This is a genomic window from Bradyrhizobium sp. NP1 (assembly GCF_030378205.1).
GTDB lineage: Bacteria > Pseudomonadota > Alphaproteobacteria > Rhizobiales > Xanthobacteraceae > Bradyrhizobium.
Map to the genome: position 1 here is coordinate 6,858,932 of NZ_CP127385.1, position 222,982 is coordinate 7,081,913.

The following is a 222,982-nucleotide window of genomic DNA, read 5'->3' on the forward strand; positions in this document are numbered from 1 at the left end:
TGATCGGCATCAATTTCAAGATGCTGATCGCGCTGTTGCTGTCCGGCTTCTTCGTGCAGCAGCGCGCCTGGATCCGCTGGCTGTCGGTGCTGTTCATCCTGCCCTGGGCGGTGCCGTCGATCCCGACCATCCTGTCGGTGCGCTTCATGCTCAATCCGGAATGGGGCGTGGTCAACCAGCTCATCTTCAAGTTCACCGGCGAGGACGGCCCGAACTGGCTGAACGATCCGGCGGTGGCGCTGACCATGGCGATCGGCATGCACATCTGGAAGTCGCTGCCGTTCTGGACCCTGATCCTGATGACGGGGCGGCTTGCGATCTCGCAGGACCTGTTCGAGGCCGCCGCCGTCGACGGCGCGAGCTGGTGGCAGAAATTCCGCTACATCACCTGGCCCTCGATGCAGACGCTCTACGTCACCTGCACGCTGCTCTCGATGATCTGGACGCTCGGCGACTTCAACAGCGTCTATCTGCTCACCGGCGGCGGCCCGGCCGACCTCACCCACGTGCTGTCGACGCTCGGCATCCGTTACTTGAGGCTCGACCAGCTCTCGCTGGCGATGGCCTCGATCGTCTGCGCGCTGCCCTTCGTGCTGCCGCTGGTCTATTTCATGATGAAACGGTTGTCGCGATGAAGCTTTCCGGCCGCGATATTTCCTGGCGCGACATTTCCTGGCGGGATGTCGGCACCGAGGCGCGGCTGCTGCTGATCGGCATCCCCGTCTTCATCTGGACCATGGTGCCGATCTACCACATGTTCCTGTTCGCGATCTCGCCGAAGGAGGACGCCTTCTCCGGCAAGCTGTGGCCGGCGCATCCGACGCTGCACAATTTCTCGATCGTGTTCAACCAGCAGCACTACTTCCTGCGCGATTTCTGGATCCAGTTCTGGAATTCGACGGTGATCGCTGCCGCCGTCGGCGCGCTGACGCTGTTCGTCGCGACCGCCGCCGCGTTCTCGATCTCGCGCCTGCGCGTGCCCGGCGGGCGCGTCGTGATGAACCTGGCGCTGTTCACCTATTTCATCCCGGCGGCGTTCCTCGCCGTGCCGATGTATCGCACCATGGGCAATTACGGCCTGCTCAACAACCACTGGGCGCTGATCCTGGCGATGGTGACGATCGCTTCGCCCTACGCGATCTGGGTCCTGAAGCAGGCCTCCGACAAGCTGCCGGTCGAGCTCGACGAGGCCGCCGTGATGGACGGCGCCACCACGCTGCAGCTGTTCCGCCTGGTCTATATCCCCCTGATGATGCCGTCGCTGGTCGCGATCGGAACCTATGCGGTGCTGCTCGCCTGGAACGAATATCTCTACGCGTTCCTGCTGCTGTCGAACGACCGCGACATCACGCTTCCCGTCGCGCTCGGCAACTTCCTCGCCGCCGACGACTCGCCGTGGGAGCTGTTGATGACCACCGGCTTCATCTACGCGCTGCCCCCGGCCGCGATCTACTACGCGTTCAAGCGCTACATGGTCGGCGGGCTGACCGCGGGCGCTGTGAAGTCGTAGTTTCGCCGCTTACAGCGGCGCGGCGCTCTCGCCTTGCCGGCTCGACAGTTTTGACGCCAATGAGGCCGCGATGATCACGGCCGCGATCAGCACGATCACCAGTGTGCAGATCGCGTTGATCTCCGGCTTTACCCCGAGCCGCACCTCGGAATAGATCCGGATCGGCAGCGTCGCCGAGCCCGGCCCCGTGGTGAAGCTCGCGATCACGAGGTCGTCGAGCGACAGCGTGAAGGCAAGCATCCAGCCGGCGGCGATGGCAGGGGCGATCAGCGGCACGGTAACGGAAAGGAACGCCCGCACCGGATCACAGCCGAGATCCATCGCCGCCTCCTCGAGGCTCCGGTCCAGCGAATTCAGCCGCGACTGCACCACCACCGCGACGAAGCACATGGTGAGCGTGGTATGCGCGATGGTGACGGTCCAGAAGCCGCGCTCGGCATCGATCGCCACGAACAGCAACAGCAGCGACAGCCCGGTGATCACCTCCGGCATCACCAGCGGCGCATAGAGCATGCCGGAGAACAGCGTGCGGCCGGCGAAGCGCTCGCCGCGCGACAGCGCGACCGCGGCGAGCGTGCCGAGCAGGGTTGCGATGGTCGCCGACGTCACCGCGACGCGCAGGCTCATCCAGGCCGCCTCGATCATCGCGGCGTCGTTGAAAAATTCCTCATACCAGCGCAGCGACCAGCCGCCCCACACCGTGACGAGCCGCGAGGCGTTGAACGAATAGATTACGAGGATCACGATCGGCAGATAGAGGAACGCCAGTCCCAGCGCGAGCGAGACCGTGTTGAAGGGCGAGATCCGGCGACGCGTCATCACCGCACCTCCAATTGCCGGCGCTGCAGCCGCTCGTACAGCAGCAGCGGCGCGAGCAGCAGCACCAGCAGCACCACCGCGGCGGCCGAGGCCACCGGCCAGTCCTTGTTGGTGAAGAATTCGAGCCACAGCGTCTGGCCGATCATCAGCGCATTGGAGCCGGCGAGCAGGTCGGGGATCACGAACTCACCGACGATCGGGATGAAGCAGAGCAGGACGCCGGCGCCGACGCCCGGCAGCGACAGCGGGAACGTCACCAGCCAGAACGTCTTCAGCGGCGAGGCGCCGAGATCGGCGGCCGCCTCCTCCAGCGCCGGCTCCATCTTGGCGAGCGTCGCATAGAGCGGCAGGATCATGAACGGCAGGTAGGAATAGACGATGCCGAGATACATCGCGCTGTCGGTCGACAGCCACACCAGCGGCTGCGAGATCACATGCAGCGCGAGCAGCACGCGGTTGAGCAGCCCGTCATGCTGCAGGATGTTGATCCAGGCATAGATGCGGATCAGGAACGAGGTCCAGAACGGCACGATCACCAGCATCATGGCGACCGCCTGCCAGCGCCGCGGCAGGCGCGCCATGCCGTAGGCGACGGGATAGCCGATCAGAAGCAGGATCGCGGTCGCCGTGATCGCGACCACGACGCTGCGCAGATAGGACAGGATGTACAGGTTGTCCGAGACGAGCAGGCGGAAATTGTCGAGCGAGAGCCCAGCCAGCGCCGCCTTGAGCGCGTCGAGCCCTGCGCCGAGGTCGAACACCGGCAGATAGGGCGGCTGCGCGATCGCGGTCTGCGACAGGCTGATCTTGGCGACGAAGCCGAACGGCACCAGGAAGAACAGCACCATCCAGAGATAGGGCGCGATGGCGCCGAACCGCGCCGGACGCGCGAAGATGCGGCGCGCGCTCATTGGTCCAGCACCAGGCAGTCGTCGGGCGTGAACCAGGCCACCACGCGCTGGCTCAGGCCGTAGGCATCCATGTCGATCCGCGCGGTGTTGGCCATCGCGGAGCGCACCACCGCCCCGGAGTCGAGCCTGACCTTGTAGGTCGTCATGCCGCCGAGATAGCTGATGTCGGTGACGACGCCTTCGAGCCGGTTGATGGCATGCGCGTTGACGGCATCCGCGGCCGGACCGCGCCGCGACAGCTTGACCTTCTCGGGCCGGATCGCGACCGCGACCGCGGTCTTGCCGATCGGCTGGCGCGGCTCGGCGACCACGACCGTGCCGGCATCCCTGGTCACGACCCTCAGCCGGCCCTGGTCGCGCGATTCCACCTGCCCATCGAACAGGTTGATGTCGCCGACGAATTCGGCGATCCAGCGCGAGGCCGGCGCCTCGTAGAGCTCGCGCGGCGTGGCGACCTGGTCGAGCCGGCCGGCGTCCATCACGCCGATCCGGCTTGCCACCGTCATCGCCTCCTGCTGGTCGTGGGTGACGATGATGAAGGTCAGCCCGAGCCGGCGCTGCAGCTCCATCAGCTCGAGCTGCGTGCTCTCGCGCAGCTTCTTGTCGAGGGCTGCGAGCGGCTCGTCGAGCAGCAGCACCTGCGGGCGGCGCGCCAGCGAGCGCGCCAGCGCCACGCGCTGGCGCTGGCCGCCGGAGAGCTGATCGGGCTTGCGCTTCTCCAGGCCCTCCAGCTTGACCAGCGCCACCATCTCGGCGACGCGCTTGCCGATGTCGGCGCGCGCCATGCCCGCGCGCTTCAGGCCGAAGGCGATGTTGTCGCGCACGGACAGATGCGGAAACAGCGCGTAGTTCTGGAACATCATGTTGACCGGGCGCTCATGCGGCAGGACCTTTGCGATGTCCTTGCCGCCGAGCAGGATGCGACCCTCGTCCGGCGTCTCGAAGCCCGCGAGCATGCGCAACAGCGTCGTCTTGCCACAGCCGCTCGGGCCGAGCAGCGCGAAGAATTCGCCGGCGCGAACGTCGAGCGAGACGCCGTCGACGGCGCGGAAGGAGCCGAACCGCTTGGCGACACGCTCGATACGGAGCAACGGCAGGTCGGCCTGCGCTTCCGTCTTGCGCTGCGCCGCCACCTGCCCTTCGCTCTCTGCCGCCACCGCCCTCGCATCCATTCCGGGTGCTGCTTCCGCCATTTTCCCCAACGAATCCCTTTCCCGCCCTAAGGCAAGTGAATCGATTCTAGCATTCGCATCCCGCTTTGGGAGCCACTTTTGCGAATGTCGGAATCAGAGGACCACTAGCCGCGGATCGGCCGCGGCTCAACGGTACACATGTCGCAACCAGCCAGAGGATCGGTTCTGATGGAATCAGAACCGATGCTCTAGCGGGCTTGCGTCGTGCTCGGCGTGGCGTCGGCCATGAAGGCGGCAAGCGCATCGCGATCGGCCGGCTGCATGGTGAGCCCGAGCTTCGTGCGCCGCCACAGCACGTCCTCAGGAAAGCGCGCCCACTCCCTTGCCATGAGATAGCGCACTTCGGCCGCCGTCAGCTCCGACCCGAAGGCGGGCCCAAGCGCAGCGCGGTCTTTTGCCTCACCCAGAACGTCCGCAAGCTGCGTGCCATAGGCGCCGACCAGTCGTTGCGCCTGCGGCTCGGTCAGGAAGGGCCAGCGCTCGCGCGCGGCGTCGACCTCGTTCTCGAATTTGTCCCAGGCGAAGGCGCCGCCGGGCAGCGGCGCCTGCGCGGTCCAGCGCGGCGTCATCGGATAGAACGGCGTCAGGCGCGAGACGGCGCGCTCGGCGCGCCGCCGTGCCGTGGTCAGGCCGCCGCCGAGCACCGCGATCAACGGCGCCTTGCCGCCTTTGGCGTCGAAGCTGATCGCTCCGTCCTCGGCTTCCGTGCCGGCCACCAGATTGGCGCCGGACACCGTCCGGATCACGTCCGACGGCGAAAGCGGGTCGCGGAAATAGCGGGAGGCCGCGTCGCAGAGATAGGCGACATCGCGAGCATCCACCGCCACGATCGCGGGATCGCCCTTGAAGGCGCGGCTGACGCTGCCGATCAGGGTGAAATCGCGCTCGAAGGGGCTGGCGTAGATCAGCCGCTGGTCGCTGTTCTGCAGCACGTAGACGTTATCGGGATCAAACAGCCGCGGCACGATGATCTGGCTGACCTGGACGGCGGGCGCGCGCGGCGGCGGCATGCGCAGCAGGGTCTCCATCAGGGTCGGCGTCCAGGCGCCGGCGGCGAGCGCCAGTGCGCGCGTGGTGATCGGACGGCGGTGGCCGCGATCGACCACGGAAAGGCGCCAGAAACTGCCGCGCTCGATGCGAACGCAGCGCGCCCCGGTGCGGATGTCGGCGCCGCGCGCGGCGGCATCGACCGCGGTGAGGACCACCAGGCGGGAATCGTCGGCAAGGCAATCGGAATATTCGAAGATCGTGCCGAACGGCCGCTTCAGCGCGACGCCGAGCGGATGGTGGGTGACGTCGAGCGTCTCGGACGCCGGCAGGCTGCCGGAGCGCGGCCCGAGCCGGTCATAGAGCAGAAGGCCGAGCCGCAACAGGCCCGGCGTGCGTTCATCGGCATGGGCGGGAATCGCAAAGCGCCACGGGCGCACCAGATGCGGCGCGATGGCAAGCCAGGTCGTCCGCTCCGCGAGCGCCGCGCGCACGCGACGCACACGCCTGCGTTCCAGCACCGCAAGGTCGCCATGGATCAGCCTTGAGGTCGCCGAGGATGCGGCGCCGGCGAGATCGCCCTGTTCGAGCAGGATCACCCGCAAGCCGCGGCCCGCGGCGTCGCGCGCCATGCAGACGCCGTTCAGCCCGCCGCCGATGATTGCGAGATCGTAGTCCGCCATGCGCGCATGTTCTAACCCGTCTTGCGCGCAGGCTCCATGGCATTGACGGCGTCACGGCCGACCAGCGTCGCGTACTGGGCGATCGGCAGCGGCTTGCCGATCAGATAGCCCTGCACCGCGTCGCAGCCCTCGTCGGCCAGGAAGGCGAGCTGATCCTCGGTCTCGACGCCCTCGGCGACGATCGACATGCGCAGGGCGTGGCCGAGGTCGATCACGGCGCGCACGATCGCGGCCGATTGCGGGTTGCGGCCGAGATGGATGATGAAGGCGCGGTCGATCTTGATCTTGTCGAAGGGGAAGGCCTGCAGGTAGCTCAGCGAGGAGTAGCCAGAGCCGAAATCGTCCATCGAGATGCGCACGCCGAGCGCCTTGAGCCGCCGCAGCATCGCAAGGCCGCGGTCGAAATCCTCGATCAGCACGCCCTCGGTGATCTCGAGCTCGAGCCGGTCCGGCGCGAGCCCGGTTTCCAGCAGGATCGAATGCACGAGGCCGACGACGTCGCCGTGCAGGAACTGCGCCGGCGACAGGTTGACGGCGACCCGCAGCGGCAGCTTCCAGGAGGCGGCCTCGCGGCAGGCCTCGCGCAGGATCCATTTGCCCATCTCGACGATCAGGCCGCTTTCCTCTGCCAGCGGAATGAAGTCGCTGGGGGGAACGAAGCCGCGCACCGGATGCTGCCAGCGCGCGAGCGCCTCGAAGCCGGTGACCTCGGCGCCGTCGGCATGGCTGCGCGCAGCCGCCTGCGGCTGGTAGTGCAGCGACAGCTCGCCGTTCCTGATCGCGACCGAAAGGTCCTGGTGCAGCACGCGGCGGTCGCGGATCTGCTGGTCCATTTCCGGTTCGAAGAAGCTGATGGTGCCGCGCGATTTCTGCTTGGCGCGGAACAGCGCCGCGCCGGCATTGGCGAGCAGCGAGGCCGCGTCGGCGCCGTTGTGCGGAAACACCGAGATGCCCGTGGTGATGCCGGTGCGGACCGACCTGCCGTCGATCACGAATTCGGTCGCCATCGCCTCGAACAGCTGCTCGGCGAGCGCCCTGCCGGCGGCCGGCTGCAGGCCGTCGATGATCAGCCCGAATTCGTCGCCGGAAAGCCGCGCCACCACGCCGCCGCGGGCCGCGCCCTGGATGCGGCGCGCCACCTCGATCAGGAGCTTGTCGCCTGCCGCGTGGCCGAACACGTCGTTGACTTCCTTCAATCCGTCGAGGTCGACGCAGAGCACGGCGAATTCCTCGCCGGTGCCGCCGCAGGCCTCGATCATCTGCGTCAGCGCCTGCAGGAAGGCGGGGCGGTTCGGCAGGTCGGTAAGGCCGTCGTGATAGGCCATGTGCGCCATCCGCGATTCGGTCTGGCGGCGGTCGGTCACGTCCTCGTGGGTCTTGATCAGATATTGCGGCTCGCCTTCCTCGTCGAGCACGGTCATGCGCCGCGTCAGGAACAGCCGCAAGCCGTCCTTGGTCGAGATCGGATGCTCCTCGGCGAGCAGGCCGCGCTTTTTGATCGCCGCCTCGTCGCGGGCGATGATCAGCTTGGCTTCCTTGGGATTGAAGATATCGGCGGCGGTCAGCCCCGTGGCGTCCTCGCGGCGGCGGTTGAGGATCGCCTCCGCGCTGCGGTTGGCGAGCAGATATTTGCCGTCGCTGACGCGTTCCACGATCAGCGACACCGGAATGTTGTCGACCACGAGCTCGAGGAACTTCTTGGCGTTTTCGAGCTCCACCGACAGCGAGCGGTGCTCGGTGACGTCGTCGAACAGCGCGATCAGGAATTTCGGCTGGCCGTTCTCGTCGCGGACGATGACACGGTTGGAAGCGAGCACGCGCTTCTGCGCGCCGCGCTCGACGACCAGCTCGCTGCGAAACTGGCCTTCCGAAGACACCAGCGCCGCCTTGTCGGCGGCGTCGATGCCGGCCGCGGTTTCGCGGCGGAAGATCTCGTCGGCGCGCTTGCCCACGATATGATCGCGCGAGAAGCGGGAGAAGCGCTCGAAGGCGCGGTTGGCGAAGATATAGCGGCCGTCCTCGATGCTCTTGGCGGCGACGCAGACCGGCACATTGTCGAGCACCGATTCCAGGAACTGCTTGGTCGAGGCGAGCTGGCGCGACAGCGCGCGCTGTTCGCTGCAGTCGAGATGCGTCGTCACCGAGCCGCCGTTCGGAAGCTGGAAATAGCGCACCAGCACGGAGCGGCCGTCCGGCAATTCGCTGATGAAGCCGTCGGCCCTGCCGGCCAGCCCGTAGAAATCCTCGACCGGCACGTCGAGCACGCCGCGCGAGCGCCGCAGTTCCAGGAGCTCGACCCCGCTCATGGCCGGCGGCAGGTCGGCGCGGCTCAGCCCGTACATGTCGAGATAGCGGTCGTTGCAGAACACGACCCGCTGCTTCGGATCGGTCATCACCACGCCCTGGTTGAGATTGTTAAGCGCGGAATTGATGAAGACGCTGCGGCGAAGCTGCGAGCGCCTGGAGCGGCGCACCGCGGAGTGGATCCACAATGCAACCGCCGCGAGAAAGGAGCAGCCGACGATGCCGCCGATCAGCCCTTCCCAGACCAGGCTCGGATCGGCATTGCCCAGATAGCTGTCGGGAGCGAACTGCGCGGAAAAGGCGAGCGCGCGCGACGGCGCAATGGCCATCAGGCACACGACGGCGTGCGCAAGAATCAAATTCGTGCCGCCCGCCTGCCAGTTCTTGTCAGCCATCGTCAACCCGCGGATTTCAACCGCCGATTGTCTGGCTTGTCGGGTTTGGATCGGGTAAACGCCTACCCGCACTGCAGAAAATTATGACTCAACTTACGGCAATTGCCCTGACATGATTAATGGCCCTTTAATGCGAAGCGGCCCGGCGGCCGTCGGGAAAGACCCGGCGGCCTGCGCCGGTGGCGCGCATCCCGTCTTCGCGGCCGCTGCGGCCGCCCGCATTAACGAAGCCCTAACCAGGTGTGCGCGACCGCCCTTGACCGCGCACCCGGTTTTCCGGACCTGAAGCCGCCCATGGACAAGGTTGAGTGTGTCGTCATCGGCGCTGGCGTGATCGGCCTTGCGGTCGCGCGGCGGCTTGCCCAGGCCGGCCGCGAGGTGATCGTGCTCGAGGCGGCGGAAGGCATCGGCACGGTGACCTCCTCGCGCAACAGCGAGGTGATCCATGCCGGCATCTACTATCCCGCCGGCAGCCTGATGGCGCGGATGTGCGTGGCCGGCAAGCAGGCGCTCTACCGCTACTGCCGCGACCACGGGGTCGCGCACAAGAACTGCGGCAAGCTGATCGTGGCGACGACGCCGCAGGAGACGGAGAAGCTTGCCGCGATCCGCGCGCATGCGGAAGCCAATGGCGTCGCCGACATGCAGACCCTGCCGGGCGAGGCCGCGCGCGCGCTCGAGCCCGCGCTGAAATGCGACGCGGCGCTGCTTTCGCCCTCGACCGGCATCATCGACAGCCATGCCTACATGCTGGCGCTGCGCGGCGACGCCGAGGACGCCGGTGCCGCCTTTGCCTTCCACACACCGGTCGAGCGTGCACGGGCGCGCGAGGGCCGCATCGAGCTCGACGCCGGCGGCGCCGCGCCGATGACGCTGGAATGCCGGCTCATGATCAACGCCGCGGGGCTGTCGGCGCCGGCGGTTGCCCGCGCCGTCGACGGCATGCCGCTGCCGCTGATTCCGCCGGCCTATCTCGCCAAGGGCAACTACTTCGCCTGCAGCACGCGGGCGCCGTTCTCGCGCCTGATCTATCCGGTGCCGGAGCCGGGCGGGCTCGGCGTGCATCTCACGCTCGACATGGCAGGACAGGCGCGGTTCGGTCCTGATGTCGAGTGGGTCGACCACATCGACTATGCGGTCGATCCGGCGCGCTCCGAACGATTCTATCCGGCGATCCGACGCTACTGGCCCGCGCTGCCGGACGGCGCGCTGATGCCGAGCTATTCGGGAATGCGTCCCAAGATCGTGCCGCCCGCGGTTGCGCGGCAGGATTTCCTGATCCAGGGGCCGAAGGACCATGGCGTCGACGGGCTGATCAACCTGTTCGGAATCGAGTCGCCTGGACTGACGTCGTCGCTCGCGATCGCCGACCATGTCGGCGACCTTGCCGGTAGCTGACCAGCTGATGCAGTGCGCGCAAACGTCAGCGGCAGCCCGTCAAACGAGCTGCGCGCTTTTGTCTCACGCTGATGGGTGATGCAATCTAGTGGAGGGTGTCGTCGGAGCAGTGCCTGAGCCGCTCGATCTGGTCCTTGACCATCAATTTCCGGCGCTTCAACTCAACAATTTGCAGGTCGTCTGTTGAAAGGTGAACGAGTGCTTCGTGCAATTCGTGTTCGAGGCTTTTGTGTTTCCGCTCCAATTCAACCAGATGTGCCTGAATTGTCATTCGAAACCTCCTCGGTAGGGACAACCTTCGGATTCGATCCGGGCGTTTGAGTGTACACAACTGGCCTCAACTGTCGATGGGGATCGCAGGGACGCAATGTCAGATTTGGCGCTGCATGTGTAACGATCCGTGAGGATGGAACCGCCCACCGTGCCGAACGCAGCGCCGAAAATTGCAGCGTCCTGCTGCACCCGCACACGGGCGACACACGAACATCCGCGCGGTGCAGGCGATCGCGCCGACCGCCATCTTGTTAACCGTTGCGGGAGGCGGCGCGCGCTCTCACGATCGTGCTGCGCGCTCAACGGATTTGCTTGCGAGCCGCGCGGCGCGGCGCGATATTCTCCACAGGCTTTCCACAGCCCTTCGCAACCTCATCGCGTTTATCGGCTAATCTGCATCATGACCAGGGATGATGAGCGCGAACTTCAAGCCGAGTTGGCGCGGCTGCAGCAGGAACACCGCGATCTCGATGCGGCGATCGATGCGCTGCATCAATCGCCCGCGCCCGACCTGCTGCGGTTGCAGCGCATGAAGAAGCGCAAGCTGCAGCTTCGCGACCGCATCGCCTTCATCGAAGACCAGATCACGCCCGACATCATCGCCTAGGCGCGAAGGTCTGGAAGTTCTCGTCATTTGTTCCACGTAGATGATCGAGTGTGCATGTCCTGTTCGTGGGCCTTGACTCCTCAAGAACAAAAAGAGAACATTTGTCATCCCCGCCTCAGCCCGGAGCTTCGTCATGTCCACCCTGTCAGCCTCCGCCTTGTCCGCGTCAGACGCCTCGGCACCGTTCGACAACAATCGTTACGAGCAGGCCTGCGATCAGGCGATCGCGATGTGCGACGGCAATCTGCGCAGCACCATCAAGGCGCTGATCATGGCGAACGAATATCTGGAAACGGAACTGGAGGAGTTGCGCAGTGCGATCGCTTCCGGCTGCATGCCGATCGAGGCGCCCCCGCCGCGCGAGAGCGGCACGGCGGCCTGACCGGCAGGCGGCTCAGACTCCAGGCCGGGGGGGCGCAGCAGGCGGGGGGCGCGACCAGGCCCCCTTCAGGTTCCGTGGCCAGCTTCGTGGCGGCGCTGCGCCTTGCGCACATACATCGCGCGATCGGCCTCTTCGAGCACCGCCTGCGCGTCCGAATGCACGCCGAGCAGCGCCACCCCCGCCGACGCGCCGGCTGAAACCTCGCTGCCGCGGAAGGCGAAGCGCAGGCCATCGATCGCCTGTTCCAGCGCCGCCGCCTTGGCGCGCGCATCGGTCTCGCTCAGGTTCCAGAGCAGCACCGCGAATTCATCGCCGCCAAGCCGGCCGATCACGTCGGAGGAACGCGTCTGGCCCGACAGCACGCCGGCGACCGCCTTCAGCACCTCGTCGCCGGCGGCGTGACCGAAGGCATCATTGATCGGCTTCAGGCGGTCGACATCGAGCACGACGAGCGCGCCGCTCGCATGGTAGCGCTTGATGTAGGCGATCGAGCGCGTCAGCTCGCGCTCGAAACCGCGGCGGTTGAGCACGTCGAGCAGGAAGTCGGTGTCGGCCGAGGCGCGCAGCACCTCGATCCGCCGCAGCGCTTCCGCGAGCTGGACCTTGAGCTTGCGGATGGTGTGCTTGGCGCCGTCAGGGGCGGCCTGGGAGCGGCGGGCGGAAACGGCAGCGTTCCGCGCGGGGGTCACCTTGCCGGCGGCCCCGTTCTTGCGGCGCCTGGCGCCGCGCGGCGTGGCCGCCCTGGTCCTCTTTTTGGTGGGCATTGCTCTGAAGAGTTGGTTAAGAAGGCTTGCTTGGATTTACCAAGACAGGATAGTCCATTCCCTTCCCCTTGCCACGCGTTGCCGCAATCGGGCCAGACCCTATAATCCGGCCTATGCTTCTGGATTCCATCGCAGAATTAAAACCATGACCGCCCCCGTCGCCATCATCATGGGAAGCCAGTCGGACTGGGAGACGATGCGCCATGCCGCCGATACGCTCGCCGCGCTCGGCGTTGCCTGCGACAAGCGCATCGTGTCCGCCCATCGCACGCCGGAGCGGCTGTTCGCCTTTGCCCGGGGCGCCAAGGCGTCCGGCTTCAAGATCATCATCGCCGGCGCCGGTGGCGCTGCGCACCTGCCGGGCATGACCGCTTCGCTCACCGAGCTGCCGGTGTTCGGCGTGCCCGTCGAATCCAAGGCGCTGTCCGGGGTCGACTCGCTCTACTCCATCGTGCAGATGCCGGCCGGGGTTCCGGTGGGAACGCTGGCCATCGGCAAGGCCGGGGCGATCAACGCCGCGCTGCTCGCCGCAAGCGTGCTCGCGCTCACCGACGCCGCGCTGGCAAAACGGCTCGCCGCCTGGCGCAAGCAGCAGACCGATGCCGTCGAGGAGCGCCCGGAGGAATCGGCGTGACCACCATGATCGAGGCTGCGACGGCCGACCGGGTGAAGCTGAAGCCGGGCGATACCATCGGCATTCTCGGCGGCGGGCAACTGGGCCGCATGCTGGCGCTGGCGGCCGCACGGCTCGGCCTGCGCTGCCAGGTGTTCTCGCCGGACCCGGATTCGCCGGCCTTCGACGTGGTGCTGAACGCGGCCTGCGCGGAATATGCCGATGTCGAGGCGCTGGAGCTGTTCGCCAACGATGTCGACGTCATCACCTATGAATTCGAGAACGTGCCGGCGGCAGCCGCGATGATCCTCGCCGCGCGCCGTCCGGTGCTGCCGAACCGCAAGGTCCTGGAGACCACGCAGGATCGGCTGGCGGAGAAGGATTTCGTCAAGCGGCTCGGCATCGGCACCGCCGCCTATGCCGACGTGACCTCGGCCGCGAGCCTGCATGCAGCGATCGCCAAGATCGGCCTGCCCGCGGTGCTCAAGACCCGCCGCTTCGGCTATGACGGCAAGGGCCAGGCCATCATCCGCGAAGGCGACAATTTCGATCGTGTCTGGGCGGATATCGGCACCAAATCCGCAATCCTGGAAGCCTTCATTCCCTTCGAGCGCGAGATCTCGGTGATTGCGGCCCGCTCGGCCAACGGCGAGGTCGAATGTTTCGACGTCACCGAGAACGAGCATCGCGACCACATCCTCAAGATGTCGCGCGCGCCGGCCGCCATACCCGACGCGCTGGCGCTGGAGGCGCGCCGGATCGCCGAAGCGATCGCGACCGCGCTCGATTATGTCGGCGTGCTCGCGGTCGAGATGTTCGTGCTCGAGGACGAGAGCGGGCCGCGCATCCTGGTCAACGAGATCGCACCGCGGGTGCATAATTCCGGGCACTGGACGCTGGACGGCGCCTCGATCTCGCAGTTCGAGCAGCACATCCGCGCCATTGCCGGCTGGCCGCTGGGCAAGCCGGTCCGGTACGGGGCGGTCACCATGACCAACCTGATCGGGGACGAGGTGCTGGACTACGAGAAGTGGCTGACGGTCCCCGGCGCCACCGTCCATCTCTACGGCAAGGGCGCGCCGCGGCCGGGCCGCAAGATGGGGCATGTGACCCAGGTCGAAGCCGATCCAGCCCAAAAATAGCCGCTGAGATCAAAAAAGCTCGAATTTGCGGGCCAAAGTCGCGTGAACGGCGCGCTCTTCGGTGGACAATTCGGCTTTTGTCTGATACATCCGCGCGCTCAAGGTTAAGGGCATGGCCTTTCGCCAACCCTTTGGCTTTACCAGATTCCAATCCGATTGACTTAAAAGAGGATGCCGCGTGCAGGTTCTCGTTCGCGATAACAATGTTGACCAAGCCCTCAAGGCGCTGAAGAAAAAGATGCAGCGCGAGGGCATTTTCCGCGAGATGAAGCTCCGCGGCCATTACGAGAAGCCCTCCGAGAAGAAAGCCCGCGAAAAGGCCGAAGCCGTGCGCCGCGCGCGCAAGCTGGCGCGCAAGAAGCTGCAGCGCGAAGGCCTGCTGCCGATGAAGCCGAAGCCGGCATTCGGTGCCGGTCCGGGCGATCGCGGCGCTGGCCGTGGCGGCGCAGGCGCAGGTCCCCGCGGTCCGCGCTGATCGGTATCTGAAGTTTTTTGAGCTGAGAACGCGGGCACCGAGGCCCGCGTTTTTTTATGCAACGGCCGCTTCACCCGAAAGGCTGCGGCCGGTTCGCCCGGCCACATTCAGTCAGCCGGTTCAGTTGGTCGTGTTCTTCGGCAGCACCGCGTTGAACATCGACTTCGCCGCCGACAGCACGTCGTCCGCAACATTGGTATTGGCCCGGCGCGGCGGTGCGGCGTCGGCCGCGGCTTCCGCACGCAGGTCCAGCGGCGGCGCGGGCGGCGGCCCAAGCGGAATCTCAGCCGGCGGCGTCGGGCGGACCGTATCGTCGCGACGCCCATCGGACGGCGCGGCGGGCACCGCCAGTGCGGGGTTCGACACCACGACCGGTGGCGGCAGTGGTTGCGGCTGCGGCTGGACGGGCGAGGCCAGCACCACGCGGGGTGTCTCCTGACCGCGCGGCTGTTCCGGCGCGCGCGCCGCCTGCTGCTTCGACGCACCCTCTCCGCCGCGCAGACGCTCGATCGCGGCGCGCGCCAGGTCGGTGGCGTCGCGGTGTTCTTCGGGCGCAGCGGTCGCGGTTTCCGTCGGGACAGCAGGGGCAGCCGCAGGCGAGGTCGCGACCGGCGCGGGAGCGGGCGTACCCGTGATCTTGGCCACCACCCGCTCGCGCAACGACGGCTTCTTGCGCGCCTCGGCCGGCGGGATGCTCGCGGTCTCGGACGGTTTCTCGGCTTGCTTGTCGGCTTGCGGCTTGTCGGCCTGCGCCTTTTCCACAGCCTTCTCGGTCGCGGTCGCCGCGCCTTCGGAGGCGGATTTCTCGATCAGGGCGCGCTCGGAAATGCCCTTGGCCTTGACGCCGGGCGCGGGGACGCCGGCAACGTCGGCGGATTTCGCGGCCGAGGCGGGATCAGCCTTCTTCGGATTGGCGGTCGATACGGCGGCGGAAGCCGGCGCGTCGGTCGCCGGCTTGGTGTTGATGTAGTGGTTAACGATGTAGGCGCCGATCACGGTCGCAGCCACGGAGGGCAGGATGTCGACCGTGAATTTCTTCAAATAGTTCAGCATCTCGACCACTCCCCGGCACGGCTTGATGCGGGAACTTTGAGGCACATTCAGGGATCAACTGCGACAGATCGGAGGCAATTGGCTGAACGGCCCCGTTCACGGTTTCAGCTCCACTTCCAGAAACACGATTTCGGTTGACGTTTCGTTGAGCACGTCATGCTCGACGCCTGCCTTGCGGAAGTAGGATTTGCCAGCGCCGAGCTGGGTTTTGGCGCGGGTACCATCGGGTGCCACGATGGTCATTTCACCCGAGGTCACCGGGACGATCACATAGTCCATCTCGTGGATGTGATGGCCGGTGGCGCTGCCCGGCGCGAGCCGCCACTGGGTGACGCGGACCTCTTCGGTGTCGACCTGGACCTCGGACCTGGCGCTGAGCATTCCCACTCCCTCCCCACGGCATGATTGCGGAAAAACATCATGCCAATCAAACAGCTAACCGTACAGCGATTCGGGCCTGAGGCCCTCGCCTCACGGCACGAATACCATGAACAGGAACAACGCGAACACCACCATATGCACCATGCCGAACAGGATGTTGGTGCGGCCGGTGCCGAAGGTGAGCAGGCTCAGCATGAACGTCAGCAGCAGGATCAGCATGTGCTGGTTGCTCAACCCGAGCACAAGCTGCTTGTCGAGCGCATAGGCGGCGACCGCCACGGCCGGAACCGTGAGCCCGATGGTGGCGATCGACGAGCCGAGCGCAAGGTTGATGCTCTTCTGCAGATCGTTCTTGCGGGCCGCCGACACCGCGGCGACGCTTTCCGGTAGCAGGATCAGGATCGCCACCAGCACGCCGGCAAAAGCCGCCGGCGCGCCGATCTTCACGGTGACGATGTCGACGACAAGCGAGAATTTCTTGGCCAGCAGCACCACCGCGAGCAATGCGACGAGGAGCAACGCGATGCTGATTGCCAGCATGCGGTTCGACATCACCTCGCCGTGCGCAGCCGCCTCGTTGGCGCCGCTGACGAAATAGTCGCGGTGGCGGATGGTCTGGGTATAGAGAAACACCCCGTAAAGCAGCAAGGTAACGGTGCTCACGACGGCGAGCTGGGCGGTGGAATAGACCGGCCCCGGCGCCGTCAACGTGAAGTTCGGCATGTCGAGCGTAATGGTCGCCAGCACGAACAAGACGCTCAGGTAAAGGTTGGCGCCGGTGATCTGAAAATCCTGCTCGCGGTAGCGGATGCCGCCGATGAAGATGCAGAGCCCGACCAGGCCGTTACAGACGATCATGACGACGGCAAACACGGTGTCGCGTGCCAGCGTCGGGGCCGGCGTTTCGCCGAGCATGATGGTCGAGATCAGCGCCACCTCGATGACAGTGACCGCGAGCGTCAGCAGCAGCGTGCCGAACGGCTCGCCGATCCGCTCGGCGATCATCTCGGCGTGATGCACGGCCGCGAATACCGTGCCGAACAGGACAATCAGCAGCACGGCCGCGAACAGCCACCCGCCGGCCGAGGGCGCGAACGAATAGCCGCTGGCCGTCACGGCTCCGAACAGCGCCATTCCCAGCGCCGGAAACACCCACGCCGAGCGCGGCATCGGACCGTGTTCACTCATCCGGACAACCCCCTGGAAATGTCAGGGCCGAACTATGCGGCAAGCGGTCATCCTTTCAAAGGCCCGATGAAGCGCCTGACCACCTCGATCGCGCCGTAATTGCCGAGATCTTCATGGCCGCCGCCTTCGAAGCGGACGAATTGCTTGGGCTCGTTGGCGAGCGCAAACAGCCGCTCGCCGAAGCGAAACGGGATCGCGGGATCGGCGGTGCCGTGCATGATGAGGAGCGGCGCGGTGACGCGGCCAATGCGCCGGTCGGAATGAAACTGGTCCCGCATCAGGAGGCTGACCGGCACGATCGGAAACATCGACGCGGCGACATCGACGGTGGAGGTGTAGGGCGCCTCCAGGATCAGCCTTGCGACCGGATGCTCGGCCGCGACCGCGACCGCAACGCCGGTGCCGAGTGAAAAGCCCCAAACCACGATCCGCGTCGAGTCGTAGCGCGCCGACGCGAAGGCATAGGCGGCTTCCGCATCAAGCAGCAAGCCCCGCTCGCCGGGATCGCCGCTCGAGCCGGCATAGCCGCGGAAGGACAGCGCGACGATGCCGGTGCCGTCGGCGATCAGCGTACGGAAGCGGCCGAAGAAGCCCGCGAGGAAATCGCCATTGCCGTGAAAGTAGAGGATCACGGGGTGACCAGGCTTTGCCGGCACGTGCCAGACGATGACCTTTTCTCCGTCGGAGGTGGTCAGGACATGTTCTTCCGCCACGGCGAAGCCTGCGGCCGCGGGCGCGACCCGCGCTTTGGTCGGGACGGGAAACAGCATCGCGCGCTGGGCGAAAAACAGCACGAGGAGGCCGCAAACGTAAAACGCGAGGACGACGATCAGGCCCCATTTGAGGATCGTCATGGCTCTATCGCTTGCGATTGCCCTTGAGCAGCTTCTCGACCTCCGGCTTTATGCCTTCCGGGATCGCGCGGCAGCCGCAGGCTCTCGCATGCGCGGCGTGCCATTCGATACGCTGCGCCCGCGTCGCCTTCGGCGGCATGCGATGGGACCGGTGCCACTCCCTGTTCAGGGCCACGGTCCCCTCGCATCTCTCACATCGCCTTGACGATGCTCTCGGTCACCTTCTTGGCATCGCCGAGCAGCATCATGGTGTTGTCGCGGTAGAACAGCGGATTGTCGATGCCGGCATAGCCGGAGGCCAGCGAGCGCTTGATGAACATCACCGTGCCCGCCTTCCAGACCTGTAGCACCGGCATGCCGTAGATCGGCGAGGTCTTGTCCTCTTCAGCGGCCGGGTTGGTGACGTCGTTGGCGCCGATCACGAAGGCAATGTCGGCCTGGGCAAATTCCGAGTTGATGTCCTCGAGCTCGAACACCTCGTCGTAGGGCACATTGGCTTCCGCGAGCAGCACGTTCATGTGGCCGGGCATGCGGCCGGCGACGGGGTGGATCGCGTATTTGACCTCGACGCCCTCCTTTTTCAGGAGGTCGGCCATCTCGCGCAGCGCGTGCTGGGCCTGCGCCACCGCCATGCCATAGCCGGGCACGATGATGACCTTCGAGGCGTTCTTCATGATGAAGGCCGCATCGTCGGCCGAGCCGAGCTTTGCAGGCTTCTGCTCGCCGCTGCCGCCGCCGGCCGCCGCGGTCTCGCCGCCGAAGCCGCCGAGGATCACCGAGATGAACGAGCGGTTCATCGCGTGGCACATGATGTAGGACAGGATCGCGCCCGACGAGCCGACCAGTGCGCCGGTGATGATCAGCGCCGAGTTGCCGAGCGTGAAGCCGATGCCGGCGGCGGCCCAGCCCGAATAGGAGTTCAGCATCGAGATCACGACCGGCATGTCGGCGCCGCCGATCGGGATGATCATCAGCACGCCGAGCGCAAGCGCGATGATGGTGATGAGCCAGAAGTCGAGCGCGCTGCCGGAGAGAACCAGGCCGACGATGAAGACCACCAGCGCAATGGCGAGCGCGATGTTGATGATGTGGCGGAATGGCAGGATGATCGGCGCGCCGCTCATGCGGGCCGACAGCTTCAGGAACGCGATCACCGAGCCGGTGAAGGTCAGGGCGCCGATGGCGACGCCCAGCGACATCTCGACCAGGCTCTGCGGATGGATATGGCCGGGCGTGCCGATGTCGAAGGCCTCCGGCGCATAGAACGCGCCGGCCGCAACCAGCACCGCGGCCATGCCGACCAGCGAGTGGAAGGCGGCGACCAGTTCAGGCATCGACGTCATCGGTACGCGGCGTGCGATCACCGCGCCGATGCTGCCGCCGATCGCGATGGCGACGATGACGAGCAGCCAGGCGACGCCGTCAGCCGGCGGATGCGAGGCGAGCGTGGTGCCCACCGCGATCGCCATGCCGATCATGCCGAGCAGGTTGCCCTGCCGCGAGGTGGCGGGGCTCGACAGGCCGCGCAGCGACAGGATGAACAGCACACCCGCCACGAGATAAAGAAATGCAGACAGATTGGCGTTCATCGACGAGCCCCCTCTCCGGTCATCATCCGCGAAGGCGGATGATCCGGTACCCCGCAACGATCGTATCGAAACGCAGTGTCGCGGCGTCCTGAATGCCCCGCCTGCGCGGGGCATGACGAATTCTGTTCAAAAACCTTCATTCCACTCACTTGGCCTTCTTCTTGTACATCGCCAGCATGCGCTGGGTGACAAGGAAGCCGCCGAAGATGTTCACGCAGGCGAAGACCAGCGCGACGAAGCCGAAGCCGCGCGCCCAGCCCGAGCCGCTGGAGACCATGCCGACGCCGACCGCGAGCAGCGCGCCGACCACGATCACCGAGGAGATCGCGTTGGTCACGCTCATCAGCGGCGTATGCAGGGCCGGCGTCACCGACCACACCACGAAATAGCCGACGAACACCGCCAGCACGAAAATCGACAGCCGGAAGACGAAGGGGTCGACGACCTGCGCGACATGCTCCATGGCTTTTCTCCTTATTTCGGCTGGAAGTTCGGATGGACGACGGCGCCGTCCTTGGTCAGCGCGGTGGCCTTCACCAGCTCGTCGTCCCAGTTCACGGCGAGCGCCTTGGTCGACTTGTCGACCAGTGTCTCGATGAAGGCGAGCAGGTTGCGCGCGTAGAGCGCGGAGGCGGACGCAGCAACGCGGCCCGCGACATTGGTGTAGCCGACGATCTTGACGCCATCGACCTCGGCCACCTCGCCGGCCTTGGCGCCCTCGACATTGCCGCCGCGCTCGACTGCAAGATCGACAAGGACCGAGCCCGGCCGCATCGATTTCACCATGTCGCTCGAGACCAGCCGCGGCGCGGGCCGCCCCGGGATCAGCGCGGTGGTGATGACGATGTCCTGCTTCTTGATGTGCTCGGCGGTGAGCGCGGCCTGCTTGGCCTGGTACTCCTTCGACATCTCCTTGGCGTAGCCGCCGGCGGTCTGCGCGTTCTTGAATTCCTCGTCCTCGACCGCGAGGAACTTGGCGCCGAGCGATTCGACCTGCTCCTTGGTCGCCGGCCGCACGTCGGTCGCGGTGACGATCGCGCCGAGCCGGCGGGCGGTGGCGATCGCCTGCAGGCCGGCCACGCCGACGCCCATCACGAACAGCTTGGCGGCGGGCACCGTGCCGGCCGCCGTCATCATCATCGGGAAGGCGCGGCCGAAGGCTTCGGCCGCCTCGATCACGGCGCGATAGCCGGCGAGATTGGCCTGCGAGGACAAGACGTCCATCACCTGCGCGCGCGTGATGCGCGGCATCAATTCCATGGCAAACGCCGCGACGCCGGCATCCGCGATCGTCTTCAGCGCCGCCTCATTGCCGTAGGGGTCCATGATGGCGATCACGAGCGCGCCGCGCTTGTAGTTGCCAAGCTCGGAGGCTTCCGGCCGCTTCACCTTGATGACGATGTCGGCGTCCTTTGTCGCATCGGCGGCAACCGTCGCGCCGACCGCGGTGAAGTCGGAATCCAGCAGGCCCGACTTGATGCCGGCACCCGGCTCGATGGCCACCTCGGCGCCCAGCGCCTTCAGTTTCTTCACCGTGTCGGGCGATGCCGCGACCCGCGGCTCGGACGGATCGATTTCCTTGGCAACGGCAATCTTCATGAGGCCTCCGGCGGCGCAAGATGCGCGCTCAGACTAGCGCCAGTTCCGCAGGGACGGATAGCAGTTTGCGGCTGGCGCTTGTACAAACGGTCGGACGTCGCGACGCGTTGCGCGGCGCCCGAATGGAATTTTCAGGTGAGGAAAATCGCCATCAGGATGAGGATGAGGGCGACGCTCGCGCTGCCGTATTTCACGAGCTTGATGAAGCCCTCATAGGTCGCCTCATGCTCGGCATAATCGTTGCCGTCGGCGGTCGTGTAGGCCACTTCGCTATGGTCTGCCATGGCTGTCCCCAGTCAGTAATCGGTGTGCGTTCCGGGGTCGAATTAGCGCAAACCGAATGGCGGGGCAACGGCATGACTAGGACCTTTGCCCGCCTATCGGCTCATTCGCGCGGCCAATTGTCCCGAATCCATCTGGTGAGTCCTTCTTCGTTCACCTCGCCTGCCGCCAGCGCGAGGATCATGGCGGCCGCATCGGCCTCAGGCACGATGAAGTCGATGCCGTTGACGCCGAGAAACGTATAGAGCGCCAGCAGCGATGTCCGCTTGTTGCCATCGACAAATGGGCGATTCCGCGCGATGCCGAAGGCATAGGCCGCAGCCAGCTCGGCGAGCCCTGCGCGTTCGTAGGACCATCGATTCTTTGGCCGGTCGAGCGCCGACTCCAGCATGCCTTCATCGCGCAGCCCTCGGGCGCCGCCATGGATCGCAAGCTGCTCGTCGTGTATCGCGACAATGATCTGCCGGGTGAGCCAGAACGGCTCGGTCATTTGGCCAGCTCGGCCAGCGCGTTGTGATAGCGCTTCATGCCGCGCCGCGCGACTTCCATCGCCTTCTCGAAATCCGGGTCATGCGGGGTGAGGACGAAACCGCCACCCGGCTGATCGACCACGAACAGCCGGTCGCCTTCCTTAAGGTCCAGCCGCGCGGCCGTCTCTTTCGGCAATATGAAACCGATGGAATTGCCGATCCTCCGGACCTGCAAGGTCTTGGATTCAGCTTTCTGATCTTTGGGGGCATCGGCCATGGCGCAACTCCGTTATACAGAACGTATAACACACCCTCATCGCCCGTTCAACAGATGTTTTACGCCAACCTTGCTCAGCCCATCGATTCCAGCTCGTCGATCATCCCCGCGATGACGGACAGCCCGCCGTCCCAGAACTTCGGGTCCCTGGCATCCAGCCCGAACGGCTTGAGCAGTTCGGAATAGTGCTTGGTGCCGCCGGCCGCGAGCATTGCCAGGTAACGCTCGGCAAAGCCTTCCTGCGCGTGCTCATAGACCGCATAGAGCGAGTTCACGAGGCAGTCGCCGAAGGCATAGGCGTAGACATAGAACGGCGAGTGGATGAAGTGCGGGATGTACATCCAGAAATTCTCGTAGCCGGGGCGGATCTCGATCGCGGCACCCAAGCTCTCGCTCTGCACCGACAGCCAGATCTGGCCGATGCGCTCGGCGGTCAGCTCGCCGTTCTTGCGCTCGGTGTGGATCGCGCGCTCGAAGGAATAGAACGCGATCTGCCGCACCACCGTGTTGATCATGTCCTCGACCTTGCCGGCAAGCAGCGCCTGGCGCTGCTTCGGATTTTTGGTCTGCCCGAGCAGCCGCTTGAAGGTCAGCATCTCGCCGAACACGCTCGCGGTCTCGGCCAGCGTCAGCGGCGTCGGCGCCATCAGGGGACCGTTCCTCGCGGCCAGCACCTGATGCACGCCGTGACCGAGCTCGTGCGCGAGCGTCATCACGTCGCGCGGCTTGCCCTGGTAGTTCATCAGCACGTAAGGGTGCGCCGAGGGCGTGGTCGGATGCGAGAAAGCGCCCGGCGCCTTGCCGGGCCGCACCGGCGCGTCGATCCAGCGATCGGTGAAGAAGCGCTCGGCGATGGCGGCCATCTCGACCGAGAAGCCGCGATAGGCCGACAGCACCATGTCCCTCGCCTCCGGCCAGGCGATGGAGCCGGTCGCGGCAAACGGCAACGGCGCGTTGCGGTCCCAATGCGGCAGCTTCTTCTTGCCGAACCAGCCGGCCTTCAGCCGGTAGTAGCGGTGCGACAGTTTTGGATAGGCGGCGCGCACCGAGGCCACCAGCGCATCGACCACCTCGCGCTCGACGCGGTTGGAGAGATGGCGGGAATCCGCGACATCGGCAAAGCCGCGCCAGCGGTCTGAAATGTCCTTGTCCTTGGCAAGCGTGTTGGTGACCAGCGCAAAGGTGCGCTCGTTGGCCTTGAAGGTCTTCGCCAGCGCTTCGGCCGCTACCTTGCGCTTCTTGCCGTCGCGGTCCTGCAGCAGATTCAGCGTCGGCTCGATCGCCAGCTCCTTGCCTGCGACCGTGAAGCGCAGCGCCGAGATGGTCTGGTCGAACAGCCGGTTCCAGGCCGAATAGGCGGTCTGCGATTTCTCGTGGAACAGCTGCTCGATGCGATCCTCGAGCTGATACGGCTTGTCCTTGCGCAGGTCCTCGATCCAGGGCCGGTAATGCGCGAGCTCCGCTGCCTGCATCGCCCGCTCCAGCACGGCATCGTCGATGCGGTTGAGCTCGAGCGCAAAGAACAGCAGATGCAGCGACGCCGCGGTCAGCCGTTCGGAAACGTCGCCATAGAATTTCGAGATCGCGGGATCGACGCTGTCGCCGGCATGGATGAGGCCCGCATAGGACGAGAGCCGTCCGGCGAGATCGTCGATCGCCTCGTAGCGGCGCACGGCGGCCGCCAGCCATGGGCCGCCGCCGTCCCGGTCCGTGCCCTCGGCGAGCCGGCCCTTGTAGTCGGTCTCAAACGCGACGCAATCGGCGTCCAGTCTATCGAGGTCGCGCGCCACCTCCGGCGCGTCGATGCCGGAATAGAGGTCGGCGAGATTCCACTCGGGCAATTTGCCGACCTTGGCCGCAGGCACCGGTTTCGCCGCAGCCTTCGCGATGGTCTGCCTGGCGACGGCCTTCTTGACCGCGGTTTTTCCGGCTGCGGCTTTTTTGGTGCTGTTGGACTTGGAGGCGGGCTTGCGGAGAGCAGAGGTGGCGCGCGAAATCATCGTGATCGAAACCTGTGTTCAAACGGACGGCGGGAGGCCGACGCTTAAGAGGGCGTTAAGCGGCTTCCGCCAGAGTGCCCCGATTCGAGACAGATAGTTGTAGCGTGCGGGGAAAGCCATGGCTGCCACCATTTTGATCGCCGACGACGACGCGGTACAGCGCCGCCTGGTCGAAAACATGGTGCAGAAATGCGGCTATGAGGCCGTCATCGTCGACGGCGGCGACGCCGCGATGGCGGCGCTGACCGCCGCGGACGGACCCGCCATCGACGCAATGGTGCTCGATCTGGTGATGCCCGGCCTCGACGGTATGGGCGTGCTCGCAAAAATGCGTGAAGCGGGCCTTTCCGTCCCTGTCATCGTGCAGACCGCGCATGGCGGCATCGACAATGTGGTCTCGGCGATGCGCGCCGGCGCCCAGGATTTCGTGGTCAAGCCGGTCGGCATGGAGCGGCTGCAGGTCTCGTTGCGCAACGCGCTCAACACCTCCGCGCTCAAGGGCGAATTGCAGCGCATCCGCCACTCGCGCGAGGGCCGGCTGACCTTTGCCGACATCATCACCCGCAGCGAGGCGATGGCTGGCGTGCTGCGCACCGCGCAGAAGGCGGCAGGCTCGTCGATTCCCGTGCTGCTCGAGGGTGAATCCGGCGTCGGCAAGGAGATGTTCGCGCGCGCCATCCATGGTTCTGGCGAGCGCAAGTCAAAGCCCTTCGTCGCGGTCAATTGCGGCGCGATCCCCGACAATCTCGTGGAATCGATCCTGTTCGGCCACGAGAAGGGCGCCTTCACCGGCGCCACCGAACGCCACACCGGCAAGTTCGTCGAGGCGCATGGCGGCACGCTGTTCCTCGACGAGATCTCCGAATTGCCGCTCGCCGCGCAGGTCAAGCTGTTGCGCGCGCTGCAGGAAGGCGCGGTCGAAGCGGTCGGCGGACGCAAGCCGGTCAAGGTCGACGTGCGCATCGTCTCCGCGACCAACCGCAGGCTGCTCGATCGCGTCAAGGCCGGGCAATTCCGCGAGGACCTGTTCTATCGCCTGCATGTGCTGCCGGTGACCATCCCGCCCCTGCGGGCGCGGCGCGACGACATCCCGCATTTGCTGCGACATTTCCTCGCGCGCTTCGCGGCGGAGGAAAACCGCGCGATTTCCGGCATCACCGGGGAAGCGGCGGCGCACCTCGCAACGCTGGACTGGCCCGGCAACATCCGCCAGCTCGAGAACGCGGTCTATCGCGCCGTCGTCATGAGCGAGGGCGATCAGCTCGGCCTCGCCGACTTCCCGGTCGCTGCGGCGCATCCGCCGCTTGCGCCGGAGGCCCATCACGAGCCGCTGGTGATCGCGCCCGCGATGCCCGCCATGGTGTCCGGTAATGAAATACCTATAGCGCCGCTGCCCGCGAACGGCACGCTGAGCATGCTGACCAGCGCCGGCGAGGTGCGGCCGCTCGAGGAGATGGAGAACGAGATCATCCGGTTCGCGATCGCGCATTATCGCGGCCAGATGTCGGAGGTCGCCCGGCGGCTGAAAATCGGGCGCTCCACACTCTACCGCAAACTCGATGAGGCTACCGCGACCGACGAGACGGCCTCAGACGACAGCGCGCAAACCGGCTAGGTCGCAGCGGTCGGATTGTGGCGCTTCGGTGTCGGCCAAGCCTCGCGGAATAGGCTTCAGTCGTGCCTGATCCTAAGGATGTCCGGAACATTCGAACCGTGACCCGGAAGTGACAGACAAAATGCAGTCAGCGTGGCAAAAACGCGCAGTCCGAGTGCAAAGCGTTGGTTTTGAGGTCAGTTTGTCGTGAGTACCCCCGCATGGCGCTGGCTGCATGAAAGGGGCTTATGTATCGTCTGCGTTGACTCGTTGCGTGCAGGCGTGGCGATCCAAAAAAGGGCGGGCGTTTTCACCAAAACCTTGACCGACAAACTTCACGGAACTGCTCCTGGCCGGGGCGGTTTCACCCCAGAGGTGTGACGACAATGCGAGACTGTTCGACTAACCGCGGCGGGTTCGACCGCGTCCTGATGGCCGTCGCCGCGACCTTCCTTACAGTGTCTGCAAGCTCTGTGCTCGCCCAGGATCAGGCGCGCAGCTCCGCCGCCGAGCTCGCCATCGAAGCCGCCGTTCCGATGCCGGAGCCTGCCAACGTCCCGCCGCCGACCGCGAGCGATTTCAAGATGGACGCGACCGCGTCCGTGCCTGATGCCGCGAAGACCGACGCGCCCAAGATCGACACCAGCAGGATCGATACAAGCAAGACCGAAGCCGCGAAGACGCCGGAAACCAAACCGGCCGACGTGGCGACCACGCCCGCAAGCGATGCCGCCAAGACCAACAGCGCGGCTACGCCTTCCGCTACGCCGGCCGAGCCGCCGAAGGATGTCGCCAAGCAGCCCGCGCCCGAGCCGGTGAAGGCCGCAAGCTCGGTGCCGGCAGCCGACCAGCCGGTCGCCGAAAAGCTGAAGGATCTGTATGCCGCGAAGTCGCAGCGCTATTTCGACCGCAAGGCCGAGCGCGCGGCGGTCGAGAAGTTTTATACCGCGCGCGACTTTGCGCCGGTCTGGACCCAGGCAGGCAGCCTCACCGAGAGCGCCAAGGGTGTGATCGCGCGCCTGAAGGACGCAGCCTCCGAAGGCCTCAACGCGGCCGACTATCCGGTGCCGGATTTCAAGGCCGCCACCACGCCTGACGCGCTTGCCGACGCCGACCTCAAGCTGACCGCGAGCATGCTCGACTATGCGCGCCAGGCGCAGAGCGGCCGCATGCACTTTTCGCAGGTGTCCGGCGACATCCAGTATCCGGAGCACCCGACCGATCCCACGGAAGTGCTCGCCAACGTCACGGGCGCAAAGGACGCCTCCGTCGCGCTCGACGGCTACAATCCGCCGCAGAAGCTCTACAAGGAGCTGAAGAAGAAGCTCGCCGAATTGCGCGGCCAGGGCGAAGGCCCCGTGGTGCAGCTCGCCGATGGTCCGGCCCTTAAATACACGCCCGCCCGCGGCAAGAAGCAGGCGGAAGTCGTGATGGAAGACGAGCGGGTGCCGCAGCTTCGCGCCAAGCTCGGCGTCAGCGAAAATCCCGACGACACCCATTACGACGCCAAGGTCGCCGACGCAGTGCGGAAATTCCAGGAGAACGCCGGGCTGAAGGCGACCGGCGTGCTCGATGACCGCACCGTTGCCGCGATCAACAGCCCGAAGCGCGACAAGCAGATCGACACCATCCTCGTCAACATGGAGCGCTGGCGCTGGCTGCCGCGCGACCTCGGCGCGCCCGGAATCGGCGACGCCTATGTCATCCTCAACATCCCCGACTACACGCTCAAGGTGATGCAGAACGGCGGCCAGGTCTGGACCACGCGCGTGGTGACCGGAAAGCCCGGCGTCCATGCCACGCCGCTGCTCAGCGAGACCATGAAATTCATCACGGTCAACCCGACCTGGAACGTGCCGCCGTCGATCATCTACAACGAGTATCTGCCGGCGCTGCAGCAGGATCCGACCGTGCTGGAGCGGATGGGCCTGAAGCTCGAGCGCGGCCGCGACGGTTCGGTGCACATCTCGCAGCCGCCGGGCGAGGCCAATGCGCTCGGGCGCATCCGCTTCAACTTCCCGAACAAGTTCCTGGTCTATCAGCACGACACGCCGGACAAGTATTTGTTCGCCAAGGAAGAGCGCGCCTTCAGCCATGGCTGCATGCGGGTGCAGAATCCGGACCAGTACGCCTCCGTGCTGCTCAACATCGCCATGCCGCAGGAGCGCTGGACGCCGGAGCGGATCAAGAGCATGTACGGCCGCAGCGAGATCGACCTGAAATTCCCGACCCCGATCCCGGTCAACATCACCTACCAGACCGCCTTCGTGGATGACGCCGGCAAGCTGCAATTCCGCAAGGACATCTACGGCCGCGACGCCACCATGATCGCGATCCTGAAGAATGCCAGGGGTCGCGACCTCGAGAACGTGGTCGCGCATGCGCAGCCGAGCTATTCGCGCCCGCCCGGAAGCAGCCTGCCGCCCGGTGTCGCCTTTGCCAGCGACAACACCTTCTCCTCGGGCCCGTCGTTCTTCGAGCGCCTGTTCGGCGCGCCGACGCCGCCGGCCCCAGTCGGTGGACGCCGCCTCGTGCCGCCGCGCCGGGTGATCACCCGCTAAGCTACGGGGCCGTCCTCGGGCGGCCCGGCTTTCTCGTAAATTCTTCATCAAAATCAACGATCTCGCCTTCGGGCGAGGTCGTTTAACGTTAACCATTGTCCACCTGGTTTCGGGCGGAGGGCACTTTTTCGCCACACTCGGCGGATTAGGTTAAGACCAACTTGGGGGCGGGAAGGTAAACCTCGGTTAACCCTCCCGCTTTAAGAAAGCGTTCATCCACTTTCGCATCGGGGTTTAGCGAAAGAACCGGTCGAACGCTCCGCGATTTTGGGTGGGCTTCCATAGTGCTGACTGGCTCCGCGCGCCGCTTCAATGGGCTGTCGCTATCCAAAGCAGGCTTCAAGGCCGGCTGCTGCGGTGGCTTGACGTCGCTCCTGCTGCTGACGGCCGCCGGCTCTGTCCATGACGCGACCGCGCTGAACGAGACCCGCACCCTCTCCTTCCATCACACCCATTCCGACGAAGACCTCACCGTCACCTTCAAGCGCGACGGCCGCTACGACGAAGAAGCGCTGAAGAAGATCAATCACTTTCTCCGCGACTGGCGCAGCCAGGACGAGACGGTGATGGACCGCCATTTGTTCGACATCATCTGGGAAGTCTACCGCGACGTCGACGGCAAGGCGCCGATCCAGATCATCTCCGCCTACCGCTCGCCCGCCACCAACGCGATGCTGCGCCGCCGCTCCGCGCATTCGGGCGTGGCACGCTACAGCCAGCACATGCTCGGGCACGCGATGGACTTCTACATTCCCGGCGTGCCGCTCGAGCAGATCCGTTATGCCGGGCTGCGCCTGCAGCGCGGCGGCGTCGGCTTCTATCCGACCTCCGGCTCGCCCTTCGTCCATCTCGATACCGGCAGCATCCGCCACTGGCCGCGGATGACCCATGACCAGCTCGCCAAGGTTTTCCCCGACGGCCGCACCGTACACGTCCCGACCGATGGCGTACCGCTGAAGGGCTATGAGCTGGCCCGCGCCGACATCGAACGCCGCGGCAATGGCGACGATGCCGCCACCATCAGCAAGCCGGGAAGCTTCCTGGCCAGCCTGTTCAAGGGCAAGGCGAACGACGACGAGGACGAGGCCGCAAGCGCTCCCGCCGCCGGCGAAAAGCCCGCGCCGACCAGTGTGGCCGCCGCTGCGCCCGCGAAGACGGCTGATCCGGTGCCGGTGCCGCGCGCCAAGCCGCAATTGGGCGGCACGCTGCAGCTCGCCTCCGCCGACGCGCAACTGGTCCAGCCGCCGAAGCCGCAGCCCAAGGCGGCCGCAGCGCCTGTCGCCGCAGCAGCCGAGCCGCAGACGCCCGCCGACATCATCAACGCCCGCGGCTTCTGGGATAACCCGCCTGCGCCGCAGCAGGCGACGCCCGCCCAGATCTGGGCGCGGAAGGCACGCGAGGCGCTCGCGGCCTCCGATCCGCAGCCGACCGCGAGCGTGTCGTCCTCGCCCATGCAGGCGCTCGCCTACGCGCCGGCCGCGACGTCCGCCGTTGAGCGCGGCAATGTCGTGGCCGCGAGCGCGCCGATCCCGCGCGGCGCCCGCCCGGCCCGCAATGCCGACACCGCCTCAACCGAGATCAACACGGTCGCGGCCAAGGGCCCGCAGGGCGGCGGCATCGCGCTGGCGACGCGGCTGTCGGCCGGCAAGGCCGACGATCTCTGGATGCGCATCGTGATGCTGGCGCCCAGCGCAAGCAGCGCGATGTCGGTGACGATGCTCGGCGATGCCGACATGACCCAGATGCGCGCCTTCTTCGTGAAGCCGCAGGCCGCGATCACGATGGGCTTCGCCGACGACCCGATGATGGGCATGAGCTGCGATCGCTTCTCCGGCTCCGCCACCGCGACGCTCGCGACCACCTCGTTCGTGGTGCGCACCGCGGCGCTGCGCTGAGCCTGCACTTTCCGCTAATTTCGCTATCGTCCTCGCGAACGCGCGGACCCCCGATCACAGGCGCGCGCGACAGGCACGCTGCGGTCCCAGCGCACTTCAACGACAGACATTTGTGATGATGGATCCCGGCCGTGCGCCGGGATGACATCGCCGATGTGGCGAGCCTCCGAGGCTATGGCGTTTTCGAGCGAAGTGGATACCGGTTCGCGTGAAGAAAACGCGTCAGGACGAGAGCCTGGAGCCTCACAGCATTCCCAGCGCCTGCATGTAGGTCTCGACGATGGTTTCCTGCTCCTGGCGCTCGTTGGCGTCCTGCTTGCGCATCCGCACGATGGTGCGCAGCGCCTTGACGTCGAAGCCGTTGCCCTTGCTTTCCGCATAGACGTCGCGGATGTCGTCGGAGATCGTCTTCTTTTCTTCTTCCAGGCGCTCGATCCGCTCGATGATGGCCTTGAGCTGATCCTTGGCAAATCGGGTCGCGGGCTCTTCCTGGACGGCGGCGGAGGTGGCCATCTGTTACTCCTGTATGGAACTGGCAATTCTGCGCGGGCGAAGGATGCGCGGCGCTCGCGCGCGTGCCCCCTCCTCGCAGGCGACCCTCGTGGATTGGCCGCCTTTCCGTCAAGGCAGCATCACGCTCATCCACAGCGCGCCCACACCTTCGTGTGCGGAATCGAGAAATCCCTTGTCGCGCGAATCAGGCGCCGCGGATTCGCGCAAATCCGCACGCCGGCACGCAGGCCTTGCCGGAAGACTTCAGTGCCCGGGATGCGTCTTCTTCATCGCTTCGAGCGCTTGCGGGCTCGCCGCGGCCTGGTGCTTCTCCTTCCAGATCTCGTAGGGCATGCCGTAGACCGCCTCGCGGCTTTGGTCCTTGCTGAGCGCCACGCCCTTGGCGTCGGCGGCATCCTTGAGCCAGTTGGACAGGCAGTTGCGGCAGAAGCCCGCCAGATTCATCAGGTCGATGTTCTGGACGTCGGTCCGCTCGCGCAGATGCTGGACCAGGCGGCGGAAGACTGCCGCTTCAAGCTCGGTTCGGGTTTGATCGTCGATTGCCATGGTTGCTTCGCTCGCGGTTTGCGACAGGGGGTACGAATGTTAACTAACCCTTGTCATAAATTTTGCCATATCGCAGCGCAAACAAGGCGTTAAGGGCGCTTTTTCGGATCGCGAAAAGTCCCTCCTCCGCCGGTTGACAGCCCCCGCCGCGCCACGCGAAATCGTCAACGAAGTGATATAGGCTTCGCGCGCATATGATGCCCACGAATCGCTCCCGATCCACCCGATTTTCCGTCTCCTGCGCCGCCCTGATCGCGGCGCTTGGCCTGGCCGTGCTTTGCCTGGGGACGAGCCCGGCCGCGGCCGATTTCCGCCTCTGCAACAACACGTCGAGCCGGGTCGGCATCGCGCTCGGCTACAAGGATGCCGAGGGCTGGACCACGGAAGGCTGGTGGAACGTCTCCTCGCGAAGCTGCGAGACCCTGCTGAAGGGAACATTGGTTGCCCGCTATTATTACATTTACGCGCTCGACTATGATCGGGGCGGCGAATGGTCGGGACAGGCCTTCATGTGCTCGCGCGACAAGGAATTCACCATCCGGGGAACCGAGAACTGCCTGGCGCGCGGCTTCGACCGCACCGGCTTCTTCGAGGTCGACACCGGCGAGCAGCGCGCCTGGACCGTGCAATTGACCGATGCGAATGAACAGCCGGCGCAGCAACGCGTACCGGGCATTCCCGGAACGGTCGGACCCGGCGGCAACGTTCCGGGCCTGAACAATTCGCCGGCCGCTCCGGGCCCATCTGGCTTGCCGCCAGCCGCCGCGCCCGGAAACAAGCAATGAGACGGTTGCGGCGGATCAAGATCCTGGCGACGCTGGGTCCCGCATCTTCGGATAGCGCGATGATCCGTCGCCTGTTCGAGGCCGGTGCCGACATCTTCCGCATCAACATGAGCCACACGCCGCATGACAAGATGCGGGAGCTGGTGGCCACCATCCGCAACGTCGAAGGCAGCTATGGCCGCCCGATCGGCATCCTGGTCGACCTGCAGGGCCCGAAACTCCGGCTCGGCGCGTTCGCCGAAGGCTCGGTGCAGCTCCACAACGGGCAGAGCTTCATCCTCGATTCGGACAAGACGCCGGGCGATACGACGCGCGTGCAGTTGCCGCATCCCGAGATCCTCGCGGCGCTGCGGCCCGGACACGCGCTGCTGCTCGACGACGGCAAGGTGCGGCTGATCGCGGAGGAGACCTCGCCGGAGCGTGCGGTGACGCGCGTGGTGATCGGCGGCAAGATGAGTGACCGCAAGGGCGTCAGCCTGCCCGACACCGACCTGCCGATGTCGGCGATGACGCAGAAGGACCGCGCCGATCTCGAGGCTGCGCTCGTGACCGGCGTCGACTGGATCGCGCTCTCCTTCGTGCAGCGCGCCGAGGACGTGATCGAGGCCAAGAAGATGATCCGCGGCCGCGCCGCCGTGATGGCCAAGATCGAGAAACCGCAGGCGATCGACCGGCTCGTCGACATCATCGATGCTTCCGATGCGCTGATGGTGGCGCGCGGCGACCTCGGCGTCGAACTGCCGCTCGAGCGCGTGCCGAGCCTGCAGAAGCAGATGACGCGGCTGGCGCGGCGTGCCGGCAAGCCGGTGGTGATCGCAACCCAGATGCTGGAATCGATGATCCAGGCGCCGGTGCCGACCCGCGCCGAGGTCTCCGACGTCGCCACCGCCGTCTATGAAGGCGCGGACGCCATCATGCTGTCGGCGGAATCGGCGGCCGGCAAATATCCGGTCGAGGCGGTCTCGACCATGAACCGCATCGGCGAGGAAGTGGAGCGCGATCCGATCTATCGCGAGGTGCTGGCGGCGCAGCGGCCGCAGCCGGAAGCGACCGCGGGAGATGCGATCGCCGACGCCGCGCGCCAGATCGCCGAGACGCTCGATCTTCCGGCACTGATCTGCTGGACCTCGTCGGGCTCGACCGCGATCCGCGTCGCGCGCGAGCGGCCAAAGCCGCCGATCGTCGCGATCACGCCGAACCTCGCCACCGGCCGCAAGCTCTCGGTAGTCTGGGGCGTGCATTGCGTGGTCGCCGAGGACGCCCATGACCAGGACGACATGGTCGACCGCGCCGGCAGCATCGCCTATCGCGACGGCTTCGTGCGCGCCGGCCAGCGCGTGATCGTCGTCGCCGGCGTGCCGCTCGGGGTGCCCGGCACCACCAACATGGTGCGCATCGCCACTGTCGGCGGCCCCGAGAGCGAGGCAAAGGGTTAGGCCGGCGCGACGAGTTTTAGCGCACATCTTCCGATTCAAAATATCAAACATTGAGGAGCACGTGAGCTTGCATTCTCGCTGCGCGATCGCGCACGAGTGATGCGAAATTTGTGTCCCTCAAAACAGAGGGCGCAGGGAAAGCCGGATGCTGGTCGCACCCGCAGCCTCGCGTGCAACGAAAAAAGCACACGAGTTAGTCACCACAGGTTTGACCGAAACAATCCGGCTTTCCCTGCACGATGGTTTTACGGTTTCCTTCGCGCTCTCCCCGGCGTCCATGACTTTTTAGTCACCGTCGCCTGCGGATTATCTCGGCGCGTCGAACCCGATAGGGCTGACGTCGCGATCCGCAAACTTAGCACCAGCCCAGGGGTGCCAGGACCACACGACTTCGCCGTCCACTTTGACGCCGCTCGTCAACGGTGCCGCCGCGTCCACCGCATTCCGCGCCGACGTCCGTGACGATCGCGATACGCCCCTCTTGAGGGCGCGGAACGCGCCGATTGAAGCCACTGATTTGCCCGACGAAACAAGCGGATTATTTTTCGCGAGAGGACTGGACGACCCAAATCACGTTGAATCGTCGCATGAATTCGGCTTTTCCGCGCACGCGATTTCAGGTCTCGCCACGGCTTTCGGAGGCGCGGCCGTGCGCAAATCAGTTGATGAGAGCTGCGAGCAGCCGTGCGTTAGGGCGCGCAGTCATAAATCGGGAAGCCACGGATCAGGGCGCGGCGCGAAAACGGACATCGCGGCAAGTCCGAGTAGGGCCACAAGCGGACTCATGCTCTGCAACAATGCCTGGCTCGGATCACGCGCCGGACGGGGCCTCCGCAGACGACAAGACTTTATCTTTCGGCCGCGGCTTATGACCGGTTCGGGTCACTCGCTCCCGGTCGCTCGTCGCCAGGCCGGGCGCGAAGTCCGAAATATCCCCGAAAGCTGACCTGATTCGAACGCCCCCTGCCCGACTTTCAACAGCCGGTTTGTGCCAATAGCAGAAACCGCTGACGCAAGCCGCTCTGAGAAAATCTGCTCATCGAGCAACCCTGGGTTAGACTTTGCTTGATGGATCATCCCGCTCTATCTCGGGCTTTTCATGCAAGACGGCGTTCAACAGCGAATTATGAACCTCTATCTTTCCATTGTAGCTGATGAGTCCAAGTTTGCGGAATTTGTTCATGAAGTAGCTCACGCGGGATCGGGTCGTTCCAATCATCTCAGCCAATGTTTCCTGGCTCATATCCAATAGAATAGGCTGAGGTATGCCTTCCTTTCCGAAATGCGCGAGCAGAAGAAGAAGGCGCGCGAGCCGCTTCTCGCTTGAATTGAAAAGCTGGTCGATCAAGTCCTCTTCAACTCGGCTGTTCCGTGTCAAGAGATACGCCATGAACAGCTCGGAAAATTTCGGCTCGGAACGAAGGGCGGCGATCATCGCTTCTTTGGTGATTGAGGTGATCACACATTCTTCCATCGCCGTCGTGGTCGCGATGCGCAATGGGTGGCCATTCAGGCAGCCCTCGCCGAAGAACTGGCCCGGTTCTAAAATCCCGACGACCGCTTCCTTACCTTGCTCGGATAGGACAGTGAGCTTGACCCTGCCCTTTTGAATGTAAAAAACCGTATCTGCCACGTCTCCTTGTTCGAAGACATGCTGATTCCTTTTGATGTTCAGGATCGTTTTACCCGCCCCTACCCGGGCGAGAAAAGCTTTGGGATCGAACTCGTTTTTGGCTGACGTCCCCACAGGAGCCTCCCTTAGCTCCGATGAACGAGCGCCTCGTATTATAGCGGTCCCAGCGCCGAAATGAAGCAGTCTGCATAGGTAATGAGGGGAATTCGTTAACTTTTCCAAAGTGAGCAAAATTGAACAGCGCCGAGATAGCGGTGGGTTCCAACGTTGGCTCCATCACCGCCCATCACGGCATCTATCGGTGACTGAGAGTGTTGTGCTCCCGCCTGATGTAAGGGGACTGCATCATGGTCAAGAAGAAAACTGTTGAGCAGAAGTGGCACGAGCAATCTGAAGCCGCGAAGCAGGCAGCCGCCAAGCTTCCCCATGGAAAGCTGAAGAGCGAGCTACTCCGGAAGGCCAGCCAGCTAAAGACCGCTTCCCAAATCAATCTGTGGCTATCATCGCCGGGTCTACAGCCGCCCACGTAACGAACAAATCTAGCCGTCCCGGCAACAAATGTAGTCATCCCGGCGTTGGCTGGAATGGCGAGATTTTTCGTTGTTGTCATTGTCGCAGGAACGATTGTCCTTATCGGGGCACTCGTCTTTGTGGCATTCACGTTATAGGCCGCCTCAGGTCTTCCCTTGCAGCTGACACTATCCAACGGCGGCGCGCTGCTCACTTTTGCTCTGTCCTAATTTCAGAGCCCGTTGCCTTGATCTCGATGATGTTCCCGAATGACAAAAACGGTATGCGCGTCAAGCCACTCCTTGTTTCCAGGGAGGCTGCGCAACGAAGCGGCGGTCTGCCGACGTTGATTCCGTTCAGATGATCCTCTCGGCCACGACCGAGCGTACCGGAGCATCTGGCGGCGTAACTGAAGAAGTTGCGAGTTGGTAGTCTGGTCGTCTACAAGCTTAAGCTGAAGTGATGGCATGATGCTTCGCCTGGATCAGGCGGGAGCGCGACACTCTCAGTCACCGGTAGATGCCGGTACGGGGCGGTGATGTAACGAACATGCTCCTGCTAGTTCGGAGTCGCTGGTCAATATCGCTCACTTCCAAAAGATTAATGAATTAGGAGCCGCGCCCAAGGAACCTTCATCGGGCTGACTCTATTTTCTCCCTGTCCAATACCGGACGGGAGGAGACACCATGACGAAAATTCTTCTAGCGACGGTTGCAATTCTCGCATTCGCGGCACCTTCATTCGCGCAGGACAAAACTGACAAAACTATCGGTCAAGCGCCGCCATCAGGTGCTTCCTCGTTCTACCTGGCTCAAGATACCGCGACGATGAAATGTGAAGTTGTCAATGTTCAGCCTGCCGCTGGTGGCAACATGAAGGTTATCGGTACGGCACATCCGACACATGCATCAGCGGAAGCAGCCTTGAAGGCTGACAAAACTTGCAAGTAATGAAGTGACGGCGCGAGTTCAGGGGCGTGGTCTATCGGTCCGACAAAACCACCGACCCGCCCCGCAAACTCGCGTCTTAAGGAGCTTCGCCTGGCTGGAGGACAAGCCGGAGCCGAAAACCACGCGCCAAGTCTGCGCGGGCCAAATTAAAATTACTACGCTGATTTGTGCTCGATCCAGATGGAAAGAAGATCGAGGCGGTCTTACGTCGGCGCTCGCAATTCACCGCGTAGCCAGCCCGCTGTCGTGCGAGATTTCATTGGATCGGCGAACTCGATCACCCGCTGATGAATTTCTTCACAGGCAGGGCATTTGAATGTTCGGATGCCAAAACCAGACGTGCCGGGGGTGATACGTGCCAGCATTGTGGTTCTTTTGCACTTTGGACATGGTGGCTTGTAGAACGTGCTCATGATGCAGTCCCTTGCATCAGGCGGGAGCGCGATACTCTCAGTCACCGGGTAGATGCCCGTGAAGGGCCGGCGATGGCAACCACCTTCCATCCTCACGGCCCGACATACTGACCAATATTGACCACTTCTCGAAGAAATTAACGAAGGTTAATTGGGACTCTTCCGGTCCCGCTGTTCGGCGGACACCGCGAGCTTCAGCCATTCTTCGGCTACCCGGAGCCACGCGTCTTTGTCGAGCTGACTGAATGCCCGGTTAGCATGCGCTCGCGCTTCTTCGGCCTGCTTGCGGAACGTGGCTGCGTCGTCTGCGACCATGACGCTGAGATAATGCACAAAATCGAATTACTCCGAAATTCAATTTAGGACACTGGGCTTAAAAGTCCCGACCTTCGTGAGCACAGGTCCGATGTGCCCCCAAGAGCTGACGCTTCGATGCCTCCCGGCGTCTCTTTGCGGCCAGCTCACTCTCGGTGACGCGCACAGCAGCGGCTTATCGATCGATATTGCGCAAGAGAGGTCGCGAATGAACCGGACTGCTTTGGCGAACTGGCTTTCCGCTGCTTGCGCGTTCGTCGCCGCATTGATGCGGAGGCTCGGCAGTGCCCACTATCTCGCCAACACAGGCTCAGAGGCGGACATCGTCATGGGTCGGCGTGGGCCCATAAACGGACATAATACTCAAGAGCCTTTTCTCGACCTGACTACCTGCCACATCTCTTATGCCCCTCGACAGCGGCACGAAAACGGACATCGCGGCAAGTCCGGTTCGTGCCATTAGCGGAGCCGCGCTCATTCGATCACCTCGTCGCCAAGGGCGAGTACCTTGGCCGGGATGGTCACTCGGGCAGCCCTGCTTGCCGCAATCCTTCTTCATATCGCGCGACGTCCTCAGCACGTCGATAAGGGCCAAGCACGTCTTTGAGATTGGAAAGGCGCAGCGTGGTGTTCAGCTCTCGCAGCCGAGCCACTGCCTTGTGTGCTTGCTCCGGCCGCCCGGCCATGGCGTTGCTTGCGGCGGTGATACGTAGCCCAGGTTGATAGTCCGGATTGTCCTGCAATGCCATTGCCGCCCATGATGCCGCTTCGTCATAGCGGACCAGGAAGAAATGTGCATACGCGGTCCCGGCTCGCATTCCCAACAGCCACGGATCAAGTGGGCTCAGGCGCATGGCACGTGCGAAGCGCTCGATCGCCGTTTCCGGCTCGCCGAGCCAGATTTTTACCCAGCCGCCGAAATTCCATGCCTCGGCCAAGTTGGAATTAAGCACAAGCGCGCGATCGATCAAGCCGGCGCCTACCCCGAGATCCCGAACAACAAACGCTAACGCATTCCCGCCAGCGGCGAGCGCGATCGCGTCATCCTTGCCCAACTCAACCGCCCGTTGGGCGAGCCTCTTCACTTCGGCAATCGCGTTCGCTGTGTCCGAAATCCAGCCATTGATCTTGGCAATGACGTAGCAAAAGGCTGCACGACCGTGGGCGGAGGCAAAATCCGGGTCGAGCTCGATCGCGCTGTTGAACAGGCGCAATGCCTCGTCGTTCGCTTGCCGGTTACCAAACTGATAAAGCCTGGCCAGACCGCGCAAATAGAGGGCATAAGCGTCGAGACTCGCGGTCGGCTTGCGCTTGGCGCGCTCGATCTCGGCTTTTTCCACCGCAGGCGCGATCGCCCCGACAACGCTCTCAGTCACCTGGTCCTGCAGATCGAAGATGTCGCCGAGCCCGCCATCAAACCGATCGGCCCAAAGATGTGCTCCAGTAGCGGTATCGACCAGTTGTCCCGTGATGCGCACTCGGTTTGCCGCCTTGCGAACGCTCCCTTCCAACACGTAGCGTACCCCAAGCTCGCGCCCCACCTGCTTCACGTCGACGGCGCGCCCCTTGTAGGTGAAGCTGGAGTTTCGGGCGATGACAAATAGCGCCTTGAAACGAGACAGCGCCGTGATGATGTCCTCGGCCATTCCATCGGCAAAGTATTCCTGTTCCGGATCGCCGCTCATGTTCTGAAACGGGAGCACGGCGATGGACGGCTTGTCGGGGGGAGGGAGGACATCAGGTTGGCTCATAGCCAGACCCGATTTTACTGCGGAAGGGGCTTGACCAGTCAGCCGTACCCGCCACGCTCGCATCGGCTCAGCTATATTTCTAAGGGACTGCTGTCCCAGATCATCACAGGCGATCTCGACCTTGCCTCGAACCTGCCGATAGGCATCATCGGACATGCAGACCCCCCCCGGTTCGGCGATGCCTTCAAGGCGGGCAGCAATGTTGACGCCGTCGCCGAAGATATCATTATCATTAAAAATAACGTCACCGACATGAATGCCGATGCGAAATTCGATCCTTTGATCCTGCGGCACGGCGGTATTTTGCTCGGCCATGCTGCGCTGGATTTCAACCGCATTGCGCACCGCATCGACTGCGCTGGCAAACTCGACCAGCATTCCGTCGCCCGTAGTCTTGACGATGTGACCGCGATGCGCCGCGACTACGGGGTCGACAAGCGCTTTTCTAATCGACTTTAACTGGGCTAGCGTACCTTCTTCGTTGGCCCCCATCAGCCGACTATATCCCGCGATGTCCGCCGCAAGAATAGCCGCCAGTCGCCGTTCCACGCGCTCTTCGCTCAAGACGCACCTCGGCCGGGAAATCAAATAACTATTTAGCAGAAAAATAAGCCGATGTCCGATTGCCCGATGTCCGAGATGGGTCAGAATCGGCAAGTCTCCGATTGAGGAGAACTATTCCGCTTCGCCCTAGGGCGCGCAGTCATAAATCGTGAAGCCATAGATCAGGGCGTGTTTGATGTCAGCTACGCCCCCGATAGCTGCGCGAAAACGGACATCGCGGCAAGTCCGAGTAGGGCCAAATGCAGACATTCGATAAGCGTATTCGCTAGGCCGTGCGGTCGCACCGCCTGGCAGTCTCATCTGGCCCCTTCCATCAGAACGGATTGACGTAGTTGAGGATCGCGATTTGGCGCAGCAGTACCTTGCGGATGACGTGCGCCGGTTTGACATGGTCGGTAAAGATCGCCGCCGTCCCAGTGCTTCCCGCCGGTAGACGCTTCAACAGATCCTCGTCGTCGAGCCTCACACGTACCACGAAGGGCGCCGACTCGATCGCTTTGGGCGTCACCGCGAGTCCGGAGGTTTGGGGCTGCCCCGTCGAGATCGCCTGGAAAACGGTTTCCACCTTGCCGGTGTGGATCGTGCCGGGCAAGAGCCTGAAGGTTACCTCGACCGGCTGACCCGGCGCGATGTAGCGGGCATCATTCTGCGCGATCTCCACGCCGACTAGGGTCTCGGAGGTGTCAATGAACGCCATGACAGGCGAGAGCGGCAGATTGGCGACGCGCGCGCCCTTGCGGAGCGCGACGTTGGTGACGTAGCCGTCAACCGGCGCGCGCACGACCGTCTTGTCCAGGTTCCATCGCGCGTTGTCCAGCTGCGCCCGGAGCTGATCGGCTTCGGACTGCCGCTGCTGGACGTCGAAGGCGCGGCCCGCGTCCCGCTCAAACAATTGCGTCATTTGCGACAGACGCAGGTCGGCGAGCTTCGACTGCGCCTCGATCGCCTTGACCTGCGCCTCGTAAGGTGTCCGGTCTATCCGAAAGAGCACGTCGCCCGCCTTGAGCGGCGTGTTCGGCTGCACCGGAACTTCGCTCACCTCGCCTGCGACGTCCGGCACAATCGATACTCCGTTCCGGACCACTAAGGCCGGCCCTTGTGGCGCGCCCCATCCCATCGGGATGAACAGGCCCAGACTCAAAAACAACAACACGATGAAGGGCGAAACCTTCCAGAACAGATTGAAAGTAACGATGCCCAGTCGCACCAGTGCGAACAGCAGCACGAGGTAGACGCTCATGATGGCGATCATCATGGCTGTGGCTCCCTGTTATGCGGTGCAGGCACGTCGACATAGGCCCAGATCAGCGCCACCGGCCACAATGCAAAACCGCAAATCAGCGTGACCCATCCGGCCACGGTGACGGCTTGCGCCTGTGGGTGTCCCCGCGTTTTGGCGATGTGTCCCGGCAGCCAGCCGGCGATGCAGAATACCGCGACGACGCTGGCGACCAGGATGATGAGGACAATCCAGGCGAAAATGTCGAGTCCACTCATGTCTGCCTCCTCACATGACCGGCTGCGCCTCCGGAAACTTCCATGTGTCGTTGAGAAGCTCGGCGCGCGGGCGATAGAGCCGCACCATGGCGCTAATAAGAGCGAGTGCTGCGAGCACGGTACTGATCATGGCTCCGCCTCCATTTCCGATCCACTGATCGTCGTGGCGGCAGCGCCGAACTTGTCGCCGTAAATCGAAACAGACGCGCCGCCATATTTGCTGCGACAGCAAGCCCGTCTTTATCCGTTACTGGGCTTCAGCGAGACCGTTCGGCGGCGGCCGACGCAGGAATTCATCGGCCGCAGATTGCAAGTGCGGAGGCGACTTACTTAGCTTCCTTCAGCTTCGCCAGGACTTCGTCCATATTGAAACTGGACGCCTTCTGCCGCGGCGGATATTCCCTGAATGTGGCTAGGAATTGGCCCACGTAATCCTGCGCGGGCACCAAGAGGAACACGTGATCGATGAGCCAGTCGTAATACGTGTTCGATGTGATGTCCGCCCGCTCGTAGGGATCGGTCCGGAGATTGAATATCTTCGGGACTCTCAAATTGGTGAAGGGATTGGCCCAGATCAGCAACTGTCCCGGAGCGCGCTGCTCCAAGAACACGAACTTCCAATTGTCGTACCGCAGGCCGGTCAATTGTTGATCGTCGTTGATGTAGAAAAAAGACTCTCGTGGGCTCTTTTCGGTTTGCCCAGTCAGGGATGGGACGAGGTTGTAACCATCGAGATGGACCTTGTAGGTCATGTCGCCGACTCTGTAGCCCGTGAGCAATTTGTCAGTGACCTGCGTGTCGCCGGCTATCGCCAGAAGCGTAGGCAACATGTCAAGATGGCTGACGATGTCGTTGGACACCTGACCCGGTTTGATTTTTCCCGGCCAACGGAACATGGCTGGCACGCGGTAGGCCCCTTCCCAATTCGAGTTCTTTTCGTTGCGGAATGGCGTCATTGCTCCATCTGGCCAACTGTTCATGTGCGGGCCGTTGTCGGTCCCGTACATGACGAAAGTGTTGTCCGCGATGCCCAGATCATCCAAGGCCTTGAGGATTGTGCCGACACTCTTGTCGTGATCGATCATTGTGTCGTGGTACGGGCTCTGCCAACGCCCCGACTGGCCTATGCTCTCGGGCTTGGTGTGGGTGCGAAAATGCATGTGGGTGAAGTTCACCCAGACAAATACTGGTTTACCGGCCGTCTTCTGCCGCTTCATGAAGTCCACAGCCCGGCTTGCGATGTCGTCGTCGATAGTCACCATTCGCGCTCTGGTGAGCGGACCGGTATCAGTGCATACCTGCTTGCCGACCTTGCCGAAGCGCGGATCGATTGTTGGGTCGTCTTTGTCCGAGGCCTTGCAATCCATCACGCCGCGCGGTCCGTACCGAGCACGGAACTCGGGGCTTTTTGGGTAGTCCGGCAACTCAGGCTCCTCCTCGGCATTCAGATGGTAGAGGTTGCCGTAAAACTCATCGAAGCCATGCACAGTCGGCAGGAACTCATTGCGGTCGCCGAGATGGTTTTTGCCGAATTGCCCAGTCGCATAGCCGAGAGGTTTGAGCAACTCGGCAGTGGTCGGGTCTTCCTTCTGTAACCCGAGCGTGGCACCGGGTAAGCCGACCTTGGTCATGCCGGTGCGCAAGCCAGACTGTCCGGTGATGAATGACGCCCGCCCGGCGGTACAACTTTGCTCGGCGTAGTAGTCGGTGAACATCACGCCCTCACTTGCGAGGCGGTCGATATTGGGCGTCTTAAACCCCATTAGGCCGCGAGAGTAGGCGCTTATGTCAGACTGGCCAACATCATCGCCCCAGATGATAACAATGTTGGGTCTTTGCTGTTGCTGCGCGCCAGCGGGCGCAAGAGATACCGCGGCGAAAACCGAGCCCATCAAAACAGGTAAAAATTTTCTGAGGATCGAGCTATTCATGTCTTCAGCCTCCGTTACCAAGGAGGCCGTTGGGCCCCCAAGCGTTGAACGCGCATGAACCACAAGTTCTTAAGCCTACGCCAGCGCCACCGAAGGTCACAGGCCGGGAATGGGCCAGCATGCCTGTCTGAACGGTGCGCGATGTCCGAAAGGGGTCAAAATCGGCAAGTCTCCGATCGAGGACAACTATTCCGCTTCGCCCTCGAAAGCAGACATAGCGTAGGTGCCGCTTGCGAGCCGCCACACCCCGAGACCTTTGTCGCTCCGGCTGCCCTCGCCTTCCCCGCAGTTCTCGTTCGCCAGTTAAACGGCGCGCTCAAAATTCAGCGCGCGCCAGCCGCCGTGGTTTCGGGATGCCAGGACCACATCACTTGGCCGTCCGCGCGCATCATCGTTCGTCCGCTGATGTACCGCGTTCATCGCATCCGATCCGGCTGGACCGAGGCGGTGAAACCGGAGCCATCGGAGGAAATGCGGCATCCCTCGCGACCATCATTATGACGCTCCCTTCCGCAAGATCTGATATGTTGAATGTTTGATAGTCGAGTGTCAGCTAGGTCACAGATACTGGCCGTTCGACTCCCGATGGTGGAGCAGGCCCAAGCAGCCGCGAGGGTATCGCCATGGCTTATCATCGAACTTCAACGGGTTTCGTTGCTGCAGCACTGCTGGCGTTGCAGGTCCAGGGGGCGCGGGCGGAGACCGCGCCCAAGGTCATCGAGGAAGTCGATTTCACGATCTCCTGTGAGCCGACGTCACAACAAGCATTCAAGCACGCGGCCTGGACTCTGCATTCGTTCTGGTACCCCGAGGCGTTAAAGCAGTTCACCGCGATCGCCGCGTCCGAGCCCGGCTGTGCGATGGCCTATTGGGGCATCGCGATGAGTCACTGGTACCCGCTGTGGTATCCCCCGTCGCCGGCCGCACTCAAAGCCGGCTCCGATGCAATCGCCAAGGCGATGGCGGCCCCGACCCAGACGCCGCGCGAGGCGGATTACATCGCAGCGATCGCCGCCTTCTATCGCGACAATGACAAGCTCGACCATCAGACGCGTGCGGTCGCCTACGAAAAGGCGATGGAGCAGGTGTATGAGCGCTACCCGGACGACCGCGAGGCCGCGGTGTTCTATGCCTTGGCGCTGAACGCCAGTGCGCTCAAGACCGACAAGACCTTTGCCAACCAAGGAAAGGCGGCCGAGATCCTCAACAAGATCTGGAAGGAGGAACCGAACCACCCTGGCGTCGTGCATTACCTGATCCACAGCGACGACTCGCCACAATTCGCCGCAGCGGGGCTGGACGCCGCGATCTGCTATGCCAAGGTCGCGCCCGACGTGCCACACGCGCTGCACATGCCGTCGCACATCTTCACCCGTCTTGGCATGTGGCAGCAATCGATCGACTCGAACCGCGCCGCTCACACCGCCGCCCTCAATTACGTGCACAGGAGCCGGGGGCCGGGGAGCTATGATCAGGAAACCCTCCACACGATGGACTATCTCGAATACGCCTATCTTCAGACCGCGCAGGACGGCCCGGCCAAAGAGGTGGTCGACGAACTTGTCGCCTTTCGCGAGGGTGAGGGTGAGAGCCTGGGCGCGGCTTACGCTGTCGCCGCGATCCCGGCTCGTTATGCGCTCGAGCGCCGCGACTGGCCGGCCGCCGCCGCGCTGAGCGAGCCGGCGATCGGTTTCCCGCTTGAGCGCTTTCCCTGGGCAGGAGCGATGATCGCCTATGCCCGCGCGCTGGGCGATGCGCAGACCGGGAACATCGCCGGCGCCGAGGCGGAGATCGGCCGCCTTCAATCGCTTGAAGACAAGCTGAAGGGCAACAACGCCTATTGGGCCAACCAGGTCGAGGTCCAGCGTTTGGCGGCCGCCGGCATCCTGGCGCACGTCCGAGGCGACGACAAAACGGCCATTGCGTTGGTGCGGGCCGCGGTCGATCTGGACGCCACGATGGACAAGCACCCGGCGACCCCGTCCTCGGTGCTGCCGGCGCGCGAGCTATTGGCCGATCTGTTGCTCGAGCTCAACCAGCCGGCGGCGGCCCTGATCGAGTACCAGAAGATGTTGAGTACCGATCCCAATCGCTTCCGCAGCCTTCTCGGCGAGGCCCGAGCCGCGAAACAGACGGGTGACTCCGTGACCGCTCACGACGCCTACCGCAAGCTTGTGGCGCTAAGCAAACCCGCCGGTCCGGCGCGCCCCGAACTGGCCGAGGCGAGGTCCTATCTAGCGAACTGACCGTCACCCGTGTGGCCGCAAGACGCCGGTCCCAGAGCAGCAACAGTCTTGCTCGATCTCTGCCACAACTCGTGCAGCTTGCTTTAGCTCAGGGCTGGCTCGGCGTTCGACGTCGTCGAATGTCGCCTTTGGGTTGGAATCGGCAAGTAGTGCCTACGCGCCGACCAGCGTCTTCACCGGCACGGTTGCCTGCACGACCAGGCCGCGGGCGCGGGCATCCATCACGCCGACCGCGCGCAGCGAGAGCAGCGTCACGCCCTGTACGACGTCGCGCAGCTTCGCAGGATCGGCCAGATTGTCGGGCGCGAGCGGGCCGACGAGGGCTTCATGCAGCGCGCCGAGCAGCGCAGTCGCGGCCAACTGGGTATCCTGCGCCGGCAGGTGGCCGGCGCGCACGGCGGCATCGATCCTGCTAGCGATCTCGGCCGCGATCTCGCGCCGGCTTGCCAGGCGCGAGGCGGAGACGTCGACATCGACGGGCTCGGCCAGGATGCCCCAGGCGAGCCTCTTCTGCGACAGCACGTGGACGGCAACGGTGGAGATGGCCGCGGCCAGCGCCGATGACGGCCCTGGCGCCGCATCGGCGGCGCGGCGGATCGCGGCAAGCTCGTCGCGCGAGACGTCGTTGATCAGTTCCGAGATCAGGTCGGCCTTGGACGGAAAGTAGCGGTACACGGTGCCGGCGGCGACATTGGCGCGGACCGCGACCGGCGCGATCTGCACCGCGGCCATGCCGGCCTCGATCGCCGCATCGCGCGCGGCCGAAAGGATGGCGCTGCGCCGCGCGGCCAGCCGCTTCACCACCTGATGGGTTCGCCGATAAACCATGGCGCGTTTCCTCAAATCCCCCGCATTCGGCTCAGCCGAGGACTCGGTCGAACGCGGCGCCGTTTTCTGTTGGGCGATTCACGCAAATCGCCTTCCAAGAACTGAACAACTATTCAGGCTGGATGACAAGCAGCAAATGGGATTAGTCCGAAAGCGCCGCCGCGCCAGGGCATGCCGACGCCGATGCTTAACAAAGCAAGGTTCAAGCAATCTTGGGTTTAACCGCGCAAGGCGCCGACTTACAGTCGTTGCTTCACGATCATGCACCCCCGCACGGGGCGTGCCGGGAGGAGCCCCAATGACAAGAAACTGGACGAGACGCTCGCTCCTCGCGGGCGCGGCGGCGCTTGGACCGGCCCTGATCGTGCGACAGGGGCGGGCCGCCGAATACGATTTCGCGCAGTATCACAACCAGGCCGCCTCGGGCACGCTGCACAAGAATCTCACCGCGATGTGGGCGGCGATTTCGGCCGAGACCAACGGGCGGGTCCAGGCCACCGTCTACGCCGAAAACAACAAGCTGCCGGGCGGCGATCCCGACGCGCTGAAGAAGCTGATTTCGGGCGAAATCCAGTTCTTCACACTGATGGGCGGCATCATCGGCACGGTGGTGCCGGTGGCCGAAGCGCAGCAACTGCCGTTCGCCTTCAAGAGCGCCGCCGAAGCGCACACCGTGATCGACGGCGCGCTCGGCCGCTATATCGGCGAGGAGATGGCGGCCAAGGGCATGTACCTGTTTCCGATCGCGGGCTTCGACAACGGCATGCGCCAGGTTGCGGCCGTCACGCGGCCGGTGGCGCAGCCGTCCGATTTCGCAGGCATGAAGATCCGCGTGCCGCCGGGCCAGATGATGATCGACACCTTCAGCGCGTTCGGCGCGCAGCCGGTGACGACCAGCGCCAACCAGATCTACGACGCGCTCAAGAGCGGCAAGGTCGAAGCGCAGGAAAATCCGCTGGCGATCCTCGAAGGCTTCAAGCTCTACGAGCTCGTCAAGTATGTCAGCCTCACCAACCACATGTGGTCCGGCTTCAACGAGATGGCGCATCTGGCGACCTGGAAGGCGCTGCCCGACGACATCAAGGCCACCATCGAGCGCAACGTCACCAAATACGTCCGCCTGCAGCGCCAGGACCAGGCGGCGCTGAACGCGTCGCTGCGGGATGATTTTGCAAGACGCGGCCTGTTGTTCAACGAGGTCGACCAGACCGCCTTCCGCGCCCGCCTTCCTTCCGTCTATGCGACCTGGAAGGAGAAGCTCGGCGCCAAATGCTGGTCGCTGCTCGAGGCCGAGGTCGGCAAGCTCGGCTGATCCGCCGCAGCGCCTCACCGTGCGGGCGCAACGCGCGCGCATGGTGAATCCCGGCTTAATATCCGTGCTGCAAATTGAACCGCCAGCGCGCAATCGCGAGCTGCGCGGTTTACCCGAATTTATAGGGAGCCATGCTCAAGTGCGGCGAGCCATCGGCGCGCTGCGCGCCGTTTTCGCCCGCCCGATCGGGCCAAGACCCAAAGACAAGCCGAGAGCCGATGTCCCTTTCCATTACCCACAACCTCGCCGTCCGCGCCGCGCCGCGCGGCCTGATCGCGTTCTGCGCCGGCGCCGGCGCCTATCTGTTCTATCTGTCGATCGGCGAGATCCTGCTGCGGGACTCCGACACCTACTGGCAGACCAGGGTCGGGCAATGGATCCTCGAGCATGGCGCGATGCCCTACACGGACGTCTTTTCGTTCACGCGAGCCGGCGAGCCGTGGATCTCGAGCTCCTGGCTTGCGCAGGTGCTGTACGCGCTGGTGCATCAGGGACCAGACTGGGCCGGAGCCGTCGTCCTGACGTCGCTGGCGATCGGCGCGACCGCCGCGGTCTTCCTGCACTGCCTGGAGCCCTACTTCGATTCCGCGCGCGCGATCCTGATCGCGACGGCGGCGCTGCTGCTGTCGACCACGCACTTCCTGGCGCGGCCACACATGCTGGCGCTGCCCGTGATGCTCGCTTTCATCGGCGGGCTTATGGCGGCCGCCGACCGCAGCAAAGCGCCGTCATGGTGGCTGCTGCCGTTGATGGCGCTGTGGGCCAATCTGCATGGCGGCTTCGTGCTCGGACTGGCACTGATCGGACCGATCGGGCTTGAGGCGCTGTGGAGCGCCGAGCCGACGCGACGCCTTGCGCTTGCCGTGCGATGGGCGCTGTTCGGGCTGGCGGCGCTTGCGGCAAGCTGCTGCACGCCCTACGGACCCGAGACGCTGCTCGGCGCCGCGAAGATCCTCAACCTCGGCAAGCTGCTGTCGCTGATCTGGGAATGGCGGCCGGCCGATTTCAGCACGTTCAGCTTCTTCGAAGCCGCCCTGCTCGGCCTGATCGGGCTCACCTTCTATCGCGGGCTGACGCTGTCGGTGCCGCGCATCCTGCTGCTGCTCGGCCTGATCTGGATGGCGCTGACGCATGTGCGCAACATCGAGGTGTTCGCCTTCGTCGCGCCGCTCGTGCTGGCGAAGCCGATCGCCGAACAATGGGGCGGCGGCAAACAGGTCCGCGAGACCGAGGCGAAATCCTGGTCCTTCGTCACCGTCGTCGCGGCGCTGACGATCAGTGCGGCCGCATGGGCGACGACCGCGTCGTTCACGGCGCATCATCCCTTCGAATTCCTGCCGCAGCAGACCCCGGTCGCCGCGGTCGATCTGCTGCGCGAGCGCGGCGCCAAACGGATCTTCAGCACCGCACCGTTCGGCGGCTACCTGATCGCGCGCGACATGAAGGCCTTCATCGACGGCCGCGCCGAGCTCTACGGCGAAAAATTCGTGCTGGACTATTTCGACGCGGTCGAGGCCAGCAAGGTCGGGACCCTGCTGCATCTGCTCGAGGAATACCGGATCGACGCCACGCTGCTGAACGCCACCTCGCCGGCAGCGCAGGTGCTGGATCACACCGAAGGCTGGAAGCGGCTGTACAAGGACGACATCGCCGTGATCCATGTCCGCGACAACGGCCCGCGGGCCGATTCGTCCGCGCCCGCCGCGCCGCGCAACTGAGCGCGGCCGCGATGGCTGCTCGCACCGAAGCCATCGCGTTCTAGCGCTTCTCCTTGCGGATCACGAATTTCAGTCCGGACCAGACGTCATCGACCGCACATACCTTGACGTCGACCAGGCCGAGCGGCAGCGCGGTGTCGCGCACGACGACGTCGGAAAGATCGGTCGCAACGCCGCTCGCCTTTTTCGGCCACGACACCCACACCATGCCGTCGGGCACGATCGCGTCGCGGCAGGCGATGAGCCGCGCGCCGAGTCCGGCCGCGTCACGCGCGAACAGATGCACCATGTCGAGCGGCGCCTTCAGACGCGTGACGATCTTTACGTCATCAGGCAATTCGCCGACCACATCGCGATAGGCCTTGGGCGCATGGTCTACAAAAATGCGAAAGCCCGGCTTGATGCCGAGCTTTTGCGTGAGTGATTTGCCGGAATAGCCGGCCATCGTCAGAGCATGATCCGGAAAAGTGGAAACCGGTTTTCCGAAAAGATCATGCTCAAACCAAGATCCAGCGCTTACGCCTGCGGCTGCGGCTCCAGGCCCGGGTCCGGATCGGGACGCGGGCGCGGCTTGCCGGCCGGCGGCACCGCCGAGGTGCGCGGCGCGCTCGGCTCCAGGACCGACTCGCGGTTGGGCTTCTTGCCCTTCAACAGGTCGGCGATCTCGTCGCCGGTCAGCGTCTCGAATTCGAGCAGGCCCTTGGCGAGCGTCTCGAGGTCGGCGCGCTTCTCGGTGAGGATGCGGGTCGCCTCCTTGTAGCCTTCCTCGACCAGACGCTTGATCTCGGAGTCGATCTTCTGGACGGTCGCCTCCGAGGCGTTCTGGGTGCGCGACACCGACATGCCGAGGAACACCTCGTCCTGGTTCTCGCCATAGGAGACGGTGCCGAGCTCCTCCGACAGGCCCCAACGCGTCACCATCATGCGCGCCAGACGCGTCGCCTGCTCGATGTCGGAAGCAGCACCTGAGGTGACCTTCTCGCGGCCGAACACCAGTTCTTCGGCGACACGCCCGCCCATCATGATGGCGAGCCGCGAGGTCATCTGCTCCAGCGACATCGATAGCTTGTCGCGTTCGGGGAGCTGCATGACCATGCCGAGCGCGCGGCCGCGCGGAATGATGGTCGCCTTGTGGATCGGATCGGTGGCGACGACGTTGAGGCCGACGATGGCGTGGCCGCCCTCGTGATAGGCGGTGAGCAGCTTCTCTTCCTCGGTCATGACCAGCGACTTGCGCTCGGCGCCCATCATGACCTTGTCCTTGGCTTCCTCGAACTCGGCCTGCGTCACCATGCGCTTGTTGCGACGCGCGGCGGTCAGCGCAGCCTCGTTGACGAGGTTCATCAGGTCGGCGCCGGAGAAGCCGGGCGTGCCGCGCGCGATGGTCTTGAGATTGATATCGGGCGCGAGCGGCACCTTGCGGACGTGGACCTTGAGGATCTGCTCGCGGCCGACGACGTCGGGATTCGGCACCACCACCTGGCGGTCGAAACGGCCGGGCCGCAGCAGCGCCGGATCGAGCACGTCGGGGCGGTTGGTGGCGGCAATCAGGATCACGCCCTCATTGGCCTCGAAGCCGTCCATCTCGACCAGCAACTGGTTCAGCGTCTGCTCGCGCTCGTCATTGCCGCCGCCGAGGCCGGCGCCGCGATGACGGCCGACCGCGTCGATTTCGTCGATGAAGATGATGCAGGGCGCGTTCTTCTTCGCCTGCTCGAACATGTCGCGCACGCGGCTCGCACCGACGCCGACGAACATCTCGACGAAGTCGGAGCCGGAAATGGTGAAGAACGGCACGTTGGCCTCGCCCGCGACCGCGCGCGCGATCAGGGTCTTGCCGGTGCCGGGAGGGCCGACCAGGAGCACGCCGCGCGGAATGCGGCCGCCGAGGCGCTGGAACTTGCCGGGGTCGCGCAGGAATTCGACGATCTCCTGCAGGTCCTGCTTGGCCTCGTCGACGCCCGCGACGTCCTCGAAGGTGACGCGGCCATGCGCTTCGGTCAGCATCTTGGCGCGCGACTTGCCAAAGCCCATCGCCTTGCCGGCGCCGCCCTGCATCTGCCGCGACAGGAAGATCCACACGCCGATCAGTGCGATGAACGGCAGCCAGGACACCAGCAGCGACACGAACCACGGCACGTTGTCGCCCGGCGGCTTCGCCGTGATCTGCACCTTGCCGTCATACAGGCGCTTCACCAGCGTCGGGTCGCTCGGCGCATAGGTCTGGAAGGAGGAGCCGTTGGTGAAGGTGCCGTGAATCTCCGGACCCTGGATCACGACGTCGCGCACATGGCCCTGATCGACCTCGGAAAGAAGCTGCGAGAACGAGATGTCCTGCGAGGAGGTGCGCTGGCCAGGATTCTGGAAAAGCGTGAACAATGCCAACAACAGCAGGACAATAATGACCCAGAGGGCGAAATTGCGCAGATTGGCGTTCATTGATCTTCCTTCGTGGTCGCGCGGATCGCGGCCGTCTTGTCCTCTTGGACGAATGCCTGGGTGACCACGAGAGAATCCCCCCGCTCGACCAAATTACAATTTAGGTGCCGCGCGCCCTGCTGCCAAGAGAACGATATCCGACTATTTAGCCCAGTTTAGCGCAATTCCGGCTCAAATAATGGCACTGAAAACCCGTGTTTTCCGGGTGGTTAAGGCCGTTTCGCAGCAGCTAGCGTCGCGGGCGGCGAACTGGCGCAGGCAAGATGCGAACCCGTCCCCGCGCATGGCTGACCACGGCCCCGGCCAGGGTCTGTTTCAGGCCCGCTCCAGCCGACACCGCCTGGTCGAGCGCCGCCAGAAGCGCCTCGACCTTGCCGAGTTCCGCCGGCCCTTCGTGGCCGGAGCGGTCGATCGCGCGCTTGAGCAGCCGCAGGCGGATCTCCTCGGGCAAGCCCGCGAAGGCGGCCGCATCGAAGCCGGGACCAGCCACGGCGCAGTCCTTCAGCGCCAGGTAGCGCTCGGCCCCGTCGGCGAGGATCTCGATCGCCGCATTGGCCCGCGCCAGCCGGCTCGCGAGCCGCGACAGGCTCCGCGCATCACCGCCCTCGGCGGCGAGCGCCGGCAGCAACGCGCGCAGCCGCGGCCGGGTGAAGGCGGTGTCGCGGTTGGTGGGATCGTTGGCAAAACCGATGCCGGCCCGCGACAACGTCGCGACGAGCCGCGACTTCGGCACGTCGAGCAGGGGCCGGGCCAGCAGAAAGCCCTCGCGCTCGCTCTGTTGCGCCATCGCGGCGAGCCCGGCAATGCCGCTGCCGCGCAACAGCCGCATCAGGAGCGTCTCGGCCTGGTCGTCGCGGGTATGGGCGGTCACGACATGGCTGGCGCCGGCGCGCCGTGCGGCCTGTGCCAGCAGCCGATAGCGCGCCTCGCGCGCCGCCGCCGGCACCCCTCGCCTCGGCTTGGCCCCGCGCCAGCGCAGGGTGCGGTGCTCGAGATCGAGCGCGCGGGCGAGCCGCTTGACCTCGCGCGCCTCGCGCGCGGCTTCCGGCCGCAGTCCGTGGTCGATCGTGACCGCGACGAGCCGCGGCCCGCGGACCAGCCCCTTGCGCCAGCGTGCCGCGAGCCACATCAGCGCCACCGAGTCCGGGCCGCCCGACACCGCGAGCACAAGCGCGGGCGCGCGCCTGAAATCCGCAAACAGGTGCCGCGCCTCCTGCGCCGGGATCGGGGAATTGTCGTCGTCACGCATGGCGGTTCGGGCTCAAAAGCACGACAAGCCTAGCGCGGAACGAGAAAAATCGAAAAGCGGCTGGCCGGCGCACCGGCCCGGCCGCCTCAGCACTTGTCCTTCTTCTGCTCGCGGTCGACGGCGGCTTTGACGCCTGCGGAAGCGCGCGGATATTTCCGCATCACCTCGCCGAACGCGGCGCAGGCCGCTTCCTTCTCCTTGAGCGCGGCGAGCGACTGGCCGAGCCGCAAAAGCGCATCCGGCGCCTTGGCCGACTTGTCGTATTTGGTCGTGACCGCCAGGAAGGCCTCTGCCGCGTCGCGATATTGCTGACGCTGGAACAGGCTTTCGCCGAGCCAGTATTGCGAATCCGCGACCAGCGGATCGCTTGGATATTTCTGCGCGAAATTGCGCATGGTCTGTTCGGCGAGCGCATAATCCTTGCGCTGGACGTAGCCGATGCCGAGGTCGAACTCGTCGCGCGGCGAGTTGGAGGGCGGCAAGGTGGCTAGTCCGCCGGCTGCGTTGGGGTTGCCGGCAGGTGGCGGCCCGCCTTGCGGATAGCGCGGCGCGGTGTTGGCGAGATCGAGCGGCTCCCCTGCCCCGCGTCCGCCGGGTGCCCCGACCTGGGGCTGCGCCGACATCGGGAGCTGTCCGCCGCCGAGCGCCTGCGGCGCGCCGGGCGCGCTCGGGTTCTGGCTGGGATCGAACGCATCGCCGCGCCGCCTGACGCCGCCCTGCGCCGACGACGCTGACGGTTCTTGGACGATCGGCGCTGGCGAAGCGATCTGCTGCTGCGGGTAGGCGGGCTGCTGGCCATACCCTTGTTGCGGCTGACCATAACCTTGCTGCGGTTGTCCGTAGCCCTGTTGCGGCTGGCCGTAGCCCGGCTGCGCCGGCTGGCCGTAACCGGCCCCCTGCTGGACCGGCGGCTGGCCATAGCCAGGCGCGGCCGCGACGCCGGGCTGTCCGGCCGGCCGCGGCGCACCGGGCGCGGCCTGCGCGCCGTCGCCGAGCTGGCGCAACCGCTCCTCGAGCTGGCGGTTGCGGTACTGCAGCTCCTCGTTCTGGCCGGTCAGCTTGCGCAGCTGCTCTTCCAGCCGCTGGACGCGCATTTCGGCGTCGGAGTCGTCCGCCTGCGCAAAGGCGTTCGACATGAAGGCGGCCTGCGATGTGACTGCAAGCGCCGCGGCAATCGCCACGGCACGGCTAACCCTATGAAATGAGGATGACATTTTGTCCTGACGACGAGTTGTCCTGACCCGGAGATCGGCGCGACAAGCGCCGCAGATTGCGGAAGGGGTACGCCAAAAATGTGACTAGAACCCACCTTCCGAAGTTCGCATACGCAGCCGCACCCCCTAGACGAACTTCGGAAACCAAAGGGTAGCAGCAACTTTATGATTCCGGTGTCGTTTTTCGATTTGAAGTTCCTGACGGAATTCACCGCATACGATACAGGAACTTGAAATCGACGGCACCAGAAACAAACACGGCCTTTGACGTGCTGATCAAATGACTCGCCGATCAAATGACCCGCCGATCAAAACAAACCGGCGCCCGAAGGCGCCGGAAACCGAAGGTCAAATCGAGCGGCCTGCGCGTCAGGAACTGGCGTTCAGCACGGTGACGGCGCGGCGGTTCTGCGACCAGCAGGAAATGTCGTTGCAGACCGCGACCGGGCGCTCCTTGCCATAGGAGATGGTGCGCATGCGGTTCGGATCGATACCGCGCGACGCCAGGAAGCTGCGCACCGACTGGGCACGGCGGGCGCCGAGCGCGATGTTGTATTCGCGGGTGCCGCGTTCGTCGGCATGGCCCTCGATGGTGAAGGTGTAGCGCGGATAGGTCTGGAGCCACTGCGCCTGCTTGTCCAGGGTCGCGATCGCCTGCGGGGTCAGATCGGTCTGGTCGCTCTCGAAGAACACGCGGTCGCCGACATTGACCACGAAATCCTGCTGGCTGCCCGGGGTCGCAGCGCTCGCCATGGCGTCGGCACCGAGATTCTTGTTGGCGCAGGCGCCCATCGACAGGGCCACTGCCAGCACCGCAGCCAGCTTCAACCCCTGGAGGATACGCATCTGGTATTTCATTCCGGAGCCTCCAACGCTCACGTTTTTTACTGCTATCCGGTCTACAGGGGGTTGGTTAAGCGAACGTTCCGTCAACCTTGACGGGGTCTTGCCAGACCCGGTCAAATGCCCCCGATCCACGAAAAGCGGCCGCGATAGTTAATGATTTGTAAATGTGGCGCGAGGGTGAAGGCAAGCCGCCCGGCCCCCGGAAATGCGTGGAAATGAACGGCTTTTCGCCGATTTTCCAGCACCTGAGTGGATCAGGCCACAGCGCTGAAGCCGGCTGCGGAGGCTCAATGGGCACCGGCGCGCCAAAAGCGCCTTGCCCAGCCCGGTCCGGGACTTCAGGGAACGATCGTGGCCGCGCGGGTGTCGGCGGCGATCACGAAGGGCTCATCATGCGTCCGCTCGAACAGCATGCGGCGCTCGAAAGCGCTGGAGCGCATCATCGGGTAGCGATCGAACACCTTGTCGCGGAATGTCGGAAAATCGGCCGCCATCAATCCGACCGGCTTCAGGAGGCCGGGGAACAGCCGTGGCTCGGCGATGGTCTCGTGCAGGAAGACCCTGCGATAAAACCCCTGATGCTCGGGACGGACGATGGCGAGGCCGAGATCGGCCTTGAAGTACTCGCACGCCATGTAAGCCAGACGCACCGTGAGATAGGGCAGTTCCGGAAACCGCTTGGCCTTGTCGGGTTCCGCCACGAAGCGCGCGGGATCGACGATGACCTCGCCGCGATCGAGGCGCGGGTGAAGGATTTCGCCGAAGGCCTCGGCCGAACATGACTGGCGCCATTCGGAGGTCAGCACGCTGATGCGCAGCGAGCTCAAGAGCTCTCCGTAGAGATAGACCCCGAATGTCCAGGAATTGGGCAAATCGTCATATTGATCGGTGACACGCTGCTCGACCGATTCCTTGACGGCACCTTCGCGCAAATAGGCCCGATAGCGCAGCCCGTAGATCTCTTCCTTTTCGGCTGATGTCTGCGCGAGGCGGTAGTCGACCTGGTTCAGCAGTTCTGTCGGACGTGGAATCACCCGGCTCGGTGCCTCAGCGTGGACCTTCGTACTATGCTTCATTCGCGGTTCTCGACAACTTCCGAGCGAGTATCAAAAAGTTAACAGCTTCTTAACAGATTTGCAAAGCAATCACCGGATTAGGGTTAACCCGCAAAACCACGGACAACCGCGCGAGAAAAATCTTCTCCGGGGTCGGCGGTCTTCAGAAAGCGGTGTTCGGAAGGAGATGCTTCAGGCGATGGAGCGTGAAATCTCGATGAGCGCAGGCTCTTCGGGCACGCGCCGGCCATGGGAGGCGTTGAGGAGCTGGCGCATGCGCGCGGCAGGCACCGGCCGGCTGAACAGGTAGCCCTGCGCTTCCGTCACAGCGCCGTCGGCGCTGATCAGCTCGAGCTGCTCGTTGCTCTCGATGCCCTCGACCACGACCGACATGCCGAGCTCGGCGGACAGCCGTGCCACGCCGCGCAACAGCGTCAGCGGGCGGACGGTGTCGATGCCTTCGAGGAAAGAGCGGTCGATCTTGACCTTCTGCAGCGGGAAATTGTGCAGGTAGCTGAGGCTCGAATAGCCGGTGCCGAAATCGTCGAGCGAGATGCGCACGCCGAGCGAACGCAGCTGCGAGAGCACGTCATGCGTCAACTGGGTGTTGCGCAACAGCGAGGATTCGGTGATCTCGATCTCGAGGCGATGCGCCGGCAGGCCCGAGACCTCAAGCGCGTAGCGGATCTCGCCGAGCACGTCGCGCTGATGGAATTGCTGCGGCGAGAAGTTGACGGCGACGCTGACCGCTTCCGGCCACTTCATGCATTCCATGCAGGCCTTGCGCAGGATCCAGCGGCCGAGGTCGACGATCAGGCCCATGTCCTCGGCGACCGGGATGATGTCGACCGGGGAAACGGTGCCGCGCACCGGGTGATTCCAGCGCAGCAAGGCTTCGCAGGTCGTGATCTTGCCCGACTTCAGGTTGACCAGCGGCTGGTAGTACAGCTCGAATTCCTCGTTGCCCAGCGCCTTTCGGATGTCGAGCTCGAGGATGCGGCGCGCCTCGACGATCTGCGCCATTTCGTCCCGGAAGAAGCAGAACGTGCCGCGGCCATCGGCCTTGGCGCGATAGAGCGCCATGTCGGCGTTCTTGAGCAGCGTGTCGGCGCTGACGCCCGGTTCGGTCATCGCGATGCCGACGCTGGCGCCGATCTCGACCAGGTGATTGTCGATCTTGTAGCGCTCGCTCAGACGATCGACGATGCGGCGCGCCAGCACGGCGGCATCCTCGGTCGACCTGATGTTCTGCTGGAACACGACGAACTCGTCTCCGCCGAAGCGCGCCACGAAATCCTCCGGGCGCAGCATCTCGCGCAGACGGTCGGCCACCGCGCACAGCAGCTGGTCGCCGCAGGGATGACCGAGCGTGTCGTTGACCTGCTTGAACTGGTCGAGGTCGACGAACAGGAGCGCCGAGAGCTGATCGGCGTCATGCGGCACCCTCAACAGGCGCTCGATCTCGTCGCGGAAGTTGACCCGGTTGGGCAGCGCGGTCAGTTCGTCATAGCGCGCGAGATGGCTGATGCGCGCCTCGGCGTTGCGCCGTTCGGTGATGTCCTCGAGCAGCACGACGGCGCCGCCACGGGCCATCGGCTGGAACGTCCACGACAGCGAGCGGCCGCGGGACGGATCGGGATCGGTGGTGACGATGTCGCGCGCCTGCGAATTCTCGATCTCGGCCAGGATGATCTTGCCGCTCATCGCCGAGATCGATCCGGCGACCACGCAGGCGCTGACGATGTCGGCTGCACTCACGCCGCGGCGAACGAAATCCTCGGAGAGCTCCATCATCGAGATGAAGCGATGGTTGACGACCGCAAGGCTGCCGTCGGCGCGGAACATGCAAAGTCCGTGCGGCATGTTGTTCAGCGCGGTGTCGAACTGGCTGGCGAGCGCCGCCTCGCGGAAGCCCGAGGTCAGCGCCTTGACGAAGATCCCGTGAACGTTGAGGTTGATGTCCCTGAGGCTGATGAAGAACAGCCCGAGCAGCACGGCGAGGCCGATGTAATAGAGCCCGCCATGCATCGCCAGCGCCAGCGACATCGGTCCGCAGGAGGCGATGATGTGCTGCTGGATCAGCCTGGGATTGCCGTAGTTGCGCGCCGCGCCGCCTCCGGTGTAGCCGACGGTCACGGAAACGCACAGCATGTGAGCGATGGCATCATCGCTGCCGACGATGGTGATGAAGCACCAGATACCGAGGGCGGCGGCATAGGCAAGCGCGCCGACGTGGTAATGCGGCTCCCAGGCCTTGGCCTGCTCATAGGTCAGCGCCGAGGTGCGCCGTTCGTGCTTGCGCATCTGGAAGGCGCGCACCGTGCCGATCGCGACGATCGCGGCGGCGCAGGGCCACAGCAGCACGTTGTCGGTCTTCAGCGCGGTCAGGATCGCCGCCACGGCAGCGCAGGCCGAGCCGAACAGGACCGGCCAGAAATTCTGGCACTGGGAATCCACGAGCGCCGCATAGAGTATGGGCTCGAATTCCTCCCGGCTGCTCCGGCTCTTTTGATCGACCAACTGCATTTGCGCGCGCGGACGTCCTTTGAAACGATCCGTACTTCTAGCGCCACCTAATGAAGTCTTTCTGAGCGAACATCGTTAGCGGGACGTTGTCTTTCGCCGAGCGCTCGGAAATTCCGCCTTTAAAATCAGCAAGATAGGCGAATTTTACTGAACGCGCGCACAGCGTCGTCGTTGCGCGGGCGCCGCGGTTGCATCGAAGGCCGCATTGCGACGTTGGATTGCGGCAGATCTTAACCACTAGTTAAAATTCATGCTTACCCTCGGGTTAACGCGGCTGGTAAAACGGTCGAGATAGGGTACTTTGCAGCTGAAAGTTGAGTGGTGGTGGAGTGTACTGACATGACCGAGGCGATCGTGGCTCGCTCGGCGAACCTGGGTGACGCCTGTGTGCGGGATATTCCGCGCCTTCTGTCCAAGGACGAAATCCGCGATTTTTCGCAAATCGACAGCGCCAAATTCACCGCAGCGGCCCTGCTCGAGTTCAGCCTGATCGTCGCGGCGATCTGGATCAGCGAAACCTGGTGGAATCCGCTGGTTTATGCCCTCACGGTCACCGTGGTCGGTTCGCGGATCAACGGGCTGGGCGGCCTGATGCACGACGCCGCGCACTATCGCGCCTACAGGAACAGGCAGCTGAACGACTTCATCGGAGAAATCCTGGCACTGCCGACGTCGGCTTCGATGGCGGGCTATCGAAATACGCACTTCGCCCATCACCGCGAACTGAACAGCGAAAAGGATCCCGACTGGCAGCGAAATGTCGGGCTCAAGGAATTCGAATTCCCGGCGCCGCGCGGCAGCGTGCTGATGCATCTCATGCAGTATCTGGCCGGCCTGAAGATCGGCTCCGCCTTCTTCGGATTTCACAAGAACAAGGAAACGCGCGACATTCCGGCCGCGGTGGCCCGCGCGCGGCTGTTCTTCTTTGCGATGCTCCTGATGGCCTCGATCGTGCTCGGCTTCTGGAAACTGATCCTGCTCTACTGGATCGTCCCGCTACTGACGGTCTTTCTCGGCATTCGATACCTGCGCAACGTCGCCGAGCATTACGCGGTTGAGCATGAGAACGTGCTCAACGAAAGCCGCACCGTGCTGGCGCCGTTCTGGGAGCGGTGGCTGATCGCGCCGTGGGGGCTCAACTATCATCTCGAGCACCACCTGTTCCCGAGCGTGCCCTGCTTCCGGCTCAAGGAACTGCATCAGCTGCTGATGACGCGCCATCCCTACCCCGAGATCGCGCATGTGACCCACGGCTATTTCAGCGGGCTGCTGCGCGATTGCGCCTCAAGCCAGCCTGAGCAGGTCGCCACCTCGGCGTCGTAGCGCGGCGCGTCTCGTCACGACAAAAGCGGCGACCACGCCGGATCGGAGGCGAAGCCGGGCGTCGGCACGCGCAGCTCGTTGCGCCCCGAGATGTCGACCGTGAACAGCGACGGACCGCCGCTGCCGCCGGGATCGCGGAAGAACATCACCACCCGCCCGTTCGGCGCGAAGGTCGGCCCCTCGTTGTGGTAGCCGGAGGTGAGGATGCGCTCGCCGGAGCCGTCGGGCTTCATGATGCCGATCGAGAACTGGCCACCGCCCTGCTTGGTGAACGCGATGTAGTCGCCGCGCGGCGACCATACCGGGGTGGAATAGCTGCCGTTGACGTCGTCCTTGGAGAAGGAGATGCGCTGCGCTGCCCCGCCATTCGCCGGCATGACGTAGATCTGCGGCTTGCCGCCGCGGTCGGACTCGAAGCAGATCTGCGTGCCGTCGGGCGAATAGGACGGCGCGGTGTCGATCGCCGGCGTGTCGGTGAGCCGCGTGGTCGATTTCGAGCGCAGGTCCATCACGAACAGGTTCGAGTTGCCGCCCTGCTGCAGGCTCATGATGACGCGCTGGCCGTCGGGCGAGAAGCGCGGCGCGAACGACATGCCGGGGAAATTGCCGACGATCTCGCGCTGGCCGGTCTCGATGTTGAAGAGATAGACCCTGGGATCGCCCTGGCCGAACTCCATGTAGGTGATTTCCTGGCTGTTCGGCGAGAATCGCGGCGTCAGCACGAGATCGCTGCCGCGCGTCAAATAGCGCACATTGGCGCCGTCCTGGTCCATGATCGCGAGCCGCTTGACCCGTCGCTCCTTGGAGCCGGATTCGTCGACGAACACGACGCGGCTGTCGAAATAGCCCTTGTCGCCGGTCAGGCGCTCGTAGATCTGGTCCGAGATGATGTGGGCGATACGGCGCCAGTATTCCGGCGAGGTGACGTATTGCTGGCCGCCGATCTGCTGGCCGGAGGTGATGTCCCACAGGCGAAACTCGGCCTTCAGCCGTCCGTCGGGCTGCCGGGTCGCGCGCCCGACCACCAGCGCCTGCGCGTTGATGGTCCTCCAGCTCTGGAATTGCGGCGGGTTGTCACTGTTGGTGATGCGCTCGATGAAGGCAGCCTGATCGATCGGCGCGAACAGGCCGCTGCGCTTGAGGTTGTTGGTGATGACGCCGGAGATGCCAGCGCCGACCTCGCCGTCGGCCGGCGTGCCCGGCACGAAATTGGTGATCGCGATCGGCAGCGGCGCGACGGTGCCTTCGGTGATCTGCAATTTGGTCGGCTGCGCGTTAGCGCCCGACGGCAGCAACAGGCCGGCCGCCGCGCCGGCGCCCCCGATCAGGAGCGTGCGGCGGTCGAGGGAGAGCGGCGGCAGCGAAAAAGACATGACGGACATTGCTGGTTTCTCAAACATCAACTGCGGAACATCGTTCGGGGATCGAAATCGATGTCCATGTATTTCCATTGGTCATAGGTCTCGTCGCGCAGCATCGTGTAGGGCTGGCCCTGCAGCACGGCGCGCACGGCGGCTTCCGCCGCCGCCTGGTAGCGCGGCGAGGAGCCGGTCGAGACCACCTGCGGCGGCCCGGCGAGCCGGCGATCAGGCCCCAGACGAATGCGCACGGTAACGAACAGCTCTTCGGGATGCTCGATGCCGGGCTGCACGTTCCACAGGCTCGCAAGCCGCGCCCGCATCGCGTCGAGCTCGGACTGCGACAGCGTCGCGGCGCGGCCGTGCGTGGTGCCGAGCGAAGCGGAAGCGTTCAGCTCCGAGCCGGTGATCGCCTGCCGCGTCGGATCGCGCTTGTCGAGGAGGGCCGCGATCCTGGACTGATCGAACACCCGCTCCTGCTTCGGCTTCGGCGGCTGCGGCGGCGCCGCCTTGGCCTCCGGTTTCGGCTTCGGCTTCTTGGCTTCTTCCGTCTTCAGGGCTTCGGCGATCGGATCGACCTTGGGCGGGTCCGGCTTCTTCTCGATCGGCTTCGGCTCGTCCTTCGGCTTTTCCTCGGCGACGGGTTTCGGCGGATCGGGTTTCTTCTCGACCGGCTTTTCCACCGGCTTCGGCGGCGGCTCGGGCGCCGAGGCGGTCACGATTTCCTTTTTCTGCGTGATCTTGCCAACGGCGTCATCAGGCGGCGGCTCGGCCGCGACCTTCTCGACCATCGGCTTCGGCTTGTCCTTCTCGCCGGTCTTGATGCCGGCGGTGATCTTGGAAAGCTGGTCGGCCGAGATGATGTCGACCGGCATCGATTCCGGCGGCGGCGCCTCGAGCGAGCGCGCGGAAAAGGAGACCAGTCCCCATCCGATCACGAGGACGTGGAGCGTAATCGACGCAACGAGTGTCTTGTCGACCTTCACGTTCACCTTGGGGCTACCCCTGATCCACTTCCGTCACCAGCGCCACGCGGCGGAAGCCCGCCGCGGAAAGCCGTCCCATCACCTTCATCACGGTCCCGTAGTCGACCTTCTTGTCGCCGCGGACGAAGATGCGCTCGTCGAGGCCGCCGCGGGCATCGGTGATTGCCTTCAGCTTCGGCACGAGGTCGTCGAGCTTGATCTCGGTGTCGTTCAGGAAGACCTGGCCCTTCAGGTTCACCGACAGCGTCAGCGGGTTCTTGTCCTGGTCGAGGCTCTTGGCCTGGGTCTGCGGCAGATCGAGCGGCACGCCGACGGTGAGCAGCGGCGCCGACACCATGAAGATGATGAGCAGCACCAGCATGACGTCGACCATCGGCGTCACGTTGATCTCGGCCATGACGGGCCGGCGCCGGCTGCGACGCCCGCTTCGTCCCGACGAACTCGCAACGTTCATCGCCATGATCTAAAGCTCGTGCTTGCTGCCACGCTTATACCGCCGCTCACCCGCGCTCGTCGATCTGACGCGACAGGATGGCGGAAAATTCATCTGCGAAACCTTCCAGGCGCTGCGCCTGCCGGTTCACCTCGGAGGTGAACTTATTGTAGAAAATAGTCGCCGGAATTGCGGCAATCAGGCCGATCGCGGTGGCAAACAGCGCTTCCGCAATGCCCGGCGCCACCACGGCCAGCGAGGTGTTTTTCGAGGCCGCGATCGACTGGAAGCTCGACATGATGCCCCAGACCGTGCCGAACAGGCCGACAAACGGGCCGGCCGAGCCGACGGTCGCCAGCACCAGAAGCCGCCGCTCCAGCCGCTCGACCTCGCGCGCGATCGAGACGTTCATCACCTTCTCGATGCGCATCTGCAGCCCCGCAATCGAGCGGGCATGGCTTTCGAACGAGCGCTTCCACTCGCGCATCGCCGCGACGAAACAGGCCGCCATCGAATGCGTCGGCTTGGCCGACAGCGCGCGATAGAGCTCCTCGATCGATTCACCGGACCAGAACGCCTGCTCGAAGCGATCCATCGCGCGGCGCGTGCGCGCATAGAGAAACAGCTTGTCGATCGCGATCGCCCACACCCAGACCGAACAGGAAAGCAGCCCGAGCATGACCGCTTTCACGATCCAGTGGGCCTGCAGGAACAGCGCAATCAGCGATACGTCGGCGGATGGCAGCGGCAGCGCTGCCTGTGCCACGTCAGCCGGATTCATGAGCGGTATCCTTCATAACCCAATTGTCCCTTAACGCCCGGGAGCTGCGGCTGCCGATTCCGATAGCCGCGACCGGACGCGGCGACGAGCGCCTGCGCGAAAAGCCCCTGTTCTGTCGCATGGAAGGCCCGCCGAAGCCTGAGGCCCTGCATTCCCTGCCAAGATGTCAAAACAAGGGCTTTTTTCGCGACGATACGCCTCCTACCAGACGCCGATCGTCGTTAACGGGCGGTTACCAAAGGAGAATTTGGCTGCGGGAAAGCGCCGCGGACCAATCCCTTGGGCATGAGGCATCGCGCGATCGGTGCATTTTACGAAAAATATCGCAAAATCAAGGGGAAAGCAGGCAATGACAGGCGCCACCCGACCGGCCGGCGCCCGAGCGCCCGAAAAGGGCTCGGTTCCACGGGCCAAAAAGCAAACCGCCCACCGGCGCGGCGCGCAGGCGGGCGGTTCGTTGGTCCTCAGGCGCTATGGGGGCATGGACGCCTGAGGCTGCTCTGACTTCGGTTGATCGGATCAGCCCGGTATCAACCCTGGCTCTGCGGCGGATCGTTCGGCGGCGTCGGGCGCTGGCGATGCTGGGCCATGAAGGCGTCGAACTCCTCCTTGTCCTTGGCATGGCGCAGCCGGCTCAGGAACTCGTGGAATTCCTTCTGCTCCTCCTCGAGCCGCTGCAGCGTCTCCATGCGGTATTCGTCGAAGGCGCGATTGCCGCTCGTGGGCGGGCCAAAGCCCCAGCCGCGACGCTCCATGCGGCCGCGCATCCGCTCCATCTTGTACTGCATGCGCTCCATCTTGTTCTGCCAGCGATCCTGGTGGCTCCAGCACGACATCTTTCTGCTCCCGAGTGTGAAAAAGAGAAGGGCAAGTCCGATCGGCCACCAGATCAGGAAGCCGAGAATGGTCACGATGATCCAGCCCGGATGCCACGGGCTTTCGAGCATCTGCGGGCGGTAGGGCTGCTGAGGCTGGTAGGGCTCTTCGGGGCCGCGCCATCGATTGACATCTGCGGTGTAGGCCATTTCCCGTCTCCATCACGGCGTCACGCCGTTGTGAATGTAAATAACATTTACATACCTATCCCATCCCCCGGTTTTGTCAAGCTGGCCGCTCCGGGGCCTCTCAAAAATTATTTTGGCTTGCCCCAGGGGCCGGCGGGCTTGCTTTCGGCCTCAGCCGACCCATCCGCGGGCCGGCGGTCGGTCGGGAAGCCCAGCCCGCGCAGGTAGATCAGCACTTCGGCCTCCAGCAATTCCTCCGGCGACATCGGCAGCTTGCGCCGCGCCGCATCGCCGCGCGCAAACAGCGAGGCGACGCCGTGCGACATCGACCAGATGTGCAGCGCCATCATCATTGCCGGCGGTCGCGGCGAACCCGCCGGCACCAGCGCCGCAAGCCGCTCGGCGGCCGCGCGCAGCACGCCGAAGGCGCGCTCGCTCGCTGTCAGAAGCGTCGGATTGACATCGACAGGGAGCCCGGACTCGTACATCGCCGAATAGAAGGCGGGCTCGTTGCGGGCGAACGCCAGATAGGATTTGCCGACCCGCTCGAACGCCGTGATCGTGTCGGGCCGGCCGTCGTCCCACGCCGCCGTCAGCATCGCCTCGAACTGCTCGAAGCCGCGCTGGGCGATCGAGGACAGCAATTCATCGCGGTCGCGGAAATGGCGGTAGGGTGCGGCGGGGCTGACGCCCGCCATGCGCGCGGCGTCTGCAAAGGTGAACCCGGCCGCGCCCTTCTGCGCGATCAGGTCGAGCGCGGCCTGCAGCAGCGCCTCTTTCAGATTGCCATGATGATAGCCGCGTTCGCTGCGGCCCTGATCCTTGCGCCAGCTCATGTGAATGGCTTTTACATGAGCCGGGCGCAAAGGTCACCAAGGGAGGAGGCGGAAAGTCAATTAACCGCGCAGGGACTTCTGCAGCTCGGGAAACCCGGCCGCCGCGGCCTGAACGTCGGCGGGGAAATCCGCCATTTCCTGCACCTGGCGGATTTCGATGATCTCGTTTTGCGAGGCCGGGCACTTTTTGGCCCATTCGACCGCTTCCTCGCGGGACTTCACCTCGATCATCCAGTAGCCGCCGAGCACTTCCTTGGATTCGGTGAACGGGCCATCGGTGACGATCGGCTCGCCGGTGGCAAAGGACACGCGCGCGCCCATCGAGGGCGGGTGCAGGCCGTCGAGCGTGATCAGGATGCCCGCATCCTTCAGCGCCTCGTTGTATCGCATCATCGCGGCCACCCGCTCGGGATCGAGCTTCACGTCCGGCGGGGCGGTCTCGTAGCCGAGCGGGATCATCAGCATCATGAAACGCATGGGAGGGTCCTCTTCGCAATTGGTTCGGTGACTACTTCTTCGCGGCCTGGGCGCGCAACCGCGCCTCCTGCTCGCGCAATTCCGGCGTCAGCGCCTCGCCGAAATCCTCGGGCGAAAACACCTGGCGGATCTCGATCTCCTCGCCGTCGAACGGCGCGCGCTTCATCCAGTCGATCGCCTCGTCGAGCGACTTCGTCTTGATCAGCCAGAAGCCCGCGACCAGGTCATCTGTCAGCGCGAACGGGCCGCGCGTCACCCTGGTCTGGCCGGCCGAGGAATATCTGATCCGCGCGCCGTTCGATGTGGGATGCAGGCCCTCGCCCGCCTCGATCACGCCGGCCTTCGCCATCTCCTCGTTGAACTTGCCCATCGCGGTCAGCATCTCCGTGCTGGGCATCTCGCCGGCTTCGGAAGCCTTGCTGGCCTTCACAATCACCATGAATCGCATCACTCTCTCCGTCGGTCTGGTTCGGGCCGATTAGTAGCTGGCACTCATGGAAAAGACGAAGGAGCTTTTGTGACCCCGACAGCGGCTTTAAAATTATTCTTGAGATAATTGCGTCGCTTTGTCGCCGGGAGCCGCGGCGGTGGGCCGGCCGATCAGTCGTCGATCGCCTGATAGGCGAGCGTCCAGAAATCCGAGAGCGTGGCCGGCGGCTGCGGCGAATCCATCATCCGCTGGGTCAGAAGAATGCCCGTCAGGCCTTCCCTTGGATCGGAATACCAGGAGGTGCCGTAGCCACCGTCCCAGCCGAAGCGTCCGGGCACGCTGCAAAGGTCGTCGCGCCGGGTGAATACCGAGAGACCAAAACCCCAGCCCCTGTTGTCGCCGAAGAACAGCTCCGAACCCTGCTTCTGCCCTGCCGTGAGCTGGTCCGTCGTCATCAGCTCGATTGAAGGACGCGACAGGATGCGCTCCGCGCCGAGCCGGCCGCCGTTGAGCATCATCTGGGCAAAGGCGTTGAAATCATCCGCGGTCGAGACGAGGCCGGCGCTGCCGTTCTCGAATAAAGGAGGATTGGCGAACTTGCCCCTTTCGGGATCATCGAACACCTTCAACTCGCCGCTCGCGTGATCGCGCATGTAGCTGGTCGCGAAGCGATCGCGCTTCTCCGCCGGGACGTGGAAGGCGGTATCCTTCATGCCGAGCGGCACGAAGATGCGCTCGCGCAGGAATTGCCCGAAGCTCATGCCGGCGGCGCGCGCGATCAGCACGGAGAGGATCTCGGTGCCGGCGTTATAGAGCCAGCGCTCGCCGGGCTGGTAGGCCAGCGGCAGCGCTCCGTAGCGCCGCATCAGTTCATCGGGCGCAAACGCCGGAAACACCGGACCCGGCGCAAAGCCCGCTTCCGCGATCGCCCTCTGGATCGGATAGCGGTCGGGAAACGCCATGATCATGCCGAGCCCGAAGCGGAAGGTGAGGAGATCGCGCAGCGTGATGGCGCGCTGCGCCGGCACGGTGTCGTCGACCGCGGCATCGATGGCGCGCAGCACCTTGCGGTCGGCCAGTTCCGGCAGCCAGCGATCGACGGGGTCGTCGAGCCGGAGCCGGCATTCCTCCACCAGGATCATGGCGGCGACCGCGGTGACCGGCTTGGTCATCGAGGTGATGCGGAAGATGGTGTCGCGCCGCATCGGCGCGCCGCCGAAGGCCTGGCGGCCGATGACGTCGACATGAATGTCGCCGCCGCGGCTCACCAGCGTCACCAGGCCCGGCATCGCGCCGGCCGCGACATGGGCCGCCATCACCTCATGCATGCGCCCGAGGCGCGCCGCGGATAGTCCACCGGACCCGGATGCTGTCGGCATTTGCTGTCTCTCCTCGAATCCGAACGGGATGGCTGGAGGCGTGTTCGACTTGCGGCTATCGCGGCCGCGGCTCGAAGACCCCGCTGCGGTAGCTGGCGCCGAAATAGACGTCGATGCTGCGCACCTTGTCGCAGGCAAAGACGAACACTTCGGTGTTGCGAAAGGACGTGCCGTCCCTGGCGACGCAGCGATAGGTGACGAAGGCGGCATCGCCGTCGACGACGATCCGCTCGAGCTCGTGCCGGCCGATCCAGTCGCTGCCCTTCCAGCAGCGCTCGAAATAGGTCGCCTTGTCGATCCGGTCGTCATAAGGGCTGGTGAAGCGAAAATCGTCGGCCAGCGCGTCTTCGACCGCCTTGCGGTCGTTGGCGAGATAGGCCGCGAAAATGGCGCGGATCGCATCCGCGCGGTGCTGCGCGGACATTCAGCCGTTCTCCTGCGGAAACATGTGAAAATAGGGCTCGGCCTCCTTGATGACGCGGGCAACCGACGGCCGGGCCAACAGCCGCGCGAGATAGGCGGCGGCGTTTTGATGGCTATTGCCGAGCGGCTCGACCTTGTTGCCGTAGAACAGCACCGGCAGCGCCGCGCAATCGGCCATCGTGAACGCATCGCCCATGGCCCAGCCGCCCTTTTCCATCTGCGCGTCGATCATGCGGTAGGCGGTGCGCAACTGGCCGCGCGCCTCCGCAACGCCATGCGGGTCCTTGCTGTCGGCGGGACGAAGCCGGTCGCCGACGATCTTCTGCATCGGCAGGTGCGCATAGAGGTCGTAGAAGCGATCCCGCAGCCTGACCTGCAGCGCGCGAGCCGGATCATCGGAAAGGAAACGTGTCCGTCCAGGATAATGGGAATCGAGATATTCGATGATGATGCTCGATTCCGGGACGATCTCGCCCCTGCCCTTGTCTTCCAGCACCGGAAAACGGCCGATCGGCCACAATCGCAGCAGCGCGGCGCGCTCGGCTTCGTCACCGAGGTTGACCGGGTTGGGCGTGAACGGCGTGTCGTTCTCGTAGAGCGCGGTCAGCGCCTTCCAGCAGAAGGACGACAAGGGGTGGAAATGCAACGTCAGCGACATGGGGTCTCCTTACAGCTGCGCCGGCACGTAGCACAGGATGACGACGCCGCTCGACAGCGAACGGCTGTCGCGCAGCTTGAGGTCCGCATGCCCGGCTTGAACAGCGGCGTGCCTTGGCCGAGGACGATCGGGCAAAGCCCGATCCGACATTCGTCGATCAGCCCTTGCCGAAATAAAGTCGCTGCGAGATCGGCGATGCCGAACAGCAAGATATCCCTGGCATTTTCCCGCTTCAGCCGCTCGACAACCCCAGGAACGTCGGGACCGAACAGACGTCGAGATGCCATGAGATTCGCGGTTTTCGCCTTCGACGAAGCCATCCAGCGTCACCGGGTCCCACATCATCAACCGTCCCATCGTCGCCGCTCCAACTGATTGCATTTTGCAACTGGTTGCAGAATGCAATAACTGGTGCGATATTGCAAGCGGTCTGTGAAAGGCCGGAGCAAAGCCATGACCGACGCGCAGCGCTCGGGTTGTCCGATCAATCTCTCGCTCGAGGTGCTTGGCGACAAATGGAGCCTGCTCGTGATCCGCGACATGATGTTCGGAAACCGGCGGCATTTCCGCGAGCTGCTCACCAGATCGGAGGAAGGAATCTCCTCCAATATCCTCGCCGACCGGCTGAAATCCCTGCTCGACGAGGGCGTCATCAGCCGCGAAGACGATCCCACGCACAAGCAGAAGGGAATCTACTCACTGACCGAGAAGGGCATCGAGCTGTTGCCCGTGCTCGCGCAGATGGCGGGCTGGGGCTACAAATATCTGCCGGTCAGCGAGGAGCTGGGCATCCGCGCGAAACTGCTCTCCGGCGGTGGCCCGAAGATGTGGGCCGAGTTCATGGACGAGCTGCGCGAGGTTCATCTCGGCATCAAGCAACGCCGGAAAGCCGGGGCTTCGGTGAGCGAGCGCCTGCAGGCCGCCTATGAAGCCGTCGTGCGGAAGAAGCAGGCTTCGTGATTGCAGTGTCTTAAGACGCCGTGGTCCACCGCCGCGTGACCTCTGTTGCGCCCTCGGCCGTCGCCTCGAAGACGGCTGAGGCCAATACCGCATGGATATGGAGCGCCGCGCTGCCGCAGTTGCGGAAGCCGTGAAGCCGGCCTGCCGGAATGATCAGCGATTGGCCCGCCGAAACGGTGACGCGCGCCTGATCGATCCACATTTCCGCCACGCCCTCGCGCACCGTCAGCACCTCCTCGACCGGATGGTGGTGGGTCGGTGCGCCGGCGCCTGGCGCCACGCGCTGCTCGAAGATGCATAGCTGACCAGCGCCATTGCGCGCCGAGACCACCATGCGCGTTTCCACGCCGGGGCGCCAGCGTTCCGGCGCATCATCCTGATAAGCGATCACTTTCATCGACGTTTTCCTTCCGCTTGCACCGGACTCGGCGCGGCGAGTTCTCCACTTCATTCATGCAGGTTTTCGCGCACGCAACATGACGCCGTTACCTACCGCGCCTAAGCTGCCGGCGCCCGGCGACGGTCCGGCGCCGTGCCAGATCTGCAAGTCGCAACACCGGATCGGGGGAGTAGCACGTAATGTCGGCATTACTCATCAATCTGCTCATCCAGATCGTTAGCGGCGCAATCGGCGGAAATGTGGTTGCCGGGGCGGCCAAGAACGTTGACCTTGGCACGCTCGGCAACACCGTCGCGGGCGCGATCGGCGGTGGCGCCGGTGGACAACTGCTTGGCATGCTCATACCGCTTCTTGCCAACAGCGCCGCAACGCCGGATATCGGTGCCATCGTCGGCCAGGTGGCCGGCGGCGGTGTCGCGGGCGCCATTCTCACCGCCATCGTCGGCGCCATCAAGAACAGAACGGCTTGACCGATCCACGAGGCGGGGTGCGGCATTTAAGTGCCGCATTTCGCCGACCATGACTGCATGACAGGCTGCCGATGAACCCTCCCCCGCCCAAGGTCGCGCTCGTCACCGGAGCGGCGCGCGGCATCGGACTTGCCATCGCCAAGCGCTTTCTTGCCGATGGCTGGCGCGTGGCGCTGCTCGACATCGAAGGCGAACTGCTTGGTGCGGCGGTCGAAGCGCTGAAGCAGCCGGAGCGCACGCTCGCGCTTTCCTGCGACGTCGCCGACGCCGGTGCGGTCAACGCCGCGATGGCAGCGCTGGGCCGGCGGTTCGGCCGACTCGACGTGCTCGTCAACAATGCCGGCGTCGCGGTGTTCGCGCCGTTGATGGAGACCTCGGATGCCGACTGGAACCGGGTGCTCGCGGTCAACCTGACCGGGCCGTTCCTGTGCACCAAGGCAGCGGTGCCGCTGCTCCGCGAACAGGGCGGCGCGATTGTCAACATCACCTCGATCTCGGCGGTGCGCGCATCCACGCTGCGCTCGGCCTACGGCACCAGCAAGGCCGGGCTTGCGCATCTCACCAAGCAGCTCGCGGTCGAGCTCGCTTCGCTGGGCATCCGCGTCAACGCGGTAGCACCGGGACCGGTCGAAACCGCGATGGCGAAAGCCGTGCACACCGCCGAGATCCGCGCCGACTATCACGACGCGATCCCGCTCAACCGCTACGGGCTGGAAGAGGAACTGGCCGAGGCGGTGTATTTCCTGAGCTCGGAGCGCGCGACCTACATCACCGGGCAGGTGCTCGCGGTCGATGGCGGCTTTGATGCCGCCGGCATCGGCCTGCCGACGCTGCGCGGCCAGCGCCGCAACGGCTGAGCAATCTCTTTAGCGCCGGTTCACCGCAGCGACGCGCCAGCCATTGCCGATGCGGTCGATTCGCGTCAGCGATAGCGGATCGATGACGAAGCGCAGCGCCGCTTCGGGTGCCAGACCAAGCGCGATCGCCAGCACCGCGCGGATCGTGCCGGAATGCACGACCAGGACGACGTCGCCGGCCGGAAGGTCCGCCAGTCCTGCTTCGACACGGGCGAGCTGATCGACAAAGCTTTCGCCGGCGGGCGGACGGCTCTGTGCCGGCGCCTGCCAGAATGCGTGATAGGCGGCGCCGAGCTCGGCAGCGAGCTCATCGTGGCGCCTGCCGGTCCAACTGCCGAAATCCTGCTCGCGGAAGGCATCGCGCGCGATCGCCGCAAGTCCGAGCGCGGATGCGGTCTCGCGCGTGCGGCGCGCCGGACTGCAAAACGCGGCAGCGGCGGCCGGCAGCCGCGCTTTCAGCGCGTCGATGGAATCGACGTCGCCGAGATCAGCCGGCGCCTCAGACCCATGGATGATCCCGCGCGGCCCGTCGACCGGGGCGTGCCGGATCAGCCAAAGTCTCGTTTCGCCGTTCATCTTGCCGTTCATCACTAGCTGAACCGCGCGGCGAGCAGCACGAGGATAAAGGTTTCCGCGACCTGCTCGGTGGCGCCGAGCACGTCGCCGGTCTGGCCGCCGATCTGCCGCCGCGCCAGCAGCGCCATGCCGGCGGCGCCGACAACAGCTGCCAGCGTCGCATAAAGCGCCGCCACGAAGGGGAGCAGCAGGAGCGCGAAGAGCACGGCGATGGCGGCCGCGGTCACCACGATCGAAAGGTCGGGCCGGCCGGCGCCGGCCGCAAGCCCGTCGCTTCGCGCATAAGGCAGGTTCATCGCGACCGCCGGCAGCACGGCGCGCGCCAGCGCATGCGCCGCCACGACGCCCGGCACGATCACGCCATCCGGCAGCACGGCGAGCGTGCAGACCTTGGTCGTGAAGCCGACCAGCAGGATCAGCACGCCATAGGTGCCGATCCGGCTGTCGCGCATGATCGCGAGCTTCGTCGCCGTATCGTTGCCGCCGCCAAAACCATCGGCGACGTCGGCGAGCCCGTCCTCGTGCAGCGCGCCGGTCAGGAGCACCCCGCAGCCAAGCGCGAGCGTGGCGGCGGCAAGCTCAGGAACGTTGGCGCTGCGCAGGATCAGGCAGACCAGCCCGATGACTGCACCGATGCCCGCGCCGACGACGGGAAACAACCGGCCCGCGCGCGCGAAATTGGCGGGCCTTGCGCCATCCGCCTGCGGCACCGGCAACCGGGTCAGAAATGCGATCGCGGTTTTGAGGTCGTCGAGCCACTCATTCATGCTACAGAGCCCCGGATTTGTTTTGCCTGCAAGCCCGCTCGACCAGGGAATCGCATGACATTCGCCAGTCTAGACGACATCCGCGCCTTCTGTCGCGACCTGCCACCGGGCGACGAGCGCTTCGGCGAAGCGGCCATGACGCGGCAGCGGGTCCTGACCAAGCCGCCCGGGAGCCTCGGCCGGCTGGAGGCGCTGGCGATCTGGCTCGCGCGCTGGCAACGCCGCGAGCGGCCACGGCTCGATCGGGCTGTGATCGCGGTGTTCGCCGGCAATCACGGCGTCGCCGCGCGCGGCGTCTCCGCATATCCGGCCGCCGTCACCGCGCAGATGGTGGCCAATTTCGAAGCCGGGGGTGCTGCGATCAACCAGCTCGCCGGCCTCGCTGGCGCCGAGCTGCGCGTGGTGCCGATCGAGCTCGATCGGCCAACACGCGACTTCACGACCGCCCCCGCCATGACGGCGGAAGAGTTCCTCGCGGCCGTTGCGATCGGCTACCGCACGGTGCCCGAGGATTGCGACCTGCTCGCAGTCGGCGAAATGGGAATCGCCAACACCACGGCGGCCGCGACGCTCTGCGCGGCGCTGCTCGGTGGCGGACCGGAGCGATGGGTTGGCCGCGGAACCGGCGTCGACGACGACGGCCTGGCACGCAAGCGCGCCGTGATCGAAGCCGCGCTCGCCCTCCATCGCGATCGTCTCGGCGATCCCCTGGCCGTCGCGGCGGCGCTCTCCGGCCGCGAGCTTGCCGCCATCCTCGGCGCGGTGCTGGCCGCGCGTCGGCATCGTATTCCGGTGCTGCTCGACGGCTTCGTCGCCACTGCCGCGATCCTGCCGCTGGCACGCCTCGAAGCCGCCATGACTGCGCATTGCCGTGCCGCCCACGTCTCCGCGGAATCCGGACACCGCGCCCTGCTGCACGAACTCGGCCTCGACCCGCTGCTCGATCTCGAGATGCGGCTTGGCGAGGCCTCCGGCGCCGCCACGGCGCTGTTGCTGCTGCGCGCCGCGGTGGCATGCCACAACGGCATGGCGACGTTTGCCGAGGCAGGCGTCTCCGACGCGCAAGGTTAATGTTTCCTAGCGCAGACGCGAGCGCTGATTAGGTCTATAGTGCCGATGGTGACGCATTCGACGCGGAAGACCGATGCGAGGCGTGGTCCTGAAAGCGGTGATGGTTGCGGCCGCGCTCTGCGCTATGGCGCTCGCGCCGGCCGAAGCCGACGTGCGCATTCTCTCAAGCCCCGGCGGACAGGTCGGCCCCTTCCTCGATCTTTTCGAACAGATCCGCAATTCCGGCGAACGCGTCGTGATCGACGGACCCTGCATGTCGGCCTGCACGCTGGTGCTCAGCATGGTGCCGAGCGACCGCATCTGCGTGACGCGCCGTGCCGCGCTCGGTTTCCACGCCGCCCGTTCGATCGACCGGCGCGGCCGCAGCTATGCCGAACCGGAAGCCTCCGACCTCGTGCTGCAGGCCTATCCGGAACCGGTGCGGAACTGGATCAGCCGGCGCGGCGGACTGACCTCGCGCCTGCTGGTATTGCGCGGCCGCGAGCTCGCCGCGATCTATCATTCCTGCCGCTAGTGCCCGGACCCGAAGTTCGCATCATTTTGCGGCGGGGCTCGTTTGCGAACTTCGGGGCCGAAGGACTGGCTCACATTTCCATCGGCGAAATGACCATCCACGGAATGCCGAACTGGTCGGTGCACATACCAAAGCCCTTGGCGAAGAAGGTCTTGCCAAACGGCATGGTGACGCTGCCGCCTGCGGCAAGCGCGGTGAACTTGCGCTCGGCCTCGCCGGGATCCTTGACCTCGAGCGAGATCGAGAAGCCCTGCGGCTTGTGAAAATGCTCCGGCGGCGCATCGGAGGCCATCAGCACCTGGCCGTCGATCGAGATCTTGCCGTGCATGATCTGGTTCTTGCGCTCCGCCGGACACGGCATGTCCGGCGGCGCATCGGTGTTGCGAAGCAGGGCCTCGATCTTTGCGCCCAGCGTCTTCTCGTAGAACTTGAACGCGGCTTCGCACTGGCCCTGATAGAACAGATAGGGATTGATCATCGTTTGCTCCTCGGGTGATTGCCGGCGAGCCGGCGGAGGCGTCTACTTCTCGGTGAGCTTTCTCAGGTTCGCGAGGCCGGCTTCGAAATCCCTGCCGATCATCCGGTCCATGTTCATGACCACCTGCATCATCTTCGACAGGAACGGCGCGGGGCCGCTCATGACCCAGTTGACGGTGGTCGCATCGCCCTGCGGCAGCAGGCTGAATTCGGCGGTGTTGTGGGCTTCGAACGGCTTGAGGAAATCGAGCTTGATCTTGATCTTCGAGGGCGCGGTCGCCTCGAGTATCTCCATGCGCCCGCAGCCGACATTCTTGTTGCCCTCCCAGGCGTAGGCGGCGCCCTTGCCGCTTTCCGGCCCGCTGTAGCTGCGCTTGAGCTCGGGATCCTTGTCCTCCCACGGCGACCAGCCGCGCCACTGATGAAAGTCGGCGATCAAGGGGAAGATCGCCTCGGCCGGCGCCCTGATCACGGCGCCGCGCTGGATGCTGAACGTATCGGGCTTGGTGGCGGCGAGGATCAGCACGATCGCGATGGCGAGCGCGATCACGACCGCGATGATGACGAGGCTCGTGTACATGGAGAGGCTCCCTTGATTCCCTTGCGATGCTCCCTCCCCCTTTTTAGCCGGAGGAGGGAGCGATTTCAGTACCGGAACGGCAGCAGCTCGCGCATCCGCCTGTCGCGCAGCCACAGCCCGCCCCACACCATCACTCCGAGATACAGCCCGAACAGCACATGGCTGAACAGCGGGCTGCCGACCCGGACATGCGAGGCGATCGCCCCGCCGAGATAGCCCGTCAGCAGGATGGCGCCGAGGATCGAAGTCGGCGGCACCGCGTAGAGCAGCGTGCAGACGATCGTGATGATTCCGAGGCTGCGCGCCAGCGTTTCGCTCGCACCGTAGCCCATCTTGTCCATCCCTTCCGTGACAACCGGCCACGGCACGAGCTTGATCGCTCCGTCGAACAGCAGGAAGACGATGACGAGGCCGCTTAAGATGCGGCCCAGTAGAGTGGCCGGTCTTGAGACCGGCGCGGTCTCGGTAACGATGGACATGACTTGCTCCGTTGGTGATGCCTTGCCCAATAGACGAACGAGGGGCGCGCCGGCCGACAGGAGCGGTAAAAGAATTTTGCGGAAGCGGCATTTTTCGTTGCCGGATTGCGGGTTCGGGATCGGAGGCTGCAAGGAGAGCGGCGCTTTTGTCAGCAGATGGCAGGGCCGCCGGCGCGACCCCGTTCAGCTCTTCTTGCCGGCCTTGCTGCCGTCCCTGGCCGCGCCGGGCTGGCTGTCGCGGATCAGCCGGTCGAGATGCATGCGGATGTGGGCTGCCTCGGCCGAGGTATTGGCGAGCGCGATGGCGCGGTCGAACGCCACCCGCGCCTCGTCGTTGCGGCCCAGCTGCATCAACAGCGCGCCGCGCACGCCGAAATAATGGAAGTAGTTCGACAGCCGCGCCGCCAGCGGCTCGATCATCTCGAGCGCGGCCGCAGGTCCCCGCGACTTGGAGACCGCAACCGCGCGGTTCAGCGTCACCACCGGCGACGGCTGCATGATTTCGAGCGCGCCATAGAGCAGGTCGATCTGCTTCCAGTCGGTATCCTCGGGCCTTTCCGCCCGCGCATGCAGCGCGGCAACCGCCGCCTGCACCTGATAGGGCCCGCTGCGGCGATGGCGCATCGCCTTGTCGATCAGCGCCAGCCCTTCGGCGATCATCGGCTGATTCCACTGCGAACGATCCTGATCCTCGAGCAGGATCACCGCGCCATCGGCGTCGAAACGGGCCGCGGCGCGCGCATGCTGCAGCATTAGCAGCGCCGCCAGTCCCATGATCTCCGGCTCGCTCGGAAACAGCCGCAGCAGCAGCCGCGCCAGGCGGATCGCTTCCTCGCACAGGGGTTTTCGGATTTCCGCGGTGTCGCCGCTCGCCGAATAGCCCTCGTTGAAGATCAGGTAGATCATCGCGGCGACGGAAGCGAGCCGCTCGCCCCGCTCCATTGCGCCCGGCGTCTCGAACGGCACCTTGGCGCCGGCGACGCGCGCCTTGGCGCGGGTGATGCGCTGCTCCATCGCGGCTTCGCTGACCAGAAAGGCGCGCGCGATCTGCTTGACGCTCAGGCCCGACACGATGCGCAAGGCAAGCGCGATCTGCTGGGTCGCCGGCAGCTCCGGATGGCAGCAGATGAACAGGAGCCGCAGGATGTCGTCGCGGTAATGCGAGCCGTCGAGCCGCTCGGCAATGGCGGACTCGGCGTCGTCGAGGTCGGAGATCGCCTGGTCGTCCTCCGGCAGCGCCTGGTGCCTGGAGGAGCGGCGCACCTCGTCGATGGCGACGTTGCGCCCGACCATGATCAGCCAGGCCGCGGGATCGCGCGGCGGGCCGTTTTGTGGCCAGGTCTTGAGCGCCCGCAGGCAGGCGTTCTGGAACGCCTCCTCTGCGGTGTCGAGATTGCGGAAATAGCGGAGCAGCGCGCCGACGGCTTGCGGGCGCGCTGAAGTCAATGCGGCATCGATCCAGGCCGCCTCGGTCATTTCAGCGCATTCCCGGGCGCGAACACGCCGATCGGGCGAATCTCGTAAGCGCCGCCGGGATTGGCGGCCCCGAGCTCGCGCGCGACGTCGAGCGCCTCGTCCAGATTCTTGCAGTCGACGACATAAAAGCCGAGCAACTGCTCCTTGGTCTCGGCATAGGGCCCGTCGAGCACCACGGGCGGCTCCTCCTTGCGCAGCGTCGCGGCCGCGGTGGTCGGCAGCAGCCGCGCCACCGGCCCGAGCCGGCCCTGCCTGGTGAGTTTGTCCTGCACCACAGCAAGCTTCTTCATGACCGCGGCGTCCTGCTCCTTGCTCCAGGAGCCGACGAAGTCCTCGTCGTGATAGCAGAGAATGGCGTAGAGCATGCGCGTGAGTTCCCCTATTGAGCCAAGGACGAGCGACTATGCCCCGAGCCGACAGCAAAGCGAAAATAATTTGCGGTGAGGGACCGGCCGCCGACGGCAACGCCACGAGTCCTGCTGGCCCCAGGCCTCGCGACCTGCTTCAGACCATGGAGGCGACAAAAGCGGCCAGGCGGTCGTAGGCGGGCGAGGTCGCCAGGCCTTGCAGGTCCTAGCCGGGCCGGCGCGCGGAAGCGAGCATCACGTCGATCGCGCCCTTTGCCAGCGTCTCCAGCTCCTTGCGCGGCACGCGGGCGCGGGCCCGGATCGCAAGCGTGTGGATGGTCGCGGAGGCAAGCTGCGCCAGCACGAGCGGATCGGCATCGTCACGCAGCTCGCCGTTCTCCCTGGCGCGGCGAAAGCAGGACGCAAAGGCCTTGTCGAGCTCGGCAAAGCCGTCGAGCACCATGCCGCGGATGTCGGGGTCGAGCACCGCTTCGGACGCCGCCGTCATCACGGTGAAGCAGCCGCGCGGTCCGGCTTCGCCGGAAACGTAGATGTCGAGCGCCACCGCATAGATGCGCTCCAGCCGTTTGCGGATCGGCATTTCGTCGCGGAAGATGTCGAGCATCGCCGCGCGCGCGTCGTCGCGGTAGCGCTGATAGCTCTTGATGTAGAGCTCGCGCTTGTCGCCGAAGGCGCCGTAGAGGCTTGGCCGGTTCATGCCGGTCGCCACGCTGAGATCGTCGAGCGAGGTGGCGGCGAAGCCGCTCGTGCGAAAGAGGTCGAGCGCCTTGCCGAGCGCGACATCAGGCTCGTAGGCGCGCGGCCTGCCGCGGCGCTTGGGCGGCAGTGGCGCCACTGGCGCGGCCGGCGCGCCCTTTCTCGTTTTTTGTACCATATCGCAAAAAATCCTTGACCACGGATATATTATGCGAGACAGTATAAAAATCAACTGCGCCCGGCACGCCGGGTCGAACCGCCAGGGAGACACTGATGGATCTGTATTTCTCGCCGCTCGCCTGCTCGATGGCGACCAGGATTGCGCTGTACGAGGCCGGCGCCGCGGCCAACTATCTCGAGGTCGATCCCAAGACCAAGGTGGTGCAGCAGGACGGTTCGGATTTCCGAAGCGTCAACCCGCTCGGCTTGGTGCCGACGCTGCGCACCGACGACGGGCTCGTGCTCACCGAGAACGCGGCGATCCTGCAATATGTCGCCGACCGCTTCCCGCAGGCCGGCATCGCCGCGAATCCCGGGATGGAGCGCAGCCGCCTGCAGCAATGGCTCTGCTTCATCGGCACCGAACTGCACAAGGGCCTGTTCGTTCCCGTGCTCGACAGGAAGGCGCCGGCCGAGGTGAAGAGCTACGTCCTCGACAAGAACCTGTCGCGGCTCGATTATCTCGAGAACTACCTGAAGGGCCGCGAGTTCCTGCTCGACCATTTCAGCGTGGCGGACGCCTATCTCGTCACCGTCATCAACTGGACGATGGCGACGCCGCCGATCGAGCTGGCGAAATGGCCGACCGTGAAAGCCTATTACGAGCGGCTGCGGGCGCGGCCGAGCGTCGCGAAGGCGATCGCCGAGGAATTCGAACTCTACAAGGCCGAGATCGCCCGCCACAAGGCCGCGGCGTAGTTCACGCTATCTGCGTCGTCCCGGCGCACGCCGGGACGACGTCAGCTTCAAAACGGGCTATCGCTCAATCCCGGCACGTCTGTTGGCCGCGGGCCCGGCGCGCTCCAGCGGAAGCGGCGATCCTTCTCCGCAATCTCGATGTCGTTGATGCTGGCCTCGCGCCGGCGCATCAGGCCGTGCCCGTCGAATTCCCACTGCTCGTTGCCGTAGGAGCGGTGCCACTGCCCGCCCGCATCGTGCCATTCATACTGGAAGCGCACCGCGATACGGTTGCCGTCGAACGCCCAGAGATCCTTGATCAGGCGATAGTCCAGCTCCCTGGTCCATTTGCGCGTCAGGAATTGCACGATCGCCGCGCGGCCTTCAAAGAACTCCGCGCGGTTGCGCCAGCAGCTCGTCTCGGTATAGGCGAGTGCGACGCGCTCGGGGTCGCGGGAATTCCAGGCATCTTCCGCCATGCGGGCCTTCTGGGCGGCGGTTTCGCGTGTGAACGGTGGCAGCGGCGGACGCGACATGATGACCTCCTGCGCGATTGGCGTGCGGTCCGGAAATCTAGCGCCGCCGTTGCGCGAGTCGATGGCCCCTCGCCTATCGGCCGATCACTATTCCAGATCGGCCTTCATCAGGATGCGCAGCGATCTCGGGATCGGCTGGGCGCGGCCGCCGCTGATGAAGGCAACGCGCACCTGGGCCTTGACCAGGAGGTCGGCGCCGCGCCGCACCTCCTGCGCCAGCGTGATGGAGGCGCCCTTCACCGCAACCGGCCAGGTCACGACGTCGAGCACGTCGTCCATCCGCGCGGGCTTCAGGAAATCGATCGTCATCGAGCGCACCACGAAGGCAAAACCGGGCGTCTCGGTTTCCACTTCGGCAAACAGCGCATGCTGCTCGGCGCCCATCAAGCGCAGATGGTTGGTGCGGCCGCGCTCCATGAAGCGCAGATAATTGGCGTGATAGACGATGCCGGAGAAATCCGTGTCCTCGTAGTAGACGCGGACCTGCATGTGGTGACGGCCGTCGCGGATCTCGCCGTCGAGCTGAGGAGGTGTAGTCACGTGCGGCCCATGCTTGGCTTGCAAAGGCGCGTTTTGCGCAAATTCGGCGCGGTCCGCAAGCGAATTACTTGTCGGGACTAGGAAACGACCGGGGCGGAGCCGGAGACCTTCACCAGCACGATTTCGGGCGGCACGCCGAAGCGGAACGGCATGATGCTGCAGCCGAGTCCGCCGGAGACGATGATGTCGCAATTGAAGTGAGCGTGGCCGTAGGCAAGCCGGTTGCCGTAACGCGAGGGCACCACGGGCGACCAGCCGAGCAGCCGCACCTGTCCGCCATGGGTATGACCCGAGAGCTGCAAGCTCACGCGCGAGGGCACGTGGACCGCAACATCAGGCTCGTGCGCGAGCAGGATCAGCGGTGCGTCGTCGGTGACCTTGGCAAGCGTTGCGCCGAGATCGTCGACGCCGATGCGGCGGACGGGGCGGAAACGGCGCGCCGGCAAATATGCAAGCTGATCGCCGAGCCCGGCGAGCCAGAAGGGGCGGCCATTCTTCGCAAGGCGCGTGGCGTCGTTCTCATAGACGGGAATGCCGGCAGCCTCCATCGCGCGGCGGGCGGCCGTGGTGCCCTGCCCGTTCTGCTGCACGATGTGATCATCCCAGTAGTCATGATTGCCGAGCACGGCATGTACGCCAAGCGGCGCCTTCAATCCTGCCAGCACGCGCGCCCATTCCTCGGCCGGAATGCGGCGCGTGATGTGGTGATGGCCGGCGACATAGTCGCCGAGCAGCATGATGATGTCGGGCTTCAGCATATTGGCGCGATGGACGATCGCGTCGATATGATCGAGCGACATCCAGGGATCGCAGGCGTGAAGGTCGGCGATCACAGCAATGTTAAGTTCGAGATCGGCAGGCCATCGGGGCGGCCGCACGTCATAGGACGTGACGTCGAGCCGCAGCACCGGCTCGCTGAATCCATAGGCCGCGGTCGAGGCGGTCAACACGCCGAGACCACCAACGGACTGGAAGAATTGACGGCGTGAGATCATGAACGGGCCGGTTCTGCTCTGCGCGGCGTTCATGATAGCAGATTGAAGCGGAATTGCGGTAAGCGTTCGGCGAGTGGTTAACGTGACACCGCGTCGCGCTAGTCGTCGCTCTCGCCGCCAAACAGGCCGAATTGCGCCGGATCGCGCGAGGGTTCGGCCAGCCCCAGATGGCGGAAGGCATGCGAGGTCAGCAGGCGTCCGCGCGGGGTGCGCTGCAGATAGCCGCACTGGATCAGATAGGGCTCGATGATGTCCTCGATCGCGTCGCGCGGCTCCGACAGCGCCGCGGCAAGCGTCTCCACGCCGACCGGGCCGCCGCCGTAGTTCATAGCGATCGTGGTGAGGTAGCGGCGGTCCATCGCATCGAGGCCGGCAGCATCGACCTCGAGCGCGCCGAGCGCGTGATCGGCGATCTTGCGATCGATCGAGGCGGCATTCGCGGCGGACGCAAAGTCGCGCACCCGCCGGAGCAGACGGCCGGCGATGCGCGGCGTGCCGCGGGCACGGCGCGCGATCTCGTTGGCGCCGTCAGCGGTGATGCCGACATTAAGCACGCGCGCGCCGCGGCTGACGATCTTCTCCAGCTCCTCGACAGTATAGAAGTTCAGCCGGATCGGGATGCCGAAACGGTCGCGCAGCGGATTGGTCAAAAGCCCGGCGCGCGTGGTCGCGCCGACAAGCGTGAACTTCGCCAGCTCGATCTTCACCGAGCGCGCGGCCGGGCCCTCGCCGATGATGAGGTCGAGCTGAAAATCCTCCATCGCGGGATAGAGCACCTCTTCCACCGCCGGATTGAGGCGGTGGATCTCGTCGATGAACAGCACGTCGCGCTCTTCGAGATTGGTGAGGAGCGCCGCGAGATCGCCGGCCTTGGCGATGACAGGGCCGGAGGTGGCGCGAAAGCCGACGCCGAGCTCGCGCGCCACGATCTGCGCCAGCGTGGTCTTGCCGAGTCCCGGGGGACCGACGAACAGTACGTGGTCGAGCGCCTCATTGCGCTTGCGCGCGGCTTCGATGAAGACGGAGAGATTGGCGCGCGCCTGCTGCTGGCCGACGAATTCGGAGAGAATTTGCGGACGCAGCGCGGTGTCGCCGGCGTCCTCGTGGCGCCGCTCCGGCGTGACGATGCGAGTCGGCGGATTCATATCGGATACCTGCCGAACCAGTTGCCGGCCACACACGACAGCTGGATACCAACAAAAAGCACCAGACTTGCGGCACCGAGAACCGGAATATCCATAGAGTCGCCACTAAACGGTAAAAACACATCACTTGCTAACATCGACGCGGGCGCCACGAAGACAACATTCCACCAAGAGGTCGAACCACGAACCTGCACAACCGTCGCAATAAGTACGGCCGCGATAAAGGCCGGCAACGACCAGATTTTCAAGCCGCTCAATGCAACACCCGCGGCATCGCGCAATATCGAAAAGCAACGAATAGCGCGACTAAGCAGGCATCCCGAGGCCGAGAAAGCAACTGTCGCTAGAACTCCGGTAGTCAAGGTCCCTAAAAAGACAACAGTCAGAGCGTGGATGGAGCGCGTCACTTCGCAAGCTCCTTCAGACCGAGCCGGATGAGCTGCGCGGTCTCGGCCCCATCACCGGCGTTGCGCGCGGCAGCCGCGATCGCGGCCGCCGCCTGCGGCTGGCCATAGCCGAGATTGACCAGCGCCGAGATCGCGTCGCTGACCGGCCGCGGCGCACGATGCTCGTCGAGCGCGCCGGACAGATGGACCACGGCGGGATCGACATCGGCGAAGGCCGGCGCCTTGTCTTTCAATTCGGTGACGATGCGCTCGGCGACCTTCGGCCCGACGCCGGGCGTGCGCGAAACCGCCGCCTTGTCGCGCAGCGCGATCGCATTCGCAAGCTCGGCCGGCGGCAGCGTGCCGAGCACGGCCAGCGCCACCTTGGCGCCGACGCCCTGCACGGTCTGCAACAGGCGAAACCATTCGCGCTCGACGTCGCTCTTGAAACCGAACAGCTTGATCTGATCCTCGCGCACGTAGGTCTCGATCGACAGCACCGCGGCCTCGCCCGGCGCGGGCAGCCCCTGCAGCGTGCGCGCCGAGCAATGCACCTGGTAGCCGACGCCGCCGACATCGAGGATGACGAAGTCCTCGCCGTAGGCATCGATCAGGCCCTTCAGCTTGCCGATCATGCGCCCACCATCTTCTTCAGCAGCGCGGCGCTCTGGCGGTGATGCGCGTGCGTGATGGCGATCGCGAGCGCATCCGCCGCATCGCGCGACGGCGGCTCGGCCTTCGGCAGCAGGATCTTCAGCATCACCGCGATCTGGTGCTTGTCGGCATGGCCGGCGCCGACCACGGTCTTCTTCACCAGGTTCGGCGCATATTCCGACACCGCGATGCCGAACATTGCCGGCGCCAGCATGGCAACCCCGCGGGCCTGGCCGAGCTTGAGCGTCGCGACGCCGTCCTTGTTGACGAAGGTCTGCTCGACCGCGGCTTCTTCGGGCTTGAAGTTGCCGAGCACGGCGGCAAGTCCCTCATGGATCGCGAGCAGACGGCTCGCCAGCGGCCGGTCGTCCGGCGGTTCCACCGAGCCGCAGCCGACAAAGCCCAGGCGATTGCCCTCGACCTCGATCACGCCCCAGCCGGTGCGGCGCAGGCCGGGATCGATGCCGATGATGCGGAGGGACTTGCGAATCGGCTGGGGTGTCATGGGCTAGTGATACCGCCTGCGTACCGAGAACGAAACACAAACGGAGCGTCATCCCCCGCCCCGGTCGTCATACCCCGCGCAGGCGGGGTATCCAGTACGCGGCGGCCGTGCCGTTCAACACATTGGCCTCTGGAATACTGGATTGCCCGCCTTCGCGGGCAATGACAGCGCGAATCGGTAGAGCGAACTCAGCCGCCCATCTTGGCGACGAGCGCGTCGGAAATCTCGAAATTGGCGAACACGTTCTGCACGTCGTCGTGATCGTTGAGCATGTCCATCAGCTTCAACAGCTTCTCGCCGGTCTCGTCGTCGACCGCGACCGTGTTCTGCGGCTTCCAGGTCAGCGCCGCCTTGCGCGGCTCGCCGAATTTCGCCTCCAGCGCCTTCGCCACCTCGCGAAGGCTCTCCTGCGAGGCGTAGATCTCGTGGCCCGCTTCGCTCGAGATCACGTCGTCGGCGCCGGCATCGATCGCGGCATCCAGCATGGCGTCGGCGGAGGCGACGCCGGCGTCATATTCGATGATGCCGGTGCGGTCGAACATGAAGGAAACCGAGCCGGTTTCGCCGAGATTGCCGCCGGCCTTGGTGAAGAAGGAGCGGATATCGGAGGCGGCGCGGTTGCGGTTGTCGGTCAAGGCCTCGACGATGACGGCGACGCCGCCGGGGCCATAGCCCTCGTAACGGATCTCGTCATAGTTCTCGCCCTCACCGCCGAGCGCCTTCTTGATTGCGCGCTCGATATTGTCCTTCGGCATGTTCTCCTGCCTTGCGGCGACCACCGCCGCACGCAGGCGGGGATTCATCGCCGGATCGGGCGTCCCGAGCTTGGCAGCGACCGTGATTTCCCGCGCGAGCTTGCCGAAAAGCTTCGATTTCTGGGCATCCTGCCGCCCCTTGCGGTGCATGATGTTCTTGAATTGGGAATGGCCGGCCATGCGGGGTCTCTTGCGTCTCGTCCTGAAAAATGGAGGGGCTGGGCGGGGCCTTATAGGCCCCCACTGGCCTCAAATCAAAGATTTCGGGCTTTTTCTGGTACCAAAGTAGGGGACCGTGCGCCTGCTCGTGAGGCAGATCTTAACCATGACTTCATGCGGAGGTGCGAGGATGCCGCGTCCTTTGCTGCGCTCCGAGAGCCCCATGGCATTCGGCCTGTTTCGAAAACGGCTGCCCGAACCGCCCGCGCCTGCGCTTGCGCATGAGGCGGCAAAGCCCGTTGCCGTGGCCGAAGCCCCCGCGCCGGGCGACGCCGCCAGGGAGATCCTGGAACTCCTCGAACTCGAGCTCGGGGCGATGATCCGCCAGCTCGAGCGGGCCGCGAATTCCGTGGCGGGCGGGGCCGAGGCCACCGCCGCGACCCTTGCCACCATCCGCCAGCGCACCGACGCGCTCACCGGGCGCGCCAGCGATGCGCAAAGCACCGCCTCAAGCTTCTCGCAGGCCGCCGAGAAATTCACCCATTCGGCCGAGGGAATCGGGGCCCAGGTCCGCGACGCCGGCAAGCTCGCCGACCAGGCGAGCGCCGCCGCGCAGGAAGCCCGCCGCACCGTCGACCGCCTGCGCGAATCCTCGGCCGCGATCGGCAATGTCGTCAACCTGATCGCCCAGATCGCCAAGCAGACCACCCTGCTGGCGCTCAACTCCACCATCGAAGCCGCGCGCGCCGGCGAAGCGGGACGCGGCTTTGCCGTGGTCGCCTCCGAGGTCAAGGCGCTGGCGGTGCAGACCCGGAACGCGACCGAAGAGATCACCAGGAAGATCGACGCGCTGCAGAAGGATGCGGCGGGCTCGGCGGATGCCATGGACCGCATCTCGCAGGCGATCGAGGCGATCCGCCCGGTGTTCGCCAACGTCAACAGCGCCGTCGCCGAGCAGAACGCCACCACTGGCGAGATGTCGACCAATGCGGCCACCGCATCGAGCTTCATCGTTTCGGTCGGCACCAGTGCCGGCGAGATCGATTCCGCGACCAAGGAGGCCGAGGCGCATGGCGAGAGCGTCGCCAATGCCGGCAAGGCCGTCACCGGCTTTGCGCAGAAATTGAAGGCGCGCTGCGCGGTGCTGCTGCGCCGCGGCGAGGCCAACCACGGCCACAAGGAGCAGAAGCTGCCCTGCAGCCTCAAGATCGAGATCACGACTGCGCGCGGCATGATCAACGCGCCGGTCTACGAGATTTCGAGCACGGGCGTCCTGATCGGCGGCGCCGACGCCGACCGGCTCGTTTCAGGCGAACGCCTTGAGGCGAGCCTTGAGGGCGTCGGCGCCTGCCGCATCCGCATCGGCGAGCGGGCGAAAGCGGGCGCGCAGGCGTTCTTCGAGCGGCTCGATGCGGCCGCGCGCGAGAAGATCGAAGACAAATTGTGGGCGATCCACGACGAGAACGCCGAATTCGTCGCGCGCGCCATGGAAGCCGGCGTCGCGCTGACAAAACTGTTCGAGGACGCGGTCGCGCGCGGTGCGGTCTCGCTGGAAGACCTGTTCGACACCGACTATGTCGCGATCGAAGGCACCGACCCCGTGCAATACCGCACCGGGTTTCTCGACTGGGCCGACCGCGCGCTCCCGGCACTCCAGGAAGCCTTCCAGGCGAAAGATCCGCGCATGGCGTTCTGCGCGATGGTCGACCGCAACGGCTATCTGCCGGTGCACAACAAGATCTACTCGCATCCGCAGCGCCCGGGCGACGTCGCCTGGAACACCGCCAACAGCCGCAACCGCCGCATCTTCAACGATCCGGCCGGCCTTGCCGCCGCCACCAACCAGCGCACCTACCTGATCCAGAGCTACGCCCGCGACATGGGCGGCGGCAAGACGGTAATGATGCGCGAGATCGACGTCCCGATCCGCGTCCAGGGCCGGCACTGGGGCGGTTTCCGCACCGCCTACCGGCTGTGAACGCGCACCCCGCCGATTTCAAGCCGGTCGCCGTCGCGCCCACGGCGAGCGAGCAGCTCGTCTCCAAACTCTCCAACCAGATCGGCGGCCTCGGCGTCGAGCTCGCCGACGTCGCCGGCAATCTGCGGGACGTGGCGCAGCGCGTGGCCGACCAGTCGGAGCGCTTCAGCGATCTGCGCCGCACCGCCGAGACCATGGTCGCCGCCAACCGCGACATCGCCGGCGCCTCGCAGGCCGTGCAGGGCGCGACCTCGGCCGCGGTCGGCGAAATCACGCAATCGCGCGCGGTGGTGGACACTGCGGTCAAGCACATCGCCGAGCTCGTGGCCGCCGTCGGCCGCATCGAGCAGCGGCTGGGCGCGGTCGGCACAGCGCTCACCGAGGTCGCAAAAGTCTCCGGCTCGATCGAGGCGATCGCGAAACAGACCAACCTGCTCGCGCTCAACGCCACCATCGAGGCGGCGCGCGCGGGCGCGGCCGGACGGGGCTTTGCCGTCGTCGCCAACGAGGTGAAGGCGCTCGCCGAGGCGACGCGCCATGCCACGCAGCAGATCGGCAATACCGTGCGCGACCTCGACGGCCAGGTCGGCAGCCTGATCGGCGAGAGCAGCGACGCCGCGCAGCGCGCCAAGAACGCCGGCGAAGGCGCAGGCCAGATCCAGCGCATCATCGTCCACGTCGAGCAGGGCTTCGCCTCCGTGGGACGCGAGATCGACGGCGTCGCGAAGGCAGCGACCTCCAACCTCGCCCATTGCGACAGCGTGATCGAGGCGCTCGGCAATCTCGCCGCAGGCGTCGATCTCTCCTCGAGCGAGCTGAAAGCCGCCGACCAGCGGGTCGCCAGGCTGCTCGAAACCTCCGAAGCGCTGATCGCCGAGATCGCGGGCAGCGGCATCGAGACCGCGGACGCGCCGCTGATCCGCACCGTGATCGAGGCCGCCAAACGCATCTCGGCGCGCTTCGAGGAAGCGGTCGAGCGCGGCGAGATCAGCCTCGCGCAATTGATGGACGAGAACTACCGCGAGATATCAGGCACCAATCCCAAGCAATATCTCACCGACTACGTCGCCTTCACCGACCGCGTGCTGCCCGAGATCCAGGACCCGCTGCAGAAATCCGATCCGCGCATCGTGTTCTGCGTCGCCTGGGCCAAGGGCGGCTACCTCCCGACGCACAATCCGAACTACCGCCTGCCGCAGGGCCCCGACCCGGTCTGGAACAATGCCAACTGCCGCAACCGGCGGCTGTTCAATGATCGCGCGGTGAAGAAGGTCGCCGCCAGCACAAGGCCCTTCCTGCTGCAGACCTACCGGCGCGACATGGGCGGCGGCCAGTTCGTGCTGATGAAGGACCTTTCCTCGCCGATCACGGTCAAGGGCCGCCGCTGGGGCGCCTTCCGCATGGGCTTCCGGCAGGGCTGAAGCCCGACGGGCTTGTTTGAATCGCCCTCATCTATTTCAGCACCATTCGCGAATTCTGGACTAGAGTGGCGGGCCCCCACGCGTTCGGGCGAAAGCTCCCCGGTTTTGAAGGGACCACGCCATGCTTCGATTTCTCGTCATCGCACTCCTTCTCGTCACCTCGCCCGCGCTGGCACAGACCGCCTGGCCCAACCAGCGCGAGGGCGACGTCGTGCTGAAGGATTTCGGCTTCGCCTCGGGCGAGCGGCTTTCCGAGCTGAAGATGCATTACATGACGCTCGGCAGCGAAAGGCGCAACGCAGCCGGCGACATCGTCAACGGCGTGCTGCTGATCCACGGCACCGCCGGCACATCGAAAACCTGGCTGCAGCCGACGCTCGCCAACGAGCTGTTCGCGCGCGGGGCTCCGCTCGACGCCGAAAAGTTCTTCATCGTCATCCCCGACGGCGTCGGCCGCGGCGGGTCGTCGAAGCCGAGCGACGGCTTGCGGATGAAGTTTCCGCACTACCGCTACGTCGACATGGTCACCGCGACCCACCGCCTCCTGACCGAGAACCTCGGCGTCAAGCATCTGCGGCTCGTGCTCGGCACCTCGATGGGCGGGATGCAGACCTGGATGTGGGGCGAGATGCATCCCGATTTCATGGATGGCCTGGTGCCGATCGCGAGCCAGCCGATCGCGATCAGCGGCCGCAACTGGCTGTATCGGCGCATTGGCATCGAGGCGATCAGGAACGATCCCGACTGGAACAACGGCAATTACGACAAGAACCCGACGCATTACGTTTATGTCGCACCGCTCGGGACGCTGATGGCGGGAAGCGTGATCAACTTCCAGCAGGTCGCCCCCAGCCGCGAGGCCGCGGATGCGCTCTACCGGCAGATGGTCGAGCAGGCGACCAGGCTCGACGCCAACGACCAGCTTTACGGCGCCGAGGCCGTGATGGATTACGACCCCTCGAAGGATCTCGAGAAGATCAAGGCCAGGCTGCTCGCAATCAACTTCGCCGACGACGAGGTCAACCCGCCCGAGCTCGGCGTGACCGAGCGCGAGATCAGGCGCATTGCCGACGCGCGCCTCGTGCTCATTCCGGCAAACGAGAACACGCGCGGCCACTTCACCTATTTTCTCGCGACCTTGTGGAAGCAGCACCTCGCGGACTTCATGAACGAGCTGCCGCCGCCGATGTAGGCGCATCCCGGCTGTTCGCTTCCAGCCGGGCCGCCGCCTGCTAACCCGCCCAAAACCCCGGCAGCGCCGGCGCGAGCCTGCCGCCGACACGCACCGGCGCGACGCGCAGCGCAAGCCCGCTTCGATCATCGGTCTCGACCGCGACGCCCGAGAGCGTCGCCGGCCCCAGCGCCGGCTCCCAGCGGCCGGAGGGAATGCCGGTGATGAAGCGCCGCAGCGGTTCCTCCTTCTGCATGCCGATGATCGATTCATAATCGCCGGTCATGCCGGCGTCGGTCATGTAGGCGGTGCCGCCGGGCAGGATCTGGTGATCGGCGGTCGGCACGTGCGTATGCGTGCCGACCACCAGGCTGGCGCGGCCGTCGCAAAAAAAGCCAATCCCCTGCTTCTCGCTGGTCGCCTCGCAATGGAAGTCGACGACGATGGCGTCCGCAGCCTCGCGCAGCGGACAGGCGTCGAGCTCGTTGCCGACGGCGGCAAAGGGATCGTCGAACGGCGTCATGAACACGCGACCCATCGCGTTGACCACGAGCGCGCGCTGCCCCCTCTTGGCCTCGATCAGCGCCGCGCCGCGGCCCGGCGTGCCGCGCGGAAAATTCGCAGGGCGGATCAGCCTTGGCGCCCGCTCGATGAACACCAGCGCCTCGCGCTGGTCCCAGGCGTGGTTGCCGAGCGTGACGGCATCGGCGCCGGCATCGAGCAACTCCTGATAGACGGATTCCGTGATGCCGAAGCCGCCGGCCGCATTCTCGCCATTGACGACGACGAGATCGAGCGACCAGTCGCGGACCATGCCCGGCAGGTACTGGGAAATGGCGGTGCGGCCCGAGCGGCCGACGACATCGCCAACGAACAGAATACGCAAACCTAGTCCTTTCGGAAATCGAACACGCGCTTTTCCGTTAGCACATAATCCAGCGCCACGTCGTGCGGCAATGCCGGGATCGCCCTGATCTCCTGCGCGGCGAAGCCAAGCCCGATGCCCATCACGGCCTTGGCTTTCCGCAGATGCGCAAACGTATAGTCGTAATGGCCGGCGCCGTAGCCGATGCGGTGGCCGGCGCGGTCGAAGGCCGCGAGCGGCACCAGCATGATGTCGGGGATCACCTCGGCCGCCGCCGGCGACGGCTCCGGAATGCCGAGCGGGCCGAGCATCAGGCGGTCGTTCGGCGACCACAGACGAAACACCAGCGACTTGCCGCGCGCGGTGACCACCGGCAGCGCGAGCCTTGCACCTTGCCCGGCGAGCTTGCGCATCAGGGGCGTCGGATCGAACTCGCTGCGGATCGGCGAATAGCCGGAGATGATCGCGCCCGGCGTGATCGCAAACGGCAGGCCGCGGCTGGCGATCGCGGCAGCGGCCGCCACGCGCGCCTCCTCGCTCAACGCTTCGCGCGCCGCAAGCGCTGCCGCACGGAGCTCGGCCTTGGATTTGCTCGCGGACATCTCCCACCCCTGCTGCGCTGTCATCACTCGCAAAAAAGCGGGTGATCCAGTATTCCAGAGACGCTCGTCTTTGACGGCAAGGCCGCGGCCTACTGGATGCCCCGCTGGAGCCTGCCATCGAGCGAACCGACGGCGAGACACGTTGGCAGGGTATGACGTCGGTACTCGGGCCGATCGCCGCAGCGTGATGACCGAAACCAACAGCAACACGAAAAAGCAAAAGCGCGAAGCCGCATTCGCCGTTGGAACGCTCGATCCCGGAGTTCCCTACGAAAGTAGGTGGGCACCATATGTCCGGATCCACGGACCCGGCCAGGGACAGTTCCCTAAAGGATCGATAAGGCCCCGGGGATATATGGTTCCTGACGCACGAAGCAGCCTCGCAGAGACCAATCTAACAGTGATGCGGCCGGATCGCCAGCGGCGCTTCGGCCACCCTCCCCTGGAGGGGGTCGAGACGAGCGAAGCTCGCTCTGGGGTCGGCTCACATTGAGCGCCGCGAAATGTGAGCCGGGGTGGGGTGATCCCTCCACTCGGGTACCGATCGAGAGGAAAGACGGCGACCCCGCCCCGCCGCGCCCGAGGGCTGGACAGCATTTTGCGCGATTTGCCCGTCGGGCAAATCAGTCGCCGCAAAAATCATGGACCGGCGGGCAGCGACATCATCTTTGACTGGTTTTCGCGTGGGCCCGCGCTGTTTGTTACCGGCTGCCGCCGGGGCTTGACGCTGATCAGGTTCAACAGCGTTGCCGCCGCGACCATCGCCAGGATGCCACCGGTGCTCAGCGCGAGCTGCATCACGATCCCGCTCGAGATCGAGACCAGCGCCATGTGGCTGGCGCACGCCATGAGAACGCCGATGCAATAGATCGGCAGCGAGTTCTGGCCGCAGCGGATCGCGCCGCGCATCACTGGCGACTTCAGCCCCTGCCAATCCCGCGGCACCAAGGATTCCGCAAGCACCACGATCGCCAAAAAATGCAGCAACCGCCGGGGATCGAGGTTCGACTTGTCGAGGGGATGGAACAGACCCGCCAGCGGCTGCGGGATCAGCGCGTGCAGCGTTGCGACGCGCCACCCGAGGGCGATGACCAGACTGAAGAGCAGATAGAGGGCGGCAACAATGAGCACCGGGCGCGACGTCGCCCATGACCGGGCCTGCTTGCCCGTGACGATCCACCACGCGCCGAGCACCACCAGCAATTGCCAGGCGAGCGGGTTGAAGGCCCAGTGGTTGGCCGGCCATGCCGGCACCGCCCAGCCGAAAAGATGCACCAGGACATAAAGCGCGAAGGAGGCGCCAAGTGTCGCGTTCGGCCAGCGCAGCAGCAGCCACAACAGCGGCGCGAACAACAGATGAAGCAGCACGAAGATCGGCAGCACATCGGCGTTGACCGGGCGATAGAGCAGGATCGCCGCGCGCGCCAGCGTCGGGCCCGGCTGGTCGAAGAGGATGCGCGTGTTGCTCGCATCCGCATGATCGCCGCCGCCGGCGAGGTAAACCATGATGGCGCTGGCGATCGTGAGCAGCAGGAAGGCGACATAGATGTCCCAGCTTCGCCGCAGCGTCCGGCCGATCACGCCGGGCCAGCCCTCGCTGCACAAGGCCCCGCCATACGCCAGCGCGCAGGTGACGCCCGAGAGGAACATGAAGACCTCGGCGGCATCGGAAAAGCCGTAGTTGCGGAAGGTCAGCCAGCTCGCGACGTTGTGGGGGATGTGATCGAGGAAGATGCACCACAGCGCGATGCCGCGGCAGGCATCGATGCGGAGGTCGCGGCCCTGCGCCTTCAGCTCGGGCAGCGCGCCAACCAGTGAATTGGGAGTGGCGGTTCGATCGTGCATCGGGTTGCCCCACAGCAATCGGATGAACCTGTGCACGCACGATGGACCCGGCGCCGGCGCGCGTGGTGTGAGGCGGTTCACACCGCGCAAAGGTTATTTTGTCGCTGCGGCACAGGGGGAATCCGCACCCACGCGTTGAGCGCTTTTGCTTGCGCAGTCGCGCGTTGAACAACCTGCAAGAGCGAAAGCGTGTGCGGGTTTGGTCAGTGCGGATCGCTACGCAATCAGGCGGGCACGTGGAGCGGATGCGGTGGTGATGGCGCGATTGCTGCGCAGGTCGCGCCCCAAGGCCGAGCATCGACGCCCTTTCGACGCTCGCCTGTTGCTGGCTGAGGACGCGCGACACGAGAACAGGTGCCGCATTCCAAGCTTTTCAGCGCATCATTTTCATGCATACTTGCACAATCGAGAGAAGGGGGCATTCGAATGGCCATCACCCTTCAGACCGAGGGAATCCCGCGGCAGAGTCCCCGGAGGCAGTCCGCCCTTGTGCTTACCGCCCTCGGCGTCGTCTACGGCGATATCGGCACCAGCGCGCTCTATGGGCTGAAGCAGGCCGTCGACGCCAGCGGCGTGTCGACCCCCGAAGCGGTGACGGGCGTCGTGTCGCTGATCGTCTGGGCGCTCCTCCTGATCGTCGGACTCAAATACGCCATCCTGATCCTGCGAGCCGACAATCATGGCGAGGGCGGTATCGTCGCGCTGCTCGCGCTGCTCGACGCCAGGCATGCACCACGAGGGAGCGCGCGTGCCTCTCTGCTCATCGTCGGCCTGATCGGGGCCGCACTGCTCTATGGCGACGGCGTGATCACGCCGGCGATCTCGGTGCTTAGCGCCGTCGAGGGCCTGAAGATCGACGCGCCCGCGCTTGCGCCGATGGTCGTGCCCATCACCATCGTCATCCTCGTCTGTCTGTTCCTGGTCCAGCGCAAGGGAACGGAGTTCGTCGGCAATATCTTCGGGCCGCTGATGCTCGTGTGGTTCGTTGCGATCGGCTTGCTGGGCCTCAAGGGCATCGTGCAGAGCCCGGCCATCCTCGCCGCCATCAGCCCCCATCATGCCGTTCTCTACCTCAGCCATGCCGGACCGGGCATCGCGTTCGCCGTGCTCGGCGCCGCTTTTCTGGCGCTCACCGGCGCCGAAGCCATGTATGCCGATATGGGCCATTTTGGCCGGCTACCCATCCAGTTCGGATGGTTTGCCATCGTGTCGCCGGCGTTGATGCTCAACTATCTCGGCCAGGGAGGTCTGCTGCTGGCGGACCCGCAGGCGGTCGAGAACCCGTTCTACCTGCTGGTGCCGAGATGGGCGCATTACCCGATGGTCGCGTTCGCGACCATCGCCACCGTCATCGCCTCGCAATCCATCATCTCGGGTGCGTATTCCCTCACCCAGCAGGCCATGCAGCTCGGCTTCCTGCCTCGAATGCGCGTGCTGCACACGGCGAGCCACGAGAAGGGGCAGATTTACATTCCCGTCGTGAACTGGCTGCTGGCCGTCGGCACCCTCGGGGCCGTGCTGACCTTCCGCTCGTCCGACGCACTGGGCGGAGCCTATGGCATCGCCGTGTCGATGCTGATGGCGATCACGACCGTGCTCGCGGCTCTCGTGGCCCTCAAGTGGGGCTACAACCCGCTGCTGGTCGTGGCGGCGAACGGCTTCTTCCTCGTCATCGAACTGGTCTTCGTTACGGCGAACATGACGAAGCTGATCGAGGGAGGCTGGTTCCCCCTCCTGCTTGCCTGCATCATCGCGTTCCTGATGCTGACCTGGCGCACGGGATGGCTCCTGCTCGAGCAGGAGCGCGCCAAACTGCGCCAGCGCGAGGACGAGTTCATCGAATGGGTCATCAAGACGCCGCCGGTGCGGTTGTCGGGCGCCGCTGCGATCTTCACGGCCGCGACCACGGGAATCCCGCTCGGCCTGACGCATCACCTGCGGCATAATCGCGTCCTGCACGAGCGCGTGCTGCTGATCGCCACGGTCATCGTGGACGCGCCGCGGGTCGATCCCGCCGAGCGCATCAAGCTCGTGCCCGTGGGTGCCGGCATCACGCGCGTTCTCTTCCATTTCGGTTTCATGGAGACACCGGATGTCATGGAAGGGCTGAGGCTCGCCTGTCAGCAGCCCGAGCTTCGCGGCATCGATCCCGAGAACATCACCTACTATTTCAGGCGTGTGATGGTGGTCCCTTGCGGCAGGGCGTCAGGCATGTCGTTCTGGAGAAAGGGCGTGTTCGCGACCATGCACCTCAATGCCAACCTGCCGGCGGCGTATTTCGGCGTGCCGCCCGCCCAGGTCGTGGAAGTCGGACTCGAAGTCGAAATATAGCGCCACCCACCCGTCCCGGATCACCGGCTTCGCGGCAGACTTCTGCTTGCGGTCACCCTGATTGATGATGCCCGCGGTCGGCGAAATCAGCCGGTCGCTCAAAAGAACGTGCCGAGGAAAGCCGCCACCTCATCGGAGACGCCGACGATCTTGTTGGTCGCCTGGCGATAGAACTTGAAATTGAGCTCGGTTTCGGGCCGGCCGTCTTTCCAGTCGGCGAAGGATTTAAGCTCGCGCCGGCCCAGCGCACGTTTCGCGAGCGCGGTGCGCTTGATCGTGACGCTGACGCGCGGCGTCTGCCGCGCGACGCCGCGCTTCTTCGGAACGGCCTTCGAGGCGGTGACAACGCCGCGCGCGATCAGGCCTTGCCCGCCTTCGTTCTCGCTCGCAAAGATGAAAACCGTATCGCCTTCGGCGATCTCTTTGCCGCCATACATCGTCTTCTGCGCCGGCAGCGCGAACGTCTTCGCCCTGGGGTCGGCGATCTCGGCCTTGATGGCGTAGGACATCGGTGTTCTCGCTGTTCTGCTGGACGCGCTGTCACCCACGGCTCTCGTCGGGCCATGCGCGCCACTTCCGGACCCGGACACGCGCGCGGTGAAGCAAGGCCGCCGTCGCTCCTCCTGCCGGCGCCGGTTCTCCGTCTGCCTTTTGCGGATAACGCACGACCCTAGCCGCCGCCCCATTCGGAGGCGCTCCGCCCGTTCCACATATATCCGCCCGCGGACACGCCAGTTGCACCGTCTGGATGGCCGTAGTTCGGATGCAAAGGACCTGATCTGACCAGCGGTATAGCCCTATGCAAGCCATAGGTCCTGATGTTCGACCTATGACGGACCGTGCCTGCAAGCGCGAACGTACTGGTGAGCGCGAACGCACAAGCCAATGCCATTGTCGTGAGCTTCCTGTCCTTCATCCTTGGGTTCCTCGTTGAGGGCATACGATCGCGACGACGACGCCCACAGTTCGGTTCAAGAACTATGTGTCTTCTTGATCCGCTCGGCGTTGAGCGCATTCGCCACCGCGACCTGCGTCATCTTGGCGCGGTCGGTCGCGGCGATGCGGACGTTGCGCGGCCCGCTGCAGGGATTTGCCCCGCGGGACAGGCGTCAGCATACCTCCGTATATCTCCGTTAATCCCTTCTGATGCCCCATGCCTGCGCACGTACAATTGAGCGGCGGGCCGATTCCCATATTTATGGGTTATCGCGGCCACTCCAAGCGGATGCACGAAGAGTTCACAACTCCCGGAAGCGCGGCGAACGATCACCGTTCCGAGGCGTTCATCTCAAGGCCGTCGCGACATACCCGCCCGCCGGGATGCGGGTTCTTCGAGGAACACTTTAAATGAACGTCATCATTCGGAAGCTCAATGGCCTGTGGCACCTCGTCGTCGGATCGTGCCAGATCCGAACTCCGTTCCTGGAGACGCAGGACCGGGAGCTCGTCGTCATGTACGCCCGGCGAATCTACCCTGGCGCCAAGATCTACGAACGCGACTGAATTGGGCAGTTGCGCCTCGCGGCTCGCGGGCGCACCTATTCGACCAGTTCGTCGGCAATGGAGATCAGCGCCTCCGGGACGGTCAAGCCGAGTGCTTTTGCCGTCTTCAGGTTGATGGCCAATTCGAACTTGGTCGGCTGCTCTACCGGGATGTCGGACGCCTTTGCCCCGCGCAGTATTCTGTCGACGATATCAGCGGCTCGTCGAAACAGAGCCTGGTAATTGGCCGCGTAGGACATCAGGCCGCCAGACCTGACGTACCCTGTCTCCGCATGCATCGTCGGCAATCGCGCGCCCAGCGCCAGAGCGTTGATGCGAGCATGGTTGGCATTGACGAGGGCATCGTTGCAAACAAAAGCCGCATCGATCCCCTGCCTCAACGTCTCAAAGGCAGGCTCAATATCGCCAGGCCGCAGAATTTCGACGAGGACGGCGTCGATGCCGAGCTTGCCGGCGACGGCCTGGACTTCCCGCGTTTCCGCCGCGGTGCTTGGATAGCTGACATTGCCGACGATCGCCAGGCGACGAAGATGGGGAACAACGTCCCGCAAAAAGTCCAGCCGCTTGCCGATGATATCCGGCGCCTGAAGCGACAATCCGGTCGCGTTACCGCCCGGCCGCGCGAGACTTGCAACGAGACCACCACCGACTGGATCATTTGCAACGGCAAAGACAATCGGAATGCTTCTTGTCACCTGCATGGTAGCGCGCACGGCGATTCCGCCGGTCACAATGACCGCGACGTTGAGACGGACAAATTCGGCCGCGATTTCGGAATAGCGCTCACTGCGTCCTTCGGCCTGACGACGTTCGATGATCAGGGTTCGGCCTTCGGTCCAGCCGAGCTCTCGCAGTCGCTGCGCAAATGCGTCGAAATAGTCGCTCCACCCGGAGCCTTTGCTCACGTCGAGGAAGCCAATGATCGGCGCCCCAACCTGCTGCTGGGCGCTCGCGCTGAGTGGCCAAGCCGTCAATCCGCCGACAAACGCGAGAAACTCCCGCCGTTTCATGAGCGTCGCCTCGGCTCAGGACTTCATCCCACCTGCAATATAGCGCCCTCGCGATTGTCGCGGTTGCGCCATGACCGGAAAATCGCTGCCTTCATGCGATCACCGCGTCGGCGCGACCAGGAACGTTGCGCGGGCTTGCGAGGCGCGGGAGCGCCAATCGCAGAAACGGCGCCGTTACCGGCGCCGTTCTGGTGCACCTTCCGCGTGGAATCGGCCCACTTTGACTGGCACTGACGGGAGCGACCCGCTCTGGCGCTGCTGGCGTGGGAGGCCTGCTCGCGATCCACTGACGAGGCTACGCCGCGCCGAAATAGAGTCAATCGCGATGACAATTGATTTTAGGCCAGCGGCCATGACCCATCGCCCGCTTCGGACACGAGAGCATCGGCCTGCGTGCATCTGAAAGGGTCGAAGATCGCGCCACGCGATCGCGCAGCCCGCGAGTCCTCACCCGATCGCGACGCCGCCGCCGACCGTGCGGTTCAAGACCTGCGTGGTCTTCTCGATCCGCTCGGCGGCGGCGTTGAGCGCGTTGGCCACCGCGACTTGCGTCGCGCGGGCGCGATCAGTCGCGGCGGTGCGGACGTCGCGCAGGCCGGCAAGCTCGCCCTCCAGCGCCTTGATGCGGGCGCCGGCATCGATCAGTTCGTCGCACACGGTGAGCGCCGCCATCACGACCAGCCGGGCGTCGCCGATCTCGCCGAACTTGCCGCGCAACAACCCGATGCGCGATTCCAGGTCGCTCGCGAGCCGCAGGAGCTGGCCCTCCTGCCCCGGCTCGCAGGCCATGCGGTATTGCCGGCCGTTGATGGTGACGTTGACGTGGCTGCTCATTCGTCCTCGGCCTCCGGCGCTTCAGCCTCTTCCGCCTCGTCCCCTTCGCCGCCTTCGAGCACGCTGCGGATGGTGTCGATCGCGGCATCGAGCTTTTCGGCGATCTCGCGGTTGGCGCGCTCGAGCCGGCGCGACTTGACCAGCGAGCCGTCGAGCTCGTCGGCCAGCCTGGAGCGGTCGGCGCCGAGCGCCTGGATCCGGCTCGCCAGCTCGTCCTCGTCGCGATCGGCCTCGCGCCGCCGCTCCACCGCGCTCTCCAGCGCGTCCAGCGCCGACATCAGACGCCGTGTCGCAGCCTCGAGCTCGGCCGAGACGGCCTCCGCTTGGGGGGGATGATGGGCAGGACGGTCGATCATGAGCCAAGCCGCTAGGCGCTCCTGACGGCAAAAATATGCCGCCTGAGCAAGCCTTTAGACGACGAACTTTACGTGGCAGGCGGCGCTTCCGCAACGCCGGTGCGAAGCTATGCACACAAAGCAACTTTTGGCAGCGTAACCACGTTGCATTGCCTTGGACTCGGCAAAACGAGGTGCTATCCAGCCTCAACCCCCGTGACCATAAGCCCTTCATGCCGCGGCGGTTCGCAGGTCTCGCGAACAGTCTTCAAGCATCTCATTTCAGACGGATTTTCAACATGACGCAGGTCGACCACACCCGCATGGCCAACGCGATCCGCGGGCTCGCGATGGACGCGGTGGAAAAGGCGAAATCCGGACACCCCGGCTTGCCGATGGGCGCGGCCGACATCGCGACCGTGCTGTTCACGCAGTTCCTGAAATACGACGCCGCCGATCCCGCCTGGCCGGACCGCGACCGCTTCGTGCTCTCGGCCGGCCACGGCTCGATGCTGCTCTATGCGCTGCTCTATCTCACCGGCAACAAGGACATGACGCTGGATGAGATCAAGCGCTTCCGCCAGGTGGATTCGCTCACCCCCGGCCACCCCGAGAACTTCCGCACCAAGGGGATCGAGACCACCACCGGGCCGCTCGGCCAGGGCATTGCGACTGCGGTCGGCATGGCGGTCGCGGAAAAGATGCTCGCCGCGGAATTTTCCAAGAAGATCGTCAGCCACCACACCTATGTGCTGTGCTCCGACGGCGACCTGATGGAAGGCGTCTCGCAGGAGGCGATCGCGCTCGCCGGCCACTGGCGGCTCAACAAGATGATCGTGCTGTACGACGACAACGGCATCTCGATCGACGGGCCGACCTCGCTCGCCGACTCGGTCGACCAGGTGAAGCGCTTCAAGTCGGCCGGCTGGGCCGCCGAGATGATCGACGGCCAGGACCAGACAGCGATCGCGGCCGCGATCACCCGCGCGCAGAAGTCGAACAAGCCGTCACTGATCGCCTGCCGCACCACGATCGGCTATGGCGCGCCGACCAAGGCCGGCACCGCGAAGGCGCATGGCGAGGCGCTGGGCGCCGAAGAACTCAAGGGCGCCAAGGAAAAGCTCGGTATATCGCTCGAGCCGTTCTCGGTGCCCGACGACGTGCTGAAGGCCTGGCGCGAGGCGGGCGCGCGGGGCGCGGAGGCACGCAAGGAATGGGAAGCGCGCTTCGACGCGCTCGGCAGCCGCAAGCGCGCCGAATTCGAGCGCAGGATTCGCCATGAGCGGCCGCAGGCGCTGGCCAAGGCGCTGCGCGCGCACAAGAAGGCGCTGCTCGCCAGCCCGCTCAACGTCGCGACCCGCAAATCCTCCGAAGCCGCGATCGAGGCGATCGCCGCGGCCATGCCGATGGAGTTCCTGGCCGGCTCCGCCGACCTCACCGGCTCCAACAACAACAAGGCGAAGACCGCGGTAAACTTCTCCGCCAAGACGCCGAAGGGCCGCTTCGTCCATTACGGCGTCCGCGAGCACGGCATGGCCGCCTGCATGAACGGCATCTTCCTGCATGGCGGCTTCGCGCCGAACGGCGCCACCTTCCTAGTGTTCACCGACTATGCGCGGCCGGCGATGCGGCTGTCCGCGCTGATGGGCAACGGCGTGGTCTATGTGATGACGCACGATTCCATAGGCCTCGGCGAAGACGGCCCGACCCACCAGCCGGTCGAGCATCTGGCCGCGCTGCGCGCCATGCCCAACATGCGCGTGTTCCGCCCCTGCGACGCGGTCGAGGTGGCGGAATGCTGGGAACTCGCGCTCAACCGCATCGACGGCCCGACCGTGCTGGCGCTGACCCGCCAGAACCTGCCGCAACTGCGCACCACCGCACCCAACGACAGCCCGTGCGCGCAGGGCGCCTATGAGCTGGTCGCGGCGGAAGGCGCGGCAAAAGTGTCGTTGTTCGCCTCGGGCTCCGAGGTCGAGATCGCGGTCAACGCACAGAAGCAGCTTGCGGAGCGCGGCATCGCGTCGCGGGTGGTCTCGGTGCCCTCGCTGGAGCTTTTGCTGGCCCAGCCGGAAGACCGCAAGAAGGCCATCATCGGCAATGCCCCGGTCAAGATCGCGATCGAGGCCGCGGTCCGCTTCGGCTGGGACGCCGTGATCGGCCCGGACGGCCTCTTCATCGGCATGCACGGCTTCGGCGAAAGCGGCCCGGCCAAGGACCTTTTCAAGCACTTCGGCATTACCGCTGAGGCTGCGGTTAACGCAGTGCTGCAGCGTTTAGGATAATGGGCTCAAGCTGTTGTGATCGACGGAAAAAGGGACTAACAAGCCCCCATATTTTTACGCATCCGCCCGGCTGAACCGGGCGAGCCGCCGTCCGCTTCTCCGCGAGGCTCCCCTCGCGGGGACGACACAGCTTTTAGAGGAGAAACGAGCATGGCAATCCGGGTCGCGATCAACGGGTTTGGCCGCATCGGCCGCAACGTGCTGCGGGCGATCGCCGAGTCCGGCCGCAAGGACATCGATGTGGTCGGCATCAACGATCTCGGTCCGGTCGAGACCAACGCCCACCTGCTCCGCTTCGACTCCGTGCATGGCCGCTTCCCCGGCACCGTGACGGTCGATGGCGACTCGATCAGCGTCGGCAACGGCAAGATCAAGGTTTCGGCCGAGCGCGATCCCACCAAGCTGCCGTGGAAGGCGCTCGGCGTCGACATCGCACTGGAGTGCACCGGCATCTTCACCGCAAAGGACAAGGCTGCCGCGCACCTGACCGCCGGCGCCAAGCGCGTGCTGGTCTCGGCGCCGGCCGACGGCGCCGATGCGACGATCGTCTACGGCGTCAACCACGACACGCTGACCAAGGATCACCTCGTCGTCTCCAACGGCTCCTGCACGACCAACTGCCTCGCGCCGGTCGCCAAGGTCTTGAACGACACTGTCGGCATCGAGACCGGCTTCATGACCACGATCCACGCCTATACCGGCGACCAGCCGACGCTGGACACGCTGCACAAGGACCTCTACCGCGGCCGTGCGGCAGCGCTGTCGATGATCCCGACCTCGACCGGCGCGGCCAAGGCGATCGGCCTCGTGCTCCCCGAGCTGAAGGGCAAGCTCGACGGCGTCGCGATCCGCGTGCCGACGCCGAACGTCTCCGTCATCGACCTCAAGATCGTCGCCAAGCGCGCAACCGACGTCAAGGAGATCAACGAGGCGATGAAGCGCGCCGCCGAGCAGCAGCTCAAGGGCGTTCTCGGCTACACCACCGCGCCCAACGTCTCGATCGACTTCAACCACGACCCGCACTCCTCGACCTTCCACATGGACCAGACCAAGGTGATGAACGGCAATCTGGTGCGCGTGCTGTCGTGGTACGACAACGAATGGGGCTTCTCCAACCGCATGGCCGACACCGCGGTCGCGATGGGGAAGGTGCTGTAAAGTATTCCGTCATGGCCGGGCCTGTCCCGGCCATCCACGTCCTGGGCGAACGAAAAGCCCCGAAGGAGGACGTGGATGCCCGCGACAAGCGCGGGCATGACGAGGGAAAACGTCCCGATGACAAAACAATTCCGCACCCTCGATGACGTCGACGTGAAGGGCAAACGCGTGCTGCTGCGCGTCGACCTCAACGTGCCCATGGAAGCCGGCCGCGTCACCGACGCGACCCGGCTCGAGCGCGTCGCCCCCACCATCACCGAAATTTCGACCAAGGGCGGCAAGGTGATCCTGCTGGCGCATTTCGGCCGGCCCAAGGGCCGCGACGCCAAGGACTCGCTGAAACCCGTGGCATCAGCGCTGTCCGGCGTGATCAAGCGGCCGGTCGCGTTCGCCGACGACTGCATCGGCGAAGTCGCGGAAACGGCCGTCGCCGCCATGAAGGACGGCGACATCCTGTGCCTGGAGAACACCCGCTTCCATAAGGAGGAAGAGAAGAACGATCCCGCCTTTGTCGCGGCGCTCGCAAAGCTCGGCGACATCTGGGTCAACGATGCGTTCTCGGCCGCGCACCGGGCGCATGCCTCGACCGAAGGCCTCGGCCACAAGCTGCCGGCCTATGCCGGGCGCACCATGCAGGCCGAACTCGAGGCGCTCTCCAAGGCGCTGGAAGCGCCGACCAAGCCCGTGATCGCGATCATCGGCGGCGCCAAGGTGTCGACCAAGATCGACCTCCTGGAGAACCTCGTCGCCAAGGTCGATGCGCTGGTGATCGGCGGCGGCATGGCCAACACCTTCCTGCATGCGCAGGGCGTCGCGATCGGCAAGTCGCTTGCGGAGAAGGATCTCGCGGCGACCGCGCTGCGCATCATGGACAAGGCGACCGCCGCCAACTGCGCCATCATCCTGCCGGTCGACGCCGTGGTCGCGTTCCATTTCGCGGCCAACTCGCCGTCGCACGCCTATGGGCTCGACGCGATCCCGCCCGAGGGCATGATCCTCGACGTCGGCCCGCAATCGACCGCGCGCATCCATGCCGCGATCGACGACGCGGCGACGCTGGTGTGGAACGGTCCGCTCGGCGCCTTCGAGATGGCGCCATTCGACCGCGGCACCGTGGTCGCGGCGCGGCACGCCGCCGAACGCACCAGGGCGAAGAAGCTGATCTCGGTCGCCGGCGGCGGCGACACTGTGGCGGCGCTGAACCAGGCCGGCGTGGCGGGCGATTTCACCTACGTCTCGACGGCGGGCGGCGCCTTCCTGGAATGGATGGAAGGGAAACCCCTGCCCGGCGTCGAAGTTTTAAAGAAGCGCTAATTCAAGGGGGCCGCGAGCCAAGCGCCCCCGAAAACATTGGAGAACGGGATGCCTCGCATCACCTTGCGTCAATTGCTCGACCACGCGGCGGAACACGATTACGGCGTGCCCGCCTTCAACATCAACAACATGGAGCAGGCGCTCTCGATCATGGACGCCGCCTCCGCGCTGGACGCGCCGGTCATCATCCAGGCCTCGCGCGGCGCGCGCGCCTATGCCAACGACGTGATGCTGCGCCACATGATGGACGCGGTCACCGAGATCTATCCGCAGATCCCGGTCTGCGTGCATCTCGACCACGGCAACGAGCCCGCGACCTGCATGACCGCGATCCAGTCCGGCTTCACCTCTGTCATGATGGACGGCTCGCTGAAGGCCGACGGCAAGACGCCCGGCGACTGGGATTACAATGTCGGCGTCACCCGCAAGGTCACCGAGATCGCGCATCTCGGCGGCATCTCGGTGGAGGGCGAGCTGGGCGTGCTCGGCTCGCTGGAAACCGGCATGGGCGACAAGGAGGACGGCCACGGCGCCGAAGGCAAGCTGTCGCACGACCAGCTCCTCACCAATCCCGACGAGGCGGTGAAGTTCGTCAAGGAGACCCAGGTCGACGCGCTCGCGATCGCGATGGGCACTTCCCACGGCGCCTACAAGTTCACCCGCAAGCCCGACGGCGACATCCTCGCCATGCATGTGATCGAGGAGATCCACCGCAAGCTGCCGAACACGCATCTGGTGATGCACGGCTCGTCCTCGGTGCCGCAGGACCTGCAGGACATCATCAACGCAAATGGCGGCAAGATGAAGCCGACCTGGGGCGTCCCGGTCAAGGAGATCCAGCGCGGCATCAAGAACGGCGTGCGCAAGATCAACATCGACACCGACAACCGCATGGCGATGACCGGCCAGATCCGCAAGGTGCTGAAGGATCATCCGGACGAATTCGATCCGCGCAAATACCTCAAGCCCGCGATGGAGGCGATGACGAAGCTCTGCAAGCAGCGCCTGCAGGAGTTCAATACCGCAGGGCAAGCCAGCAAGATCAGACGCGTGCTGACGACCGCCGAGATGGCCAAGCGTTACGCCAAGGGCGAACTTGATCCGAAGGTCGCGTAAAAGAGCCTGGCCGCCCCGCCCTGCGACGAAAGTACCTCGGCATTTGCCCGAGAACCGTCTATTTTGAGCGGCAAGGAGCGTTTTCGAGCGACGGGGGTATTTCGGGTTCACGCGCCGGAAACGCGTTGGAACAACGCCCGTCAGTTGGAGGACGCCGCCATGAATCTCGCCGATCTCAACAAAGTTGCGCTCGCCATGGTCACGCCGGGCCAGGGCATCCTTGCCGCCGACGAATCCTCAGGGACCATCAAGAAGCGCTTCGACGCCATCAAGGTGGAGTCCACCGAAGACAACCGGCGCGACTATCGCGAGCTGCTGTTCCGCTCGCAGGAGGCGATGCGCCAATATATCTCCGGCGTCATCCTCTATGACGAGACGATCTGGCAGAACGCGAAAGACGGCACGCCGCTGGTCAGGCTGATCGAGCAGGCCGGCAGCATTCCCGGCATCAAGGTCGACGAGGGCACGCAACCGCTGCCCGCCTGCCCGGGGGAGTTGATCACCGTCGGCCTCGACAAGCTCGCCGATCGCCTGAAGAAATATTACGAGCGCGGCGCGCGCTTCGCCAAATGGCGCGCGGTGATCGACATCGGCGCCGACATTCCCTCGATGACCGCGATCCACGCCAATGCGCATGCCCTGGCGCGCTATGCGGCGCTGTGCCAGGCCGCGCAAATCGTGCCGATCGTCGAGCCTGAAGTGCTGATGGACGGCGACCACGACATCGACCGCTGCGTCGAGGTGACGAGCCGCGTGCTCAACAAGACCTTCCAGGAGCTGCGCATCCAGCGCGTCGCGCTGGAAGGCATGGTGCTGAAGCCCAACATGGCCGTGTCTGGCAAGAAATGCGCACGGCAGGCCCCGGTCGCGGAGGTCGCGGAAAAGACCGTGCAGATGCTCAAGCGCTGCGTGCCCGCAGCGGTGCCCGGCATCGCCTTCCTGTCCGGCGGGCAGTCGGACGAGGAAGCGACCGCGCATCTCGACGCCATGAACCGGCTCGGGCCGCTGCCGTGGCGGCTCACCTTCTCCTATGGCCGCGCGCTGCAGGCGGCGCCGCAGAAGGCCTGGGGCGGCAGATCCGAGAACGTCGCCGCCGCGCAGGCTGCCTTCGCCCACCGCGCGCGCATGAACGCGCTGGCGAGCAAGGGCCAGTGGGAAAGCGGCCTGGAAAAGAAGGCGGCCTAGTTCCGCCGGTTTGAAGTTCGCAAATGAGGTGCGGCCGTGACTGACGAACTTCGGAAAGCGGGGTACTAGGATTGGCAAGCAAATCTGCTCCGCCGCGGCCCGTGCCGCGGCTCTATCTCGCGACGCCTGCGGTCGACGATCCCGCTCCGCTGCGCGCGAGCCTGCCTTCGATGCTGGCGGCGGCCGATGTCGCCGCGGTGCTGCTGCGGCTGAAAGAAACCGACCATCGCGGCATGATCGCCTGCGCCAAGGCGCTCGCGCCTTCGGTGCAGGAGGCGGGCGCCGCGCTCCTGATCGACGGCCATGCCGAGCTCGTGGCGCGCTCCGGCGCTGATGGCGCCCATCTCACCGGCATCGCCGCGCTCGAGGACGCGCTGCCGAGCCTGAAGCCCGACCGCATCGCCGGTGTCGGCGGGCTTGCGACGCGGCACGATTCCATGACCGCGGGCGAACGCGGCGCCGATTACGTGCTGTTCGGCGAACCGGATGCAAGCGGCAGGCGGCCGTCGCAAGAAGCCGTGATCGAGCGCCTTGGATGGTGGGCCGAATTGTTCGAGCCGCCCTGCGTCGCCTTTGCCGCCTCGCTCGACGAGGCGCAGGCCTTTGCCGCCGCCGGCGCCGATTTCGTGCTGGTCTCCGATTTCATCTGGGCCGATTCGCGCGGCGCGGCCACCGCGATTGCGCAGGCCCAGGACGCGATCCGGCAGGGCTACGAGGCCGCGAGACTGGCCGCGGCCGCCGACGCGCAGAGCCGGCCATGAAACCGGCACGGCCGATCATCGTGCTGGCGGGTGCGCTGCTGCTTGCCGCGAGCGCGCAGGCGCAGACGGCGATCACACCGCCGGCGGCCGAGAAGCCTGCGGAAAGCAAGCCGACCAAGACGGAAACCCGGCACAAGCCGTTCGCGACGAAGAAGACCGCCGGCCCGGCGGCTCCGGCCGCGCCCAAGCCTTCGCCCTCTCCGGCTTCGCCCACGCCGCCCGCATCGCCTGTGCCCGACAATCCCAATGTCGATCTGGTCTACGGCGCCTATCAGCGCGGCCAGTACAAGACCGCGCTCGATCTCGCCGCCGCGCGCGCGCAGACAGGCGACACCAAGGCGATGACCATGCTGGGCGAGCTCTACGCCAACGCGCTGGGCGTCAAGCGCGACTATGCCAAGGCGATCGACTGGTACAAGCGCGCATCCGACGGCGGCGACCGCGAGGCGATGTTCGCGCTCGCCATGATGCGCCTCGCCGGCCGCGGCGGCCCTGTCGACCGCGACGCCGCGGTCAGGCTGCTCGCTTCCGCGGCCAAGCTCGGCGAGCCCAAGGCCGCCTATAACCTCGCGCTGCTCTATATCGACGGGCAGACGCTGCCGCAGGATCTCAAGCGCGCGGCGGAACTGCTCCGCGTCGCCGCCGACGCCGGCAACCCGGAGGCGCAATATGCGCTGGCGACCTTCTACAAGGAAGGCACTGGCGTCGAGAAGGACCCCGAAAAGGCGGTGCGGCTGTTGCAGGCGGCTTCCCTCGCCGACAATGTCGATGCCGAGGTCGAATATGCCATCGCGCTGTTCAACGGCACCGGCACGCCGAAGAACCAGGCGGCCGCCGTGGCGCTGTTGCGCAAGGCCGCCCGCCAGAACTCGCCAATCGCGCAAAACCGCCTCGCCCGCGTGCTGATCTACGGCATGGGAGCGCCGGTCGACAAGATCGAGGGCCTGAAATGGCATCTGGTCGCCAAGACCGCCGGCAAAGGCGACCCGGAGCTTGACGAGGAGTTCGCAAAACTCACGCCGGCCGAACGCGCCAAGGTCGACGAGAGCGCCCGGCACTGGCTGGGGACGAAATGAGCGTAGCGGCTTTCCGATGTCCGGGAGCCACCGCTCTCGAACTTCGGAAAGCGACCGAGCCTCTCGGCGACTGTGCAGATCCAATTCGCGGCACATCCGCGATCGACACAGCCGCGCAGCCTCCAATCTTCAGATCAGACATCCGGTTTCCTTGGCGACACGACGTTCGCGGGCGTGGCCTCGCGCGCGGGGTCCGGGCCAGCCTGGACCATGCCGTCGTCTCTTACGAAGAGTTCGGTGCGTGGGTCGATGGCGAGGCGCTCAAACAGCGCCTGCAGCTCGGGCCGAAGTCCGTCGCCGCACAGCGCGGCGATCGAGTGGAATTTTCGCATGATGTGCTCCCTCGTGTTCGAAGCACGGTAAGAGCTTCGCGCCAGCGAGCCACCCGGTTTCCGGGGCAACCATAGCTCGAGCAGAATCCGGCACCGACGGAAAGCGGGTGGCGCAAAGCATGTCGCGCTTGTTTGCTGCGCGCATCGTGACGCGACTGGTTCTGCCTCTCGCGAAATTCGGCAACAAGCCAACGGAGACGATCTGATGTCACAGGACAACAAGGATGTCGTAAGGCGGTGGTTCAAGGATTTCTGGGGAAACCCGTGGAATCCGAGAATCGTGAACGAGCTCGCGACGTCGGACATACTCATGCACTACCCGATGCATGAACCAAAGAAAGGGCGCGCGGCCGTCACTAATTTCATGACGGAGTTTCGCAACGCCTTTCCCGATCTGAATTTCCGGGCTGTCGGCGATCTCATCGCGGAAGGCGACTATGTGGTAGGCCGCTGGGAAGGTGGCGGCACCCACACCGGTCCGGCCTTCAGTGACTTCCGCATGGGCTCGATCCCCGCTGCATCGGGTCGAAAGATGATATTTGCGGGAACAACCGTTCTGCGCGTGGAGCAAGGGCGGATTGCCGAGGAGTTGGGACAAGAGGATGCGTTGAGCGCCATGCTGCAGCTCGGCCTCATTCGCCTGCCCGAATCGGACGTGCCTGCGGCGAGGCCCGGCGGAGAGCTGCCTTCTGGATGGAATAATATGTCGGGATTTCCGAAGGCTGGCCGCTGAAACGCGCGGCCTGCATTCGTCCCCGCGGAATGGGGCACTTTGCAAATGTCCGGATCGAGGACCACGCCAACAGAGGTTGCCGGTTGAGCCAGACATTCGCTCCGCCGGGGCCTTGACGTGGCGGTCGCCACAGGGCACCCGTGACCCCTCGCCCCGCCCCCGCCTCTCCGAGGAAGGGGGTCCATCCTTGGTCAAAAGCAGATTTGCCGAGCCCATGCTGCACTCAGCCCTCATCAACGTCATGGTCAAGGCCGCGCGCCGCGCCGGCCGCGGCCTCAAGCGCGACCTCGGCGAGATCGAGCATTTGCAGGTGTCGCTGAAGGGACCGGCCAATTTCGTCTCGCTCGCCGACAAGCGCGCCGAGGAGATGCTCTATGAGGATCTCGCCAAGGCACGGCCCGGCTATGGTTTCATCGGCGAGGAAGGCGGCACGCGCGAGGGTTCCGACAAGTCGCACACCTGGATCGTCGATCCGCTCGACGGCACCACCAACTTCCTGCACGGCATTCCGCAATTTGCGATCTCGATTGCGCTCAAGCGCGACGACACCGTCATCGCGGGCGTGATCTACAATCCCGCCAATGACGAGCTCTACATCGCCGAGCGCGGCAAGGGCGCGTTCCTCAACGACCAGCGGCTGCGGGTCGCCGGCCGCCGCCAGCTCAATGAATGCGTGGTCGCCTGTGGCCTGCCGCATATCGGCCGCGGCGACCATGCGCTGTTCCGCACCGAGATGACCGAGATCCAGAACCGCGTCGCGGGCCTGCGCCGGTTCGGCGCCGCCTCGCTCGATCTCGCCTTCGTCGCCGCAGGCCGGCTCGACGGCTATTGGGAGCGCAATCTGCAGGCCTGGGACATCGCGGCGGGCCAGATCATGGTGCGCGAATCCGGCGGCATCGTTTCAGGCCTCGAGGGCCACGACAACGCGCTGACCACGGGCAACGTCGTTTGCGGCAACGAATATGTCCACGGCGAACTGCTGAAGATCTTGAAGGCGGTCGGCTAGGCTGAGCGCATGCGCTCGATCAGGCCGTGGATGTCTCCGAGCACGTAGAGATCGCGCACCTTGCCGCCGTCGAACGTGAAGATCGGCATGCCGGTCCACCAGACGTGACGGCCGCTCGGCGCGACCCCGAACATCTCCTGACGATGGTAGCCGTGAAAGCGCATCTTTCCGCTGACGCGATTGCCTTCCTCGATCAGCACCAGCATGTCCGTGGTGTAGGTGCCAAAGGTGGTTGTGACCAGGTCCACGTAGCCGGCGAACTGGCTGTGCCCGACCAGCGAAGGACCCAGCGAGCCGCGAAAGGTGAAGTCGGCGTGGAAAATGGAGGGAATCAGGCTTTTGTCCGCATGGTCCCACATCTCCTTGTAGAACACGCGCACGAGCTCCTTTTGGGGCGAAAGGACGACGCCGTCCAGATTCAGTGCGGGCTCATCCATCGGGAGCGTTCCTTGCGTGGAGATCGAGTCGCATTGAAAGCCGAAGCCTGACGCGCCGGCAAGCCCGGGGACGACAGGTACCGTGGTTGGCGGGCTCTTTCATTTCTCCGTGTCACCTTTTGACCCATAAGACATGCCGCAATGCGCTGCGACGGCGACACACGGCTCAGGTGCGAAGCCTTGATCTAGATCAACATGATTGCCGTTGGCGGAAAGTTCTTTTCGCTCAGTGACACCGCTCGCGCCCTATTCCCACTTGGCGGCGGCGAATCGTCAACGTCAGGAGTAGCGGTACATGCTTGACCGCCGCCGGGGTCGGCATAGCTCGGTCGGATCATCACGCCAGTTAGTTCAGCATGCCCAAGCAAGTGGGAGAGTTGTGCCATGCCGAAGCGCTCCTCCATAGGCAAGCGTCGGAGCAAAGCCTTACCCGCCTTAGGGTTTGCTGGCATGTCTCTCTCGATGGCAAGCGGTGCTTGCGCCTCAACCAGCGAAGCGTCGGCGAATACATCACCGCCCTCGCAGAAGCACGAAATCCTTCTTGGTGAGGAGGAAATCTCCGACGTCAGCTTGGCGACGTTCTATGTCTTCGACAAGGAAAATGCTGGACCACCACCGCTCTTCCGAAAACCAAGGCTGGCCGTCGGAGGCGGCGCCGGCTGTGCCTGTAGCTTCGCCTGTGCCTACTGGCCGCAACCTCCGCAGCCTCCGAAGGCAACGCAGCCGACACAGCATCGAAAGAAGAAGCCTCCGCACCGCACGAACTAAATGGCGTCCGGCACAGCCGCCTCAGCCAAGCTTTACGCGACAGGCTTACAACGTCCTAGAGCCCTCACCGTCTTGCCGACCCGCCGGGAGGATTTGCCGGAGGGTTCATCCGCAAACCCCGCCCTGCAAGTGGAAGAAGCACCAGAAAAAAGTCTGAATTGCTTCGTCGCTTTCGCTCCTCGCAATGACGGCCGAGTCAGTGATCGCACCTAAATCATCATGCCTTAGGGCGATCCGGTCGCGCTACCCCGGCCGTCGCAGCGGTCGCGGCAACAGCGGCTGCCCGATCGGGCATTCGAGCGCCGCGCGATCCCACCTGCCGAGGTCGGCCGCGGCCTGGTAGGTGCTTTGCAGGAAAGCCATCAGCGTCGATTCCGGTTCGCCTGATGTCCGCACCACGTCATACGGCAGCAGGAACTCGCCGAGCTTCTGATCGAAATGTGCGCCCGCGGGCGCGATCTTCGCGTCGGCAAAACCCTGAGGGCTGGGATAGGCGTAGGAATAGAACGCCGGAAAGTCGGTCCCGCCGCCGCCGGGCCAGAAGCCGGCCGACGACACCTCGTCACTATAGGCTTCGCGCGTCACGTCGTCAGGCAGACCCGGAACGCCACCCGCGTGAAGCGGGGCCGGACGCCCCGAGAAGCGCGTCACCGCGAGATCGAAGCTGCCCCAGAACAGATGGACGGGACTGACCTTTCCGGTGAAGCCGGTCCGAAACCGATAGAAGACGCGGTCGATCAAGACGAGCGCTTCAAAGAAACGCGTCACGGCCGCGGCATCGTAGGGCCTCGTCTGCCGATCGTCCGCAAACGGAATCGGGTCGGCGACCTCGTTGGGCCGGCCGTCGAATTCCGGCGTGCCGCCGAGCCGTCCGACCAGTTCACGGAACCGGGTGTAAAACTCCGCGACCGACATCGGCCCGAGCGGGATTTCAGCCCTGCGCCCTCCGGCTGTCTCTCCGATCACCAAATGGTTGATCAGATCGAAAATGATCTCGATCCCTGGCCCGTCCGGAATCAGCGAGGTCGTCAGTCCGCGTGCATTGACGTAGAAGGTCGCGTGCCACGAATGATTGACCCACGGCGTTCGCGCCAGCCGGTACTTGCCGACGATCTGACAATACAGATGAAGCGCGGAACAGGTTTCGCGCCATGGCGTGTACGGGATGTCGGGCCAGATCGCGCTCATTGCCAAACTCCCTGAGGCTACGGAGGCGCCATCCTACAATGGCCCGCCCATTGACGTAAGCCGTGGTTGGCGCAGCATACCGCCGCACGATGTCTCATTCGATCACCTCGTCGGCGCGCCCGAGCAGCGGAAGCGGCACGGACAGACCGAGCGCCTTTGCGCTCTTCAAATTCACAAATAGCTCTACTCTCGTCGAGAGCTGCACCGGCAAGTCGCCGGGCTTCTCACCCCTGAGAATCCGGCCGACATAGACTCCGGCGTGACGGTAGGAGTCGAGAATGCTCCCGCCATAGCTCATCACGCCGCCAGCCGCGGTGAATTCGCGATACTGATAGATCGCAGGCATTTTCAGGCGAAGTGACATCGCGCCCAGTTTTTCTGCTCGGCTGGTGAAGAGTGGATCGGTGCCGATGACCAGGGCGCCAACCCCCAATCCGCGCAGACTGGCGAACGTGGCATCCAGCTCTTCGTCGCTGCGCGCGTGCGCCACCTGCAGCGCCAGCCCCAGTGAGCCGGCCGCGGCAAGAACGGCCGATTCTACAGATTTGGCCAATGGGTTGGTCGGGTTGACGAGAAGACCGGCGATCTTCACATCGGGCATCAATTCATGCATCAGTTCGAGGCGCTTTGGCGCGGTCTCCACATTGATGTGGGCCGCGCCCGTAATGTTGCCGCCGGGATGGCTGAGGCTGTCGACGAGCCCCGTCCGCACGGGATCACCGCCAATCGCAAAGACAATCGGTATGGTCGTCGTGGCCGGTTTCAGCGCGAGCGCGGCCGGGGTACTGGCCGCAACAATCACGCTCACCTGATGACTAACCAGGTTGGCCGCGAGCGTCGGCAGGCGGTCATACTGCTCGTCGGCCCAGACATACTCGATCTTCACATTCCTGCCCTCGACGAAACCGGCCTCGCCGAGGCTTTTCCGGAACGCTGCGATCATGGGCACATAGTCGCGCGACGAGGCACTGCTGAGCAGACCGACGACCGGCATCGCCTGCTGCGCACCTGCGGCAAGCGGCCAGACCACCGCTGCCGCACTCAGCGCCGCTATGAACTCGCGCCGTCGCATGTGCCCTCCGCAGAACACACCCTTGTGCGGGTAAAAGCTTAGCACTTTGCGGTCGGGCAGCGAGCCGCAAGTTATGCGCTTGGGCGTGGTCAATCCCGGGATGGGTCGCTCACCACGGGACCTTTGCCGCCAAACCGGACTCGAAGCCCGAGCTGGTTCGAAAGGGCAAGCGGCGTAGCGGTCATCGTCGGCTGAACCGGCGCCGGCGGCCGTAGACTTCAGCCCGCTCCGTCACCTTCTCCCGGTCGCCCGCGAGCACGCGCTGCACGACCACGAAGAACACCGGCACCATCAGAAGCGCGAGAGGCCGAAACCTCGTGGTTGATGGCCGCGACTGCAATAGCTCCGATCAGGCCGGCGACCGCGATCGCGTCGAAGGCCTGCCGGGGTGGAAGACTGAGCGCCACCAGCCAACCGATGAGAACCGGCGCGATAATCGATCCGACCCGCCCGGCCGAGAAATTGAGACCGATCGCCGTGGAACGGATCGCAGTCGGATAGAACATCCCGCCGTATGCGTTGGTGAGGATCTGAGTGCCAAGCGTCACGGCACCAAGCGTAAAGACGATGACCAGTGTCAAACTGGATGCGACGCCAAATCCCATGGCGACCAGTGACGCAGCCGACAGCACGTAGAACGAGACCAGCACCCATTTGGGGTGGAGCTTGTCGAGCAGCCAGCAGCCACCAAAGGCACCGATCATCGCGCCGAGATTGTAGGCGATGACAAAGGTCAAGGCCGAACTCAGATTATAGCCCAGCTCCACCATCAACTTCGTGAGCCACGTGTTCAATCCGTAGAGCATGAACAGACAAGAAAAATTGGTCACCCAGAACATCAGCGTGCTCAGGGCCCGCCCTTCCTGGAAGACCTGCGCGATCGGCGCGGCTTTGACCTCAACCTCGGGCGGCCGCACGAACCGCTGTTCCGCCCGTAGCGGATAGTCGGGCGCAATCCTCCTGACCATCTCCCTCAACTCGGCATCGCGGTTTTGTTTCACGAGGACCGGCAGCGATTCCGGAATCGATTTCAGAAGAAGCGGCACCAGTATAACGGGCACACCGGCGACCAGGAATATCGCCTGCCAGCCATAGGATTCAATCAGGCCCTTGCCTATCAGCGCCACGACGATGCCGCCTACGGCATAGCCGCATCCGGCAAGTGAAATGATTCGCGCGCGGTATTTGATCGGCCCATATTCCGTCGCTATGGCGATCAGGATCGGTATCACGCCGCCAAGGCCGAGCCCTGCGGAAAAACGCAGAGCGCCGAACGCAACCGGACTTGTGACCAGTCCCGCCGCCGCCGTGAACAGGCTGAACATCGCGACTGCAAGCGCCACCGAAATCTTCCGACCGAATCTGTCGGCCATCACGCCGAAAAGCGTGGAGCCAATTGCCATTCCGACAAGGCTAACACTGGCTATCGCGCCACCAACGGTGGCGTCGATCTTGAGATCGGCCATGATTGCCGGCATCGCGGCGCCGGTCACCCCGATATCGTAACCGTCGAGCATCGCGATCGCCATGACCCAGGCGATCGCAAGATAATGAAAGCGGTTGAGTTCGGCCTCGTCCGCCAGCTTCTGTACATCGATTTCAGACATTTCCCCACCCACGATCGGCCTTGCCGGCCGTATCTTCCGTCCCGCGATGTTAGACTCAATTGACCGGACAAATCAATCCGGGTGCCGGAGATCGTGCGCTGGTACCAGGGAACCGAACCCGAAGCCGGTCGTGGCGACACTCGGCATGCATCCGGGCGACATCGTCCTGCCGAGAGCGACGCGCCGCGCGGTCATTCGACTGACGCGGTCTTGCGAGCAAGCCGGCACCCGCGGCCTCCGCAATGTGGCAACCATCCGATCGCGCGCGTCATGACGCCCTTGAGGATCGTGATGGCCGCTGCGGCCTTGACGCACGACAATCACGATGGGAGAAATGACCGGTCAATTACGCAGTCCGCAACTGGAAAGGCCGTTTCGCCGCCGGCGCGGACGCGGGAGAACACTCAATGCCCCGTCACATCGCTTGTCTCAGCTTCGACTTCGATGCCTGGTCAGCTCTCGTTGCGCGCGGTCTCACGAGCCCAACGCCGATCTCGCGCGGCGAATTCGGCGCCAACGTCGGCGTGCCGAGGATCCTGCGGCTGATGAGGAAGCACGCGATCGAAGCGACATTTTTTGTTCCCGGAGTGGTCATCGAATCCTATCCGGACCGGTGTCGCGAAATCCACGACGCGGGTCATGAAATCGGCAACCACGGCTACACGCACGTGTCGCCCGTGGATCTCTCTCCCGAGCAGGAGGAGATCGATCTTCTGAAGACAAGCGAGCTGATCCTGAAGCTGACGGGACGAAAGCCGCGCGGCTATCGGTCGGCCGCTTTCGACCTGAGCCCGGCCACGGCCGGGCTGCTGCTGAAACACGGATTCGAATACGACAGCAGCATGATGGCTGACGACCATAGTCCCTACAAGGTCAGGCTTGGCGACAAGGTCGACCCAAAGGGGCCGATGACCTTCGGAAAGGAGTCCGCGCTGATCGAGATGCCGGTAAGCTGGAGTCTCGACGACTTTCTGCATTTCGAGTTTCTGCGCACGTCGACCCATCTCATGCCGGGGCTGATGTCGGCCGAAGGCGTCTTGAAAAACTGGACCAATGATTTTCGCTACATGGTCGAGACCGAGGAATGGGGCGTCCTGAGCTTCGTGTTCCACCCTCTCGTCATAGGCCGTGGCCACCGCATGATCTTCCTGGAGAAGCTCATCATTGCGCTCAAGGAAATGGGCGCCATCTTCATGAAGATAGAAGACGCTGCCGCGGAATTTAAGAAACGGCCTGTCCGACGGTAGCCTTTCTGGAAAAGGGGTGCGCGCCCAGTCCCGTCAGGACTTCACCGGCGCCGGCGGGCCGTAGGCTTCAGCCTGCTCCGTCACCTTCTGCCGGTCGCCCGCGAGCACGCGCTGCACGACCACGAAGAACACCGGCACCATCAGAAGCGCGAGAATGACGACGGCGATCATGCCGCCCATCACGCCGGTGCCGAGCGCCTGCTGGCTGGCGCCGCCGGCGCCGCTCGCGATCGCCATCGGCAGCACGCCGCAGACGAAGGCGAAGCCGGTCATCAGGATCGGGCGGAAGCGCAATGAACACGCCTCGATCGTGGCATCCACCAGCGGCCGCCCCTGCGCGCGCAGATCCTTGGCGAACTCGATGATCAGGATGGCGTCCTTGGCGGCGAGCCCGATGATGGTGATGAGGCCGACCGTGAAATAGACGTCGTTCGACAGGCCGCGCAGCATCGCAGCCGCCACCGCGCCAGTGATGCCGAGCGGCACGGTGAGCAGCACGGCGAGCGGAATGCTCCAGCTCTCGTAGAGCGCGGCCAGCAGCAGGAACACGACGAGCGCCGAGAGCGCGAGCAGGAACGGCGCCTGCGAGCCGGATTCCTTTTCCTGGAGCGACTGGCCGGTCCATTCATAGCCGAAGCCGCGCGGCAGCTTGTTCGCGAGCCGTTCCATTTCCGCGATCGCATCGCCCGACGAGAAGCCTGACCTTGCCTCGCCGCTGATGCGCACCGCGGGGTAGTAGTTGAAGCCGGCAATCTGGCTCGGCCCCTTCGACCATTCGATTGACGCGAAGGACGAGAACGGCACCAGCGCGCCGCGGCTGTTCTTCACATTATAATTGAGGATGTCCTCGGCATTCATGCGGCTGTTCTGGTCGGCCTGCACGATCACGCGCTGCATGCGGCCGCGATTGGGGAAGTCGTTGATGTAATTCGAGCCGAGATTGGTCGAGATGGTGTTGTTGATGTCCTCGAAGGTGACGCCGAAGGCGCCGGCCTTCTCGCGGTCGATCACGAGGTTGACCTGCGGCGCCGCCGGCAGACCCTCGATATAGACCTTCTGCAGCACGGGACTGGCATTGGCTTCCGCGATCAGCCGTTCTGCCGCAGTGGCCAGCGCCGCATGGCCCTTCTGGCCGCGGTCCTGCAGGCGGAAGCTGAAGCCGGAGGAATTGCCGAGATTGTCGATCGGCGGCGGCTGCAGCGCCGAGATCTTGGCGTCGCGGATGTTGGCGAGGTCGCGATTGATGTCGGCGACGATCGCGGCCGCGGAATCCTTCTGTCCGCGCTCCGACCAGTCCTTCAGCGAGACAAAGGCCTGCGCCGTGTTCATGCCCTGGCCCAGGAAGCTGAAGCCGGTCAGGAAGGTGACGTTCTCGATACCGGGGCGCTGCGCCAGATATTTTTCGACGCGCTCGACCACGCCTTGCGTGCGCGCGTAGGAGGAATCCGACGGCGTCTGCACGTCGGTCGTGATGAAGCCCTGGTCGTCGACCGGCAGGAAACCGCCGGGCAGCCGGATGAACGCGAAAGTGAGGCCGACCAGCAGCGCCGCATAGATCAGCATCAGCCGCCCGGTGCGCTTCACGCTGCCCTTCACGACGCGGACATAGCCAAGGCGGCTCGAATCGAGCACGCGGTTGAACCAGCCGAACACGCCCTTGCGCGCATGACCGTGACCGGCGGTCACCGGCTTGAGCAAGGTCGCGCACAGAGCGGGCGTCAGCGACAGCGCCATCAGCGCCGAGAAGCCGATCGCAGCCACCATCGTGACCGAGAACTGGCGGTAGATGATGCCGACCGAGCCCGGAAAGAACGCCATCGGCACGAACACGGCGACCAGCACCAGCGTGATGCCGATGATGGCGCCCGAGATCTGCGACATCGCCTTGCGCGTCGCCTCCTTCGGCGGCAGGCCCTCTTCGGCCATGATGCGCTCGACGTTCTCCACCACGACGATGGCGTCGTCGACCAGGATGCCGACCGCGAGCACCATGCCGAACATGGTCAGCATGTTGATGGAATAGCCTAATAACATCAGCGTGGCGCAGGCGCCCAATAGCGCGACCGGAACCACGATGGTCGGGATGATGGTGTAGCGGATGTTCTGCAGGAACAGGAACATCACCACGAACACCAGCACGACCGCCTCGACCAGGGTCGAGAGCACCTTCTCGATCGAGGCCTTCACCACCGGCGTGATGTTGTAGGGAATCTCGTAGGCAATATTGGCGGGAAAGAACCGCGACAGCTCCTTCATCTTGGCTTCCACCGCGCTTGCGGTGGCGAGCGCGTTGCCGGTCGGCGACATCAGCACCGAGAGACCCGCGGTCGGCTGGCCGTTGAGGCGCGTGCCGAACTGGTAGCTGAGCCCGCCGATCTCGAGCCGTGCGACGTCGCGCAGCCGCACGGTCGAGCCGTCGGCATTGGCGCGCAGGATGATGGCGCCGAACTCGTCGGGCGAGGCGAGCTGGCCCTTGACCAGCACCATCGCCGAAATCTTCTGCCCGGCCGCGCTCGGCTCGGCGCCGATGCTGCCCGAGGCGACTTGCGCGTTCTGCGCCGATATCGCCTTGCTGACGTCGTCGACGGTCAGGCCATAGCCGACCAGCCGCGCCGGATCGATCCAGATCCGCAAGCTGCGTTCGGTGGAGTAGAGCGTGGCGCGGCCGACGCCGGGAATGCGCCTGATCTCGCCCAGGATGTTGCGGATCATGAAGTCGCCGAGGCCGACCTCGTCGAGGCTGCCGTCGGTCGAACGCAGCGTGATGATCTGCAGCACGGCGCTGGAGGCTTCCTCGACCAGGATGCCCTGCTGGATCACCGCGCGCGGCAGCCGCGCCTCGACGCGCTTCAGGCGGTTCTGCACCTCGACGGAGGCCGCGCCGGTGTCGGTGCCGGGCTTGAAGTTGGCGATGATCTCGACCTGGCCCAGCGAGTCGCTGGTGGATTCGAAATTCAGGATGTTGGCGGCGCCGTTCAGCTCCTCCTCGATCAGCCGCGTGACGCTGTTGTAGAGGTTTTCCGGCGAGGCACCGGGATAGCTGGTCGAGATCGAGATCGAGGGCGGCGCGATGATCGGATATTGCGCGACCGACAGGAACGGAATCGAGATGGCGCCGATCAGACAGATGAACAGCGCGACGACCCAGGCGAAGATCGGCCTGTCGATGAAGAAGCTCGGCATCGGGCGCTTACCTGCTGACCGACGCGGCCTGCTTCGTCACCGAGGCGTCGGCTTCTTCCCACGCATGCGGCCTCACCCTGTCTCCGGCGGCGAATTTCTGAAAGCCTTCGACCACGACGCGGTCGCCGGCCTTCAGGCCGTCGGTGACGAACCATTCGCCGCCCTGCAACAGGCCAACCCGCACCGGCTGGACCAGCACACGGTTGTCGTCGGTGACCACAAACACCTCGCTGCCGCCGCCGCCATTGCGCTGGATCGCCTGCTGCGGCACCGCGATGGCGTCGGAATCGATGCCCTGCTCGATCTGCACGCGGACATACATGCCCGGCAGGAGCTCGCGCTTCGGATTGGGAAACTCGCCGCGCAGCGTCACCTGGCCGGTATAGGCGTCGACCTTGGCCTCGGAGAACAGGAGTTTCCCCGGGATCGGATAGCCGACGTTGTCGTCGAGCACGAGACGGACCTTGACCGCGTCGGGCGCGATGCGGTCGAGCTCGCCGGATTCGAGGGCGCGGCGCAGATGATAGAGCTCGCTGGCCGATTGCGTGAAGTCGGCATAGATCGGATCGAGCTGCTGGATGGTGGCGAGGCTCGCGGCGTCGTTCTGCACCACCAGCGCGCCCTCGCTGACCAGCGCCGCGCCGATGATGCCGTCGATCGGCGCGCGAACGGTGGCGAATTCGAGGTTGAGCCTGGCCCGCGCGACGTCGGCCTTGCGCGCCTCGACGTCGGCCGCGGCCTGACGCTCGGCGGCGATCGCCTTTTCGTTCTCGACCTCGGGACTGGCGCGCTGGGTGGTCAGGAGCGCAATGCGCCGCGCATATTGCGAGGCCTGATCGAGCACCGCCCTGGCGCGCGCCAGCGCCGCCTCGTTGGCCTGCACCTCGACCTCGAACGGACGGGGATCGATCCGGTAGAGCGGATCGCCGGCCTTGACCTCGCTGCCCTGGTGGAACAGCCGCTCGACCACGATGCCCGACACGCGCGGCCGCACCTCGGAGACGCGGGTCGGCGCGATGCGGCCCGGCAGCTCGCGCACCATCGCGCGCGGCTGCGCCGTCACGGTGACGACACTCACATCGGGCTCGGCCGGCGCAGAGGCGGCAGCCGCATTCGGTTCGTTGCAGCCGGCCAGGAGCGGCGCCATCGCCGCAAGCATCATCGCGATGCCGGCCGAGTGCGCGCGAAAGGAAGTCATGGAGGAAATAGCCCCGGGTTTTCTGTTCTGGATGCGGAAATGTTCGGCGAGCCTGCTGCTTCGCCGGAATCGCGCGACGCCCGCGATGGGTGCAACATAAAAACTGCGCGCTGCGACGCAACCGCGAGCGGTGGCGGCGCAATGTCACACGCTCCTATCGTGCTGAGGTCATGTGCATTTTAGCAGCGTCACCGGATTGTGAATCGCGCGGTTCCAAGCGGCTGCGCGGGTGTATTGAGCCCTGCTCGGCCTGCGACAAATCGCGCCGCGGCGGTTCGGCGCAGCAAAGGCACGTCGCCCAGCAGCACCAACAACGGAATGAGAAGCGATCGATCAGGTCGGCGCTGGCGGCGCTGGTCATGCCGGCTCGCGCCTGCCTGCGCTGACAATGCGTCGGACGGCTTGGCCAAGAGGACTTGGCCATGAGGACTTGGCCATGAAGACAATGAATGTCTGACGGTCGGACCGGATGGTGGCTCGCGTCGCAGTGAAGACATGCCGGGCTCTCGCACCACAGCCATCGCCATCACACGCACGGCCATCGCCACCGGAATCGACAAGCCGCCTTCGGTCGAGGCCAGCGCCACGACTCGCAAAATCGTCATGGCAGGCCCGGGACAATGCTGTGGACAATCGCTCGGCCCAATAAGCCTGCTTCGGGCCCCCTTTCGGCCCATGCGCGGTCATACTTTGCCGGTTCCTGAGGGTTGATCGGGATAGCGGTGATCTCTGCTTTTTTCCCTCCGCCGCTGTGCCATAGTGCGGCTTCAAGCTCTGCCCGCCGAATGGATGACATCGGATATGCCATCAGGCCCCTCTGCCCGCTCCGCGATGGAGATCGAACTGACCAAACTGTCCTCGCCCCGGATCTTCCTGGTGCGGATGGTGGTGTTTCTGGTGCTGTGCGCGCTGATCGCGGTCGTGCTGTACAAGCAGATCATCGCCGCCTTCTTCGCCAATCCGGGGCTGAACGCGCTGATCGGGCTGGTGCTTCTGATCGGCATCATCCTGGCGTTCCGCCAGGTGATCCGGCTCTATCCGGAGGTCGCCTGGGTCAACAATTTCCGCATTGCCGATCCGGGCCTTGCGGTCGAGCGGCACCCCACCTTGCTGGCGCCGATGGCGGCGATCCTCGGCGGCGAGCGCACCGGTCGGATGACGATCTCGCAGCAGACCATGCGGCATCTGCTCGATTCGATCGCGACCCGGCTGGATGAGGCGCGCGACATCTCCCGCTACATGACCGGGCTTCTGGTCTTCCTCGGCCTGCTCGGCACCTTCTGGGGCCTGATCGAGACCGTGGGCTCGGTCGGCAAGGTGATCGACGGGCTGAAGGTCGGCGGCGACGCCGGCGCGCTGTTCGATACGCTGAAGGAGGGGCTGGCCGCGCCGCTTGGCGGCATGGGCATCTCGTTCTCGTCCTCGCTGTTCGGCCTCGCCGGCTCGTTGATCCTCGGCTTCCTCGACCTGCAATCGAGCCAGGCGCAGAACCGCTTCTATACCGATCTGGAGGACTGGCTTGCTTCCACCGTGCGCGAATATGGCGGCGATGCCGCAAGCGGCGACGTCGCGGGGGCGCTGGAGCGGCTGCGCGCCTCGGTAGAGGAAGGCGGGACCAGCCGCGGCACCACCGCCGCGATGGCCAATCTTGCGGAAGCAATCCAGGGTCTGGTCGCGCATATGCGCACCGAGCAGCAGATGATCCGCGAATGGGCGGATGGCCAGGGCGAGCAGAATCGCGAGATCAAGCGCCTGCTGGAGCGGCTCGCCCGGCAACCCGAGAAGAGCTGAAGGGTGGATTAGATGGCCCTTGCGCGAGCCCGCCGCGGCGAAACCCCGTTCAACTACTGGCCCGGCTTCGTCGACGCGCTGTCGACGCTGGTGCTCTCGGTGGTGTTCCTGCTCACCGTGTTCCTGGTGGTGCAGTTCTTCCTGTCGCAGGAGGTGACCGGCAAGGACAAGGCGCTGGAGCAGCTCAACGCCAAGATCGCGCAGCTCAACGACATGCTGTCGCTGGAAAAGCTCGGCAAGCTCTCGCTCGACGACCAGGTCTCCCAGCTTCGCGCAGGCCTTGCCTCGGCGGAGGCCGAGCGCGACCGCGTCAAGGGCCTCTATGAAGGCCTCGCCGGCGCCGGCAGCGACGCGCAGGGCCGCGCCAACGAGCTCAACAAGGCGCTGGATTCGGAAAAAGCAGTCTCGGCGCGAGCGCTGGCCCAGATCGAGGTGTTGAACCAGCAGATCAGCGCGCTGCGCCGTCAGCTCGCGGCGCTGGAAGAGGCGCTCGACGCGTCCGAGAAGCGCGACAAGGAATCGCAGAGCCGGATCGCCGATCTCGGCCAGCGGCTGAACGTGGCGCTGGCGCAGCGGGTGCAGGAATTGTCGCGCTACCGCTCGGAATTCTTCGGCCGCCTGCGCACGATCCTCGGCAACCGTCCCGACATCCGCATCGTCGGCGACCGCTTCGTGTTCCAGTCCGAGGTGTTCTTCGACACCGGACAGGCGACGCTGTTGCCGGAAGGGCGCGCCGAGCTCGACAAGCTCGCCACCGCCTTGATCGATCTCGACAAGCAGATCCCGAGCGAGATCGCCTGGGTGCTGCGGGTCGACGGCCATACCGACGTGCGGCCGATCAACAGCCCGGTGTTCAAGTCGAACTGGGACCTGTCGGCGGCGCGCGCCATCTCCGTGGTGCAGTATCTGGTCTCGCTCGGCGTGCCGCCGCAGCGGCTGGTCGCCGCCGGTTTCGGCGAATTCCAGCCGCTCGACACCGCACCGACCGAGGAAGCCTACAAGCGCAACCGCCGCATCGAGCTCAAGCTGACGGAGCGGTAGGCATGATCCCGAAAAGCGGGCACCGGTTTTCGGATCAGATCAGGCCGAAACAAGAACCGGCGTGATGACCGCGTTTCACCTCCGGCCCTATCGCGACACGGACGAGGAGGCCGCGATCGAATTGTGGCGGCGGACCTGGCAGCAGGCCTATCCCGCGATCGATTTTGCCGCGCGGGTCGCCTGGTGGCGCGAGCGCTGGCGCAACGAGCTGGTGCCGAACGCGGCCGTAGTGGTCGCCGAAGACAACGGCGCGCTGGTCGGCTTCGTCACGATCGATAGCGCAGGCTATCTCGACCAGCTCGTGGCCGCGCCCGAGCGCTGGGGCTCAAAACTGGCCGAAGCGCTGGTCGACGAGGCGAAGCGCCGCTCGCCCGCGGGCATCACGCTGCTGGTCAACAAGGATAACGCCCGCGCCATCCGCTTCTACGAGAGAAGCGGCTTCGTCGATGCCGGCGATGACGTCAATCCGACCTCGGGCCGGCCGGTCGCGAAGATGCAGTGGCGGCGATGAGCAATATGAAGCCCGCGCTCGGCCAATTGACGATCTCTTTTCTGGAAGCCGCGCGCTACAAGGCGGACGAGATCGCACGGATGAGCCCGGCGACCGGGCTGCAAAGCGATCTCAAGCTGGACGGCGATGACCTGATCGAGGTGCTGGAACTGCTCGCCTCAAAGTTCGGCATCGACATGTCGCGCTTCAGACTGGAAGATTATGGTCACGACGAAGGCTTCTACCTGTCACCCCTGCGCCTTCTCGATCGGCTTCGCGGCACCGATGTGCTGGCCGGCAAGAAGGTCATCACGCTGGCGATGATCGAAGAGAGCCTGAAGCTCGGCCGCTGGCCGGCCCCTTGAGCGCATCAATGCCGCAACCGGCCCGACCTCACGCGCCCTCGAATTGCAGCCGGGCGAGCCGCGCATAGAGCCCGCCTTCGGCGACCAGGGAGGCATGCGTGCCTTCCTCGACGATGCGGCCCTGGTCCATGACCAGGATGCGGTCGCAGGACAGCACGGTCGCAAGCCGATGCGCGATCACGAGCGTGGTGCGGTGGCGCATCAACTCCTCCAGCGCAGTCTGCACCAAGGTCTCGCTCTCGGCATCGAGCGAGGAGGTCGCCTCGTCGAGCAGCAAGAGCGGCGCATCGCGCAGGACCGCGCGCGCGATCGCGATGCGCTGGCGCTGGCCGCCCGACAGCGTGACGCCGCGTTCGCCGAGCGGGGTCTCGAAGCCGTCGGGCAGGCGACGGATGAATTCGGTGGCATGCGCCAGCTCGGCGGCGCGCTCGACCTCGGCATCGCTGGCGTCGGGCCGGCCGAAGCGGATATTTTCGCGTGCGCTCGCTGCGAACACCGCCGATTCCTGCGGCACCAGCGCGATTCTCGCACGCAGCGCCTTGGGATCGACCGAGCGGATCGGCACGCCGTCGAACGAGATCGTGCCCGACGACGGATCGTAGAAGCGCAGGATCAAATGGAACAGCGTGCTCTTGCCGGCGCCGGAGGGACCGACGATCGCGACCTTCTCGCCTGAACGCACCGAGAGCGAGACGCGATCGATCGCGGCGGTCTCCCGCCGCGCCGGATAGACGAAGCTGACCTGGTCGAAGCCGATGTCGCCGCGGGACGGCACCGGCAGCGCCCGCGGGGCGGCCGGCGCGCTGATCTCCGGCTTCACATGCAACAGCTCGAACAGCCGCTCCGCCGCACCCGACGCGGCGGACACCTCGCCCCAGACCTCGCTGAGCTGGCCGAGGCCTGCCGCCGCGAACGCGGTATAGAGCACGAACTGGCCGAGCCGGCCGGGCGTGATGTTGCCCGCGAGCACGTCGCGCGAGCCGACCCACAGGATCAGCACGACGCTGGCGAACACGATGAAGATGATGATCGCGGTCAACAGCGCCCGCGCCTTGGTCGAGGCGCGGGCCGCCTCATAGGCCTGCTCGACATCGCCGCCGAACCGCGCATTCGCCAGCCGCTCGCCGGTATAGGCCTGCACGGTGCGGACCGCGCCGACCAGTTCCGCCGCATAGGCGGAGGCATCCGCCAGCGTATCCTGCGCGTTGCGCGACAGCCGCCGCACCCAGCGCCCGAACGCGACCAGCGGCAGCACCACCAGCGGGATCGCCAGCAGCACGAAGCCCGACAGCCGCGGGCTCGTGATCACCATCATGGCGGCCGCGCCGATGAACAGGAGAAGATTGCGCAGCGCGATCGAGACGGAGGCGCCGACCGCGGACTTGATCTGGGTGGTGTCGGCCGTGAGCCGCGAGATCAATTCGCCTGAACGTGCGGAATCGAAGAAGGCGGGCGACAGCGAGATCAGGTGCGCGAACACGTCGCGGCGCAGATCCGCGACGATGCGCTCGCCGATCGTCATCACGAGGTAGTAGCGGGCGGCGCTGGCCAGCGCGAGCACGGCGACGACCGCGATCATCACGCTGAAATAGCTGTTGATCAGCGCGACGCCCTTCGGCGTCAGGCCGAAGTCGATCATGCGGCGCACCGCGACCGGCACCAGCAGCGTCGTCACCGCGGCGATCGTGAGCGAGATCAGCGCCAGGATGGCCCGGCCCCGATAGCGCGCCACATAGGGCGCGAGCGCGAGCAGCGGGCGCAGCCGTCGCCGGCTCTGGGCGGGCGATTCCACGATATCGGCAACGGCCTCGGCCGCCGCGCCCGGCTCCGCAGGGTGCCGTGGCGTCGTGCCGTCCTCTTCAAGCCGTTCCACGGCGCTCATGGGTCCTCGAAAAGCTCGCTTCCTCACCCCCAGATAGGCCGCTGCCGCAAGCCTGGCAATTGCGGGCAGTTACCGCGCCACCTCGGCTTGTTTTGAGGGGTGGCTTGGGTTATAGAGCCGGCCAAATCCGTCACCGCACGAGCACATCATCAGGGCGCCGGCGCGCCATCCAGGGACATTGTCATGAAAGCCGAAATTCATCCGAATTATCATACGATTACGGTCGTCATGACCGACGGGACGGAGTACCAGACCCGCTCCACCTGGGGTAAGGAAGGCGACAAGCTGAACCTTGATATCGACCCGAAATCGCACCCGGCCTGGACCGGCGGCACCCAGCAGCTGATGGATCGCGGCGGCCGCGTCTCGCGGTTCCAGAAGAAGTTTTCGGGCTTCCTCAAGAAGGAATAAGCCGGGCGCGACCAGCCCCTCACCCGGCGCCAGACAGCAAAACGCCCCCGATCGGGGGCGTTTTTGTTTTGGGGTCATTCCGGAGGACGCGAAACGTCAACCTCTGATGCGCAGTTGCGCACCGTGGTCTGGTGCTGGCGCACCATCCCGGAATGACGGCCTCGACCAATTACTGCTCGAAAGCGGCCTTCAGGCGGTTGAGCTGCGGCACCAGCGGATTGCCGATGCTGGTGGGCTCGGTCGAGGGCGTATGGATCGAGATATCGAGCCGACGCACCCTCGCCTGCAAATTCATCGAGCGGGCGATCAGGTCCTGCAACTGCTGCGGCAGTTTCGAGAGCATGTCGTCGGGACCGGGATCGGCCGCCGACAGCTTGACCTTGGTCTTCTCGCGGTTGGCCTGGCTCAGCGTCATCTCGCCTTCCTTCACCGCACGGTGCAGGAGCAGCCAGGACGCGAGCTGCATCAGGCGGGTGGTCAGCCGCATGCTCTCGGTCGCGTAGGTGAGGCTGGAGGCACGGTCGAGCGCCTTGGCCTCGATGCGACCGGCGCCGTCGAGATAGGCCGCGGTCTCCTCGACCAGGTCCATGCCTTCGCGGAACAGGCTGCCGAAAGCCGCGGAATTGGTAAGCCGCTCACTGAAATGGACAAGGGCCCCATCGCCCTGCGAACGGTCCGACATGGTTAACGCCTCTTACGCAACTGTTTACTTGGTCGCCGGCCCGCCGCCCGGCTTATGATGAACAAATCATTGCGCGGGCGAGGCCGAGAGTCCAGCCACAAGACTTTTTATGGTTTCCGCAAGGTGGGGTGATTGCTCGAACCGTCAGCTCTGCAGTACGGTTTCGGGACAGCGCCGCGGTCAGGGAACAGCGCAAAAAAGAGCCGCCGTTACCGGCGGCTTTTGAAGTTGATAACAGGGAGGCGTCAAACAGAGTGGACAGGAGCCACTCGGTGTCCAAACGAGGACGCTCCCAGTCATAAAGGCGAAAGCTTAATTGATCGTAAACGAGCGGATTTTTTTAGAGCTTGTTAGCCATGTCGGCCATTGGCCTAGTGTTGTTGTCCGCTACGACTTGAAAAACGTATTTGCCGCGTCCTTCGACGCGCGCTTCTTGCCGGCGGCCTCTTTCAGCCGCTCGATCTCAGCCGTCAGGAGCGCAATGCGCTCGGTCAATTCCTCGAGTGACAGCAGCGAGAGGTCCTGTCCGATCTCGTGCGTGACTTTCTTGCGCGGCCGGTCGTCGTCTTCGATGGGCATGTCCTTCCTCCCGACAGCTCGCGATCCAGCGCCGGTCTGGCGCTTCCGGCCCGACGCCGGTATATTGGATCGACGCAAGGAGAATTTTGCAGTGACTTTCGCGCGCGCGCAACGCCAGACACGAATGCCCCGGCCCGACCGCAAGGAGTCTGACCGGATGGGATAGTGCGCGTCCTTGCGCGCCAGGCGTGAGCCGAACCGAAGCCCTTCCGGATGCGGAAGGGCTTTTTCGTTTGTGCAGGGTTCGGCGCCCCCAACGCGAAGGATCGCTCCATGGCCAAAATTCTCATTACCAGCGCGCTGCCCTATGTGAACGGCGTCAAACATCTCGGCAATCTGGTCGGCTCGCTGCTGCCGGCCGATGTTCATGCCCGCTTCCACCGGCAGATCGGCAACGAGGTGCTGTTCATCTGCGGCACCGACGAACATGGCACGCCGGCCGAACTCGGCGCTCTGCAGGCCCGCCAGGACATTCTGCGACGCGCAGCACGGCATTCAGGCCGGCATCTACGCGCGCTTCGGCCTGTCGTTCGACCATTTCGGGCGGACGAGCGCGCCGGAAAACCACGCCCTGACGCAGCACTTCTATCGAAGGCTTGACGCCGCGGGGCTGATCGAGGAGCGCACGCTGCCGCAGTTCGGGCGAGCCCTGGAAGACCGTGGATGTCATCAAGGGCTTTCACTGGCTCACCTATGAAGGCGGCAAGTTCAGCACCAGCGCAAGACGCGGCATCTTCACCGACCAGGCGCTGGAGGAATTGCCTGCTGACTATTGGCGCTGGTGGCTGATCGCGAACGCGCCCGAAAGCGCCGACACCGATTTCAACGTCGAGAGGTTCGTCGCCGAGACCAACAAGGACCTCGCCGACATCTTCGGCAATCTGGCGAACCGCATCATCAGCTTCGCGCACCGCGCCTTCGACGGCCGCATTCCCTCGGGCGGCGTCCCCGACGAAACCGAGCGCTCGCTGGCGGTCGAACTGGACCAGCGCATTGCCGCGCTTCGCGCGCATCATGAGGCGCTGGAATTTCGCGCCGCAGCCGCGGCCACGCGGGCGATCTGGGCGGCCGCGAACGCCTACGTGCAGCGCGCGGCGCCGTGGACGGCGATCAGGTCCGACCGCGCCCGCGCCGCAGTCGTCACCCGAACGGGATTGAACCTCGTGCGCCTTGCGGCCGTGCTGGCGTGGAGCATCGTTCCAGCTCTTTCCGAGGACGTGCTTGGCGCGTTTGGCCACACGGAGAGCGTGCCGCGCTGGCCCACTGGCCTATCCGCTCCCTTGCTCGACGCCGGCGCTGGAACGCAGGTGCTGCACTTGCAGCCGCTCGTTGCAAAAATCACCGCAGAGAAAGCCGTCCATCTCGCAGCGCGGTTCGGCGGCTGACGGCGTTTCACTTCGGCTGAAAAGGCGATATGCCATGCATCGACCGAACCAGCTGCCCGAGGGACAAATCATGGAAAAGCTGCCCGCGCAAATGACCGTGGTCGCCATCAGCAAACCGGGCGGCCCCGAGGTGCTCAAGCCGGAAACCCGCAGCCTTCCGGTTCCCGGACCCGACGAGATCCTCGTCAAGGTCGAGGCTGCCGGCGTCAACCGGCCCGACGTGTCACAGCGCTCCGGCAGCTACCCGCCGCCGCCCGGCGCGAGCGACCTGCCCGGCCTCGAGATAGCGGGCGAAGTGGTCGCCATCGGTGCGGACGCGAAGAAGCACAAGGTCGGCGACAAGGTGATGTCGCTGGTCGCCGGCGGCGGCTATGCGCAATATTGCATCGCGCAGGACGCGCAGGCGATGACCGTGCCCCCGGCGCTTTCGATGCAGGAAGCAGGCGCCCTGCCGGAAACGCTGATGACGGTCTGGCACAATGTGTTCGAGCGCGGCGGCCTGAAGCCCGGCGAGACGCTGCTGGTCCATGGCGGCTCCTCGGGGATCGGCACCATGGCGATCCAGCTTGCAACCGCGCTCGGCTCCAAGGTGATCGTCACCGTCGGCTCACAGGACAAGGCCGAAGCCTGCCTCAAGCTCGGCGCCATCAAGGCGATCAACTACAAGACCGAGGATTTCGTCACCGAGAGCAAGGCGGCGACATCGGGCGCCGGCGTCGACGTCATTCTCGACATGGTCGGCGGTGACTATATCGACCGCAACTACGAGGCAGCCGCCGTCGATGGCCGAATCGTGCAGATCGCGTTTTTGAGCGGCAAGCCCAAGGCCACCGTCAATTTTACGCGGCTGATGATCAAGCGCCTCACCCACACCGGCTCGACCTTGCGCCCCCGTAGTAACGCGGACAAGGCGGCGATGGTGGCCGCGATCGAGGACAAGGTGATGCCGCTGTTGCGTCAGGGGCGGATAAAACCCCTGCTCGACAGCTCATTTCCGCTGGAAAAGGCTGCCGACGCGCACCGGCGGATGGAAAGCAGCGAACATATTGGCAAAATTGTGTTGCTGGCTTAACGCTGACGCGACGAGTGTCGCCGGAAACCCTTTGATTTCCTTCGCTTTCATGTCATTTATCGCGCCACGACCAACGCATGTGGTGGGGGCACCATGCGGCACGGGGTTTTACGGCGACCGCCTTGGCGTCGAATGCGGAGAACTGACATTGCGTCTGATCAGGCGGCTTGCGTGGGCAAGTGCCCGCTTTCCGACGTTCGCCGTGCGTCGCTGCACCTTCATTTCGCGAACGTCGGAAAGCCATACGTCGGAAAGCCAAACCTCGGAAAGACATGGGCACTAGCAAACACATGACTGGAGTGCCGCTTTTCGGTTTGAGGTCCCTGGTTCGAATGTGCCGCTTGCGGTGCAGGGGCTTCCAATCGGCGGCACTCGTGCTGGGCCTCATGATCGTCGTTGCCGCCTCGCCGGCGCATGCGATCGACGCCGTCAGCGTCCGCAGCGACGCACCTGCGATCGACCTCACCGGCGTGCTGGAACATCAGCGCAGCGACTCCGATCGCATCCAAGTTTCGACCGCGCCCGGCACCGACGGCATCGTTCGCCGCATCGAAGTCCGCGCCCGCGAAGGCGGACAATACTGGGTGGTGTTCGCGCTCGCCAACAACACCGACGACCAGCTCGACCGCCTGATCGTCGCGCCGCACTACCGCATCGTGTCCTCGGGCCTGTTGTGGCCCGACCTCGGGCTGTCGCGCATCGCCACCATCACGCCGTCGACCGGCGACCGGCCCGAGCGGCAGGAGAGCCCGACCGCGGACGTGTTCCGCATCACGCTCGATCCCGGCGCGGTCATCACCTTCGTCGCCGAATTGCGCACCGACAAGCTGCCGCAGCTCTATTTGTGGGAGCCGGAAGCCTACAAGGACAAGGTCAACTCGTTCACGCTGTACCAGGGCATCGTGATCGGCATTTCCGGCCTGCTCGCGCTCGTGCTGACCATCCTCTTCGTGGTCAAGGGCTCGATCATGTTCCCGGCCGCCGCCGCGCTCGCCTGGGCGGTGCTGGTCTATATCGGCGTCGACTTCGGCTTCTGGGGCAAGGTGCTCGACATGTCGAACAACGCCGAGCGCATCTGGCGCGCGGCGGGCGAGGCGATCCTGGCGGCGACGCTTCTGGTGTTCCTGTTCGCCTATCTCAATCTCTCGCGCTGGCACGTGCGCTATTCCCACATCACCGTGGGCTGGCTCGCCTTCCTGGGCTCGCTGGTGGCACTCGCCTTGTTCGATCCCGCGGTCGCCTCCGGCATCGCGCGCATGTCGCTCGTGATGATCGCCTTCGCCGGCTTTGCGCTGATCGTCTATCTCTCCACCCACGGCTTCGACCGCGCAGTGCTGCTGATCCCGACCTGGTTCCTGCTGCTGGTCTGGGTGGTCGCAGCCGGCATGACGGTGGCAGGTTCCGTCACCAACGACATCGTGGGCCCCGCGCTGCTCGGCGGCCTCGTGCTGATCGTGATGCTGATCGGCTTCACCGTGATGCAGCACGCCTTTGCCGGCGGCGGCGCCACCACGGGCATCGTCTCCGATGTCGAGCGGCGGGCGCTGGCGCTGACCGGGTCGGGCGATTTGATCTGGGACTGGGACGTCTCCGCCGACAAGGTGTTCACCAGCCCCGAGACCGAGAGCCTTCTCGGCCTCAAGCGCGGCACGCTGGAAGGCCCGGCGGCAAAATGGCTCGAAGTGCTGCACCCGCTCGACCAGGACCGCTTCCGCGCCGCGCTCGACAGCGTGCTCGACCAGCGCCGTGGCCGCCTGGTGCAGGATTTCCGCCTGCGCACGCCGGACGGCCATTTCATGTGGTTCGCGCTGAAAGCGCGCCCCGTGGTCGGCTCCGACGGCGAGGTGTCGCGCGTGGTCGGCACGCTGACCGACGTCACCGAGATCAAGAACGCCGAGGAGCGCATGCTGCACGACTCGGTGCATGACAACCTGACGGGCCTGCCCAACCGCAAGCTGTTCATCGACCGCCTCAACGCGGTCGCCAATTTCGCGAAGACCGTGCCGACGCTGCGGCCGACCCTGATGGTGATCGATCTCGACCGCTTCAAGCAGGTCAACGATTCCGTCGGGATTGCGGTCGGCGATTCCATCCTGCTGACGCTGGCGCGCCGGCTGACCCGCATCCTCAAGCCGCAGGACACGCTGGCGCGGCTGGCCGGCGACCAGTTCGGCCTGATCCTGCTGTCCGAGCAGGACCCGGCGCGCATCACCGCCTTTGCCGAGACCATCCGCAAGACCATCCGCGCGCCGATCGCCTTCAACGACCGCGAGATCTTCCTCACCGCCTCGATCGGGCTCGCGCTCTCCGACCCCCAGACACAACTGTCCGACGAGATCATCAAGGACGCCGAGCTTGCGATGTACCACTCCAAGCGCATCGGCGGCGACCGCATCGACGTCTACAAGCCGGCGATGCGGGCGCGAAAGACCGACCGCCTGACGCTGGAATCGGAGCTTCGGCGCGCCATCGAGCGTCAGGAGATCACGATCCTCTACCAGCCGATCGTGCGGCTCGAAGACCGCTCGATCGCCGGCTTCGAGGCGCTGGCGCGCTGGGACCATCCCAAGCTCGGCCGCATGTCGCCGTCCGAGTTCATCTCGATCGCGGAAGAGATCGGCCTGATCGTCGACCTCGGCATGTTCGTGCTCGACCAGACCGCGAGGCAGCTCGCGGTGTGGCAGCGCGCGATGCGCGCCCGCGAGCCGATCTTCGCCTCCGTCAACGTCTCCTCGCGGCAATTGCTGCGGCACGACCTGATCCACGACATCCGCACCGTGCTGTCGCGCTCGTCGGTGGCGCGCGGCACGCTCAAGCTCGAATTGACCGAGTCGCTGGTGATGGAGAATCCGGAGCACGCCGCGCAGATGCTGACGCGCATCCGCGAGCTCGGCACCGGGCTGTCGCTCGACGATTTCGGCACCGGCCATTCCTCGCTCGCCTATTTGCAGCGCTTCCCGTTCGACACCATCAAGATCGACCAGTCGTTCGTACGCACCACCAGCCGCGGCACGCGACCGGTGATCCTGAAATCGATCATTGCGCTGGCGCACGATCTCGGCATGCACGTGGTCGCCGAGGGCGCCGAGACCGATTCCGACGCGGTCGAGCTCTACCAGCTGGGCTGCGAGTACGCGCAGGGCTTCGCGTTCGGCGAGCCGATGGATGCCGACGCCGCGATGCGGCTGCTCACCGAGGTACGGCTGGAAGCCGCGAGCTAGCTTTGCAGATCACCGGTTACGCGCGCGATGACATCGCGCAGCCAGGCATGTGCAGGCTGGTTGTCGAGCCGTCGCAGCCAGATCATTGCCGCTTCGATCGGCTTGGGTGAACGCGACAGCCGGCGGAACACCAGATCGTGTGACCGCATCAGACTTCTGGCGACGTTCAGCGGGAGCACCGACACCAGATCGGACGTGGCGAGAATCCTCCCTGCCGACAGGAATGGCGCGCGCATGGCCGGCCTCGCCCCGGGCCTGGCTTTCCCGGACTCGCTCTCCGCAAAATCCGGCCCGACCAGCGCCGACGAGATTTCCAGTTGCGGCAGGTTTGCGAGTTGCTCCGTCGAGATTTCCTTTGCCTTCGCCGCCGGATGCGCCTTGCGATGCACCACGACGAACTGATCCTGCAGGAGCCGCCGCCGCGAGAACCGCTCGCCCTGGACGGCTGAAGGACCAATCGCCAGATGCAGTTCGCTGCGATCGAGTTGCTCCGGCACATCGAGGGTGCCGCTTGGCCGGAAATCCAGCCTTACGCCGGCGGCAAGCCTCGCGACATGCGCCGCAATCGGCGCGACCAGCACGATCGCCGCATAATTGTCGACGGCAATGCGAAAGGTCGTCGTCGCCCGCGCTGGATCGAAGTGATCCGGCTCCAGCGACTGCTGCAACCCGTCAAGCGCAACCCTGATCGGCGTTGCAAGCTGTTCGGCCCGCGGCGTCGGCATCATGCCGTGCGGGCTGCGGACAAACAGCTCGTCCTTCAGCATGTGCCGTAGCCGGGTCAGGGCATGGCTCATCGCCGGCTGGCTGAGCCCGAGCCGCTGCCCGGCCCGCGTGACCGACCGCTCCCGCATGATGGCGTCGAACACCACCAGCAGATTGAGGTCCATCGCACCGAGCCTGGGAGCCGCCCTGACCAACGACTGGAACCCGCCTTAATTCAAGATGTGCATGTCGAGATGAGAAGAATGCATTTTTCGAATGCAAAACTCAACGCTAGATTCACCCTGCCGCGTGAAGGAGGGCCCGGCGCGGCGGACATGCCCCGCGGTCATGCGCGCGAAGCGTCCCATAGGGGCGACGGCCGGCGCCGATAGCGCATCGTTTCACGCGGAGAGAACGTCATGATTGGAATCGTTCGGCTCGCCCTGCGGCGGCCCTATACCTTCATCGTCATGGCGTTGCTGATCCTGATCTTCGGCACCGTATCGGCGCTACGGACGCCGACCGACATCTTCCCGAACATCAACATCCCCGTCATCAGCGTGGTGTTCAGCTACACCGGCCTGCCGGCCGACGATATGGCCGGCCGCATCGTCACCTTCTATGAGCGCTCGCTGCCCAACAGCGTCAACGACATCGAGCACATCGAATCGCAGTCGATCGTCAACTACGGCATCATCAAGATTTTCTTTCAGCCCACCGTGAACATCAATGCCGCGCTGGCGCAGGTCAACGGCATGTCGCAGACCGTGCTGAAGCAGATGCCGCCCGGCATCACGCCGCCGTTGATCCTGAGCTTCAACGCTTCCAGCGTTCCGATCTTCCAGCTTGCGCTCTCGAGCGACCAGATGTCGGAAACGCAGATCTTCGACTCGGCGCTCAATTTCATCCGCCCGGCGCTAGCTCCGGTTCCCGGGGCCGCGCTACCGCTGCCTTTCGGCGGCAAGGTGCGGCAGGTCCAGGCCGACCTCAACCAGCGCGCGCTGCATCAATACGGCGTTTCCGCCAACGACGTCATCAACGCGCTGTCGCTGCAGAACCTCATCACGCCGGTCGGAACGCAGAAGATCGGCAGCTACGAATATACGATCAACCTGAACGATTCACCGAAGGCGATCGACGCCTTCAACAACCTGCCGATCAAGACCGTCAACGGCACCGTGATCTACATGCGCGACGTCGCCTTCGTCCATGACGGCAGTCCACCGCAGACCAATGCCGTTCACGTCAACGGGGCGAGCGCCGTGCTGCTGACCATCATGAAGGCGGGCGCGAGCTCGACGCTCGACATCATCAACGGTGTCAAGAGCCTGCTGCCCTCGGTGTCGCAAACGCTTCCGAACAGCCTGAAGCTGACGGCCGTCGGCGACCAGTCGGTGTTCGTCACCGACGCGGTGTCGAGCGTGGTCCGGGAGGGCGTGATTGCGGCGGTGCTGACCGGGATCATGATCCTGCTGTTTCTCGGCAGCTGGCGCTCGACCCTGATCATCACGCTCTCGATCCCGCTGGCGGTTCTGGCCGCGCTGAGCGGCCTTTCGCTGCTCGGCGAAACCATCAACGTCATGACGCTCGGTGGACTGGCGCTCGCCGTCGGCATCCTGGTCGACGACGCCACCGTCACGATCGAGAACATCAACTGGCATCTCGAGCAGGGCAAGCCGATCGAGCCCGCGATCCTCGACGGTGCGCAGCAGATCGTCGTGCCGGCCACGGTGTCGCTGCTCTGCATCTGCATCGCTTTCGTGCCGATGTTCGGGCTCGGCGGCGTTGCCGGCTATCTGTTCCGGCCGCTCGCCGAGGCGGTGATGCTGGCGCTCGCCGCCTCCTACGTGCTGTCGCGCACGCTGGTGCCGACGCTCGCGAACTATCTGTTGCGCCATCAGCACCGGCACGGGGCGGCCGATGCGGCCGCAACCGTGAGCCGCAATCCGCTGGCGCGATTCCAGCGCGGCTTCGAGCGCCTGTTCGACCAGGTGCACAGCACCTATCTCGGCCTGCTGCAGCTTTGCCTGCACAACCGGATCAAGGTGATCGCGGGCTTCCTGGCCTTCAGCCTCCTGTCGTTCGGCCTTGCGCCCTATCTCGGGCAGGACTTCTTCCCCACGGTCGACGGCGGCCAGATCAAGCTGCATGTCCGCGCCCCCACGGGGACGCGGATCGAGGAGACGACGCGCCTGACCGACCGGATCGCCGCCTCCATTCACGGCATCATTCCCCCGCGCGAGCTGGACGGCATCGTGAGCAATATCGGGCTCACCATCAGCGGCATCAACATGGCCTACAACAACTCCGGCACCATCGGTGTCGGCGACGCCGACATCCTGATCAACCTCAAGCCCGATCACGCGCCGACCGACAGCTACATCAAGGCGATGCGGCAGAAGCTGCCGCGGCAGTTTCCCGGCACCAGCTTCGCGTTCCTGCCGGCGGATATCGTCGGCCAGGTGTTGAATTTCGGCGTGCCCGCTCCGATCGACCTGCAGGTGGCCGGCCAGGATCTCGCGGCAGACCGCCACTACGCCAATGCCCTGCTGACGAAGGTCAGAGCCATTCCGGGCATTGCCGATGCGCGCATCCAGCAGGCGTTCGAGCAACCGACCCTCGACGTCAACGTCGACCGCTCGCTGACCTCGCTGGTGGGCCTCTCCGAAAAGGATGTCGCCACCGCCATGCTGACGACGCTGTCGGGAAGCTCGCAGTCCGCGCCGACCTACTGGCTGAACCCGGCCAACGGCGTGTCCTACGCGGTCTCGGTGCAGACGCCGCAACGCGACATCAACAGCATGACCGGCCTGAAGAACATTCCGGTGACTTCTCCGGCCGGGACCAATCCGCAGCTGCTCGGCGGTCTCGCGCAGGTCGAGCGGACCCACAGCAATGCCGTGGTGTCGCATTACAACGTCCGCCCGGTGGTCGACATCTATGCGACGCCGCAAGGCCGCGATCTCGGCGCGCTGGCATCCGACATCCAGCAGGTGCTCCATGACACGGCAAAGGACCTGCCGAAGGGCGCGAGCGTCGCGCTGCGCGGCCAGGTCAGCACGATGACGAGCGCCTACCAGCAGCTCTTCGTCGGCCTCGCAGCCGCGATCGTGCTGATCTATCTGCTGATCGTCATCAACTTCCAGTCCTGGGTCGATCCCCTCGTCATCGTCATGGCGCTGCCGACCGCACTCGCCGGCATCGTCTGGATGCTGTTCGCGACCGAAACGACGCTATCCGTTCCCGCGCTCACCGGCGCGATAATGTGCATGGGCGTCGCGACCGCCAACAGCATCCTGGTGATCAGCTTTGCCCGCGAGCGGATGGCCGCCGGCGCGAACGCCATGCAGGCCGCGTTCGAGGCCGGCGGCGCCCGGTTCCGGCCCGTGCTGATGACGGCGCTCGCGATGGTGATCGGGATGCTGCCGATGGCGATCGAACCCGGACAGAACACGCCGTTGGGGCGCGCGGTGATCGGCGGGCTGATCTTCGCGACCTGCGCCACCCTGTTTCTGGTGCCGACGATCTTCGGCCTGGTGCATCGCCGGCGGCATACGACCGCCCATCACGCCGACGGCGTTCCCTCGCCGTCGCATTGAGGAAAAGAGCAAGAGACCATGTCCACGGAAGACGTCAAGACCCCGAGCCGGCGCAGCCTCCTGACCGTCGCCGCAGCCGCGCTCCTGCTCGCGGCAGGCGTGGTCGGCTATGGCTTCATCAGCCGCGCGCAAAGCAAGCAGGAAGTCGTGGACTGGACCGCGGCGCAGGCGGTCCCGACCGTGGCGCTGGCGCCGCTCGTGGCCGGCGCTCCGAACCAGGTGCTGACCCTGCCGGGCAACATCCAGCCCCTCAATCGCGCCGCGGTGTTCGCGCGGGTCAACGGCTATGTGAAAAGCTGGGACCATGACATCGGCTCACCGGTCAAGGCCGGACAGGCGCTCGCCAGCATCGATGCTCCCGATCTCGACCAGCAGCTCAGCCAGGCCGAGGCGACGCTGGCAAGCGTGCGGGCCAACCTGCAACTTGCAAATCTCACCGCCGGCCGCAACGCCGTCCTGCTGCAAAAGCAGATCGTCGCCCAGCAGCTTGCCGACCAGACCGCCGCCGACGCCAAGGCGAAGGAGGCGGTGGTCGACGCCAATGAGGCCAATGTCCGCCAGCTCCAGGCGATGCAGTCGTTCAAGACGCTCGCCGCGCCGTTCGACGGCGTCGTGACGGCCCGCAACATCGAGATCGGAATGCTGATTAATTCCGGCGGCTCCGGCCAGCCGCTGTTCGAGGTGTCGGACCTGCACCGGGTTCGCATCTACGTGCAGGTGCCGCAAGCCTTCTCGGCCGGCCTTGCCCCCGGCATGAAGGCGAAGTTCGACATGCCGCAATATCCGGGCGTGCAGTTCGACGCGACGGTCTCCCATGTCGCCAAGGCCATCAACCCGAACTCACACAGCATGCAGGTTGAGCTCCAGGCCGACAACAGCGCCGGAAAATTCTACGGCGGCAGCTACTGCAACGTGCATTTCGAAATTCCGACCGACGGCAACCTGGTGAAGATCCCCTCGACCGCGCTGATCATGGGCAATCAGGGCACGCAGGTTGCAGCCCTCGACGGTCAGGACAAGGTCGTGCTCAAGAACGTGCAGCTGGGCCGCGATCTCGGCGACAGTGTCGAGGTCGTCAGCGGCCTTGCGCCGTCCGACCGGATCATCAACAACCCGCCGGAGACGCTCGTGAGCGGCGACACGGTTCGCCTCGCTGCTACATCATCGCAGGGCAGCGCTGTGACCGCGGCATCGGCTTCGTCCGCGTCCGCGCGGTGAGCGCTGCTGCGACGCGCTGCTGCCGGGCGGCGCGTCGCGGTCATTTGCAAGCAGCCAGCTGCCTCCGGCTTCGCCGTCATTCAGAACAGACATGGCTGGTATTTCCCGCGGCGCGGACAGCAGCAGATCAATTGAAGATCTGCCTGCTTCGCGCGCGTGCGCATCATTTGCGGCGAAATTTTTCATACAAGTGTCATCGCTTCAACAATGATTGAAAGCGCTGGCGCATCGCGTGTGCTTAACCCATCTCGGGCGCGGGGCTGATCAATCAAACATCAACAACGAGAGACGAAGATGAAAGCATTCCTGAAACTTGGTGTGCCGGCTGCGGCGTTCGTGGTCGCAGCCTCTTTTGGCGCACTGACATCGACCAGCGCGAGTGCCGGCGACTATTGCCGCCAGGACGTCACCGGTCACATGACCGGCTGCGGCTTCTCCTCCATGGAGCAATGTCAGTCGGCCTCGGCCGGGATCGGCGGCGACTGCTTCCGCGATCCGAATCTGCCCGCCGCCACCGCTAACGCTACCAGCAACATCGACCGCAACGCCTACGCCTATCAGCCGAACGGCCGCGTGACCAAGCGCAGCCGCGCGCACGGCAGCGAGGCCAACACCAACCAGTAAGATCCTGGCATTCAGGGACAACAGAGAAAAGCCCGCACGGATTTGCCGTGCGGGCCGACTGCTTTCGAACACGACCTAGCTTTCGCGGCTGTACTGCTCGTAGAGCTTCGCGGCGTTCTCCCAGCGTATGGCTTCCATATACACGTCGACATATTTCGCGGCCGCCGCGCCGTAGTCCATGTGATAGGCGTGCTCGTACATGTCGAGCACCAGCACCGGCCGTCCTCCCGCGAGCGTCGTGGTGTGATCGGCCGCCCATTGATTGACGAGGCGCTTGTCGCGCGGCGAATAGGCGAGGATCACCCAGCCCGAGCCGCCGCCTTCGGCCTTGCCCATGGCGGCGAATTCCGCGCGCCAGCGATCGACGCTGCCAAAATCGCGTGCGATGGCATCGGCGAGCGCGCCGCTCGCCTTCGCGCCGCCGCCGAGGCCGTCGAAGTAGATCTCGTGCAGGATCATCGAGTTGGCCGCGATCAGCTCCTCGCGCTTCAATCCGTTGAGGACGAAATTCGGCGCCTTCGCGAAATCGAGCTCGGCGAGCTGCGTCCCGATGGCGTTGAGACGTTTCACCGCACCGACATAGTTGTTCTCGTAATGGCTGACCAGCACCTTCTCCGACATGCCGCTGATCGCTTTCGGATCGAATGGCAATGGCTTGGCCTGATAGGCCGGCGCCTTGCTTGCAGTGGGCTGATTGCCTTGCGCAAGCGCGCTCGAGCCCGCCACCGTCACGGCGGTGGCGGCCAGGCCGACACCTTTGATGAAGTCCCGGCGTTCGCTGGTGATCGTCATTGGCTTCTCCATGGTTTTGCAGCCCCCAAATTCGCAAGCCCCGAAAGGGGACGCTCGTTTGCTCGGGTGGATCGACGCGGGCGTTGCCGGTCGCGCAGCAACGCGGTCAGGCCCGCGTGGAAGACACGCCACGCCAACGCGCGGTCGACACACCAAATCACGGTTGCATGGTTCGGATTGAGAACCGGCCTGCTTTCGTCCACGCGCAATCCCTCGACCAATCGAGCATTGCGCAGAACTTGGACGGCGAGCCGCCTGGCGGGGAGCCTGCGTATCCCCGAACCCCAAAACTAGAGCGCGGACGACATGGACGCAAGGCGATCCCGGCCGATCACGGGCATTTCACCGGCGCCCCTGCAGCGCCGGCCGTTTGAACCTCACGCTCTTGCCGTCCGGCAGCCGCGTGGCGACATAGCCGCCGGCAAGGCAGGCCTCACGCTGCGGCATCCTCTCCTGCGGGCTGCGCAGGCTGTCCCACCAGGAGGCGCGCTGCGCGGCCCGCGGCAGCGCGCCGCCGATGATCGCCTCGATCTCCTCGAAGCTCAGCACGAATTCGGGCAGCGTCTGCCGCCTCAGATGATCGCGCAGGGCGTCGTAGTCCGTCATGCCTTTTACCCGTGTCATTTCTCAACCAATCGTTAACCGATTGGGGGAACCCTGTCGCCCTACTTAAGGCCACGGCAATCATTGGAGCGCATCGAAAAGGATCGGGAGCGATCCATGTTGTTGGGAAGGCGCATCGGTTCGGCGAGGCAGCCATGGCGGCTATCGGCAAAACTGCTGATCGCCTCGTCCGTGGTGACCGTGATCGGCTTCTCCGCCATCTGCGCCAACGTCATGCTCAACATGCGCCATGGCGAGGAGGAGCTGGCGCGCCAGACGCTGGAGAACCTCGCATCCAGCATCGACGCCGACATCAGCCGCAACGTCGAGATCTATGATCTTTCGCTGCGCGCCGTCGCCAGCAGCATGGTGATGCCGGAGATCGCAAGCGTCAGCAAGCCGGTCCGGCAGCTGATCCTGTTCGACCACGCCGCCACCGCCAAGCATTTCGGGGCGATCCAGGTGTTCGATGCCGAAGGGCGCCTGGCCATCGATGCCTCCACGCTCGACCCCCTGCCCGAGAATCGCGGCGACGAGGAGTATTTCAAGGTCCATCGCGACCATCCCGACGTCGGGCTCTATGTCAGCCGCCCGATGCTGCATCGGGGCGCCTACGCCATCGTGCTCAGCCGGCGCATCACCGGCGCCGACGGACGCTTCCTCGGCGTCGTCGCCGGCTCGATCCGCTTCAGCTATTTTCACGACCTGTTCGGGCGGCTGCAGCTTGGCCCCGACGACGTGATCTGCGTGCTTCGCCGCGACGGCATGGTGATCATGCGCACCCCGTTCGATCTCGACGAGATCGGCAGGAATATCGGCCAGGCGCCGATCGTGATGCGCGTGCTGTCGGAGCCGAGCGGATCGTTCTCCGGGACCACCGCCTTCGACAGCGTGCCGCGGCTTCTGGTCTGGCGCGACGGCACAAGGCCGCTGGTCGTGCTGGTCGGCAAGCCCTGGGCCAGCATCTTCGAACTTTGGCGCACCGAGGCGCTGCGGATCGCCGCGATCATGACGGCGCTGATCCTGTTCGTGCTCGGCGTCACGCTGTTCCTCGCGCGCGAGATCAGCCGCCGCGCCAACGCCGAGGAGAAGCTCGAGGAGCTCGCCACCACCGATGCACTCACCGGCCTGAAGAACCGCCGCAAGTTCGACGCGGTGATCGACACCGAATGGCGGCGGGCGGTCCGAAACAGGGCGCCGCTCGCGCTCCTGATGATCGATGCCGACCATTTCAAGACCTACAACGACACCTTTGGCCACCAGGCCGGCGACCAGGTGCTGGTCGGAATCGCGATCTGCATCTCGGATTCGGTGCGGCGCGCCGGCGACTGCGCCGCGCGCTATGGCGGCGAGGAATTCGCGGTGCTGCTGCCGGGGCTTGCGCCGATGGACGCGCTGACGGTTGCCGAAACCATCCGCCTGAAGGTCGAAGGCTGGTCCGCCGGCGAGAGCGCCTCCACTGTCAGCATCGGCGTGGCAAGCCTCGTGCCGACGGCTGCGACGGACTGGAGCGTGCTGATCAACGCCGCCGACAAGGCGCTCTACGCGGCCAAGGCGAACGGCCGCAACCAGTCGGTGCTGGCCAGTTTGCCGCGGCTGTCGCTGGTGGCCTAGATCGTCATTGCCGAATGGTGCGTCAGCACCAGACCGCAGGTGCGCAATTGCGCACCGGGGAATCTGGAGATTTCGATGCTTCGCATCGCCCGGGAATGACGGCAAAAATGCCAGCATTCCTGCCTTCACTCTTCGAGATATTTCCTCATCTCCGCGCGCAGGCCGTCGGCGAGATCGGGGCGCTGCAGGCCGTAGGCGATGTTGGCGCGCAGGAAGCCGGCTTTCGAGCCGCAATCGTGCCGCTCGCCCTCGAACTCGACGCCATAGAATTTTTGCGACTTGGAGAGCCCGATCATGGCGTCGGTGAGCTGGATCTCGCCGCCGGCGCCGCGCTCCTGCCGCTCCAGGATCTTGAAGATTTCCGGCTGCAGGATGTAGCGGCCGGTGATCGAGAGGTTGGAGGGCGCAGTGCCCTTCGCCGGTTTCTCCACCATGCCTGAAACCTCGAACATCCTGCCGTCGGCGTGACGCTTGCCGACGCCGCAGATGCCGTATTGATGCGTGGTATCCTCCGGCACGGCCTGCACCGCGATCAGGTTGGATTTTGGCCCGAGCTTGGCGGCGGCCGCGATCATCTGACCAAGACAGCCCGGGGTGTGCAGCACAAGCTCGTCCGGCAGCACCACCGCGAAGGGCTCGTCGCCGACGATGTCGCGCGCGCACCAAACCGCGTGACCGAGGCCGAGTGGCGCCTGCTGGCGCGTGAAGCTCATCGCGCCGGCTTCCGGCTGGCTCTGCGCCAGGATGTCCTGCTCGGCCTTTTTGCCGCGTGCGGCCAGCGTGGTGTCGAGCTCGAACATGCGGTCGAAATGATCCTCGATCACGCCCTTGTTGCGACCGGTGACGAAGACGAAGTGCTCGATCCCGGCCTCCTTCGCCTCGTCGACCACGTATTGGATCAGCGGCCTGTCGACGATGGTCAGCATTTCCTTCGGCATCGCCTTGGTGGCGGGCAGGACGCGGGTGCCGAGGCCGGCGACCGGGAAAACGGCTTTGCGGATTTTCATGGGAAGCAGGACATCCTGAAGGTTCGGTTCACCCCGTGAGTAACCCGGTTTGCGGCGCTCGGCCAAGGCGGTTAACCCACCCCTGACGCGAAAACTTCGCTTTTGTTAAACTATTGGAAACCGCGACAGGGCCTCCTGAAAGCCCGAATTCGACGGCAGGGGATGTCGAACATGTCAGGACCGATGGAACCCCGGATCAAGTGGCTGGCGGCGGCTGCCGTCTGCGCCTTGCTGGCGCTGCCTGGGGCCACGGCCTCTGCGCAATCGCCCGGCAATGGCCTTTCCAACCTGTTCGGCAACATCTTCGGCACCAGCGCCGCGCCTCAGCCGCAAGGGGCGCCCGCGACCACCGGCTCGATTCCATGGAGCGGCGAGGACGGCGCATCCGGCAACCCCCTGATGACGGCAGGGGCGATCCGCCAGGCGGCCGCCAATTTCGACAATTGCGTCGCCGCGATGTGGCCAGATGCCGCACGGCGCGGCGTGTCGGAAGAAAACTTCCAGCGCTTCACCGCCGGGCTTTCGCCCGACCTGCGCATCATGGACCTGATGGATTCGCAGCCCGAATTCACCAAGTCGGTCTGGGACTATCTCGACATCCTGGTGAACGACGCGAGACTCGCCAAGGGCAAGGAGATCCTCGCCAAATACAAGGCGCAGTTCGACGCGACCGAGCGCGCCTATGGCGTCGACCGCTACGCGATCGCGGCGATCTGGGGCATCGAGTCCAACTACTCGACACAGATCGGCGACCGCAGCGTGCTGCAGTCGACCGCAACGCTCGCCTGCATCGGCCGCCGCCAGACCTATTTCAAGGACGAGTTTCTCTCCGCGCTGGAAATTCTCAATCGCGGCGACCTCAGGCCAGAGCAGATGCGCGGCTCCTGGGCCGGCGCGTTCGGCCCGACGCAATTCATGCCGACCGCCTTCAAGCGCTACGCGGTCGATGGCGACGGCGACGGCCGCCGCGACGTCGTCGACAACCCCGCCGATTTGATTGCGTCCACCGCCAACAACCTGAAGAAGGACGGCTGGCAGACCGGCCAGAGCTGGGGCTACGAGGTGGTCGTGCCCAAAGACTTCAACTACATGCTGGCGGATCGCGCCAAGAGCATGACGCTTGTGCAGTGGGAGCATCTGGGCATCAAGCGCGCGGGCGGCCAGCCATTTCCGCATGGCAGCGACAAGGCCTATCTGCTCGCGCCCGCCGGTGCCGAGGGCCCGGGCTTCCTGATGATGCAGAACTTCCGCGTCATCATGAAATACAACCCCGCCGAGGCCTATGCGCTGGCCATCGGCCATTTCGCCGACCGCTTGCGCGGCGGGGCGCCCTTCGTCCAGGCCTGGCCGCGCCAGGAACGCGAGCTGTCGCGCGCCGAGCGGCTGGAACTTCAGCAATTGCTCGCCCAGCGCGGTTTCTACCGGGGCACGCCGGATGGCCAGTTCGGCGGCGAGACGCGGGCGGCGCTGCGCGGCTTCCAGGCCTCGATCGGAGCGCCGGCCGACGGATTTGCCTCCTCCGACATGCTGGAGCGGCTGCGGGGGCGCTGAAACGGGCAAAGTAACCCTCAAACGGCCCATTCCGGCGGCGGTCTTGACGGTGGCCGCCATGACCGGTCTATGGTCTGGAAACCGAAAGAGAATCTGCCCGCTTGCGGCCCGATTCCGCTATTATGTTGTCAGCTGATTTCATCGCGAGCGGGCGTCAGGCCGCATGTCCAAACCGAAGTCATTCCTGAGCGTGTTGATCGAGCCCGGCCCGTTGGCCGCGCTGGCGATCGCCATTGCGCTCCTGGTCGGCGTGGTCGGACCGGCTTCAGCGCAGTTCTTCAATTTCGGCGGCCCGCCGCAGCGGCCCGCCCCGCGCTCCGGCGGCTGGGGTGGCGGCGGCGGCTTTGGCGGTGGTGGCGGCTGGTTCGGCGGCGACTTCTTCGCGCCCTTCCAGCAGCAGCAGCCCAAGCGCCCGCGCGAAGATTTTTCCAGGGCCCCGCCGCCGGAGAAGCGCGACACCACGCCTGAGCGCAACGTGCTGGTGCTCGGCGACGGCATGGCCGACTGGCTCGCCTACGGCCTCGAGGACGCCTATGCCGAGCAGCCCGACATGGGCGTGATCCGCAAGGCCAAGAACACCTCGGGCCTGATCAAGTATCAGCCCAAGGGCGAGCCCGCCGACTGGGCCGCGGCTGCGCGAGGTATCCTCGCCACCGAGAAGCCCGACGTCATCGTGGTGATGCTCGGGCTGAACGACCGCATCGCGATGCGCGAGCCGGCCGTGGAGAAGTCGGACAAATCCGCCGACAAGAAGGGCGACAAGAAGGACGCGGGCGTCAAGGACAAGAAGGACGCAAAGCCTGCCGACGCCAAGCCGGGCGCAAAGCCGGAAGGCGCGGTCGACGGCGCCAAGGACAACAGCAAGGCGGACGACAAGGTGGTCGACACCGAGCTGCCGCCGGACGAGGCCGACAACGACGCACCGCCTGCCGCGGCGCCGGAGAAGAGCACGCGCACGCCCAACGGACTCTACGAGTTTCGCGACGAGCGCTGGGTCGAGCTCTATGCCAAGAAGATCGAGGAGCTGAACGGCATCCTGAAGTCCAAGGGCGTGCCGGTGCTCTGGGTCGGCCTGCCCGCGGTGCGCGGACCGAAGGGCACCGCTGACACGCTGTTTCTGGATTCGCTCTATCGCGACGGCGCCGGCAAGGCCGGCATCACCTATGTCGACGTCTGGGACGGCTTCGTCGACGAGGCCGGCCGCTTCCTGCAGAAGGGCCCCGACTTCGAGGGCCAGATCCGCCAGCTCCGTTCCTATGACGGCGTCTATTTCACCAAGCCCGGCGCGCGCAAGCTTGCCCACTATGTCGAACGCGAGATCACGCGCCTGCTCGCCAACCGCTCGGCGCCGATCGCGCTGCCGAGCGAGCCCGCGACGCCCGACGCCAACGCGGTGCCCGGCCAGCCCGCCCCGCGCCCGCTGGCGGGGCCGATCGTGCCGCTGGTCGCCTCCTCCGTCGGCACCGATCAACTGCTCGGCGGCCCCGGTTCACGGCCGGCCGCCGTCGACGCGCTCGCCGCGCGCACGCTGGTCAAGGGCGAGGCACTGACGCCGCCGCCGGGCCGCGCCGACGATTTCAACTGGCCGCGCCGGGAGGTCGGCACCGAGCAGGCCAAGGGCGATAGCCCGGTCGCCTCCAACGCGCCCGATGGCGGCGCCGCGCCGGCCAATGCGCCGCCGAAGCCGCAGGTGAAGAAGCTGAGGCCGGCGTCGGGACAGCCATTGCGCGATTTCTTCGGGTTCGGCAATCCGCCGCCGCGCCAGTTCGCGCCGCCGCCGCGGGCGCCGGGACCTCCAGGCGTGCCGCGGCCACCGGGCAATGTCGGGCGCGCAGCCTCGGCGCCCTCGGATAACTTCTGGCGCTGGTAGTTCACGCGCAAGCGCGACGGCTTCAGCATGAAGCCATCGCGCCCTTCAAGGATGATGCGTCAGCTAGCGCCAGCGCGGCGGTGGACGGCGCGCCGGCCGGCTCATCAGCAGCGCCAGCGCAAAGCCGATGCCGCCCGCGATCAGGAGCGCGCCGATCGGATTGTCCTGCACCTTCCGGGCAAGCGCCTGCGATCCGTCGCGCAGCGTCTCGCCGCCGCTGGCATAGGCGTCCCTGGCAATTCCCGTGGCCACATCGGCAGCATCCTGCGCCGCGTCCTTGGCCTGACCGTAGAGATTTTGCACCGTGCCCGCCGCTTCGCGCGCGCGGCCGGAAGCCTGGGTCTTGGCATCCTGGGCCATGTCGCCGACGGTCCCTTCCACCCGGCCGGCGAACTCCTTGGCCGAGCCGGCAATCCGATCCTTGTCCATCGCGCTTCCCTTCCTCGGTTTGATGATGAGCTAACCGGCGACCGCGGCTTCCGTTCCTCGGTGGTGCCGGTCGCCCCGCCGGCGGCGCGTTGACAGCTGATGATGCGGGAGTAGCCTTTCCTCGAGGAGCAAGAGGGAGGCGCCCGTGGCGATCGCGATCCGTCAGTTGCACCCGCATTTCGTCGGCGAGGTCAGCGGCCTCGATCTGCGACAGCCGCTGACCACGGACCAGGCGCGCGAAGTCGAAGCGGCGATGGATCGCTATGCCGTACTCGTCTTCCACGACCAGGACATCACCGACGAGCAGCAGCTCGCCTTCGCGCTGAATTTCGGGCCGCGCGAGGACGCACGTGGCGGCACGGTGACGAAAAAAGCGGACTACCGGCTCGATTCCGGGCTGAACGACGTGTCCAATCTCGGCAAGGACGGCAAGCCGCTGCCGAAGGATCATCGCACCCATCTGTTCAACCTCGGCAACTGCCTGTGGCATTCCGACTCGTCGTTCCGCCCGATCCCGGCAAAATTCTCGTTGCTGTCGGCGCGCGTCGTGAACCCGAAGGGCGGCAATACCGAATTCGCCGACATGCGCGCCGCCTATGACGCGCTCGACGATGAGACCAGGGCCGAGATCGAGAATATGATCTGCGAACATTCGCTGATGTATTCGCGCGGCGCGCTCGGCTTCCTCGACTACAGCGATGAAGAGAAGAAGATGTTCAAGCCGGTGCTGCAGCGTCTTGTGCGCACGCATCCCGCGCACGGCCGCAAATCGCTGTACCTGTCCTCGCACGCCGGCGCGATCAGGGGGATGAGCGTCCCGGAAGGACGGGTGCTCCTGCGCGACCTCACCGAGCACGCCACGCAGCCGCAGTTCGTCTACGTCCACACATGGAAGCTGCATGACCTCGTGATGTGGGACAACCGGCAGACCATGCACCGGGTGCGCCGCTACGACCAGTCGCAGCCGCGCGACATGCGGCGGGCCACGGTGGCCGGCAGCGAGCCGACGGTGGCGCAGCAGGCAGCGGAATAGCGCAATCAAAGGTCGTCATGCGCGAACCGCGCATCCATCAACCTTCACTGGAAACGCTTTTTGCGATGGATTGCCGGGTCAAGCCCGGCAATGACAGGCACCCATTACGCGTGGCCGGCGTCGTTCGACAGCATGCCGGGATCGATACCGATCTTGCGCAGCGCGCGGGCGTATTTCTCCTCGACGTCGTCGCCGAAGATCAGCTCGGCATCGGCGTCGCAATGCAGCCAGCCATTGCCCTGGATCTCGCTCTCGAGCTGGCCCGGCGCCCAGCCGGCATAGCCGAGCGCGAGGATCGCGTGCCGCGGTCCCTCGCCTTGTGCGATCGCCTTCAGGATGTCGACGGTCGCGGTCAGGCAGACGTCGTCGTCGATCCGCAGCGTCGCCTTCTCGATGAAGAAGTCGCTCGAGTGCAGCACGAAGCCGCGGCCGGTGTCGACCGGACCGCCCTGCAGCACCTGCAGTGTCTCGGCATTCTCCGGCAGCTTGATCTGATCGCCCTTCTTGATGATGTCGAGCTGCACCAGAAGTTCCGGAAAGTCGATGCTGCCGGCCGGGCGGTTGACCATGATGCCCATCGCGCCTTCCGATGAATGCGCGCACAGGTAGATCACCGAGCGCTCGAACCGCGGGTCGCCCATCAGCGGCATCGCGACCAGGAGCTGGCCGTCGAGATAACCCTGTTCGGGCGCATGCTGGCTGGCGCCGGCGGGGCGGCGCTCGCGGCCCGGTTTCTTGCCTTCAGGATTCATCCGCAAAGGCCTCTCCTCTGAGCTTCCATCCTGATATTGGGTGAGGGTCCTGTCAATCAAGCGCGGCGGGCGGCACCGGACGCCATCACAAGCAATTCAATGGTTCGCCGGCCGCCTTGCCTGTTAAAGACGCTTCATGAACGCCATGGTTCCCATCCGCGCAATCGGTCTTGCCTCGACCCTGATATTTTCGCTGGCTTCGCTCGCCCACGCCCAGGATGCGTCGCCGTGGCAGCGCGACGGCCATTCCGCGGTGCGGCTGATGGCGGGATCGCGCAGCGGCGCGGTCCTGCTCGGCGGTATCGGTTTTCAGCTCGAGGCAGGCTGGAAGACGTATTGGCGTACCCCCGGCGATTCCGGCGTACCCCCACGTTTCGATTTCTCGAAATCGGATAATGTCGAAGCGGTGACAGTCCTGTGGCCGGCGCCGATGAAATTTGACGACGGCGCCGGCGGCGTCTCGCTCGGCTACAAGAATCAGGTGACGCTGCCGTTGCGGATCGTCGCCAAGAATCCCGACAAGCCGGTGACGCTGCGCGCCAACATCAACTATGCCGTGTGCGAGAAACTCTGCATCCCGGTCGAGGCCAATACCGAGCTGTCCATCAACAGCGTGGCGAGCACCGAGGACAGCGCGCTGTTCGCCGCGCTCGATACCGTGCCGAAGCCCGCCAATATCGGCGACCCCAATCCGCTCACGATCCGCGACGTCAAGCGCGACGGCAAGACCAAGGTGGTGGTCGACATCGTGTCGCCCGACGGGCGCGACGTCAGCCTGTTCGTCGAAGGGCCGACGCCGGACTGGAACCTGCCCGTTCCAAAGCCGGTCGAGCACGGCCCGCCCGGCGTGAAGCGCTTCGCCTTCGAGCTCGACGGCTTGCCATCGGGCGTGAATCCGGACGGCGCAGCGCTGAAGTTCACGCTGGTCGGTCCCGACCGCGCCTACGAATTCAACACCAATCTGGATTGACGCCGGCTTTCCCCGCTGGCCGGCAGTGTCCAGCGGCGGCGCCGGCCAGGCCGTCCAACCGAATCTTAACGAATCCTTGCTAGCCGAGTAATCGCCGCGCTTTGATGCGGCCCTTCCAGGATTCCCGCCGTGGCCGTGATGGACACCCAATCCGCCAGCGCTTCGTCCGGTCCCCTCGCGCGGCTGCGATCGATGCTCGCGGGCGGCAGCCACGAGGCATCGCTGACCCGGCGCCTTGCCGGCACCATCTTCGTCATCCGGGTTGCGAGCGCGGCGCTCGCCTATCTCTCGCAGATCCTGCTGGCGCGCTGGATGGGCGGCTCGGATTACGGCGTCTATGTCTATGTCTGGACCTGGGTGCTGCTGCTCGGCAGCATGATGGATTTCGGCATCGCGGCGTCCGCGCAGAAGATCATTCCGGAATACCGCACCCGCGGCGAGCACGCGCTGCTGCGCGGCTTCCTCGCCGGCAGCCGCTGGATGACGTTCGCGGTATCCACCGCGATCGCGCTGCTGCTCGCCGGCCTCGTGAAGCTCGCCTCGCCCCTGCTTCAGCCGAACGAGATAACCCCGCTCTACCTTGGCTGCGCCACGCTGTCCGCCTTCGTCGTCGCCAACACCCAGGACGGCATCGCCCGCTCACACGACTGGATGCGGCTCGGCCTGATGCCGCAATTCATCGTGCGCCAGGCGCTGATCATCGGCATCACCGCCGGTCTGCTCGCGCTTGGCCTCGACCTCGGCGCGTCAGCCGCGATGGCCGCGAGCGCGGCCGCAGTGTGGATCGCGATGCTGGGCCAGATGGTGGCGTTGAACCGCCGCCTCAAGGGCCACATCACGCCAGGCGCAAGCTGCTATGATTTCCGCGGCTGGCTCGCGGTCTCGCTGCCGATCCTGCTGGTCGAAAGCTTTTACCTGCTGCTCTCCTACACCGACGTGCTGGTGCTGCAACAGTTCCGCTCCTCCGAGGAGGTCGGCGTCTATTTCGCCGTGATCAAGACGCTCGCGCTGGTCTCCTTCATCCACTACGCGATGTCGGCGACCACGGCGCATCGCTTCGCCGAATACAACGCGCTCGGCGACAAGGACCGGCTGTCGGCCTATGTCGCGGATGCGATCCACTGGACGTTCTGGCCGTCGCTGGCCGCGACCATCGTGCTGCTCGCGCTCGGCAAGCCGCTGCTGTGGCTGTTCGGCGCGCAATTCGTCGGCGGCTACGACATCATGTTCGTCGCCGCGATCGGGCTCGTGGTGCGCGCCGCGATCGGCCCGGTCGAGCGGCTCCTCAACATGCTCGGCCACCAGCGCATCTGCGCACTCGCCTACGCGCTCGCCTTCGTCATGAACCTCGTGCTCTGCGTCGCGCTGATCCCGCGCTTCGGCGGCCATGGCGCGGCGGCCGCGACCTCGATCTCGCTCACCTTCGAGACGGTGCTGCTGTTCTGGATCGTCCGCCGCAGGCTCGGCCTGCACGTGCTGGCGTTCGGCAAGCGTCGCGACTAGAGCATGTTCGGTTCTGATGGAATCAGAACCGAATGCTTTAGATTCTCGTTTTGACGCGTTTTCTTCACGCGAACCGGTGTCCACTTCGCTCGAAAACGCTCTGATCAGACCGCGTAGCGCAAGATTGCCGCGAGCGATTTCCCGCCGGGAATATCGGCCTTTCGCACACCGAGAATCCGGCCACCCGAGCGGATGACACGGCTGGCGATTTCATCGACCACGCCGTAATTGCCGGCGCCCGCGGCCTTGGCAAAGGTTACGGCACCGTCCTTCTCGTCGACCGCGCCTGGAATAACCTCGTCGATATCGACCAGCATCGAGTCGACCGCGCCAAAGGTCGCCGCGCGGGCAGCCTGCGCGATGTCGGCAGTGGCCCGCCCCTCGCTCTCGCGCACCGCGAACAGCTTCTTCCATTGGCCGATCTCATCCCGATAGAGGCCGTCCAGCAGGGCGCGCGCCCGGTCCGCGAGCTGGGCATCGGTTGAGTATACCGGGCTGCCGTCGATCCCCGCGGCAATCAAATGAGCATAGGTGTTGACCGACCGGTAGATGGAGAGCAGGGGCTCGACGGCGGCCAGCACCAGCGGGATGTCGCTGCCGGTCAAAAGCCCGCGCAGCGCATGATCGACCTTGCGCGCGAACTGGCGCAGCAAGACCTTCTGACCCTCCGATCCCTGTATACGGCCGCTCGGCGATCGATCATTGACCGTGGAGCGGCCGACTGCGCTGGCGGCATCCTTCGGCAGGCCGTCGACCTTGACGACGGCCGGCGGCAGGTCGGCTGAGACCTCAATGACGCGGACCGCGCCTTCCGCCAGCGCCAGCACAAGGCAGGTGTTGGGGAATGCGATGGCGCGCAACAGCGGCTTGAGATGAAATCGGTCCGATACCTCCACCATTGCGACCAGCGCGTTGGGCACGCGGAACGTCCGCACATTATCCGGGGTCGCCAGCACCGCGAGGCTGCGCGCCTGGAACCGCCAGAACTCGTCATCATCGACGAGGTCGTCGAGATGCTCCATCAGCGCGGCGACACGGCGCGGGTCGGCCTTGGCCGCATCGAGCTGGCGCAGGGCCTCCTTTGCGAGATTCTTCAATTCAATCCGGTCGCCCGCCACTTCGCGGGTGACCGGGGTGGTGGGCAGATAAAGAGAGGCGCAGATGTCGCCGCGATGCGCCGCCAGCGACTTCACATCCGCCAGGCTCGGAATGTCGACATAGAGCATGATGATGATACTCCCGTATCCGGCTCAGTCGTATCGGGCATAGTCGAATCGGCTCGGTTCGTTCGGCGGCAATTCGGCGGCAGGCCCCAGCGGTCCCGCCATGCCGCGACAACAACGACGCGACAACGTGTCTCGAATGTTCGCAACCGCCGCGGCCCTGGATCCATGCGCGCACATTGTGTCGCGCATAGGTCCAAGCCAGGCCGCCCTCTGCGTCACGCTGATCCCGCGCTTCGCCGGCCACGCCGCGGGCGGCCGCGACCTCGATCTCGCTCACCTTCGAGACGGTGCTGCTGTTCTGGATCGTCCGCCGCCAGGCTGACCTGCACGTGCTGGCGTTCGGGAACAGATAGTCAGGCCATTTGCCCAAGCTGGCATGCCACGCGCCGCTTGCTTTTGCCTAAAAAACATCTTGGGAACCTCCGACGCGTCTAACCGTTAAACCACTCGGGCGGCGGAATGTCGCTTTCAACGCGTGGCTGCAAACGGGGGAAAATCACCACGGAAGACCTCTGCGCGCACGAAATATTCTTATTTCGGCCGATCCATTGCGATCGGCCGAAAGTCCAGTCTAAGCGTCACGATGGGAAGTATAACCTCACGCTGCGTGGAAATGATCGATCCGCTATACGTGGCCTCGGGATTCGGCGTCGGCTTTCTTGTCGGCATGACAGGTGTGGGCGGCGGCTCCTTGATGACGCCGCTCCTGATCCTCCTTTTTGGCATTCATCCCTCGACCGCGGTCGGCACCGACCTGTGTTACGCTGCCGCCACCAAAACCGGCGGCAGTCTGGTGCACGGCTTTGCACGCAGCATTCATTGGCCGGCCGTGATCCGGCTTGCCTGCGGCAGCATCCCCGCCAGCATCCTGACCATGGTCGCGATATGGCAACTTGAGCTCGACGCGGCGTCCCAGCGCAGCCTGATCAACCTCGTTCTGTGCTTTGCGCTGCTGCTTACCGCGGTGTCGCTGATCTTCCGCAAGTCAATCCTCGACCGTTATCGGCAGCGCATTGAGCGCGTCCGGGAGCGAACGACGATGGCGGGAACGGTGGTGACCGGAGCGCTGCTTGGCGTGCTGGTCTCGATTTCGTCGGTGGGTGCCGGCGCAGTCGGCGTGACCGCGCTGCTGTTGCTCTATCCGCGCCTGCCGATGGCGCGCATCGTGGGCTCCGACATCGCGCATGCCGTGCCACTGACGCTGGTCGCCGGCGCAGGGCATTGGGCGCTCGGTGCGGTCGACTGGTACCTGATGGGCGTGCTGCTGATGGGCTCGCTGCCGGGCATTATGATCGGCAGCTACAGCGCTGTGCGCGTGCCCCAGGCGGTGCTGCGCGTCACGCTCGCGGCCATCCTGCTCGTGGTCGCCGCCAAGCTCGCGTCCGAAGAGCTGCATTTGTCGACGTCGATGGTCGCAGCCTTGGTCGGGAGCGTGCCGCACTAGGCGGCGTGACACGCGTCATCACCCGCGAAAAGCTGGCAATCCGGTCCACGCAAATACCAGCGCCAGATCGATCAGCCTGCGTGTACTGGATGCCCCGCCGGAGCCTGTCATCGGGCGGCGCTTCGCGCCGACCGGGGGGCGGGGCATGACAGCACGATACGGATGCAACTACTCCGCGGTCCAGCCGCCGTCGATCGAGAGGTTGGCGCCGGTGATTTGCGCGGCATCATCGCCGCACAGGAACAGCGCGAGCGCGGCGACCTGCTCCACCGTCACGAACTGCTTGGTCGGCTGCGCATCGAGCAGCACGTCATTGATGACCTGCTCCTTGGTCATGTTGCGCGCCTTCATGGTCTCCGGAATCTGATGCTCGACCAGCGGCGTCCAGACATAGCCCGGCGAAATGCAGTTGCAGGTGACCTTGAAGGTCGCAAGCTCCAGCGCCACCGTCTTGGTGAGGCCGGCGATGCCGTGCTTGGCCGAGACATAGGCCGACTTGAACGGCGAGGCCACCAGCGAGTGCGCCGAAGCGGTGTTGATGATGCGGCCCCAGCCGCGCTTCTTCATGCCGGGCACCGCGGCGCGGATGCTGTAAAATGCCGACGACAGGTTGATCGCGATGATCGCTTCCCACTTCTCCGGCGGGAATTCCTCGATCGGGGAGACGAACTGGATGCCGGCATTGTTGACGAGGACGTCGACCGAGCCGAACGTCTTCTCGCCGAGCGCGATCATCTCGGCGATCTCCGCCGGCTTGGTCATGTCGGCCGGCGAATGCACCGCCTTGACCTTGAAATCGGTTTCGATGCCGGAGCGCTCGCGCTCGATGTCGGCGGGCGCGCCCATGCCGTTGAGCACGATATTGGCGCCGGCGCTCGCAAAGGCGCGCGCATAAGCGAGCCCAATGCCGCTGGTCGAGCCGGTCACTACCGCGGTCTTGCCTGTCAACGTACCCATTTCTTCACTCCTGTTCGCCTTTTGGACGTTCGGTACCTTCTTCGCCCGTGAGGTCGTAGGTCACCATGGTCTCGTCGGATTGCGGCCGTTCTAGCCACTCTTTGTGACGCATCGACAAATGGACGTCCCGCACACCGGCATTCCAGTGCTCGACCATGCCGATGTGGGAGAAATCATAATCCTTGGAATTGGATTCGTGGTTCTTGCTCTTGTAGATCAGGTGAACCACGGTGACCGTGTTTTCCTTCGCCGCTTCGCTCAGGAATTTCGCCGACGGATCGTTCTTCAGCTCATCCGGCAGCTTGGCGATCAGGTCGCGCACCGCCCTGCGCGCTGCGTGGATCTGCCGGTTCTTGTCGGTGTTCATGCGGGTGCGGCTGGAATAGCGGATGTCCTTCTCGCGCTCGGCGGCCTGCAGCAGCGTCTGCGGCAGCGGGCCCCGCGCGCTGAACAGGTCGACCTGGAAGATCAGCAGGTCACGCCTTGTTTCCTCCTCCAGCACGTAATCGAGCGGCGTGTTGGAGGCGATGCCGCCGTCCCAGTAATGCTCGCCCTCGATGACGACGGACGGAAAGCCCGGCGGCAGCGCGCCCGAGGCCATGATGTGCTCGGGGCCGATCTGCTTGCCCAGCCGCTTGAACTCGATGTTGTCGAAATAGCGGAAGTTGCCCGTGGAGATATTGACGGCGCCGACGCTGAGCCGGCATTTCAGGTCGTTGATGAGATCGAAATCGACCAGCCGCTCCAGCGTCCTCTTCAGCGGCCCGGTGTCGTAATAGCTCAGCGCCTGTTCGGTGCCCTTGGGCCACAGCGGCGCCGGCGGAATCCGCGGCACGAAAAAGCCGGGCACGCCGAAGGTCGCGATCAGCGCCGCGCTGGTCTCGTTGAACACCGAGCGCCCGCGGTCGGTGACGACGGGCGGATTCCAGGGCACCGGCGCCGACACCATCTCCCAGAATTCCTTCAGGCGGGGCAGGCGCTTGTCGGGCTCGTTGCCGGCGATGATCGCGGCGTTGATGGCGCCGATCGAAATGCCGGCGATCCATTCCGGCTCGAAGCCGGCGCGGCACAGCGCCTGGAAGGCGCCGGCCTGGTAAGATCCCAGCGCCCCGCCGCCCTGCAGCACCAGGACACGTTGCGCGTTCATAGGACAGGTGGGTGGCGAAGCGTTATCCATCATGACCTTCCAGCCAATGACAAAAGCAATCGCACGCGTCAGTTCACGATGACGTCAATCGGCCGATCGCACGGCGTCCGATTCCGCCCCCCCGGCCTACCGGCCACCCCCGGGCCATGAGAGCTTTGCGCAGGTATCACGTCCGCGGCAACGCGGGAAGCGCAACGTCGCCTAGCCGGCCTCGCGCGTCGCCATAATAAGCGTCCAGAACACCTTGTATTTGGTATTCGGAGCATAGCTCGCCGCAATCCCTAATTTTGTGACACCATTTTTTAGCATATTCGCCCGGTGCGGGGGCGAGTCGCGCCAGCCGGAAAACGCTTCCGCCAGCGTGTGATAGCCGGCCGACACGTTCTCGACCGCAAGCGTGGCCGGATAGCCCGAACCGTTCAGCCGCTTCGCCAGCGGCGCCTTGACGTCGTGGTCCATCTTGTTGGCTGCCGCCATGGCCTGCGACTGGGTTTCCGCAAGCCGCATCAGGTCCGGATCGACCTCGACAGCCGCGAGTCCGTTGTTCTGCCGGTATTGCGAGATCATCGAGGCGGCTGCGGCAGCATCCAGCCGCGCGCCCGGGGCAGCCATGTTGACATACATAGCCGGCGTCTCCACCGGAGCCTCGGACGCGCAGCCCGCAAGCAACAAAATTACAAGGAAAGCACCCGCCGTGCGCATGAATCAGCCAAGCCCCCGAAATGACGGCGCGTTGTTGCATACCAACCGTGGCTGAATGGTGAAGACAGGCTCAATTTGATGGCGGGCACGGCGCAGCCTGTACCCCTGGCCATCGCATTGGAAATCCGGCTCGCAACCGCCGGCAGCGAACGGATCAATCCGCCGCGGCAAAGATCCGGTAGCGGCGTGGCGCGAGCCCGACCGTTTCACCTGACCGCAACGTGCGGTCGCGCGGCGCGTCGATCTCGATCCGCTCGCCGCCGGAAAGCGCGACTTCGGCGCGCTGCACGGGGCCGAAGGTGCGCACATGGGCGACCCTGCCCTCGAACGCGCCGCTGCCGGCCGGGCCGATCTGCATGTCGTGGCGGCGGACGAACAGGCGCGAGGCGCCCGGCGCCAGATTGTCGGCCGCGATCGGCAGCGTCCTGTCGCCGAGTCTGACGCGACCGTCGGCGACATCGACCGGCAGCACGATCGATTCGCCGATGAAGCCGTGCACGAAGGCGGTGGCGGGATTGTCGTAGACGTCGTCGGGGGTGCCGACCTGCTCGATGCGGCCGCGGTCCATCACCACCACGCGGTTGGCGACCTCGAGTGCCTCCTCCTGGTCATGGGTGACGAAGATCGAGGTGACGTGGATCTCCTGGTGCAGCGTGCGCAGCCATTGCCGCAATTCCTTGCGCACCTTGGCGTCGAGCGCGCCAAAGGGCTCGTCGAGCAGGAGGATGCGCGGCTCGATCGCGAGCGCGCGCGCAAGCGCGATGCGCTGACGCTGGCCGCCGGACAACTGGCTCGGATAGCGGTTGGCAAGCCAGTCGAGCTGCACCAGATCGAGCAGTTCCTTGACGCGGGCGCGGATGTCGGCCTCGTTCTTGCGCACGCTGCGCGGCTGCACGCGCAGCCCGAAGGCGACGTTCTCGAACACGGTCATGTGGCGGAACAAAGCGTAGTGCTGGAACACGAAGCCGACGTTGCGCTCGCCGGCCCGCCGCGCCAGCGCGTTCTCGCCGTCGAACGACACCTCGCCGGAATCCGGCCAGTCGAGGCCGGCGATGATGCGCAGCAGCGTGGTCTTGCCCGACCCCGACGGGCCGAGCAGCGCCAGGAGCTCGCCGTCGGCCACCCGGAGGTCGACGCCGTCGAGCGCCGTGAAGCTGCCGAACCTCTTGACCAGATTCCTGACTTCAATCGTCATGCGGCACTTCCTCTTCGTCGAGATGACGCTCGAGAACGGTCTTGGCGACCAGCGTGACCAACGCCAGCATGGCAAGCAGCGAGGCGATCGCAAACGACGCCACGAACTGGTACTCGTTGTAGAGGATCTCGACCAGCAGCGGCATGGTGTTGGTCTGCCCGCGGATGTGGCCCGAAACCACCGACACCGCGCCGAACTCGCCCATTGCACGTGCGTTGCAGAGCAGGACGCCGTAGAGCACGCCCCATTTGATGTTGGGCAGCGTGACGCGGAAGAAGGTCTGCAGTCCCGAGGCGCCGAGCGAGATCGCGGCCTCCTCCTCCTGCGTGCCCTGTTCCTGCATCAGGGGGATCAGCGCGCGCGCCACGAAGGGAAACGTCACGAAGCTTGTCGCAAGCGCAATGCCGGGCACGGCGAACAGCACGTGGATGTCGTGCGCCTGGAGCCATGGGCCGAAAAACCCCTGCGCGCCGAACAGCAGCACGAAGACGAGGCCGGAGATCACGGGGCTCACCGAGAACGGCAGGTCGATCAGCGTGATCAGGATGGTCTTGCCGGGGAACTCGAACTTGGCGATCGCCCAGGCGGCGATCACGCCGAACACCAGGTTGAGGCCGACCGAGATCGCCGCGACCACGAGCGTCAGCCGGATCGCGGAGAGCGCCTCGGGGTCGGCCAACGCGGCCAAATAGGCGGTGATGCCTTTGGAGAAGGCAACCGCGAACACCGAGACCAGCGGCAGCACGACGAAGACGCCGAGAAAGATCACGGCGGTCGCGATGATGGCGATGCGGACGAAGCGCGGCTCGCCATGCACGGCGTCCTGCGCCGCCGCGGCGTGCGGCTGCGCCTCTTGCCTGGGCGACGCCATCGACAGGGTATGCTGCAACTCCATCGTCATCGCTCACACCTCAATGCGCGGGGATGCGCGTCTGCGCCCAGCGCTGCAAGCGGTTGACGAGGAAGATGATGAGGAAGGCCGCGACCAGCATCACCACCGCGATCGCGGTGGCGTCGGCATAGCGGAATTCGGAAAGCCGGATCACGATCAACAGCGGCGCGATCTCGGAGACGTTCGGCAGATTGCCGGCGATGAAGATCACCGAGCCATATTCGCCGACCGCGCGCGCAAAGGCGAGCGCAAGGCCGGTGAGCAGCGCCGGCATCAGGCTCGGCAGGATCACCCGCGACACCGTATGCCAGCGGTTGGCGCCGAGGCTTGCAGCCGCCTCCTCGATCTCCGGGTCGAGGTCGATCAACACCGGCTGCACGGTGCGCACCACGAAGGGAATGCCGATGAAGACCATGGCGACGAAAATGCCGATCGGCGTGAACGCGACCTTGATGCCGAGCGCGGCAAGCGGCGCGCCGAGCCAACCTTTCTCGGCAAACAGCGCGGTCAGCGCGACGCCGGCCACCGCGGTCGGCAGCGCAAAGGGGATGTCGACGACGGCGTCGAACAGCCGCCGGCCCGGAAAGCGGTAGCGCACCAGCGCCCAGACGATGATCGTCCCCATCACCAGGTTGACCAGGGCGGCCGCAGCGGCGAGGCCGAACGAGATCTTCAGCGCGTTGAGCGTGCGGCGGCTCGAGATGATCGCCCAGAACTGATCGGGCGAAAGCTCAAAGGTCTTGAGGAAGAGGCCGGCGAGCGGGATCAGGACGATCACCGACAGCCAGGTCAAGGTCAGTCCCATCGAAAGACCGAAGCCCGGCAATGTACTGCGTCGTGATGCGCCTGTGCTCACAAAGCCCCCTGTTCGACTCCCGGAAGCCGTTACCGATCAGTTCTTGTAAATCTGGTCGAAAATGCCACCTTCGCCGAAGTGGTCCTTCTGTGCCTTGGCCCAACCACCGAAAACGTCGTCGATCGTAAAAAGTTCGACCTTGGCGAAAGACTTTTCGTATTCCTTGGCGATCTCCGCGTCGCGCGGGCGGTAGGAATTGCGTGCGGCAATTTCCTGACCTTCCTTTGTATACCAGTACTTCAGATAGGCTTCGGCCACGGCGCGCGTGCCTTTTTTGTTGGCAACGCTGTCGACCACGGCGACCGGCGGCTCGGCCAGGATCGACAGCGGCGGCGAGACGATCTCGAACTTCTCCTTGCCGAACTCGCGCAGCGCCAGGAACGCCTCGTTTTCCCAGGCAATCAGCACGTCGCCGACACCGCGCTCGACGAAGGTGACGGTCGAGCCGCGCGCGCCGGTGTCGAGTACCGGGACGTTGCCGTACAGCGCGCTGACGAACTGCCTCGCCTTCTCGGCCGAGCCGAGCTTCTTCTCCGCATAGCCCCACGCCGCGAGATAGTTCCAGCGCGCGCCGCCCGACGTCTTCGGGTTCGGCGTGATGACGGCGACGCCTGGCTTGATCAGATCGTCCCAGTCCTTGATGGCCTTGGGATTGCCCTTGCGGACCAGGAACACGATGGTGGAGGTGTAAGGCGCGGCGTTGAGCGGCAGGCGCTTCTGCCAATCGGCCGCGATCAGGCCCTTGGCCGCTATCGCATCGGTGTCATAGGCAAGCGCCAGCGTCACCACATCGGCCTGCAGGCCGTCGATCACTGCGCGCGCCTGCGAGCCCGAGCCGCCATGCGACTGCTTGATCTCGACGCTCTTGCCGGTGTCTTTCTGGTAGGCGGCCGCAAACGCCTTGTTGAAATCGGCATAGAGCTCGCGCGTCGGATCGTAGGACACGTTGAGCAGGGTCACGTCGGCGGCGAAGGCGGAGCCCGCCCACAACAGTCCCGCGACAACCGGCAACAGGCGACGGATCATCTCATCCTCCATTGGCCTTGCGACGCAAATGGCGCTCAAGGCGGAACGGCATAACTCGCGATGAAACGCGCGCAAGTCAACGAAACCGGTTTTTCTTGTTCGGCGCGCGGCAGCCAGCTTGTGCTACGAAGCCGCGATCGTATGGATGCCGCATTCTGTCTTGCCCCGGCCGCGCCAGCGGCCGGCCCGCGCATCCTCGCCGGATGCGGCGCGGCTTGAGCAAGGCATACACCCGACCGAGAGATAGCCGGATGCGACAAGAGGATGCGGCGGCAGCTTTGCGGACTTGAAGATCGTCTCGATCTCCTCCCGCGAAACATTGGCGAACGGATTGAACTTCAGCCGCGCGCCGTCCTGCTCGACGACCGCAATGTCGCTGCGCAGGCCGCCCTGGAAGCGCTTGCGGCCGTTGATCCAGGCCGCGAACGGCTTCAGCGCCCGTGCCAGCGGTTCCACCTTCCGGATACGACAGCAGGCGTCGGGGTCGGAGAACCACAACTCGCGGTTGGGGTCCTCGCGCGACAGCGTCTCCTCGAGCGGCTTGATCGACCGGACGTCGGTGAGCCCCAGGATTTCGGTCAGCGCGTCGCGATAGGAGAGCGTCTCCGCGAACAGCCAGCCGGTATCGAGGAAGACCACTGGAATTGCCGGATCGACATCGGCCATCACCTTGAGCAGCGCGGCCGATTCCGTGCCGAAGGACGATACCAGCGCAAGCCTGTCGCGCCCGACAGTCTTCAACGCGGTCGCGATCACTTCCGCCGGCGACGCATCGCGCAGGCTGCGGTCGAGCGCGTCGGCCGACGGCAGGTCGGCCGCGATTGCATCATGTTGCGCGAATGCGCTCATAGGCTCGCGCTTTCCGAGTGACGGAACTGCATCCGCCGGTTCAGCGCGGTGATGCGGCCGTCGCCGGTCGGCTGATAGAACACCGAGTAGCGCTTCGAGGTCAGGACGAAGGCTTCCGCGTCGGCCGGCTTCTTCACCGCGAAGGCATCGAAGCCGGCGCGCTGCATAAACACGAACTGGTCGCGCAGCACCTGGCCGGTGGCGCGCAGCTCGCCGCGATAGAGGAAGCGCTCGCGCAGCAGGCGCGCCTGGCTGTAGGCGCGGCCGTCGCGGAAGCTCGGAAACACCAGCGCCACCGTCGCGAGCCGGTCGAGATAGGGCACGAGGTCGTCGACGTCGCGGTTGTTCGGCCAGATCACGCCCGTCTTGCCGCGCCGTCGCGCGACGCCTTCCGGATCGGCGAGCAGGCGCGTCGCCGAGATCAGCACCGCGCCGTCGTCGGGCAGCTCGGCGTCATCGGCCAAAGGGACGAAGGCATCCTCGACGATCTTTCCGTTCTTAACGAGTGGCATAGACACGCTCCCTGAATGGTTCGACGCCGAGCCGCTGCACCGTGTCGACGAACAGCTCGTCGGGGTTTGCACGCAGCGCCAGATAGGCTTCGACAATGTCCTCGACCACGTCAGCGACTTCCGCGTACGGCACCGCCGGCCCGATCAGGGTGCCGAGCTGTGCGTTCTCGTCGGCGCGGCCGCCGATCGTGATCTGGTAAAACTCCTCGCCGTTCTTCTCGACGCCGAGAATGCCGATATGTCCGACATGATGGTGGCCGCAGGCATTGATGCAGCCGGAGATGTTGATGTGCAGCCGGCCGATCAGGTTGGCGGTCTCGTGGTTGGCGAAACGCTGCGTCAATTCCTGCGCGATCGGGATCGAACGCGCATTCGCCAGCGAGCAGTAGTCGAGCCCGGGGCAGGCGATGATGTCCGACACCAGATTGACGTTCGGGATGGCGAGCCCGATTTTCTCGAGCGCCGTCCACAGCGCCGGCAGGTCGCGACGCGCGACATGCGGCAGCGCGAGATTCTGCTCATGGCCGACGCGGATTTCGCCGAAGGAATATTTGTCGGCGAGGTCGGCAAGCGCGTCCATCTGCTCGGCGGTGGCATCGCCCGGCGGACCGCCGACCGGCTTCAACGAGATCGTCACGATCGCATAGCCGGTCGCCTTGTGCGGGAACACCGAATTGCGCCGCCAGGCCTCGAACTTCGGATCGTGCGCCGCCTTGCGCAGCTCGTCCGGCATGTGCGGCAGCTTCTCGTAGGCCGGATAGGAAAAGCGCGAACGGATCTCCTCGATCACGGCGTCGTCGATCTTGAGCGCGCCGTCCCTGATCTGCTGCCACTCCTCGTCGACCTCCTGCGCAAAGCGCTCGATGCCGAGCTCGTGCACCAGGATCTTGATGCGCGCCTTGTAGATGTTGTCGCGGCGTCCATACTGGTTGTAGACGCGCATGATCGCTTCGAGATAGCTGAGGATATCGCGGCCGGAGACGAACGGCTTGATGGTCTTGGCGATGAACGGCGTGCGGCCGAGCCCGCCGCCGACCATGACCTCGAAGCCGGTTTCGCCTTGCGCGCTCTTGTGCAGGCGCAAGCCGACATCGTGGATCTTGATCGCGGCGCGGTCGTGCGCGGAAGCCGTGATCGCGATCTTGAACTTGCGCGGCAGGAACGAGAATTCCGGATGCAGCGTCGTGAACTGGCGCAGGATTTCCGACCAGATGCGGGGATCCTCGACCTCGCCGGGGGCGACGCCCGCCCACTGGTCCGAGGTAACGTTGCGCGTGTTGTTGCCCGAAGTCTGCATGGCATGGATGCCGACCTCGGCGAGATCGGCGAGCGCGTCCGGCAGCTCGGCGAGCTTGATCCAGTTGAACTGGATGTTCTGCCGCGTGGTGAAGTGACCGTAGCCGCGGTCATAGCGCCGCGCGACATGCGCGAGCTGCCGCAGCTGCTTCGACGACAGCGTGCCGTAGGGAATGGCGACGCGGAACATGTAAGCGTGGAGCTGCAGATAGACGCCGTTCTGCAGCCGCAGCATCTTGAATTCGTCCTCGGTGAGCTCGCCGGAAAGGCGGCGCTTCACCTGATCGCGGAATTCGGAGACACGCTCGTTGATCAGCGTGCGGTCGAGTTCGTCATAGGCGTACATGAGCGATCCCTCACACCTGGACCGGCAGGCCGATGGTGACGCCGGAGGCGCGGATCAGTTCGCGCAGGTTTCCCGGCTTGATCGCGCCGCCCTCCTCGAGCTCGACCGGCGCGATATAGGCGCCGACCGCGCCGACGTCGTCGGCGGCGGACTCGGAAAGCAGCGCCCGCGCGTCGTCGGAGTTGCGCACGATGGCGGCGTCCGCCAGCGACGGCGACCAGCCCTGCGCGGGCGTGCGATAGATCACCGCGCCGTCCCAGGTGCGGTTGGCGGTCACCACCGACGGGCCGGCGATCTTGATTTTCTTCTGTTCAAGCGGAGAGGTCATTGGGCGGCTTCCAGGAGTTTTTCGATTGTCTGCTCGGGGTTGAGATGGCGGCCGGCCGCGGCATGCGCGACCACGTCGCCGATGATGAGGATGGCGGGACCGCCGTCGATCCGCTCGACCAGCGCCGGCAGCTCGTCGAGCGTGCCGATCAGGCCTTGCGCATCCGGCCGCGTCACGCGCGCGAACACGCCGACCGGGGTCTGCGGCGCGCGCCCCGCGGCAAGCAGGCCGGAACGCACCGAGGATGCCGCGGTCATGCCCATATAGACGACGACCGTCATCTTGGTGTCGGTCAGCGCCGACCAGTCGACGGCCTCCGCGTCCTCAGCCTTGTGCGCGGTCAGGAAGGTGATGCGCAGCGCCTCGCGGCGGAAGGTGAGCGGCACCTCGTATTGCGCGGCGGCACCGATCGCGGCGGTGATGCCCGGGATTACCGAATAGGCGACGCCGGCCTGCCGCAGCGCCTCGATTTCCTCGCCGCCGCGGCCGAACACGAAGGGATCGCCGCCCTTCAGGCGCACGACGCGCTGGCCGGATTGCGCGGCCTCGATCATCAGGCGGTTGATCGCCTCCTGGCCGATGCCGGGCTTGCCGACGCGGCGACCGACCGGCACGCGCGCAGCATCGCGACGGATGCGGTCGAGAATGTCGGGCGACACCAGTTCGTCATGGAAGACGACATCGGCGTCCTGCAGCGCGCGCAACGCCTTGATGGTGAGGAGATCGGGATCGCCCGGCCCGGCGCCGACCAGCGTGACATGGCCCCTGGGGCGGCCGTCGGCCAGCGCGCCGGCAAAAGCAGAGGGGTCATCGATCTTGTGCAGTGCGGCTTCCGCCTCATGGCGATGACCGGACAGCACCAGCGCGCCGATCGGCCCGTCGATCACGCGCTCCCAGAAGCGGCGGCGCAGCGCCATCTCGGGAATGCGGCCGTGAATGGCCTTGCGGAAGCGTCCGATGAATTTGGCGAGGTCGCCGATCCGCGCCGGCAGCACCGCTTCGATCTTCTCGCGCACGCGGCGCGCCACCACGGGCGATGCGCCACCGGTGCCGATCGCCACCACGACATCGCCGCGGTCGACGATCGCGGGAAAGATGAAGCTGGAATGCGCAAGGTCGTCCATCACATTGACGGGCAGTCCAAGCGATCTGGCGCGCGCCGACATCGCAATGCCGACATCGCCGGCGCCGGCGCAGAACACCGCGACGACGCCCTTGAGATCGGCGGCGAGCGGATCGCCTTTGGCGAGATCGATCCGCGCCAGCTGCGCCGGCTCGAGCCCCTGCACGTCATGCGCGCCTGACGGCGCGTACCAGCGGATGCGTGCGCCGGCGGCAACAAGCACGCGCAGCTTGGCGCGCGCGAGCTCGCCGGTGCCGACCAAAAGCACCGGACCGGTTTGCAGATCGAGAAACACCGGCAGATACCGCATGCGCTACTCGCTTCCCCAACTTCGGGGTTGACTGGAATTATTTTCTATATATGTCTCGGTCAACGGCCACAAAGAGAAAATTTTTTCTTCTGTGGCGCGATGGAAACATAGAATTTTCGCCTCCAAAGACCGAGGGTCGGAAGATGCATCTTCTCAACAGCGAAACCGCCAGGGATCGGTTGCGCCAGCCGCCGCTCCAACAAGCATCTTCCGTGCCGTCGGTTTCGACTGAGCCACCCTCGATGGACCATCTCGACGCGCTGGAAGCGCAGAGCATCTACATCCTGCGCGAGGCCTTCGCGCGCTTGAAGAAGCTCGCGCTGCTGTGGTCGCTCGGCAAGGACTCCAACGTGATGATCTGGCTCGCGCGCAAGGCCTTCTTCGGCCGCGTGCCGTTCCCGGCGATGCACGTCGATACCGGCAAGAAATTTCCGGAGATGTACGCGTTCCGCGATCACTACGGCAAGGAATGGGGCCTCGACCTGCGCGTCGAGCCGTGCCCGCCGATCGATGCCGTCGATCCGACGCTGCCGCCCGCGGCGCGCTCGGCCGCGCGCAAGACCGAAGGGTTGAAGCTCGCCCTTGCCAAGCACGGCTTCGACGGGCTGATCGCCGGCATCCGCCGCGACGAAGAGGCGACGCGGGCGAAAGAGCGCGTGTTCTCGCCGCGCGGCACCGAGGGCGGATGGGACGTGCGCGACCAGCCGCCGGAATTCTGGGACCAGTTCAACGCCTCGCCGCCGCCCGGCGCTCACTTGCGCATCCATCCGATCCTGCACTGGACCGAGGCCGACATCTGGGCCTACACGCAGCGCGAGAACATCCCGATCATCCCGCTTTATCTTTCGAAGAACGGCAAGCGCTACCGCTCGCTCGGCGATGCCGACATCACCTTCCCGGTTGTTTCCGACGCCTCCAACATCGAGGAAATCCTCGCCGAGCTCGAGGCAACCAAGGTGCCGGAGCGCGCCGGTCGCGCGCTCGATCACGAGACCGAAGACGCTTTCGAGCGGCTGCGCGTCGCGGGCTATCTCTGATTTCGAATGGTCGCCGCCATGAACATGATCCTTCCTTCCACGCTATCGGCAACGCCCAACGGCACCACGCGCCCGCAGGTGCGCATCGTCATCGTCGGCCATGTCGATCACGGCAAGTCGACGCTGGTCGGACGTCTGCTGCACGAGACCGGCAGCCTGCCCGACGGCAAGCTGGAAATGCTCAAAGCGGTCAGCGCGCGGCGCGGCATGCCGTTCGAATGGTCGTTCCTGCTCGATGCGCTGCAGACCGAGCGCGACCAGGGCATCACCATCGACACCACGCAAATCCGCTTCCGCACCAATTCGCGCGACATCGTGCTGATCGACGCGCCCGGCCACGCGGAATTCCTGCGCAACATGATCACCGGCGCCTCGCAGGCCGACGGCGCGGTGCTGATCATCGACGCGCTCGAGGGCGTGCGTGATCAGACCAGGCGGCACGGCTATCTCTTGCATCTGCTCGGCATCAAGCAGGTCGCGGTCGTCGTCAACAAGATGGACCGCGTCGACTTTTCGCCGGCGCGGTTCAAGGAGATCAGCGACGAGATTTCGGCGCACCTGACCGGCCTCGGCGTGACGCCTGCCGCGGTGATCCCGATTTCGGCGCGCGACGGCGACGGTGTCGCGGCGCGGACGAAACGGATCGGCTGGTACAAGGGCCCGACGGTGGTCGAGGCGCTCGACGCGCTGGAGCCGGCGCGGCCGCTGGAGGAGCTGGCGCTGCGGCTTCCGGTGCAGGCGATCTACAAGTTCGACGACCGCCGCATCGTCGCTGGCCGCATCGAGTCAGGCAGCCTTGCGAGCGGCGACGAGATCGTGATCATGCCGGCCGGCAAGATCGCCCGGATCAGGACGGTCGAAAGCTGGCCGGTGACGCCCGTGGCCGGCAAGCAGGGCGCCGGCCGCTCGGTCGGCATCACGCTCGACCGCGAGCTGTTCGTCGAGCGCGGCGACATCATTGCGCATGCAGGCACGAGCCCGCGTGAGACACGCCGCCTGCGCGCCCGCATCTTCTGGCTGCACGACAGGCCGCTCGCCAAGGGCGATCAGATCCTGGTGCGGCTCGGCACCCGCGAGGGTCGCGCCACCGTGGTCGCGATCGAGAAGGCGGTCGACCCCGGCGCGCTCGCCAGTACCGAGAATGCGGCAATCGCGAAAAACCATGTCGGCGAGATCGACATCTCCTTCGCGCAGGCCATCGCCGCCGACCCTTACGCCGACAACCCGCGCACCGGCCGCCTCGTGATCGAGGTCTCCGGCCGCATCGCCGGCGGCGGGCTCGTGCTGTCGGTCGATGCCGGACAGCGCGCGGTGCCGGTCGACATCGTGCCGGTGGAATCGGCGCTGCGCCCCGACGAGCGCTCGGCGCGCTACCGCCACAACGGCGCGGTGGTGTGGCTGACGGGGCTGCCCGGCTCCGGCAAGTCGACCTTGGCGCGCGCGCTGGAGCGACGACTTTTCAGCAGTGGCGGCTCGCCGATCCTGCTCGACGGCGACACCCTGCGCGCCGGCTTGAACGGCGATCTCGGCTTCTCGCCCGAGGACCGTCGCGAGAACATCCGCCGCCTCGCCGAGGTCGCGAGCCATCTCGCCAGGAACGGCCATATCGCGATTGTCGCCGCGGTGTCGCCCTCGCGCGAGGACCGCGCGGCGGCGCGGCGCATCGGCAACGGCGCCTTCCGCGAGGTCTATGTCGCAACGCCGGCCGAAATATGCGAGCAGCGCGATCCCAAGGGGCACTATGCCAAGGCGCGCGCGGGCGCACTGCCCTCGTTCACCGGCATCGCCAGCGACTATCAGCCGCCGCAAACCGCGGAGCTTTCGATCGACACCGCCTTGCTCTCGGTTGCCGATGCCACAGAGGCGATCGAGCGGATGCTGGCAGGCTCCGGCGTCCTGTTCGACGAGCTGGTCGACCTCGCCGCCAATATCTAAGCCGCTACGCGCAGCACCAGGACCTGCTTGTTCCACCGGGCACGGCAGGCAATGGTCATGCGTCGGGCTTTGGAGCGCGAGCTGCGAAGAAGATGAAGCGCGGCGTGGTCCTGAGCGTTTCGTACGCTTCGGGGAAGAGATCGTGGGCCTGCGGAAGAGGCTGCGGTTCGCTGATCGCCTCGATGGCGAAGCCTGCGTCGGTCAGGGCGTCGACCATGGCATGCAGGGGCCGATGCCAATACCTCATCCGGATCGTGCGGCCGCCCTTCTCCCAATGGTCGGCGAATTCGTAGGTCTCGAAATAGTTCGAACCCTGGGCCAGCACATGGTCCATGAACGGGTGATGGGTCGACATCACTAGTCGCCCTCCCGGGGCAAGCACCCGACGGAACTCAATCAATACCGGGCGCCAGTCCTGCAGGTAGTGCATGACGAGCGAGGCGAGAACGAGGTCGAACAAGCCATCTTCAAATGCGAGCCCCGCGTTCAGGTCGGCCTGCTCAAGTCGAACGTCCGGCCCAAGCCGGTTCCTGGCTATGGCCAGTAACGCCACACTCTTGTCGATTCCAGTGACCTCGGCGCCTTTGGCGATCAGTGCAGCTGCATGCGCACCGCCCCCGCACCCTGCGTCGAGCACACGCAGACCTGTGACGTCACCGGCCAAGGCAAGGGAGGCAGGCCGCTCGTAGAATGCGTTCCATGCGTTGCTTTCATTGTCCTCGCCGTAAGCCACAGCGAATTCGTCGTAGTTGTTGTCGGTTTCCACTCCCGATCTCCCCCACACAAACAGCCCAACCCTCTATCGACGAAATCACTAGAGCATGTTCGGTTCTGATGAAATCAGAACCGATGCTCTAGATTCTTGTTTTGACGCGTTTTCTTCACGCGAACCGGTACCCACTTCGCTCGAAAACGCTCTAAAGCAAGGCGATCTTGGCCGTCGTCGCCGGGCTTGACCGGGCGACCCAATACTCCGGAACGTCGGCGGTCGAGCCGATGAGTCGCTGCGTACCGGATGCCGCCGGAGCCTGTCATCGGGCCGCGTTTTCGCGCCGACCCGTTGGCCGGGCGTGACGCAAGGACGGACGTCCGTGGGCTATTTCAGCCCCTTCCTATGGCTGGGGCTTTAGGGCTAAAAGAGCGTGTTCAGCCGCCCCAGGGCGGCCCTTTTTTCTGTTTTCCGGCTGAAAACAGCGCACAACCGCCATTCCTTGCGAGAAAAGCCCCTCATGAAGCGTATCGATGCCCACGGACTGAAGGTCGCCCCCGTCCTGTTCAACTTCATCGCCGACGAGGCGACGCCCAAGAGCGGAGTTTCCGCTGACGCCTTCTGGGCCGGGCTTGCCGCGATCGTCCGCGAGCTGGCCCCGCGAAACCGCGCGCTGCTCGCGCACCGCGACCAGTTGCAGGCCAGGATCGACGACTGGCACCGCGCCAACAAGGGCAAGCCGTTCGACATCAACGCCTATACGGCGTTCCTGAAGGAGATCGGCTACCTGCTGCCCGAGCCCGCGACGCGAAAGGTCGAGACTACTGACATCGACGAGGAGATCGGCAAGATCTGCGGCCCGCAGCTCGTCGTTCCCCTGACCAACGCCCGCTACGCGCTCAACGCGGCGAACGCGCGCTGGGGCTCGCTCTACGATGCCTTCTACGGCACCGATGCGATCCCGCACGATCCGAGCGAGAGCGGAAAGGGCTACAACAAGGCGCGCGGCGACAAGGTGATCGCCAGGGCCAAGACGTTCCTGGATTCCGCCGTGCCGCTCGCGACCGGCAGCCACACCGACGTCACCTCCTACAGCGTGGTGGCGGGCCAGCTCGCGGTGAAGCTGAAGAGCGGCAACGCCACCGCGCTGAAATCGAACGCGCAGTTCGCAGGCTATGTCGGCGATGCCGCCGCGCCGTCGGCGATCCTGCTGGTCAACAACGGCCTGCATATCGAGGTCAAGATCGACCGCAAGCACGGAATCGGCAAGGACGATCCGGCCGGGGTCGCCGACATGGTGCTGGAGGCCGCGGTCTCCACCATCCTCGACATGGAGGATTCGGTTGCGACCGTCGACGCCGAGGACAAGGTCCTGGTCTATCGCAACACGCTCGGCCTGATGAACGGCACGCTGTCGGCCGATTTCGACAAGGGCGGCAAGACCGTGAAGCGGTCGATGAATGCCGATCGCGTCTACAAGACGCCCACGGGCGGCGAACTCAAGCTGCACGGCCGCAGCCTGCTGCTGGTCCGCAATGTCGGCCACCACATGTTCACCGACGCGGTTCTCGATGAAAAGGGCGAGGAGATCCCGGAGGGCATGCTGGATGCCGCGGTCACCGGCCTGCTCGCGATCCAGGACATCAAGGGCAACACCAAGTTCGGCAACAGCCGCACCGGCTCGGTCTATATCGTCAAGCCGAAGATGCACGGCCCCGACGAGGTGAAGCTGACCTGCGACCTGTTCGAGCGCGTCGAAAAGGTGCTCGGCCTGCCGGAAAACACCCTCAAGGTCGGCATCATGGATGAGGAGCGCCGCACCACCGTCAACCTCAAGGCCTGCATCCAGCAGGCCTCGAAGCGGATCGTCTTCATCAATACCGGCTTCCTCGACCGCACCGGCGACGAGATCCACACCTCGATGGAAGCGGGTCCGATGATCCGCAAGAACGAGATGAAGGCGCAGCCCTGGATCAAGGCCTATGAGGACTGGAACGTCGACATCGGCCTGATCGACGGACTGCCGGGCCACGCCCAGATCGGCAAGGGCATGTGGGCGGCGCCGGACAAGATGGCGGACATGCTGGCGCAGAAGATCGCGCATCCGCAGGCCGGCGCCACCACGGCCTGGGTGCCGTCGCCGACGGCGGCGACGCTGCATGCGCTGCATTATCACCAGGTCAACGTGCCGGCGCGCCAGGCCGAGCTCACCAAGGCGGGTGCGCGCGCAAAGCTCTCCGACATCCTCACCATTCCGGTGTCGAAGTCGAACTGGGCGCCCGACGACGTGCGGCAGGAGATCGACAACAACTGCCAGGGCATCCTCGGCTATGTCGTGCGCTGGATCGACCAAGGCGTCGGCTGTTCCAAGGTGCCCGACATCCATGACGTCGGGCTGATGGAGGATCGCGCCACCCTGCGCATCTCGAGCCAGCACCTGGCGAACTGGCTGCACCAGGGCGTCATCACCGGGGACCAGGTGATGGAGTCGCTCAAGCGCATGGCCGTGGTGGTCGACAAGCAGAACGCCGGCGATCCGCTGTACAAGCCGATGGCGCCGTCATTCGACGGCACGGCCTTCAAGGCGGCCTGCGACCTCGTCTTCAAGGGCCGCGAGCAGCCCAATGGCTACACCGAATACATCCTCACCGCGCGCCGCCGCGAGGCCAAGGCGGCAGGCTGAGGATCGGGCGACGCACCAACACGAACGAAAGCCTCGGCGATCTGCCGGGGCTTTCCTGTTTTCGCTGTCATTCCGGGGCGATGCGTAGCATCGAACTATGGTGCGCAATTGCGCACCTGTGGTCTGGTCCTTCGGACCGTCCCGGAATGACCCTCGCTAGAACACCGCGATGAGTTTCAAGAGCGAGATCACGCCGAGGATGATGACGATCACGCGGCAGATCTGCTTGGCGCGGCCATCGATCGGCAGCAAATTGATCAGATAAAGAATGAGAATGACGACAAGAAACGTGATGAGTGCACTGACGAGCATCGAGAGCCCCCTTTGGCAGCATCGAGAACCGCGCTGTTAATGGTCCCTTAACGCCGGGCCATCGCTCCTTGTTCCGCGCGCGGAACCCCTTCAGTCTGCTCGATTCGTAGCCAACGTCGGTATTTTTACGGCCGCCTATCCCCCGGAATCTTAACCATTCTTCGGCGAAATGGCTCCCGCTTTGGGGGGCTCGTCCATGCTGAATCGTCTGACCGTATCTGCGCTGCTGAAAACCGTGATCCTGGCGACTGCCGTCTGTGTGGTCGCCGCCTTTTCGCTGAGCGCCTGGAATTCCTGGACACGCCTGCAGGAAACCGGCCGCATGGTGCTGATCGCGGACGTCTCGGCAAGCATGTTCAGGGCGATGCACAACCTTCGCACCGACCGTTCGACCGCGGGGCGGCTGATCAATACCGAGCCACCGGTCGATAGCGCGACCAACACCTATCTGCGCGGCATCCGCGACGCGGAAATGCCGGCCATGGCCCACGCCATCGAAACGCTCCCTGCCCTCGGCTATGCCGGGCAGCCACAGCTCGCCGAGCTCGACCGCCAGTACAAGGCCCTCAGCGGCCTGCACAAGGAATTCAACGAGGCGATGGACAAGCCGAAGGCGGCGCGCCGCCCGACGCTTGGAAAGGAATACGCGGATACGACCAGCGCGCTGCTCGATACGCTGGACAGGATGTCGGGCGCGCTTGCTGCCGACGTCAATCACCAGGACCCCACCATCGACCAGCTGCTCGCGATCAAGCAGATCGGCTGGCTGCTGCGCAACACCGCGGGCGAGTGCTCCGCGCTGATATCGGGCCTGATCGCGAGCGGCAAGGCCACCGCGGAGAACCGGCAGACCTACACGAGGCTGATCGGCGGCATCGACGCCGCCTGGGCCGCGCTGCAGCTCACCGCGTCGGGCATGCAGCTTCCGCCGGCACTGTCCGCCGCGATCGCAGCCAACAAGACCGCCTATTTCGATCCGCAATATGTCGAGCTGCGCGACCGGCTGATGAACGCGCTGGTCAACGGCGAGAAGCCGGAGCTGACCGCCAACCAGTGGAGCCCGATCACCGTCGGTCGGCTGGCGGCCGCGGTCGGCGTCGCCGAAGCCGCGCTCGACGCCGCCAAGGAGCATGCCTCGAACCTGCGTTCGGCGGCACAACGCGCGCTGACGCTGCAGCTCACGCTGCTGCTTGCCTCGATCGCGCTGGCCGCGGGCGCCATGGTGGCGATCAGCCGCCGCGTCATCGCTCCCCTCCACACGATCCGCGATGCCATGCTGAAAGTGGCGGCAGGCGACCTTTCGGTCGACACCGGCTATGGGGCGCGCGGCGACGAGATCGGAGCGCTGGCAGGCGCCCTGGAAACCTTCAAGCAGCAGGCAACCGACAAGCTCCGGATCGAGGCGCAGGAGCGTGAGCGCAACGCCGGCGCGGCGACGCGCCAGCGCGCCATCGAGACCTATGTCGGCGATTTCGAGGGCGCGGTGCAGCAGACGCTGCGCCAGCTCGGCGAGGCGTCCGGCCAGATGCGCTCCACCTCGACGGAACTCTCGACGGTGTCGCGGCGGACCAATGAGCGCGTCGAAGTCGCCCAGAAGGCCTCGGGCGAGGCGGCGACCAGCGTGGACAGCGTGGCGGCGGCGTCGGAGGAGCTCTCCGCTTCGATCAACGACATCAGCCAGCAGGCGGCGCATGCCGCGGGGATCGCGAGCCGCGCCGTCAACCAGGCGCGCGAGACCGACGGCACGGTGCAGGGCCTCGCCAAATCTGCCGGACGGATCGGCGAAGTGGTCGGGCTGATCAACAGCATCGCCGCACAGACCAACCTGCTCGCGCTCAATGCGACCATCGAGGCCGCGCGCGCCGGCGAAGCCGGCCGCGGCTTTGCCGTGGTCGCCTCCGAGGTCAAATCGCTGGCCAGCCAGACCGCGAAGGCGACCGACGAGATCTCCGAGCAGATCGCCGACATCCAGAAGGTCGCCAACGATGCGGTCGACGCCATCAAGGGCATCGGCAGCATCATCGGCGAGGTCAATGAGGTTGCGACCGCGATCGCGGCCGCCGTCCAGGAACAGGGCGCCGCGACCCAGGAGATCACGCGCTCAACGCAATTCGCCGCGCATGGCACCAAGAACGTCACCGAGAACATCACCGGCGTCAGGGCCGATGCCGATACGGCGGCCGCCGCCGCCGACAACGTCAAGCTCGCTTCCGAGACGCTGGAAATCCAGAGCGAGCAGCTTGGCCGCCAGGTCACCGACTTCCTCGGCAAGATCCGCGCCGCCTGATCCACCTCGCTCGAAAACGTCGATGGCCGGGACGATGCCCGGCCATGACGAAGATCTGTCGACCGGCGAACGCTACTCGCGCGCCACGACCGGCACGTGCTGATACCTGGCGCGCAGGCGTTCCGGCGCCGGCGAGAAGTTCATCGCCGCGCCACGGCGGTCGGCGCGTCCATTGGCGACCACGAGGCCGTTGGGCCCGACGACAATGTCGCCCTTGCGCAAGGTCGGGTCCCTTTCGACGTCGATCTTGGCAAGCCCGACCGGGTCCTTGCCGTTGCAGGTGCAGCCCGCGACGATCTCGTTGCGGTAACGGAAGGCGTTCGGCAGCTCCGAATAGGGCTCGCCTTGCTCGGTCGCTGCTTCGTCAATGCTGCTGCCATAGACCAGCCTGGTCTCGGCGGCCGGACAGAATGAATTGCAGGACGCGGCCTTGCTCTTGTCGTCCGGGCCCGTAACCGGGAAATAGCGGCCGTCGCAGCCCCGCACGCAGAAGGCCTGGCCGCCGCCATAGCTGGCGCGGGGGCGCTGCGCTTCGTATCGCTCGCCGCCACCACCAAACGGCAGCACGATCCGCGGCGGTGCGCGCGGAGGGCCGCCGAACCCGCCGAACAGGTTCGAGAAGAAGTCCTGGGCCTGCGCGGGCGCGAGCCAGGCGGCGCACAGCGCCATGCCGGCGCCGAGCGCCAGAACTCCGAGCGGTCTTCTGAGCATCATGACCTCCGAAAAAACCTCAATCGACCGCGGAGACCGGGATGGTCATGGCCTGGCGGCCGGAGGACAGCGTCGTCACCGCGGGACGTGACGCGCCGGGCGTCGGCCGCAGCGTGCCCCGCGCTTCGAGCGGCGCGCGCTTCGGCAGCACCACGACTTTGGTGCCGATATTGACCCGGTTGAACAGGTCAGTGACGTCCTCGTTGGTCATGCGGATGCAGCCGGAGGAGACGAACTTTCCGATCGTCGAGGGGTCGTTGGTGCCGTGGATGCGATACTCGCTCGAGCCGAGATACATCGCCCGTGCCCCGAGCGGGTTGCCGGGGCCGCCGGCGATGAAGCGCGGCAGATAGGGCTGGCGCGCGATCATCTCGGACGGCGGATACCAGTCCGGCCATTCGGCCTTGCGGCTGACGGTCTGCACGCCGGACCAGGTAAAGCCCTGGCGGCCGACGCCGACGCCATAGCGGACCGCGCGGCCGCCGCCGAGCACGTAATAGAGCACGGTGTTGCCGGTATCGATGATGACGGTGCCGGGCCCCTCGCGGGAATCGAGGCTCACGATGGCGCGACGGAGCCGCTCCGGGAGCACGCGCGCTTCATCCGCGGGCGCCGGCTGCGCCGTCACATAGCCCCGGTCATGCGGGAAGCTGCCGGGCTGCGCCGGCGCATAACCGAGCGCCTGTGCCTGCGCGCCGGTCGAAAGGGCGCAAGCCGACAGCAACGCGCCGGCGAACAAGAGAGCACGCGCGCTGCGCGGCACGCAGCGCCTGGCTGGATCGATCTGTGTCATGGGCTGCCCCATCGGGTACGCATCGTGGTGATGCTCTGCGGTGGGAAACGCCCAGCCAGGGCCCGCGGTTCCACCTCGGGCGCGGCACTTCCGCCACTGTCAAGCACAAGCGGGTTCACGAGCCCGCGATGGAACCTTGCGTCGGCAGGACCGTTGAGGCCACAGAGTTCGGCTCGCGGAAGCGATTTCGCGACAGCGAATGTGCTCGCTCCGTCGCGGGGAAAATCACGTGCGCGTCCTTCCGAGTGAACGAGTGCTGTCCAACGGGTCGGAAGGGACGCCGCTACCGGACAGCGCTGGCGAGCAGCCACCCCTGATCCGCCGCACCGAGCTGGTCGCAACGGCCCTGGTCGGCCTGCTCATCATCAGCATCATCGCGGTTCTCTATTTCGCCAAGGCATTCTTCCTGCCCGTCGTGCTGGCGTTCGTGGTCGGCACCATGCTGTCGCCGGTCGCAAGCTTTCTCGAGCGCTACCGCATTCCGCGCTCGATCGCTGCGCTCGCCGTCGTCATCACGGTCGCGGCCGGCGCGGCGTTCATGGTGGCACTGATCTCATCGACCCTGATGGAATGGAGCACGCGGCTGCCGGAGCTCGCGGCACGGCTGAAGGACAAGCTGCATGTGTTCGACCGCCTGCTCGCGCTCTGGCAGGAGCTGCAGACCATGGTTGGCGGCGGCACGGACACGCAGGCGTTGGGAATGCCGAAGGTCGAATGGGTTCAACCGACGCTGGAATTCGTCTCGCCGACCTTCACCGAATTCCTGCTGTTCTTCGCGACGCTGGTGCTGTTCATCGCAAGCTGGCGCGACCTGCGGCGGGCGCTGATCATGAACTTCGGCGACCACGACGCGCGACTGCGCACCTTGCGCATCCTCAACGAGATCGAGGTGCATCTCGGCAACTATCTGCTGACCGTGACCATCATCAATATCGGCATCGGCATCGCCACCGGGATCGTCTGCGCGCTCACCCACATGCCCAGTCCGGGCGGACTGGGCGCGCTGGCCGCGACCTTGAACTTCATTCCGATCATCGGACCGGTCGCGATGTTCGTGGTCCTGCTCCTGGTCGGCGTGCTGTCGCTGCCGACGCTGGGCAGCGGCGTGATGGCGGCGGTGGCGTTCACCGGCATCGCTTTCCTGGAAGGGCATTTCATCACGCCGACCATCATCGGCCGCCGCCTCTCGCTCAACGCCCTCGCGGTGTTCCTGATGCTGGCGTTCTGGACCTGGATGTGGGGACCGATGGGCGCGTTCCTGTCGTCGCCGCTCCTGATCGTCGCGCTGATCGTCAAGGAACATCTGGTGCCGGTCAATTCGCCGCAGCTGCCGTGACGCGCGCGGGTTTCCGCGGAGGAACTTCGGCTGCGACGGCGCGTTTCTTCCATTAACGCGAATTGAGCGCATGGGAGTGCTTTTGATGTCGATGGCAAATGGCGAGACGGGACTAAAGGGCATGGCCGACAAAGCGACCTATGAGCGCCTGGAGAAGGATGTAAGCGCCGTGAAGAACGATATCGCAGCACTGACCGACCAGATCACCGAGGCGATCAACAGCTTTGCCGATCAGGCCCGAAAGCAGGCCAAGCGCGGCTACAAGCAGGCCCGCGCCAATGTCGATTCCACCATGGACGACGTGAGTGAGCGCGGCAGCGCGATGCTGGATGCGGCGCAGGACGCCGCCTCCTCGATCGAGGAGACGCTCGAGGACGTCATCACGCAGCGCCCGCTTGCAACTGTCGGCCTGGCGCTCGGTCTCGGCTTCCTGATCGGCCTGACGTGGCGGCGCTAGAGCTTTGGCGTCGCTATGGCTCGGGGGCACCAGCGTCGCCAGCCGGCGCGGCGTTACCGGATCGACGGACGAGGAGAACGGCGATGACGATCTCCAGGACCGAAAGTTTCAAGGCCCAAAGCTTCAGGACCGAAAGCTTCAGGACCGGAAGCTCGAATACCAGAGGCTCAAGGACCGGAAGCCTCTGGGCCGGCTGGCGACGCTGGTGGACCACCGTCGCCTTCGTCGATGCCCTCTACCGATCGAGGAAACGGAATGTTCCAGCGCGTCATCGATGACCTGAAGGAATCGACGGGAACAGCGCTGCGGCAGAGCTCGCTCGCCGCAGCGACCGCAATCGCGCTGTTCATCACCACCGGCTTCATCTGTGCCGCCGTGTTCATCCTGGTGCTGCAAAACTACGGCGCGGTCGCCGCCTGCTTCTCAGGGGCTGCGATCTTCTTGCTGGTCACCCTGATCACGGCCGCCAGCTATCTCGTGCGCAAGCGCCAGATCGAGCGGCGCGCGCGAGAGACCGCAAAGTCGGCGGCGCAAACCATGCTGGCGGATCCGATGGTGGTTGCGGCCGGGCTGCAGCTCGTCCGCAGCATCGGCGTAAAGCGGCTGATTCCGCTGCTTGCCGTCGGCGGCCTCGCGCTCGGACTTCTCGCCGGACGCGGCCACGCCACGGACCAGACGCCAGCCGAATAAGCCCGGATCTCGCGAAGACATCATGCGGCGGCGAAAGCTGACGCGTGATCGCGCCTGCGCCCGCAGCCATCGCCGGCGGCGCACACGTTCCCTCACGCAACCGCGCGATCAGATCACGCCGACCGGCAAGGAGGCTTCAGGTCACGCAGCGTCCGGGCTGCAGCAGCTTGGCGACGTCGGTGAGCATGGAGACCACGGGCTCGCAGGCGATCGTCAGCTTCCCGTTCGTGGCGGGCCGGAGCGGGAGCGGCGTGGGCACGACGTTGCGTGAAACCTGCACCGCGGGGACGCGGATCAGCACCGAGGTCTCGGCAAGCCCGTCAAGCCGCAGCAAAATGGTGCGGGTGGGGGCGGCCGCTGCGACCGGCGGGCCAGACCGGTCGGTCTTGGCGGCGCGGTTGACGGTGGCGTCCGGAGCGGGCGCGGCGGCCTCAATGCCGCCCGTCATATCGTGGCCCGAGGCAAACTGCACGGCGGGAACCATCAGCGAAACGCCGATGGCGCCCAAAATACTCCAACTAGTCTTTGACATAGCCGTTCATCCCTCGCCCCATTGGCGATCGGGAAAACAACGCGCCATGGAACCGCGGGGTTCTCGAATTCACCATCACTTCACCGTGTACAAAAAAGTTTGGGGTGCCCTGGAACGACTTTTCTGCCGGGGAGTCATCCCGGCAGCCGGTTATTCCCCCCTGCCCCATTGACCGGCGACGGGGCGCGGCTGTGGTGATGCCAGCCGCGCCCTATTTTTTTGTTTTTTTGCGTTTTGCCGGGATGCCGGCCATTCGCCAGTCCGAAGACGCGAACCGCTCTCCCGCCGCTATCCCGGACGTTGCTGAGCGCCCAGCAGTTTGCGAAGGACGAGATCGAGCGCCGCGATTGCCTCGCGCTCGGCCTGCCTCGGATCGCGCGACATCGCGATGAGAAGGGCGAGCTCGTTGAGGGCTGCGAGCAGGATGTGTCCGATCGGTTCTATCATCGGCTCCGGCAGCAGGCCTTTCTTGGCAGCCGCCCGAAGCCCCGCCTTGACCACGCCAAAGCTGTGCTGCTCGTCGATCTGCCGCCAACGCACCCAGCCCACGATCGATGGCGCATCGATCAGCACGATGCGGCTTATGGTCGGGTCCCGCGCCAGCTTTATCCAGGCGAGACAGCCGGCCTTCAATGCCTCGACGCCGTCGGCGGAACCCCGCGCGGCCTTGACCGTGAGCTGAACCGCGTCGGCGTGGACCCGGATCAGCACCGCCTCGAAGAGCGCCTTCTTGTCGGTGAAATGATGGTAGAGCGAACCCCGGCTGACGCCTGATTGATGAAGCACCGCCTCGATCGACGTCGCCTCGTAGCCGTCGCGCGCAAACAGCTCCCGGGCAGCGGCGACGAGTAGCTCCCGCGTGCTTTGTCCCTTGGCAAGTCGTCCATCCATCGGGGCGCATCTTAGTTGACAAAACCGACCGATAGTCTATTAGTTGCTAGACTGATAGTCTAGTATTGTGGACTGTCGTTGGCACGGATTCGAGCCGGAGCGACGTCATGCCTTTGCTGACCGCCGAGCAGGCCCAGCGCACGATCACGACCAATCTGCCGCCGGTCGATCACCATAACGAAGTCGTCGAGGCGGTCGGCCCGGATACCCTTCGCCTGCGGCTGCCGTTCAGACCGGACTATCTGGGCGCTGAGCCCTGGCAGGACGGGAGCGGCCGGGTTTTTTCCGGACCGATGGTGATGGGCTTTGCGGACACTGCGATGTACTGCTGTGTCATGGCCGCACTGGGCACGAGCGTCATTCCGGTGATGGCCAATTTCAACGTCACCTTCCTGAGCCCGGCTCGGGCCGCGGATCTTGTTGCCGACGTGCGCATCGTGCGGCGCGGCGGTCGGCTCCATTACCTGGAGTGCTGGGTGAGTTCGGACGGCGAGTCCCACCCATGCGCGCACGTGACCTCGACGTACCGGGTCTCCCGGCGCGCCAACTGACTGTGGCCGGACGCGCGGCAGCGAAAGGCCGGCTTCGGGACCCGGAGCCGGACATGCCAATGGAGCCCGCCACCGCCGTCCATGCCGGCCGCACCCGTCCAGCCTTGCGCTCAGCTGGATAAGGCGGTGACGCGACGGATGGCCGCAAGGTTCCGCTGCATTTAACGTCGCCTGCCGAGCAGGCTATAAGCGGCAGAGCTTCAGCAGGACCTGCCCATTTCCGCATTGCACGAATTCCTCTCGATCGTCAGCCTCTCGCTCGGCGTCAGCCTGGCGGCGACCGCGATTGCGACCGCGGTCAGCCTGCCGGTCGGCTATGCGCTCGCAACCATCGCCTTCCCGGGACGCCGCGCGCTGGTCGTGCTCGCCAATGCGTTCTTTGGCCTGCCGCCGGTCGTGGTTGGCCTCGTGCTCTACCTCGTGCTGTCGCGCGCCGGCCCGCTTGGCTTCCTCGGCCTCCTGTTCACGCCGACGGCCATGGTGATTGCGCAGGCGGTGCTGGCGGCACCGATCATCACCGCACTGGTGCATCGGGCCGCTGAGCGGGCCTGGGCGCGCTATGGCGACGAACTGATCAGCGACGGGGCAACGCGCCGGCAGGCGATGCCGCAAATCCTCGCGATCATCCGCGCCGATATCGTGACAGCGGTGCTCGCCGGGTTCGGCCGCACCGTCTCCGAAGTCGGCGCGGTGATCCTGGTCGGCGGCAACATCCGCGGGCTGACGCGCACCATGACGACGGCGATCGCGCTGCAGACCAGCCAAGGCGACCTCGCGCTCGCACTCGCATTGGGTGCCGTGCTGGTCGGCATCAGCATATCCATCAGTGCGACGGTTTTTGCATTGGCCGGCAGCGCAAGCAGCGCGGGAAGTGAGGAAGCATGAAACGAACTGGGCTCGCCGTGGCGCTCGTGGCCGCATGTCTCTCGATCAGCCCGCTGTCCGCGGCCGAACAATCCATCATTCTCGCCTCTACGACATCGGTGGAGAATTCGGGCTTGCTCGCCGCGATCATGCCGGCATTCACGGCAAGGACCGGCATTGCCGTGCGCGTGGTGGCGCAGGGCACCGGCAAGGCCATCGACACGGCACGGCGCGGCGATGCCGACTTGCTGTTGGTTCACGATCCCGAAGCCGAGCAGCAATTCATGGCCGAGGGCCATGGCGCAAGCCGCCGGCAGATCGCCTGGAACGATTTTGTCATCGTAGGCCCCGCCGAGGACCCCGCCCATGTCCGCGGCGGCCATGACAGCGTCGCCGCGCTGTCGGCGATCGCGGCGGCCGGGGCGCCGTTCGTCTCCCGCGGTGACAAGAGCGGCACCAACGCCGCCGAGCTGCGGCTCTGGAAGCTTGGCGGCAGGACGCCGGAAATGCTCGCCGCCGAGAAATGGTATCGCGACATTGGCGGCGGCATGGGACAGGCGCTGAACGCGGCCAGCGCCATGGGCGCCTATACGCTGTCCGACCGCGGCACCTGGCTCAGCTTCGCCAACAAGGGCCCGCTGGTGATCGCGGTCGAAGGCGACGCCAGGCTCCTCAATCGCTACGACGTGATCGAGCTGAACCCGCAGAAGCATGCCGGCGCGAAGCTCGCCGCCGCCAAGATGTTCGCGGACTGGCTGGTCTCCGACGAGGGGCAGCGGGCGATCGGCGCTTTCCAGGTGAACGGACAAAAGTTGTTCAATCCGTCCGCATCTTCGCCGAAATGATCGTGGCAAATCCCCGGCACAAAGGGGATTTGCCATGAAACAGGCCGCCAATATCGAGATTCCCGAGACGCTGAAGGAGATCTGCGATCCGCGTCGGATGGCGCTGGTGGTCTACGACATGCAGATCGGCATCCTCCGGCAGATCAAGAACCCGGACGAGATCGTCAGCCGCGTCGCCAGGGTTCTGGCCGCGGCCCGCGCCGCCGGCGTCCGGGTGTTCTTCATGCGCCACATGTCGCTGCCGAAGGAGCTGATGGGCGCCTTCCAGTATCGGATGGCGATGGCCTGGCAGCGCCTGGACGATCCCACCGCGGTCGATCCATGGTTCTTGCGGGACTCGCCCGGCTTCGACATCACGCCCGAACTGAAGCCACTGCCGAGCGAGGCGATCTTCGACAAGATCACCATGTCGGCGCTCGAGGGCACGCCGCTTCCGATCGCGCTGCGCGACTGCGGCATCACGGCGATCGCGCTTGTCGGCGTCGCGATCGAGATCGGCATCGAGCCGACCGCGCGCCATGCCGCCGATCTCGGGCTCATTCCCGTCATCATCGAGAATGCCTGCGGAGGCGGCCACGCGGAGGCGGCGGCACGCTCGATCGAGGCGCTCAAATTCGCCGGCGACGCCGTCATCACCGACATCGACAGCTTTTGCCGCGCGCTCGCTTGAAAAGCGCAAAAAAATCCGGCGCGCCCGTGGGAGGCGCGCCGGAAAAGGCTCGACCAGCTAGACTGTACACTCCTTATCCGGCGACGACCGGTTCGCCGCGGGCGCCTTGTTCACGCCGCGGGCGCTTTGGGCGCGCGGTTGCGCGAATTGCGCTGGAAGAACAGCGCCTGGCTCGCGACCGCCGACACCATCGCCGGCTGGAACGGCTTTGAGATCAGGAACGCCGGCTCCGGCCGCTCGCCGGTCAGGAAGCGTTCCGGATAGGCGGTGATGAACACCACCGGCACCTCGAAACTGCGCAACAGCTCGTTGACGGCATCGAGGCCCGAACTGCCGTCGGCGAGCTGGATGTCGGCGAGGATCAGGCCCGGCTTCTTGTTCTTGGCAAGCGCCACCGCATCCGAATGGGTACGGGCGACGCCGATCACGTTGTGACCGAGATTCTTGACCAGGCTTTCCAGATCCATCGCGATGAAGGTCTCGTCCTCGATGATCAGGACGTCGGTCGCGATCTCGGCCGCCATCTCGCGGCCGGCAGCGTCGGCGAGCCTGCGCGCTTCCGCGACGTCGGTGCCGAGGATGAAGGCCACCTCGTCCTCGGAAAAGCCTTCGAGCGACAACAGCAGGAAAGCCTGGCGAGGCAGCGGCGTGATGTTGGACAACCGACGCTCCGGCGGCATCGGCAGGGTCCGGACCTCGGTGTCCTCGTTGATCGAGACCGAATTCCAGATCTGGGTGAACAGCCGGAACAGCCCTGCGCGGGGGCCATGGCGCTCATCGAGCACGGACGGATCCTGCAGCATCGCCTCCAGCATCGCGGCGACATAGGCGTCGCCGGACGTCTGGCTTCCGGTCAGCGCGCGGGCATAGCGGCGCAGCAGTGGCAAATGTTCAGCAACAAGCTGTGATCGGGACATCCCCACTCCATCGATTTTGGGCCTTGCATCTCCTGGAGGGGCCGGCCCGGGTTCCCCTGGTCGGCTGACTACGCATGAACACGCGAAAAGTTCCACCGATGCTGGGAACTTTTCAGCGGAATTCGCATTAGCTTCCCGACACCGCACCTCAGCTCTCGAAATAACACATGACAATACAGAGACTTAACACTCGGGGAAACGTGGAACAGGTCATGAAGGATGCAAAGTCTCCAGCCAACAAGAATATGACCCCCGGGAAGGGAGGCCTGAACGCCGAGATCCAATCCAGGATCGGTCACCAGTTGCGTGCCATGTATGACGACGTGGTGCGACAGGGAGTTCCGGAACGCTTCGCGGAACTGATCCGCAAGCTTGATGTACCGCAGGCAGCGCACCAAGTGGGAGGAAGCGGGGGTCCAAACGACCAGAATAATGACGGGAGGGAGTAATGCCTCTCACAGAATCCCTTCGCGACGACATCCTGGCAGCGGTGCCGAGCCTGCGCGCCTTCGCCATTTCGCTGAGCGGCAATGGCGACCGCGCCGACGACCTCGTGCAGGAGACCCTGCTGCGGGCGCTCGCCAATATCGACTCGTTCCAGCCCGGCTCGAACCTGCCGGCCTGGTTGTTCACGATCCTGCGCAACCTGTTTCGCTCCGACTACCGCAAGCGGCGGCGCGAGGTCGAGGATGCCGAGGGCAACTATGCCAAGACGCTGAAGACGCAGCCGTCGCAGAACGCGCATCTGGAATTCGAGGAGTTCCGTACAGCGCTCGACAAGCTGCCGCAGGACCAGCGTGAAGCGCTGATCCTGGTCGGCGCCTCCGGCTTCTCCTACGAGGACGCGGCGGCGATCTGCGGCTGCGCGGTCGGCACCATCAAGAGCCGCGTCAACCGTGCACGGTCGAAGCTTGCAGCCCTGCTCTATGTGGAGGGCGCCGAGGATTTCGGCCCTGACGAGACGGTGCGCGCCGTGATCGGCGGCAACGGCTAGGTCCTCGCGGTCCGAAAGAGCTTAGCCATGGCGGGCCTCGTGCCCGCCATGTGCATTTTGGCGATGCGCGATTCGCAAAATCGCGCTACCGCGGCGGGCGCACCGGCGCGGAGAATTTTTCGGTGCGATCGCGCTCGTTCATGTCGACCACGGTGTCCATCGGCGCGGTGAGCTCGTAGACATAGCTCACATCGGTGAAGTAGCGCTTGGCGACGCCGCCGAGCGCCTCCGGCGCGACGCGATCGAGCAGGATCACGCCGAAATCACTGTCGGTGCGGCGGGTCGCCTCGCTGGTGTTGAACTCCTCCCAGCGGAAGTGGAAGGTCTGCTCGGAGCCCTCGCCCGTCACCTCCCATTTCGCGGTGATGTGCGGATGCTTGCCGACCAGCGACAGTCCCTCGTCCGAATGCGAGGCCAGCTCGAAGAACAGAAGCGACAAGCTCTGGGCGGCGCGCGCGCTCACCGCGATGTCGGGGCCGCTGACCGCGATGCGCTCGGCATGCGGGATGGCGCGCGCCTCGAACAGGCCCTTGAGCTGCACGCCCTGCCACTGGCTCTCGCTCAACAGCGACACCACGTTCGACATCGCGTGGATGCGCCCGATCAGCAGTTCGCGCGCCACGTCGATATCGGAGCCGTGCCGCAGCGTGCGCGTCACGATCGACTGGATCACCGCCAGGATGTTCTTGACCCGGTGGTTGAGCTCGTCGATCACGGCGGTCAGCCTGCGCTCGAATCCGATCCGGACCTGGATTTCACGGGAAAGGCGCAGGTTGTTATAGGCGACATAGCCGAACAGGCCGCAGATGATGCCGGTCAGCGACAGGCCGATCGCCGCCACGATGGCCGCGGTCTGCTCGGCGCGCTTCACGGCGTTGGTCTTGGCATAATAGGCAAGCCGCCAGTCGCGGTTGCCGAACGTCACCGTGCGCACCGCCGACGGCGGCGGGCTTGCGGGCGCGACCGTCCGCTCGGAAACCACGCCCCGGTCGTTCGCGACCAGCTCGCCATTGTCGTTGCGCGGATCCTTCAGCGCCACCGAGAACAGCGACAGGTCGTCGTTGGTGAGCATCAGCGGCGAAAGCTCGTAGGAAAACGTCACGAAGCCGGCCGGTGCAGTGGCGCCGGGCGGCACCACCGGCGCCGCCAGCATCAGCCCCATCGGTCCATTGGCGCGCAACAGCGGCAGCGGATCGGAGGCGACCGGCTTTCCCGCCGCCATCGCCTGCGCCAGCATCGGCCCGACCACCGGATTGCTGTCGAGCGCCCGCCCCGGAAAGGTGCGCGTCTCCGCGTTGCGCGGCTCGACATCCATCAGCACGTCGATCGGCTGACTGATCGCCGCGGTATCGAGCGGCTTGTCGTCATAGTTGCGGATCGTCGGGTTGGCGAAGCCGGCGCTGGCGAGTTCACCGCGCGCTGCATCGAGATCGCCCGGCTTGAGCCGCGCCACCCAGCCCGCCACCACGAAATCGGTCTTGAACGCATAGATCGAGGAGCGCAGCGGCTCCAGCATGCTGGCCTTCACCACCGAGGGCGAGCGGAAAAGGCCCGACGCGACACGGGCCAGCAACTCGCGCTCGGTGAGACGGTCCTGCACCAGGCTGGCATGCACGTCGATCGCGCGCGCCAGCGCAATGCCGTCGATGGTCAATTCCTGGTCGTGAACGCGATAGGCCGCAAGCCCGGAGAGCAGGACTCCGATGAGCGCGATGAAACCGATGATAAAGCCCAACCGAACCACGCGGCTTACTCAGGAAATGAGGGATTGGCGAGGCAGCGCTGAAATCATCTGGAATCCGCTCGCCTCTTCGCAAGCCACGACAGATTGGGCCCAACCGGGCGGGATAATGGAGGAGGCATCAGAAGCGCGCAACTAAACTTGGAGAGGAGGATTAACCGAGCCCCACCACGGGCTGGGCCGGCCAAGCCCCGGAGCAAGTCCGGAGAACGACAATAGCGTCACGCAGGATTGGTTCCGCCCCGCGCGCTGAAATCCTTCTAAAAAGCCCGCGACAGCCCGTCACAAGGGTTAACGCGCCGGCCTCGCGGCGCCGGCCGGCGCCGCCGGGCGCAGCCCACCTTTGGCCTCGATGAAGGCCGTGATCTTCTCCAGCCCCTCGCCCTTCTTCAGGTTGGTCATCACGAACGGCCGCTCGCCGCGCATCCGACGCGTATCCGCATCCATCTTGTCGAGCGAAGCACCGACATGGGGCGCGAGATCGATCTTGTTGATCACCAGGAGGTCGGAGCGGGTGATTCCGGGGCCGCCCTTGGAGGGGATCTTGTCGCCGGCGGCCACGTCGATCACATAGATCGTGAGGTCTGCAAGCTCGGGCGAGAAGGTGGCGGCGAGATTGTCGCCGCCGGACTCGATCAGCACCAGATCGAGACCGGGAAACTTGGCCCGCATGTCGGCAACGGCCGCGAGGTTCATCGAGGCGTCCTCACGGATCGCGGTATGCGGGCAGCCGCCGGTCTCGACGCCGGCAATGCGGTCCGCCGTCAGCGATCCCGAACGCACCAGGAACTCTGCATCCCATTTGGTGTAGATGTCGTTGGTGATGGCGGCGATGTCGTAGCGTTCGCGCAGCGCCTTGCAGAGCAGATCCATCAGCGCGGTCTTGCCCGAGCCGACGGGACCGCCGACGCCGACACGCAGGGGGCCGTGAGAACTAGCCATGTCAGCAATCCCTCAATTGTTGTGGTCCCGGCGAACGCCGGGACGGCGCCTGGGGTACCATCCGTCTCATGACCTGAACAACCGCGTGTACTGCGTCTCGTGCCTCAGGCCTGCCAGGTCGGCGCGGAAAGTCGCGCTGCCGAGATCGTCGAGCGAGGCCACTGCCGCGCGCGCGGCGGTGGCCGCGACCACGCTCTCGAGCGCGGCGAGCACGCGCTGGCTGTCGGTCTGGCCGAGCGGAACGAGGCGGCTGGCGGCCGAAATCCAGTTCGACGTCACCGCGTGCAGGAAGGCGTGCAGCAGCGGCCGCAGCGGAATTCCATGCATGGCGCCGACGATGCCGACCGCGACCGGGTAGACGATCGCGCCGTCGCATGCCGCCAGCGTCGCCTCCAGGCCATCGCAATTCCAGGCGGTGCGCGCGATCTCGACAAAGGCGCGGCCCTGCGCTGACGTCTCGAGCTGCCGCTCGCGCGAGGGCACAAAGGCCGCCGCAAGCTCCGCGACTTCTTTCAAAGCGATCTCATCGGCAGCTTCCGCCGCGCGATGCGCCTGCGCCAGGAAGACACCGTCGCAGAAACCCGAGCCGTCCGTGAGCATCGCGGCAAGCCAGTCCTGCAGCGTCGCCGCATCCCGGACGTCGGCCGCCTCCACCGCCCATTCGATGCCGCTGGAATAGGAGAAGCCGCCGACCGGAAAGGCCGGCGACAGCCAGGTCATGAGACGGTAGAGCGAGGCCGCCTCGCGCTCCGTCAGGTCACTCCGCGCCCGCTCCGGCTCATTTGTGGTCATGAGCATGGGAATGGCCGTGATGATGATCGTGGTCGCAATGCTCGTCATGATGGTGGTGGTCATGGTGGTGATCATGATCGCCATGATCGTGCGCATGATCATGCGCGGCGTGATGCGGCGCGTGGTTCTCGGAAACGTGAGCATGCGCGGCGCCGGCATAGGCACCGCCCTCGGGATCGAACGGCGCCTCGATCGCGACGACGCGCGCGCCCAATCCCTTCACCATCGCCTCGATCACGTGATCCTTTCGGATACGCAGCGCCTTCGGCATGATCTGGGTCGGCAGATGGCGGTTGCCGAGATGCCAGGCGACGCGGATCAGATGATGCGGATCGGCCCCGCGAATCTCGATCAGCGGCTCGGGCGCTGCCACCACCTCGACCAGCCTTCCATCCTCCAGCACCAGGGCGTCGCCGCCGCGCAACGCCACGGCGTTTTCGAGATCGAGCAGGAATTCGAGGCCGCGCGTGCCGCACATCACCAGCCGCCGCCGATGCCGGTCGTCGAAATCGAGCACGACGGTGTCGGCCGGCGCCGCGGTCCAGCGATGCTGCGGCTTCACATCCGTAGCGCGGATCATGCGGAGATCTTATCGACCTTGCCGTCGCTGATGATCTCGATCAGCGTCGGCGAGGCCTTCAGCGATGCGGAAAGTTCGCGCCACACCTTCATGTGCGGCGCGCGGGCATGCGCGTTGAGATCGTCGCGGCTTTCCCAGCGCTCGACCACCACATACAGGTTGGGATCGTTGACGCTGACGTGGCCCTCATAAGCGATGCAGCCCTTCTCTTTCCGCGTTTCGGCGATGCACGCCTTGTGCCCGTTGATGAAGGCCTCGCGGCTCTCGGGCTTCATCTGCGTGGTGGCGATGACATAGATCATGCAATCCTCCCGTTGCTTTTCCGACGTTTCCTAGAACATGAAATAACGCTGCGCCAGCGGCAATACCTCCGCCGGCGCGCAGGTCAGCAGTTCGCCATCGGCGCGCACCTCATAGGTTTCCGGATCGACCTCGATATGGGGCGTGGCGTCATTGTGGACCATGCTCTTCTTGGAGATCTTGCCGCGGGTGTTCTGCACCGCATAGAGCTGCTTCGAAATGCCGAGCTTGCGCGCCAGCCCGCCCGCCACCGCGGCCTTCGAGGTGAAGACGACGGACGATGCCGTCAGCGACTTGCCGAAGGCAGCAAACATCGGCTGGTAATGCACCGGCTGCGGGGTCGGGATCGAGGCGTTGGGGTCGCCCATGGGCGCGGCAACAATCGAGCCGCCCTTGATGATCAGGTCCGGCTTGACGCCGAAGAAGGCCGGCGACCACAGCACGAGGTCGGCGAGCTTGCCCTTCTCGACCGAGCCGATCAGTTTTGACACGCCGTGCGCGATCGCGGGGTTGATGGTGTATTTGGCGATGTAGCGCCTGACGCGAAAATTGTCGTTGTCCTTGCCCTTGTCCTGCGGCAACGATCCGCGCTGCTTCTTCATCTTGTCGGCGGTCTGCCAGGTGCGGATGATGACCTCGCCGAGACGGCCCATGGCCTGCGAATCCGACGACATCATCGAGAGTGCGCCGAGATCGTGCAGGATGTCTTCGGCGGCGATGGTCTCCTTCCGGATGCGACTCTCGGCAAACGCAAGGTCTTCCGCGATCGAGGGATCGAGATGGTGGCACACCATCAGCATGTCCAGATGCTCGTCGATGGTGTTGCGGGTGAAGGGGCGCGTCGGATTGGTCGACGACGGCAGGACGTTCTTCAAGCCGGCGATCTTGATGATGTCGGGCGCGTGGCCGCCGCCGGCGCCTTCGGTGTGGAAGGCGTGGATGGTGCGGCCCTTGAAGGCCTTTACTGTGTCCTCGACGAATCCGGATTCGTTCAGCGTGTCGGAATGCAGCATCACCTGGACGTCGTAGTCGTCGGCGACTGAAAGGCAATTGTCGATCGCGGCCGGCGTCGTGCCCCAGTCCTCGTGCAGCTTGAGCGCGCAGGCGCCCGCCTTGATCATCTCGGCCAGCGCCGCCGGACGCGACGCATTGCCCTTGCCCGAGATACCGAGATTGACCGGGAAGGCGTCGAACGACTGGATCATCCGCGCCATGTGCCAGGGCCCTGGCGTGCAGGTGGTGGCGAACGTGCCGTGCGAGGGGCCGGTGCCGCCGCCCAGCATCGAGGTGACACCAGACATCAGCGCATGCTCGATCTGTTGCGGGCAGATGAAATGGATGTGGCTGTCGAATCCCCCTGCGGTGAGGATCTTCCCCTCCCCCGCAATCACGTCGGTGCCCGGTCCGATCACGATGGTCACATTGGGCTGGATGTCGGGATTGCCGGCCTTGCCGACCGCCGAGATCATGCCTTCCTTGATCGCGACATCGGCTTTCACGATACCCCAGTGATCGACGATCAGCGCGTTGGTGATCACGGTATCGGCCGCGCCCTGCCGGTTGGTTGCTTGCGACTGGCCCATGCCGTCGCGGATCACCTTGCCGCCGCCGAACTTTACCTCTTCGCCGTAGGTGGTGAAATCCTTCTCCACCTCGATGATGAGGTCGGTGTCGGCGAGCCGCACACGGTCGCCGGTGGTCGGCCCGAACATGTCGGCATAGACGCGTCGAGAGATTTTCGATGTCATTCTTGAATCCTTGCTCTCTCAGAAGTGCTTCTGTCAGGGTGTTTTCCGGCAGGCGGCCCCAAATCGGGCGATATCGCCGCGCCCCGCCTCAATACCGAACCGAACTGCCGCATTCCCGATCTTGAATTTGAAGAAGCCTGTCTTCTCAAACGCCTTGAACGCCGCGTCGTTGGGGGCGACGTTGAAATCGTATCCCCAGCCACCCGAGTCGTAGGAGGCGATTTTATCGAGGACAGAGGTTTCCGGCCCCGGATCGAGCCGCACGATCGGGTATCCGTCATTCAGAATCAGATCCGCAATCGCGGCCCGCACGCTTTTGTCCTGAATGTTAGTCTCGGAAACCTTGACCGCGCCGGATCCGGGCGCGCAATGAAAAGATATCGATCCGATCGCATCGGTCGCCTCAGCGGTCTCCGCGATGTACAGCATAAATGCACCGTCATCGAATTTCGTCTGACGCCATTTCACTTCATTGGCGGATGCGGACGAAGCCAGGAGAAAAGTGGCAAGGCTCGCAACAAGAGCACAGACCGCTTTCGATACGGCGCCCGTGCGCAAACCATGCGTTTGCGTCCTCACAGCGAACTCCTCGCTTCAGCGACCGCATCGTCGAACATCTTGTCGAGCGCCGCATTCACGCCGCGACATCCGGCGACGACCTGCTCGGCCCAGGCGACATAGTCGGCCAGTTCTTCGCGCTGCTCCGCGCTCGCATTTAGAAATATGCGCGCGCGCACGTTGCTGACCTTGTCGGCGATCTTGATCAGCTTTGCGCCGGGCGATTTGTGCGGCGCGTCCTCGATCTGTTTCTTCCGGCGCTCGGCCTTGGACAGGCTCATGTCGTCGGTGCACCCCACGACCAGCGCCGCGACGCGCTCGCCGAACTTCTGCGCCAGCTCCTCGCGCGTGGTTGCGGTATCCTCGATCACATCATGCAGCCAGCCGGCCGCTATCAGCTCGGCATCGGCGCCATCGGTCACTCGCGCGAGCAGGTTCGCCACCTCGGCGAGGTGGTTGATGTAGGGCTCGCTGCCGCGCCCCTTGCGCGCCGTGCCGGCGTGGCGATGTGCGGCCAGCTCGGCAGCTTCCGAGATGAGACGGATTCCGGTCAACATGGAATCACAACTTCCCCATCACGTCGCCGCGAAAGCCGTAGACGGTGCGCTTGCCGGCAAGCGCGACGAGATGCACTTCCCGCGTCTGTCCCGGCTCGAAGCGCACCGCAGTGCCGGCCGCGATATCGAGCCGCATGCCGCGCGCCTTTTTCCGATCGAATTTCAGCGCCGGGTTGGTCTCGAAGAAATGGTAGTGCGAGCCGACCTGGATCGGCCGGTCGCCTGAATTGGCCACCGTCAGCGTCACGGTCTTGCGGCCGGCATTGAGCTCGATCTCGCCGTCCTGGATGAAGAGTTCGCCGGGGATCATTCTTGTCCTCCTCCTGTCATTCCGGGGCGCGCGCAGCGCGAACCCGGAATCTCGAATCTGATAACCTCCAGATTCCGGGTTCGGCCGTACCGGCCGCACCGGAATGACGTCGTCACCGGATCGGCTGATGCACGGTGACGAGCTTGGTCCCATCCGGGAAAGTCGCCTCGACCTGAATGTCGTGGATCATCTCGGGGATTCCCGGCATCACCTGCTCGCGCGTCAGAACTTCCGCGCCCGACTTCATCAGCTCGGCGACGGTGCGGCCATCACGCGCGCCCTCGACGATGAAATCGGAAATGATCGCGATCGCCTCGGGGTGGTTGAGCTTGACGCCGCGCTCCAGGCGGCGCCGCGCCACCATGGCCGCCATCGAGATCAGAAGCTTGTCCTTTTCGCGGGGGGAGAGATTCATGCCAGCACTCGGATTGACGTTTTCGATCTAGTTGAGCCAGAGCCGCGGCAAAGCTGCACGGTCGGCGGCGCCCAGTACCGCCATCATATCGGCACGCAGCGCGGCGGCATCCTGGGCGCAGAAACGCGCCATGGCAAATCCGTTCCAGGCGGAGACGCCGACTTCGCCGGCGAACGCGCCCGACCGCTCGCGGATGCGCGCGACCAGCGCTTCGTCGCCCGGCACGATCAGCGCGGTGCCAATGGCAACGCCGCCCTTGGCGACCGCAGGCCGCGCCAGCCTGCCTCCGATGTCACCGTCGAGGCGAACCGTCTCGGCAAAGACAAGCCGGCCGCCGCGGCGCAGGCGCCAGCGGTCGATGAAGGCGCCGCTTTGCATGCGTTCGCCCATCGCGGTCCGGCCGAACACGACAATTTCGCACAACAGCAGCGAAGCGCCTTCTGAAAGCTCGATCTCGATGCGCCGCGTCAGGCGTGCGCGATCGAACAGGATGGTCTCCTGCGGCAGCCAGGCGAGATGCGCGCCGTCGGCGACCTTCAGGGTGACGCTGAGCTCGGCCGCCGCATCCGCCGCGCGATAGATCTTTTCGGCCGCCGCCGTGGTCAGCGTCAGCCGGGCGCCCGCTTCAACGGAGATGCCGACCTCGAAGCGGTCGCCGCCAGCGATGCCACCAGCGGTGTTCACCAGCACGGCGGAGAGACCCTTATCCTCGGGCGCGGGAAAGCGCACGCGCAACGAGCCGGATTCATGCAAAGCGCCGCGCCTCGTGGCGCCTTCGCGCTCGGCCACCTCGAAAGCAACCGCGCCGCGCGCGCGGTTGGCCGCGAACGTGTTAGCCGCCTCACTGCGCATCCATCCTCCCGGAACGCGGTCGAAAGGCCGCCGCGCCCTTAAAGTCCTTACAGCGCCATCTGGCGGCTGATTTCGGCGGGGTCGAGGGCTGTGCGGTCGCAGGCATATTTCACCGCACCCCGGTCCATCACCGCGAAACTGTCGCCGAGCTCACAGGCAAAGTCGAGATATTGCTCGACCAGCACGATGGCGATGTTGCCGAGGTTGCGCAAGTAGGAGATCGCCCGCGCGATATCCTTGATGATCGAGGGCTGGATGCCCTCGGTCGGCTCATCGAGCAGCAGCAGTTTCGGTCGCATGACGAGCGCGCGCCCGATCGCGAGTTGCTGCTGCTGGCCGCCGGAGAGGTCGCCGCCGCGGCGCCCCAGCATGGATTCCAGCACCGGAAACAGCGAAAACACGTCGTTCGGAATGCTGCGGTCCTCGCGCTTCAAGGGCGCAAAGCCGGTCTTGAGGTTCTCCTCGACCGTCAGAAGGGGAAAAATCTCGCGGCCCTGCGGCACGAAGCCGATGCCGCGCCGCGCCCGCTCATAGGGTTTGAGGCCCGTGATGTCGGCGCCGTCGAAGCTGATCGAGCCCGAGGCGACCGGATATTGGCCCACCAGGGCGCGGAGCAGCGAGGTCTTGCCGACGCCGTTGCGGCCGAGCACACAGGTGACCTTGCCGGGCGCGGCCGCAAGCGAGACGCCGCGCAGCGCCTGCGCCGCGCCGTAATAGAGGTTGATGTCTTTCACCTCGAGCATCGGAAGCATCCTTCGTCCGCCATGATCCCCTCCCCGGCTCTCCCATTTTCAAGGGGAAGGAGAAGAGCGCCACGGCCGTTTCCTTGCCCTGAAAGAAGGAGGATGAGGGAAGCGGTCATCGTCGTCATCGTCCCAGATAAACCTCGATCACCCGCTCGTTCGACGACACCTGGTCGATCGTGCCCTCCGCAAGCACGCTGCCCTCGTGCAGGCAGGTCACCTTGACGCCGAGCTCGCGCACGAAGGTCATGTCGTGCTCGACCACCATCACGGTGTGGTCCTTGTTGATCTGCTTGAGCAGTTCGGCGGTGAGATGCGTCTCGACGTCGGTCATCCCGGCGACGGGCTCGTCGACCAGGAGCAGCTTCGGGTCCTGCGCCAGCAGCATGCCGATCTCCAGCCATTGCTTCTGGCCGTGTGACAGGCTGCCCGCAAGGCGACGGCGCGCATCGGTGAGGCGGATGGTCTCCAGCACCCGCTCGATACGCTCGCTGTCCGTGCTGTTGCCGCGCCAGAGCAGCGTGCCCTTCACGCTGTGGTCGACATTGAGAGCAAGCAGCAGGTTGTCCTCCACCGTCTGACTCTCGAAGACGGTCGGCTTCTGGAATTTGCGCCCGATGCCGAGCTCGGCGATGCGGGTCTCATCCAGCCGGGTCAGGTCGGTGACGCCGTCGAACAGCACGACGCCCTCGTCCGGCCTGGTCTTGCCGGTGATGATGTCCATCATCGTGGTCTTGCCGGCGCCGTTCGGGCCGATGATGGCGCGCATCTCGCCCGGCGCCAGCGTCAGCGACAGGTTGTTGATGGCGTGGAAGCCGTCGAAAGAGACATGCACGCCGTCGAGATAGAGCAGCGCTGATGTGGCGCGGGTGTCCATGATGTTCATGCGCTCACTCCGCCATCTTGGGTTCGCTGACGCCGTCCTCGCGCGCCGCACTTGCGGCATCGGCGCGGCGGGCCGCCTTCCACGGCTCCCACCAGGCGTTGAAGGTGCCGACGATGCCCTTCGGCAGCAGCAGCGTCACCAGGATGAACAGCGCGCCCAGCATGAACAGCCAGTAGGGCGCGAGCGGGCCCGAGGTGAAGAAGGTTTTGGCGTAGTTGACGACGACGGCGCCGAGCGCGGCGCCGACCAGCGTGCCGCGGCCGCCGACCGCGACCCAGATCACGGCCTCGATGGAATTGCCCGGTGCGAACTCGCTCGGATTGATGATGCCGACCTGCGGCACATAGAGCGCGCCGGCGACGCCGGCCATGCAGGCCGACAGCGTGAACACGAACAGCTTGTAGGATTCGACACGGTAGCCGAGAAAGCGGGTGCGCGATTCCGCGTCGCGGATCGCGATCAGCACCTTGCCGAGCTTGGAGGTGACGACCGCGCGGCAGATCAGGAAGCCCGCGATCAGCGCGAGGCAGCTCAAGGTGAACAGCGCGGCGCGGGTGCCGTCGGCCTGCACGTTGAAGCCGAGGATGTCCTTGAAGTCGGTCAGGCCGTTGTTGCCGCCGAAGCCGAAATCGTTGCGGAAGAAGCCGAGCAAGAGCGCATAGGTCATCGCCTGCGTGATGATCGAGAGATAGACTCCCGTGACGCGGGAGCGGAAGGCGAGCCAGCCGAAGCAGAAGGCGAGCAGACCCGGCACCAGCACGATCATCAGCGCCGCAAACGCAAAATTGTCGAAGCCGAACCAGTACCACGGCAGCTTCTGCCAGTTCAGGAACACCATGAAGTCGGGCAGCACCGGGTTGCCGTAGACGCCGCGGCTGCCGATCTGGCGCATCAGGTACATGCCCATGGCATAGCCGCCGAGCGCGAAGAACGCGCCATGGCCGAGCGAGAGGATACCGCAATAGCCCCAGATCAGGTCGATCGACAGGGCCAGGATCGCGTAGCAGACATATTTGCCGAACAGCGCCACCAGATAGGTCGGCACCTGGAAGGCCGAGCCCGCCGGCAGCAGCAGGTTCGACAGCGGGATCAAGACGCCGCAGGCCGCGACCACCAGGATGAAGGTGGTCGCCGCGCGATCCAGCGAGCGCGTCAGGACATGCGGCATCATGCTTCCACCGCTCTGCCCTTGAGCGCGAACAGGCCGCGCGGGCGCTTCTGGATGAACAGGATGATCAAGACCAGGATCGCGATCTTGCCGAGCACGGCGCCGGCGACCGGCTCCAGGAACTTGTTGGCGATGCCGAGCGTGAAGGCGCCGACCAGCGTGCCCCAGAGATTGCCGACGCCGCCGAACACGACGACCATGAAGCTGTCGATGATGTAGCTCTGGCCGAGATTGGGGCTGACATTGTCGATCTGCGATAGCGCGACGCCGGCGATCCCGGCGATCCCCGAGCCGAGGCCGAAGGTCAGGGCGTCGACCCGCGAGGTCGCGATCCCCATCGAGGCCGCCATGCGGCGATTCTGCGTGACCGCGCGCATCTGCAAACCCAGCGAAGTGAAGCGCAGCATCGCGAGCAGGATCGCGAATACCGCGAGCGTGAAGCAGAGAATCCAGAGCCGGTTATAGGTGATCGTGATCTGGCCGAGCTCGAACGCGCCGCTCATCCAGGAGGGATTGCCGACCTCGCGGTTGGTCGGGCCGAACGCGGTGCGCACCGCCTGCTGCAGCACCAGCGACAGGCCCCAGGTCGCGAGCAGCGTCTCCAGCGGCCGGCCGTAGAGGAAGCGGATGATCGTGCGCTCGATCAGCACGCCGACCGCGCCTGCGACGAGAAAGGCGAGCGGCACCGCGATCAGGAGCGAATAGTCGAACAATTGCGGGTATGAGGTGCGGATCGCCTCCTGCACCACGAAGGTGGTGTAGGCGCCCAGCATCACCATCTCGCCATGCGCCATGTTGATCACGCCCATCACGCCGAAGGTGATGGCAAGGCCGATCGCCGCCAGCAGCAGCACCGAGCCGAGCGAGAGCCCGTACCAGCCGTTCTGCACCGCCGACCACAGCGCCAGATTGCCCTGGATCGAGGAGATCGCACCCGCTGCCGCCTTGGCCACCAGCGGCGGCTGATCGGCGCCGAGACTGGTCAGAAGCGCCAGCGCCTCCTGGTCGCCGCGCGCCTTGAGGGTCGCGATCGCATCGAGCTTGTCGCTGTCGGAAGCGTCCGGCTTGAACAGGATGATGGCGGCGCGGGCTTCGCTGAAGGCCTGCTTGGCGCTCTTGCCGGTTTCCTTGGCGAGCGCGCCTTCGACGACCGGCAGCAGCGCCTCGTCATGGGATTTGAACACGGATTGCGCGGCCGCGATCCGTTTCGCCGGATCGGGCGAGAGCAGCGTCAGGCCGCCGAGCGCGGCTTCCACGGTGCGGCGCAGCCGGTTGTTGAGGCGCACCGCACTGGCGCTGTCAGGCACGCTGTCGACGGCTGCGCCGGTGGCGGCATCGACCGCCTTGCCGTCGGCGCCGGTGATATAGACCTTCTTGCTCTCGGGATCGGCCATCAGGCGGCCGTCCTGCAGCGCGCTGATGATCGAAAAGGCAAGCGGATTGCCCGAGGTCGCGACCGTCCCGATCGCCTCCTCGGTGTCGGAAAACTCGTCATTGGCGAACTTGCCGACCGCATCCTCGAACGGCCCGGCAAGCGCCGGAAGCGCGAACGCGCTCAAGACGATCGCCAGCAGAAGCAGGCGAAGACGATGGAGGACGTTGGCAACCACTGGACTACCCCGGCAGAAGGCGCGGAAGGCGGCAGGTCGCCGCCTTCCCTTCTTGGCTTGCATCAGCCGATCAGGAACCCTGACCGCCGCACTTGTTGGTCTTGGTGTTGTAGTTGCCGCACTTCTTGCCGACCCAGTCGCCGATCAGGTCCTTGGAGCCTTCCAGCTCCTTCGACCAGGCGTCGCCGGCCACCAGGCCCGGCGTCTTCCACACCACGTCGAACTGGCCGTTGCCCTTGATCTCGCCGATGAACACCGGCTTGGTGATGTGATGGTTCGGCAGCATCTTGGCGACGCCGCCGGTCAGGTTCGGCGTCTCGATGCCGGGCAGCGCGTCGATCACCTTGTCGGGATCGGTGGATTTCGCCTTCTCGACCGCCTTCACCCACATGTTGAAGCCGATGTAGTGCGCTTCCATCGGATCGTTGGTGGTGCGCTTCGGGTTCTTGGTGTAGGCCTGCCATTCCTTGATGAACTTCTCGTTGGCCGGCGTCTTGATCGACTCGAAGTAGTTCCAGGCGGCCAGATGGCCGAGCAGCGGCTTGGTGTCGATGCCGGCAAGCTCCTCTTCACCGACCGAGAACGCGACCACCGGAATGTCGGTCGCCTTGATGCCCTGGTTGCCGAGCTCCTTGTAGAACGGCACGTTGGCGTCGCCGTTGATGGTGGACACCACCGCGGTCTTCTTGCCGGCCGAGCCGAACTTCTTGATGTCGGCGACGATGGTCTGCCAGTCGGAATGGCCGAACGGCGTGTAGTTGATCATGATGTCGTCATCCTTGACGCCCTTCGACTTCAGATAGGCTTCGAGGATCTTGTTGGTGGTGCGCGGATAGACGTAGTCGGTGCCGGCGAGCACCCAGCGCTTCACCTTCTCTTCCTTCATCAGGTAGTCGACGGCGGGGATCGCCTGCTGGTTCGGCGCCGCACCCGTGTAGAACACGTTGCGCTCGCTCTCCTCGCCTTCATACTGCACCGGGTAGAACAGGATGTTGTCGAGCTCCTTGAACACCGGCAGCACCGATTTGCGCGACACCGAGGTCCAGCAGCCGAACACGACCGCGACCTTGTCCTTGGTGATGAGCTCGCGCGCCTTTTCCGCAAACAGCGGCCAGTTCGAGGCGGGATCGACGACCACGGCCTCGAGCTTCTTGCCGAGCACGCCGCCCTTCTTGTTCTGCTCGTCGATGAGGAAAAGGATGGTGTCCTTCAGCGTGGTCTCGCTGATGGCCATGGTGCCGGACAGCGAATGCAGCACGCCGACCTTGATGGTGTCGTCGGCCGCCTTGGCCTGGGTGAAGGCGGCGAGGCCAAGCACGAGGCCTGCGGTCGCCGCGAGCCAGCGTCGGCGGCTCAGAGGCTCCGCTATTCCGTGAGTGGGTTGAGTAGACATGAACAATCATCTCCCTGACGCAGGCGTTGAACGCTTGCGACGGCCCCCTTGGCCGCCCGCGGCGACAGGAATCGCAAGAAGCATGCCATTACCGGGAAACGGACCTAAGCCTATGGGACTGTTTGGAAATCTGTCCTTCTGCCGCCTCGCCCAAAGGCGAATTGCCCAATTTATGGCCCGATCAAATGTATGCCGTGGCAGCAAAATGTATAATCTCTAGGCAATAGCCGACGACTGTCTAAATTTACGGCAGCCGTCGCGGCTGATTTTTCGAGCAATCGGTAGCCATACGCACGATTTGACCTTGAAAGCGTCGGCTTTACGTTCCATATGGTCGCCAAGACCTTGGTCGCTGAAGCGAATCAGGTCGTCGCGAGCCGCGTGTTCTTGGCCCTTAAGCAGGCTTCTGGTTCGCCCCTTCATCCCGACGAACCGACGTCCCAACACGCGGACGTCACTCAAGACGTCCAGCGCACCCCGCCGACTGGCAGGGCGCTGTTTTCATATGGAAAGATCCCCCTTTTGACCTCCTTTCAGGATTTCGGCCTGGCCGAGACAATCGCGCGTGCGCTCAAGGAAGAGAATTACCTGACGCCGACGCCGATCCAGGCCCAGACCATTCCGCTTGCGCTTGAAGGCCGCGACGTGATCGGCATCGCCCAGACCGGCACCGGCAAGACCGCCGCCTTCGCGCTTCCGATCCTCCACCGCCTGCTGCAGAACCGGATCAAGCCGCAGCCCAAGAACGCCCGCGTCCTGGTGCTGAGCCCGACCCGCGAATTGGCCGGGCAGATTCTCGATAGCTTCAACGCCTATGGCCGTCACGTCCGCCTCTCCTCGGCGCTCACGATCGGCGGCGTGCCGATGGGCCGCCAGGTGCGCTCCCTGCTGCAGGGCGTCGACGTGCTGGTCGCCACCCCCGGCCGCCTGCTCGACCTCGTGCAGGGCAATGCCGTCAAGCTCGGCCAGGTCGAATTCCTCGTGCTCGACGAGGCCGACCGCATGCTCGACATGGGCTTCATCAACGACATCAGGAAGATCGTCGCCAAGCTGCCAACCCGGCGCCAGACCCTGTTCTTCTCGGCGACCATGCCGAAGGACATCGCCGAGCTTGCGGACGCGATGCTGCGCGAGCCTGCGCGCGTGGCGGTAACCCCTGTTGCCTCGACCGCCGAGCGCATCAGCCAGCGCATCATCCAGGTGGATTTCACCGCCAAGCCGGCGGTCCTCGCCCAGCTCCTGAAGCAGGAGCCGGTCGACCGCGCGCTGGTGTTCACACGCACCAAGCACGGCGCCGACAAGGTGGTGAAGGGCCTCGCGAAAGCCGGCATCGCCGCCAACGCCATCCACGGCAACAAGTCGCAGAACCATCGCGAACGGGTGCTCGCAGCGTTCCGCGCCGGCGAGATCCGCACCCTGGTCGCCACCGACATCGCCGCCCGCGGCATCGACGTCGACGGCGTCAGCCACGTGGTCAATTTCGACCTGCCCAACGTGCCCGAAACCTATGTCCACCGCATCGGCCGCACCGCGCGCGCCGGCGCCGAAGGCACCGCGATCTCGCTGGTCGCGGGCGGGGAGGAACTGGCCTATCTGCGCGACATCGAGCGCCTGATCAGGATCGCGCTGCCGCGCGAGGATCGCCGCACCGCCGCTCACCGCGAGGCGCCGGTGGCTGCGCCACAACGCGGCAATCGCCCCGGGCCGCACGGCCATGGCAGCCATGCGCACGAGAAGCCGGCCGGCGCGAAAGGGCCTCGCCGACGGCGCCGCTCAGGTGGTAAGATGGCCGCTCAATCAGGTAACCGTCAGGAGTCGCACCGTCCGCCGCAGGGCGGCGGCAAGACTGAAGGAATCCATGGCATCGCCTTTTTGCGGCGCGATACCCGCTCCAATCGATCCACTCATAACCAATCACGCTAGCCGTCGACCGACCTGGAGAATGACATGGCTAAAGAGGAGCTGATCCAGTTCGAAGGGCTGGTCACCGAAATTCTTCCCGACGCCCGCTATCGCGTGCAGCTCGACGCCGGACATGAGATCATCGCCTACACCGCCGGCAAGATGAAAAAGAACCGGATCAAGACGCTGGCCGGCGACCGCGTGACGATCGAGATGTCGCCCTACGACCTGGAAAAGGGGCGGCTGATCTTCCGTCACAAGGACGAGCGGCCGAGCTCGCCGGGCGGCCCGCCGCGCGGCGGAGCCCAGCGCGGCGGCCAATTCCGCCGTCGCTAGGGGGCTGGATCGGGACCCGGACGGCCGCGGTCATGCGAGGCGGCCACGGGTTTCCGAAAGGACCGTGCTGAAATAAAAGGCGGAGGCGTGGCCGGACCACGTGTGACGACACGGTGTCGCCGCGCAGGCAATCTTGCGGCGCGCGCGGCCAAAAATCGTGCGCGTCAGGATTGTTTTGCGCCCCTGCTTCCAATATTATTACCGTAATCGATTTTCGGCCGGACGACATTAGCAACTCACCGGTACAGCCGGTTCACGCTGACGACCCTTCCAAAAATTCGATGCACACCAGCCCGCGCAAGCGGGTTTTGACCATACATCTGAGAAGGGACTATCCCGTGACTATGGGAACCGTGAAGTGGTTTAACGCAACCAAAGGCTACGGCTTCATTCAGCCGGACGATGGCGGCAACGACGTGTTCGTGCACATCAGCGCCGTTGAGCGCGCCGGGCTCGGCACGCTGCGCGAGGGCCAGAAGATCTCCTACGAGATCGTCGCCGATCGCCGCTCGGGCAAGTCGTCGGCCGACAATCTGCGCTCGGCGGGTTGAACCGCGCGGCGGCAAGGCCGAAAAGCCGACAAGAAACAACAAGGCCGCGCTAGACTGCGCGGCCTTGTTCGTTTTTGCGGACCGCGCCGCCTACAGCTGTGGACAGGGCGTCGAGTTGCCGGAGGCCGACGCCGGATAGGTCACGCAGGCCGACTGCCGCGGCCGCGTATAGGCGAAATCGCTGAGCGTGATGCCTGTCTTCAGCACGTAGCCGACCGGCGGCGCGTAGGCGTAGCTGACCTCGCTGTAGATGAGATAGGTGCCGCCGACCGCGAGCGCGGCCGGAATGACGACCGACGACCTCGGCGCGCGAGGCGCCGAGCCCTTGCTCCACTGCACGCGGGCCGCAAGCGTGTTGGGATCGATGTAGAGCTCCGAGATCGTGCCCTGCATCGGCGCGTTCGGATAGGGCGTCAGGCTGCCGGGATTGTAGGGCCACATGATGCTGTTGGCGGCCGTGAAGTAATTGTTGATATCGGTATCGGAAACGCCGGCCGGCGGCGACTGCGAGGTGAGGTCGGAGAGGGTGTGCGCCATCAGTGTGACCTTGCGGCTGATCGCCACCGCCGATCCCAGCTCCACGGTGCCGAAGAACAGCACCAGCATCAACGGCACGACCATGGCGAATTCGACCGCCGCGAGCGCCTTGCAGTCGCCGGCCAGCGCCAGGGCAGAGCGCCGCAGGCGAAGCCAGCCCTGCCGCGGCCAGCGCCGGAGCGACGCGGTCTTGAGCGACACGGTGTTCGACGTGGTGTCCATCGCGCGCTCCGTCAGCAGGATCCGTTATACGGCTCGTTGCGGAACGCCGCCGTGGCGGCGAGCAGCCGCTTGTTGCCGGTGAGATTGGAGATGTTGTAGCCGAGGCCCGTGACGATCAGCGGCCACTGATAGAACAGCCTCACGACGACGATCGAGCAGGAACCGCCGGGATTGTACTGCATGTTGTTGATGAAATTGCCGGCGGCGTCGATCTGGCTGCTCATGGTGACGTTCGAGAACCCGGGATAGCTGCGGACATCGATGTAGATGTTGTTGCAGTTGAACAGCGCAGGGACCTGCTGGCAGACATAGCTCGCGAACCCCGCCTGCGTGCAGGGCGCGGGCTGGCCGCCCGCCTGGCAGAGCGGCACCTGGCCGGATTGTGCCTGGCCGGTGAAGACCGCGCGCGCGGAGTCCTGCGTGATGGTCTCGAGCACCTGGCTGGCGTAGAACACCAGCGCAGTCTCGATGATTGCGAACAGCAGCGCGAAGAACAGCGGCGCAACCAGCGCGAACTCGACGATGGTCGAGCCGCGCCGGCTGCGGCGAAACCGGCGTGCCAGGCGGCGGATCGAAGCGAGTGAGGCGGGCGGCGACATCGAGCGGTTTTCCGGGAGCTTCTCTGCCACCAAGGAATAGCGAAAACTGATTGTTGAAGTCTTGCGCGCCACCGGCGCGGCCTGCGGCGCCCGTTAGCCGCGCATTAACCATCGGCTGATGCGGCTGGCGGCTCGCCTGATCCGGTAAAGCGAGTACCGGCCTTCCGCGCGACAAACGCGTAACGCGTTTGCCTAGTGGGGCCGGATCGTGCTGCCAGCGCCGCCACCAACGCGGGCGTGGACCACCGCGATATCGTCCGCATAGACCCGCCGCCAGCCGTCGAGACGGTCGAGCAGGCCGACCGCGGGCGTCCCCGGCGTCAGCAGCGTGGCGTCGATGTCGTGGCGCTTGAGCAGGTCGAGAAACAGGTCGACGTCCTTGAGCTGCAGCGCGCGGAAATAGGCCATCTCGAACGTTTCGCCGTACAGCTCCGCCCTGCCGTCGAGGAAGACCGGGATGCCCTGCCAGATCAGGTAGCCGCCGAACGGAAGGTCGTTCAGCACCCGCTTCGCATGGCTTGCCTTCAGCGTCGCGACGGCCGCAGCCGGCGACTGCCCCGCCGGCGGCGCGAAGGTGGCGCGCGCGGCAAACGCCCAGGTCGATGCGATGACGACCACAGCGACGAGCACGAGCGAGCCGGCCGAGAACGGCTTGTCGCCGCGCGGCTCGCGCTTCAGGCCGAACTGGGTTGCGACCGGCTCCAGCATCACCAGCGGCACCAGCAGCGCAAACAGCTCGACATTGCGCACATGCGACAGCGCCATGTGCATCAATCCGAGCAGCAGCGCGATGCGCGGCGGCGACAGCCGGATGCCGGCATAGAACGCCGCCGCCAGCAGCATCAGCATGGCCGCGCCGAAGCCCGTCAGCGTCGAGAAATTGACCGGCATCCATTCGGCGATGACGTGCAGCACCTCGCCGAGATCGAGGATGTTGCGCGCGGCGAGGAACGACTGCCAGCCATAGGGCGTGACGCAGCACGCGGCGACGGCGCCGATGCCGAAGGCCGCCCAGCGCAAGGCCAGCGACCTGCGCTGCGAGGCCTCCGCGTTCCACAGCGCGTCCAGCGCGAAACCGCCGACCAGCACCAGGCCGAACAGGAATCCGCCATGCAGATTGGCCCACACCGCGATCAGCGGCAGCAGCAGCAGGGAGGGCGGCTCGCGGCGCTCGCTCGCCGACAATAGCCCGTTCGCCCAGGCGAGCAGGAACGGGAATGCCAGCACATAGGGCCGCGCCAGCATGTGGTCGACGAACAGCATCAGCGCCGCAAAGGCGATCAGCACCGCCAGCGTCGGGGCAATGCGGCGGCTGAGGATGAACGCAAGCTGCGCCGCCGTCGCGGCGATCGCGGCGGCCGACAGCACGACCGGGCCCGCCCAGCCCGCGAGTTCATAGGCCTGCGCATAGAGCACCTGCGCCAGCCAGGATGACGAGATCCAGGGCACCCCCGACCGCGTGAAGGAATAGAAGTCGACGCGCGGCAGCGCGTGGTGCTCGATGATCCACTTGCCGGTCAGTATCTGCCAGTAGGTGTCGGAGTCGCCAAGCAGCACATTGCCGTTGATCAGGATGGTGGCGTAGGCCCATACGCCGAACCACGCCCAGACCGGTACGCTGCCGAGGCCGAGCGTGCGCGCCTGCGGGGCGATGACGACATCGGTGCTCATGTCCGCTACTTCGAAACCGTGCTGCTAGTGACGAAACGGATAGGCGAGCTGTCCACCGATCTCGGTCGGAACCGCCTGGTCATCGACGCCATAGGCCTCCGGCAGCTTGCCCTCGGGCATCCGGAACGTACCGAACAGGATATCCCAGACCGGAAACGTGCCGGCGAAATTGGTGTGGCCGCCTTCCTCGAGCGAGGTGTGATGCCAGCGGTGAAACACCGGCGTCGCGATGAGGTATTTGAACGGCCCGAGCGTCCAGTTGAGGTTGGCGTGGACGAAGGCGGAGTGGAACGTGGTGAACGGTCCGACCCACAGCATGATGTTGGGGGAAATGCCCGCCAGCAGCAGGATGACATCCACCGAGATGGTGCCGATCAGCAGGTTGACCGGATGGAAGCGCGCAGCCGAAATCCACTCCAGATCTTCCGAGGAATGATGGATAGCGTGATATTTCCAGAAACCGCCGCCGTGAAACAGCCGGTGCAGCCAGTACAGCATGAAGTCGGAGGCGACCAGGAACAGCACCGCCTGCACCCAGAGCGGCAGCTGCGCCAGCGGGCCGTGCCCGTTGTCGTAGAACGCGACCAGATCGTCGGGCTCGTGAATGTTGAAGAGAACACCGGCGCCGATGATCATCAGCCCGATGCGGAAGACGCGGGCGAACACCGGCACGAAGAACCAGTAGCAGAAGTCGGTGACGAGCTCGCGCTTGCGCCACCACGGCTGACCCGGATTGCAGGCCCAGAAGTGGGCGAGCACGGAGAAGATGATCGCAAGCACGATGGTGACCGGCACCACCTTCGCCATCGTCTGGCCGATCATCACGATGACTTCGAGGGGAAGAGTGGACATGGCGACCTCGGTTCGATGCCTTCTCCATGGCTACCTGCTCGCGCTTAAGGAGGCATGAATCGCGGGGCAAATTGCCTGCTGTCGGATGCGCGCAGGCTCGCGCCAAAAAACGTGTTCGCGTTTTATCGAAACGCTTAATGCCAAATTTACCGTGCGCAAGAAGAGCGGGTTACCCCCGGTTTTGCGTGATCGAATTAACTGCGCCGCAATCGTCGGCTTTTAGGGTTCCCGCATGGTCACGGTGCTGAGAACGCCGGCCAGACCTAACGTTAGTCGACCAGCCACGTGTACATGGAGTTTATCCCGATGAAGAACCTTATTGCCCGTTTCGTGAAGGACGAGTCCGGCGCCACCGCGATCGAATACGGACTGATCGCCGCCGGCATCGCCATCGCGATCATCACTGCTGTCCAGAGCGTTGGTACCAAGCTCTCGGGCAACTTCAGCACGATCTCGACCTCGCTGAAGTAAGCATCGCTGCAACGTGCATCAAAGGCTCCGGCTACGCCGGAGCCTTTTTTGTTTGCGCGCCAGGCCAGGCATCTTGCCCGGCCGGCCAAACCGACTGCCCGGCGCCCGTGCCGACAGGGGCGCAGGCGGCGTCCGGGCGTTTTCCGATTATTTAACTCTGCGGGTTAGCTTCGACGAAGCCGCGCCCCTGCGCGGCCCACAGGGCAAACCGGAAATTCCATGATCCTCGATATCGCCCGCCTCTCGCTGTTTCCCGCCCTGATGGCGTTCGCGGCCGCGAGCGACCTCTTCACCATGACGATCTCCAACCGGGTGTCGCTTCTGCTCGCCGCGGGCTTTCTCGCGCTCGCGCTCGCCGGTGGCATGGGCGCGGCCGATATCCTCTCGCATCTCGGCGCCGCCGGCACGGTGCTGGCGGTCGCCTTTGCCTGTTTCGCCATGGGCTGGGTTGGCGGCGGCGATGCCAAGCTGGCCGCGGCGATCGCGCTGTGGTTCGGCTTCGCCCACCTGATGGACTATCTGCTCTACGCGTCCCTGCTCGGCGGCGCGCTGACCCTGCTGCTGCTGCAATTCCGGCAGTGGCCGCTGCCCTACCCGCTTTCGGCCCAGGCCTGGCTGACCCGGCTGCACGCCAAGGAGACCGGCATCCCCTACGGGATCGCGCTCGCGATCGGCGCGTTGATGATCTATCCGGAGACCGAATGGATGAAGGCGGTCGACCTCGCGCACTTCGCCATTCCCTGAACTGGAAGTATGTAACGCTCCGTTAAGGCAATTTACTCACGCCTCATTAACCATGCTTTGACGAATAGCTGGTCAACTCCCATCACGGCGGCGGAAGCGCCGCGGCGTAATGTGGAAAGTGAAGCGTATGAGCAGGGCACGCCATTTCGTGCTGACCCTCGCACCTGGTGCCGGCGGCATTGTCGGCGGTCTTGCGGGCGGGTCCGACAAAAATTTGGTGCGAACCGACGCGGGCGCCGGCTTGGCCGCGACCCGGTCGCAGTTTGCCAGCTTCAATTCCGACGCCCTGCAGCGCCAGCCGGTCATCACCGCCGCCGTCATTTGCCGGAGCGAAAGGACACCCTCATGAGGTTCGGGGCAAAACAGGCAACGATGCGGGCCTTGATGGTCCGCGCCTTGTCGTTTTCGGCGGCCGCGGCGCTCACGCTCAACCCGGCGCTGGCCCCGGTGGTGGCGAGCGACTACCGGGTGCCGCCGCTTGCCGCCGCCGACGGCCAGCTCAATGCCCGCTTCGTGTCGCTCGGCGTCGGCAAGTCCATGGTCGTCGACCTGCCGCGCGAGGTGAAGGACGTGCTGGTCGCCGATCCCAAGATCGCCAACGCGATCGTCCGTTCGGCACAGCGCGCCTATATCATCGGCGCCGCCGTCGGCCAGACCAACATCGTCTTCTTCGATGCGAGCGGCCAGCAGATCGCGGCCTACGACATCGCGGTCACCCGCGACCTCAACGGCGTCCGCGCGGCGCTGCGTGCGACGCTGCCCAATGCCGATATCCGCATCGAGGGCCTTGGCGACGGCGTCGTCCTGACCGGAACGGCGGCGAACCCGATCGAGGCCCAGCAGGCCGGCGATCTCGCCGCGCGGCTGGCCGGAGGCGCCGACAAGGTCGTCAACTCGATCGTGGTTCGCGGCCGCGACCAGGTGATGATCAAGGTGACGCTGGCCGAGGTGCAGCGCTCGATCATCAAGCAACTCGGCATCGACCTCGGCGCCAGCCTCAACTACGGCACCTCGGTCGTGAAATTCAACAATACCAACCCGTTCACTGCCAATAACGGGCCGCTGGTGCCGGGCAACGCCCTGACCACCTCGTTCGGCGCGACGCCGTCGGTGCAGGCGACGCTACGCGCGATGGAAAGCGCGGGCGTGGTGCGCACGCTTGCCGAACCCAACCTGACGGCGATCTCGGGCGAGTCCGCGACCTTCATCTCGGGCGGCGAATTCCCGATCCCGACCGGCGTGACCTGCCAGACCACCACCTCCGGCACGATCGGGCAGTGCGTGCAGACGGTCAGCTTCAAGAAGTTCGGCATCTCGCTCAACTTCACCCCGATCGTCCTCACCGAGGGCCGGATCAGCATCCGCGTGATGACAGAAGTATCTGAAATATCTACCGAAAACTCGCTGCAGGGCGGCCAGGGCGGCACCACGATTCCCTCGATCAAGACCCGCCGCGCCGAAACCACCCTGGAAGTCCCCTCCGGCGGCGCGATGGCGATGGCGGGCCTGATCCAGCAGCAGACCAAGTCGGCGATCAACGGCCTGCCGGGTATGATGGAAATTCCGATCCTGGGCACGCTGTTCCGCAGCCGCGATTTCATCAACAACCAGACCGAGCTGGTCGTGATCGTGACGCCCTACGTGGTCCGCGCCGTGGCGCAGAAGGACCTGTCGCGGCCGGATGACGGCTTTGCCGTGGCCGCCGATCCGCAGACCGACCTGCTGGGCAGCATCAACCGCATCTACGGCGTGCCTGGCCGCAGCGAGCCGCCGGCTCGCAGCTACCGCGGCGCCTTCGGCTTCATCACGGATTGAGCGGGGACGAGGACAGCACGATGACCCTCAGAACATCCCTCAAACGCAGTCGGGCCCCGCGCGTGGCGGTGGCCTTGTTCGGTCTGGCGGCAGCGCTCGGCGGCTGCATGCACACCAACGAGGACGTGGCGATCACCGCGAGCGTCCCCGAGGACTATCGCCTGCGCCACCCGATCGCGATCACAGAGGCGAACAAGTCGCTGGTCGTGTTCGTCGGCCAGGCTCGCGGCGGCCTTTCCGCCGAGCAGCGCGCCGACGTGCTCGGGCTCGGCCAGAACTGGCAGCGCGAGGCAACCGGCGGCGTGAGCGTCGAGGTGCCGGTCGGCACGCCGAACGCCCGCATGGCGGCCGACTCGATGCGGGAAATCCGCGCGCTGCTGCTTGCGACCGGTATTCCGTCGCAAGGCATCGTGGTGCGCCACTATCATCCCGACAATCCGAAGCACATGGCGGCGATCCGGCTGAGCTACCCGCGGATGGCGGCGGAGGCCGGACCCTGCGGCCTGTGGCCGGAGGACCTCGGGCCGTCGATCGACAACAAGGGCTATTTCGACAACAAGTCGTACTACAATTACGGCTGCGCCAATCAGCGCAACATGGCGGCGATGGTCGAAAATCCCTCCGATCTGGTCCAGCCACGGCCTGAAACGCCGCCCTACACCGCGCGGCGGAACATCGCGTTCGACAAATATCGCAAGGGTGCGTCAACCGCGACGATCTATCCCGAGGCCGAACGGGCCAAACTCAGCGATACAGGCAAATGATCAGCTACGCGCGCCAGAATCCGGAAGATCAGTCCGCAGCCGCAACACCGGCCGCGGACGATCATATCGCGCCGGCGCCGCGGGTGTCGGTGCAGGCCTTTTGCGAGACGGTCGAGACCGCTGCCGCCGTGCAGTCGGCCGGCGAAGACCGCCGCCTCGCCAAGGCCCATCTGAAGATCCAGATGGGCGGCATGGCCGCGGCGATCGAGGCCTACCGCTCGGCGCCCACGCCCAACGTGATCGTGCTGGAGGCCGATGGACGCGGCGATCTGCTCGCCGGCCTCGACCAGCTTGCCTCGGTCTGCGATTCCGGCACGCGCGTGGTCGTGATCGGCAGGATCAACGACGTCGGGCTCTATCGCGAGCTGGTCCGCCGCGGCGTGAGCGACTATCTGATCGCGCCGATCAACACGCTCGACGTCGTGCGCGCGATCTGCAACCTGTTTTCCGCGCCGGAAGCCAAGGCGGTCGGCCGCGTGCTGGCCGTGGTCGGCGCCAAGGGCGGTGTCGGCGCTTCCACCGTGGCCCACAACGTGTCGTGGGCGATCGCGCGCGAGCTTGCCATGGACGCCGTGGTGGTCGATCTCGACCTCGCCTTCGGCACCGCGGGGCTCGACTACAACCAGGATCCGCCGCAGGGCATCGCCGAGGCGGTCTTCTCGCCCGACCGGGTCGATACCGCCTTCATCGACCGCCTGCTGTCGAAATGCACCGAGCATCTCAGCCTGCTGGCGGCCCCGGCGACGCTGGAACGGGTCTATGACTTCGGGACCGACGCCTTCGATTCGATCTTCGATACGCTGCGCACCACGATGCCCTGCATCGTACTCGACGTTCCCCATCAATGGTCGGGATGGACTAAACGCGCCCTGATCGGCGCCGACGATATCCTGATCGTGGCCGCGCCCGACCTCGCCAACCTGCGCAACACCAAGAACATGTTCGACCTGTTGAGGTCGGCGCGCCCCAATGACCGGCCGCCGCTCTATTGTCTCAACCAGGTCGGCGTGCCGAAGCGTCCCGAGATCAGTGCCGGCGAGTTCGCCAAGGCGATCGAGAGCCAGCCGATCGTGACGATCCCGTTCGAGCCGCAGATGTTCGGCTCGGCCGCCAACAACGGGCAGATGATCGCGGAAATCTCGGCGAACCACCGCACCACCGAGATGTTCCTGCAGATCGCGCAGCGCCTGACCGGCCGCAGCGAGGGCAAGAAGTCACGGAGTTCGTTCCTGTCGCCGCTGATCGACAAGCTGCGGGGCAAGTAGACCGCGTCTGGAGCAGTATCGTGTTTGGTAAGCGTAGCGGAACCGACAATGACACACGGGTGATGAAGCCCGCGGCCGCGCCGGAACCGGCGCCCGCGCCGGCGCCGGCCGCCGCGCGCCCCGCCGCACCGCCTCCCGTCGCCTCGCCGCCGCTGGCGCCGGCCAGGCCCGCCCCGCCCGCTCCCGTCATCGAGGCCCGCCGCTCGGAGACCTACTACCAGGTCAAGGCGACGATCTTCGGCGCCCTGATCGAGGCGATCGACCTCGCCCAGCTCGCCAAGCTCGACAGCGAATCGGCGCGCGAGGAAATCCGCGACATCGTCAACGAGATCATCGCGATCAAGAACATCGTGATGTCGATCGCCGAGCAGGAAGAGCTGCTCGACGATATCTGCAACGACGTGCTCGGCTACGGGCCGCTCGAGCCGCTGCTGGCGCGCGACGACATCGCCGACATCATGGTCAACGGCGCCAACACCGTCTACATCGAGGTCGCCGGCAAGATCCAGCGCACCGGCATCCGCTTCCGCGACAACCAGCAGCTGCTCAACATCTGCCAGCGTATCGTCAGCCAGGTCGGCCGCCGCGTCGACGAATCCTCGCCGATCTGCGACGCGCGCCTCGCCGACGGCTCTCGCGTCAACGCCATCGTATCGCCGCTTGCGATCGACGGCCCCGCGCTCACCATCCGCAAGTTCAAGAAGGACAAGCTGACGCTCGACCAGCTCGTCAGGTTCGGCGCGATCACGCCGGAGGGTGCGGAGATCCTGCAGATCATCGGCCGTTCGCGCTGCAACGTGCTGATCTCGGGCGGCACCGGCTCCGGCAAGACCACGCTGCTCAACTGCCTGACCAACTATATCGACCACGACGAGCGCGTCATCACCTGCGAGGACGCAGCCGAGCTCCAGCTGCAGCAGCCGCATGTGGTGCGGCTGGAGACCCGTCCGCCGAACATCGAAGGCGAAGGCCAGGTGACGATGCGCGAGCTGGTGCGGAACTGCCTGCGTATGCGACCCGAGCGCATCATCGTCGGCGAAGTCCGCGGACCGGAAGCGTTCGACCTGCTGCAGGCGATGAACACCGGTCATGACGGATCGATGGGAACGCTGCACGCCAACAACCCGCGCGAGGCGCTGTCGCGCTGCGAATCGATGATCACGATGGGCGGTTTCGCGCTGCCCTCGCGCACCATCCGCGAGATGATGTGCGCCTCGATCGACGTCATCATCCAGGCCGCGCGCCTGCGAGACGGCTCGCGGCGCATCACCCACATCACCGAGGTGATGGGGATGGAAGGCGAAACCATCATCACCCAGGACGTCTTCGTCTACGACATGATCGGCGAGGACGCCAACGGCAAGATCATCGGCCGGCACCGCTCGACCGGGATCGGCCGGCCACGCTTCTGGGAACGCGCCCGCTACTTCGGCGAAGAGAAGCGGCTCGCTGCCGCGCTGGACGCTGCCGAAGTGACCCGGGAATCGTGAGAGGCGCGCCATGAACGTTCAAATACTCGCCCTCGCCTTTCTCGCCGCCACCGCGATCGGGGGCGTCGCCTGGGTGCTTCTCTATCCATTGCTGTCGGGCCAACAGAACCTGGACAGCCGGCGCGCCTCGATTGCGAAGTCGGAGCCCGTCGCCCGCCAGGCCGATCGGAACCAGCGCTCGCGCCGCGAACAGGTCGAAGGCTCGCTGAAGGAGCTGGAGGCACGGCGCCAGAAGGAAAAGAAGCTGCCGATCAGCGTGCGCCTGACCCAGGCCGGCCTCAACTGGTCGACCCAGAAATTCACGGTGGTATCGGCGATCCTGGGCGGCCTTTTCTTCGCTGTCGGCTTCTTCGTGGGCGGCAGCCTGCTCGCCGCGGCCGGGCTCGCTTTTGCCGGCGGCTTCGGCCTGCCGCGCTGGGCGCTCGGCTATCTCAAGAAGAAGCGCGAGAAAGCCTTTCTCAAGGCGCTGCCCGACGCGGTGGACGTGATCGTGCGCGGCATCAAGGCCGGCCTGCCGCTGTTCGAATCGATCAAGGTCGTCGCCGCCGACTCGCCGGAACCGCTGCGCAGCGAGTTCGGCGCCATCATCGAAACCCAGGCGATCGGCATGCCGCTCGGCGAAGCCTGCGCGCGACTGTACGAGCGCATGCCGGTGCCCGAGGCCAACTTCTTCGGCATCGTGGTCTCGATCCAGCAGAAATCGGGCGGCAACCTCTCGGAAGCGCTCGGCAACCTCTCCAAGGTGCTGCGCGACCGCAAGAAGATGGCCGAGAAGATCCAGGCGATGTCGATGGAAGCCAAGGCGTCGGCCGGCATCATCGGCGCGCTGCCGCTGGTCGTCATGGTGCTGGTCTACATCACCACGCCCGACTACATCTCGCTGCTGTGGACCCATCCGACCGGCCAGCTGCTTCTGGTCGGCTCCGCGATCTGGATGTCGGTCGGCGTGATGGTGATGAAGAAAATGATCAATTTCGATTTCTGAGGGTCGCGTCATGATCGATTTTCTGAGCACCAAGCTCCACGATCCGCACTTCATGACCATGCTGCTCGCGGCGATCGCCGTGAGCGCCACTGCCTATACGCTGATCTGGCCGCTGTTTGCCGGCGAGAACCTGTCCAAGCGCATGAAGGCGGTGGCCAGTGAGCGCGAGCGCATCCGCGCGCGTGAGCGCGAGCGGCTGGCCAAGTCCGAGAAGGTCACGCTGCGGCAGACGCCGAAGCAGCTTGTCTCCAAGGTGGTCGACGACCTCAACCTGACGAAATGGCTGGCCCAGGAGGCCGCGCGCGAGAAGCTCATCATGGCCGGCTATCGCGGCCAGGCGCCCTACATCACCTTCCTGTTCGCCAGGCTGATCACGCCGGCGGTGTTCCTGGTCGGCGCCGTGTTCTACCTGTTCGTGATCACCAATTTCGACAAGCCGCTGCCGTTCAAGATCGGCCTCTGCATCGGCGCGATCTATCTCGGGCTGCAGGCGCCGATGCTGTTCCTCAAGAATGCCATCAGCAAGCGGCAGCTCTCGATCAAGCGGGCCTTCCCGGACGCGCTCGACCTGCTCCTGATCTGCGTCGAGTCCGGCATGTCGATCGAGTCGGCCTTTCGCAAGGTCTCGACCGAGATCGTCGGCCAGTCGATCGCGCTGTCGGAGGAGTTCACCCTGACCACGGCCGAGCTGTCATACCTGCAGGACCGCAAGGTCGCCTATGAGAATCTGGCTAAGCGCACCGGCATCGACGGCGTGAAATCGGTCTGCCTCGCGCTGCAGCAGTCCGAGCGCTACGGCACGCCGCTCGGCCAGAGCCTGCGCGTGATGGCGCAGGAAAACCGCGACATGCGCATGAACGAGGCCGAGAAGAAGGCCGCGGCGCTGCCGCCCAAGCTCACGGTGCCGATGATCCTGTTCTTCCTGCCGGTGCTGTTTGTGGTCATCCTTGGGCCGACCGGCATCAAGATCTCGCAGACGCATTGGTAAGAGCCGGCTCGCCGGCATCGGCGCGGGCTTCAAGCAGGCACCGGCCCCGCGGCCGTTGCGCGCCGGACCCGGGACCCGCGGATCAGAATTCCATGATCGTTTCGAAAAAAAGCGGCGGCTGCCCGCCCGTTGAGGCGCTTGCCTCAGAGCGTTTTCGGGCGAAAGCCTGCCCCGGACTTGATCCGGGGTGGGCACCGGTTCGCGTGAAGAAAACGCGCGATGCGAACTTCGGAATCGGGACACTAGTCGCCCTGGTCGAGGGCCACCACTGGCGCAGCGTGCGTCGCACGCGCCGCCGTGCGGGGGCTCTCCTTGGCCTTCAGCATTTCCTTGAGATAGGCGACGTTGGCGGCGGCCTCGTCCGACGGCAGGTCGCTCTTGACGATGCCTTCGGCCTCCGCAAAGCGACCCTGCAACCCGACCACGAGGGCGAGGTTTTGGCGCACCCGCGCGTCGGCGCGGGTCGAGGCATAAGCCTGGCGCAGCGCCTGCTCCGCCTTCGGCAGGTCTCGGGTCAGCATGTAGGAGAGCCCGAGATTGGACAGCACCGACGGCTCGCCCGGCGCGATCTTGAGCGCGCTCGCATAGTAGCGTCGCGCCTCCTCGTGGCGGCCGAGCTGATCGAGCGCGGTCCCCTGCACCGAGAGAATCCGCCAGTCGGGATCATCGGGGCTGTGGGCACGGCTCAGCACGTCGAAGGCCTGCTGGAAATTGCCGTTGTCGGCGAGCGCACGGCCCCAGGCCGCGAGCAGCGCCTTGTTGCCGGGATTGGCGATGGTGGCCTGCTCGAGCACGGCGACCGCCTGCGCACGCTGGCCGTTGGCGCGCAGCGCCTGCCCGTAGGCCAGCGCCGCGTCGGCGTCCTTGGGATTGGCGCGGTAGCGGTCGGCGGCGACCTCGGCCGAGCGATGCGGATCGACGGGGGCCGCGCTGTCCGGCCTCGCCGCAAGCGCACCCGTGACGTCGGACATGGTCTGGCATCCACCGAGGCCGGCGGCGATGACCGCCGTCAGGGCCACGGACGCAAGGAGCCGGGGAAGACTGGACCGAAGACGCATGGCACGGGACTCACGGACGGATTAATCGAGCCGAACGCGCCAGCAATAGACTGTTAACCCTAATGCCAGGTTAATGGGGCGCCGGAGCGGCGCGAGGTCGCAAGGCGAGGCAACGGCCCATCAATATTCAGCCGCCAGCCGCTTCCTGATCTCGTCGAGCCGCTTGTCGATGGCGTCGAAGCGCGCGTGGATAGCGCGGTCGTGCAGGTAGAAAATATAGCCGCCGGCGAGCAGGCCGAAGATCCAGTGATGGGTCTCGACGTAGTTCAGCACCGCCTCGATCGCGTGGCCGACAAAAGCAAAAACACCCAACACCACATCCATTGCGTTTCCCCGGAGCATCAAAATGGCCGGCCGAAACCTATCACGATCCGCCATGTGCCGTGTAGCGGCCCTGCCTTGCCCGCCTATCCGATTGCAGGGGCGGAAAAACTCTGCGAAGTCTGGCGCACTGCTTTCTACAAAGGATCACGCAGGGCATGCCCACCGTGTTCGAGACCGCATCCGCCGCATCCGCCATTCCCATCACTTTCGTCACGAAATCGACGTGGGAGACGATCCGGGCCGGACTGCCCGCGCCGGCGCGGCAATTTGCGGCCGCCAATGGCTTCACGGGCAAGCCCGGCGCCTGCCTGACCCTGCCGGCCGCCGACGGGACGATTGCCGAGGTGCTGTTCGGCCTCGAGGAGGCGGACGGCCCGTCGCGGGACCTGTTCCGGCCGGGCGCGCTGCCCGGCCTGCTGCCCGCGGGAACCTACCGTTTCGCCAACGCGCCGCATGACCCGCGGCTCGCCGCGCTGGCGTTCGCGCTCGGCAGCTATCGCTTTGGCCGTTATCGCAAGGCGGACGCTCCCGAAGTCAGGCTGGTGCCGCCCGAGGGTATCGACGTCGCTGAGATCACGCGGATGGCGGAGGCGGCGGCGCTGGCGCGCGACCTCGTCAACACGCCGTCCAACGACATGGGTCCGGAGCAGCTCGCGCAGGCGGCGGGCAACGTCGCAACGCGCTTCGGCGCGCGCGTCAGCTGCATCGTCGGCGACGATCTGCTGCGGGAGAACCTGCCGCTGATCCACGCCGTCGGCATGGCTTCGACCCGCGCCCCGCGCCTGATCGATTTCTCATGGGGCGATCCGGCCCATCCCAAGGTCACGCTGGTCGGCAAGGGCGTCTGCTTCGACACCGGCGGGCTCGACCTGAAACCGTCCAGCGGCATGCGGATCATGAAGAAGGACATGGGCGGCGCCGCCAATGTGCTGGCGCTGGCGCAGATGATCATGGATGCCGGACTGAAGGTGCGCCTGCGCGTGCTGATCCCGGCGGTCGAGAACGCAGTCGCCGGCAACGCCTTCCGTCCGCTCGACATCTTCCCGTCGCGCAAGGGCATCACGGTCGAGATCGGCAACACCGACGCCGAAGGCCGGCTGATCCTCGCGGACGCATTGGCTCTCGCGGACGAGGAGAAGCCGGATCTCCTGATCGACATGGGCACGCTGACGGGCGCGGCGCGAGTGGCGCTGGGGCCGGATCTGCCGCCCTTCTATACCGATGACGAGGTGCTTGCCGCCGAGGTCGCGCGCTTTGCCAGGGAGGAGAACGATCCCCTGTGGCGCATGCCGCTGTGGATGCCTTACGATGGCTGGCTCGATTCCAAGGTCGCCACCATCAACAACGCGCCATCCGGCACGTTCGCGGGCTCGATCACCTGCGCGCTGTTCCTCAAGCGCTTCGTCGAGCACGCCAGGAGCTGGCTGCACCTCGACATCTACGCCTGGACACCCTCGGCGAAGCCGGCGCGCCCGGAGGGCGGCGAGTGCCAGGCCGCGCGCGCGGTCTACAAGCTGATCGGGCAACGCTATGGATGATCCCCGCCTGACGCCGGCGCGCGGCGACCTCGCCGCCAAGCATCTCGAAGGCAAGGTGAAGGCCGAGCGCTTCGTCGCCGGCGAGGCATGCGAGGTTATCGAGGCGATCGCGCCGGTGCGCCGCGGCCCGACGTCCGATGCCGAATTGATGACGCAGGCGCTCAACGGCGAGCCCGTCACGATCTATGACCGCAACGGCGAAGGCTGGGCCTGGGGTCAACTCGAGACTGACGGCTATGTCGGCTGGCTGCCGGATGCGGCGCTTGGCAAGACCGGCGCAGCACCCACCCACAAGATCGCGGCGCTCCGCACCTTTGCCTTCCCCGGTCCCTCGATCAAGCTGCCGCCGGTCGAGACGCTGGTCATGCTCTCGCTTGTCTCGGTCGTGCGCGAGGACGGCCCTTTCGCCGTCACGCGCGAGGGCTGGCATCTGCCGAAGCAGCACCTCGCCGGCCTTGCCGAATACGCGCCTGACTTCGTCGCGGTCGCAGAACGCTTCGTCGGCACGCCCTATCTGTGGGGCGGCAAAAGCAGCTTTGGCATCGACTGCTCCGGGCTCGTGCAGATCGCACTGAACGCCGCCGGCATCGCCTGCCCGCGCGACAGCGACATGCAGCAGGCGACAACCGGCCGCGTGCTCGGCCTGGCCGAGCAGCAGCCGCTCAAGCGTGGCGACCTGATCTTCTGGAACGGCCACGTCGCGATCGTCCGCGATGCCGAGACCATCGTGCACGCCAACGCCCACCACATGGCGACCGTTATCGAGAACACGGCCGACGCCATCACCCGCATCAGAGCGGCCGGCAGCGACGTCGTTGCGGTCAAGCGGCTCTAGATGTGAGCTTTCAGGAGGTTGTCCATCCGGTCCTGAGCGAGGAAGCTGAAGTTGTCGAAGCTTTAGCCGATCCTGCGGAGGGCCGAATGGACGTCCATAAGAATGCGCCTCTGACGCCGAAAGGTCGAGAGGCCATGGTGCGCAGTGTGGTGGAGGGAGGCCTTACGAAGGCCGCAGCCGCGTTCCAGTTCAACATTACAGCGAAGACGGTTGCCAAGTGGGTCAATCGTTTCCGCGCGGAGGGCGTGGCTGGGTTGCGTGATCGCTCCTCAAGGCCCCTTTCATTGCCGAGCCAAACCGTGCCGGCCACATGCGCTGCGGTCGAGGCGTTGCGCCGGCAGCGCCACACCGGCAAGCAGATCGCGGCCGAGCTCGGCATCTCTCCGGCGACCGTCAGTCGCATCTTGCAGCGGTTGGGATTGAACCGATTGCGCGACCTGGAACCGACGGAGCCGGTGCGACGCTATGAACGCGAACATCCGGGCGAGTTGATCCACATCGACATCAAAAAGCTCGGCAAGTTCAACCGGGTGGGCCATCGCATCACCGGCGACCGAACCGGCCAGAGCGCCTTGCGGGCCCGCGGCGAAGGGCCCGGCTGGGAGTACGTCCATGTCTGCATCGACGATGCTTCCCGGATCGCCTTCAGCAAGGTCATGAAGAACGAGCGGCAGGGCTGCGCCGTGGCTTTCCTGAAGGCCGCGATCACCTACTACGCGAGCCTGGGCGTCAAGGTCGAGCGGGTGATGACCGACAACGGTTCCTGCTACAAATCTTTTGCTTTCCGCAAAGCCTGCAAGCGTCTCGGCCTCAAGCACATCCGCACCAGGCCCTACACGCCGAAAACCAACGGCAAGGCCGAGCGCTTCATTCAGACCAGCCTGCGTGAGTGGGCCTATGCCCGCGCCTACAACACCTCAAAAGAACGGGCTGCCGAACTGCCAAGATGGCTTCACCGATACAACTGGCACCGGCCTCATGGCAGTATCGGCTCGATGCCACCGATTAGCAGACTCGTCCTAACCAGGAACAACCTGTTGAGGCTCCACATCTAGAGCATGATCCGGAAAAGTGTGTAGCGGTTTTCCCTCGCGACAAACTCGGAACGCGTTTGCGCGGAGATCATGCTCAATCAAGAACCTAAAGCGCGATGACGATTGAACCTGACCTCATCGCGCTCTAGGTCGCGACCGCGCCGCCCGGCGCCACTTCCTGGCGGAAGGCGGCGGCAAACAGCGCGCGGGTGTAGTCGGTCTTCGGCGACTTGAACAGGTCCTGCGCCCGCCCTTCCTCCACCACCTTGCCCTGCCGCATCACGATCAGATGGCTCGCGAGCGAGGCGACCACGCGCAGATCATGCGAGATGAACATGTAGGTGAGGTCGCGCTTGCGCTGCAGTTCGCGCAACAGATCGACCATCTGCGCCTGCAACAGCATGTCGAGCGCGCTGGTCGGCTCGTCCAGCACCACGAAGCTCGGCTCCAGCACGACCGCCCGCGCGATCGAGATGCGCTGGCGCTGGCCGCCGGAGAATTCGTGCGGATAGCGGAAGCGGGTTTCGGGATCGAGCCCGACATCGATCAGCGCCTTGACCACGCGCGCCTCGCGTTCCCCGCGCGACAGCGAAGGCTGCTGCACGCTTAGGCCTTCGGCGACGATATCGCCGACCGACATGCGCGGGCTCAACGAACCGAACGGATCCTGGAACACGATCTGCATGTCGCGGCGGAACGGCCGCATCGCCTTGAACTTCAGGCCCTGGATGTTGCTGCCCAGGAACACGATCGGCCCGTCGGAGGAAATCAGGCGGAGCAGCGCAAGCCCCAGTGTGGTCTTGCCCGAGCCGGACTCGCCGACCACGCCGAGCGTCTCGCCCTTGCGCACCGCGAGGCTGACGCCGTCGACCGCCTTGATGTGGCCGACCGTGTTGCGCATGATCCCGCGCTTGATCGGAAACCAGATCTTCAGATCGTCGGTGGAGATCACGACCGGCTCTTCCGGGCGCGGCGGCGCCGGATCGGGCTTCGGCTCGGCGGCAAGCAATGCGCGGGTGTAGGGATGCTTCGGCGTCCGGAACACCTCCTCGACCGGTCCCTGCTCGACGATCTTGCCGCCGTTCATGACGCAGACCTTGTCGGCGATGCGGCGGACGATGCCGAGATCATGGGTGATGAACAACAGGCTCATGCCGAGCCGGCGGCGGATATCGGCCAATAGCGCCAGGATCTGCGCCTGCACGGTGACGTCGAGCGCCGTGGTCGGCTCGTCCGCGATCAAGAGGTCAGGCTCATTGGCGAGCGCCATCGCGATCATGACGCGCTGGCGCTGGCCGCCCGAGAGCTGATGCGGATAGCTGGAAAGCCGGGTCTCGGGATCGGGAATGCCGACCTGGGTCAGCAGCTCGAGCGTGCGCGCGCGCACCATCGCGTTCGGGATATCGTTGTGGAGATGCAGGATCTCGCCGATCTGCGCCGCGATCGTGTGCAGCGGATTGAGCGAGGTCATCGGCTCCTGGAAGATGATCGAGATGTCGTTGCCGCGGATGCCGCGCATCTCGTTTTCCGACAGGGTCAGGAGGTCGCGGCCATTGAAGCGGATCGTCCCGGAAGGATGCGAAGCGGTCGGATACGGCAGGAGCTTGAGGATCGACAGCGCGCTGACCGACTTGCCGGAGCCGGATTCGCCGACCAGGGCGACGCATTCGCCGCGCCGGATCGAAAACGAGATGCGGTCGACCGCGAGCGAAGCGCGTCCCCCCTGGTGGAAGGCCACCGAGAGGTCGCGCACGTCGAGCAGAGGCTGATTGATCGCGTCCATGCCGCTCACCTGAACGTCTTGCGCGGATCGAAGGCGTCGCGCACCGCTTCGCCGATGAAGATCAGGAGCGACAGCATGATCGCGACCGAGAAGAAGCCGGTGAAACCGAGCCAGGGCGCCTGCACATTGGCCTTGCCCTGCGACAGCAGCTCACCGAGCGACGGCGAGCCGGGCGGCAGGCCGAAGCCGAGGAAGTCGAGCGCGGTCAGCGTCATCACCGAGGACGACACGATGAACGGCAGGAAGGTCATGGTCGCGACCATGGCGTTCGGCAGGAGATGACGGAACATGATCACGGCATTGGAGACGCCGAGCGCGCGGGCCGCCTGGATGTACTCGAAGTTGCGCCCGCGTAAAAATTCCGCGCGCACCAGCCCGACCAGCGAAACCCAGGAGAACAGCAGCAGGATGCCGAGCAGCACGAAGAAGCCCGGCACCAGCACCGAGGACAGGATCAAGAGCAGGTAAAGCGAGGGGATCGCGGTCCAGATCTCGATGAAGCGCTGGAAGCCGAGATCGAGCCAGCCGCCGAAATAGCCCTGCACGCCGCCGGCAGCGACGCCGATGATCGAGGAGATGATGGTCAGCGTCAGGCCGAACAGCACCGAGATGCGGAAGCCATAGATCAGCCGCGCCACCACGTCACGACCCTGGTCGTCGGTGCCGAGCCAGTTGTATTCGAGATCGCGGCAGCTCTTTAGGCCCTTCTTTTGCACGACATCCTTGCATTGCGCCTCCGTCAGCATCCAGGTCGGCGGCGACGGCGCCGGCGTCGGCAGGTCGAGATTGTGGGTGTCATAGGAATAGCGGATCAAGGGCCAGATGATGGTGCCGTTCTTGTCGGCGATCAGCTTCTGCAAATAGGGATCGCGGTAGTCGGCCGCGGTCTCGAAGTCGCCGCCGAAGGTGGTCTCCGAATAGGTCACGAAGGCCGGCCAGTAGAGATGGCCGTCGAACTTGACGAGGAACGGCCGGTCATTGGCGATCAGCTCGGCAAACAGCGAGACCACGAACAGGACCATGAAGATCCAGAACGACCAGTAGCCGCGCCGGTTGGCCTTGAAGTTCTGCCAGCGCCGCCTGTTCAGCGGCGAGGGTTCGAACGGATGGCGCGTGATCGGCACCGAGGCGCCGAGCGGCGATTGGGTTGAGGTTTCGACCGGTGCGGGAGCCGTTAGGGTCATCAGACCTCCCGCGCCTCGAAATCGATCCTGGGATCGATCCACATATAGGTGAGATCGGAGATCAGGTTCACCACCAGGCCGACCAGCGAAAAGATGTAGAGCGTGCCGAACACGACCGGATAGTCGCGGTTGAGCACGCTTTCGAAGCTGAGCAGTCCGAGACCGTCGAGCGAGAAGATGGTCTCGATCAGGAGCGAGCCGGAGAAGAAGGCGTGAATGAAGGCGCCGGGAAAGCCGGCGATCACGATCAGCATCGCGTTGCGGAAGATGTGGTTATAGAGCACCTGGCGCTCGCTGCAGCCCTTGGCGCGCGCCGTCATCACATATTGCTTGCGGATCTCGTCCAGGAACGAGTTCTTGGTGAGCAGCGTCATGGTCGCAAAGGCGCCGAGCGCCATCGAGATCAAAGGCAGCGTGAGGTGCCAGAAATAGTCGATGA

Annotated in this window: 219 protein-coding genes, 1 other RNA gene and 2 pseudogenes (2 of these 222 cut by a window edge); 89 read left to right on the forward strand and 133 right to left on the reverse strand. The window is 65.2% G+C overall.

From position 1 onward, the window contains the following. Together QOU61_RS33155 and QOU61_RS33160 are read left to right on the forward strand one after the other, a co-directional pair. On the forward strand, nt 1–635 hold the 3' portion of the coding sequence (locus tag QOU61_RS33155; RefSeq protein WP_289655381.1) for a carbohydrate ABC transporter permease. 235 nt of this gene lie to the left of the window's left edge; the window shows 635 of its 870 coding nt (coding positions 236–870); the start codon falls outside the window, past its left edge; the stop codon is at nt 633–635. After that, nucleotides 632–1,510, forward strand: coding sequence for a carbohydrate ABC transporter permease (locus QOU61_RS33160; RefSeq protein WP_289655382.1), 879 nt, complete (start codon nt 632–634; stop codon nt 1,508–1,510). Before QOU61_RS33155 ends, QOU61_RS33160 begins: the two co-directional genes overlap by 4 nt. A 9-nt stretch (nt 1,511–1,519) precedes the next feature. On the opposite strand, the gene QOU61_RS33165 is transcribed toward QOU61_RS33160, so the two are convergent. The 5 genes from QOU61_RS33165 to QOU61_RS33185 all read right to left on the reverse strand — a co-directional run bounded on the left by QOU61_RS33165 (nt 1,520) and on the right by QOU61_RS33185 (nt 8,802). Further along, nucleotides 1,520–2,329, reverse strand: a complete 810-nt coding sequence (locus tag QOU61_RS33165; RefSeq protein WP_289655383.1) for an ABC transporter permease — start codon at nt 2,327–2,329, stop codon at nt 1,520–1,522. Then, nucleotides 2,329–3,240 carry an ABC transporter permease gene (locus QOU61_RS33170; protein WP_289655384.1) on the reverse strand — a complete coding sequence of 304 codons (912 nt, stop codon included), beginning with the start codon at nt 3,238–3,240 and terminating at the stop codon, nt 2,329–2,331. The genes QOU61_RS33165 and QOU61_RS33170 overlap by 1 nt, the downstream gene beginning before the upstream one ends. Next, nucleotides 3,237–4,433, reverse strand: a complete 1,197-nt coding sequence (locus QOU61_RS33175; RefSeq protein WP_289655385.1) for an ABC transporter ATP-binding protein — start codon at nt 4,431–4,433, stop codon at nt 3,237–3,239. Before QOU61_RS33175 ends, QOU61_RS33170 begins: the two co-directional genes overlap by 4 nt. Nucleotides 4,434–4,621: 188 nt before the next feature. After that, entirely contained in the window at nt 4,622–6,103 is a 1,482-nt protein-coding gene (locus QOU61_RS33180) for a glycerol-3-phosphate dehydrogenase (protein WP_289655386.1), read from the reverse strand. 11 nt (nt 6,104–6,114) lie between these two features. Next, entirely contained in the window at nt 6,115–8,802 is a 2,688-nt protein-coding gene (locus QOU61_RS33185; RefSeq protein WP_289655387.1) for an EAL domain-containing protein, read from the reverse strand. Between the two features lie 294 nt (nt 8,803–9,096). On the opposite strand from QOU61_RS33185, the gene QOU61_RS33190 reads away from it, so the two are divergent. Further along, nucleotides 9,097–10,200: an NAD(P)/FAD-dependent oxidoreductase gene (locus QOU61_RS33190; RefSeq protein ID WP_289655388.1), complete on the forward strand. Its 1,104-nt coding sequence runs from the start codon at nt 9,097–9,099 to the stop codon at nt 10,198–10,200. 85 nt (nt 10,201–10,285) lie between these two features. Here QOU61_RS33190 and QOU61_RS33195 read toward each other — a convergent pair whose 3' ends face one another. Further along, a complete protein-coding gene (locus QOU61_RS33195; RefSeq protein WP_289655389.1) occupies nt 10,286–10,471 on the reverse strand; it encodes a YdcH family protein in 186 nt (61 codons plus the stop codon). Nucleotides 10,472–10,873: 402 nt separating this feature from the next. Between QOU61_RS33195 and QOU61_RS33200 the strand changes: the two genes are divergently transcribed. Together QOU61_RS33200 and QOU61_RS33205 are read left to right on the forward strand one after the other, a co-directional pair. After that, the gene (locus QOU61_RS33200; RefSeq protein WP_289655390.1) at nt 10,874–11,080 is read left to right on the forward strand and encodes a YdcH family protein; all 207 of its coding nucleotides are present in this window, start codon (nt 10,874–10,876) and stop codon (nt 11,078–11,080) included. Between the two features lie 133 nt (nt 11,081–11,213). Then, nucleotides 11,214–11,462: a hypothetical protein gene (locus QOU61_RS33205; protein WP_289655391.1), complete on the forward strand. Its 249-nt coding sequence runs from the start codon at nt 11,214–11,216 to the stop codon at nt 11,460–11,462. A 65-nt stretch (nt 11,463–11,527) separates the two neighbouring features. Here QOU61_RS33205 and QOU61_RS33210 read toward each other — a convergent pair whose 3' ends face one another. Next, nucleotides 11,528–12,226 carry a GGDEF domain-containing protein gene (locus QOU61_RS33210; RefSeq protein WP_289655392.1) on the reverse strand — a complete coding sequence of 233 codons (699 nt, stop codon included), beginning with the start codon at nt 12,224–12,226 and terminating at the stop codon, nt 11,528–11,530. A gap of 145 nt (nt 12,227–12,371) precedes the next feature. Here QOU61_RS33210 and purE point away from each other — a divergent pair, with 145 nt between their 5' ends. The 3 genes from purE (at nt 12,372) to rpsU (ending at nt 14,456) form a co-directional block, all read left to right on the forward strand. Continuing rightward, complete coding sequence (purE, locus tag QOU61_RS33215; RefSeq protein ID WP_289655393.1) at nt 12,372–12,860, forward strand: 5-(carboxyamino)imidazole ribonucleotide mutase; 489 nt, start codon at nt 12,372–12,374, stop codon at nt 12,858–12,860. Between the two features lie 5 nt (nt 12,861–12,865). After that, on the forward strand, nt 12,866–13,981 hold the full coding sequence (locus tag QOU61_RS33220; protein ID WP_289662016.1) for a 5-(carboxyamino)imidazole ribonucleotide synthase: 1,116 nt from the start codon (nt 12,866–12,868) through the stop codon (nt 13,979–13,981). A 178-nt stretch (nt 13,982–14,159) separates the two neighbouring features. Further along, nucleotides 14,160–14,456, forward strand: coding sequence for a 30S ribosomal protein S21 (gene rpsU, locus QOU61_RS33225; RefSeq protein WP_289655394.1), 297 nt, complete (start codon nt 14,160–14,162; stop codon nt 14,454–14,456). Between the two features lie 120 nt (nt 14,457–14,576). On the opposite strand, the gene QOU61_RS33230 is transcribed toward rpsU, so the two are convergent. From QOU61_RS33230 to QOU61_RS33285, 12 genes are all read right to left on the reverse strand, one after another. Then, a complete protein-coding gene (locus QOU61_RS33230; RefSeq protein ID WP_289655395.1) occupies nt 14,577–15,509 on the reverse strand; it encodes a hypothetical protein in 933 nt (310 codons plus the stop codon). Between the two features lie 96 nt (nt 15,510–15,605). Then, nucleotides 15,606–15,890 carry a cupin domain-containing protein gene (locus QOU61_RS33235; protein ID WP_289655396.1) on the reverse strand — a complete coding sequence of 95 codons (285 nt, stop codon included), beginning with the start codon at nt 15,888–15,890 and terminating at the stop codon, nt 15,606–15,608. Between the two features lie 90 nt (nt 15,891–15,980). Then, a complete protein-coding gene (locus QOU61_RS33240) occupies nt 15,981–17,078 on the reverse strand; it encodes a calcium:cation antiporter (protein WP_289655397.1) in 1,098 nt (365 codons plus the stop codon). Nucleotides 17,079–17,125: 47 nt separating this feature from the next. Next, nucleotides 17,126–17,932 (reverse strand): alpha/beta hydrolase, encoded by an 807-nt coding sequence (locus QOU61_RS33245; RefSeq protein WP_289655398.1) that lies wholly within the window; start codon nt 17,930–17,932, stop codon nt 17,126–17,128. 4 nt (nt 17,933–17,936) lie between these two features. After that, the gene (locus tag QOU61_RS33250) at nt 17,937–18,107 is read right to left on the reverse strand and encodes a hypothetical protein (protein WP_289655399.1); all 171 of its coding nucleotides are present in this window, start codon (nt 18,105–18,107) and stop codon (nt 17,937–17,939) included. Between the two features lie 16 nt (nt 18,108–18,123). Further along, nucleotides 18,124–19,521, reverse strand: coding sequence for an NAD(P)(+) transhydrogenase (Re/Si-specific) subunit beta (locus QOU61_RS33255; protein WP_289655400.1), 1,398 nt, complete (start codon nt 19,519–19,521; stop codon nt 18,124–18,126). A 145-nt stretch (nt 19,522–19,666) separates the two neighbouring features. Then, nucleotides 19,667–19,984: a proton-translocating transhydrogenase family protein gene (locus tag QOU61_RS33260; RefSeq protein ID WP_135170766.1), complete on the reverse strand. Its 318-nt coding sequence runs from the start codon at nt 19,982–19,984 to the stop codon at nt 19,667–19,669. 11 nt (nt 19,985–19,995) lie between these two features. Next, on the reverse strand, nt 19,996–21,120 hold the full coding sequence (locus QOU61_RS33265; protein ID WP_289655401.1) for a Re/Si-specific NAD(P)(+) transhydrogenase subunit alpha: 1,125 nt from the start codon (nt 21,118–21,120) through the stop codon (nt 19,996–19,998). A 131-nt stretch (nt 21,121–21,251) separates the two neighbouring features. Next, complete coding sequence (locus tag QOU61_RS33270) at nt 21,252–21,404, reverse strand: aa3-type cytochrome c oxidase subunit IV (protein WP_289655402.1); 153 nt, start codon at nt 21,402–21,404, stop codon at nt 21,252–21,254. Nucleotides 21,405–21,505: 101 nt separating this feature from the next. Beyond that, a complete protein-coding gene (locus tag QOU61_RS33275) occupies nt 21,506–21,892 on the reverse strand; it encodes a type II toxin-antitoxin system death-on-curing family toxin (protein WP_289655403.1) in 387 nt (128 codons plus the stop codon). Further along, a complete protein-coding gene (locus tag QOU61_RS33280) occupies nt 21,889–22,149 on the reverse strand; it encodes an AbrB/MazE/SpoVT family DNA-binding domain-containing protein (protein ID WP_289655404.1) in 261 nt (86 codons plus the stop codon). Before QOU61_RS33280 ends, QOU61_RS33275 begins: the two co-directional genes overlap by 4 nt. Before the next feature lie 74 nt (nt 22,150–22,223). Beyond that, entirely contained in the window at nt 22,224–24,149 is a 1,926-nt protein-coding gene (locus tag QOU61_RS33285) for a M3 family oligoendopeptidase (protein ID WP_289655405.1), read from the reverse strand. A gap of 118 nt (nt 24,150–24,267) precedes the next feature. On the opposite strand from QOU61_RS33285, the gene QOU61_RS33290 reads away from it, so the two are divergent. The 3 genes from QOU61_RS33290 to QOU61_RS33300 all read left to right on the forward strand — a co-directional run bounded on the left by QOU61_RS33290 (nt 24,268) and on the right by QOU61_RS33300 (nt 30,199). Continuing rightward, nucleotides 24,268–25,764, forward strand: coding sequence for a sigma-54-dependent transcriptional regulator (locus tag QOU61_RS33290; protein ID WP_289655406.1), 1,497 nt, complete (start codon nt 24,268–24,270; stop codon nt 25,762–25,764). A gap of 365 nt (nt 25,765–26,129) precedes the next feature. Next, on the forward strand, nt 26,130–28,304 hold the full coding sequence (locus QOU61_RS33295; protein WP_289655407.1) for a L,D-transpeptidase family protein: 2,175 nt from the start codon (nt 26,130–26,132) through the stop codon (nt 28,302–28,304). 284 nt (nt 28,305–28,588) lie between these two features. Further along, on the forward strand, nt 28,589–30,199 hold the full coding sequence (locus QOU61_RS33300) for a peptidoglycan L,D-endopeptidase MepK (protein ID WP_289655408.1): 1,611 nt from the start codon (nt 28,589–28,591) through the stop codon (nt 30,197–30,199). 243 nt (nt 30,200–30,442) lie between these two features. On the opposite strand, the gene QOU61_RS33305 is transcribed toward QOU61_RS33300, so the two are convergent. Beyond that, complete coding sequence (locus QOU61_RS33305; protein ID WP_289655409.1) at nt 30,443–30,712, reverse strand: DUF2312 domain-containing protein; 270 nt, start codon at nt 30,710–30,712, stop codon at nt 30,443–30,445. A gap of 243 nt (nt 30,713–30,955) precedes the next feature. Beyond that, the gene (locus tag QOU61_RS33310; RefSeq protein ID WP_289655410.1) at nt 30,956–31,258 is read right to left on the reverse strand and encodes a DUF1244 domain-containing protein; all 303 of its coding nucleotides are present in this window, start codon (nt 31,256–31,258) and stop codon (nt 30,956–30,958) included. A gap of 197 nt (nt 31,259–31,455) precedes the next feature. Between QOU61_RS33310 and QOU61_RS33315 the strand changes: the two genes are divergently transcribed. The 3 genes from QOU61_RS33315 (at nt 31,456) to QOU61_RS33325 (ending at nt 33,768) form a co-directional block, all read left to right on the forward strand. Further along, on the forward strand, nt 31,456–32,043 hold the full coding sequence (locus QOU61_RS33315) for a DUF1036 domain-containing protein (RefSeq protein ID WP_289655411.1): 588 nt from the start codon (nt 31,456–31,458) through the stop codon (nt 32,041–32,043). After that, a complete protein-coding gene (pyk, locus tag QOU61_RS33320) occupies nt 32,040–33,479 on the forward strand; it encodes a pyruvate kinase (protein ID WP_289655412.1) in 1,440 nt (479 codons plus the stop codon). The genes QOU61_RS33315 and pyk overlap by 4 nt, the downstream gene beginning before the upstream one ends. Nucleotides 33,480–33,624: 145 nt before the next feature. Next, entirely contained in the window at nt 33,625–33,768 is a 144-nt protein-coding gene (locus QOU61_RS33325) for a hypothetical protein (protein WP_289655413.1), read from the forward strand. Nucleotides 33,769–34,533: 765 nt separating this feature from the next. Here the strand turns inward: QOU61_RS33325 and QOU61_RS33330 are convergent. Next, the gene (locus QOU61_RS33330) at nt 34,534–35,226 is read right to left on the reverse strand and encodes a Crp/Fnr family transcriptional regulator (protein ID WP_289655414.1); all 693 of its coding nucleotides are present in this window, start codon (nt 35,224–35,226) and stop codon (nt 34,534–34,536) included. Between the two features lie 233 nt (nt 35,227–35,459). Here QOU61_RS33330 and QOU61_RS33335 point away from each other — a divergent pair, with 233 nt between their 5' ends. Together QOU61_RS33335 and QOU61_RS33340 are read left to right on the forward strand one after the other, a co-directional pair. Continuing rightward, nucleotides 35,460–35,642, forward strand: coding sequence for a hypothetical protein (locus tag QOU61_RS33335; protein WP_289655415.1), 183 nt, complete (start codon nt 35,460–35,462; stop codon nt 35,640–35,642). A gap of 666 nt (nt 35,643–36,308) precedes the next feature. After that, nucleotides 36,309–36,572 (forward strand): hypothetical protein, encoded by a 264-nt coding sequence (locus tag QOU61_RS33340; RefSeq protein ID WP_289655416.1) that lies wholly within the window; start codon nt 36,309–36,311, stop codon nt 36,570–36,572. Nucleotides 36,573–36,775: 203 nt separating this feature from the next. Here QOU61_RS33340 and QOU61_RS33345 read toward each other — a convergent pair whose 3' ends face one another. From QOU61_RS33345 to QOU61_RS33365, 5 genes are all read right to left on the reverse strand, one after another. Further along, nucleotides 36,776–36,937, reverse strand: coding sequence for a response regulator (locus QOU61_RS33345; protein ID WP_289655417.1), 162 nt, complete (start codon nt 36,935–36,937; stop codon nt 36,776–36,778). Nucleotides 36,938–37,821: 884 nt separating this feature from the next. Continuing rightward, nucleotides 37,822–39,543, reverse strand: coding sequence for an adenylate/guanylate cyclase domain-containing protein (locus tag QOU61_RS33350; protein ID WP_289662018.1), 1,722 nt, complete (start codon nt 39,541–39,543; stop codon nt 37,822–37,824). A gap of 385 nt (nt 39,544–39,928) precedes the next feature. After that, entirely contained in the window at nt 39,929–40,870 is a 942-nt protein-coding gene (locus tag QOU61_RS33355) for an HlyD family secretion protein (protein ID WP_289655418.1), read from the reverse strand. Continuing rightward, nucleotides 40,867–41,112 carry a DUF3302 domain-containing protein gene (locus QOU61_RS33360; RefSeq protein ID WP_289655419.1) on the reverse strand — a complete coding sequence of 82 codons (246 nt, stop codon included), beginning with the start codon at nt 41,110–41,112 and terminating at the stop codon, nt 40,867–40,869. Before QOU61_RS33360 ends, QOU61_RS33355 begins: the two co-directional genes overlap by 4 nt. 326 nt (nt 41,113–41,438) lie before the next feature. Further along, a complete protein-coding gene (locus QOU61_RS33365; RefSeq protein ID WP_289662020.1) occupies nt 41,439–43,004 on the reverse strand; it encodes an arylsulfatase in 1,566 nt (521 codons plus the stop codon). A gap of 662 nt (nt 43,005–43,666) precedes the next feature. On the opposite strand from QOU61_RS33365, the gene QOU61_RS33370 reads away from it, so the two are divergent. Beyond that, nucleotides 43,667–45,289: a hypothetical protein gene (locus tag QOU61_RS33370; RefSeq protein ID WP_289655420.1), complete on the forward strand. Its 1,623-nt coding sequence runs from the start codon at nt 43,667–43,669 to the stop codon at nt 45,287–45,289. A 153-nt stretch (nt 45,290–45,442) separates the two neighbouring features. On the opposite strand, the gene QOU61_RS33375 is transcribed toward QOU61_RS33370, so the two are convergent. Next, complete coding sequence (locus QOU61_RS33375; RefSeq protein WP_289655421.1) at nt 45,443–46,117, reverse strand: TetR/AcrR family transcriptional regulator; 675 nt, start codon at nt 46,115–46,117, stop codon at nt 45,443–45,445. A 298-nt stretch (nt 46,118–46,415) separates the two neighbouring features. Between QOU61_RS33375 and QOU61_RS33380 the strand changes: the two genes are divergently transcribed. Together QOU61_RS33380 and QOU61_RS33385 are read left to right on the forward strand one after the other, a co-directional pair. Then, entirely contained in the window at nt 46,416–47,429 is a 1,014-nt protein-coding gene (locus tag QOU61_RS33380) for a TRAP transporter substrate-binding protein (RefSeq protein WP_289655422.1), read from the forward strand. A gap of 218 nt (nt 47,430–47,647) precedes the next feature. Continuing rightward, entirely contained in the window at nt 47,648–49,147 is a 1,500-nt protein-coding gene (locus tag QOU61_RS33385) for a hypothetical protein (RefSeq protein ID WP_289655423.1), read from the forward strand. Between the two features lie 40 nt (nt 49,148–49,187). Here the strand turns inward: QOU61_RS33385 and QOU61_RS33390 are convergent, their stop codons facing one another. The 7 genes from QOU61_RS33390 to QOU61_RS33420 form a co-directional block, all read right to left on the reverse strand. Continuing rightward, nucleotides 49,188–49,592: a DUF3052 domain-containing protein gene (locus QOU61_RS33390; protein ID WP_289655424.1), complete on the reverse strand. Its 405-nt coding sequence runs from the start codon at nt 49,590–49,592 to the stop codon at nt 49,188–49,190. Between the two features lie 71 nt (nt 49,593–49,663). Next, nucleotides 49,664–51,586, reverse strand: a complete 1,923-nt coding sequence (ftsH, locus tag QOU61_RS33395; RefSeq protein WP_289655425.1) for an ATP-dependent zinc metalloprotease FtsH — start codon at nt 51,584–51,586, stop codon at nt 49,664–49,666. Between the two features lie 229 nt (nt 51,587–51,815). Then, nucleotides 51,816–52,835, reverse strand: coding sequence for a tRNA lysidine(34) synthetase TilS (gene tilS / locus QOU61_RS33400; protein ID WP_289655426.1), 1,020 nt, complete (start codon nt 52,833–52,835; stop codon nt 51,816–51,818). Between the two features lie 86 nt (nt 52,836–52,921). After that, complete coding sequence (gene ybgF / locus QOU61_RS33405) at nt 52,922–54,049, reverse strand: tol-pal system protein YbgF (protein WP_289655427.1); 1,128 nt, start codon at nt 54,047–54,049, stop codon at nt 52,922–52,924. A gap of 369 nt (nt 54,050–54,418) precedes the next feature. Further along, nucleotides 54,419–54,907 (reverse strand): peptidoglycan-associated lipoprotein Pal, encoded by a 489-nt coding sequence (gene pal, locus QOU61_RS33410; RefSeq protein ID WP_289655428.1) that lies wholly within the window; start codon nt 54,905–54,907, stop codon nt 54,419–54,421. 326 nt (nt 54,908–55,233) lie between these two features. Further along, nucleotides 55,234–55,971, reverse strand: a complete 738-nt coding sequence (locus tag QOU61_RS33415; RefSeq protein WP_289655429.1) for an N-acyl amino acid synthase FeeM domain-containing protein — start codon at nt 55,969–55,971, stop codon at nt 55,234–55,236. 171 nt (nt 55,972–56,142) lie between these two features. Beyond that, nucleotides 56,143–58,476: a putative bifunctional diguanylate cyclase/phosphodiesterase gene (locus QOU61_RS33420; RefSeq protein WP_289655430.1), complete on the reverse strand. Its 2,334-nt coding sequence runs from the start codon at nt 58,474–58,476 to the stop codon at nt 56,143–56,145. 339 nt (nt 58,477–58,815) lie between these two features. On the opposite strand from QOU61_RS33420, the gene QOU61_RS33425 reads away from it, so the two are divergent. Continuing rightward, entirely contained in the window at nt 58,816–59,799 is a 984-nt protein-coding gene (locus tag QOU61_RS33425) for a fatty acid desaturase family protein (RefSeq protein ID WP_289655431.1), read from the forward strand. A gap of 14 nt (nt 59,800–59,813) precedes the next feature. Here QOU61_RS33425 and tolB read toward each other — a convergent pair whose 3' ends face one another. The 12 genes from tolB to QOU61_RS33485 form a co-directional block, all read right to left on the reverse strand. Further along, nucleotides 59,814–61,172, reverse strand: coding sequence for a Tol-Pal system beta propeller repeat protein TolB (tolB, locus tag QOU61_RS33430; protein WP_289662022.1), 1,359 nt, complete (start codon nt 61,170–61,172; stop codon nt 59,814–59,816). A 26-nt stretch (nt 61,173–61,198) separates the two neighbouring features. Then, on the reverse strand, nt 61,199–62,143 hold the full coding sequence (tolA, locus tag QOU61_RS33435; protein WP_289662024.1) for a cell envelope integrity protein TolA: 945 nt from the start codon (nt 62,141–62,143) through the stop codon (nt 61,199–61,201). A gap of 13 nt (nt 62,144–62,156) precedes the next feature. Beyond that, nucleotides 62,157–62,603, reverse strand: a complete 447-nt coding sequence (gene tolR, locus QOU61_RS33440; RefSeq protein ID WP_289655432.1) for a protein TolR — start codon at nt 62,601–62,603, stop codon at nt 62,157–62,159. 40 nt (nt 62,604–62,643) lie between these two features. Continuing rightward, nucleotides 62,644–63,357, reverse strand: a complete 714-nt coding sequence (tolQ, locus tag QOU61_RS33445; RefSeq protein ID WP_289655433.1) for a protein TolQ — start codon at nt 63,355–63,357, stop codon at nt 62,644–62,646. A 530-nt stretch (nt 63,358–63,887) separates the two neighbouring features. Continuing rightward, nucleotides 63,888–64,382 carry a DUF2852 domain-containing protein gene (locus QOU61_RS33450; protein WP_289655434.1) on the reverse strand — a complete coding sequence of 165 codons (495 nt, stop codon included), beginning with the start codon at nt 64,380–64,382 and terminating at the stop codon, nt 63,888–63,890. Nucleotides 64,383–64,489: 107 nt separating this feature from the next. Further along, complete coding sequence (locus QOU61_RS33455) at nt 64,490–65,197, reverse strand: TetR/AcrR family transcriptional regulator (RefSeq protein ID WP_289655435.1); 708 nt, start codon at nt 65,195–65,197, stop codon at nt 64,490–64,492. Nucleotides 65,198–65,257: 60 nt separating this feature from the next. Further along, entirely contained in the window at nt 65,258–65,674 is a 417-nt protein-coding gene (locus tag QOU61_RS33460) for a YciI family protein (RefSeq protein ID WP_289655436.1), read from the reverse strand. A gap of 31 nt (nt 65,675–65,705) precedes the next feature. After that, a complete protein-coding gene (locus QOU61_RS33465) occupies nt 65,706–66,122 on the reverse strand; it encodes a YciI family protein (protein WP_289655437.1) in 417 nt (138 codons plus the stop codon). Between the two features lie 152 nt (nt 66,123–66,274). Continuing rightward, complete coding sequence (locus QOU61_RS33470) at nt 66,275–67,483, reverse strand: serine hydrolase domain-containing protein (RefSeq protein ID WP_289655438.1); 1,209 nt, start codon at nt 67,481–67,483, stop codon at nt 66,275–66,277. Nucleotides 67,484–67,538: 55 nt separating this feature from the next. Further along, nucleotides 67,539–67,907, reverse strand: coding sequence for a nuclear transport factor 2 family protein (locus QOU61_RS33475; protein WP_289655439.1), 369 nt, complete (start codon nt 67,905–67,907; stop codon nt 67,539–67,541). Beyond that, nucleotides 67,908–68,564, reverse strand: coding sequence for a glutathione S-transferase family protein (locus QOU61_RS33480; RefSeq protein ID WP_289655440.1), 657 nt, complete (start codon nt 68,562–68,564; stop codon nt 67,908–67,910). It abuts the gene before it with no gap. After that, complete coding sequence (locus QOU61_RS33485) at nt 68,555–68,884, reverse strand: dihydrofolate reductase family protein (protein WP_354142492.1); 330 nt, start codon at nt 68,882–68,884, stop codon at nt 68,555–68,557. The genes QOU61_RS33480 and QOU61_RS33485 overlap by 10 nt, the downstream gene beginning before the upstream one ends. A 133-nt stretch (nt 68,885–69,017) precedes the next feature. Between QOU61_RS33485 and QOU61_RS33490 the strand changes: the two genes are divergently transcribed. Further along, the gene (locus QOU61_RS33490; RefSeq protein ID WP_289655441.1) at nt 69,018–69,524 is read left to right on the forward strand and encodes a winged helix-turn-helix transcriptional regulator; all 507 of its coding nucleotides are present in this window, start codon (nt 69,018–69,020) and stop codon (nt 69,522–69,524) included. Between the two features lie 10 nt (nt 69,525–69,534). On the opposite strand, the gene QOU61_RS33495 is transcribed toward QOU61_RS33490, so the two are convergent. Beyond that, a complete protein-coding gene (locus tag QOU61_RS33495) occupies nt 69,535–69,921 on the reverse strand; it encodes a cupin domain-containing protein (RefSeq protein WP_289655442.1) in 387 nt (128 codons plus the stop codon). A 182-nt stretch (nt 69,922–70,103) separates the two neighbouring features. On the opposite strand from QOU61_RS33495, the gene QOU61_RS33500 reads away from it, so the two are divergent. Continuing rightward, nucleotides 70,104–70,394, forward strand: a complete 291-nt coding sequence (locus QOU61_RS33500; protein ID WP_289655443.1) for a hypothetical protein — start codon at nt 70,104–70,106, stop codon at nt 70,392–70,394. Between the two features lie 71 nt (nt 70,395–70,465). Then, complete coding sequence (locus QOU61_RS33505) at nt 70,466–71,251, forward strand: SDR family NAD(P)-dependent oxidoreductase (RefSeq protein WP_289655444.1); 786 nt, start codon at nt 70,466–70,468, stop codon at nt 71,249–71,251. A gap of 9 nt (nt 71,252–71,260) precedes the next feature. Here QOU61_RS33505 and QOU61_RS33510 read toward each other — a convergent pair whose 3' ends face one another. Together QOU61_RS33510 and cobS are read right to left on the reverse strand one after the other, a co-directional pair. Beyond that, a complete protein-coding gene (locus tag QOU61_RS33510; RefSeq protein ID WP_289655445.1) occupies nt 71,261–71,827 on the reverse strand; it encodes a histidine phosphatase family protein in 567 nt (188 codons plus the stop codon). 14 nt (nt 71,828–71,841) lie between these two features. Then, entirely contained in the window at nt 71,842–72,594 is a 753-nt protein-coding gene (gene cobS / locus QOU61_RS33515) for an adenosylcobinamide-GDP ribazoletransferase (protein WP_289655446.1), read from the reverse strand. Nucleotides 72,595–72,648: 54 nt separating this feature from the next. On the opposite strand from cobS, the gene cobT reads away from it, so the two are divergent. Next, nucleotides 72,649–73,665 carry a nicotinate-nucleotide--dimethylbenzimidazole phosphoribosyltransferase gene (gene cobT / locus QOU61_RS33520; protein ID WP_289655447.1) on the forward strand — a complete coding sequence of 339 codons (1,017 nt, stop codon included), beginning with the start codon at nt 72,649–72,651 and terminating at the stop codon, nt 73,663–73,665. Nucleotides 73,666–73,765: 100 nt separating this feature from the next. Further along, nucleotides 73,766–74,179, forward strand: a complete 414-nt coding sequence (locus QOU61_RS33525; protein WP_502876993.1) for a hypothetical protein — start codon at nt 73,766–73,768, stop codon at nt 74,177–74,179. 70 nt (nt 74,180–74,249) lie between these two features. On the opposite strand, the gene QOU61_RS33530 is transcribed toward QOU61_RS33525, so the two are convergent. The 6 genes from QOU61_RS33530 to QOU61_RS33555 form a co-directional block, all read right to left on the reverse strand. Continuing rightward, nucleotides 74,250–74,657 carry a VOC family protein gene (locus QOU61_RS33530; protein WP_289655449.1) on the reverse strand — a complete coding sequence of 136 codons (408 nt, stop codon included), beginning with the start codon at nt 74,655–74,657 and terminating at the stop codon, nt 74,250–74,252. A 42-nt stretch (nt 74,658–74,699) separates the two neighbouring features. Then, entirely contained in the window at nt 74,700–75,236 is a 537-nt protein-coding gene (locus tag QOU61_RS33535) for an SRPBCC family protein (RefSeq protein WP_289655450.1), read from the reverse strand. A gap of 65 nt (nt 75,237–75,301) precedes the next feature. Next, a complete protein-coding gene (locus QOU61_RS33540; protein WP_289655451.1) occupies nt 75,302–75,715 on the reverse strand; it encodes a DoxX family protein in 414 nt (137 codons plus the stop codon). Nucleotides 75,716–75,898: 183 nt separating this feature from the next. Beyond that, complete coding sequence (locus tag QOU61_RS33545) at nt 75,899–77,191, reverse strand: RNA polymerase sigma factor (RefSeq protein ID WP_289655452.1); 1,293 nt, start codon at nt 77,189–77,191, stop codon at nt 75,899–75,901. Then, nucleotides 77,188–77,556, reverse strand: coding sequence for a YciI family protein (locus QOU61_RS33550; protein ID WP_289655453.1), 369 nt, complete (start codon nt 77,554–77,556; stop codon nt 77,188–77,190). Before QOU61_RS33550 ends, QOU61_RS33545 begins: the two co-directional genes overlap by 4 nt. A 208-nt stretch (nt 77,557–77,764) precedes the next feature. Then, entirely contained in the window at nt 77,765–78,433 is a 669-nt protein-coding gene (locus QOU61_RS33555) for a TetR/AcrR family transcriptional regulator (RefSeq protein ID WP_289655454.1), read from the reverse strand. Nucleotides 78,434–78,528: 95 nt separating this feature from the next. Here QOU61_RS33555 and QOU61_RS33560 point away from each other — a divergent pair, with 95 nt between their 5' ends. Next, on the forward strand, nt 78,529–79,173 hold the full coding sequence (locus QOU61_RS33560) for a glutathione binding-like protein (RefSeq protein ID WP_289655455.1): 645 nt from the start codon (nt 78,529–78,531) through the stop codon (nt 79,171–79,173). 47 nt (nt 79,174–79,220) lie between these two features. On the opposite strand, the gene QOU61_RS33565 is transcribed toward QOU61_RS33560, so the two are convergent. The 8 genes from QOU61_RS33565 to QOU61_RS33600 form a co-directional block, all read right to left on the reverse strand. Continuing rightward, complete coding sequence (locus QOU61_RS33565) at nt 79,221–79,688, reverse strand: nuclear transport factor 2 family protein (protein WP_289655456.1); 468 nt, start codon at nt 79,686–79,688, stop codon at nt 79,221–79,223. Between the two features lie 87 nt (nt 79,689–79,775). Continuing rightward, nucleotides 79,776–80,177, reverse strand: a complete 402-nt coding sequence (gene ybgC, locus QOU61_RS33570) for a tol-pal system-associated acyl-CoA thioesterase (RefSeq protein WP_289662027.1) — start codon at nt 80,175–80,177, stop codon at nt 79,776–79,778. A gap of 128 nt (nt 80,178–80,305) precedes the next feature. After that, nucleotides 80,306–81,223, reverse strand: coding sequence for a metallophosphoesterase (locus tag QOU61_RS33575; protein WP_289655457.1), 918 nt, complete (start codon nt 81,221–81,223; stop codon nt 80,306–80,308). 98 nt (nt 81,224–81,321) lie between these two features. Next, nucleotides 81,322–82,368 carry a Holliday junction branch migration DNA helicase RuvB gene (ruvB, locus tag QOU61_RS33580; RefSeq protein ID WP_289655458.1) on the reverse strand — a complete coding sequence of 349 codons (1,047 nt, stop codon included), beginning with the start codon at nt 82,366–82,368 and terminating at the stop codon, nt 81,322–81,324. Further along, a complete protein-coding gene (locus tag QOU61_RS33585) occupies nt 82,365–82,775 on the reverse strand; it encodes a hypothetical protein (protein WP_289655459.1) in 411 nt (136 codons plus the stop codon). The genes ruvB and QOU61_RS33585 overlap by 4 nt, the downstream gene beginning before the upstream one ends. Next, nucleotides 82,772–83,389: a Holliday junction branch migration protein RuvA gene (gene ruvA / locus QOU61_RS33590; RefSeq protein ID WP_289655460.1), complete on the reverse strand. Its 618-nt coding sequence runs from the start codon at nt 83,387–83,389 to the stop codon at nt 82,772–82,774. The genes QOU61_RS33585 and ruvA overlap by 4 nt, the downstream gene beginning before the upstream one ends. After that, nucleotides 83,386–83,913 carry a crossover junction endodeoxyribonuclease RuvC gene (gene ruvC / locus QOU61_RS33595; protein WP_289655461.1) on the reverse strand — a complete coding sequence of 176 codons (528 nt, stop codon included), beginning with the start codon at nt 83,911–83,913 and terminating at the stop codon, nt 83,386–83,388. Before ruvC ends, ruvA begins: the two co-directional genes overlap by 4 nt. Before the next feature lie 188 nt (nt 83,914–84,101). Next, nucleotides 84,102–84,848: a YebC/PmpR family DNA-binding transcriptional regulator gene (locus tag QOU61_RS33600; RefSeq protein WP_289655462.1), complete on the reverse strand. Its 747-nt coding sequence runs from the start codon at nt 84,846–84,848 to the stop codon at nt 84,102–84,104. Between the two features lie 202 nt (nt 84,849–85,050). Here QOU61_RS33600 and QOU61_RS33605 point away from each other — a divergent pair, with 202 nt between their 5' ends. From QOU61_RS33605 to QOU61_RS33615, 3 genes are all read left to right on the forward strand, one after another. Beyond that, nucleotides 85,051–86,805: a methyl-accepting chemotaxis protein gene (locus QOU61_RS33605; RefSeq protein WP_289662028.1), complete on the forward strand. Its 1,755-nt coding sequence runs from the start codon at nt 85,051–85,053 to the stop codon at nt 86,803–86,805. After that, a complete protein-coding gene (locus QOU61_RS33610; protein ID WP_289655463.1) occupies nt 86,802–88,226 on the forward strand; it encodes a methyl-accepting chemotaxis protein in 1,425 nt (474 codons plus the stop codon). The genes QOU61_RS33605 and QOU61_RS33610 overlap by 4 nt, the downstream gene beginning before the upstream one ends. A 121-nt stretch (nt 88,227–88,347) precedes the next feature. Further along, complete coding sequence (locus QOU61_RS33615; RefSeq protein WP_289655464.1) at nt 88,348–89,418, forward strand: alpha/beta fold hydrolase; 1,071 nt, start codon at nt 88,348–88,350, stop codon at nt 89,416–89,418. Between the two features lie 40 nt (nt 89,419–89,458). Here the strand turns inward: QOU61_RS33615 and QOU61_RS33620 are convergent, their stop codons facing one another. From QOU61_RS33620 to QOU61_RS33635, 4 genes are all read right to left on the reverse strand, one after another. Beyond that, on the reverse strand, nt 89,459–90,283 hold the full coding sequence (locus tag QOU61_RS33620; RefSeq protein WP_289655465.1) for a TIGR00282 family metallophosphoesterase: 825 nt from the start codon (nt 90,281–90,283) through the stop codon (nt 89,459–89,461). Nucleotides 90,284–90,285: 2 nt separating this feature from the next. Further along, nucleotides 90,286–90,864, reverse strand: coding sequence for a 5-formyltetrahydrofolate cyclo-ligase (locus QOU61_RS33625; protein ID WP_289655466.1), 579 nt, complete (start codon nt 90,862–90,864; stop codon nt 90,286–90,288). 223 nt (nt 90,865–91,087) lie between these two features. Further along, a non-coding RNA gene (gene ssrS / locus QOU61_RS33630) (6S RNA) lies at nt 91,088–91,248 on the reverse strand. 255 nt (nt 91,249–91,503) lie between these two features. Then, nucleotides 91,504–92,709, reverse strand: coding sequence for an OpgC domain-containing protein (locus tag QOU61_RS33635; protein WP_289655467.1), 1,206 nt, complete (start codon nt 92,707–92,709; stop codon nt 91,504–91,506). A 426-nt stretch (nt 92,710–93,135) separates the two neighbouring features. Here QOU61_RS33635 and QOU61_RS33640 point away from each other — a divergent pair, with 426 nt between their 5' ends. Next, nucleotides 93,136–95,040, forward strand: a complete 1,905-nt coding sequence (locus tag QOU61_RS33640) for a potassium transporter Kup (RefSeq protein WP_289655468.1) — start codon at nt 93,136–93,138, stop codon at nt 95,038–95,040. Nucleotides 95,041–95,138: 98 nt separating this feature from the next. On the opposite strand, the gene QOU61_RS33645 is transcribed toward QOU61_RS33640, so the two are convergent. Then, entirely contained in the window at nt 95,139–95,549 is a 411-nt protein-coding gene (locus tag QOU61_RS33645; protein ID WP_289655469.1) for a hypothetical protein, read from the reverse strand. Between the two features lie 838 nt (nt 95,550–96,387). Here QOU61_RS33645 and QOU61_RS33650 point away from each other — a divergent pair. Next, nucleotides 96,388–96,543, forward strand: a complete 156-nt coding sequence (locus tag QOU61_RS33650; RefSeq protein WP_289655470.1) for a hypothetical protein — start codon at nt 96,388–96,390, stop codon at nt 96,541–96,543. A 35-nt stretch (nt 96,544–96,578) separates the two neighbouring features. On the opposite strand, the gene QOU61_RS33655 is transcribed toward QOU61_RS33650, so the two are convergent. From QOU61_RS33655 to QOU61_RS33665, 3 genes are all read right to left on the reverse strand, one after another. Next, nucleotides 96,579–97,553 (reverse strand): ABC transporter substrate-binding protein, encoded by a 975-nt coding sequence (locus QOU61_RS33655; RefSeq protein WP_289655471.1) that lies wholly within the window; start codon nt 97,551–97,553, stop codon nt 96,579–96,581. A 447-nt stretch (nt 97,554–98,000) separates the two neighbouring features. Next, a complete protein-coding gene (locus QOU61_RS33660; protein ID WP_289655472.1) occupies nt 98,001–98,387 on the reverse strand; it encodes a cell division protein ZapA in 387 nt (128 codons plus the stop codon). After that, on the reverse strand, nt 98,384–98,743 hold the full coding sequence (locus QOU61_RS33665; protein ID WP_289655473.1) for a DUF4164 domain-containing protein: 360 nt from the start codon (nt 98,741–98,743) through the stop codon (nt 98,384–98,386). Before QOU61_RS33665 ends, QOU61_RS33660 begins: the two co-directional genes overlap by 4 nt. Nucleotides 98,744–99,021: 278 nt before the next feature. Between QOU61_RS33665 and tkt the strand changes: the two genes are divergently transcribed. The 7 genes from tkt (at nt 99,022) to QOU61_RS33700 (ending at nt 107,617) form a co-directional block, all read left to right on the forward strand. Beyond that, nucleotides 99,022–101,007 carry a transketolase gene (tkt, locus tag QOU61_RS33670; protein ID WP_289655474.1) on the forward strand — a complete coding sequence of 662 codons (1,986 nt, stop codon included), beginning with the start codon at nt 99,022–99,024 and terminating at the stop codon, nt 101,005–101,007. Between the two features lie 150 nt (nt 101,008–101,157). Continuing rightward, nucleotides 101,158–102,165, forward strand: coding sequence for a type I glyceraldehyde-3-phosphate dehydrogenase (gene gap, locus QOU61_RS33675; RefSeq protein WP_289655475.1), 1,008 nt, complete (start codon nt 101,158–101,160; stop codon nt 102,163–102,165). A gap of 117 nt (nt 102,166–102,282) precedes the next feature. Further along, nucleotides 102,283–103,479, forward strand: coding sequence for a phosphoglycerate kinase (locus QOU61_RS33680; RefSeq protein WP_289655476.1), 1,197 nt, complete (start codon nt 102,283–102,285; stop codon nt 103,477–103,479). A 48-nt stretch (nt 103,480–103,527) separates the two neighbouring features. After that, the gene (gene fba / locus QOU61_RS33685) at nt 103,528–104,595 is read left to right on the forward strand and encodes a class II fructose-bisphosphate aldolase (RefSeq protein WP_289655477.1); all 1,068 of its coding nucleotides are present in this window, start codon (nt 103,528–103,530) and stop codon (nt 104,593–104,595) included. Between the two features lie 159 nt (nt 104,596–104,754). Next, a complete protein-coding gene (locus QOU61_RS33690) occupies nt 104,755–105,780 on the forward strand; it encodes a class I fructose-bisphosphate aldolase (RefSeq protein WP_289655478.1) in 1,026 nt (341 codons plus the stop codon). Nucleotides 105,781–105,851: 71 nt separating this feature from the next. Then, nucleotides 105,852–106,541: a thiamine phosphate synthase gene (locus QOU61_RS33695; protein WP_289655479.1), complete on the forward strand. Its 690-nt coding sequence runs from the start codon at nt 105,852–105,854 to the stop codon at nt 106,539–106,541. Continuing rightward, a complete protein-coding gene (locus tag QOU61_RS33700; protein WP_289655480.1) occupies nt 106,538–107,617 on the forward strand; it encodes a tetratricopeptide repeat protein in 1,080 nt (359 codons plus the stop codon). The genes QOU61_RS33695 and QOU61_RS33700 overlap by 4 nt, the downstream gene beginning before the upstream one ends. Nucleotides 107,618–107,751: 134 nt before the next feature. Here the strand turns inward: QOU61_RS33700 and QOU61_RS33705 are convergent, their stop codons facing one another. Continuing rightward, a complete protein-coding gene (locus tag QOU61_RS33705; RefSeq protein ID WP_289655481.1) occupies nt 107,752–107,949 on the reverse strand; it encodes a hypothetical protein in 198 nt (65 codons plus the stop codon). Nucleotides 107,950–108,154: 205 nt separating this feature from the next. Between QOU61_RS33705 and QOU61_RS33710 the strand changes: the two genes are divergently transcribed. After that, a complete protein-coding gene (locus QOU61_RS33710; RefSeq protein WP_354142493.1) occupies nt 108,155–108,682 on the forward strand; it encodes an ester cyclase in 528 nt (175 codons plus the stop codon). Nucleotides 108,683–108,896: 214 nt separating this feature from the next. After that, nucleotides 108,897–109,688 (forward strand): inositol monophosphatase family protein, encoded by a 792-nt coding sequence (locus tag QOU61_RS33715; protein WP_289655482.1) that lies wholly within the window; start codon nt 108,897–108,899, stop codon nt 109,686–109,688. Here the strand turns inward: QOU61_RS33715 and QOU61_RS33720 are convergent. The 4 genes from QOU61_RS33720 to QOU61_RS33735 form a co-directional block, all read right to left on the reverse strand. Continuing rightward, nucleotides 109,685–110,125, reverse strand: a complete 441-nt coding sequence (locus tag QOU61_RS33720) for an ester cyclase (RefSeq protein ID WP_289655483.1) — start codon at nt 110,123–110,125, stop codon at nt 109,685–109,687. The two genes, QOU61_RS33715 and QOU61_RS33720, sit on opposite strands and share 4 nt — an antisense overlap. Before the next feature lie 1,011 nt (nt 110,126–111,136). Beyond that, nucleotides 111,137–112,081 carry a DUF5996 family protein gene (locus QOU61_RS33725; RefSeq protein ID WP_289655484.1) on the reverse strand — a complete coding sequence of 315 codons (945 nt, stop codon included), beginning with the start codon at nt 112,079–112,081 and terminating at the stop codon, nt 111,137–111,139. Between the two features lie 94 nt (nt 112,082–112,175). Next, entirely contained in the window at nt 112,176–113,153 is a 978-nt protein-coding gene (locus tag QOU61_RS33730; protein WP_289655485.1) for an ABC transporter substrate-binding protein, read from the reverse strand. Between the two features lie 218 nt (nt 113,154–113,371). Next, nucleotides 113,372–114,760, reverse strand: coding sequence for an MFS transporter (locus QOU61_RS33735; protein ID WP_289655486.1), 1,389 nt, complete (start codon nt 114,758–114,760; stop codon nt 113,372–113,374). A gap of 407 nt (nt 114,761–115,167) precedes the next feature. On the opposite strand from QOU61_RS33735, the gene QOU61_RS33740 reads away from it, so the two are divergent. Further along, complete coding sequence (locus tag QOU61_RS33740) at nt 115,168–116,007, forward strand: polysaccharide deacetylase family protein (protein WP_289655487.1); 840 nt, start codon at nt 115,168–115,170, stop codon at nt 116,005–116,007. A 33-nt stretch (nt 116,008–116,040) separates the two neighbouring features. On the opposite strand, the gene QOU61_RS33745 is transcribed toward QOU61_RS33740, so the two are convergent. Together QOU61_RS33745 and QOU61_RS33750 are read right to left on the reverse strand one after the other, a co-directional pair. Further along, a complete protein-coding gene (locus tag QOU61_RS33745) occupies nt 116,041–119,190 on the reverse strand; it encodes a multidrug efflux RND transporter permease subunit (RefSeq protein WP_289655488.1) in 3,150 nt (1,049 codons plus the stop codon). 7 nt (nt 119,191–119,197) lie between these two features. Further along, nucleotides 119,198–120,388 (reverse strand): efflux RND transporter periplasmic adaptor subunit, encoded by a 1,191-nt coding sequence (locus QOU61_RS33750; protein WP_289655489.1) that lies wholly within the window; start codon nt 120,386–120,388, stop codon nt 119,198–119,200. An 801-nt stretch (nt 120,389–121,189) separates the two neighbouring features. Here QOU61_RS33750 and QOU61_RS33755 point away from each other — a divergent pair. The 4 genes from QOU61_RS33755 (at nt 121,190) to QOU61_RS33770 (ending at nt 124,075) form a co-directional block, all read left to right on the forward strand. Then, a complete protein-coding gene (locus tag QOU61_RS33755) occupies nt 121,190–122,179 on the forward strand; it encodes a flagellar motor protein MotA (protein WP_289655490.1) in 990 nt (329 codons plus the stop codon). A gap of 12 nt (nt 122,180–122,191) precedes the next feature. Continuing rightward, entirely contained in the window at nt 122,192–123,220 is a 1,029-nt protein-coding gene (locus QOU61_RS33760) for a peptidoglycan -binding protein (RefSeq protein WP_289655491.1), read from the forward strand. A 64-nt stretch (nt 123,221–123,284) separates the two neighbouring features. Next, nucleotides 123,285–123,731 (forward strand): GNAT family N-acetyltransferase, encoded by a 447-nt coding sequence (locus QOU61_RS33765; protein ID WP_289655492.1) that lies wholly within the window; start codon nt 123,285–123,287, stop codon nt 123,729–123,731. Next, entirely contained in the window at nt 123,728–124,075 is a 348-nt protein-coding gene (locus QOU61_RS33770) for a DUF1493 family protein (RefSeq protein WP_289662029.1), read from the forward strand. Before QOU61_RS33765 ends, QOU61_RS33770 begins: the two co-directional genes overlap by 4 nt. Nucleotides 124,076–124,103: 28 nt before the next feature. Here the strand turns inward: QOU61_RS33770 and QOU61_RS33775 are convergent, their stop codons facing one another. Next, complete coding sequence (locus QOU61_RS33775) at nt 124,104–125,957, reverse strand: ABC transporter transmembrane domain-containing protein (protein WP_289655493.1); 1,854 nt, start codon at nt 125,955–125,957, stop codon at nt 124,104–124,106. 183 nt (nt 125,958–126,140) lie between these two features. Here QOU61_RS33775 and rpmE point away from each other — a divergent pair, with 183 nt between their 5' ends. Beyond that, a complete protein-coding gene (gene rpmE, locus QOU61_RS33780; protein WP_289655494.1) occupies nt 126,141–126,368 on the forward strand; it encodes a 50S ribosomal protein L31 in 228 nt (75 codons plus the stop codon). A 169-nt stretch (nt 126,369–126,537) separates the two neighbouring features. Here the strand turns inward: rpmE and rcdA are convergent, their stop codons facing one another. After that, nucleotides 126,538–127,050 (reverse strand): protease adaptor protein RcdA, encoded by a 513-nt coding sequence (gene rcdA, locus QOU61_RS33785; RefSeq protein ID WP_289655495.1) that lies wholly within the window; start codon nt 127,048–127,050, stop codon nt 126,538–126,540. Nucleotides 127,051–127,437: 387 nt separating this feature from the next. Then, complete coding sequence (locus tag QOU61_RS33790; RefSeq protein ID WP_289655496.1) at nt 127,438–127,629, reverse strand: DUF1192 domain-containing protein; 192 nt, start codon at nt 127,627–127,629, stop codon at nt 127,438–127,440. Between the two features lie 273 nt (nt 127,630–127,902). Between QOU61_RS33790 and QOU61_RS33795 the strand changes: the two are divergent. The 4 genes and pseudogenes from QOU61_RS33795 to QOU61_RS33810 all read left to right on the forward strand — a co-directional run bounded on the left by QOU61_RS33795 (nt 127,903) and on the right by QOU61_RS33810 (nt 133,307). Next, a pseudogene (locus QOU61_RS33795) lies at nt 127,903–128,326 on the forward strand (class I tRNA ligase family protein). Continuing rightward, the gene (locus QOU61_RS33800) at nt 128,289–129,014 is read left to right on the forward strand and encodes a class I tRNA ligase family protein (protein ID WP_289655497.1); all 726 of its coding nucleotides are present in this window, start codon (nt 128,289–128,291) and stop codon (nt 129,012–129,014) included. Before QOU61_RS33795 ends, QOU61_RS33800 begins: the two are co-directional and overlap by 38 nt. Before the next feature lie 70 nt (nt 129,015–129,084). Further along, on the forward strand, nt 129,085–130,086 hold the full coding sequence (locus QOU61_RS33805) for an NAD(P)H-quinone oxidoreductase (protein WP_289662031.1): 1,002 nt from the start codon (nt 129,085–129,087) through the stop codon (nt 130,084–130,086). A 332-nt stretch (nt 130,087–130,418) separates the two neighbouring features. Further along, complete coding sequence (locus QOU61_RS33810) at nt 130,419–133,307, forward strand: EAL domain-containing protein (protein WP_502876852.1); 2,889 nt, start codon at nt 130,419–130,421, stop codon at nt 133,305–133,307. On the opposite strand, the gene QOU61_RS33815 is transcribed toward QOU61_RS33810, so the two are convergent. Next, the gene (locus QOU61_RS33815) at nt 133,304–134,197 is read right to left on the reverse strand and encodes a LysR family transcriptional regulator (protein ID WP_289655498.1); all 894 of its coding nucleotides are present in this window, start codon (nt 134,195–134,197) and stop codon (nt 133,304–133,306) included. The genes QOU61_RS33810 and QOU61_RS33815 overlap by 4 nt on opposite strands. A 234-nt stretch (nt 134,198–134,431) precedes the next feature. Between QOU61_RS33815 and QOU61_RS33820 the strand changes: the two genes are divergently transcribed. The 3 genes from QOU61_RS33820 (at nt 134,432) to QOU61_RS33830 (ending at nt 139,453) form a co-directional block, all read left to right on the forward strand. Further along, nucleotides 134,432–137,611, forward strand: a complete 3,180-nt coding sequence (locus QOU61_RS33820; RefSeq protein ID WP_289655499.1) for an efflux RND transporter permease subunit — start codon at nt 134,432–134,434, stop codon at nt 137,609–137,611. 18 nt (nt 137,612–137,629) lie between these two features. Next, nucleotides 137,630–138,829: an efflux RND transporter periplasmic adaptor subunit gene (locus QOU61_RS33825; RefSeq protein WP_289655500.1), complete on the forward strand. Its 1,200-nt coding sequence runs from the start codon at nt 137,630–137,632 to the stop codon at nt 138,827–138,829. Between the two features lie 294 nt (nt 138,830–139,123). Beyond that, on the forward strand, nt 139,124–139,453 hold the full coding sequence (locus QOU61_RS33830) for a DUF3551 domain-containing protein (protein ID WP_289655501.1): 330 nt from the start codon (nt 139,124–139,126) through the stop codon (nt 139,451–139,453). 75 nt (nt 139,454–139,528) lie between these two features. Here QOU61_RS33830 and QOU61_RS33835 read toward each other — a convergent pair whose 3' ends face one another. Further along, nucleotides 139,529–140,245: a superoxide dismutase gene (locus QOU61_RS33835; RefSeq protein ID WP_289655502.1), complete on the reverse strand. Its 717-nt coding sequence runs from the start codon at nt 140,243–140,245 to the stop codon at nt 139,529–139,531. Nucleotides 140,246–140,587: 342 nt separating this feature from the next. Further along, a complete protein-coding gene (locus QOU61_RS33840) occupies nt 140,588–140,851 on the reverse strand; it encodes a DUF7662 domain-containing protein (RefSeq protein ID WP_289655503.1) in 264 nt (87 codons plus the stop codon). Between the two features lie 114 nt (nt 140,852–140,965). Here QOU61_RS33840 and QOU61_RS33845 point away from each other — a divergent pair, with 114 nt between their 5' ends. After that, nucleotides 140,966–142,462, forward strand: coding sequence for a sensor domain-containing diguanylate cyclase (locus QOU61_RS33845; protein ID WP_289655504.1), 1,497 nt, complete (start codon nt 140,966–140,968; stop codon nt 142,460–142,462). A gap of 125 nt (nt 142,463–142,587) precedes the next feature. Here QOU61_RS33845 and QOU61_RS33850 read toward each other — a convergent pair whose 3' ends face one another. Then, nucleotides 142,588–143,469 (reverse strand): UTP--glucose-1-phosphate uridylyltransferase, encoded by an 882-nt coding sequence (locus QOU61_RS33850; protein ID WP_289655505.1) that lies wholly within the window; start codon nt 143,467–143,469, stop codon nt 142,588–142,590. 171 nt (nt 143,470–143,640) lie between these two features. Between QOU61_RS33850 and QOU61_RS33855 the strand changes: the two genes are divergently transcribed. Further along, entirely contained in the window at nt 143,641–145,020 is a 1,380-nt protein-coding gene (locus QOU61_RS33855; protein WP_289655506.1) for a lytic murein transglycosylase, read from the forward strand. 163 nt (nt 145,021–145,183) lie between these two features. Further along, nucleotides 145,184–146,890, forward strand: a complete 1,707-nt coding sequence (locus QOU61_RS33860) for an SGNH/GDSL hydrolase family protein (protein ID WP_289655507.1) — start codon at nt 145,184–145,186, stop codon at nt 146,888–146,890. A 63-nt stretch (nt 146,891–146,953) separates the two neighbouring features. On the opposite strand, the gene QOU61_RS33865 is transcribed toward QOU61_RS33860, so the two are convergent. Continuing rightward, nucleotides 146,954–147,319 carry a CsbD family protein gene (locus QOU61_RS33865; protein WP_289655508.1) on the reverse strand — a complete coding sequence of 122 codons (366 nt, stop codon included), beginning with the start codon at nt 147,317–147,319 and terminating at the stop codon, nt 146,954–146,956. Between the two features lie 145 nt (nt 147,320–147,464). Here QOU61_RS33865 and QOU61_RS33870 point away from each other — a divergent pair, with 145 nt between their 5' ends. Next, nucleotides 147,465–148,352 carry a TauD/TfdA dioxygenase family protein gene (locus QOU61_RS33870; protein ID WP_289655509.1) on the forward strand — a complete coding sequence of 296 codons (888 nt, stop codon included), beginning with the start codon at nt 147,465–147,467 and terminating at the stop codon, nt 148,350–148,352. 104 nt (nt 148,353–148,456) lie between these two features. On the opposite strand, the gene QOU61_RS33875 is transcribed toward QOU61_RS33870, so the two are convergent. Further along, nucleotides 148,457–149,104, reverse strand: coding sequence for a YqgE/AlgH family protein (locus QOU61_RS33875; protein WP_289655510.1), 648 nt, complete (start codon nt 149,102–149,104; stop codon nt 148,457–148,459). A 136-nt stretch (nt 149,105–149,240) separates the two neighbouring features. Between QOU61_RS33875 and QOU61_RS33880 the strand changes: the two genes are divergently transcribed. Both QOU61_RS33880 and QOU61_RS33885 read left to right on the forward strand, forming a co-directional pair. Further along, nucleotides 149,241–150,074: a protein-disulfide reductase DsbD domain-containing protein gene (locus tag QOU61_RS33880; RefSeq protein WP_289655511.1), complete on the forward strand. Its 834-nt coding sequence runs from the start codon at nt 149,241–149,243 to the stop codon at nt 150,072–150,074. Nucleotides 150,075–150,203: 129 nt separating this feature from the next. After that, nucleotides 150,204–151,577 carry a lipopolysaccharide biosynthesis protein gene (locus tag QOU61_RS33885; protein ID WP_289655512.1) on the forward strand — a complete coding sequence of 458 codons (1,374 nt, stop codon included), beginning with the start codon at nt 150,204–150,206 and terminating at the stop codon, nt 151,575–151,577. Nucleotides 151,578–151,681: 104 nt separating this feature from the next. Here QOU61_RS33885 and QOU61_RS33890 read toward each other — a convergent pair whose 3' ends face one another. Then, nucleotides 151,682–152,803, reverse strand: a complete 1,122-nt coding sequence (locus QOU61_RS33890) for a baeRF11 domain-containing protein (RefSeq protein WP_289655513.1) — start codon at nt 152,801–152,803, stop codon at nt 151,682–151,684. Nucleotides 152,804–153,011: 208 nt separating this feature from the next. Here QOU61_RS33890 and QOU61_RS37410 point away from each other — a divergent pair. Then, nucleotides 153,012–153,156, forward strand: a pseudogene (locus tag QOU61_RS37410) (flippase); the annotation flags it as partial. Between the two features lie 260 nt (nt 153,157–153,416). Further along, nucleotides 153,417–154,247 carry a sulfite exporter TauE/SafE family protein gene (locus QOU61_RS33895; protein WP_289655514.1) on the forward strand — a complete coding sequence of 277 codons (831 nt, stop codon included), beginning with the start codon at nt 153,417–153,419 and terminating at the stop codon, nt 154,245–154,247. A gap of 168 nt (nt 154,248–154,415) precedes the next feature. On the opposite strand, the gene QOU61_RS33900 is transcribed toward QOU61_RS33895, so the two are convergent. From QOU61_RS33900 to cysG, 12 genes are all read right to left on the reverse strand, one after another. After that, nucleotides 154,416–155,204 (reverse strand): 3-hydroxybutyrate dehydrogenase, encoded by a 789-nt coding sequence (locus tag QOU61_RS33900; RefSeq protein ID WP_289655515.1) that lies wholly within the window; start codon nt 155,202–155,204, stop codon nt 154,416–154,418. A gap of 4 nt (nt 155,205–155,208) precedes the next feature. Further along, a complete protein-coding gene (locus QOU61_RS33905; protein ID WP_502876853.1) occupies nt 155,209–156,384 on the reverse strand; it encodes a DUF3734 domain-containing protein in 1,176 nt (391 codons plus the stop codon). Between the two features lie 168 nt (nt 156,385–156,552). After that, nucleotides 156,553–157,053 carry a CAP domain-containing protein gene (locus tag QOU61_RS33910; protein ID WP_289655517.1) on the reverse strand — a complete coding sequence of 167 codons (501 nt, stop codon included), beginning with the start codon at nt 157,051–157,053 and terminating at the stop codon, nt 156,553–156,555. A 154-nt stretch (nt 157,054–157,207) separates the two neighbouring features. Beyond that, a complete protein-coding gene (locus QOU61_RS33915; protein WP_289655518.1) occupies nt 157,208–158,248 on the reverse strand; it encodes a sulfate/molybdate ABC transporter ATP-binding protein in 1,041 nt (346 codons plus the stop codon). Further along, nucleotides 158,238–159,149: a sulfate ABC transporter permease subunit CysW gene (gene cysW / locus QOU61_RS33920; RefSeq protein WP_289655519.1), complete on the reverse strand. Its 912-nt coding sequence runs from the start codon at nt 159,147–159,149 to the stop codon at nt 158,238–158,240. The genes QOU61_RS33915 and cysW overlap by 11 nt, the downstream gene beginning before the upstream one ends. A 10-nt stretch (nt 159,150–159,159) precedes the next feature. Beyond that, nucleotides 159,160–159,945 carry a sulfate ABC transporter permease subunit CysT gene (gene cysT, locus QOU61_RS33925; RefSeq protein ID WP_289655520.1) on the reverse strand — a complete coding sequence of 262 codons (786 nt, stop codon included), beginning with the start codon at nt 159,943–159,945 and terminating at the stop codon, nt 159,160–159,162. An 87-nt stretch (nt 159,946–160,032) separates the two neighbouring features. Further along, nucleotides 160,033–161,022 (reverse strand): sulfate ABC transporter substrate-binding protein, encoded by a 990-nt coding sequence (locus QOU61_RS33930; protein ID WP_289655521.1) that lies wholly within the window; start codon nt 161,020–161,022, stop codon nt 160,033–160,035. Between the two features lie 123 nt (nt 161,023–161,145). Then, entirely contained in the window at nt 161,146–161,871 is a 726-nt protein-coding gene (locus QOU61_RS33935) for a phosphoadenylyl-sulfate reductase (RefSeq protein ID WP_289655522.1), read from the reverse strand. Next, on the reverse strand, nt 161,868–162,383 hold the full coding sequence (locus QOU61_RS33940; protein ID WP_289655523.1) for a DUF934 domain-containing protein: 516 nt from the start codon (nt 162,381–162,383) through the stop codon (nt 161,868–161,870). The genes QOU61_RS33935 and QOU61_RS33940 overlap by 4 nt, the downstream gene beginning before the upstream one ends. Continuing rightward, on the reverse strand, nt 162,370–164,025 hold the full coding sequence (locus QOU61_RS33945) for a nitrite/sulfite reductase (protein ID WP_289655524.1): 1,656 nt from the start codon (nt 164,023–164,025) through the stop codon (nt 162,370–162,372). The genes QOU61_RS33940 and QOU61_RS33945 overlap by 14 nt, the downstream gene beginning before the upstream one ends. A gap of 10 nt (nt 164,026–164,035) precedes the next feature. Then, on the reverse strand, nt 164,036–164,353 hold the full coding sequence (locus tag QOU61_RS33950; RefSeq protein WP_289655525.1) for a DUF2849 domain-containing protein: 318 nt from the start codon (nt 164,351–164,353) through the stop codon (nt 164,036–164,038). Further along, entirely contained in the window at nt 164,350–165,786 is a 1,437-nt protein-coding gene (gene cysG, locus QOU61_RS33955; protein ID WP_289655526.1) for a siroheme synthase CysG, read from the reverse strand. The genes QOU61_RS33950 and cysG overlap by 4 nt, the downstream gene beginning before the upstream one ends. Before the next feature lie 242 nt (nt 165,787–166,028). Here cysG and cysD point away from each other — a divergent pair, with 242 nt between their 5' ends. Both cysD and cysC read left to right on the forward strand, forming a co-directional pair. Beyond that, nucleotides 166,029–166,823, forward strand: coding sequence for a sulfate adenylyltransferase subunit CysD (gene cysD, locus QOU61_RS33960; protein WP_289655527.1), 795 nt, complete (start codon nt 166,029–166,031; stop codon nt 166,821–166,823). An 18-nt stretch (nt 166,824–166,841) separates the two neighbouring features. Continuing rightward, nucleotides 166,842–168,758, forward strand: a complete 1,917-nt coding sequence (cysC, locus tag QOU61_RS33965) for an adenylyl-sulfate kinase (protein ID WP_289655528.1) — start codon at nt 166,842–166,844, stop codon at nt 168,756–168,758. Nucleotides 168,759–168,813: 55 nt separating this feature from the next. Here the strand turns inward: cysC and QOU61_RS33970 are convergent, their stop codons facing one another. Then, nucleotides 168,814–169,524 carry a class I SAM-dependent methyltransferase gene (locus QOU61_RS33970; protein ID WP_289655529.1) on the reverse strand — a complete coding sequence of 237 codons (711 nt, stop codon included), beginning with the start codon at nt 169,522–169,524 and terminating at the stop codon, nt 168,814–168,816. Between the two features lie 463 nt (nt 169,525–169,987). On the opposite strand from QOU61_RS33970, the gene QOU61_RS33975 reads away from it, so the two are divergent. Continuing rightward, the gene (locus tag QOU61_RS33975) at nt 169,988–172,150 is read left to right on the forward strand and encodes a malate synthase G (protein ID WP_289655530.1); all 2,163 of its coding nucleotides are present in this window, start codon (nt 169,988–169,990) and stop codon (nt 172,148–172,150) included. Nucleotides 172,151–172,306: 156 nt separating this feature from the next. On the opposite strand, the gene QOU61_RS33980 is transcribed toward QOU61_RS33975, so the two are convergent. Beyond that, nucleotides 172,307–172,462 carry a Thivi_2564 family membrane protein gene (locus QOU61_RS33980; protein ID WP_289655531.1) on the reverse strand — a complete coding sequence of 52 codons (156 nt, stop codon included), beginning with the start codon at nt 172,460–172,462 and terminating at the stop codon, nt 172,307–172,309. 196 nt (nt 172,463–172,658) lie between these two features. Here QOU61_RS33980 and QOU61_RS33985 point away from each other — a divergent pair, with 196 nt between their 5' ends. Further along, nucleotides 172,659–174,749, forward strand: coding sequence for a methyl-accepting chemotaxis protein (locus QOU61_RS33985; RefSeq protein WP_289655532.1), 2,091 nt, complete (start codon nt 172,659–172,661; stop codon nt 174,747–174,749). 72 nt (nt 174,750–174,821) lie between these two features. On the opposite strand, the gene QOU61_RS33990 is transcribed toward QOU61_RS33985, so the two are convergent. Both QOU61_RS33990 and QOU61_RS33995 read right to left on the reverse strand, forming a co-directional pair. Further along, nucleotides 174,822–175,460 (reverse strand): DUF2865 domain-containing protein, encoded by a 639-nt coding sequence (locus QOU61_RS33990; RefSeq protein WP_289655533.1) that lies wholly within the window; start codon nt 175,458–175,460, stop codon nt 174,822–174,824. Nucleotides 175,461–175,479: 19 nt separating this feature from the next. Then, nucleotides 175,480–176,253: a L,D-transpeptidase gene (locus tag QOU61_RS33995; RefSeq protein WP_289655534.1), complete on the reverse strand. Its 774-nt coding sequence runs from the start codon at nt 176,251–176,253 to the stop codon at nt 175,480–175,482. Between the two features lie 229 nt (nt 176,254–176,482). On the opposite strand from QOU61_RS33995, the gene QOU61_RS34000 reads away from it, so the two are divergent. The 3 genes from QOU61_RS34000 (at nt 176,483) to QOU61_RS34010 (ending at nt 178,736) form a co-directional block, all read left to right on the forward strand. Then, nucleotides 176,483–177,589, forward strand: coding sequence for an AI-2E family transporter (locus QOU61_RS34000; RefSeq protein ID WP_289655535.1), 1,107 nt, complete (start codon nt 176,483–176,485; stop codon nt 177,587–177,589). 85 nt (nt 177,590–177,674) lie between these two features. Further along, nucleotides 177,675–178,046 carry an ElaB/YgaM/YqjD family protein gene (locus QOU61_RS34005; protein WP_289655536.1) on the forward strand — a complete coding sequence of 124 codons (372 nt, stop codon included), beginning with the start codon at nt 177,675–177,677 and terminating at the stop codon, nt 178,044–178,046. Nucleotides 178,047–178,301: 255 nt separating this feature from the next. Continuing rightward, nucleotides 178,302–178,736 carry a hypothetical protein gene (locus QOU61_RS34010; protein ID WP_289655537.1) on the forward strand — a complete coding sequence of 145 codons (435 nt, stop codon included), beginning with the start codon at nt 178,302–178,304 and terminating at the stop codon, nt 178,734–178,736. A gap of 136 nt (nt 178,737–178,872) precedes the next feature. Here the strand turns inward: QOU61_RS34010 and QOU61_RS34015 are convergent, their stop codons facing one another. Continuing rightward, the gene (locus QOU61_RS34015; protein ID WP_289655538.1) at nt 178,873–179,244 is read right to left on the reverse strand and encodes a hypothetical protein; all 372 of its coding nucleotides are present in this window, start codon (nt 179,242–179,244) and stop codon (nt 178,873–178,875) included. A 312-nt stretch (nt 179,245–179,556) separates the two neighbouring features. Beyond that, nucleotides 179,557–180,159, reverse strand: a complete 603-nt coding sequence (locus QOU61_RS34020; RefSeq protein ID WP_289655539.1) for a TetR/AcrR family transcriptional regulator — start codon at nt 180,157–180,159, stop codon at nt 179,557–179,559. Nucleotides 180,160–180,266: 107 nt separating this feature from the next. Here QOU61_RS34020 and QOU61_RS34025 point away from each other — a divergent pair, with 107 nt between their 5' ends. The 4 genes from QOU61_RS34025 to QOU61_RS34040 all read left to right on the forward strand — a co-directional run bounded on the left by QOU61_RS34025 (nt 180,267) and on the right by QOU61_RS34040 (nt 183,089). Beyond that, entirely contained in the window at nt 180,267–180,710 is a 444-nt protein-coding gene (locus QOU61_RS34025; RefSeq protein ID WP_289655540.1) for a PaaI family thioesterase, read from the forward strand. A 225-nt stretch (nt 180,711–180,935) separates the two neighbouring features. Beyond that, nucleotides 180,936–181,595 carry an ABC transporter permease gene (locus tag QOU61_RS34030; protein WP_289655541.1) on the forward strand — a complete coding sequence of 220 codons (660 nt, stop codon included), beginning with the start codon at nt 180,936–180,938 and terminating at the stop codon, nt 181,593–181,595. Then, nucleotides 181,592–182,419: an ABC transporter substrate-binding protein gene (locus tag QOU61_RS34035; RefSeq protein ID WP_289655542.1), complete on the forward strand. Its 828-nt coding sequence runs from the start codon at nt 181,592–181,594 to the stop codon at nt 182,417–182,419. Before QOU61_RS34030 ends, QOU61_RS34035 begins: the two co-directional genes overlap by 4 nt. A gap of 34 nt (nt 182,420–182,453) precedes the next feature. Further along, the gene (locus QOU61_RS34040) at nt 182,454–183,089 is read left to right on the forward strand and encodes a cysteine hydrolase family protein (RefSeq protein ID WP_289655543.1); all 636 of its coding nucleotides are present in this window, start codon (nt 182,454–182,456) and stop codon (nt 183,087–183,089) included. Between the two features lie 110 nt (nt 183,090–183,199). On the opposite strand, the gene QOU61_RS34045 is transcribed toward QOU61_RS34040, so the two are convergent. Further along, nucleotides 183,200–184,006, reverse strand: coding sequence for a response regulator (locus tag QOU61_RS34045; protein WP_289655544.1), 807 nt, complete (start codon nt 184,004–184,006; stop codon nt 183,200–183,202). A 212-nt stretch (nt 184,007–184,218) separates the two neighbouring features. On the opposite strand from QOU61_RS34045, the gene QOU61_RS34050 reads away from it, so the two are divergent. Next, nucleotides 184,219–184,455, forward strand: a complete 237-nt coding sequence (locus tag QOU61_RS34050; RefSeq protein ID WP_289655545.1) for a NepR family anti-sigma factor — start codon at nt 184,219–184,221, stop codon at nt 184,453–184,455. Next, the gene (locus tag QOU61_RS34055; protein WP_289655546.1) at nt 184,455–185,000 is read left to right on the forward strand and encodes a sigma-70 family RNA polymerase sigma factor; all 546 of its coding nucleotides are present in this window, start codon (nt 184,455–184,457) and stop codon (nt 184,998–185,000) included. Before QOU61_RS34050 ends, QOU61_RS34055 begins: the two co-directional genes overlap by 1 nt. 85 nt (nt 185,001–185,085) lie before the next feature. Here the strand turns inward: QOU61_RS34055 and QOU61_RS34060 are convergent, their stop codons facing one another. The 16 genes from QOU61_RS34060 to urtA all read right to left on the reverse strand — a co-directional run bounded on the left by QOU61_RS34060 (nt 185,086) and on the right by urtA (nt 199,595). Then, entirely contained in the window at nt 185,086–186,744 is a 1,659-nt protein-coding gene (locus QOU61_RS34060) for a CHASE domain-containing protein (RefSeq protein WP_289655547.1), read from the reverse strand. Between the two features lie 288 nt (nt 186,745–187,032). Beyond that, complete coding sequence (gene ureG, locus QOU61_RS34065; RefSeq protein ID WP_289655548.1) at nt 187,033–187,683, reverse strand: urease accessory protein UreG; 651 nt, start codon at nt 187,681–187,683, stop codon at nt 187,033–187,035. Nucleotides 187,684–187,749: 66 nt separating this feature from the next. Further along, complete coding sequence (locus QOU61_RS34070) at nt 187,750–188,481, reverse strand: urease accessory protein UreF (RefSeq protein WP_289662037.1); 732 nt, start codon at nt 188,479–188,481, stop codon at nt 187,750–187,752. Beyond that, on the reverse strand, nt 188,462–189,055 hold the full coding sequence (locus QOU61_RS34075; protein WP_289655549.1) for an urease accessory protein UreE: 594 nt from the start codon (nt 189,053–189,055) through the stop codon (nt 188,462–188,464). Before QOU61_RS34075 ends, QOU61_RS34070 begins: the two co-directional genes overlap by 20 nt. Continuing rightward, nucleotides 189,052–189,357: a putative quinol monooxygenase gene (locus QOU61_RS34080; RefSeq protein ID WP_289655550.1), complete on the reverse strand. Its 306-nt coding sequence runs from the start codon at nt 189,355–189,357 to the stop codon at nt 189,052–189,054. The genes QOU61_RS34075 and QOU61_RS34080 overlap by 4 nt, the downstream gene beginning before the upstream one ends. Before the next feature lie 30 nt (nt 189,358–189,387). After that, on the reverse strand, nt 189,388–191,103 hold the full coding sequence (ureC, locus tag QOU61_RS34085) for an urease subunit alpha (RefSeq protein WP_289655551.1): 1,716 nt from the start codon (nt 191,101–191,103) through the stop codon (nt 189,388–189,390). A 33-nt stretch (nt 191,104–191,136) separates the two neighbouring features. Next, nucleotides 191,137–191,682 carry a hypothetical protein gene (locus QOU61_RS34090; RefSeq protein WP_289655552.1) on the reverse strand — a complete coding sequence of 182 codons (546 nt, stop codon included), beginning with the start codon at nt 191,680–191,682 and terminating at the stop codon, nt 191,137–191,139. Beyond that, a complete protein-coding gene (locus QOU61_RS34095) occupies nt 191,679–192,218 on the reverse strand; it encodes an HD domain-containing protein (RefSeq protein WP_289655553.1) in 540 nt (179 codons plus the stop codon). Before QOU61_RS34095 ends, QOU61_RS34090 begins: the two co-directional genes overlap by 4 nt. Before the next feature lie 4 nt (nt 192,219–192,222). Beyond that, complete coding sequence (locus tag QOU61_RS34100) at nt 192,223–192,528, reverse strand: urease subunit beta (RefSeq protein WP_289655554.1); 306 nt, start codon at nt 192,526–192,528, stop codon at nt 192,223–192,225. Between the two features lie 112 nt (nt 192,529–192,640). Next, nucleotides 192,641–192,943, reverse strand: a complete 303-nt coding sequence (locus QOU61_RS34105; RefSeq protein ID WP_289655555.1) for an urease subunit gamma — start codon at nt 192,941–192,943, stop codon at nt 192,641–192,643. A 27-nt stretch (nt 192,944–192,970) separates the two neighbouring features. Further along, nucleotides 192,971–193,795 carry an urease accessory protein UreD gene (locus QOU61_RS34110; protein WP_289655556.1) on the reverse strand — a complete coding sequence of 275 codons (825 nt, stop codon included), beginning with the start codon at nt 193,793–193,795 and terminating at the stop codon, nt 192,971–192,973. 47 nt (nt 193,796–193,842) lie between these two features. Next, nucleotides 193,843–194,538 carry an urea ABC transporter ATP-binding subunit UrtE gene (gene urtE, locus QOU61_RS34115; protein WP_289655557.1) on the reverse strand — a complete coding sequence of 232 codons (696 nt, stop codon included), beginning with the start codon at nt 194,536–194,538 and terminating at the stop codon, nt 193,843–193,845. Between the two features lie 124 nt (nt 194,539–194,662). Further along, on the reverse strand, nt 194,663–195,424 hold the full coding sequence (gene urtD, locus QOU61_RS34120; protein ID WP_289655558.1) for an urea ABC transporter ATP-binding protein UrtD: 762 nt from the start codon (nt 195,422–195,424) through the stop codon (nt 194,663–194,665). A 4-nt stretch (nt 195,425–195,428) separates the two neighbouring features. Then, nucleotides 195,429–196,595 (reverse strand): urea ABC transporter permease subunit UrtC, encoded by a 1,167-nt coding sequence (gene urtC, locus QOU61_RS34125; protein WP_289655559.1) that lies wholly within the window; start codon nt 196,593–196,595, stop codon nt 195,429–195,431. Continuing rightward, nucleotides 196,592–198,202, reverse strand: coding sequence for an urea ABC transporter permease subunit UrtB (gene urtB, locus QOU61_RS34130; RefSeq protein WP_289655560.1), 1,611 nt, complete (start codon nt 198,200–198,202; stop codon nt 196,592–196,594). Before urtB ends, urtC begins: the two co-directional genes overlap by 4 nt. Nucleotides 198,203–198,272: 70 nt before the next feature. Beyond that, complete coding sequence (gene urtA, locus QOU61_RS34135) at nt 198,273–199,595, reverse strand: urea ABC transporter substrate-binding protein (protein ID WP_289655561.1); 1,323 nt, start codon at nt 199,593–199,595, stop codon at nt 198,273–198,275. Nucleotides 199,596–200,117: 522 nt separating this feature from the next. Between urtA and QOU61_RS34140 the strand changes: the two genes are divergently transcribed. The 3 genes from QOU61_RS34140 to QOU61_RS34150 all read left to right on the forward strand — a co-directional run bounded on the left by QOU61_RS34140 (nt 200,118) and on the right by QOU61_RS34150 (nt 202,384). Continuing rightward, complete coding sequence (locus QOU61_RS34140; RefSeq protein WP_289655562.1) at nt 200,118–201,518, forward strand: DEAD/DEAH box helicase; 1,401 nt, start codon at nt 200,118–200,120, stop codon at nt 201,516–201,518. Nucleotides 201,519–201,542: 24 nt separating this feature from the next. Continuing rightward, nucleotides 201,543–201,833: a translation initiation factor IF-1 gene (gene infA, locus QOU61_RS34145; protein ID WP_289655563.1), complete on the forward strand. Its 291-nt coding sequence runs from the start codon at nt 201,543–201,545 to the stop codon at nt 201,831–201,833. 338 nt (nt 201,834–202,171) lie between these two features. Then, nucleotides 202,172–202,384 carry a cold-shock protein gene (locus QOU61_RS34150; RefSeq protein ID WP_289655564.1) on the forward strand — a complete coding sequence of 71 codons (213 nt, stop codon included), beginning with the start codon at nt 202,172–202,174 and terminating at the stop codon, nt 202,382–202,384. A 90-nt stretch (nt 202,385–202,474) separates the two neighbouring features. Here QOU61_RS34150 and QOU61_RS34155 read toward each other — a convergent pair whose 3' ends face one another. The 4 genes from QOU61_RS34155 to QOU61_RS34170 all read right to left on the reverse strand — a co-directional run bounded on the left by QOU61_RS34155 (nt 202,475) and on the right by QOU61_RS34170 (nt 206,265). Further along, nucleotides 202,475–203,143 (reverse strand): TadE/TadG family type IV pilus assembly protein, encoded by a 669-nt coding sequence (locus QOU61_RS34155; protein WP_502876854.1) that lies wholly within the window; start codon nt 203,141–203,143, stop codon nt 202,475–202,477. A gap of 11 nt (nt 203,144–203,154) precedes the next feature. Continuing rightward, the gene (locus tag QOU61_RS34160) at nt 203,155–203,742 is read right to left on the reverse strand and encodes a TadE/TadG family type IV pilus assembly protein (protein ID WP_289655565.1); all 588 of its coding nucleotides are present in this window, start codon (nt 203,740–203,742) and stop codon (nt 203,155–203,157) included. Nucleotides 203,743–203,934: 192 nt separating this feature from the next. Then, nucleotides 203,935–205,413, reverse strand: a complete 1,479-nt coding sequence (locus QOU61_RS34165) for a hypothetical protein (protein ID WP_289655566.1) — start codon at nt 205,411–205,413, stop codon at nt 203,935–203,937. Between the two features lie 24 nt (nt 205,414–205,437). Further along, entirely contained in the window at nt 205,438–206,265 is an 828-nt protein-coding gene (locus QOU61_RS34170; protein ID WP_289655567.1) for a sterol desaturase family protein, read from the reverse strand. Between the two features lie 306 nt (nt 206,266–206,571). On the opposite strand from QOU61_RS34170, the gene QOU61_RS34175 reads away from it, so the two are divergent. The 9 genes from QOU61_RS34175 to QOU61_RS34215 all read left to right on the forward strand — a co-directional run bounded on the left by QOU61_RS34175 (nt 206,572) and on the right by QOU61_RS34215 (nt 214,787). Next, entirely contained in the window at nt 206,572–206,736 is a 165-nt protein-coding gene (locus QOU61_RS34175) for a Flp family type IVb pilin (protein WP_289655568.1), read from the forward strand. Nucleotides 206,737–206,955: 219 nt separating this feature from the next. Beyond that, nucleotides 206,956–207,480: an A24 family peptidase gene (locus QOU61_RS34180; RefSeq protein ID WP_289655569.1), complete on the forward strand. Its 525-nt coding sequence runs from the start codon at nt 206,956–206,958 to the stop codon at nt 207,478–207,480. A gap of 109 nt (nt 207,481–207,589) precedes the next feature. After that, nucleotides 207,590–207,829: a hypothetical protein gene (locus QOU61_RS34185; protein WP_289655570.1), complete on the forward strand. Its 240-nt coding sequence runs from the start codon at nt 207,590–207,592 to the stop codon at nt 207,827–207,829. Continuing rightward, on the forward strand, nt 207,826–209,295 hold the full coding sequence (locus tag QOU61_RS34190; protein WP_289655571.1) for a type II and III secretion system protein family protein: 1,470 nt from the start codon (nt 207,826–207,828) through the stop codon (nt 209,293–209,295). The genes QOU61_RS34185 and QOU61_RS34190 overlap by 4 nt, the downstream gene beginning before the upstream one ends. Nucleotides 209,296–209,315: 20 nt before the next feature. Beyond that, entirely contained in the window at nt 209,316–210,059 is a 744-nt protein-coding gene (locus tag QOU61_RS34195) for a CpaD family pilus assembly protein (protein WP_289655572.1), read from the forward strand. After that, a complete protein-coding gene (locus tag QOU61_RS34200; RefSeq protein ID WP_289655573.1) occupies nt 210,056–211,324 on the forward strand; it encodes a CpaE/TadZ family protein in 1,269 nt (422 codons plus the stop codon). Before QOU61_RS34195 ends, QOU61_RS34200 begins: the two co-directional genes overlap by 4 nt. A 20-nt stretch (nt 211,325–211,344) precedes the next feature. Next, the gene (locus tag QOU61_RS34205; RefSeq protein ID WP_289655574.1) at nt 211,345–212,814 is read left to right on the forward strand and encodes a TadA family conjugal transfer-associated ATPase; all 1,470 of its coding nucleotides are present in this window, start codon (nt 211,345–211,347) and stop codon (nt 212,812–212,814) included. A gap of 10 nt (nt 212,815–212,824) precedes the next feature. Beyond that, complete coding sequence (locus QOU61_RS34210) at nt 212,825–213,799, forward strand: type II secretion system F family protein (RefSeq protein WP_289655575.1); 975 nt, start codon at nt 212,825–212,827, stop codon at nt 213,797–213,799. A 10-nt stretch (nt 213,800–213,809) separates the two neighbouring features. Next, nucleotides 213,810–214,787: a type II secretion system F family protein gene (locus QOU61_RS34215; RefSeq protein WP_289655576.1), complete on the forward strand. Its 978-nt coding sequence runs from the start codon at nt 213,810–213,812 to the stop codon at nt 214,785–214,787. Nucleotides 214,788–215,029: 242 nt separating this feature from the next. Here the strand turns inward: QOU61_RS34215 and QOU61_RS34220 are convergent, their stop codons facing one another. Both QOU61_RS34220 and QOU61_RS34225 read right to left on the reverse strand, forming a co-directional pair. Next, nucleotides 215,030–215,845: a tetratricopeptide repeat protein gene (locus tag QOU61_RS34220; protein WP_289655577.1), complete on the reverse strand. Its 816-nt coding sequence runs from the start codon at nt 215,843–215,845 to the stop codon at nt 215,030–215,032. A gap of 120 nt (nt 215,846–215,965) precedes the next feature. Further along, nucleotides 215,966–216,169, reverse strand: a complete 204-nt coding sequence (locus QOU61_RS34225; RefSeq protein ID WP_289655578.1) for a hypothetical protein — start codon at nt 216,167–216,169, stop codon at nt 215,966–215,968. Nucleotides 216,170–216,324: 155 nt separating this feature from the next. Here QOU61_RS34225 and QOU61_RS34230 point away from each other — a divergent pair, with 155 nt between their 5' ends. The 3 genes from QOU61_RS34230 (at nt 216,325) to QOU61_RS34240 (ending at nt 219,597) form a co-directional block, all read left to right on the forward strand. Continuing rightward, nucleotides 216,325–217,707: a leucyl aminopeptidase family protein gene (locus tag QOU61_RS34230; protein ID WP_289655579.1), complete on the forward strand. Its 1,383-nt coding sequence runs from the start codon at nt 216,325–216,327 to the stop codon at nt 217,705–217,707. Continuing rightward, the gene (locus QOU61_RS34235; RefSeq protein WP_289655580.1) at nt 217,700–218,542 is read left to right on the forward strand and encodes a C40 family peptidase; all 843 of its coding nucleotides are present in this window, start codon (nt 217,700–217,702) and stop codon (nt 218,540–218,542) included. Before QOU61_RS34230 ends, QOU61_RS34235 begins: the two co-directional genes overlap by 8 nt. Before the next feature lie 86 nt (nt 218,543–218,628). Then, a complete protein-coding gene (locus QOU61_RS34240) occupies nt 218,629–219,597 on the forward strand; it encodes an IS481 family transposase (RefSeq protein WP_289655581.1) in 969 nt (322 codons plus the stop codon). A 124-nt stretch (nt 219,598–219,721) separates the two neighbouring features. Here QOU61_RS34240 and QOU61_RS34245 read toward each other — a convergent pair whose 3' ends face one another. The 3 genes in view from QOU61_RS34245 to QOU61_RS34255 are tightly spaced (at most 5 nt apart) and all read right to left on the reverse strand, a layout consistent with a single transcriptional unit that may run on beyond the window. Continuing rightward, entirely contained in the window at nt 219,722–221,359 is a 1,638-nt protein-coding gene (locus QOU61_RS34245; protein ID WP_289655582.1) for an ABC transporter ATP-binding protein, read from the reverse strand. Nucleotides 221,360–221,364: 5 nt separating this feature from the next. Next, complete coding sequence (locus QOU61_RS34250; protein WP_289655583.1) at nt 221,365–222,543, reverse strand: ABC transporter permease; 1,179 nt, start codon at nt 222,541–222,543, stop codon at nt 221,365–221,367. Next, nucleotides 222,543–222,982: the 3' end of a microcin C ABC transporter permease YejB gene (locus QOU61_RS34255; RefSeq protein WP_289655584.1), read on the reverse strand. Its footprint extends 670 nt past the window's final position; 440 of the gene's 1,110 nt are visible here — the last part of the coding sequence; the start codon falls outside the window, past its right edge; the stop codon is at nt 222,543–222,545. Before QOU61_RS34255 ends, QOU61_RS34250 begins: the two co-directional genes overlap by 1 nt.

Excerpts from the sequence above, each read along its gene's own strand:
- QOU61_RS33815 (WP_289655498.1), bottom strand. The coding sequence starts at position 134,197 with ATGGACCTCAATCTGCTGGTGGTGTTCGACGCCATCATGCGGGAGCGG.
- QOU61_RS33560 (WP_289655455.1), top strand. The coding sequence starts at position 78,529 with ATGGATCTGTATTTCTCGCCGCTCGCCTGCTCGATGGCGACCAGGATT.
- QOU61_RS34195 (WP_289655572.1), top strand. The coding sequence starts at position 209,316 with ATGACCCTCAGAACATCCCTCAAACGCAGTCGGGCCCCGCGCGTGGCG.
- ybgF (WP_289655427.1), bottom strand. The coding sequence starts at position 54,049 with ATGTCATCCTCATTTCATAGGGTTAGCCGTGCCGTGGCGATTGCCGCG.
- QOU61_RS33710 (WP_354142493.1), top strand. The coding sequence starts at position 108,155 with ATGTCACAGGACAACAAGGATGTCGTAAGGCGGTGGTTCAAGGATTTC.
- QOU61_RS33660 (WP_289655472.1), bottom strand. The coding sequence starts at position 98,387 with ATGAGCAGCCACGTCAACGTCACCATCAACGGCCGGCAATACCGCATG.
- QOU61_RS33335 (WP_289655415.1), top strand. The coding sequence starts at position 35,460 with ATGGTCAAGAAGAAAACTGTTGAGCAGAAGTGGCACGAGCAATCTGAA.
- ureC (WP_289655551.1), bottom strand. The coding sequence starts at position 191,103 with ATGACATCGAAAATCTCTCGACGCGTCTATGCCGACATGTTCGGGCCG.
- QOU61_RS33530 (WP_289655449.1), bottom strand. The coding sequence starts at position 74,657 with ATGATCAATCCCTATCTGTTCTATCAGGGCCAGTGCGAAGCCGCGTTC.
- QOU61_RS33360 (WP_289655419.1), bottom strand. The coding sequence starts at position 41,112 with ATGAGTGGACTCGACATTTTCGCCTGGATTGTCCTCATCATCCTGGTC.
- QOU61_RS34155 (WP_502876854.1), bottom strand. The coding sequence starts at position 203,143 with ATGGACACCACGTCGAACACCGTGTCGCTCAAGACCGCGTCGCTCCGG.
- QOU61_RS34105 (WP_289655555.1), bottom strand. The coding sequence starts at position 192,943 with ATGAATCTCTCCCCCCGCGAAAAGGACAAGCTTCTGATCTCGATGGCG.
- QOU61_RS33855 (WP_289655506.1), top strand. The coding sequence starts at position 143,641 with ATGTCAGGACCGATGGAACCCCGGATCAAGTGGCTGGCGGCGGCTGCC.
- QOU61_RS34220 (WP_289655577.1), bottom strand. The coding sequence starts at position 215,845 with ATGCGTCTTCGGTCCAGTCTTCCCCGGCTCCTTGCGTCCGTGGCCCTG.
- QOU61_RS33975 (WP_289655530.1), top strand. The coding sequence starts at position 169,988 with ATGAAGCGTATCGATGCCCACGGACTGAAGGTCGCCCCCGTCCTGTTC.
- QOU61_RS33235 (WP_289655396.1), bottom strand. The coding sequence starts at position 15,890 with ATGCTCAGCGCCAGGTCCGAGGTCCAGGTCGACACCGAAGAGGTCCGC.
- QOU61_RS33325 (WP_289655413.1), top strand. The coding sequence starts at position 33,625 with ATGCTGGTCGCACCCGCAGCCTCGCGTGCAACGAAAAAAGCACACGAG.
- QOU61_RS34050 (WP_289655545.1), top strand. The coding sequence starts at position 184,219 with ATGAAGGATGCAAAGTCTCCAGCCAACAAGAATATGACCCCCGGGAAG.
- QOU61_RS33615 (WP_289655464.1), top strand. The coding sequence starts at position 88,348 with ATGCTTCGATTTCTCGTCATCGCACTCCTTCTCGTCACCTCGCCCGCG.
- QOU61_RS33810 (WP_502876852.1), top strand. The coding sequence starts at position 130,419 with ATGTGCCGCTTGCGGTGCAGGGGCTTCCAATCGGCGGCACTCGTGCTG.
- QOU61_RS33575 (WP_289655457.1), bottom strand. The coding sequence starts at position 81,223 with ATGATCTCACGCCGTCAATTCTTCCAGTCCGTTGGTGGTCTCGGCGTG.
- QOU61_RS33790 (WP_289655496.1), bottom strand. The coding sequence starts at position 127,629 with ATGCCCATCGAAGACGACGACCGGCCGCGCAAGAAAGTCACGCACGAG.
- QOU61_RS33365 (WP_289662020.1), bottom strand. The coding sequence starts at position 43,004 with ATGGGCTCGGTTTTCGCCGCGGTATCTCTTGCGCCCGCTGGCGCGCAG.
- QOU61_RS33825 (WP_289655500.1), top strand. The coding sequence starts at position 137,630 with ATGTCCACGGAAGACGTCAAGACCCCGAGCCGGCGCAGCCTCCTGACC.
- QOU61_RS33380 (WP_289655422.1), top strand. The coding sequence starts at position 46,416 with ATGACAAGAAACTGGACGAGACGCTCGCTCCTCGCGGGCGCGGCGGCG.
- QOU61_RS33910 (WP_289655517.1), bottom strand. The coding sequence starts at position 157,053 with ATGCGCACGGCGGGTGCTTTCCTTGTAATTTTGTTGCTTGCGGGCTGC.
- QOU61_RS33940 (WP_289655523.1), bottom strand. The coding sequence starts at position 162,383 with ATGCCACTCGTTAAGAACGGAAAGATCGTCGAGGATGCCTTCGTCCCT.
- QOU61_RS33555 (WP_289655454.1), bottom strand. The coding sequence starts at position 78,433 with ATGGTACAAAAAACGAGAAAGGGCGCGCCGGCCGCGCCAGTGGCGCCA.
- QOU61_RS33895 (WP_289655514.1), top strand. The coding sequence starts at position 153,417 with ATGATCGATCCGCTATACGTGGCCTCGGGATTCGGCGTCGGCTTTCTT.
- QOU61_RS33730 (WP_289655485.1), bottom strand. The coding sequence starts at position 113,153 with ATGCGACGGCGCGAGTTCATAGCGGCGCTGAGTGCGGCAGCGGTGGTC.
- QOU61_RS33935 (WP_289655522.1), bottom strand. The coding sequence starts at position 161,871 with ATGAGCGCATTCGCGCAACATGATGCAATCGCGGCCGACCTGCCGTCG.
- QOU61_RS33490 (WP_289655441.1), top strand. The coding sequence starts at position 69,018 with ATGACCGACGCGCAGCGCTCGGGTTGTCCGATCAATCTCTCGCTCGAG.
- QOU61_RS33415 (WP_289655429.1), bottom strand. The coding sequence starts at position 55,971 with ATGAAGCATAGTACGAAGGTCCACGCTGAGGCACCGAGCCGGGTGATT.
- QOU61_RS34095 (WP_289655553.1), bottom strand. The coding sequence starts at position 192,218 with ATGTTGACCGGAATCCGTCTCATCTCGGAAGCTGCCGAGCTGGCCGCA.
- QOU61_RS33950 (WP_289655525.1), bottom strand. The coding sequence starts at position 164,353 with ATGACCTCTCCGCTTGAACAGAAGAAAATCAAGATCGCCGGCCCGTCG.
- QOU61_RS33425 (WP_289655431.1), top strand. The coding sequence starts at position 58,816 with ATGACCGAGGCGATCGTGGCTCGCTCGGCGAACCTGGGTGACGCCTGT.
- QOU61_RS33290 (WP_289655406.1), top strand. The coding sequence starts at position 24,268 with ATGGCTGCCACCATTTTGATCGCCGACGACGACGCGGTACAGCGCCGC.
- QOU61_RS33605 (WP_289662028.1), top strand. The coding sequence starts at position 85,051 with ATGGCATTCGGCCTGTTTCGAAAACGGCTGCCCGAACCGCCCGCGCCT.
- QOU61_RS33775 (WP_289655493.1), bottom strand. The coding sequence starts at position 125,957 with ATGAGCGCCGTGGAACGGCTTGAAGAGGACGGCACGACGCCACGGCAC.
- QOU61_RS33170 (WP_289655384.1), bottom strand. The coding sequence starts at position 3,240 with ATGAGCGCGCGCCGCATCTTCGCGCGTCCGGCGCGGTTCGGCGCCATC.
- QOU61_RS33720 (WP_289655483.1), bottom strand. The coding sequence starts at position 110,125 with ATGGATGAGCCCGCACTGAATCTGGACGGCGTCGTCCTTTCGCCCCAA.
- QOU61_RS33200 (WP_289655390.1), top strand. The coding sequence starts at position 10,874 with ATGACCAGGGATGATGAGCGCGAACTTCAAGCCGAGTTGGCGCGGCTG.
- QOU61_RS33195 (WP_289655389.1), bottom strand. The coding sequence starts at position 10,471 with ATGACAATTCAGGCACATCTGGTTGAATTGGAGCGGAAACACAAAAGC.
- QOU61_RS33525 (WP_502876993.1), top strand. The coding sequence starts at position 73,766 with ATGGTTGCGGCCGCGCTCTGCGCTATGGCGCTCGCGCCGGCCGAAGCC.
- QOU61_RS33495 (WP_289655442.1), bottom strand. The coding sequence starts at position 69,921 with ATGAAAGTGATCGCTTATCAGGATGATGCGCCGGAACGCTGGCGCCCC.
- QOU61_RS34245 (WP_289655582.1), bottom strand. The coding sequence starts at position 221,359 with ATGGACGCGATCAATCAGCCTCTGCTCGACGTGCGCGACCTCTCGGTG.
- QOU61_RS33680 (WP_289655476.1), top strand. The coding sequence starts at position 102,283 with ATGACAAAACAATTCCGCACCCTCGATGACGTCGACGTGAAGGGCAAA.
- QOU61_RS33550 (WP_289655453.1), bottom strand. The coding sequence starts at position 77,556 with ATGCTCTACGCCATTCTCTGCTATCACGACGAGGACTTCGTCGGCTCC.
- QOU61_RS34190 (WP_289655571.1), top strand. The coding sequence starts at position 207,826 with ATGAGGTTCGGGGCAAAACAGGCAACGATGCGGGCCTTGATGGTCCGC.
- QOU61_RS33315 (WP_289655411.1), top strand. The coding sequence starts at position 31,456 with ATGCCCACGAATCGCTCCCGATCCACCCGATTTTCCGTCTCCTGCGCC.
- QOU61_RS34200 (WP_289655573.1), top strand. The coding sequence starts at position 210,056 with ATGATCAGCTACGCGCGCCAGAATCCGGAAGATCAGTCCGCAGCCGCA.
- QOU61_RS34170 (WP_289655567.1), bottom strand. The coding sequence starts at position 206,265 with ATGTCCACTCTTCCCCTCGAAGTCATCGTGATGATCGGCCAGACGATG.
- QOU61_RS33285 (WP_289655405.1), bottom strand. The coding sequence starts at position 24,149 with ATGATTTCGCGCGCCACCTCTGCTCTCCGCAAGCCCGCCTCCAAGTCC.
- QOU61_RS33735 (WP_289655486.1), bottom strand. The coding sequence starts at position 114,760 with ATGTCTGAAATCGATGTACAGAAGCTGGCGGACGAGGCCGAACTCAAC.
- QOU61_RS33725 (WP_289655484.1), bottom strand. The coding sequence starts at position 112,081 with ATGAGCGCGATCTGGCCCGACATCCCGTACACGCCATGGCGCGAAACC.
- QOU61_RS33835 (WP_289655502.1), bottom strand. The coding sequence starts at position 140,245 with ATGACGATCACCAGCGAACGCCGGGACTTCATCAAAGGTGTCGGCCTG.
- QOU61_RS33465 (WP_289655437.1), bottom strand. The coding sequence starts at position 66,122 with ATGCGATTCATGGTGATTGTGAAGGCCAGCAAGGCTTCCGAAGCCGGC.
- QOU61_RS33850 (WP_289655505.1), bottom strand. The coding sequence starts at position 143,469 with ATGAAAATCCGCAAAGCCGTTTTCCCGGTCGCCGGCCTCGGCACCCGC.
- QOU61_RS33475 (WP_289655439.1), bottom strand. The coding sequence starts at position 67,907 with ATGTCCGCGCAGCACCGCGCGGATGCGATCCGCGCCATTTTCGCGGCC.
- QOU61_RS33205 (WP_289655391.1), top strand. The coding sequence starts at position 11,214 with ATGTCCACCCTGTCAGCCTCCGCCTTGTCCGCGTCAGACGCCTCGGCA.
- QOU61_RS33260 (WP_135170766.1), bottom strand. The coding sequence starts at position 19,984 with ATGGAGCATGTCGCGCAGGTCGTCGACCCCTTCGTCTTCCGGCTGTCG.
- QOU61_RS34225 (WP_289655578.1), bottom strand. The coding sequence starts at position 216,169 with ATGGATGTGGTGTTGGGTGTTTTTGCTTTTGTCGGCCACGCGATCGAG.
- QOU61_RS33845 (WP_289655504.1), top strand. The coding sequence starts at position 140,966 with ATGTTGTTGGGAAGGCGCATCGGTTCGGCGAGGCAGCCATGGCGGCTA.
- QOU61_RS33715 (WP_289655482.1), top strand. The coding sequence starts at position 108,897 with ATGCTGCACTCAGCCCTCATCAACGTCATGGTCAAGGCCGCGCGCCGC.
- cysT (WP_289655520.1), bottom strand. The coding sequence starts at position 159,945 with ATGGGACTGACCTTGACCTGGCTGTCGGTGATCGTCCTGATCCCGCTC.
- QOU61_RS33185 (WP_289655387.1), bottom strand. The coding sequence starts at position 8,802 with ATGGCTGACAAGAACTGGCAGGCGGGCGGCACGAATTTGATTCTTGCG.
- cysW (WP_289655519.1), bottom strand. The coding sequence starts at position 159,149 with ATGACGATGGAGTTGCAGCATACCCTGTCGATGGCGTCGCCCAGGCAA.
- QOU61_RS33270 (WP_289655402.1), bottom strand. The coding sequence starts at position 21,404 with ATGGCAGACCATAGCGAAGTGGCCTACACGACCGCCGACGGCAACGAT.
- QOU61_RS33485 (WP_354142492.1), bottom strand. The coding sequence starts at position 68,884 with ATGGCTTCGTCGAAGGCGAAAACCGCGAATCTCATGGCATCTCGACGT.
- QOU61_RS33980 (WP_289655531.1), bottom strand. The coding sequence starts at position 172,462 with ATGCTCGTCAGTGCACTCATCACGTTTCTTGTCGTCATTCTCATTCTT.
- QOU61_RS34230 (WP_289655579.1), top strand. The coding sequence starts at position 216,325 with ATGCCCACCGTGTTCGAGACCGCATCCGCCGCATCCGCCATTCCCATC.
- QOU61_RS33875 (WP_289655510.1), bottom strand. The coding sequence starts at position 149,104 with ATGAATCCTGAAGGCAAGAAACCGGGCCGCGAGCGCCGCCCCGCCGGC.
- urtA (WP_289655561.1), bottom strand. The coding sequence starts at position 199,595 with ATGTCTACTCAACCCACTCACGGAATAGCGGAGCCTCTGAGCCGCCGA.
- tolQ (WP_289655433.1), bottom strand. The coding sequence starts at position 63,357 with ATGAATCCGGCTGACGTGGCACAGGCAGCGCTGCCGCTGCCATCCGCC.
- QOU61_RS34005 (WP_289655536.1), top strand. The coding sequence starts at position 177,675 with ATGTCGATGGCAAATGGCGAGACGGGACTAAAGGGCATGGCCGACAAA.
- QOU61_RS34235 (WP_289655580.1), top strand. The coding sequence starts at position 217,700 with ATGGATGATCCCCGCCTGACGCCGGCGCGCGGCGACCTCGCCGCCAAG.
- QOU61_RS34020 (WP_289655539.1), bottom strand. The coding sequence starts at position 180,159 with ATGGATGGACGACTTGCCAAGGGACAAAGCACGCGGGAGCTACTCGTC.
- QOU61_RS34215 (WP_289655576.1), top strand. The coding sequence starts at position 213,810 with ATGATCGATTTTCTGAGCACCAAGCTCCACGATCCGCACTTCATGACC.
- QOU61_RS34210 (WP_289655575.1), top strand. The coding sequence starts at position 212,825 with ATGAACGTTCAAATACTCGCCCTCGCCTTTCTCGCCGCCACCGCGATC.
- QOU61_RS34250 (WP_289655583.1), bottom strand. The coding sequence starts at position 222,543 with ATGACCCTAACGGCTCCCGCACCGGTCGAAACCTCAACCCAATCGCCG.
- QOU61_RS34080 (WP_289655550.1), bottom strand. The coding sequence starts at position 189,357 with ATGATCTATGTCATCGCCACCACGCAGATGAAGCCCGAGAGCCGCGAG.
- ruvB (WP_289655458.1), bottom strand. The coding sequence starts at position 82,368 with ATGAATCCGCCGACTCGCATCGTCACGCCGGAGCGGCGCCACGAGGAC.
- QOU61_RS34100 (WP_289655554.1), bottom strand. The coding sequence starts at position 192,528 with ATGATCCCCGGCGAACTCTTCATCCAGGACGGCGAGATCGAGCTCAAT.
- QOU61_RS33755 (WP_289655490.1), top strand. The coding sequence starts at position 121,190 with ATGCCATCAGGCCCCTCTGCCCGCTCCGCGATGGAGATCGAACTGACC.
- QOU61_RS33655 (WP_289655471.1), bottom strand. The coding sequence starts at position 97,553 with ATGAAACGGCGGGAGTTTCTCGCGTTTGTCGGCGGATTGACGGCTTGG.
- QOU61_RS33700 (WP_289655480.1), top strand. The coding sequence starts at position 106,538 with ATGAAACCGGCACGGCCGATCATCGTGCTGGCGGGTGCGCTGCTGCTT.
- QOU61_RS33255 (WP_289655400.1), bottom strand. The coding sequence starts at position 19,521 with ATGAACGCCAATCTGTCTGCATTTCTTTATCTCGTGGCGGGTGTGCTG.
- QOU61_RS33750 (WP_289655489.1), bottom strand. The coding sequence starts at position 120,388 with ATGACTTCCTTTCGCGCGCACTCGGCCGGCATCGCGATGATGCTTGCG.
- QOU61_RS33600 (WP_289655462.1), bottom strand. The coding sequence starts at position 84,848 with ATGGCCGGCCATTCCCAATTCAAGAACATCATGCACCGCAAGGGGCGG.
- QOU61_RS34075 (WP_289655549.1), bottom strand. The coding sequence starts at position 189,055 with ATGATCCGCGCTACGGATGTGAAGCCGCAGCATCGCTGGACCGCGGCG.
- QOU61_RS33640 (WP_289655468.1), top strand. The coding sequence starts at position 93,136 with ATGGCCATCACCCTTCAGACCGAGGGAATCCCGCGGCAGAGTCCCCGG.
- QOU61_RS33160 (WP_289655382.1), top strand. The coding sequence starts at position 632 with ATGAAGCTTTCCGGCCGCGATATTTCCTGGCGCGACATTTCCTGGCGG.
- cobT (WP_289655447.1), top strand. The coding sequence starts at position 72,649 with ATGACATTCGCCAGTCTAGACGACATCCGCGCCTTCTGTCGCGACCTG.
- ftsH (WP_289655425.1), bottom strand. The coding sequence starts at position 51,586 with ATGAACGCCAATCTGCGCAATTTCGCCCTCTGGGTCATTATTGTCCTG.
- QOU61_RS33265 (WP_289655401.1), bottom strand. The coding sequence starts at position 21,120 with ATGAAGATTGCCGTTGCCAAGGAAATCGATCCGTCCGAGCCGCGGGTC.
- QOU61_RS33390 (WP_289655424.1), bottom strand. The coding sequence starts at position 49,592 with ATGGCCGGCTATTCCGGCAAATCACTCACGCAAAAGCTCGGCATCAAG.
- tilS (WP_289655426.1), bottom strand. The coding sequence starts at position 52,835 with ATGCGTGACGACGACAATTCCCCGATCCCGGCGCAGGAGGCGCGGCAC.
- QOU61_RS33355 (WP_289655418.1), bottom strand. The coding sequence starts at position 40,870 with ATGATGATCGCCATCATGAGCGTCTACCTCGTGCTGCTGTTCGCACTG.
- gap (WP_289655475.1), top strand. The coding sequence starts at position 101,158 with ATGGCAATCCGGGTCGCGATCAACGGGTTTGGCCGCATCGGCCGCAAC.
- QOU61_RS33990 (WP_289655533.1), bottom strand. The coding sequence starts at position 175,460 with ATGCTCAGAAGACCGCTCGGAGTTCTGGCGCTCGGCGCCGGCATGGCG.
- QOU61_RS33830 (WP_289655501.1), top strand. The coding sequence starts at position 139,124 with ATGAAAGCATTCCTGAAACTTGGTGTGCCGGCTGCGGCGTTCGTGGTC.
- QOU61_RS33820 (WP_289655499.1), top strand. The coding sequence starts at position 134,432 with ATGATTGGAATCGTTCGGCTCGCCCTGCGGCGGCCCTATACCTTCATC.
- QOU61_RS33650 (WP_289655470.1), top strand. The coding sequence starts at position 96,388 with ATGAACGTCATCATTCGGAAGCTCAATGGCCTGTGGCACCTCGTCGTC.
- QOU61_RS33865 (WP_289655508.1), bottom strand. The coding sequence starts at position 147,319 with ATGGACAAGGATCGGATTGCCGGCTCGGCCAAGGAGTTCGCCGGCCGG.
- QOU61_RS34165 (WP_289655566.1), bottom strand. The coding sequence starts at position 205,413 with ATGAGCACCGATGTCGTCATCGCCCCGCAGGCGCGCACGCTCGGCCTC.
- QOU61_RS33625 (WP_289655466.1), bottom strand. The coding sequence starts at position 90,864 with ATGTCCGCGAGCAAATCCAAGGCCGAGCTCCGTGCGGCAGCGCTTGCG.
- QOU61_RS33470 (WP_289655438.1), bottom strand. The coding sequence starts at position 67,483 with ATGCCGACAGCATCCGGGTCCGGTGGACTATCCGCGGCGCGCCTCGGG.
- QOU61_RS33500 (WP_289655443.1), top strand. The coding sequence starts at position 70,104 with ATGTCGGCATTACTCATCAATCTGCTCATCCAGATCGTTAGCGGCGCA.
- QOU61_RS33245 (WP_289655398.1), bottom strand. The coding sequence starts at position 17,932 with ATGACGATCCTCAAATGGGGCCTGATCGTCGTCCTCGCGTTTTACGTT.
- tolB (WP_289662022.1), bottom strand. The coding sequence starts at position 61,172 with ATGTCTTTTTCGCTGCCGCCGCTCTCCCTCGACCGCCGCACGCTCCTG.
- QOU61_RS33370 (WP_289655420.1), top strand. The coding sequence starts at position 43,667 with ATGGCTTATCATCGAACTTCAACGGGTTTCGTTGCTGCAGCACTGCTG.
- QOU61_RS33985 (WP_289655532.1), top strand. The coding sequence starts at position 172,659 with ATGCTGAATCGTCTGACCGTATCTGCGCTGCTGAAAACCGTGATCCTG.
- urtC (WP_289655559.1), bottom strand. The coding sequence starts at position 196,595 with ATGATGCCGCATGTCCTGACGCGCTCGCTGGATCGCGCGGCGACCACC.
- ruvC (WP_289655461.1), bottom strand. The coding sequence starts at position 83,913 with ATGACACCCCAGCCGATTCGCAAGTCCCTCCGCATCATCGGCATCGAT.
- QOU61_RS33280 (WP_289655404.1), bottom strand. The coding sequence starts at position 22,149 with ATGGCCGATGCCCCCAAAGATCAGAAAGCTGAATCCAAGACCTTGCAG.
- QOU61_RS33805 (WP_289662031.1), top strand. The coding sequence starts at position 129,085 with ATGGAAAAGCTGCCCGCGCAAATGACCGTGGTCGCCATCAGCAAACCG.
- fba (WP_289655477.1), top strand. The coding sequence starts at position 103,528 with ATGCCTCGCATCACCTTGCGTCAATTGCTCGACCACGCGGCGGAACAC.
- QOU61_RS33770 (WP_289662029.1), top strand. The coding sequence starts at position 123,728 with ATGAGCAATATGAAGCCCGCGCTCGGCCAATTGACGATCTCTTTTCTG.
- QOU61_RS33930 (WP_289655521.1), bottom strand. The coding sequence starts at position 161,022 with ATGATCCGTCGCCTGTTGCCGGTTGTCGCGGGACTGTTGTGGGCGGGC.
- QOU61_RS33860 (WP_289655507.1), top strand. The coding sequence starts at position 145,184 with ATGTCCAAACCGAAGTCATTCCTGAGCGTGTTGATCGAGCCCGGCCCG.
- purE (WP_289655393.1), top strand. The coding sequence starts at position 12,372 with ATGACCGCCCCCGTCGCCATCATCATGGGAAGCCAGTCGGACTGGGAG.
- QOU61_RS33705 (WP_289655481.1), bottom strand. The coding sequence starts at position 107,949 with ATGCGAAAATTCCACTCGATCGCCGCGCTGTGCGGCGACGGACTTCGG.
- urtE (WP_289655557.1), bottom strand. The coding sequence starts at position 194,538 with ATGCTCGAGGTGAAAGACATCAACCTCTATTACGGCGCGGCGCAGGCG.
- QOU61_RS34240 (WP_289655581.1), top strand. The coding sequence starts at position 218,629 with ATGGACGTCCATAAGAATGCGCCTCTGACGCCGAAAGGTCGAGAGGCC.
- QOU61_RS33385 (WP_289655423.1), top strand. The coding sequence starts at position 47,648 with ATGTCCCTTTCCATTACCCACAACCTCGCCGTCCGCGCCGCGCCGCGC.
- pal (WP_289655428.1), bottom strand. The coding sequence starts at position 54,907 with ATGAAATACCAGATGCGTATCCTCCAGGGGTTGAAGCTGGCTGCGGTG.
- QOU61_RS33635 (WP_289655467.1), bottom strand. The coding sequence starts at position 92,709 with ATGCACGATCGAACCGCCACTCCCAATTCACTGGTTGGCGCGCTGCCC.
- QOU61_RS34045 (WP_289655544.1), bottom strand. The coding sequence starts at position 184,006 with ATGTCCCGATCACAGCTTGTTGCTGAACATTTGCCACTGCTGCGCCGC.
- QOU61_RS34040 (WP_289655543.1), top strand. The coding sequence starts at position 182,454 with ATGAAACAGGCCGCCAATATCGAGATTCCCGAGACGCTGAAGGAGATC.
- QOU61_RS34175 (WP_289655568.1), top strand. The coding sequence starts at position 206,572 with ATGAAGAACCTTATTGCCCGTTTCGTGAAGGACGAGTCCGGCGCCACC.
- cobS (WP_289655446.1), bottom strand. The coding sequence starts at position 72,594 with ATGAATGAGTGGCTCGACGACCTCAAAACCGCGATCGCATTTCTGACC.
- QOU61_RS33455 (WP_289655435.1), bottom strand. The coding sequence starts at position 65,197 with ATGAGCTGGCGCAAGGATCAGGGCCGCAGCGAACGCGGCTATCATCAT.
- QOU61_RS34185 (WP_289655570.1), top strand. The coding sequence starts at position 207,590 with ATGTGGAAAGTGAAGCGTATGAGCAGGGCACGCCATTTCGTGCTGACC.
- QOU61_RS33180 (WP_289655386.1), bottom strand. The coding sequence starts at position 6,103 with ATGGCGGACTACGATCTCGCAATCATCGGCGGCGGGCTGAACGGCGTC.
- QOU61_RS33890 (WP_289655513.1), bottom strand. The coding sequence starts at position 152,803 with ATGCTCTATGTCGACATTCCGAGCCTGGCGGATGTGAAGTCGCTGGCG.
- pyk (WP_289655412.1), top strand. The coding sequence starts at position 32,040 with ATGAGACGGTTGCGGCGGATCAAGATCCTGGCGACGCTGGGTCCCGCA.
- QOU61_RS33480 (WP_289655440.1), bottom strand. The coding sequence starts at position 68,564 with ATGTCGCTGACGTTGCATTTCCACCCCTTGTCGTCCTTCTGCTGGAAG.
- QOU61_RS34055 (WP_289655546.1), top strand. The coding sequence starts at position 184,455 with ATGCCTCTCACAGAATCCCTTCGCGACGACATCCTGGCAGCGGTGCCG.
- QOU61_RS34010 (WP_289655537.1), top strand. The coding sequence starts at position 178,302 with ATGTTCCAGCGCGTCATCGATGACCTGAAGGAATCGACGGGAACAGCG.
- QOU61_RS33190 (WP_289655388.1), top strand. The coding sequence starts at position 9,097 with ATGGACAAGGTTGAGTGTGTCGTCATCGGCGCTGGCGTGATCGGCCTT.
- QOU61_RS33420 (WP_289655430.1), bottom strand. The coding sequence starts at position 58,476 with ATGCAGTTGGTCGATCAAAAGAGCCGGAGCAGCCGGGAGGAATTCGAG.
- cysD (WP_289655527.1), top strand. The coding sequence starts at position 166,029 with ATGGACCATCTCGACGCGCTGGAAGCGCAGAGCATCTACATCCTGCGC.
- QOU61_RS33945 (WP_289655524.1), bottom strand. The coding sequence starts at position 164,025 with ATGTACGCCTATGACGAACTCGACCGCACGCTGATCAACGAGCGTGTC.
- ybgC (WP_289662027.1), bottom strand. The coding sequence starts at position 80,177 with ATGCAGGTCCGCGTCTACTACGAGGACACGGATTTCTCCGGCATCGTC.
- tolR (WP_289655432.1), bottom strand. The coding sequence starts at position 62,603 with ATGGCGATGAACGTTGCGAGTTCGTCGGGACGAAGCGGGCGTCGCAGC.
- QOU61_RS33220 (WP_289662016.1), top strand. The coding sequence starts at position 12,866 with ATGATCGAGGCTGCGACGGCCGACCGGGTGAAGCTGAAGCCGGGCGAT.
- QOU61_RS33740 (WP_289655487.1), top strand. The coding sequence starts at position 115,168 with ATGCCCCGTCACATCGCTTGTCTCAGCTTCGACTTCGATGCCTGGTCA.
- QOU61_RS33310 (WP_289655410.1), bottom strand. The coding sequence starts at position 31,258 with ATGGCAATCGACGATCAAACCCGAACCGAGCTTGAAGCGGCAGTCTTC.
- QOU61_RS34180 (WP_289655569.1), top strand. The coding sequence starts at position 206,956 with ATGATCCTCGATATCGCCCGCCTCTCGCTGTTTCCCGCCCTGATGGCG.
- rpmE (WP_289655494.1), top strand. The coding sequence starts at position 126,141 with ATGAAAGCCGAAATTCATCCGAATTATCATACGATTACGGTCGTCATG.
- QOU61_RS33645 (WP_289655469.1), bottom strand. The coding sequence starts at position 95,549 with ATGTCCTACGCCATCAAGGCCGAGATCGCCGACCCCAGGGCGAAGACG.
- QOU61_RS34035 (WP_289655542.1), top strand. The coding sequence starts at position 181,592 with ATGAAACGAACTGGGCTCGCCGTGGCGCTCGTGGCCGCATGTCTCTCG.
- ureG (WP_289655548.1), bottom strand. The coding sequence starts at position 187,683 with ATGGCTAGTTCTCACGGCCCCCTGCGTGTCGGCGTCGGCGGTCCCGTC.
- QOU61_RS33665 (WP_289655473.1), bottom strand. The coding sequence starts at position 98,743 with ATGATCGACCGTCCTGCCCATCATCCCCCCCAAGCGGAGGCCGTCTCG.
- QOU61_RS33540 (WP_289655451.1), bottom strand. The coding sequence starts at position 75,715 with ATGTCCATCGTTACCGAGACCGCGCCGGTCTCAAGACCGGCCACTCTA.
- QOU61_RS33340 (WP_289655416.1), top strand. The coding sequence starts at position 36,309 with ATGACGAAAATTCTTCTAGCGACGGTTGCAATTCTCGCATTCGCGGCA.
- QOU61_RS33690 (WP_289655478.1), top strand. The coding sequence starts at position 104,755 with ATGAATCTCGCCGATCTCAACAAAGTTGCGCTCGCCATGGTCACGCCG.
- cysC (WP_289655528.1), top strand. The coding sequence starts at position 166,842 with ATGAACATGATCCTTCCTTCCACGCTATCGGCAACGCCCAACGGCACC.
- QOU61_RS33450 (WP_289655434.1), bottom strand. The coding sequence starts at position 64,382 with ATGGCCTACACCGCAGATGTCAATCGATGGCGCGGCCCCGAAGAGCCC.
- QOU61_RS34110 (WP_289655556.1), bottom strand. The coding sequence starts at position 193,795 with ATGCGCAGTGAGGCGGCTAACACGTTCGCGGCCAACCGCGCGCGCGGC.
- QOU61_RS33995 (WP_289655534.1), bottom strand. The coding sequence starts at position 176,253 with ATGACACAGATCGATCCAGCCAGGCGCTGCGTGCCGCGCAGCGCGCGT.
- QOU61_RS33345 (WP_289655417.1), bottom strand. The coding sequence starts at position 36,937 with ATGCTGGCACGTATCACCCCCGGCACGTCTGGTTTTGGCATCCGAACA.
- ruvA (WP_289655460.1), bottom strand. The coding sequence starts at position 83,389 with ATGATCGGCAAGCTGAAGGGCCTGATCGATGCCTACGGCGAGGACTTC.
- QOU61_RS33240 (WP_289655397.1), bottom strand. The coding sequence starts at position 17,078 with ATGAGTGAACACGGTCCGATGCCGCGCTCGGCGTGGGTGTTTCCGGCG.
- QOU61_RS33505 (WP_289655444.1), top strand. The coding sequence starts at position 70,466 with ATGAACCCTCCCCCGCCCAAGGTCGCGCTCGTCACCGGAGCGGCGCGC.
- QOU61_RS33275 (WP_289655403.1), bottom strand. The coding sequence starts at position 21,892 with ATGACCGAGCCGTTCTGGCTCACCCGGCAGATCATTGTCGCGATACAC.
- QOU61_RS33510 (WP_289655445.1), bottom strand. The coding sequence starts at position 71,827 with ATGAACGGCGAAACGAGACTTTGGCTGATCCGGCACGCCCCGGTCGAC.
- QOU61_RS33745 (WP_289655488.1), bottom strand. The coding sequence starts at position 119,190 with ATGCCGAGCTTCTTCATCGACAGGCCGATCTTCGCCTGGGTCGTCGCG.
- cysG (WP_289655526.1), bottom strand. The coding sequence starts at position 165,786 with ATGCGGTATCTGCCGGTGTTTCTCGATCTGCAAACCGGTCCGGTGCTT.
- QOU61_RS33760 (WP_289655491.1), top strand. The coding sequence starts at position 122,192 with ATGGCCCTTGCGCGAGCCCGCCGCGGCGAAACCCCGTTCAACTACTGG.
- urtD (WP_289655558.1), bottom strand. The coding sequence starts at position 195,424 with ATGAACATCATGGACACCCGCGCCACATCAGCGCTGCTCTATCTCGAC.
- QOU61_RS33880 (WP_289655511.1), top strand. The coding sequence starts at position 149,241 with ATGAACGCCATGGTTCCCATCCGCGCAATCGGTCTTGCCTCGACCCTG.
- QOU61_RS33840 (WP_289655503.1), bottom strand. The coding sequence starts at position 140,851 with ATGACGGACTACGACGCCCTGCGCGATCATCTGAGGCGGCAGACGCTG.
- QOU61_RS33165 (WP_289655383.1), bottom strand. The coding sequence starts at position 2,329 with ATGACGCGTCGCCGGATCTCGCCCTTCAACACGGTCTCGCTCGCGCTG.
- QOU61_RS33535 (WP_289655450.1), bottom strand. The coding sequence starts at position 75,236 with ATGTACACGAGCCTCGTCATCATCGCGGTCGTGATCGCGCTCGCCATC.
- QOU61_RS33175 (WP_289655385.1), bottom strand. The coding sequence starts at position 4,433 with ATGGCGGAAGCAGCACCCGGAATGGATGCGAGGGCGGTGGCGGCAGAG.
- QOU61_RS33305 (WP_289655409.1), bottom strand. The coding sequence starts at position 30,712 with ATGGCCACCTCCGCCGCCGTCCAGGAAGAGCCCGCGACCCGATTTGCC.
- QOU61_RS33915 (WP_289655518.1), bottom strand. The coding sequence starts at position 158,248 with ATGACGATTGAAGTCAGGAATCTGGTCAAGAGGTTCGGCAGCTTCACG.
- QOU61_RS33295 (WP_289655407.1), top strand. The coding sequence starts at position 26,130 with ATGCGAGACTGTTCGACTAACCGCGGCGGGTTCGACCGCGTCCTGATG.
- tkt (WP_289655474.1), top strand. The coding sequence starts at position 99,022 with ATGACGCAGGTCGACCACACCCGCATGGCCAACGCGATCCGCGGGCTC.
- QOU61_RS33375 (WP_289655421.1), bottom strand. The coding sequence starts at position 46,117 with ATGGTTTATCGGCGAACCCATCAGGTGGTGAAGCGGCTGGCCGCGCGG.
- QOU61_RS33545 (WP_289655452.1), bottom strand. The coding sequence starts at position 77,191 with ATGACCGAGGCGGCCTGGATCGATGCCGCATTGACTTCAGCGCGCCCG.
- rcdA (WP_289655495.1), bottom strand. The coding sequence starts at position 127,050 with ATGTCGGACCGTTCGCAGGGCGATGGGGCCCTTGTCCATTTCAGTGAG.
- QOU61_RS33210 (WP_289655392.1), bottom strand. The coding sequence starts at position 12,226 with ATGCCCACCAAAAAGAGGACCAGGGCGGCCACGCCGCGCGGCGCCAGG.
- QOU61_RS33765 (WP_289655492.1), top strand. The coding sequence starts at position 123,285 with ATGACCGCGTTTCACCTCCGGCCCTATCGCGACACGGACGAGGAGGCC.
- QOU61_RS33905 (WP_502876853.1), bottom strand. The coding sequence starts at position 156,384 with ATGATGGATAACGCTTCGCCACCCACCTGTCCTATGAACGCGCAACGT.
- QOU61_RS34160 (WP_289655565.1), bottom strand. The coding sequence starts at position 203,742 with ATGTCGCCGCCCGCCTCACTCGCTTCGATCCGCCGCCTGGCACGCCGG.
- QOU61_RS34025 (WP_289655540.1), top strand. The coding sequence starts at position 180,267 with ATGCCTTTGCTGACCGCCGAGCAGGCCCAGCGCACGATCACGACCAAT.
- QOU61_RS33565 (WP_289655456.1), bottom strand. The coding sequence starts at position 79,688 with ATGTCGCGTCCGCCGCTGCCACCGTTCACACGCGAAACCGCCGCCCAG.
- QOU61_RS34070 (WP_289662037.1), bottom strand. The coding sequence starts at position 188,481 with ATGCTCATGACCACAAATGAGCCGGAGCGGGCGCGGAGTGACCTGACG.
- QOU61_RS33350 (WP_289662018.1), bottom strand. The coding sequence starts at position 39,543 with ATGGGGGCCAACGAAGAAGGTACGCTAGCCCAGTTAAAGTCGATTAGA.
- QOU61_RS33460 (WP_289655436.1), bottom strand. The coding sequence starts at position 65,674 with ATGCGTTTCATGATGCTGATGATCCCGCTCGGCTACGAGACCGCCCCG.
- QOU61_RS33230 (WP_289655395.1), bottom strand. The coding sequence starts at position 15,509 with ATGCTGAACTATTTGAAGAAATTCACGGTCGACATCCTGCCCTCCGTG.
- infA (WP_289655563.1), top strand. The coding sequence starts at position 201,543 with ATGGCTAAAGAGGAGCTGATCCAGTTCGAAGGGCTGGTCACCGAAATT.
- QOU61_RS33900 (WP_289655515.1), bottom strand. The coding sequence starts at position 155,204 with ATGGGTACGTTGACAGGCAAGACCGCGGTAGTGACCGGCTCGACCAGC.